Source organism: Paenibacillus sp. JT22N1 (assembly GCF_059692155.1).
In genome coordinates this window covers 1-230,686 of sequence record NZ_JCAUAW010000014.1, presented here as the reverse complement: position 1 = coordinate 230,686, position 230,686 = coordinate 1, and the positions used below count along the sequence as shown (strand labels likewise).

Genomic DNA, 230,686 nt, shown 5'->3' with positions numbered 1-230,686 from the left:
AAATATTGTTTGGTTGCACCGTGCTCCAAACTCCATTCCGTCAGTGCGTGCATGAGGACGTACCCAAGTCCTTGGCCTCGATGGCCTTCATGGATAACGACATTTACAAAACCTGCCCATTCGTCCTCTACAATAGCAGTACCTAATGCAATGATTTGGTCATTCAGTTTCAGCTTGAGGAACCCTTTCGGAGAAGGCATTCGTTCAAATAGTCCGCTATAGAAACCTCTGCGCTCTTCGGGAAACTGTTCAAGCATGAGGAAAGCGTCAAGCCACTCCGCATCTGCTGCTTCTGTCCATTCCATTTGAATGGACGACTTCTTTTGCATCATCTTACTGTTTGCGTTATCGGAAACTTGCCGACTGGTTGCAGTCATCATCAGACATGGCGTATCAATCGCATATCCTTTTGTTTGAAGAAATTCATCCAGACCTTCAGGGGAAGCATCGCTAATATGAAAAATTGCGGGTAAACCAAGTTCTTGATAAGATTGCTCTATTTTCGCAAGCCAATTAGGATCGTTTGGATATTCGCCAATGGCAAGCACACTGTTTGCGCGTTTAGTGACACCTCGCGAGGCCCGTAGGAGCCAATTGTCAATGGAAGTGGATGACTCGGCTGGCCACGTGTTTGATGCCACCGTATCGATGGCGACATAAAAGTCTGTTTTTTCGTTCATTTCTAGCGATCTCCTCCTCAAGTAAGTTTCCAATATTATAAATAATTTTATAGAGTTATGTATATAAATAATCGCGCTCCGCCAAAGTGGAAAATTATTATCCTTTGATGTAAGCTATGAAACAACAGGAGGTGGATTTTTCTTGGAATATATCATTCGTACCGCACAATTAGAAGATTACGAAGCCGTGAATGCCATTATTCGAGTAGGGCAGGAAGAACATGCGGATACGTTGCCGGAGCGTTTTGCTAGGTTAGATCACGTTGTTGCTATGGGTTGGTACCGAAGCTTTTCAGACCAACAGAACAAAGTGATTTTAGTCGCGGAGAAAGAGGGTTTGGTCGTTGGAGTAGCTATGCTGGAGATGAAGAAGTCTCCTACCTATGAAGCGCTAGTTCCTCGAACCTATGCGTATTTAAATGAACTGGCCGTCTCACCGGACTTTCTGCGTCAGGGCATTGGTACAAAGCTATATGAAGCTTCTGTTGACTGGGCTAAGGAGCGTTCAGCTGCTTCACTAGAATTAAACGTATGGGAATTTAATGAGCGTGCTATAGCCTTTTATAAATCCTTAGGGATGTTTACCTTAAATCGCACCATGACGACAGTGATATGATCAACAATGAAGGAGCATGATTATGCTATTTATCGATAACGAAGGAATCACAGATCCCCGGATTAATTTAGCCATTGAGGAATATGCCCTAAGGCAGCTCCCTAACGATGAGAGTTACTTACTTTTTTACATCAACGAACCGTCCATTATTATTGGTAAAAATCAAAATACACTCGAAGAAATCAATCCTGAATATGTCAAAGAGAATAACCTGCATGTGGTTCGGAGATTATCGGGTGGCGGAGCCGTGTATCATGATTTGGGTAACCTGAATTTCAGCTTCATTACCAGGGATGACGGGAACTCTTTTCACAATTTTCAAAAGTTTACTGAACCAGTTGTTGAAGCACTGCGTAAGCTTGGTGTTGAAGCAGCTTTAACGGGCCGTAATGATATCCAAGTCGGTGAGCGTAAAATTTCGGGCAATGCACAATTTGCAACCAAGGGCCGGATGTTCAGTCACGGAACACTACTCTTCGATTCAGAGATCGAAAATGTTGTATCTGCCCTAAAGGTTAATCTTGATAAGATTCAGTCCAAGGGCATTAAATCGATTCGCAGCCGGGTCGCTAACATCGTAGAGTTCCTGAACGAGCCTATTACGATGGAGGAATTCCGAATTAAACTGCTTGCTTCTATTTTCAATGCCGAGGAGTCGGAAGTTCCCATGTACAAGCTTTCTGAGGAGGACTGGGACCGTATTCACGAACTATCTGAGGAACGCTATCAAAACTGGGACTGGAACTACGGAAAATCACCCAAAAGTACTATGCAAAACTCCAAACGCTTCGAAGGCGTCGGTACAATAGATGTGCGTTTAGATATTGAAGAAGGCCTTATTCATGATTTAAAAATATATGGAGACTTCTTCGGAGCTAGCGATGTAGCAGAACTAGAGGAAACGCTGCGTGGTTCGCGGTATGAGGAGTCTGCTGTACGAGAACGGCTGTCGAGTGTGGAATTGCAGCGTTACTTTGGTGCGCTGGATTTGGAGTCTTTTGTGGCTTTAATGATGTTAAATTAAGGAAAGGATGGAGGAATACTGCCGATGACTAAGCTTTATTTAATCCGACATGGGGAAACGATGTGGAATGTGGAGCGCCGAATGCAAGGTCACTTGGATTCACCACTTTCATCTTTAGGGGAGCAGCAAGCCTCCTGGTTGTCAGATGCTTTGAAGGATGTTCACTTTGATGTTCTATGTGCGAGCAGCAGCGGTCGAACTTTGCAAACGGCGAATATCGTGAAAGGCTCGCGTGAATTGGCAATACATACCTCGGATGAGTGGAAAGAAATGAATCTGGGTGCTTGGGAGGGACGGATTTCGGCAGAAATTGCAGATTTGGATCCTGACAACTTCCATGCATTCTGGAATGCACCTGATCAGTATAGACCAACGAAAGGTGAGTCCTATGCTGATTTACAGGCTCGCGTCATACCTGCAATTGTGCAGCTGTTAGAGGAATATGCAGGGAAAACAATAGGCTTAATTTCACACACAGTCACATTGAAAATCATCATGGCTTTCTTCGAGCGAAGAGCTTTAGCAGACTTGTGGAACCCGCCATATTTTCACCCTACATGCTTAAGTCTTGTCGAAATGATTGATAACGAGCCTCATATCCGGCTTCACGGAGATACGACCCATTTTCAAGAGGAAGCATTCGGTTTCTAAAATACGATATCAATTGGAGGAATTATTCATGATCTTAGAAGTAGCCATCCTTCCTGTAATTGCAGGAAAAAATGCGGAGTTCGAAGCGGCGTTTCGCCAAGCATCATCCATTATTTCATCGATGAAAGGATACATTTCTCATGAGCTGCAAACGTGTATCGAGGATTGCAACAAATACTTGCTGCTCGTTCACTGGGAAACACTGGAGGATCACACCGTAGGCTTCCGCGGCTCTGAAGAGTATCAAGAATGGCGGAAGCTGCTGCACCATTTCTATGACCCATTCCCAGTGGTTGAGCATTATTCGCTGTCACAAAAGTATCATTAATGGCTGTTGCGGTCTAAAATGCATCAAACGAGCGTAGGATGGATTGATACGAACCATCAAACCATCCTGTAAACGAGGTGATCCTCATGAGTGGTCGAAGCTTGCCATCCAGACAGATCAACATCGTCTTACGGCAGCCAGAGCCTGGCATGCATAGGCGAGCCGTTGATGGAGTAGGCAGCCAGACTCACGCTTCGCCGCTAGCCGATGCCGAGCCGCAGCTCACAGGAAAGAAGACGCCTCTCGAGGGTCCGCTTTCGGATGTTTTCAAAGAGCTTAATCAACTGATTGGCCTTGATAATGTCAAAGAGCTGGTGCATGAAATCTATGCGCTTTTACAAATTTCGCAATTTCGCGCTGAAGCCGGTCTCCTCAGCAATGCGCACGTCTACCATATGATTTTCAAAGGAAGCCCCGGAACGGGTAAAACGACAGTGGCTAGATTGATGGGCCGCATGTTTCATGCCATGGGTGTTCTTAGCAAGGGTCATTTTATTGAGGTGGAACGTGCAGATCTGGTAGGAGAATACATTGGACATACTGCTCTTAAGACTCGTGAGTTGATGAAAAAGGCGATGGGCGGCATCCTTTTTATTGATGAAGCTTATAGTCTGGCACGTGGAGGAGATAAGGATTTTGGCAAAGAATCCATTGATGCGCTGGTCAAAGGTATGGAGGATAAGAAGAATGAGTTCATCCTTATTCTAGCAGGGTATAGCGACGAAATGGAGCAATTTCTGGCTACGAATCCGGGACTTCCTTCAAGATTTCCCATTCAAATTGATTTCGAGGACTATCCGATTGAACAATTAATTCAGATTACTGAGCTCATGGCTAAGGACAGAGAGTATGTTCTTCTTCCTCAAACAATCGTGAAGCTAAAGCAGCATTTAACGGATGAGAAAGCCGCCACATGGCGTGCATTTAGTAATGCGAGGTATGTTCGAAACATTCTGGAGAAAGCGATGCGGCATCAAGCGGTGAGGCTGCTCAGTCAATATGTAAACGCACCTTCCAAATTAGAATTAATGTCAATAAGACCGGAAGATATGAAATTTAAATGAAATTTATAAAGCCATTTAACTTATTTAAGTTAAATGGCTTTTTTTTCTTGGATAAAACGATTGACAGATTGCTTGAACCGAGTAAAATAGACAGAGTGATTAATTAACTGATAATGATTATCAATATTAACTTGGTTGAATTTGGGTTTTATTTTTCTATAGGGAGTCGTGATTCATGCGTAAATTCATTTTAGTGAGTTGGATAGCACTGCTAATGCTGCTATCTGTTCCTTTAACAGTAGGTGCTAAGGCGGAGGATGATCTGGCCAAGGCTGATGAAGGTATCGTTAGTGCCATTCAAGCTGCAGAAAGCGGAAAGTTGGAGGATGCCTCCCAATTGTTCGAAAAGTTTCAAATAAATTGGTTGTCCTATGAAAGTGGCATTAAAGAGCGCTCATTGGCAGCTTACCAGAAGATTGAACAAGCGATGGGTGAAGTCTCCTTCCAAACGCTCAAGCAGCCAATTGATTCGCAGAAATTGGTTGCGGGATTGAATAGTCTTCACAATTTGAACAAGAGTTTTATAGATGGCAACCTGGATGCTTTCGGTAAAGTGGTTCAGGGTAGTGGGGATATTACTGTGAGTTCATTGGTTGAGTTGCTGGAGAAAGCGGCGGATCAAATGAAGCAGAATGATATCGAAGGTGCTTCCGCAAGTATCCAAAAGCTTAGAAATTCCTGGTTGCAAATCGAGGGTATTGTGCTTACACAATCCTCAACTGTCTACACTTCGATGGAAAGAGACATGGTTACTGCTTACGCACAGCTGTCTGCTGTTCCTGTTCAAGCTAGTGAGGCTTCCGCAACAATTGCGCGAATGCACGCTGATTTGCAGCCGTTAGCGGCCAAAACAAGCTACACCATGCTGGATGCGACGACTATTTTGCTCCGCGAAGGTCTGGAAGCTTTGTTAGTCGTCATTGCCTTACTAGGTTTCCTGAATAAATCAGGGCATGGTGATAAGAAACAATGGATTTGGTATGGCGTTATCGGGGGCTTGCTTGTTAGTACGGCGCTTGGCATTGTCGTTCAACAGTTGTTTTCCGCAAGTGCATTTGGGAAAAACAACTTCCTGATTGCTGGATGTACAGGGATTTTTGCAGCTGTCATGCTGCTATATATGAGCTACTGGTTACACAGCAAATCAAGTGTCTCTAATTGGCAGAAGTACATACGGGATCAGAGTGTAAAAGCTTTGGCTACCGGAAGTCTAGTTTCTCTCAGTTTGCTTGCTTTTCTTGCAGTTTTCCGTGAAGGTACAGAAACAGCCCTTTTCATGATCGGTATGGCATCCTCTATCTCCTTAAGCTCACTGCTTGGAGGCATAGGGATTGGAGTGGCTGTCCTACTTATTGTGGCATTCTTAATCCTTAAAATTGGCCTACGTATTCCAATGCGTCCATTCTTTCTAGTTTCAAGCTTCTTCGTATTTTATCTTTGCTTTAAATTTGCGGGGATGGGTGTGCACGGGCTTCAATTGGCAGGTTATTTGCCAGCAACGACAGCTTCTTGGCTGCCAAGCTGGGACTTTATCGCACTGTATCCAACGTTAGAGAGTGCTATACCGCAATTTATTCTCCTGATATCCGCGTTGTTCGCAGTCATCTGGGACCGCCGTAAAACGATTCAAATGAAAAATATAGCATTATCTAAATCATAAATTAGTGAAAAGTGGAGGGAACTATCCCATGAAAAAACGTCAACAACTTATCATTTTAGCAGCTGCAACAACACTTGTACTCGCAGGCTGCGGTAAAACAGAAACAACGGAAGTAACCAAAGTACCCGTCAAAGAAGGCTCAGCAGCGCTTCTTACAAGTCTTGATCAGTTGAAAGGTCAACTGGACACAAATAAGGTTAAAGATCCGCAGAAGCAATCCACCCTACTTGAGAATCAGTGGGCTAGCTTCGAAGATGAAGTAAAACCGAAATTTCCAGAGTTGTATTTTAAAGTAGAGAAATTTCTGACTCCATTAGAAGCAGGATTGAAACAAGACAAGCTGGATTATGCGACATTAACTGTACTCAATAATAATTTGAAAGCAGCAATTACGGAGCTCAGCACCTCCCTCGCTGATAATAAAGGTGCAGTTAATAAAGATGTCATCACGGCATCCAAAGAGCTGCAAGAGGCTGCTATAGCTTATAATAAATATGTTCAAGACCAAGGGAAACAATTAGTCGCTGGACTCGAACAGCTGGATGCTGCTGTAAAGAGCGGCGATCTGAAAAAGGCACAAGAATCCTATGGACAATCACGGATGCCCTATGAGAGAATTGAGCCTATTATTGAGGCTTTTAGTGAGCTGGATGGTGCAATGGATGCTCGTGTGGATGATTTTAAGAATGAAAAGGATCCTGAGTTCACGGGATATCATCGTATAGAGTATTTGTTGTTTGTTAAAAAGAATGTGAAAGAAGCTGAAGCTTTTTCTTCACGCTTACTAGAAGACGGTAAGAAAATGCAGCAAGCAATTGCATCCACTACCATTGAGCCTTCTGATTTTATCGCTGGTGTAGGCGAGTTGATGGAAGAAGCACAATCTAAGAAAATCACTGGCGAAGAAGAGCGCTGGAGTGGAGCTACTATACCTGTTATCCGAGCTAATGTGGAAGGCGCGCAAGCCATCTATGATCTTATAAAAGTTGAGTTGAAAAAGAAAGACCCTGCACTTGATGAGAAAATCAGCAAAAGCTTAGCTTCAGTTATTGAGACAATGAACACACTTTCACCAGTTGGTGCTGCTTGGAATGATTTCAGCAAAATAGAACAAGCCAAACAAATCGATTTGAAAAATAAACTGGAGGCATTCGCTGAGCCGTTAGTGAAAATGCCAGGAACGTTAAGTAAATAAGGGAATGAAAGGAGAACAACGGTATGGGTGATAAAATGAATCGCCGTGCTTTCTTAGGCATGACGGCGGCAGGGGCGGCAGGCGTTATCGTGGGGGATTTGCTTGGGAAGGCGCAGAAAGTGATACCTACCTCTTCGAACAAACAACTAGGTACTGCAACCGCAAGCGCAGCGGATGAAACCATCTCATTTTATGGTGCTCATCAAACCGGTGTTGTGACTCCGGCCCAGAACTTTGCGAATGTGGCTGCATTTGATGTGACAACGCAAGATGTGAAGGAGTTAAAAGAGCTTCTACAGCTATGGACCGAGATGGCAGCGACTCTCATGGAAGGCAAGCCTCTTGCAGCTGAGCCTCAGGAGGGTAAATTCCCACCGGTGGATACAGGGGAGCAAATGGGCCTTGATACGGGTAAATTAACGCTTACCTTCGCTGTTGGTGCGTCTTTGTTCGAAAAAGATGGTGTCGATCGCTTCGGACTTCGTTCTCGTAAACCATCCGGTCTTACAGAAATGCCTATCTTCCATAAAGACTCGCTGCAGGAACAATTGACCCATGGAGACATCATTATTCAGGCTTGTGCAGATGATCCGATCGTTTGTTTCCATGCGATTCGTAACTTTTCTAAAGCTGCTCGTGGCGTCGCTCATTTGCGCTGGCAGCAGACCGGACAGTTGGGCGTGAAATCCCAAGGGACGAAACGGAACTTGTTCGGCTTCAAGGACGGTACGGCTAATCCAGACTTACAAGATGAACAATTTATGAAAAATAATGTTTGGGTCGAGGCGGGAGACGGTGCATCTTGGTTTGCCGGAGGCACCTACATGGTTGTTCGACGTATTCATATGCGCATTGAAACATGGGATCAACAACCATTTTCGGATCAAGAAGAGATTATTGGACGTCAGAAGGTTTCCGGAGCACCGATGGATGGACATGGAGAATTCGATAAGCCTAATTTCGCTGGCGATAGCAAAGGTGAAGTCACAGCACTCGATTCTCATATCCGCCTTTCAAATCCGCGTACGGGAGAGAATTCAGAGCGTGAACGCATTTTGCGCCGCGGGTATAATTTCATGGATAACCTCGATAACGTTGGACGAATCAATGCAGGACTGTTGTTCGTTTGTTTCAATCGGAATATCCAAACGCAGTTTGAATCCATCCAGAAAAGATTGACGAATCCGAAACTTCCTGACAAAATGCTATCCTATACGGACACAACGGGTGGAGGCTATTTCGCTGTGCTGCCAGGTGTTCCATCTAAAGGTTCGTATTTGGGACAAAGTTTATTTACTTAAAATAGGTGGAAAGCTACCGAGAGGCCTATGGTCTTTCGGTATTTTTGTGTCTTCAGATTGGAACACCGTTATAATCGAATTTTCCGCTCCTGCAAATTGACTTTCCCAAGCATTTCCTACACAATGATGAAGGAATACGCCCACATGGGGGCTATTTCGATCGTTTGAATGCAGCGTAAAGGAGACACACTTATGAAAACAACTTCACATATGGTTGAGAAAGAAATCGACGACCGCGCGGTGCTCGTTAGTCTAGTCACTCAGAAACAGAAGAAAAATGAATTATTAGCGGAATACTCGCTGCAAGAGCTGGTTAAGTTAGCTGAAACAGCAGGCGTGCTTGTTTTGGAGACGATGACACAGAACAAAGAAACAAAGGATTCCAAATGGTTTATTGGTAAAGGGAAAGTTGAAGAGCTAAAAGTTCGCTTGGAGGAACTTGGCGGGAATACAGCTATATTCGATCAAGAGCTGTCGGGTGCTCAAGTTCGTAACCTGGAAGCTGCCTTAGATGTGAAAATTATCGACCGCACGCAGTTGATTCTGGATATATTTGCTCAGCGTGCCAAAACACGTGAAGGTATTATACAGGTTGAGCTGGCGCAGCTTAGCTACCTGCTACCAAGACTATCGGGACAAGGTAAGAACTTGTCACGTCTCGGTGGCGGTATCGGGACGAGAGGTCCCGGGGAATCGAAGCTGGAGACAGATCGCCGGCACATTCGCGGCCGTATTGATGAGCTGAAGGCACAGTTGGAAGAAGTTGTTCGCCATCGGACTCTACATCGTGAACGCCGTAAGAAGACCGGTGTGTTTCAAGTTGCCCTTGTTGGTTACACGAATGCAGGAAAATCAACTTTATTGAAACAATTGACTCAAGCGGACGTCTATATTGAGAATCAGTTGTTTGCAACGCTGGATCCGACATCACGGACGATGGAATTGCCAAGCGGCAAAGAGATCGTTCTAACGGACACCGTCGGCTTCATCCAGAACCTGCCGCATGATCTTGTTGCATCGTTCCGTGCAACGCTGGAAGAGGCCAATGAGGCTGATTTGATCCTTCATGTCGTCGATAGTTCAACGGATATGAGAAATGAGCAAATGCGCGTTGTCGCTGAGGTCTTAGAAGAGCTAGGCGCACATCAGAAGGAACAGCTGACCATTTTCAATAAAATTGATCTCTGCTCGCAAGAAGATATGGAAATGCTTTCGACCGAAGGGGAATTTCTGAAAATTAGTGCGTACACCCCTGATGATCTGGAACGCCTGCGAATCGCCATTCAAGAGAAGCTGATGGGAGAGAGTAAAGAGTTCCGTATTCCGGCTGACAAGGGAGACATCATTTCCCTGATGTACCGAATTGGCGATGTCCTGGAGACGGATGTGGACGGAGAAGATATGCTGTTCAAGGTCCGTGTGAACAAGGATGATTACGTCAAATTGGCCTATCAATTGGTGGCTTATGATCAACATGCTCAGCAAGAGGCTCAAGATAGTGAGGGAGAGATTTACTAATTATGCAATTCGGGGATAAAGTTATGGCATTAATGGAGAGCGCAGAACGCCAAATAGAGAGCGCTTTTCGCCAAATTGAGAAAACGATTGATCTTAATCAATGGAAAGTGATTAGCGCTTTCCAAAAACATAAGGTAAGCGATTACCACTTTGCTTCTTCGACAGGCTATGGCTACAATGATCGTGGCAGAGAGGTGCTCGATCTTGTCTATGCGGATGCGATGGGTGCAGAAGCAGCACTCGTACGCCCGCACTTCGTCTCAGGTACACATACGATAGGTACAGCTTTGTTCGGTGTTCTGCGACCAGGCGAACATCTACTTTACATAACGGGTAAGCCTTATGATACGTTGCATAAGGTCATTGGGAAGCCTGGCGACGGTATGGGATCGCTGCAGGACTTTGGCATCGCATACAGCGAGGTTGCGCTGACTGAGGAAGGCGCACCAGACTGGTCGGCCATCATGGCTGCCATTCAGCCGAACACGAAGGTGATCGGCATACAGCGATCGCGCGGCTACTCGTGGCGGCCTTCGTTCACAGTGGAGCAAATCGGAGAAATGGTCCGATTCGTCAAGGAAGTGAACCCGGCTCTGATCGTCTTCGTCGATAATTGCTACGGCGAGTTCACCGAGCTGCAGGAGCCGACGCAGGTTGGCGTCGATCTCATGGCCGGCTCGCTTATCAAGAACCCCGGAGGCGGTATCGCCCCATCCGGAGGATACATTGCCGGGCGTCGCGACCTTGTGGAGCTCGCCGCTTACAGACTGACCGCCCCCGGTATTGGGGGCGAGGTTGGTGCTATGCTCGGCGCTACGCGAGCGATGTTTCAAGGGCTTTTCCTTGCCCCTCACTTGGTGGGGCAAGCCGTCAAGGGCTCTGTCTTCGCAGCCGCGGTGTTCGAAGAGCTGGGCTTCGAGAGCCATCCGCGCTGGCAAACGCCGCGCACGGATCTGATCCAAGCGATCCGCTTCACGTCGGCGGATCACTTGATCACGTTCGTGCAGGGCATCCAGAAGGCGGCTGCCGTGGACTCGCACGTTGTGCCGGAGCCGTGGGATATGCCCGGCTATGAGCATCCCGTCATTATGGCGGCCGGGACGTTCATTCAAGGCGGCAGTCTGGAGCTGTCCGCGGATGCGCCGATTCGTGAGCCCTATATCGCTTATTTGCAGGGCGGGCTTACCTACTCACACTGTAAGTTAGGGGTACTAACAGCAATCCAACATATGGAAGACAAGGGATTGTTGTGAAAAATAAGACTGTGAACAAACCTAACACTCCTTGACACGTTTTTGTTACAAAGGTACAATAGTAGAGAGGTACTTACTGACCAGGAGTGATTAGCATGAGTGATGAGATACGTAGAAATATGGCGTTATTCCCGATCGGGATCGTCATGAAGCTGACTGATTTAACCGCAAGACAAATTCGTTACTATGAGCAGCATGAACTTATTATTCCAGCCAGAACAGCTGGTAATCAACGTCTGTATTCGTTTAATGATGTAGAACGACTTCTTGAAATTAAAGATTTAATTGAAAAAGGTGTGAACATCGCTGGGATCAAGCAAGTTCTTATCCCTGTCGATAAAGATTCAGAAGATGCAACGATTTTGAATGAACACACAGAAGTTAAGCGTAAAGAATTAACCGACTCCCAACTGCACAAAATGCTTAAGCAGCAGTTGATTGGCGGAGGTAAACGCCCTGATCAGGTTTCCCTGATTCAAGGTCAGCTTTCCCGATTTTATAAATAGCATTTCTTAATCGCTCGTAAATTGAGAGGAGACTGCACACGTGAGCTACAACAACAATTTTTCCAAAGAAGACATCTTACGCATTGCCAAAGAAGAAAATGTTCGGTTCATTCGTTTGCAATTTACAGACTTGATGGGAAGCATCAAGAACGTAGAAATTCCTTACAGCCAACTCGAAAAAGCGCTCGATAACAAAATGATGTTCGATGGTTCTTCCATTGAGGGTTATGTGCGTATTGAAGAGTCTGATATGTATTTGTATCCTGATTTGGATACATGGGTTATTTTCCCATGGGTAACCGAGAGCAAAGTAGCACGTTTGATCTGCGATATTTATATGCCAGATGGCAAACCGTTCGCAGGAGATCCGCGTGCCATCTTGAAAAATGCGTTGAAACAAGCCGAAGAGATGGGCTTTACGGCTATGAACGTAGGTCCGGAACCAGAATTCTTCTTATTCAAAACGGATGAAAAAGGCAATCCAACGACGGAACTGAATGACCAAGGTGGTTATTTCGATTTGGCTCCGATGGATTTGGGCGAAAACTGTCGCCGCGATATCGTGTTGACGCTTGAAGAGATGGGCTTCGAAATTGAAGCATCCCACCACGAAGTAGCGCCAGGTCAACATGAAATCGACTTTAAATACGCAGATGCGATTAAAGCGGCTGACCAAATTCAAACCTTCAAGCTCGTTGTCAAAACCGTTGCTAGACAGCATGGTTTACATGCGACCTTTATGCCTAAACCTTTGTTCGGCATGAACGGTTCTGGTATGCACTGTCACCAATCATTGTTTAAAGGTGATGTGAATGCTTTTTATGAAGAGAACGATAAATTAGGTTTAAGTAATGTGGCTAGACAATATATGGCGGGTGTACTTCGTCATGCACGTTCTTTTGCTGCGATTACGAACCCTACTGTAAACTCTTACAAACGTCTAGTTCCTGGTTATGAAGCGCCTGTATATGTAGCATGGTCGGCAAGTAACCGTAGTCCAATGATCCGTATTCCAGCATCCCGCGGTTTAAGCACTCGCGTTGAAGTTCGTAACCCGGATCCGGCTGCTAATCCATACTTGGCTCTTGCTGTTATGCTTGCTGCCGGACTGGATGGCATCAAGAACAAAATGCAGCTTCCTCCTCCAACCGATCGTAACATCTATGTTATGACCGAAGAGGAAAGAGAGAGCGATGGCATTCCTACATTGCCATTGAACTTGAAACAAGCGTTGGACGAGCTGCTTCGCAATGATGTGATTTGCGATACACTTGGCGAGCATGCTCTAGCTCATTTCTATGAACTTAAAGAAATCGAGTGGGATATGTACCGCACACAAGTTCACCAATGGGAAAGAGATCAATATCTGTCTCTTTATTAATCGCTTAGCAAGTTGATATTGATGCAACAATTAGATACGAAAAGCCCGTCAGTCTTCAGGAATATTTCTGAACTGATGGGCTTTTTCACGCGAAGGAGAACATGAGAATGATGGACAACTTTCAAATTAATTTGGAAAAGTATGCTGAACTTGTAGTCAAAGTAGGGGTTAACCTCCACAAAGGCCAGGATCTGATGATAGAGTCGCCGATAGAATCCCTAGAATTGACTAGACTTATTGTAAAGAAAGCCTATGAGGCAGGGGCGAATTTTGTCCAAGTGCATTGGCAGGATGATGTGATTACTCGCAGTAGATTCGAACATGCCCATGATGAAGCTCTAGATTATTACCCAGAGTGGTATACGAATATGTTAGAACGCTTTGTAGAAAACGGTGGAGCTTTACTGAATATCAAAGTCCCGGATCCTGATTTGTACGCGGGTATTGATGCGAGCATGATTTCTAGGGCATCCAAAGCCATGGCTACAGCTAGAGCAAAGTATCAGCAATATGTGAGAACAAGTAAGTTCAGTTGGTGCTTAATCAAAGCGCCTACTGTGGCGTGGGCATCCAAAGTGTACGCCGATTTGCCTGAAGAACAGAGGATCGATGCGATGTGGGAGGCCATTTTCCGGATAAATCGGGTTTATGAAGATGATCCGGTAGCGGCTTGGCGAGTTCATATGGATCAATTGAAGCGCGTTCGCAGCGTTTTGAATGAGAAACAATACGAAGCACTACAATATCGAGCTGCAGGAACTGATCTGCGAGTTGAACTGCCGGAGGGCCACATTTGGCTTGGCGGTGATACGGAGAACGCAAGTGGAATACGATTCGTTGCGAATATGCCGACCGAGGAAGTTTTCACCATGCCTAAGCGAACAGGTGTTCATGGGACTGTGTCGAGCACCAAGCCATTAAATGTAAACGGGGCGCTTGTGGATCGGTTTTCGTTCAAGTTCGAGGGCGGGAAAGTTGTGGATTTTCAGGCAGAAGTCGGCTATGAGCATCTAGCTAGGTTGCTAGATATGGATGAGGGCGCACGGTATTTGGGAGAAGTTGCTCTCGTACCTTTCGATTCGCCTATCTCTAATCTTGACCGCATTTTCTACAATACGGGCATCGATGAGAATGCATCCTGCCATCTGGCCTTAGGCAGCTGCTACCCGATCAATTTGCAGGATGGCGTATCTTTTTCAAGTGAAGAGCTGAAAGCTCGAGGTGGGAACACCAGTTTGATTCATGTGGATTTCATGATCGGGACGGCGGATCTTGAGATCGATGGTGTCCTTGGTGATGGTACCGTTGAACCTATTTTCCGACGTGGAAATTGGGCACTTGCATTTTAGTTGATAATTTAGGAAAGCTTAATTCCTAAGGTAAGGGTACTCCTGGGTTTTTCAATGGGATAGAGAGAAGATAGCAAATAGCAGTTAGTGCATAGCTGATGAAAGACGCCAAATGGAAAAAGTAAGGAAGAAGTGAGAAGAGAGAAGAGAGAAGAAAGAAGAAAGAAGAAAGAAGAAAGAAGATTAATGATAAAAGATAGTAGTTGGAAAATAGAAGTCTCTAGAGACCGCTAATTTGCCCAAAAGTGTGGAAATTATAAGAATAGAAGCCTTTAAAGACTTCTATTCCTTAAAGTTGAAGCAAATGGGGGCCAAATATTACCGAATAGAAGCCTCTAGAAGCTTCTAATTCCGCAAAATGCGATCTTAATGACGGAATAGCAGTCTCTAAAGACTCTTATCTGAATCCACAGTTCAGCCTTTTTGGCTTTTGATGAGATTAAAGCCCATGTCATTAGCTTATAAGATCCATACTTGGATCGGCTTTCCAATTACAGTTGAGTTTCTCCATTAGAGGCTTGCAAATAAGGCAGTAAGACTGCTTACATCCAAAAGAACCGAGGGACTAATGTCCTCTCGGTTCTTTCTCATTGGTATTGTATGTAGAATAAGGGCTGTAGGGCTATTACATATCCCGGAACAAACCAATGACACGGCCTAGTATCGTAACATGTTTCAAGAGGATAGGCTGCAAAGCAGAGTTCTCCGGTTGAAGACGAATATGATCCTTTTCCTTGTAAAAGCGTTTCACCGTTGCTTCATCATCTTCTGTCATTGCAACAACAATGTCTCCGTTATTAGCGGTTTGCTGCTGCTTTACGATGACATAATCGCCATTATGAATACCGGCTTCGATCATACTGTCACCCATGACGCTAAGCATGAACACATTATTATCTCCTACCATGCTGACAGGAAGAGGGAAGTAGTCTTCGATATTCTCTGTTGCTGTAATAGGAACACCTGCAGTTACTTTACCAACGAGAGGTACGCGAGCTACTGAAACCGCGAAATGCGTTTCAGCACCGTCAAGGCCTAGAATTTCAATAGCACGGGGTTTTGTAGGATCTCGACGAATCATACCTTTCTTCTCAAGACGCTCCAAATGACCGTGTACAGTAGAACTAGAAGCTAGTCCAACAGCCTCGCCGATTTCTCTAACGGAAGGCGGGTACCCCTTATCTTTCACTTCATTCTTAATGAATTCCAATATAGCTTGTTGACGCTGCGAAATCTTACTCAATAGTTATCACTCCAATACTGGGAATCATTACCCAAAGTATAACATAGAACCCGAGTTCGTACAAACATAAGTTCGAGAAAACGGTTGACTCAAACATGTGTTCGTGTTATTCTAATACCAGAACAAATGTTTGGGAGATGATTACTCATGTATATGGCTTATTCAAACACTAACACTACACACGCACCTCATAGATCTGCTAGCACATCCAAAGGGATGACATTTAATTCTAGTTATACAAAAGCGATTGTTCGCTTCATTCTATTAGCAGTTATTCTTGGTACTGTGTTTTCATTTGGTGCTATGGTTCAAGCCTATGCAGGGGATGGGGCTGCAAACGCAATAACCCCAGTTTCCGTGAAACCTATTAACATTACTCCGAAAGCTGTCGTACAAGATCAAGTCGTTATTCAACGTGGAGACACACTCTGGGATATTGCTTCCACTCATAAAAAAAGTAATGAGAACGTTCGTTCGTACATACATAAATTAAAGACAATCAATCATTTAACCACCAGCTCCCTGAAAGAAGGACAGGTTTTATTGCTTCCATAATTTCACTATGCTATTTTTAATAGACTCTAAATATGATGAGGCTTGGACATGTTCCTATGCCTCTTTTTGTTGTCTCTTGACATTCCTTAATAGGGATGGCAAAGTAGTACTCATATTGAATTTTTGACTGGGAGGATCATTATGAGTGACAACATGGAACAGAATATCGAACGTATTAATGAGCTTGCTCGTAAAGCGAAAACAGTTGGCTTAACAGATGCTGAAATCGATGAACGCAACGAACTCAGAAAGAAGTATATTGAAGCATTCCGTGGCAATCTTAAAGTTCAACTTGATTCCATCAAGTTTACGGACGAAGAGTAATCGCTGCTCACATAGATACAACATTCAAAAGGGGAAATGAATGATGACGTTGAAAGCCGTACTTTTTGATTTAGATGATACGCTTCTGTGGGATGATCGCAGTGTGGAGGAAGCTTTCGAAGCAACATGTGCTGTAGCTGCAAAGCAAGTAGCCGTGAATGCCGAGGAGTTGGAAGCTTCTGTTCGCAAAGAAGCGCGTTCTTTATATGAATCTTTTGAAACTTTTGAATTTACGAAAATGATTGGGATTAATCCCTTCGAAGGCTTATGGGCAAATTTCACACAAGGTGAGAATGAGAACTTTCGTAAGCTTGAGAAACTAGCGCCAGGCTATCGTACGGAATCTTGGACAAGAGGGCTTGCGGCGTTGGGGATAGAGGATCGTGAGCTCGGGTATAAGCTTGGAGAACTATTTCCAGCAGAACGCCGATGCCGTCCTTACGTTTATGAGGAAACGTTCCGAGTATTGGACGCTTTGAAAGGCAGCTATCAATTGTTGTTGTTAACGAATGGTTCACCCGATTTGCAAAAGGAAAAATTAGCAGGTGTCCCAAATATCGCACCATACTTTGATCATATTGTGATCTCCGGTGAATTTGGTGTAGGTAAGCCAGCGACATCTATTTTCAACCATGCACTGGGACTACTTGGGATAGAAGCTGGGGAAGGAATCATGATCGGAGATAAATTGACAACCGATATCCTTGGTTCTGGCAGTGTAGGAATGCGCAATATTTGGATTAATCATCATGGGCTTCAAAGTGGAGATGAGATCGTTCCTGTGTATGAGGTTTCCCGTCTTCAAGATATTTTGCCAATTATTGCGAACGGATAAATAAAGAATAAACAAAAACCCAACGGCTGCTTAGGACGTTAAGTCCAGCGCTGTTGGGTTTTTGTTCTCATATAATATAATTAGGCTTTAGTAAATTCGGGATCATCAATGTTATAAGCAACCCAGCCATCTTTTTCGATGAAGAGACGAACGGCAACGATTTCACGGTTATCCATAAGTGTGAAGAAATGGTTCGTGTTCTCAGGAACTGAGATAACATCGCCTGGTTCAAGTTCAACGTCAAAATAGCCAACTTCACTTTCGGATTTGATAATGAAAATCCCTCGTCCAGAAACGATTGCACGAATTTCATCTTCCGTATGAGTGTGCACCTGCTCGAATTTCTTCAGGAGTTCTTCGATGTTAGGCGTTGAATCGGAAAGCGCAATGACATCCCAAATTTCATATCCGCGTCTAGCAGCCAAATCACGAATTTCTTCTTCATAAGTACTAATAATTTCAGCTTTCTCTTCATCACTTAGAATGAATTTCTCACGCAGTGTTTCCGGAAGCTTCTTAGCATCCCAGTGTTCATAAACAACATTTTGACTATCCAAGAAGGCTTTGACCTGCTCTTCGCCTTCAATACGTTCATTCGTATTGCGAATTCTAATTTGTGCCACGCTGCATCCCTCTTTCTAAGTAAATATACTTTGTATTATAGTGGAAATGCAGCTAGCTGTCGATGTTTGAACATAAGAATTTCCGATAAAACCTATAGGTAAATATGATAATTCAAATTCTTTTCATAGAAGCCGGATTCTGTTACACTAAAGCATAACATAATTTGTCGTTTTTTTTATTCTCTATAGCTTTAGGATAAGTTGAAAGGGAGTCATGCAATGATCAAAACACCAATACAAGAGCAGCTTAAAAAGAAGATCATGATCCTAGATGGTGCCATGGGTACAATGATTCAGCAAGAGAACTTAACCGCTGAAGATTTCGGGAGCGATGATTTGGACGGATGTAATGAAATTCTTTGTGTTACACGACCGGATGTTATACGCAAAATTCATGAAGCTTACTTCGCCGCGGGCGCTGATATGATAGAAACAAATACATTCGGGACCACGAGCGTGGTACTAGCGGAGTATGATTTGCAAGACCGTCATCGCGAATTAAATCTTGCGGCAGCCAAACTGGCAATCGAAGCGGCAAATAAATTTTCGACACCGGAGTGGCCTCGTTATGTTATCGGAGCCATGGGTCCTACGACCAAGACATTGTCGGTTACGGGTGGAGTAACATTCGCTCAACTCGAGGAGAGCTATTATGAGCAAGCGTTAGCTCTTGTTGAAGCGGGCGTGGATGCACTCCTTTTGGAAACTTCCCAAGACACTCTGAACGTAAAAGCAGGCAGTATCGGAATTCGCAGAGCGTATGAAACATTGGGTGTTGAACTTCCAATAATGATCTCGGGTACAATTGAACCGATGGGCACAACATTAGCCGGGCAAAATATTGAATCCTTCTACATTTCTCTTGAACATTTGAAGCCTATATCAATGGGGTTGAACTGTGCTACTGGTCCTGAATTTATGAGGGATCATATCCGAACATTGTCTGATATTGCTGGAACAGCGATTAGTTGTTATCCGAATGCCGGTTTGCCGGACGAGAACGGTCATTACCATGAGTCTCCTGAATCTTTGGCTAAAAAGATGGCCGGTTTTGCAGAGCAAGGGTGGCTGAATATTGCCGGTGGGTGCTGTGGGACAACGCCGGATCACATTCGTGCAATGGCGGAGACGCTTTCTCAGTATAAGCCAAGAACGCAATACGGTACGCATTTACCTGCTGTCTCAGGGATTGAAACGTTATTTATCGAGCCAGAAAATCGTCCTATCATGGTTGGCGAACGGACCAATATTTCAGGTTCGCGAAAATTCAAACGCCTGATTAAAGAAGGGAAGTTTGAAGAGGGCTCTGAGATTGCACGTAATCAAGTTAAAAACGGCGCTCACGTTATTGATATTAACCTGCAGGATACAGATATTGACGAGGCTTATGCCGTTGAAGAGTTCATGCAGCAGGTAGTGAAGAAAGTCAAAGTTCCGTTAATGATTGACTCGACATATGACCACATCATTGAACTTGGACTTAAGTACTCCCAAGGTAAGGCGATCATCAACTCCATTAACTTGGAGGATGGCGAAACGAAGTTCGAAGGGATTTTACCTTTAATCAAACGTTACGGGGCTGCCGTTGTTTGTATTCTCATTGATGAACGAGGACAAGCGGTTTCGCGTGAAGCGAAGATCGAAGTTGCGACGCGGTCGTACGAGCTTTTGACACAGAAGTATGGTATGAATCCTGAGGATATTATATTTGATCCTAATATGTTCCCAGTAGGCTCTGGTGATCCGCAGTATATCGGTTCCGCCGTAGAGACGATTGAGGGTATCAAGTTGATTAAAGCTAAATATCCTGCTGCTAAGACGATTCTTGGCTTAAGTAATATCTCTTTTGGTTTACCGGATGCTGGGCGTGAAGTGCTGAATTCCGTATATCTGTACCATTGTACGAAGGCAGGACTGGATTATGCCATTGTGAATACAGAAAAACTGGAGCGGTATGCTTCGATCCCGGATACAGAACGTCAATTAGCTGAAGAACTTATTTACAATACGAATGATGAGACACTGGCGCAATTCGTAGCCCATTTCCGTGAGAAAAAAGTGGAGAAGAAAGAGAAGATTTCGAATCTGTCTCTGGAAGAAAGACTCGGCTCTTATGTCGTGGAAGGGACCAAAGAAGGGCTGATCCCTGATTTGGAAATTGCATTACAGACTTATTCGCCTCTTGAAGTCATCAACGGGCCACTCATGAAGGGGATGGAGGAAGTAGGACGCCTCTTTAATGGCAATGAACTGATTGTGGCTGAGGTTTTACAAAGTGCGGAAGTGATGAAGGCTTCAGTTAACTATTTGGAACCATTCATGGAGAAATCCGAAACAGCGGTTAAGGGAAAAATTATTTTAGCAACCGTCAAAGGTGATGTTCACGATATCGGTAAAAATCTGGTCGAAATTATCCTATCGAACAATGGTTATAAAATCATTAATCTTGGGATAAAGGTACCGCCAGAACAAATTATTGAAGCTTATCGAAGAGAGAAGCCGGATGCTATTGGTTTATCAGGCTTGCTCGTAAAATCTGCGCAGCAAATGGTCATAACCGCGCAGGATTTACGCACGGCTGGTGTGGATGTGCCGATTCTGGTTGGTGGGGCTGCGCTAACACGTAAATTCACCAAAACGCGTATTCAGCCTGAATATGAGGGGGTTGTCCTGTACGCTAAGGATGCGATGGACGGTTTAGATATTGCGAACCGACTAAGCGATCCTGAGCAGCGGAAGCGACTCATTCAGGAACTGAGAGAGAGCCTGGAGTCCGATGTGATGGATACCGGTAAGAAGGAAGAGAAACTGCCGCAGCTCACACGTGTGAGTTCGTCTGCTGTATCCAAGGATCTTCCTGTGCAAGTACCGCAGGATACAGAACGCCATATCATGAGGGATTACCCGATTAGCCATCTAATGCCTTATGTTAACATGCAGATGCTGCTAGGACATCATCTTGGCTTGAAAGGTAAAGTAGAGCAGCTGCTTAGCGATAAAGATACGAAAGCCCTTCAACTGAAGGATACAGTGGATTCAATTCTATATGCTGCACAGCATAATGGGATTATCAAAGCCCACGGAATGTACCGTTTCTTCCCAGCACAATCAAGCGGTAACGATGTCATCGTGTATGACCCGCAGGATCAAAGTAAAGTGCTTGAAACCTTCACTTTCCCGCGTCAGGATAAAGAACCTTATCTTTGCTTATCCGACTACCTTAAGTCAGTAGAAAGCGGGCAAATGGATTACGTTGGTTTCTTACTGGTTACGGCAGGGCATGATATTAATGAATTGGCTAAAGAATGGCGGGATAAAGGGGATTATTTGAAATCCCATGCCCTTCAGGCTACGGCACTGGAAATGGCTGAAGGATTTGCTGAACGGATTCATCACATCATGCGAGATGTATGGGGGATAGCCGATCGTGTAGATATGACAATGCAGGAGAGATTTGGGGCCAAATATGTTGGACAACGGTTCTCCTTCGGTTACCCGGCTTGTCCGAATCTCGAGGATCAAGCGAAATTGTTCAACCTGCTGAAGCCAGAGGATATTGGCGTAGAGCTAACGGAGTCGTTCATGATGGAGCCGGAAGCATCGGTTTCAGCAATCGTATTTGCCCATAAGGAAGCTCGTTACTTCAACGTAGGATAGAAAGTTTATGTATAAAGCGAGGCAGCCCAACGCGAACTACATGGTTCGTCGGCGTCCTCGCTTTACATTTTGGCATCGTGATTTTAGATAGAATGGAGTTTAGATCGTGGACTTGTATTTTTTGGGTACGGGGGCGGGAATGCCTTCCAAACAACGAAATGTCACCTCAATCGCTTTAAACCTGTTGGATGAACGTGGAACCTACTGGCTGTTCGACTGTGGAGAAGGGACGCAGCAGCAGATTCTGAACTCTCCAGTGAAATTGGGACGAACGGAGATGCTTTTTATCACGCATCTGCATGGGGATCATTTGTACGGTCTACCTGGTTTGTTAACGAGTCGTTCCTATTTAGGAGGGGATACACCTCTTACGCTATATGGACCGCGTGGTCTCAAGAACTTTGTTGAGACGGCCCTCTCAGTAAGCGGGGCTCATTTAACGTATACGCTGCAGATCGTGGAAATCGAGGAAGAAGGTCTGATTTTCGAAGATGAAAGCTTCCAAGTCGAGACGGCACGACTAGAGCATCGTATCGAATGCTTCGGTTTCAGGATCGTAGAGAAGGATCAACCAGGCAAGCTTATGCAGGAAAAACTAACGGAACTCGGCATACCAGCAGGTCCGCTTTATGGTAAATTGAAGCAAGGCCAATCCGTCCAGTTGGAGGATGGTCGTACGCTTCATGGGACTGATTTTCTAGGCGCGCCGATACCCGGACGCATCGTTGTAATTCTTGGTGACACGCGTTATTGCAGGGGGGCTCAGCACTTAGCACGCGGCGCTGATGTGCTTGTGCACGAGGCTACATTCGCCATGGATAAGCAGGAGCTTGCGTATTCGTTTGATCATGCCACTTCAATTGATGCGGCAAGAACAGCTCAGGAAGCGGGAGCGAATGCGCTGATCATGACGCATATTAGCTCGCGATATCAGGGGGATGCCGTAAATGAGCTTTTGCTAGAGGCTCAAAAGATTCACAGCAATAGCTATATAGCTAAGGATTTCTGGAGTTTTGAAGTACCGCGCAAAGGGTAAAAAAGAAAAGTGGCTGTCCCAAAGTGATAATGTTTAACTCATTTCATCCACTTTAGCGGCTTGTCGTTCCGTTAAGAACAACGATGACCAAAAAGGACTTCCCCTATTGGCGGAAGTCCTTATGGATACGTGTAACCAACTTTAAGCTAGATACCCCTCAAGGTTTATAACCCTTTTGGGACAGCCCCTTCTCACTTTTCTTATCTGTTCGATTCGTCTTTTTTCTCCTCGATGAAGCCGCTAATGCTTTCTTTGCGGCGTTCATTCTTGGATTCGATGCTTTGTTTTTCTTCGGCAGTTATTTCATCAGCATGTTCGTCCAAGTAGTCCTCAGCTTCGTGCAGATTGGCTATCGTATGATCGATGGCGTTCTGCAAACGAGCTGGATTATCTTCGCGATTGTCTGGCTTTGCCATAGTATTTCTTCCCTCCCTTTGAGGCGATAGATTAACATCCTGTTATACGATTCCACAAGGTCAATAAGATTATTCACTGATTATGAAGTCAATTTCCCTGATTTCCCTCATACATTAAACAAAATCCCATGTCAACCGAGGTGATCATATGGAAATTACACTTGCCGAAGTGCTGCTTTCTATTTTTATGTCCTCGATTTTTTGTGTTATGTTTAGGGAAATACGAAATTATTACAGAGACTCAGGATAGTGCTGCTCGCAGCTGGAATGGAGAATTTTTATGCTCGGTTTTGCTATATTACTAGGCTTTAATTTCTTGGGTTATGTGATTCAGTTGAGCCTGCACCTGCCGCTACCAGGCAACGTGATCGGGCTCATTCTTTTTACCACGGCTTTGTTTACTAAGCTTGTAAAGCTAACTTGGGTGGAAGAAGCGGCTTCACTGTTAACGAGGCATATGATGCTCTTTTTTATTCCTTTTACGGTTGGCGTTCTAGCATTTATTCCGATCATTGGAGCTAATTGGCTTGCCATTTGCGGCGGGACTGTCGGAGCAACTGTGGCTGTTCTTGTGGTAACGGGTTGGGTATCGTCAAAGCTAGGACAGGAGAGTGCTAAACATGGCGAATAGCATGCTGCAGCATCCATTGTTTGGTCTTTCTCTAAGTGTGATTAGCTATGCGTTAGCCAATTTGTTGTACCAAAGATGGCGGTTTATGCATCCTCTTTTTAGTTGTACGGGGTTCATTATCATTGTACTAGTAGGTTTTCGTATTCCTTATGAGGACTTTAAACGAGGAGCTGATGTGCTAACGCTTTTATTAGGGCCTGCAACCGTTGCGTTAGGCGTACCTCTTTACAAATACAGAGAATTGATACGTAGAAATTTGGCGCGTGTCTTGATAAGTGTTTTAGCGGGTTCTATTACGGGCATTGCAGCAAGTGCCGCCATTGTGGGGTTATTAGGAGGAAGTCGGTCCATTATCCTAAGTATGCTTCCCAAATCGGTAAGTTCGGCCATCTCCATTGAAATAGCCGCGCGGCTAGGTGCGATTCCGGAATTAACAGCGGTATTGACCACTTTAACTGGACTGTTGGGCAGTATGTTTGGTACTAGGATCTTGAGTTGGTTTCGGATTAGAGATGATATTTCGATCGGCATAGCAATTGGTACAGCGGCTCATGGCATTGGAACAGCCAAAGTATTCAAGGATTCTGAACAGCAGGGAGGATTTGCTGGATTATCCATGGGGATTTGTGGGATTATGACTTCGGTATTATTTATACCCATTTACATATGGTTAAAATAGTGCTGTGCATGTTGAGGAACAGAGCTCGTAATAAGAGCTCTGTTCTTTTTTTGTATCTAAAAATATGGAAAGTGCAGAAAGAAGAATGTTCGTCAGTAAGGAGTCATCCTAAGGAGTCATCCTACTTTAATCAGGCTGCTTTACCACATATGTAAGACTATCAGCTTGGAGAATAACAGGAACGTCATGTCTTGTTATATCCAGACGCATCGGCGTATCCGAGAGATGAAGCTGTTCCCAGCCCTCGTAATTCGCTTGAAGGATCGCCAGGGCATTCTCTTTCGGCATGACAACTTCGATTAGCGTTTCACGCTTTCTGCCAGTTTGACGGTTGAATTCTTCAATATTCGTATTCATCATAATAAAGTTAATGCCACCTGGCTTAGTACCCTCGGCCATCCTTCGGAGCACTTGTTTGAAAGCAGTGTCGGATTTCACGTGCTCCAGACTAGAGGCAGCAATGATATAATCGTAACTATTTGGTGGGATCTCATACGTACTAATATCTGCTTGTTCGGTACTGATCAAATGCTCAACGCGAAACTCCCTGCTGTAGGTATGAAGTTTCTCTAAAGCTATGTCAAGCAAATCTACACCATGAACATGGCCCAAAGATGACTTGAGCCATTGCGCGAGAGGAATACTATTGCGCCCTACCCCGCATCCCAAGTCCAGAATGGAAAGCGGGTGCTTATGGTCAATCAGCTTAACAAGCTCCATGATCAACGGAATGGGCTTATCCAGCCATGATCCCTTGGTATAAAGACGATGCTGCTCGAAGCAATCTTCATGATATTGCTTTTCTTCTTCACGAATACGTTGTAAACGGGCTGTGTTCATCAAGATACCTCCACTTCTGAATTAGAAAGGTTTGTATACGTTTATATACCTCAATTTATCGATGTCTAAACAATAATGATGACGTTTTGGTTCGTCATTCACGAAATATTACAAATTCTTAATAACACGAAAACGAACACTTAATAATCCTCTGCTAACCTTGAGTTATGAGACTCCAGATGAAAGGCGTGAGGAAGATGAGTGGACCACTTCTGAATACGGCGCCCCAGCATGCCAAGCTGTCGATTAGGCTTGCAAGCAGCGCACAAGAGATTGAGCAGGCTATGCGACTTAGGTATCAAGTTTTCGTCGAGGAAGAGAAGAACATGAGGATGCTGAATGAGCAGGGGCTTGAGCAAGACGTCTACGATGCTTACTGTGATCATCTCATTGTGAAAGACATCGAAACCGAGCAAGTGATCGGTACTTATCGGTTGCTTCCTGGGGATCGAGCTTTGAGCGGGATCGGATTTTATTCCGAAACTGAATTTGATCTTACTGCCTATTCAGATTTGAAAAGTCAAACGCTGGAGCTTGGACGGAGCTGTATTGCTCCCGAATATCGTGGTGGAAAAGCGATTCAACTCCTTTGGGAAGGCATTGCTGGTTATATTAGCGAGCGGAATTATACGCATTTAATTGGTTGTGCGAGTGTGCATGTGGGCAATTTGGAGGAACTCAATTTGATCTACTCGATGCTGCGCCATAAGCAGGTGATAACAGACAGATTCGGTATTGAACCGCTTGCCACGCATCGTATCCCAGGCCTTGCTCAAATAGAAATCGATGGCAACGAAAAAGAGCTGTTCCGTAAACTGCCGCCTCTAATGAAAGGCTATCAATGGCTCGGAGCGGAGATTGGCGGAGACCCGGCATATGATGAGCTATTTGAGACCGTAGATTTCTTTATTATTTTACAAAAAGATCGGGTTACACGTCGTTATAAACGCCACTTTCTAACTACTTAAGTAGGTAAGGAGGACTTACCTTGTATGAATGGATTTCCAAGCTGACATTGGATGAACGTAGGTTACTTCGCATCGAGACAGTACTCCGCGTTTTTCCCATTTGGATGATGTCGGCTGCTTGTTCTATATTAGCGTTTGTTCTTCATCGGGTTTTCCAAAAAGGGTTTCTAAAGCGAGTGGAACACAATTTAATAGACTTACTTGGTGTAATGCCTAAGAGCTCATTAAAGGCTATTTCCGAGCATTATGTTCAAAATGTAGTGTTTACGCTTTATGAAATTCTTTTCCTTTCTGTTCGATTGAAAAAACTTCATGCGAATCACTTTGACGTGCAAGGTGAAGTGCATCTACAAGAAGCAAAGCAACAAGCGAAGGGGAAGGGATTCATTGTCTATGCACCGCATGTTGGAAATTTTTTCAACTATTATTGGTATTTGACTCAGAAATTCGATTGCTTAACGGTGGCATCAGCGGGAAGTCCTGAACTTAAACCTCTGTATATGAAGTTCGCGGCTATGGGTTGTAAGGGCTTAGATTACGACAGTGTCCCCCCGTTGGAACTGTATCGAACATTGAAAAAGCATGTGCAGAGCGGCGGGGTTATTTTCATCCTCGGTGACTTCTGGAGGCCGACATTTCCTTTATCCAGGCTGTTTGGCCGACTAACTCGCACACCTGAAGGTGCGGCCATGTTAGCGCTTGAGCATCATGTGCCAGTTGTACCGTTCTATGGGTATCGTGTCAAAGGGTTTAAGCATAGGTTAGTTTTTGGATCCCCTGTGTATTTACACGAGCAATTTGAATGTTCAGGACGTTCAGAACGTGCGGAGGCTAACTTGCTTTTGAATGCATTCATGGAGCGGGTGATCCGTGAGCAGCCTTCAGCATGGTTTTATTGGTTTAATGTTCATGAACGGTGGGAGAGAGTCCCATCAGCAGCAGCCATTACTACAAGTGACGATGTGATCGGAAGTATAGATTTGACCGCGGAAGCAGCAGGATGACTCACACAACGACCAAAAGGATTGGTGATCGACTTATGGACACAGGAAGCCACTTATTGTTCGGCGTCACGTTAGCGGGTTTAGCATGTTTGGAACCGGCTGTTGCGCAGGAACCTGCGCTGGCCCATGCCATTCTTGCAGGAACACTCATTGGTTCGCATGCCCCTGATTTTGACACCTTTGCACGTCTGAGAGGATATGCGAACTACGTTCGTGTACATCGCGGAATCACACATTCGTTGCCGGCTTTGTTCATTTGGCCCATCCTTCTAAGTCTGCCCCTTGCTGCCATGTTTGGTGTGTGGGAGCATCTGATTAGCTTATATTTATGGACTTTTGCAGCTGTCGTGTTCCACGTATTTCTAGATTTGTTCAATGTGTATGGCGTCCAGTGCTTCCGTCCATTTTCGCAGAAATGGTTCCATCTCGACACCCTCTGTCTCTATGAACCATTCTTATTTGGTCTTCATGGCCTTGGTGTCCTTCTATGGTTGTTCATCTGGAATGGAAATAGTGGCAGCCACATCGGAGAGATGTTTGCTTTGATATATGCCGGAACCTTCCTCTATATTGCCATAAGAGCCTCGCAGCGCAATCGATTCGTTAAGCTCGTAAAAAATGAATTGAACCTCGCAGATGGCATTTGTCATCTCATTCCGAGCCTAAGTTGGTTTCAATGGCAGTTTGTTCTTGAGGGTGACAAATGCTTCTATCTAGGAGAGATCCGACATGGTCGCCTATTCATTCAAGAGGAATACAGTAAAGCGGATTACAATCAGAATGACTCACATCCTATTGTTCAGGCTACCATGGCTACGGATGGCGTTCGCGCCTTCTTACACTTCGCGCAACGTGTTCACGTTTGTTGGAAAGAGAAGAACGACGGTTATGAAGTGCAGTGGCGCGATGTGCGCTTCTGGCATAAACGTAAGCTGCCTTTCGGCGTCAACGTGCTGCTGGACCGGGACATGAACGTGGTCAGTGATACGCTCGGTTGGGATAAGAAGGCTTGGGACCCGCCGTATGTTTGATAGATTTGAAATGAATAGATAAAGTTGAATATTCATAAAAAAAAGAAAGAACACCTCATGACACGATTTCACTCGTGATGAAGTGTTCTTTTTCATAAATTAAAGCGTCTGACCAAATTCTCCACCGTATAAAAGCTCGCTTAACTCTCTTCTGCCTGATGGGATTTCGCGTTCTTGGAACTTCTCATCGAGAGCGCTGACGGGGCCACGGTAACCAATGGCGATCACAGCATGAATATCGTACTCTTCAGGGATTTGAAGGGCTTCACGGGCTTGATTCCGATCGAATCCGCCCATAGCGTGAGTGATTAAACCTTGATTGTTGGCTTCTAGAGCGAGGTAGCCCCATGCTGTACCAGCATCGAACGCGTGACTTGGGTTATCTCCGCCTTTTGGCGTTTTGGTATGTGAAATGACAAGGGTGAGGACGGGAGCTTTTTCGCACCATTCTCGGTTGCCTGGCATAATGAAGTTATGGAATTTGGCTCTTTGCTCGGGTGTACGGGCAATAATGAAGCGCCATGGCTGCAAGTTGCTACTGGAAGGTGCCCACCTAGCGGCTTCAAAAAGACTAAGGAGAACATCTTCTGTCACTTCTTGATCGGTAAAGGAGCGTGGCGACCAACGTGTTAGGAATTGAGGGTTGATTTCGTGGTCAGGTTGACGATGGGATTCGACTTCAGCAGGTAAAGAAGTTGTCATAATTAAATCCTCCTTATTTTGTAATCTTCCTAATATTACCTGATTTCAAAGTGGATTACGAGTTTCTGGAAATTCCCTTGAACAGTATGGTTTTTCATGATTATGGCAAAACTAGTTGTTATGAAATGAAGGACCAAGATGAGGTGCGAGAAACCGTGAATTTTACTAGTCATGATGTTATTATAATTGAAAGAGCGCTAAGAACTGCGATGAAACATGATAGGGAAGAGCATCGTTCAAGAGATTATCATGAAGTTTTGCTCAAAATGCAAGAGAATGTGGAGCAGGCGCTCACCGTCAATACACAGCTGGCAACCATAGAACATGATGGAATTCGGTATGATTATGATGATTCATCCGATCTCATGTAGACATAAGAACGTATATTACCTGGCGACCGCTTCCGGGTACTGCCGCATCTGCTGGGAAACTGAAGAAAAAAAATGAATAGTAGGTTACATAAAGAGGCCCTAGTAAATAAATGGGGCTTTTTTATTTTGTGTGAGACGTTTATAATAGGGGAACAATCGTTCTATGCGGAGTGGTGAAAATATGATAAGAAAAAAATCCCTATCGGATTTAATACAAGGATTAAAAAGTAATGAAAATATAGTTAATTGGCATGAAGTTGAACCTCAAGAAGCAAAGACCCGTTCAATGCCTGAAAGCGTAGATCTAAGAATAAAGGCCGCATTAGCTCAAAGAGGAATAGAGCAGTTATACAATCACCAGCACACAGCTTATGAAACTGTACGTAAAGGTGAAAATATTGTTGCTGTTACTCCAACTGCTTCGGGTAAAACACTTTGTTATAACCTTCCTGTATTACAGGCAGTAGCCGAAGACGACGGAAGCCGCGCGCTTTACTTATTCCCAACGAAAGCCCTGGCGCAAGACCAAAAAAGCGAATTAAACGAAATCATTACTGAAATGGGCATTGATATAAAAAGCTTTACATATGACGGCGATACTGCCCCAGCAATTAGGCAGCTTGTAAGAACAGTAGGGCATATTGTAATTACTAACCCAGATATGTTGCATTCTGCAATCCTTCCTCATCATACGAAATGGGTAAGTTTATTTAGTAATCTTAAATACATTGTCATTGACGAACTACATACGTACAGGGGAGTTTTCGGCAGCCATGTAGCAAATGTTATACGTAGATTACAACGAATCTGTAAATTTTACGGCAGCAATCCACTTTTCATTTGCACGTCTGCAACTATAGCAAATCCGAAGGAACTAGCTGAACAGCTTACAGGAAAGCCTATGCGGCTAATTGACGATAACGGCGCACCAAGGGGAAGGAAGCATTTTGTTTTCTATAACCCGCCAATTGTAAATAAGTCGTTAAACATTCGGAAAAGCGCAACAGTAGAAGTAAACCAGTTAGCCAAAGAATTTTTATCAAATAAAGTACAGACCATTGTTTTTGCCCGCAGTCGGGTAAGAGTTGAGTTAATACTAAGTCACCTACAACAACTAGTGAAAAATGAACTAGGAGCCAAATCCATAAGGGGATACCGGGGCGGCTACTTACCGAATCAGCGCCGGGAAATTGAAAGAGGATTAAGAAACGGGGAGATTTTAGGCGTAGTTAGTACGAATGCTTTAGAACTTGGGGTAGACATAGGGCAGCTGCAAGTCTGTATCATGTCGGGGTATCCGGGGAGCGTCGCCAGTACATGGCAGCAAGCAGGCCGGGCTGGAAGACGGCATGGGGAAGCCCTGGTCGTTATGGTAGCCAGCAATACCCCTATAGACCAGTATCTCGTCTTAAATCCCGAATACTTTTTCGAACGTTCCCCGGAATCGGCAAGAATTAACCCGGAAAATTTATTAATCCTGGTAGATCATTTACGATGTGCAGCGTATGAACTTCCCGTGAAAATTGGGGAAGAATTCGGTCCATTGGAGATAACCGACATACTGGAATACCTAGTAGAAGAAAGGGTACTCACACATGCTGGGGATTCGTTTTACTGGGCCAGTCAGTCATTTCCTGCCCATGAAGTAAGTCTTCGGTCCGCAGCGCAGGAAAATGTAGTCATTATCGACCAGTCCGACGTAGCGAACGTAAAAATTATCGGCGAGATGGACAGATATAGCGCCATGACCCTTTTGCACGACGAAGCTATCTATCTACATGAGGGAGTACAGTTTCAAGTAGAAAAATTAGACTGGGAACATAAGAAGGCATACGTACGGGAAGTCGATGTAGAGTATTACACCGACGCGAACCTGGCAGTAAAGCTAAAAGTCTTATCTATAGACCGAACGGGAAAAAGGCGAACAACGTCAATTCATTACGGCGACGCTGCAGTAAATGTTATGGCAACCATGTTTAAAAAAATCCGTTTGACCAGTTTCGAAAATATTGGATACGGTCCGATTAAGCTTCCCGAAGAAGAACTGCATACCAGCGCGACCTGGGTAGAAATTAATGAGGTTGACCCGGCTTTAGAAACAAAAACACTTGAGCAGCTATTAATGGGAATATCCAATGTAATAAGGCATATCGTACCCATTCTTGTAATGTGCGACCGTAGCGACATTCACGTAGTTTCACAAATAAGGGCAGAACATTCGCAGCTGCCTACGATCTTTATTTACGACCATTACCCCGGCGGTATCGGATTAGCGGAAGACGTATATAAACGATTCGACGAAATAAAAGAAGCAGCCAGTAACTTAATTCGTAAATGCCCCTGTGAAGATGGCTGCCCTTCATGTATTGGAACTGAAATAGAAGGGATGGACGCAAAGAAAAAATCCCTTCTATTAATGGAGGGATTATAAATGCGTGGTTCTGTACCCTACTACATAAACCTGCTTGGCAAGAAGCTGGCCCTGGAGCTGCTTGCGCAGCTCGAAGGCGGTGCCCGATGAGCGGGCTCCGTGAGAGGCTCGGCCGCCTGCGGGGACCTTCGGCGGCTCAGGTTGCACCGCCGACCCTGCCTGTGGCAGACGGCGAGTGGGCGCAGCTCGGCGCCCATGTAGAAACGAGCCCGGCCGGCTCGTTCGTCATGCGGCGCCGTGTGTACGGCGCGGACAGCGTGCACGGCAAGTATCGGCTGCGTGAGCTGGCCGATGTTGCGCAGCAGCTGTCCTGCTTTCACGACCGTGACGCCGTCGTCCGGCTCGAAGAGCTGCTCTTCTTCGACACCGAAACGACCGGACTTGGTGTCGGTGCAGGCAACGTGCCGTTCATGGTCGGCATCGGCTTTTATACCGATGAGCTGTTCACGGTAGAACAGCTGTTGATTCGCAACCCAGCGGAAGAGCATGCTATGCTTGTTTATTTGCAAGAACTGCTCGACCGCTTCACGCATATCATCTCTTACAACGGCCGAACATTCGATTGGCCTATTTTAAAGAATCGCTATGTTCTTAATCGACTCCTATTGGACGATGGTAAGCTGCTTCAGCTTGATCTTCTTTACCCTTCGCGAAGCCTGTGGCGAAACACGCTGCCATCTTGTCGTCTTAGCAAAGTTGAAGAGAGCCGGCTTGGTTTTGAACGTGTAGATGATGTGCCGGGGTCCATGGCTCCCGCTTTATATTTTCAATATTTGGCGGAGAAAAATCCATCCGTACTTGAAGGTGTGTTCGTTCATAATGAGCACGATATCGTTACTTTAGCAGCACTTGCCATACATTTTGGCAAACTAGTGAGTGGAGAAAGTGAACTTGATCCCGAAATCGAACTAGAAGAATTGTTCCGAACAGGTGTATGGCTAGACAAAATGGACCGTTCTGCAATTTCAGAGAATTACTTTGATACATTGTTTGCTAGGTTAATGAATGATCTGGAATCATCTAATCCAGCTGATCAAGAATCAGCCATTCTTCTATTAGCTGCCTTTTACAAGAAGAATGGTGAGTATCTTCGAGCAGTTGAACTGTGGAAGCGCTGGATTGTTATCAAAAACGCGAGCATTGCGCTTCATTTAGAGCCTTATTTGGAGTTAGCGATGTATTACGAGCATCGAGAGAAGAACTTTGCTCAGGCGATATTTTACGCTGAGGAGGCTTGGGCGAAGCTCTGGCGCCGCCGTTCGCTTCATCGTGGAGATAAAAGGCAAAATGAGGTCGAGGAAGCACTGGAGAAACGTATCCGTCGATTGAAAGGTAAGTTGAGGAAGACCGAAAGTCATTCGATTGAGAGGACATCTCCTGCTGTGAAAGGTAATAACACATCGAAAGCGAAAACCAAAACAGGTAAAGTAAAGCCGATTTACGTTAGTGAAGGCCTAATTTAAAGGGGTTGGACACCAATCCTCATAATCCTTGTGAGTAGTTAGATAAGAGCTTCTAGAGACTGCTAAATTTCATTTTTCATCAAAAAATCAGGAAATAGAAGCTCCTAGAGGCTCCTAATTTAAGCATTTTCACCAGTTTTGATAACATTCCATAGTAATAGAAGTCCCTAAAGACTGCTATTACTCATTTTAATACCATTTTGATTGAAATTAGAGTCTCTATGGGCTCTTATTTTTGAATTTCAAGACGAAGGACCCTCTATGTTTTGAAGGTAGTTCCGTTTACTTTCTCAGTCATTTGGATATACAAGGAAGAAAACGGCAAGGAGAGTGTGCCATGCCCGAACTTCCAGAGATGGAAACGTATCGTCAGCAGTTGACGCGATTGGTACAAGGTGCGCCAATCACAGGAGCGGATGTTACGCGTCCGAAATCATTGAATGTGGAGCCGGATAGTTTCATTCGTAAGCTAACCGGAAACCGTATTGTACGGATAGATCGTAGAGCTAAACATTTACTGTTTCACTTGGTAACAGGTGAAGTTTTGTTATTGCATTTAATGCTAGGTGGTTGGATGTTCTATGGCACAGAGGATGAGAAACCGGACCGGACAACGCAAGTTGTGATCCATTTTGGCACGAAGCACTTATATTTCATTGGATTGCGATTAGGATATTTGCACATGCACACACTGCCTGATGTTGATCTGTTGTTAGGCAAGCTTGGGCCTGAGCCACTGGCTTCCAGTTTTACTTTTACACAATTCCAGCAGGTGTTGAAAAGTAAGAAAAGCAACTTGAAATTATCCTTTGTTGACCAATCGTTTCTCTCAGGGATTGGGAACTGCTATTCCGATGAGATATGCTTTTATGCGGGTATTCTCCCACTTCGTAAACTGTCCTCACTGACAGAAGAAGAGCAAAATCGCTTATTTCAAGCCATGCGCTCGGTTCTTCTAGAAGCTATTCAATTCGGTGGATATATAGACGAGCCTCTGTTTGTTGGGGACCGTTTGACGGGGCAATTTGATGCTATGTGTCGTGTATATGATCGAGAAGGGGAGCCTTGTTTGCGCTGTGGACATCCTCTAATAAAGACAGAAGTTTCGAGTCGTAAATGCTTCTACTGTGCTAATTGTCAAGCGTGAAAGGGCTGATTCATGATGTTTATTGGCGCTCATGTTAGTACGCGTGGCGGCTATTTAGGTGCGGCCAAAACCGCTCTGTCTATAGGGGCAAATGCATTTCAATACTTTCCCATGAACCCGCGCAGTCTTTCTACCAAATTAGTTAATCAAAGAGATACAAACGCATGCGCTCAATTTTGCCAAGAACACGGCATATTATCGATTGGACACGCTCCGTACCCCCTGAATCCAGCGGCTGATGAGGTTGAACGCGAGCATATGATAAAGCTTTTGAGGAATGGTTTGGAAATTACGGATGCCTGCGGTTCGGTAGGATTAGTGGTGCACTTTGGAAAATATATTGGAAAAGACCCGTTACAAGGCTATAAAAATATAATACAATGTTTGAATAGCGCTACTCAGGGATATGAGGGTTCTTCTTTGATTTTACTTGAGAATCAAGCTGGGGAAGGTGCTCAGCTGGGGCTAACCATGGAAGAAATGGTTCAAGTGCGCAAACTTAGTGAAGCTCCTGAGAAGATTGGATTTTGCTTGGATACGTGTCATGCATTTGCAAGTGGTTTATGGCAGGGGCATAATTGGTTAGAGCTAGAGACCAAGGGGAGACAGCTTGACTATTTTCCGCATCTGAAAGCAGTTCATTTGAATGACTCTGTCCATCCTTATGGTTCCCGCCGAGACCGCCATGCGAATATTGGGGCTGGTTATATTGGCCGACAGAATATACAGCAGATGCTAAGTTCTTCCTTTTTGATGCAAATTCCAATCGTTCTTGAAACAGGTTCAGGAAGTGACGGTACACATGCTCAGGAAATTGCACTGGTGAAATCTTTAATTACTAGTACTTGATTCATTCCATCATGAACAGGAAAGGAAATCCGATCATGATTCATGTATACTTAGATGACTTGCGCCCTTGTCCCCAAGGATTTACTTTAGCCAAAGATGTTAAAGAATGCATTTTACTGCTTCAGGAGTTTGATGTTGATATTTTATCGTTAGATCATGATTTGGGTTGGACTACGATGGAGACTGGCATGGACGTCGTCACTTGGTTGACACAACAGCGTACTTTTCCCAAAACGATTTATATTCATACTTCCAGTCCCTCGGCTTGTACGGCAATGTATCAAGTTCTTTACACGGCCAAACCCGAAGGGATGAGTCTATACCCTCACCGAATTCCTGACGATTTGCTCATGCAGATTGCACAAGGGACTTATAAGAGTGAGCCGTAGTCAGAAAGGAATCGACCGCAAATGATCCATTTATCCGGTATTCATTTTATTAGAGAAGAACGCCATATTTTACAGGATGTGAATGTACACATTCAGCCAGGTGAACACTGGGTATTGTTAGGCCGTAATGGTTCAGGAAAGACAACATTGCTTGAAATGATGAATGGATACGAGTTCCCGAGTCGGGGAACGGTAGACGTGCTGGGCAATCGATATGGTCAATGTGATGTGAGGGAAGTTCGCAAAAAAATCGGCTATATTTCACAATCTTTATTCGAAAAATTGAACCTGAGTGACCCTGTCCTCGAGGTTGTCGCTACTGGTGAATATGCCTATTTACGGTTTTATCAGGAAATACCGCAAGAGGTGAAAGATCGTGCTCTAGTCATGTTGGAGCGTGTTCGCATTCCTCATTTGGCTCATCAGCCTTTAGGAAGTCTTTCGCAAGGAGAACGTAAAAAAGTCATGCTTGCCAGATCGCTCATGATGAAGCCTTCCATTCTCATTATGGACGAACCAGCGGCTGGTCTAGATTTATACGAGAGAGAACGTTTTCTTACAGATGTCAACGACCTCAGCAAGCAAAACATTACGGTCGTATATGTGACTCATCATATTGAAGAAATAATCCCTTTATTTACGCATGTTGCTATCATTGAACAAGGTGAAATCATTGCTGCAGGGCGCAAAGAAGAGGTACTGACTCCGGAACATATTCATCGAGCTTTTGGGATCGATATCACGTTGGAATGGTTCCAAGAACGACCATGGATTAAGGTTATTGAATCAAGATAGTAGATTACATAAAGGATGCGGCTATGACACACTTAACGACATACATTGGTACCTCGAATCACGGGTTCGCTCAATATGCACAAGATGAAATTCGTAAATTATTTCCGTTAACTAAGTTTAATTTGTTGGTGCCGACAGAGGTGTTTTTATTTGAAGTGCCTGAGGGTACAGAAGATACGATCACAACGCTTAAAGAACAGGAGCCTATGTTTCTTAGACATGTTCAGCCTGTCAGTCAAGACTGGGATTTGAGCCGTACGGATGCGGATATCGAACATCTCAAGGCGTGGTTAAGAGAAGCCATTTCTTCAGGGCTTATTAGTTCAGGCGAGAAAATAGCCACCCAAGTGCGTAAAGAAGAGCGGGCGGATGTACCTTATGCACCTTTCACCGTTAAGGCAGCTTTAGATGAAATATTGGTTTCGGAGATTCAGTCCGAGCCCGTAGTTCGATATGCGGATCAAATCATTTCCGTGTATATTAGCGCCAAGAAGCTATTCGTGGGGCTATCCAAGCCTGCCGACAATTTGTCTGATTGGTCAGGCGGTGCGATCCGATTTATGAAGGAAGAGGATCAAATCTCGCGTGCCAAATTCAAGCTTTTGGAAGCGGAACAACGATTCGGTATTGATTTCAGTGTTGCTCGTACGGCACTAGATATTGGCGCGGCGCCTGGTGGATGGACATCGTTACTTTTGGAACGTGGCTTGCGTGTTACGGCTATTGACCCTGCATCCATGAGTCCTAGACTTCAAGGCAACCGACTTCTCACGATTCTTAAAAAAAATGCTGGCGAAGTAAAGCTGAGGGAAAATGAGTTTGATTTGCTTGTCTGCGATATGAGCTGGGATCCACGTCAAATGGGTCGTTTAGTCGCGGATTTACTCTATTCCTTACAAAGTGGGGGAACGGCAATCATCACGGTCAAACTCATGCACAAAAAACCGTTCCAAACGGTTCGTGATGTTTTGAAGATTTTGGAGCCAACTCTCTTCCTGCTTAAAGCCAAACAATTGTTTCACAATCGGGAAGAATTGACACTTTATTTGCAAAAGACGTAGAATGTGGAAAAAAATGTAGATTTTTAAAGAAGACCCTCTTATAATCAAGGTAAATCTTACCTGATAAGGGGGTCATTTATTTATTGATGGGTAAACAAAGCTTGATTGGAACGTGTATTGGAGGAAGATATCGAATTGAAGATTTGCTCGGTCAAGGTGGAATGAGTCATGTTTATTTAGCAGAAGATTTGAAGCTGAAAGGGAAGAAATGGGCAGTGAAAGAATGCTTGCCTTTAGAAGCCGATGATATGACTCTCTTCCTGGAAGAAGCGGAAATGCTCGCTAGGCTCCAGCACCCTCAACTGCCGCAGTTAGTTGATTATTTTACAACCGAGGATGGAAAAGGCTTCTTAGTAATGGATTATATTCAAGGGCCAACGTTGCAAGATTTATTCGAAGAAAAGGGCCGCGAGCTTCCCGTTGCGAAAATTGTTCATATGGCCTTTCAGCTGTGCGATTTACTTCACTATTTGCACACGTTTCAACCTCGTCCGATTATTTACCGCGATCTCAAGCCTTCCAATGTGATGTTGAATGAGCAGAACCAAGTCCGATTAATCGATTTTGGCGTTGCCCGACACTTCAAACACGGTAAACAATCCGACACCATGCAAATGGGTACGATTGGCTTTGCGGCTCCCGAGCAGTTCTTGGGCTTACAAACCGATGCACGCACTGATTTATTTACACTCGGCTCCATGCTGTATTACTTATTATCGGGCGGCCAGTATGCGTATATCACCCAAAAACCGTTGGAACAGATACGTCCAGATTTACCAGAAGCCTTAACCTCCACCGTACGATTACTCCTGCAAGAGCACCCGCAAAACCGTTGTCAATCTGCCATGGAAGTAAAAATGAGACTTCGTTCCATCTATTCCGAATCAGCAGCAGCCCCAGAAGCTCTAAATTTGCACACACCATATACCACTTCAACAAATGATAAATTAATTGTTATTGGCGGTTTATTTGCTGGTGTAGGTGCGACATTCATGGCGATTACACTGGCAAGAATTCTTCATTCCATGCACATTCCAAACGCGCTAGTTGAGCAGCCAACAATTGAACCTGATTTGTATATGCTCCTTTACGGCGATAGCAAGGCTCCTAAGGATTACCAATTCGCGTCTAATCTTATTAGTGACCAAACGTCTGCAACGATTTCATCATGGTTCAACGGTTTTACAACATGGGTCCCCCTTCATCCTGAGGGGTTTCAAAGCTCATGGCATCCTGCCGATTCCTTCAAACTTCTACATATGATAAAAAAACCAATCGTCATCTGGGACGTATCTACGCATTGGGAGGATCCTTCCGTTCAAGAGCTTTGCCATAGTGCGGATGATATCATTGTAATTGTAGACGCCTCTCCCGGAAAGTGTAATCGCCCAAGTTCACGAGCACATTTCAATCGATTTGATACGTATCAGCAGCGTGGTAAAAAGGTGCATTATGTGGCGAACGGCACTATGCCGGGACATTTCCGGAATGAGTGGGTAGATTCGCTTCCGGAAGCACCGTTATGCACCCTACCTGAAATTCCGCGTGTTGAAGTCATGCGTGCTGTTTGGAAAGGGGAATGTATTCAAGATCAGACCGATGTTTTGGAGAAGTTGAAAGATGCTCTGACCCCTTTACTTAGAGAAATTCTGCCGGCAGATACGATCAGAAAAAGCAGTTTGAAAGGGAGTAAATCATTATTCTCACGATTCAAAAAGCATAGTTAGCCCCTTTAATAAATTTGTAAATTGATTCTCAAGTTATAACCAAACGACCTTAATTGTGTTATGATGATTCATATTTCATTTAGATGCAGATAGAGGGGGCAATACATATGGAACAACGCTTTGCTAGAGAATCCAGATGCTTCAAGACGTCACGAATTTTTCCGACCGATGTAAATAATCACAACACGCTCTTTGGTGGTAAGCTGATGTCCTATATTGATGATATCGCATCGATTGCGGCACATAAACATTGCCGAAGGTCTGTTGTGACAGCCTCAACAGATTCTGTTGACTTTTTGTCGCCCATACATACGTCAGACTCGGTTTGCTTGGAGTCATTCGTGACATGGACAGGCAAAAGCTCAATGGAGGTTTTCGTCAAAGTCGTAACTGAAGATTTGAAAACAGGGGCAAGAAAAATTGCCGCAACCTCTTTCCTAACATTCGTAGCACTTGATGACAATAAAGTTCCGGTTGAAGTTCCAGATGTGGTTCCAGAAACGGAAGAAGAGAAGAAGCTTCATGAATCGGCGCCACACCGAGCAGAAATGAGACGTCTACGAAGAGTTGAAAGTAAGAAGCTGGCAAGCTTCTTCACGATGAAATATCCTTGGGAATAAAAGGATTGATTTTCTGTTAAAATGTGGTACAATTTGGATAAATTAAATCGGACAAGCGGAAGCACCGCTGATCGTGGAGATCATATCTCCTCAATCGGCGCGTGCTTTTTTTGTTTTCTCCGAATCGCGAAGGAGGCTGATGCATGAAAGTTGAGACGACCATTCGCATTGCCATTGTGCTCACCGTTATTAGCTTTGTTTTAATCGCCAGTGGCGTATATGCCATGGTTTCATGACTTAAATAGGGAATGGGAGGTAGGAATGAATAAAATTCAACTTTACGTCTTAGATGATGACATCGTTTACGCAGAGCGACTTGCTGCCTTCATACGATCTTCTGAGTTCGCTGAGAGAATTCAAGTGAGGCTTTTCTCGAAAATAGAATTGGTCATTGAGTTGCTTGAGAATCAGCATTTAGAAGGTGTTTTATTACTTTCCGAGGCATATTACCCCTCTTTGATGAATCGGAGTACATCCTTATGCAAAATGATTTTGAGTGAAACGATTGCAAATTCCAAAGAAGCGGAGACGAAGATTCCGTTCTTATATCGTTTTCAATCCCTGCACCAATTAATATCGCGCCTTCAGGCTTTTTATACGGAAAAGCATAGATTTAATGCGGGTCCTGGGACGAAAAGAACTAGAGTTCTATCTGTGTACAGCAGCAGCGGGAATAGTGGGAAAACGATGACCGCCATTCACATGGCAAAGCAGTTGTCTTTTCGTGGGGAACAGGTTTTTTATCTCAGCCTGGAGTTGGTCAGTTCAGCCTCTCAATGGCTTCAGGGGGATTTAGGACGATTTTCACAGCTTCTATACTACATGAAAAGCACGCCTGAGTTATTGGGACCTAAGCTGCAGCTGCTCAAATCCCACGATTCTAGGCTGCGAATTGATTATCTGACTCCCAAAGATCAAATCAGGGAGATGCAAGAAATGAGCGGTGAGCATGTCCGTCTGCTTATAGAATCATTGATCTCGTTGAACGAGTATGACTTTATCATTGTTGATTTAGAAGCTACAGTGCATCCGAGAATTGTAAAAAGTTTGGATGTCAGTGATCATATCATCTGGATTGTGCGGGACGATTTGAATGATATATATAAAACAGAGGCACTCCAGAAGCAAATGGGTTCCATGCAGAATGTACATTTCGTAATCAATAAATATACGGGCAAGCAAACGAATGATTTCTCAGTTTTGGGCAAGGAAATAACGTATAAGCTTCCATATATCCCCGAGTGGAAAGTTATAAGCACCCCAGAACAGATCTGGCACTCTGGCTTATTTTCAGAGCAGACGTATGACATGTTTACTGCTATACAAATAGGAAAAGGATATTCTTCTTCGGATAGGGAGGGGGCTGCTGCTTCATGAATCATGATTTGTTTCTCACATTGAAGCAGCAGATTAAGGAGAGGATTGATCTTTCCAGTACGGTCAGTGATGTCACATTAATTGAACTTATTGAGGAGTCCGTTTTCAGCGCAGCAGGAGAGCACGGTTGGACTTCAAGCGAGATGCAGGCTCTAGTAAAGCGAATTTTTGATTCATTTCGGGGCTTGGATATCCTTCAACCGCTGATCGATGATCCATCCGTGACAGAGATCATGGTCAATGGGCACGAGTGCATCTTTTTCGAAAGGAAGGGCGCCGTTGAGCGATATCCGTATCCATTGGAAAGTGCAGAGAAGCTAGAGGATCTCATTCAGATGATTGTTTCTAAAGTGAACCGGATTGTGAATCAGGCAACGCCAATCGTCGATGCACGTCTTCCTGATGGATCGAGGGTAAACATTGTACTTCCGCCAGCTTCCCTGAGTGGGCCGACCTTGACGATTCGTAAGTTCCCGGAAAATCCCCTGTTAATGGCGGATCTGATTGGTATGGGAAGTATTTCGGAGGAGGCAGCAGAAGTTTTACAAGTGATGGTTGAATCAGGCTTTAATGTCTTTATTGGCGGCGGAACAGGTTCAGGGAAGACGACATTTCTAAATGCACTAAGTGCTTGGATTCCCCCGCACGAACGCATCATTACGATCGAAGATTCTGCAGAGCTTCAGATACAAACTGTACCTAACTTGGTGCGAATGGAAACCAGAAATGCCAATACCGAAGGGAAAGGAGAGATCACGATTCGAGAGCTTATTCGTTCTTCGCTGCGAATGCGTCCGAACCGGATTATTGTTGGGGAGGTTCGTGGAGCGGAGGCACTAGATATGCTAGCTGCGATGAATACGGGGCATGACGGAAGTTTAAGCACGGGGCATGCGAACACATCCGTTGACATGCTCAGCCGGCTTGAGACGATGGTACTAAGTGGTGCCCCACTTCCTGTAGAGGTTATCCGTAAGCAAATTGCCTCTGCATTAGATGTTATGGTTCATGTAAGTAGAATTCGTGATCGTACCCGTAGAGTCACAGAAATTCATGAAGTACTTGGTGTGAAGGATGGTGAGGTCCAACTGCATCCCCTTTTCCTATTTGATGAAAAAGGCGAGACGGTGGATCGTAAGGTTATTGGTGAGCTCGCATATACCGGAAATCGACTGCACAACATGCACAAAATTCGAATGGCTGGCAAGAAGCTGCCAGAGTGGTTTGCGCAGGTTCAGGAAGAGCGTGATATAGTATGAAGATTTTGTTGCTTCTCCTCATTTGTGGAGCTTTCAGCTGGTTTTTTCTTTTGTATTTGGAACGCAGAAAAGGATCATCTAAGAAAGCTGAATCTCAGACCATCCAACAACCATCTACAATTAACCATTTGATTGACTATAGCCACTATCAGCTAACCTCCAAGGAAAAAGTAAGTGCTATCCTGATGCTTGCCTTACCAGCGTTCGTTGTAGGTTACATTTTCTACAAAAGCTTCGTTCTTGCTGCAGCATTGGCTGCTGTAGGCCTCGCATTTCCCCGTATACGCAAGCAGCAATTAATTCAATTACGTAAAAACAAACTGTATGTACAGTTTAAACAAGCACTAAGCTGCCTATCCTCCTCCATGACGGTTGGAAAGTCGATTGAAACAGCGTTTAGGGAGGCATTAGAGGATCTGAAAATGCTGTATCCAGACCCAGCTTGCCTGATCGTCGTTGAATTTAGTATTATCTGCCGAAAAGTAGAGAATGGGGAGCCCATTGAGGCTGCATTGAAAAATTTAGCGGATCGGAGTCATTTAGAAGATATAAAAAGCTTCACAGACGTTTTCTTAACTTGCAAGCGGACGGGGGGCAATCTGGTGGAGGTGATGAAACGAACTGCTACGGTGATTGGGGAAAAGCTTGAAATTTCACAGGATATATCCGTGATGATCGCACAGAAACGTTTTGAATCGAGGGTGCTGCTCTTTGCTCCGATCGTCATTGTTGCCGTGCTAGCGTTCTCTTCTCCGGAATACATGGTTCCTCTTTATACGGGCAGCGGTGTACTTATCATGTCAGCAAGCTTGGTGCTGCTTGGTGCTTGCTATGTACTCACTCAAAAAATCATGAATATCAAGGTGTAGCATGTGGATCACGATTGTATTTATTACTCAGATTGCCGTTTGTATTATTTTATTCCTATGGGGGCGAGTGCAATATGCTGAGATTATCAAAGCTCACCCTTATCCGTTCCAATTGAAGCTGCTGTTGCCTTACAGCTACTTGCTCATAGACAAGCTTAATTTAATGGAAAAATTACCCGATTTTACGGCAAAAGTACATCATAAATTAATCACACTGCATGGGAGAAGCTTCGCGGCACATGGAAGCAAATGGTTTCTGGCTGAGCTTATCTCAGCATCGACCTTATGCTTAGTGACCCTAACTCTGTTATCCGTTCTGGCCGGAGGAGATAGTTCTCTGTTCGGGTTTGGTTTGCTAGCTACTGCCATTATTCCCTTGAGCATGGTACGTGATTTAGATGCGAAAATCCGCAAGAAACAGCAGCTGATGATCCTTGAATTGCCTGAAATATTAAGTACAATCGTGCTGCTCGTAAACGCAGGAGAGACCGTAAATCGAGCGTGGATACGCTGTGTAGAGGCTCGACCGCACAAAGCACAAACACCACTGTATAAAGAACTGGCACAAGCCGTTCATGAGCTGGAGATGAATGTATCTTTTGCAAAAGTAATGGAGGATTTCAGCAAACGCTGTGCTCTTCATGAAGTGTCATTGTTTACTTCTACTCTTCTGCTGAACTATAAGCGAGGTGGTAGCGATTTTGTAGTCGCGCTTCACGCACTCTCGTTGGATCTTTGGCAAAGAAGGAAGTCGGTGTCACGAACATTAGGTGAAGAAGCTTCATCGAAGCTTGTATTTCCCATGGTTCTTATTTTCGTTGTCGTGATGGTCATTGTTGCGGCCCCAGCTTTACTTATGATGAAACAATAATGGAGGTATGTAGAGATGAAAATGGCGTTAGATTGGCTGAAACAGTTTTGGGAAGATGAAGAAGGATTAGGCACTTTGGAGATTTTATTGATCGTTGCTGTGCTTGTAGCTATAGCTATCATTTTCAGAAAATGGATTGTCTCGTGGTTTCAGAAGTTAATTGGGGATGCCAACTCTGATTTGAAAGACAACAGCGGGGTTGTTCCTTGTGCGCCTAGTCCAACAACTAGCTGTGCGCCATAGGCGTTTACAGAGTCTCCGTGTTAATGAGGAAGGCAGCTTTACTTTAGAAGCTTCTCTTGTATTTCCGCTGATTCTACTTTGTACGGTTACGCTTCTTTTTGTGGGTATGTATGCGTATCAGAACGTATTTCTTCAGCAGCTTGCGAGGACTGCGGCAGAGCGTATTGCCTTTACGTGGAATAACAGCCATAAAGATTTGGTGACAGGAGACTATAACCCCAGTGAAACAGATGGCCTTTATTGGAGACTTACACATGATAGTGTGACAGATTTATTCGGAATCCTGAGTGGAAGTGGTACAACAGAAGTCATTATTCCCTCGGGCAGTGCTAGTAGTCACGTGGAGAAAAAACTTGCCAAATCCTCAGCATTACTACCTCAGGGAGTGACGGGAACTGCAAAATACGCTAACTATCTTTTTGACCATCAGGTTGAGGTGAAATTGAAAAAGTCGTTTCTTATGCCGAAGCAGCTAAAGAGATGGTTGGATTCTGAGCAAACAACCGGCAGGGCAGTTTCACATGTTGTAGAGCCTGTTGAACTCATTCGGTTAACGGATATTACACGTACTTATTTCAAAGCGATCAAAGGCCGAATTTCCCCTCAAAAGGCTAGAGAAGCACTCGTAGAACCTATTCAGGATAACTTGTCCGGACCTAGTGTGTCGATCAAATCAGAGCGTCAAGCCGCGGCCTATTTGAAATCACTGGTTGGGGGTACAGAGGTCATTTTGACGACAACATCAGGAAAAAGCAGAACGATTGATGCGCTGGATGCTCGAGGTATTGGTCATCAAGCTTTTTACAATATGACGGAATTTCAGCTTCGCACCGAGCAAATGCCTAAGGATATAGAGCTCCTTGATCAAAGAACACAAGTGAAGGGCATCGTGTGGCACTTTTTCAAAAAAGATGCTAGCGGCAAAGGAATGCCGTCTAATTCATTTCGTAAGGAGCTGGAGCGCAAAGGGATTGTAGTTGTCATCCATAATTAGAAAGGGGGGAGTTTTTGAGGAAATTTGTTCGTTCAGAGAGAGGTGCAGTGTCTGTCTATCTGATTCTCATCATTGTGCCCATTTTCTTATTTCAAGCTGTACTCATTGATTTCGCAAGAATTAAGCTGGCTGAAAAAGAGACAGAATCAGCGGTCAAAGCTGCGGCGCGATCGGTTATGTCAGCTTACGATACAGAGCTGCAAGCGATGGGACTCTATGGTCTTGGCATTTCGCAGGAAGAAACGGAGGCGTTATTCCGAAAGGTTTTTGCAAGCAATTTGTCAGGTCAAGTGTCGCCAGGAGCATTTCTTTATGTGGATACAAGACCAGTAGAGAATGGCATGCGTGTTACCCCGGTGTACACATTGGCAAGTCATACGATTTTTGAGCGGCAGGTACTGGAGGATATGAAGATCAAGGCTCCCATCGAGTATACGCTTGAAATTACCGACAAGTTTCGGAAAAGCGGGACGAAAGCCCCTTTTCAGCTTGGGTCCCGGTTTTCCAAAGAAGCGGCGGAGCTTGAAAAACTCATTGATCAAAGAGAAAGCGCGCTAGATGAAGCTTGGCAGAACAGCGAAGAGCTGATTGAAGAAATATCGAAGTATCATGCTTATTATCAAAAACGCATCACCGAATTAGACGGATTAGCTGCCCAAATCGGCATTCATACAGCAGATGAAGTGAGAAGCGAAATCGTAGAAGTGAAAAATCAGCTGAAATCTATTCAAGATTCCATGAGAGATCTGGATATGTCAATAGCAGCGCTAAGCCAAGCTGGACCTGGCGCTGTGGCTGGCATACAATCCCTCGCAGCTTCTAAACAAATATTAGGGTCTCAGGCACAGGTCTTCGCCCAGAAGTTAAATGAGCTAGAAGCGTTGCTGCAACTGATCATTAAATACGCAGCACTCCTAGCTGCTACGAAGCTGGAGGTGCCGGCTAACGGAAGAGAAATCCAGCTATTACAGCAAACCATTGAACCAGCTCTACGATTAGCAAAGCAGCGAAATGACGAGATACGTACGAAATTAAATGGTATAGCTCAAAGTTCGGGAAGTGGGACACAAGGTGGGACCTCTGGTGCCTATGAAGTGTTTCAACATGTTTCTGTTATGGGTGATGATTATTTTTACAGATATCAGACAGCCATAGCCAGCATTAGTGCGTTATTTACTGCTTTCCAAGAAGTTGTTAACTCCGTATATCTATACACATCTGATAATACAAGTAGAGCAAACCTAGCGAATAATGCTTATTTTTCTGAATCTAGTGAATTCAATAAACAGCAAAGTGTTTTGGAAAAGACAAGAATGGACAAAAATGAGGCAACGGCAACGAATAAGCGTCAGCAAAAAAACAAGATTCAAGCCATTTTGGATCAAGCGAAACAATCAATCGGTTCTTGCAGCTTGCCGAATACTCAAAGTACTGACACTGAACTATACAAGCGCCTTCAGGGGGATGCCGGACAAGCAGCAGGGGATAAAGGATTGTACCAAAAGTATAGGGAAGCTAATGCTCAAGATACGATGGTTGGCAGCGAGATTGCTTATGATTTAGAGAAATCAGAACCTGTAAGCTTAAAAGCGATGGGGATGCTTGAGGCGTTTAATAACGCAGCGGAATCGATGAGAAATGAGCTTTATGTGAATGAATTTGCGCTTACGAAATTTAATTACCGCACATATGGATTGGAAAAAGACCCTGCAGGTCAGCCCAAATTATCCAATGAGCTGGTGGATCCAGGTTCGCATAAGTTGGCCAATCAAGAGGTGGAATATCTGTTATATGGATTTTCTTCTTGCGTTGCTAATATTTCGTCTGCCTATGCGGAAATGTTTGCATTCCGTATGGCGATCCGCACAGTAGAGGCACTCCTAGATCCGAAAAAAGAGCTGCTCGGTATAGGCTCACCTTTACTCGTGCTCTTGGCGGCTGCCGCGGAAGGCGCGCTGGAAGCTTTTCAAGACATGAACAAATTAACAAAAGGTGAAGCGGTAGATTTATCTGCGAAAATCACAACATCAGCTTTAAGTTTGACCTACAAAGACTATTTACGCATTTTTCTACTTTTACACAGTAAAAATACGAAACTTATGGCTAGAATGCAGGCACTTATCGAACTGGAAACGGGTAAGGATTTGGTTCAAGAAACGACGTATATTCAGGGAAACGGATCAAGCGAAGTAAGGTTGTGGTTTATCCCGCAAATTATGAAGCTGCTAGATGGAACTGGGCTGCTGGGGTGTAAAGTGCAAGGGAATCGGTGCCGATTCAGCAGTACTTCAGCTGTAGCTTATTGAAGAAAAGGGGGCTGTTTATGCTTCGAAAGTTTCACCATGAGCAGAAAGGCGGCATTGTGTTGGAGGCTTCTTTGGTGCTGCCCTTCTTTTTAGCCTTTGTGATTGGTCTGATCATATGTATTCAGATTGCCGTATTAGAAATGGAGCTGCAAGCCGGGGTATCGGAGGCAACAAAGTCGGTTGCCGGTCAATTATACCCAGTACGGCTTCTTGTCCAAGAAGCCAAATCGAAATTTGATCAGAGCCACTCAGGTGAAATGATGAGTTCAGTTGTAGATCGTGTACAAACGGCTCGAGATCAAGTGAAGAACACTGAGAATCTGGCCGATGAATATGCCGCTTACATTCCGAATTCACTCCTGGAGCTTGTTAAATGGGAAAAAGAAAAGCGTGAATTAGGAGAGGGGAAGGCTCAAGAAGAACTGGACGAGCTTTACGAAAGTCAAGTTAAACCGCGCATTCATGCTGCTTTCACACCGATTGTTTATGCATTTTGTAATCAAACAATCATGAAGAAAGAAAAATTTAAGGTCATTTCTGTGACCCTCCCGAGTATGGAAAGCGGTGGCAATGCTTTTTTTGGAATAGAAGCTCAAATGACCTATAAGCTTCCGCTGCCTTTTATAAGTCACACGATAATATTAAAGAAGAAGGCGTTTGAGCGGGCATGGATAGGCGCCTAAGAACCTTAAGAAACTTTTAGGAGGGACCTTTTTCCTTTGATTCATTTGATCTTATTTATACTTATAGCCATTGCATTTGTGATAGATGCACGCAAATCAATAATCCCAAATAAGGTTACTTTCTGTGGTACAATGTTTGGCTTCATATTCCACGCATGTACGGAGGGTTGGAGCGGTGTGTTTTTTGCTGTGATTGGTGCAATTACTGGTTTTACGGCTCTTCTTTTGCTTTATTTTTTTGGTGCTCTAGGTGCAGGTGATGTGAAGCTTTTTGCTGCAATTGGGGCGATAATGGGATTTACATTCGTCCTTCAATCTATGTTTTATGCCATTTTATGTGCTGGCGTTATCGGGCTTATCTTACTCTTTATTCGTAAACAGATGATAAAAACAGGTCATAAACTTGCCACATGGCTAGTTTCTTTTGTTGTATGTCAAGACATGGGCAGTCTGCTAGGCATGAAACATCAAAAAAACATGAAATTTCCGTTTATGTATGCAGTTGTACCGGGCGTTGCATTGACTTGGTATTATTCGTTTTTATGAGAGAGGTGAATCCATGACGCAAGAAGTATTTGGACTTCGTTATGAATTTGTATATCGACATGGTCATTATATGGTGTTGTATAAGGAAGATGGATTGGACTCAAAGAATCTCTCGACTTTGCAGGTCAGGATGCTTGAAGCCAATGATGTACCGAACCTTCTACCGCTAGAAATACAAGAGGTGGATTTCCGCATCAGTTTACTGTATAACTTGTCGGCTAAACGAATGCTGGCCCATGTTCTGAAGGTGGAGGGGTTGTCTAAACAGCATTTTGCAAAACTCATGTATGCAATTGTTTGTACACTAGGAGAAAGTAAAAATTACATGCTATTTGAATCAGGATACGTTTTGAAAGATAATTTCATCTTCATTGGCAGTGATTGGTCGGATGTATATCTGACTTATGTGCCGTTTGAACCTGTAAATGATGAAGAATCAGTCTTCAAGTCTCTTGAGTCTCTGATGAAACAACTCTCACAGAAATTAAACGATGATGAGAGGAGCATGGTGGTTTCGTGGATGGAGTCATTATCGCGGAATCAGAGCTTGCAAGGATATAAAGAGAATCTGCTAGCTCTGATGGACGAACAACCACTCGTGAAAGAAACTTATCCAACATCTAATCATGATAACGAGCAAGTTCCAGAAATTCGTCCTAGCATGCAAATGCCTCCTGTAAAAGAAAACGGTTTGCCTAAGCCACTTTGGAATCGGAATGAATTACATCAGCCAGCTATTCTAAATAACTCATTTGAGGAGCTTCAACCCAAAATTGAGGCGAATACGAAAGAAAGAAGTGAGGGACTTCCGGTTTCCTTTATCTCTTTATCGGGCCGATCACGAACGATAGTCCTTGCTGTTGTTGTTCTGCTAACCGCGTTTCTTTGGCAGAATTATTTTACATACCCATCTACAGGTACTTTGCAAATAACCTCAGGAATCTCGATTTTACTCATGACTGTTTGGTTTGTTATTCGATTTTTGGGATTACCGCGCTTTTTACGATACATAAAAGGAAGCAATGGTGTTAACCTGCCTATCTTCCCGGTTGTAGAAAAGCAGCAGGATCAAAAGCTAAAAGCACCATCACCTGAATCGACCAATATCCAAAATTATTATCAAAATTTACATATGCATACGACCTTGCTCACTCACAAAAAGCCAAACGCTACGGTTTTCCTTGGCCGGCTAATGAATCAACCGCTAGGAGCCAGGATTGAATGGCAAATCGAAGGCACGACTAAAACTGTTCCTCTGAATAACGATCATTTTACAATGGGCAGAGGCGATGCCAGTTTGAAGGTCGATTATGTTTTGGACGAAGCGGGAGCTTCCAGAATACATGCTGAAATAATTAAAAATGATGAGGGTTATGAGATTAAAGATACAGGTTCAACGAATGGGACCTATTTAAATGGCGAACCATTAGTTACTTATCAGTCCTATCCGTTGAAGGATGGGGACGAGATTCGAATTGTGCGGCAGGAGATTAAATTTCGAATGTGAGATTAAGACAATATCACGATCATTTGGCATTAACTGCGACGTCCCAAGGGGGACGTTTTTCTGCATAGTTTTGTATAAAAGCGAATGAATACGCTTCCCAGATGAATTTACCTATTCCTGTCTTGCATGAGCAGTGTTATAATAAGAAGTCGCGAGTATGTGCGATTATCTTCGAAATAGACAGGAGTTTGGAATTACGAGATGAGTCTTTTGACAATTGAAGATTTAAGCCATAGCTTTGGAGATCGTACGTTATTTAAAAATGTATCCTTCCGTCTGCTCGCTGGCGAGCGTGTCGGTATTGTTGGAGCTAATGGCGTGGGGAAATCCACGTTAATGAATATATTAACCGGAAAAGTTCTTAAAGATACAGGTAAGGTTGAATGGACGCCGCGCGTTCATTATGGATATTTGGACCAGCATTCCGTGTTAGAACCAGGCAAAACCATTCGCGATATTCTGCGCGATGCTTTTCTTCCTCTCTTTGAAGCGGAGAAGGAGATGATGGCGATTACCGAGAAAATGGGTGATGCCACACCGGAAGAGCTTGAGGTTCTTCTGGAGCAAATGGGCGAAATTCAAGAGCGTTTGGATATCGGCGGTTTCTATATGCTGGATGTGAAAATCGAAGAAATGGGTAACGGTCTTGGCCTTAATGCCATTGGTTTAGACCGTGATGTTACTTCCCTAAGCGGTGGACAACGGACGAAAGTTCTTTTGGCAAAACTACTTTTGGAGAAACCGACTGTTCTTCTCTTAGATGAGCCGACCAACTATTTGGACGTTGAGCATATTGAATGGTTGAAAATGTACCTTAAAGATTATCCGTTTGCCTTTATGTTGATTTCACATGACACTGAATTCATGAATGAAGTCGTAAACGTGGTATACCACTTGGAATTCACTAAGCTGACACGTTATACTGCGAATTATGAGAAATTCCTAGATATGGCTGAAATGAACAAAACTCAGCATATTGACGCTTATGAAAAGCAGCAAGAGTACATTAAAAAACAGGAAGATTTCATCGCGCGTAATAAAGCGAGGGCGTCAACGTCAACCCGTGCCAAGAGCCGGGAGAAACAACTTGATAAGATTGACCGAATTGAGCGTCCAGAGACGGCAATGAAACCGACTTTTGTGTTCAAGGAATCGCGTTCAAGCAGCAGAGTTGTTTTTGAAGCGGAAAACTTGGAAATCGGTTATGATCGTCCTCTTTTACCGAAGATGAATGTAACGATTGAGCGCGGCGAGAAAATTGCTATTGTCGGATGCAACGGTGTTGGTAAATCTACACTTCTCAAAACGATTCTTGGAAAGCTTGAGCCTTTCAACGGCAAAACATACCGCGGGGACTACTTGACTCCTGCCTATTTTGAACAAGAGGTAAAAGCACCGAGCATGACACCGATCGACGACGTATGGAACGAGTTCTCTTCGATGACTCAGAATGAAGTCAGAGGGGCACTTGCCCGAGTCGGGCTCAAAAATGAGCACATCACACGTGCTATGGGTAAGCTTAGCGGTGGTGAACAAGCGAAAGTAAGGCTTTGTAAACTGCTGATGAGAGAAAGTAACTGGTTGTTATTCGATGAGCCTACGAACCATTTGGACGTTGTTGCCAAAGAAGAGCTTCAAAGGGCTTTGAAAGAATATAAAGGTACCGTTCTGCTCGTTTGTCACGAACCTGAATTTTATGAAGGTTGGGTAACAAGAGTGTGGGATGTTGAAGAATGGTCTGCAAAAGTAACCAATTAGGGGGATTTCATTCATGTTAACTCACGTTGTGTTTTTTAAGCTCAAAGATCGCAGTCCGGAAGCGATTGAAGTAACAAAGGCTGTACTTACGAACATGGAAGGTAAAATTCCGGTCCTGCGGCATATCGAAGTTGGAACCGACATTTTGCATCTGGAACGTTCGTATGACATTGCTTTGATTACCAAATTTGATTCCTTAGAGGATCTCAAGGTATACGACACGCATCCCATTCATGAAGAAGTGAAGGCCCATATGAAGACAGTCCTTGATGGAACGTCCATTTGCGTTGATTTTGTAAGCTAATCTAGTTTGAAAAACATAGGGGAACAGTGTAGTATCACTAGAAGAGACTAGTTTGTGACTTATGTCATTAACTTGCTTATGAATCCTAGGCTGCACTGTTTTTTACCACATAGAAAGTATAAGTTTTCGGATCACGAAAACCGCTTTCTTATTGGCGATAAAACCTACCTCTAAACGCGGTCGCTCATCTTTGAATGGCCGAGGGTAGAGGTTTTCTCACGTCTTTAGAGGAAATCTAATAAATAGAAAAGGGAGGAATCCCGAGTGAAAACGAACTTAAATAAAGCTTATATGACAGAAATTTTAGAGCTCCTGCTGCGGACTCCAAGCCCAACAGGCTACACGCATCACATTATGCAAAAAGTTGAACAAGAAGTGAATAAGCTCGGATTTGAGCTTGCATATACGAATAAGGGCTGCGGCATCGTGACGATTCCTGGTACCCGCCAAGACCGCGTCATTGGCATTTCTGCGCATGTGGATACACTCGGCGCTATGGTGCGTTCGATCAAAGATAATGGCACTTTGAAAATCACTTCATTGGGCGGCTTTATGATGGGCGCTATTGAAAATGAATACGTTCAAATTCATACGCGCGATGAACGCGTTTATGATGGGACTATTCTGACGTCGAGGCCATCAGTGCATGTGTATGAAGACGCCAGAGAGTATAAACGTGATGAAGCCAATATGGAAGTGCGTATTGATGAGCTTGTGAAGACCAAGAAAGAGGTTCAAGATCTTGGCATTCGAGTGGGGGATTATATTTCATTCGATCCGCGCGTACAAGTGAAGGCAAATGGCTTCGTGAAGTCGCGTCATTTGGATGATAAGGCGAGTGTTGCTTCCTTATTTGGGCTTTTAAAGCTGATCAAAGATGAGGGCTTGAAACCTGAATTTACGATCAAGCTGTTCTTCTCCAATTATGAAGAGGTTGGTCATGGATCTTCCTTTATCCCTGACGATATTACAGATTTTATTGCTGTAGATATGGGTGCCCTTGGTGATGACTTGAGCGGAAGCGAGCGTGATGTATCGATTTGCGCGAAGGATTCCTCAGGTCCTTATGATTATCAGATGACTTCGAAAATGATTGAACTGGCTGAGAAGCTGGAAATCGGCTATGCCGTTGATATTTATCCGCGATACGGTTCAGATGCATCTGCCGCGCTTAGAGGTGGACGTGATATTCGTGCTGCGTTGGTGGGACCAGGTGTTCATGCGTCACATAGCATGGAAAGAACGCATATGGATGCTGTAGTGAATACAGCAGCTCTTCTTGCGGCCTATATCATGGAGCCAGCCCAAGCATGAATATACTTAGTGCAGTCAATATAACTAAAACATTCGGCGACAAGGTGCTGTTCGATGATATTTCGTTCACGGTGAACGAGAAGCAGCGCATCGGTCTCATTGGCGTGAACGGAACAGGCAAGTCCACGCTGCTGAAGCTGCTGGCGGGGCTGGAAACAGCGGATCGCGGCAAGCTCGTGCACGCGAACCATTTCCGTGTGGAATACTTGCCGCAGAACCCGGAGTTCGATCCGAACTCCACGGTTCTTGAGCAAGTATTCCACGGCGATACGCCGCTCATGAAGACGCTCCGCGACTATGAGCTTGCGCTTGCCGAATTGGAGCTCGATGCCTCCAATGAAAAGAAACAAACGCGGCTGTTCAGCACCCAGTCGCGCATGGATGAGCAAGGTGCCTGGGAAGCCAGCACCTTGGCCAAAACCGTGCTGATGAAGCTCGGCATCAGCGAGTTCGACAAGCCCGTCGGCCAGTTGTCCGGCGGTCAGCGTAAACGCGTTGCCATGGCGCGCGTTCTCATTGGGCCCGCCGATCTGCTCATCCTCGATGAGCCGACGAACCATATTGATAACGAGACGGCCATCTGGCTCGAGGAATTCCTCAGCAAATGGCGAGGCGCCTTGCTGCTCGTTACCCATGACCGGTACTTCCTAGAGCGGGTAACCACCCGCATTCTAGAGCTGGACCGGGGTAAGATCTACAGCTACGAGGGGAACTACGAGTGGTTCCTCGAGAAGAAGTCGGAGCGGATGGAGTCCGAAGCATCCAGCGAAGATAAGCGGCAGAATCTTTTGCGCCGCGAGCTGGCTTGGCTTCGTCGCGGCGCGAAGGCACGCACGACGAAACAGAAGGCGCGTATTGGGCGCGCCGAGGAATTGCGGGACCGCAAGGTCGACGGTCCCGGGGAGAAGCTTGACATGGCGCTGGCTGGCAGTCGCCTTGGCAAAAAGGTGATGGAGCTGGAAGACGTCACCAAAGCTTTCGAGAGCGGGAAGCCGCTTCTGAGCGGCTTCAGCTACATCGTGATGCCGAGGGATCGCCTCGGCATCATCGGTCCGAACGGCAGCGGCAAATCGACGCTGCTGAACATGCTCGCGGGGCGAATTCAGCCCGACAGCGGGACGATCGAGACCGGCACGACCGTGAAGCTTGCCTACTACACGCAAGAGAACGTCGAGATGGATGAGAAGATGCGCGTCATCGAGTACATCAAGGAGGCAGCGGAGCAGATCCGCACAGCTGATGGTGAGACTATTTCGGCGTCGCAAATGCTCGAACGCTTCCTCTTTTCGCCAACCCTGCAGTGGTCGCCAATCGGAAAGCTCTCCGGTGGTGAACGGCGCAGACTTTATTTGCTCCGTACACTTATGGGAGAACCAAACGTATTGCTTCTGGATGAGCCGACCAACGACTTGGATATCCAAACTTTGACCATACTGGAAGATTATCTGGATCAATTTCCTGGTGCCGTTATAACGGTTTCCCATGATCGATACTTTTTGGATCGTACGGTTTCGCATCTATTTGCTTTTGATGGCAAAGGGCAGATCGAGCCTTACATTGGTAACTACTCCGATTACTTGGAAGAGAAGCAGGAGCAGGCAGAAGCTGATCAGACTCGGAAAGAATTGATACGTAATGCAAGCTCTGCCAAGTCTACTAGTGGTCCCAACACAGCTTCAGCAGCCGTTATTAGCAGTCCTGCGGCAGCAGGGGGCACATCGAATGCGAACCGTCCTAAGAAGCTAACTTTCAAAGAACAGAAGGAATGGGACGAAATTGAGGGTACGATAGCTTCTCTGGAAGACAAAGCGGCTAGCTTGAAAAAGCAAATTGAAGCGGCAGGCAGCGACTTTGACCGTGTTCGCGAGCTTTATGAGCAAGAGCAGCAAACGGCAGTGGATTTGGAAGCGGCGATGGAAAGATGGACTTATTTATCCGAGTTGCTAGAGGAAATAGAACGAAACAAGTAGGAGAGACTTCTCTCTTCGATCAGGGATCCCAAAAAGGAGAGACTTTAATCTTCGATTAAAGATCCCTATATATGATATGATAGAACAAACTACTATAAAGGCAGGTATGTACTAAACATGATTAATGTTAATAACGTGACGCTTCGTTACGGCAAGAGAGCCCTATTCGAGGACGCCAATATCAAATTTACACCGGGTAACTGCTACGGACTAATCGGAGCAAATGGTGCCGGTAAATCAACTTTTCTGAAAATTCTTTCCGGTGAAATTGAGCCTAACACAGGCGAAGTCAACATTACACCTGGTGAAAGAATGGCTGTATTGAAACAAAACCATTACGAGTTTGACGAAATCGAAGTGTTGAAAACCGTCATGATGGGTCATGCTCGCTTGTTTAAAATTATGGAAGAGAAAGATGCTTTGTATGCCAAAGCTGATTTTACTGAAGAAGATGGCATGAAAGCCGCTGAACTCGAAGGTGAATTCCAGGATCTAGATGGCTGGCAAGCAGAATCGGATGCGGCTGAGCTTCTCATCGGTCTTGGTATCCCGACTTCCATACATGACACGAAAATGAAAGACCTTGATGGCAATGAGAAAGTACGTGTCCTCTTAGCGCAAGCCTTGTTCGGTAATCCGAATATTTTGCTGCTGGATGAGCCTACCAACCATTTGAACTTAGAGTCCATTCGTTGGCTGGAGAACTTCCTTTCCCGCTTTGAAGGCACTGTTATCGTTGTATCCCATGATCGTCACTTCCTGAACCAAGTATGTACGCATATTGCGGATATTGATTTTGGTAAAATTCAAATGTACGTCGGTAACTACGACTGGTGGTATGAGTCCAGCCAACTGGCACTTCGTTTGACGAGAGACGCGAACAAGAAAACCGAAGAAAAACGTAAAGAGTTGGAAGCCTTTATCGCACGATTTAGCGCGAATGCCTCCAAATCGAAACAAGCTACATCCCGTAAAAAACAACTCGAGAAGCTTACTCTTGAAGATATTAGACCATCCAGCCGTAAATATCCGTTCATTCACTTCAAAGGTGAGCGTGAAGCGGGTAAGCAGCTGCTGGCTGTTGAGAAATTGTCCAAAACGATTGATGGCGTAAAAGTGTTAGACAATATATCGTTTACGATCAATAAAGGGGATAAAGTTGCCTTCGTTGGTCCGGACGGGATCGCCAAAACGACGCTCTTCAAAATCCTGATGGGTGAAATGGAAGCTGATGAGGGTACGTACACATGGGGGATTACAACTTCCCAAGCTTACTTCCCTAAAGACAGCCAAGACTATTTCAACTCTGATTTAACTTTGGTGGATTGGCTACGTCAATACTCCAAAGACCAAGATGAATCTTTCTTACGCGGCTTCCTAGGCCGTATGCTGTTCTCAGGCGAAGAAGCGCTGAAGAAAGCAAACGTGCTATCGGGTGGAGAGAAAGTACGCTGCATGTTCTCCAAAATGATGCTAAGCGGATCCAATGTCCTCATTCTTGATGAGCCTACGAACCACTTGGATCTGGAGTCCATTACAGCACTTAACAATGGTCTTGTTGACTTCGACGGAACGATTCTATTCGTCTCCCATGACCATCAGTTCATCCAAACGATTGCTACACGCATTATGGAAATCACGCCTAAAGGACTCATCGATAAAATGTTCACTTATGATGAATACCTAGAAAGCGAAGACGTGCAAAAACAACGCGAAGCACAATACGCGTAATGATAAATGAAAAGCGCCCTGATGTATTACTCTCAGGGCGCTTTTGCCTACGCAAAGCGACGTTTTAGCTGCCGCCAGTACGACGGCGTTGATTGTTTACTTTTTTAGTCATTTGACTTTTGCCGCTTTGATTATTGTTTCCCGCTTGTTTCGGGTTTGCGCGTGCAGCGGCTTGATCCGCTTTCTTCTGGGCTAGTTTCTGCTTAATGGCATCAGCTAAACTAACCTTTTTTGGGCCTTGTTCTTCACCTAATTGATCTTGAGGCTTGTCTGACATAGGAACACCTTCTTTACGTGGTATGCTTTTAGTATAATCGAATCTAAGAAAAGATGAAAGAAGGTGTAGGGGATGTTTGATCCAACGATCTATGACAATATTAAGGTTGTGCTCGAGGGAGCTGTCTATGACTTGGATTTGGACGGTAAAATTATCATCACACGACGGCAGGATCAAGTTGATCTATCCTCGATGTCACGCACTTATGCGATTGAATTTGCCCGAAAGATCGATAAACCAAGCAAAGCCGAAATTAACCTGCATGTTCATTTAAGTGATTTAGCAGCTGAAATTTTAGAAAATCCAACAGCCAAGCCAGGCTGTACGTTGGCCATTAAGCTTTTTACCAAAGTTAAGGACCCAGATATCGAGTGCCCTTATATCGAAGAACAATTAGGTGCCATTTGGGAGCAGCGTCCCCAAGTCATTCAGCTACTTTCTTATGAATATGGTCTACATCCAATTTCCTATCATAATCAAATCACATTATCCTTTGGACGCAAAGTAGATGAGAGTCAAATTGATGATTTCCCTCATCTCATCGCTTATGCCGTAGATAGTTTAGCTTGGTTGGATGAAAGAGGGACTTAGGATGCAAGAATTATCCCAACAGGAGCTATTAGACCGAGTAGGCCGAACGCAAGAGGGTTCTTTTGCTGTATTTCTGTATACACCTCTGTGCGGTACATGCAAAGTTACGGAGAGAATGCTAGATATCATTATGACGATGCAGCCAACCTTACCGCTTGTGAAGAGCAATATTAACTTTCTCCCGCAAATAAGCCGCGAGTGGCAAATTACAAGTGTACCGTGTATAGTCATCATAGAATCGGGAAAAGAGAAAGAATTTATGTACCGCATGCAGTCGGTGGATGAGCTGTATCGCAAACTGCTACCACTTAATCGCAAGTGAAATTAGAGGAGACTGGAGTTGTTGACTAATGAGTAATTTTCAAATAGGAGATCGTGTAACGGCTGAGTATAAAACAGGTGCTTATTTCGGTGAGATTGTGGAGATGACCAATTCCATGAAAGCGGCAGTCCGAATCTTGGCTGTAAAGGAGCATCCGACACAGGGAGATTTACATAACCCGATGGATCCAAGTGTAGCTTTTTTTCATCAACGACGTGCATTGTCAAATCAAGAAATTGCCTTAATGCCTATATCCACCATTCGTCCTTATGCAGGTCAGATTCCGGAATACCAAGATTCTCTGAAGAGAGCGCTGATGGCGCAAATCAGTAAGCTGTCGGAGATGGAAGCGTGGGCCCGACGCTCTCTGCAGGAACTTGATCAGTTACAGAAAGAATATTTTCCAACAAAAGATTAAGAAACTTCCAGATACAATTTCGTACCGTCGTTATATTTGAAAATGGCGACATCACCAATGATCTCGATCATCGAGATCATTTTTAATTTTTTGCGAAATTCAAAATTCAGCTCAAGTTCCTTAAGTTTACTGGACAACAATTCCATATGTGATCGTTTATGTGTGAAATTAAGCACGGGGATGGATTTGCTTTTGAATCTAATGGTTAATGCTTGCATGTTAAGCCCTCCTTCGAGTTTTCCTTGGGAAAACTAACCTCGTAAGCCTTCGCTTACCACTGGTCTACTTATTTAGGATACATTTCAAATGTTAGATATGTTTGGGCTAAATTATTAAAAAAGTTTTAGCAACTTATTATATGTAAAGACTAGCCCAAAGTGGGCTAGTTCCATAAACATTAATTACAGTGTCTACAACGGACAAGACGAATGATTCTAATAATAGCGAAAGGAATACGAATAATCACGAATCGACCAATGACAGGATTGAAGACTCTCAATCGGAGGAAAGTGCGATGAGCACTAACCAAACAACCGGTGAATGTCCCTGCTAAAGATTCAACAACGACGACTCTACCCTCAAATCTGTGAGCAAGCTCACGAATGGATCTGCGTTTATGATGAGGAAAACATTTCGTTGAATGCAGCGTGCGCTCCATTTGACGTCACCTCCTTTTCATCACGATGAGATAGTATATGCTTGCCCTATGGGGAAGGATTGGACGAAATGACCTGCACAATTGTTGTTGCGGTGAGTGTTAACGGCATTTATAATGAGATAGATTGAAAACAATCAAGTTCTGGGGGTTACTGAAATGACAGAAGGAAAACCAATTCGTATAGGGATTATAGGTTCCGGAAATATCGGAAATGTACATATGGAAGTGCTGAAGAAAGTGCCAGAGGCCGAAATCACCGCCGTTACAGATGTATATTTACCACTTGCTGAAGCTAGAGCCAAAGAACATAACATAGAACGTGTTTATGAAAGTACGGACAAGCTGCTTTCTGACCCATCCATAGATGCGGTAATCATTGCAGTGTCCAATGAATGGCATGCGCCTATTGCGATACAAGCGTTAGAGGCTGGTAAGCACGTCATGCTCGAAAAGCCAATGGCACTAAATCTCGCTTCGGCTAGGCAAATTGTTGAAGCGGAGCGCAAAGCGGGTAAAATTCTGATGATTCCGCACCAACTGCGTTGGGATGCCTTATCACTAGCTGTGAAACAGCAGGTTGAGAAAGGTGCGCTTGGCCATATTTATCATGCAAAAGCAGGCTGGTTAAGACGCAAAGGGATTCCGGGCTGGGGAACTTGGTTTACGCAAATGGGGAAATCCGGCGGCGGACCTCTGATTGATCTTGGTGTGCATATGTTGGATTTATCTTTATACTTGATGGGAAATCCGAAACCTATATCGGTCTATGGAGCAACCTACGCTGAATTCGGTCCGCGTAAAAAAGGGATTGGATCATGGGGGGCACCCAACTGGGATGGTCAATATGATGTGGAGGATTTGGCAACGGCTCTGATTAAATTTGACAATGGCGCTTCCTTATCTCTGGATGTAAGTTGGGCAGCTCTCATTGAAACAGATAACCAACCTTATGTGCAGCTTCTTGGAAGCGAAGGTGGGGCCTCAATTCGCGGAACGAAAGGGAAGCTGTTCGCAGAAATGTTTGACCGTGAAGCTGATATTGACCTCACTGTGCCTGAATTCGATGAAGGACCTCGTGTCCGTATGGCGAGACATTTCTTATCGTGTATCGAAAGCGGCTTACAGCCGTTGACATCCGTCATGACGGGCTATACGAATAACTTGATCTTGGATGCGATCTACCGTTCGTCGCAAACGGGTAATGAAGTGAAATTGGACTGGGACATCGAGTAGACAGGGGCTGCAGGTAGTGAATTGGGAGTTATTTAGTATCATCGGAACGATTGCATTCGCGGTGAGTGGTGCCATAGTTGCGATGGAAGAAGAATATGATATATTAGGCGTCTATGTACTCGGACTTGTCACGGCTTTCGGCGGCGGAGTCATACGTAACTTACTGATAGGTAAACCGATTGTCCTGCTATGGGAGCAAGGTCTATATTTTCAAATTGCTTTGTTTGCAATGACACTTGTGTTCTTTATGCCTGTTCGATTCATACGATTATGGAAAACTTGGGAAGCTTTCTTTGATGCGATTGGTTTGGCTGCTTTTTCCATTCAAGGTGCGCTGTATGCAACGAATATGGGACATCCGCTTAGTGCCATTATTGTTGCTGCTGTACTGACTGGAATTGGCGGAGGGATGGTTCGGGATGTCTTGGCGGGACGTAAGCCGCTCGTGCTCAAGGATGAAATTTATGCCGTCTGGGGCATGCTGGCAGGCGCGCTGGTCGGACTTGGTTGGACGCAAGGCGCTTGGCAGTTAGCTGTCCTATTTTTGCTAATCGTGGTTCTGAGAATGTTATCGGTCTTCTATAAATGGAAACTGCCCAAACGCTCCTTACGGGGTGCCACTCTTGAGGCAACACGCAGATCCGATTCGTAGCCTCGAGCTATCTAAAGTTCGAAAGGGGATGTTTATAATGGAAACATCATTGTTACAGCAGCAAAAGATTTCGGCAGAGACGATTGCATCGCGGATTATATCGGTGAAGGAATTACTGCAAACGGAGCTTGATATGTATGAGGTGTCTAAGGATGTAGAGACAGGTGATCATTATCTTCATTATGCTTACATGCATCGAGATTTTACGAACACCGGCGAGCCGGAATCATTTCATTATTTGCTGCCCATTGACAGCGATGATGTGCTCGGTTTGATATTTGGGGAGCAGGGTTATGCTTATCCAGAGCATTGGCACAAATCATTTTTGCGAAATGGTCCAGAGGGATTTTACATTTGGTTTGACCCATCACATGAATTGCAGCAGTCCGAGGATGATGCTATTGCACAGGACCTCTTAAATAAGCTGAGAGAATTTCGTGAAAATGGGAATGTAGATCCGGAAGCGGTTCGTAAGCTGCTTGAAGAACTGGATGAAACACGCAATAAAAAGGAATAGCCATGATTGAATGCCTTCATAATGTTTGTACAGAGCCAGCTTGCCGATGATTCGGCGGCGGGCTTTTTTTTGTTTAGTAAAAATCAGGATAAATGTCCATATTAACTCTAATAGCTTTTGCTTAGGAGAGGGGGGGAGAAATCATGGATACAGAGTCCTACCGTTTTGCTAACTTGGGCACACGTGAAGATTTACTGGAAGATCTGCGCAGACTCGAATCCCGCATGAAGGATGAGCTGGGGTATGAGGTCGCCCTGATTGCTTACACGCAAGAAGATGATGAGAGTAAGTAAAGCAAAGTTTGAGCTATTAGAAGGGGGGCCTATATGAAAAAAACGATATTCAAAATCGTGGTGACCGCTATACTCGTCGGCCTGTCAGCAGGCTGTACAGCAGCGAGTCCAAAAAATCAAGCAGGCGCAAGCTCTTCTAACCCGGGAGCTGGCAGTTGGGATACAGGATTAAGAAACAATGAAAATCCTTCAATGGGTGCAAAGAGTGTCAATCAATCACCGCAGCCTACGATACTTCAACCTACGATCGATAATGTGAAAGCACATATCAACACGCATTTGCAGATGAATCGGGATTTGGCCGATCAAATTATTCAAGCGGCGCACTTAGGATCTACAGCTGTTGCCGTAACTGACAACAATATTTATGTGGCTGTTGATATGGGGGGCATGCAAGCGATGGGCGCCAATGATGGCGTTAAAATGTTAAGTAAAAATAACGATCCGGAAAACGAAGCAGGCTTATTCGGCTCGGGGGTAGGCGCACAGATGGATTGGCTCTCGGCCAAACCGCTTTCAGCGGAAAGTTCCAATGCCATTCGACATATGTTAACTCGTATTTATCCGGAAACGAATATTTTCATCTCTTCGAATCCATATTTCGTGAATCGGATGTTGTACTATGACACGCAGCAGCGAAATAATAAACGAATGGATACGTATTTGAATGAATTTAACACGATGGTCCAATATGCGTTCCCAACCTATTCCTCGGGGCAAAGAAACGTCTTACCTTAAGGATGTTTGAAAAAGGCGAAATGCGTAACTATTCCATAGTTGCTCTATAGTTGCTCTCCCTCAGCTGTCTGCTGGGGGTTTTGTCGTATATATTTGCATTCACATCAAATGAAAGATTTCAAAAAGGAGCACGACGATGATACCAGAAGCTGAACTTTTAGTGCCAGGTATGTCTGTAAGTAAGAATGAGTAATCGGTATAAGGTCCGTGCTTATTGTAGTTCGCGAGAGTGTGATTATGTTCATAAGGATGATGTAATTCAAGCGATTAACTTTGAAACCGCATATGGATTGGCGCTGTATTATAATGATATCCCTACCAAACCGAGTTGTCCGAAATGCGGCGAATCGATGGCTTTTTATTCACACTCGATTATTGATGAACCGTGGCTGCCCTGAAAAGCTTGACAATCTAAGCTTTCCTGATAAATAGTAAGAGGACAAAGGGATCAGGAAAGGACCACCAAAGTCATGATGACAGACACTTTACCACAAGAAATACGTGAGCATATAGAGCAGAATAAGCTGCAAAGACATACAGTGCATACCTCAGAAGAACGTAAACTCATTGGAACGGCAGCTTTCGAAGCCCCTAGTAAAGACATATTAACGGATGCCTTAATTGCTCTTTATTTGGGCAAAAATGTCTTGTTGAAGGGTCCAACAGGGGCGGGTAAGACGAAGCTGGCTGAACATGTTTCAGCTTTCTTTGAACAGCCCATGCATGCCGTAAACTGTTCAACCGATCTCGATGCTGAAGCCTTGCTAGGATTCAAAACGTTAACGCACGATGAGCAGGGGCGTACTCAGATTGCCTTCATTCCCGGTCCGATCATGAAAGCCATGACAAAGGGACATTTTCTATACATAGACGAAATTAATATGGCCAAGCCGGAAACTTTACCTTTGATAAACGGTGTACTAGACCATCGTAGATCGATTACGAACCCTTTTACAGGGGATGTCATTACAGCACATCCGGACTTCCGAGTTATTGCTGCAATTAACGAAGGTTATATTGGTACAGTACCTCTCAATGAAGCCTTGAAAAACCGATTTGTAACGATTGATGTTCCCTATTTGCAAGGAGAGACACTGTTTCAACTGCTAAAGAGCAAATCTGTTTTACGTGATGAAAAGCAGTTAAGAACATTTGTACAGTTATCTGCTGATTTACTATCCCTTATTGAAATGGGGCAGCTGCCCGATGAAGCAGGATCGATTCGTGCCTTACTGGATGCTTGCGATTTAACGGCTTATATTCCTCCTATGCGGGCAGTTGCGCGAGCTATTGCTGATAAATTGGAGGATGAAAGGGAGCGTGCAGCCGTGATGAATGCGGCCGAGACGTTATTCTGAGCCTATGTTTGTAGGAAAGCTAAGCTTATTAGAGGATAAAATCGATGCGATGCTCCAAATGCAGCTTGTTGATTTGGCAAGGATGTTCACCAAGCGCAAAGAACTTGAAGTGGAAGCGGCTTTCCATGCTGACTTCGAGGAAGCATCCGCTCGTATAATGGTGAGTCAGTTTTGGCGGGATTATCCTCTTGCTGATAAAACGGCAGGAATGAAGAGTGATGTTTACCTGCGCGGTATCGGTAGTGCTTGGTTCACAGGGGCTGACGCGGTTAAGTCGTATCTACACTTTTGCCAAAGTGCGAGTTTCCCGAAGCTGGCTAATTCACTCTTTGCTCTATGTGAGGATATGCGGTTAGAGCGTATTTGTCGAGCTCGCAGACCGGGGACTGCACGCGTATTCGCACATCGGCATCGCATATTGAGGGTCTATTTTCAACATAAGCTGCGGACACACCTAAGTAAAGGCGAGTTGGCAGACGCTGTTCTTTTATTGGTATATGGTTGGTTTACTGGTTTGGAATGGCATGCTGGCTTGGGTGATGCTGGTGCTGGACTTTCTGGCCGGTTAGCTCAGCTGTATCCGATTTTGGAGCAGATTGAGGAAGCCGCACATACAGCCGAGGTTGCCGCTTGCTGCGAGGCGATGTTGGACTCGCTGTCTTATTGGCTAGACAGAGATGCGACAGCCGCCTATTTCTGGATTCAGCCGGGCAGCGGAGTGGCAGAGCCGCTGCCTGCAGGTTATAAGGGAGAGCTGAAGCGTATGAAGCGGCTCGCCAATGATGATGTGCTCCCCGAACAAGAGGGGGAGCGTCAACTGCCAGGCCAGGAGCGCATGCCGACCTGGCACCGCGAGAGCAGCGACCGCAGCCCGGGGCTGCTGCGGTTCGAGCTGGAGCGCGGCTCGCGCACAGCCGCGCAGGGGTCTGCGCCCCGCGAGGGCGACGCGGCCGACCAGGCGCTCGCCATCGCCCAAGGGCGCTCGGTGCGCGCAAAGCGCACTGGCGCCGCCGCCGGCGAGCGGCGCGAGGGCGTAGCCGTGCCCGCTGTCGCGGGGCACGGGGAGGGCGCTGTCGCCGCGTATGCGACGGCGACGTGGCTGGCGCCTGAACGGCCGACTGCTGCGCAGGAGGCCGGGTACAGGCGCCTGAGCGAGCGCGCGGCGCCGCTCGCGAAGCCTTTGCAGCGTGCCATTCGGCGTACGCTGGAGCAAAAACGGATCGCCCCGCATGGCGATCGGTTGTTCGGGCGGCTCGACAAGCGGCTAACGCGAGCCGTAACGCAAGAGATGCCGCGCCTCTTCTATAAGAAGCGCGCGCCAGTACCCCAGCTCGACGCGGCGTTTGCGCTGCTCGTCGACTGCTCGGCGTCCATGTATGACAAAATGGACGAAACCAAGCTCGGTCTCGTGCTCTTCCACGAGACCCTCCGATCCTTACGAATCCCGCACGAAATCGTGGGATTCTGGGAGGACGCGGACCGCGTCACGGAGAAGGAAGCGCCGAACCTGTTCCAGGTTGCGGTCGACTTCGGCTCCTCCTTAGCGTCCGGAAGCGGCGCGGCTCTGCTGCAGCTTGAGCCGCAGCAGGACAACCGCGACGGCTTCGCGATTCGTCACATGACGGAGCGGCTGCTGCGGCGCACAGAACGGCAGCGCATCCTCTTGGTGTTCTCGGATGGCGAGCCTTCGGCAGCCAATTACAATGATGTCGGTATCCTCGACACCTATGAAGCCGTGCTTCACGCTCGTCGTCAAGGTATTGAGGTCATCAGCATTTTTCTGGCAAGTGGCGCTGTCCACGAAACGGAACGGATTGCAATGCGCAACATGTATGGGCGCAGCAGCATTGTCGTCCCCAATGTGGAGGAGCTCGCCGAACAGTTGGTGCCCATTTTGCGCAAACTTCTGCTTAAATCTATCTTTTAATGTCGAAATCCTTTACAATAGATCAGGGTATTTTTATCTTCAATGCGGATGAATTGCCCTGCTTATCGCCATTATCTTTTTCTTTACTTACATACATGTCAACCAATTATTAGCTTATTTCGACCTAACATAAGGGGGATATCATTTCATGTACGGAGCACCATTATCGAACAAAGCCAAGAAAATTATGCTGCTTGGATCCGGAGAACTTGGGAAAGAAGTTGTTATCGAAGCGCAGCGCCTAGGGATTGAAACCATCGCCGTTGACCGTTACGCGAATGCACCAGCTATGCAAGTGGCACATCGCAGCCATGTCATTAATATGCTCGATGGGGAGCAGCTTAGAGCTTTGATTGAGCAAGAACGTCCGGATCTTATCGTACCTGAAATTGAAGCCATCGCTACGCCTGTTCTTGTGGAGCTTGAGAAGGAGGGCTATCGTGTCATTCCTACGGCTACAGCTTCCCGTTTGACGATGGACCGAGAGGGGATTCGCCGCCTTGCTTCAGAAACACTGGAGCTGCGAACAGCGAAGTATGCTTTTGCAAATAGCCTAGAAGAATTACATGCTGCTGTTACGGAGATTGGTACACCATGTGTTATTAAGCCGATCATGAGCTCCTCGGGTAAAGGTCAAAGTGTATGCCGCACACCTGAGAATGTGGAACAATCGTGGAACATCGCCATGGAAGGTGGCCGCGCGAAAAACGCTCGTGTGATTGTGGAAGAATTCATTCATTTTGAATCTGAAATTACATTGTTGACTGTTCGTTCAGTTTCAGGTACTACGTATTGTGAGCCGATTGGTCACATTCAAAAAGATGGAGATTACATCGAATCGTGGCAGCCTCATGCGATGACGGAGCAGCAAATTTCAGACGCCCAGCACATGGCCAAAACCATTACGGACGCACTCGGAGGCTTCGGGCTTTATGGGGTTGAGCTGTTCCTGACCAAGGAAGGCGTATATTTCAGTGAAGTTTCACCACGACCGCATGATACAGGCATGGTCACGATGGCAACTCAGGATTTGAGCGAGTTCGCCCTGCATGCTAGAGCGATTCTGGGACTGCCAATCACAGGTATTCGTCTTTTGACGCCAGGTGCTAGCTATACCCTTAAAGCGGATCGTGAACAGGTAGAGTATACAATTAGCGGTTTAGAGCAAGCTTTATCCGTACCCAATACACAGGTTCGCGTCTTTGGTAAGCCGGAGACGAAAGTGGGACGCCGCATGGCAGTTGCGCTGAGTAGTGCAGATACGGTAGAGGAAGCGCGAAGCCTTGCGAAGCAAGCGGCTGGATTGCTTAAACTCAACTACGAATAAGATTAGGTTACCCAAGTCAAGTCATCATCAGGAGGCAAGCACAATGGAAGCTAAACCAGCAAGACTCTCCCGAACCGTTTTGACAGAAATCATTTTGCCGGCAGACACGAATTATCACAATACCGTGTTTGGCGGCCGCGTGATGCAATATATAGATAAGGTAGCAACGATTGCCTCAATGCGTCATTCACGCAGAGGTGTCGTGACAGCATCTAGCGATAGCTTAGACTTCTTCGCCCCTGTCAAACTAGGAGAGGCTATTCAGTTGGAGGCCTTTGTTACGTGGACACATCGAAGTTCGATGGAGGTTTATGTGAAAATCGAGTCGGAGAACCTTCTGACAGGCGAAAAGAAGCGTACTGCGACGGCCTACCTAACCTTCGTGGCGCTAGATGATAACGGACAACCATGTCCGGTGCCAGAAATCATCCCTGAAACGGATGAAGAAAAACGCCTGTTCGAAACAGCCGAAACTCGATTTGCCGCGCGAAAGCTGCGCAAAGAAGAGCGTAATTTGAACATGTAGTCTTTTTTGAAAATTGTTTCCCCTGAAGAGTCGGGCAGTTCCTTACTAGGAACTGTCCTTTTATTATATTTGGGAGGAAATAACTTTCGATTCCTTAGCCATCGCTCGATATTATGGTATAATATGCCATAAACAATGATTTGAAGGAGTGAGGACGATAGAACACTATTTGTTCAAACAGCTGGCTTTCGTGAGGGGCCAAACCTTAAAATTGATGGATGGAGTTACCGAAGAAACAGCTGACCGAATTCCCGATGGCTTTCGAAATACGATTCGTTGGCAGTTGGGGCACGTCTATGTCGTGCTTGAACGGTTCGCATTTCAATACATGGGACTTCCGCTTCGTTTGCCAGAAGGGTTCAAGGAACAGTTCGAGTATGGTACCATGCCTTTAAACAGGCCCAATTCCGCTGCCGTTCCTACTTTGCAAGAGTTGGAGAACTTGCTGAAAGATCAGCAAGAGCGGATACGTGATGTGCTCGGTCATCGCTTAGGGGAGAAAATTGATCCACCGTACACAACTTCAGCCGGAATGACCTTGGAAACGCCAGAACAGTTTCTTAGTTTTAATTTGTATCATGAAGGCATGCATATAAGTGTCATTAAACTTTATAAAATTTTATTACGAGATTCATAGTCAACGTAAAAGTAAAAAGCGCATGTTACTTAGGTAACGTGCGCTTTTTTGCGCACAAATTTGAGTTATCAGGATGATTGCCGTACCAACCATTTTAATGGCTGGAGAATCTATTGGACAGATACTCCATTGGGTGCTGTCTCTTTTTTATTTTGACTTTGTAAGAAATAGAGGGATATTTTGGAATTTTATTGAATTAAAGAAGGAGTGATAATCCAACATTTTTTGAATGAAAGAGTTCCTCTGTCTATTAAAAAACTTATGAAGGAGAGGATATGCATGGATAAAGTGATTAATTATTATAATAGATTTGACGAGTGGGGCCGTCTTGATAGAGAACCTATTGAATTTATAGTTAACTGGCACCATATAAGGAGTTTGCTACCGCAGAAAGGGCACATCCTAGATAACGGAGCTGGACCGGGTAAATACTCAGTTGAATTAGCGAAATGTGGTTATTATGTTACACTAACGGATCTTACCCCGAGATTAGTGGAAGTAGCTGGTGAGAAGGCAGTCGAATTGAAGTTAGAGGAATTTTTCAAAGGTTTTCATATTGCTGATGCAAGAAATTTAGACATTTTCAATGATGAGCAATTTGATGCATCTTTAATGTTGGGGCCTTTATATCATTTACAAACGCAAGCAGATCGGGATTCTGCCGTACAAGAATTGCATCGAGTTACTAAGCGGGATGGTATTGTATTTGTCGCATTTATGACAAGGATACGGCATCTAACGACTTCCTTATTATTCCCTGAACATTGGAAACCGAATGACAACATTGAGGATATAAACTCATTTTTAGAAACCGGTATATTTAATCATAAGGACGAAGGAAGATTCACAGGGGCGTATTATTTTAATATAGAAGACATTAATCCTTTCATGGAATCTCATGGATTTGAAAGCCTCAAATTGATTGGGTCATCTAGTATAGCTGGTTCATTTAAGTCAGAGCAATTTGAATATTGGCGTTCTCGTGGCGAAGAAGAATTTCAAGAAGTAATGAATATGATTTACAAAGAATCTGAGAATCCTCACATATTAGGAGTGTCTTCACATTTATTGTATATCGGTCGAAGAAAATAGATAATCTCGAGGAGTGATATAACTATGGGTTACATAATGGACTTAAGAAAGAACGTTGGAACAAGACCTTTGATTATGGCCGGTGCTTGTGTCGTTGTTATTCATAATAATTCCATTTTATTTGAGCGAAGAACTGATAATGGCATGTGGGGATTGCCAGGAGGATCCTTAGAGCCTGGGGAAACAATGGAACAGGTAGCAAGAAGAGAGTTATTTGAAGAAACCGGTTTACAAGCTAAGAAGCTTGAATTATTAGATGTATTTTCAGGTCAAGACCTGTATTACAAATATCCTCACGGTGATGAGGTCTATAATGTAGTAGCTGCTTATATGTGTAAAGAATTTGATGGAGTTATCAATCACGATGAGTCGGAAGTAGCAGAAATTAGATTTTTTGAATTAGATGAGATACCTAACAATATTAGTCCTCCAGATAAACCAATAATAAATACCTTTTTAAAAGATTGTAAGTCTAAAGCAAAGATTAGCAGCTTCAACGACTAGGAGCCAAAAATGAGAAAAATATTAGTAACACTTTTTGCATTATTCATAATCACTACAGGAATAAATCTTACAGATAATGAAGTGTATGCATGTAGTTGTGTAGGTGGCAGCATTACTGAAAAGTTAGAACGATCAGATGCCGTTTTTACTGGGCGTGTAATAGAAGTTGGCGGAACTAAGAACAGTGATATAGGAAAACTTAGGAAGTATACCTTTGAGGTAAATAATGCTTGGAAAGGACAAATAACTAAAAATATTTCAATTTATAGTTATGATGGTGATGGTGCGTCATGTGGATACAAATTCAAAAGTAATGAATCTTATTTGGTATATTCATACTTAGGAAATGACGGTGAATTAGAAACTAATTTTTGCACAGGAAATACGGAATATCAGAAAGCCAAGAGTGAACTAGGCTTATTAGGTCAAGAAATAGAGGTCAAAAATAATATTACAATTGAAAACGAAAAGGAAGGAAGCATTGGGACGTATATGTATTTAAGTGGGGTACTACTTGTGCTTGTTATAATTCTTTTAGTTTACAGACAAGTTAAATCAAGGCGTTAGCCCACCTAAAGTCATAATAAAGAAGGAGCTTTAAATGTCCGAATATTACTGGGATAACAAGATTGAATATTTAAGAAATACGCGAGGACTTTATTACAATGATGATTATTTAGAATTTTTAGTGAAGACTGTTTGGAAGATCGTAAAACCGGTGAACATCATCGATTATGGTTGTGGTTTTGGATATTTGGGGCTTAAACTGTTACCGCTTTTACCCGAGGGATCAACCTATACGGGAATTGACAAGGGTAATGAACTCATTAATACGGCGAGGGAAGTCTTTCAAAATCAGCCTTATCCATCAGAATTTTTCGTGAGTGACATTGAAGAAGTTACAATAAACAGAAAGTATGACATAGCTATATGCCATGCTTTTTTATTACATATGTCTGATTCGAAGAAAGTACTTCAGAAGATGATTGATTGTGTTTTAGATGATGGCATGGTCATTTGCTTTGAACCACATTGGATTGCTAACATGTCAAACTACTGCCTTGATGAACTGGAGCAGTCAAAAGTGATTAAATTGGGTATTTTGCAGAAATTGTACGAGGGAGATTTTAAACACAAGGGTAAGGACGGAAATATTGGAATCAAATTACCGATCTATCTCAGTCAATTAGGTTTGAAGAACGTTGAGTGTAGAGTAAGTGATAAGGTTAATTTCTTGGATCAGAATATGGACTTGCTAAGTAAGCAAAGTCTTTATAACTCTTTGAGGGAAGAGGGATTAGGGGAGTTACCTGGAGAGAAAGAGGAATTTCTTCATAGATTAGTGAATCGCGGATTAATGTTTAATGAGGCGATGAATCAATATGAAGCTGAATTACTATTTTCAAAGGAATTCGATGATAATTCTTACTTAACATATGCACCAAATATGAAAATTACATTTGGTACTGTGAAGAGATAGAGGAATACATTCTCTGGAATTGTTTAAAGAAGAGGTGGCTTCGAATATTCACGTCACCCTTATAAAATCCGAATAATAGAATAATTTAATTAATGGACACGAAATCTTCGTTTCCATTTTTTGTTTTATATAGTACATTTGTGATAATAAGCTACCTCAGAGAAGATGGGTGACCGAAATTGATTTCACAAGCTTTGATTATACAAGACAATAAAGTACTTATGGTAAAACAATATGTTCAAAGAGGCGATATTGTATGGAATTTCCCAGGAGGCGGTATAGAGGAAAATGAAACACCAGAGCAAGCATGTATAAGAGAAACGAAAGAAGAAACAGGATTTGATATTAAGATCGAAGAGCTTTTATATAGCAGTAATAACAAGTACACATTTAGAGCTCAGATCATAGGTGGGGAGATGAATCTTGATAATACGAAAGAATATAATAGTGATCTAATTGATATAGCATGGATAGAACTAAGTGATGATTTTACATTTGATAGCTACACAAAACCAATAATTGAACTACATAATAAGGTTATGGATAATAAGATCATTCTTTAACAATATCGAAGGAAAAGGAGGTAATCCAAATTGCAATTAGGAATGCCAACTTTAATAGAATTTAAAACAATTGAACAGAATGTTGACCTGTGTAAAGAATTAGGTCTTGATTTCATTGAACTAAATATGAATCTTCCGATATGTTTACCAGAGAATTTAAGTCATCAGGAAATAAGGCATATTAAGAACGAATATGGCATTGAATTTACTGTTCATTTACCAGAAGAAATTGATTTATCATCGTTTCATCCTCCAATAAGACTAGGACATTTACAGAGATGTAAAGAAACAATTGAATGGGCTAGTAGGGCAGGGATACAAACTCTGAATATGCATTTAAATAATGGTATTTACTTTACGCTACCCCACGAGAGAATGTGGATTATGAACAATACGAATCAGAATTTAATAAATTACTCTTTGAATCATATTCACAACTCTATCAGCTAGCTAATTCTTTAAATGTTGTTTTGTCGATAGAGAATACATGCAATTTTCATGTTCCGTTCATCAGAAGAGCTCTCGAGATGTTAGCGAAGTTCGAAAACTTTTACCTCACTTGGGATGTAGGGCACGATTCTAAAGTTAACTTTAAGGAAGAGGTTGTATTCCGCGAATTTACTGATCGCATTAAGCATATGCATCTCCATGATTACAATGATAAATCAGACCATCAGCCCTTATATAGCGGTAATGTTCCAATAAATGATCGGCTTCTTTTTGCCGAAAATCATGGCTTGTCCGTTGTGATTGAAGTAAAGACAAGTGCATCTTTAAGAGAATCAATTGAACAATTAAAGAAAAATTATCAGTTTAATTGAAGACAGAGATGACAATTAAGGAAACCAACCCTCAAATACATCGTATAACATCTAAAAATGGCTTAATTTATGTTGATATCCTTACGGAAAACAAATAGGAGGTAAGAAGGTAATGAACGCACATGAAATTGATTATCGTATTTTAGGAAGTGAAATGCAGTATGTAGAAATCGAGTTGGATCCGGGTGAAAGTGTGGTAGCTGAAGCCGGTAGTATGATGATGATGGATCAAAACATCCAGATGGAGACTGTCTTTGGAGACGGAAGCAGTGATAATAAAGGGTTCATGGGCAAATTGCTTGGAGCTGGTAAACGATTATTAACGGGTGAAAGCTTGTTCATGACGGTTTTTACGAATCACAACTCACATGGTAAAGAACAAGTTAATTTTGCTGCACCTTATCCTGGGAAAATCATTGCCATGGATTTGCAAGAACTCGGTGGAAAGTTAATTTGTCAAAAAGATTCCTTCCTATGCGCAGCGAAAGGTGTTTCGGTAGGTATTGCTTTTCAGCGTAAGCTAGGGGCTGGATTCTTCGGTGGTGAAGGCTTTATCATGCAGAAGATTGAAGGCGATGGGTTGGCTTTTGTTCATGCGGGTGGCTCCATCTGTGAACGTGTGCTCCGCCAAGGAGAAGTGATTCGCGTGGATACGGGTTGCCTTGTGGCTATGACACAAGAAGTAGATTACGACATTGAGATGGTCAAAGGTGTTAAAACTGCATTATTCGGCGGTGAAGGCTTATTCTTCGCTACGTTACGCGGACCTGGGCGCGTATGGATTCAATCCTTGCCGTTCAGCAGGCTGGCTGACCGTATGGCTTCAGCATCAAGAGTGGGAGGAAGGAAAGAAGAGGGAAGCATCTTAGGCGGTCTTGGTAATTTGCTTGATGGAGACGGAAAATAAGGATTGCACTCATAACGTATAACAAAAAAAGCCCGAAAGCGAATTGCACATTCGCACCGGGCTTTTCTTTTGTTACTACTTGGTTCCACCTTCTGCAAGGATGGTTTCCCAGATAGCGCCTTTGCCATAAAGCTCTTTGTTCACTTTATCCCAACCGCCGAGGTATTCAATGTTGAATAAGCCAGCAGGCGTAGTATAGTTTTTCTCGTATTTCTTAGCAACTTCAGGTAGAACGGAACGGAAGCCCTTTTCTGCGAATACGGTTTGTGCTTCAGGCGTATATAAGAAGTCTAGGAACGCTTGCGCTACTTCACGATTACCATGTTTGTCTACGTATTTATCAATAAGGGCAACTGGATTCTCAATGGATGTTGTGTATTGTGGAATGACTTCTACATACTTTTTACCGGATTGAATACGAGCTAGAAGCTCATTTTCATAAGTTACGATCGCATCGCCAACACCTTTATCGAAGGTAGTAAGGGAATCTGCTCCACTTTTATCCAATACTTTAATGTTTTTGTATACTTTGCTTACGAGATCTTTTGCTGCAGCAGGGTCTTTTTTGCCTGCAGCTTCGGAAGCTTTCAGGCCTGCGCCGTAGATGGCATTAATATCCCATTTGGCTCCGCCGGAAGTGCTCGGATTAGGAATCAAAACTTCAACACCTGGTTTCGTCAAATCAGCCCAGTCTTTAATTCCTTTAGGATTACCTTCACGAACACCAATTGCTGCAATTGAAGCTGTGATATTACCTTTGTAAGGATTGTTTTTCCAGTCGTGCGTAATTAAGCCTTTTTCAGCGATCTTTTGAATATCACCTTCCAAAGAAAGTGGAGCGATGTCAGCTTCAAAACCTTGGATAATGGCAGTAGCTTGCGCACCAGAAGCCACATAGGATTCTTGGAATTCAACAGTTTGACCTGTTTTCTTTTTCCATTGATCTTTAAATTTTGGAATAATGAGATCGAAAGATTCTTTGACGACTGAATAAGCTCCAAGTGTAATTGTCACTTTGCCGCCTTCAACCTTTGGAGAAGCGCTTGCCGCGGTTGTTGCAACAGCTGTTGATGCCGCAGGTGTACTTGCAGATTTCGTGCCAGTACCGCAAGCTGTAAGGGCGATACTTGCTGTGAATAGTGTTGCAGTGATTAAGCCAAGCGTTTTGAAATTTTTCATGGTTTACAACTCCCCTTTTAATGTATAGAAATTTTTATATAAAAACAGGCAGCGGATCTTGTTTAGCCTGATTTTCAATCAACTTATTGTCAGTTTTCGTAAATACGGATATGTGATGGATGAGGATATTTACCTCATCTCCAGGTTGGTAAATCTTTTCCTTCACAGACTGATAAGCAAAAAGCTTGACAGCGCCTGTATCAATTTCCAAATACCAGGAATCTCCTCGGAAATGAGCATGTGTTACTTTCCCTTTTTCCCCAGCTGTAGCGAGATGAGAAACATCATGATTGCGAACTTCAATTGATTCTGGTCGAATCATCACGTTAACGTCTGGAAGCCATTTACCATCGTTCTGCAATTCTTCTAAGTAAGGAAACCCGATTAGTGGGGTATATTGCGAAATGATGTTGGATTCTCCAATAAACGAGGCCACAAAAGAGGAAGCGGGCTTCGTGTAAATCTCCCAAGGACTTCCTTGCTGCTCAATTTTTCCTCCTTGAACAAGAATGATTTCGTCGGCAACCTCAATGGCTTCATCCTGATCATGGGTGACGAATAGGGTTGTTACTTTAAACTCATCAATGAGGTTTCTGAGCCAAACACGCAGCTCTTTACGAATTTTAGCATCAATGGCTGCAAAAGGTTCATCAAGCAAGAGCAGTTGAGGTTCGGGTGCTAATGCTCTTGCGAAGGCAACCCGTTGGCGTTGACCGCCAGAGAGCTGATGCGGGTACTTACGCTCACTACCCGCAAGCCCCATCAAACCTAGAAGGTAAGTAACGCGATCTTGAATGAAATCCTTTGGCTTTTTCAGAACCTTTAAGCCATAGGCCACATTTTCAAATACGGTCATATGCTTGAAGAGGGCATAGCTTTGAAACACGAAGCCAATTCCTCTTTCTTGAACCGGAAGATGAGTTGCTAGTTTCCCGTCGAAGTAAATATCGCCAGAGGTTGGGCTTTCTAATCCCGATAACATGCGAAGAATGGACGTTTTACCGCCTCCGCTTGGCCCGATCAAACCTACCAGATGACCTTTCGTAATGCTGAAATTAACGTCCTTGATGGCATGAAACTGCCCGAAATGTTTATTTAGGTTTTTGACTTCGATATGCATGCTGGGGCTCCTCCTTAATGGCTTCTCAATTTTTCACTTCTTCTTTTCAACCACTCAAGTGCTAATAAAATAGAAATCGATACGAGACCTAAGACGAAAGCAACACTGTTCGCTGCCACGAGGTGGAATTGTTCGGCATCTTGATAAACAAGTGTTGTAGCAGTTTGCGTTTGATTAATGATATTGCCAGACACGACTAGGATTGATCCAAACTCACCAAGTGCTCTTGCGATCGTTAGGATGAGACCATACAGCACTCCCCAACGAATACCTGGCCATGTAATTTGAATGAATGTACGCCAGGCGCCAGCCCCTAAAGTAGCAGAAGCTTCTTCCGACTGTGTACCAATCTCTTCAAGTAAAGGCACCACTTCACGTACCATTAAAGGGAATGTAATGAACATCGTTGCTAAGACCATGCCGGGTACAGCATAGACAATTTTCATATTATGATCTTCCATGAAGGTGCCAAATGCCGTGTTTGGACCAAAGATCAAAATAACCATTAAACCAACAATGATAGGAGATACAGCAAATGGCAGATCAATAAGTGCATTGATGACAGGTTTCAACCAGCGAGAGATCCAAGAACCTCTGACAATTTCTAAGGATACGTAAATGCCGACAATGGCATTAAGGATGGTTACAATCACTACGATAATTAAAGAAATTTTCATGGCATGAAGGGCTTCAGGTCGTACAAGAGCGTCGAAAAAAGCTTGCGGGCCTTCTTCAAAAGCACCAAAGGTAATTCCAAGAAAAGGTAACATAATAAGCAAAAAAATAACGAGAAACGAAATACTGATCAATACTTTTCTCATGCTAAGCGCCCCTTTCCGCGTGTCAATACATTGATGATCCAGAGAATAAGGACGGACAATGTAAGGAGCACGAGAGAGATAGCTGCTGCGCCTTCGGGATTAAAGTTCTGTGTTTCACCATATATATAGACCGATGCTACCATCGTTTTACCGGGCAAATTGCCTGATATAAGGGAGATGGCTCCAAATTCGGCAAGTGATCGAGAAAAGGCTAGCATGCTGCCGGCGATGATACCTGGGAAAATGGCTGGGAAAATGATTCGAAAGAAGGTGTAAAATCTACCCGCGCCAAGCGTAAAGCTGGCTTGTTCTTCTGCTGGATCGATTTGTTCAAGTAAAGGTTGAACAGTTCGAATAACAAAAGGGAAGGTAACAAATACAAGGCCGATCACGATAGCCGTTTGATTATAAAGCAGCTTAATTCCCAAATGGTCGAGCCAGACACCTAATGGACTTGAAGGTCCTAACAGGGTTAGGAACATTAAACCAGCTACGGAAGTCGGAAGCGAGAAGGGAAGATCTACCATGCTGTTTAAAATGCTTTTGCCGCGGAAGGAATAACGGACGAGGACATAAGCAATGATGGTACCTACAATCGCTTGAATGATGGTTGATACAACGCTGAGCTTAATGGTTAGCAAAATGGACTTCCAGGCTAATGGTCCTGTAACCTCTTTCCAAAATGGATCCCATCCTAATGAAAATCCTTTCAAATAGATGGAACCTATTGGGATGACAAGAAGTACAATCAAATAGCCAATAAGCACAGATCGAACCGTAGCCTTAAATACCTTATTACTCACATTACACCACCTAATGTCATTAATCATAGCTATTTACTCGGAATAATAAATTGACTATACCAACGATTGTTCTAATTTGTCAATACGCCTAATCTGATTTTTATGCAAGAAAGATGAAATATTTTTCTAATAAGTATATTCACAAGTGATATTGCATGATTTGTACGACTAAAATAAGGTTTTAGCACATGGCTTTATGATGTTAAAAGACAAGCATATGAATGAAGGAATATTTCAGAATGAATAATCGCCCTCTGAAAATAACAATTCTTCTGTGGAATAGTCTTTTAGTATGCAGAAAAAGTCAGTGACGCTGCTTAAAAACCAAGTAAACGGGTATTAATTGTTAAATTAAATAAAAGATTCGACCAGATGACTGGAGACTCCATTCTTGCTTAGCACTTTAAGGCATGAATCGGGAGTCTTTTCCGTTTTCTAACGCCACTTTATTTGCTGACTTCGAAGGGGCAAGTGTCTTAGCGGTTCTGTGAGGATTTTTAACGACGAATGGGTTTAAGGAACTTCTCTGAATGACATAATTTATATGTTAGGAGGGAACAACATGGAAGTTTTTGTAAAATATTTAGCGCGTATTGATAACCCGCAACATCGGGCCCGAACGGAAGGAATTTTGGGTTGGGTAACTAAGGAATTTCCAAATTTAATGCCAAAAATTGCGTGGAATCAGCCTATGTTTACTGATCACGGCACATTTATTATTGGCTTTAGCGTAGCCAAACATCATTTGGCTGTTGCCCCTGAAAGGGCAGGGATTAATCATTTTTCTGATGAAATTGTGCAGGCTGGCTATGATCACAGCAAGGAATTGGTACGTATCCAGTGGGATAGTCCGGTTGATTTCTCATTACTTGAGAAAATGATCGAGTTCAATATTTTGGATAAAGCAGACTGCTCAACTTTTTGGCGGAAATAGAAAAAATAGGATAGCCCTTAGAGGCTCATATTTGCGTTTTAAGGCCTTTTGGGTTCGTTTTTACATGCTCCAACACTCTTGTTGGGGATGCCTTTACATGGCGAATGTCAAAGTAAGGGGTGCGCCTTTTTTAAAGGGTGCGGTTTTAGAGTTCGGGTGAAGCAGCGGGACATGATCCATCTAGATTGAAGGTATCTGTCACAGGGCACGCGTACATTGCTGAAACATCTAACAAGCGCTCGATGAGTTCCATCCACACTATATTAATTATTTTTCATATTTCTTAAAGGAACGCGGTCAACAGTTTTGGGTGTCACGTTCGGATTTAGATGCAATGACCGCCCCAGATAATGTTCTTGCTGTTGGAAGCCCACAGCAGCTCGAATAGGGTCTTGGAGTTGAAAGTCGAAACCCGGACTAACGGGAAACGATAGTCGGGGGAGCTTACTTCGTGGCAGCTTCTCTTTTATTTAATGAATTAGTTGACAAAAAGCGCCCTTGAATTAAGGCGCTTTTTGTCAATATATTAAAATAAAGATGTTATTTATACAGGATATCTCCACGCAAGGATTCTACCTTATTTAATGCCTTACTAATATCATCTCCACTCACGCCAAAATGTAATAGAGCAGAACGAAGATGTTTAACAATAGCATCGAAGTGAGCAGGTTGTAAATCCATTCCTTCGTGTACCTTTGACATAGCCCCGCCAGAGTATTGATTTGGTCCACCTAACGCAAAGCTAATAAATTTCGTTTGATGTTTTCGCTGCTTCTCCATATCCGTATTTTTAAAAAAGTGGTTAACAGTATCATCTGCCAAAACTAAATCATAGAAGTAGTTTACCACTTTAGCGATTGTCTCTTCGCCACCAAACTTCTCGTATAATGTGCTCATGTGCATCTCCTCGAAATTATTCTTATTTGATTATAACCATAAATTAGTATATTAATTCAGATCTTAATTGAGAGGATAGTTATATCAGTTAACAAACTCGAGCAAATAAGAAAGGGTAGTTATCTTCATTGAAAATTTCTGCCACTTGCCCATCAATCAATGCATCAATCTGATAGAACTGGAAGTGAAAACAAAATGAGGCGCGTTCATTGACTCCGACAAATAGTGTATTTGGTGATATAAGAATTTAATAAAAGGCCTTGAATTTCAACGTGAGCTGAGATTCATGGCCTTTTTGTTGATGCTTCAGCGGCCGCTTTTTTTATTGGCATAATTTACATGTATTTCGTGCATAATATGAAAAATTAGCAAGGTGGTGGTCTAATATTGAATAATCTAAAAGCTGCTTTAAAAGAAGCCTCCAAATCGGGTGACTTTATACAATCTGTAATTACAATCCATAATACAATACTTCATTTTTCTTATTATAATTCTATTGTAAATCATGAACAGATCAGCAATGATCTTCTATTAGGTATCCAACGCGCCAATGCTAAAATAAATGATTTGAATGAATTGAATAACCTGATTCCCCTCGAAGGAATCAAGTTGTCGTCAAACCTGGAAGAGATTTCTCTAAATTTGATAAAAGGTTCCATTTATATTCAATTGGATACCGATCTATCTGAAGGTATATTAGTTAACATTGCAGATCTAAAAAGGGGCTATCGTGACAATAATTTAGCTGAGAATGAATACAGCGTAATCGGTCCGAAAGTGGCTTTTGTCGAAGCTATCGATACGAATCTCAATTTACTGAGAAAAGAAATTATTTCTGAAAAACTAATATTTGAGGAACACACATCCGGGTCTCTTTCCAAGACTAGAGTAGTGATAGCCTATATCGATGGAATAGCCAACCCTGAGCATGTAAATACATTAAGGCAGAGACTTATGGATTTTGATTTTGATGTGGTCTTTGATTCTGCTACTCTCGACCAGATCATTTCCGACAACTCAAATACGCCTTTCCCTTTATTTATGTCAACTGAACGCGTGGATCGGATAAAGGCTAGCCTACTTTTAGGGCAAGTGGCTATCTTAAGCAACGGTTCACCCTATGTCATTTCCGGTCCCACCACCGTGTTTGATTTTTTCTATTCACCAGAGGATTTTTATTTGCCGTGGGTTTTGGGTTCTTTTTTGCGTATTATTCGTTATTTGGGAGTTGCATACTCCATCTTGGCTACACCAATCTATGTCGCAGTAATAACCTTTCATTATAATGTCATACCAAGAGCCCTATTAGGTCCGATTATCGAATCCAGAACGAATGTGCCTTTTATACCTTTTTTGGAAGTACTTTTATTAGAGCTATCCGTTGAGCTAGTGCGTGAGGCAGGAGCTAGGCTGCCGACAAAAGTTGGTCAAACCTTGGGGATCGTCGGCGGCGTCGTTCTCGGTACGGCAGCGGTTCAAGCTGGCTTAACGAGTAATATATTAATTATTGTTGTTTCTGTTTCCGCATTGTCATCCTTTACCACACCAATCTTCAAAATGGCCAACACGTTACGCTTTCTCAGGTTTCCATTGATTGGCTTGGCGGCAGCTTTTGGGTTATTAGGCGTTATGATCGGCGTAGTGTTTCTTATGGGTCATCTGCTGCGCTTGAAATCTCTAGGTACCCCATATCTAGTTCCATTGTACCCTTTTCGTAGCAAAGATTTTAAAGAAAATATCATACGCAATTCCTTTAGTCTGACTTGGAGTCGAGGTCGTTTTTTACGTCCACTCATTCAGAGAAGATACAAGGTTAAAAAGCATAAAGATATTGGAGACGATTATAATAATGAATAATTCATTGCAAAGGAACATTCGTAAATGAAAATGCATGTTCGAGCTCTCTGTTTGTGCTTCTTATTATCGGGATGCGCAAAACAACAAATTATCGACAAGATTAAAATTCTTCAAAGCATTGGGTACGATATTCAAGGGGAAACATTTAAGTGCAGCGCTTCTTACTCTTCTTATGGAAAGAAAGCGCGTATACAGGTGTTAACCGCCGAATCACAAACTTTTGGCGGGGTACATATTGCCTTAACTACCCAATCTGAAGACCCAATTGTGATAGGACAAGTGCGAACAATCGTCATTAGCGAAAAGTTTGCAAGAAGAGGTCTACAAGAACTCGCTAGCAGCTTTGTACGAGATCCTTTGGTAAGCAGTAATGCTACTGTAGTTATAACTAAACAAGAGACAAATGAGATTTTGTCCGAGACTTTAAAATATCCGCCCTACTATTTATCAGATTTAGTCAAACAAAACATGGAGTATGGGAATATCCCTTCGACAAATACCCATCTATTGCTTGATCAATATTTTGGAGAAGGTCAAGATGTGTATCTTCCCATGTTGAATAAAGATGAAAAAGGCACATTCCATTTGGAGGGGATCGGTGTCTTTAAAGGAGATAAATTACATTTATTGTTAACCAACAAAGAAGCGTTTTTTCTAAAAATTCTCAAAGATAAGTCTAGAACCATATCCAGCTTCTATGAATTTACATCGGAACAGAAGGGGAAAATTTTTTTTCAAATATTGCACGAAGAACGAAAAGTGTCGCTGCAACAGAATGACAAAGCTGTCATTTTTCTTAAGTTAATTATAGATCTTAGAGAAATTCCGAATAAAAGCTCAGTCGACAAGAGCGATCTGCTTGAACTAAAGAAACAAATCGAAAATCATTTTTCAAAAGAGATTACAACGATGTTAGAAAAATTTCAGAATAACAATATCGATCCAATTGGCTTTGGAGAGCTATACAGAAGTAAGGAAAAAAAATGGAATCAGCAGGAATTTAGTCATACATCCTACCCGAAAATCAAATTTGAAGTGGATACAGAGATCATTATTCGACAGTCGGGAGTTGGCATTAGTGCAGCAAAGAGTTAAGGAGAATTACTTGATTTCCGGATGGTTCGCATTTTTCTTAGTAAATGCCCAGGCTGGAAATGGATTTATTCAAAATATATTGTTTAAAGATGCGGAGCAAGATACATGGATATCGGTTCTCTTCATGGGAATAAGCCTTCATATTATTATTTGGATGATTTACAAGATGCTGGGAAATCCATCTAAAGACGTGATTGACTTGCATCGAATGATTTTCGGCAGCTTCTTGGGAAATGCTGTTTCGCTACTCTTGATAGCGTATTTTTTCATGTTAGCTTTGTCCGTCTTTCGATCTTACATTGAAATTCTTCAAGTATGGGTATTTCCGTCTCTTAAAACATGGGAATTGGGTGTCATACTTATTATAATGATATATTATCTCATATCCGGAGGATTCAGAGTTTTAACCGGATTTGCTTTTTTCGCGGTTATAATGTCAATCATATTAGTTATCCTCAATATTTTTCCCACTCGATATGGAATTTTCACTTATTTGTTACCTGTATGGAATCATACCGTTCATGATTTGTTCAAATCCTTTAAAACTTCTTGCGGCATGTTTATGGGATTTGAAACTATGCTTATTTACTTCCCTTTTCTAAAATCACCTGAAAAAAATGCAAAATGGGCCCATTTCGGCTTACTTCTTACTACCCTACAATATACAACAATAGTAGTTACAACTCTCATGTATTTTAGTCATGGTCTGCTAATGCACACGCTATACCCTGTTTTAGTAGAGACAAAAATTATTGAATTTGATTTCCTGGAAAGAATTGAGTATATATTTGCTGTTAGCTTGATGATAGTTATCATCCCGTCGCTTTGTATCTCTATATGGTGCTGTACGAGAATTATGAAAAGAATAACGCAGCTCAAACCCCGTATCTCGTTGCCATTGATCCTAATAGCCTTCTTCATTGTTATTATTCAGTTTAACGATCGAATAAAGGTGGATGAATTAGGAAGGTTTGTTTCCGAAGTCGGATTTTATTTTCTTTTTGCTTACATTCCATCGATATTTATCATTTACTTGATCGTCACAAAAATATTTGCAAAAAAATCGAGTGCTTACCAATAAGTGCATCGATATGGAAAAGGTAACTCTTTATGTTCGATGTAACGATAAAAGTAATTGATAACGGTCCATTACGTATAATGGGTAAAGTAGAAATGGTAAATGCGGTAGGGAATCATTTTGAAAATGCTCCTCGTGCTTAACTCAATATTAAATCGCTTTTAAAAAGGCCTTGAATTTCAACGTGAGCTGAGATTCAAGGCCTTTTTGTGACATGGTCATACGCCTATGTATGACCGAGAAAGAGCAATTCAGTTTTAACGCTGTAGTGGCCCGTTGAATCAAGCACACCGGATGGGTTAGAATTAATAGAAGAAACGAAGAAATTTCTTGTGGAGCTAGGATTAGCGAAGAAAGATTTTGTTATAACGGACTGGTAAGTGAAATAGGATTGACCAAGGGGGGATGAGGGTGAAAGAAGTTCCAATTTCTTATGTAAAGGCCAATCAAACGGGTATTGTTGTCTTTGTCCTACTGGCATTTGCGTTTCAATGGACTTGGCTAGTTGGCTTGCTTTGGGTGATTCAGTTGTTTGGCTTTGTTGGTGGTGGGAAATGGAATCTGTTCGTGGTGGTGTCTAAACCGTTTCTACCTCGAAGCGGTACAGAAACACAGGCCGCAGAGTTGACAATGTTTAACAATGGTTTGGCTGTATTATTTCTTACTTTATCACTTGCTTCTTTTACCATCGGTTGGAGTATGGTGGGGTATATCTTCACTGGCTTTTTACTATTAGCTGCATGTGCAGCCTTGCTGGGCTATTGCATCGGATGTACGATTTATTATCAGTATAAGCAATTCATCGTCAGACGGCGAGTGAAGCGCGGTTAATGAAAGGTAAATATGGAAAGACTCTCACTAGAGTAAGGTGGGAGTCTTTTCTATCCACATAATAAAGTGAAAAACATTTAATTAGGGCAAATCATAATTGCCGGAAATATGTTAAAAATAGGATTGACACCTCTAGTAGGTGATGCTAATATTGGATTATACCTAATCCATACTAATCTTATCGGAATTATATGTGAACGCGAAGGGGAGTTAACATCATGGAGCATGCTATCACAATTCAAAGCGACGACGTCGAATTGGCCGCAACGTTACATTACCCGACAAATCAATCAGGAGCCGCGCAAGTTGATTGTCAACGTTGGCCGCTTATTATCATCTGTCATGGATTTATTGGCAGCCGGATAGGGGTGGATCGATTATTTGTGAAAGCAGCTCGTGAGTTTAGCTCGCAAGGATACCTAGTTCTCCGTTTCGATTACGGTGGTTGCGGTGAGAGTACTGGCGACTATGGCGCTGGCGGGCTGGATGTTCTGATTGAACAAACGCGAAGTGTTATTGATTATGCATCCACGATTGATTGTGTAGATCTTAGTCGTGTGATCTTGGTGGGTCATAGCTTAGGCGGTGCGGCTGCCGTTTTAACGGCAGCGAGAGATAATCGCGTGAAAACACTCGTGCTATGGTCAGCTGTCGCTCATCCACACAATGATATAGTAAGAATTGTAAGCAAATCTGAATACGAGAAACTTCCTATTGGTGGAGCGATCGATCATCATGGCTATGTATTGACAAGTAAATTTTTTGATTCTTTATCCCAGCATCAACCGTTTGAACAACTGCGTAAATTCAACGGTGATGTCCTTGTTATTCACGGTACTGCGGACGATACGATACCAGTCGATTATGCGCCATTATACCAGAAGATGTTCTGGATGCGATCAGAGGGGCAATGCGAACTCGAGCTTGTTTATCAAGCAGATCATACTTATTCAACAACAGGTTCTGCGAAAGAACTTTTTGAGAAAACAGGGAACTGGTTAGCCTTTATTCAAAAGCAGAAAAAAGATTGGAACGATTGGACAATTTAATGGAAGCGGAGGCAAGAGAATGGCGAAACCACTAGAGTTAGACGATATTTGGGTGGATAGAATTAAACAAATGTTAAACGGGTTGGAATACGGTTCCGTTCAAATCGTCGTTCACGACGGTAAAATCGCTCAAATCGATAAAACAGAGAGAAAACGATTCGACGCGTCATCTCAAAATCAATCCCAATTGCAAGCAGTAAAATCAGTCAAACAAACGAGTAAAGGCTAGCATTAGAGCGTTAAGTATAAAAGTGGTCTACAAGCCCTCTTTCTTCGGAAAGGGGGCTGTTTTCATGAAGCGGAAGCCGTATAATGATGAAGAACAGGCATAACATTTTGGAGTGATATGGAAAGTTAATGGAGGGATCTTATGCAGAAGCAGCATTTTATATGGAAAGACTCTCAGCAGATTAATAACTATGTATATGAATGGCTGCCTGATGAGACAAGTGAAATAAAAGCGATTGTGCAAATCGCACATGGCATGTCCGAGACGGCCGTTAGGTACGAGAGGCTAGCCGCATTATTAACGAGTCAAGGTTATGCTGTCTATGCAAACGATCATTTGGGGCATGGACGAACAGCAGGAACACCTGAAGCCGTAGGTAAATTTGGCAAAGATTGCTTTCATGGCATGGTTGAAAATATGGGGCAGATCACTAGTGAGATCCGTAAAAGGTATCCAAATCATATTCCTTTATTTCTGATGGGTCATAGTATGGGCTCGTTCTTAACGCAGCACTACATGGTATCGTACCTAACAAAGCATCCGGACCACGTTCAAGGAATTATTTTGTCAGGCTCCAATGGCAAACAGGGTGCAGCTTTACAAGCAGCAATCGCTATTGCTGCAGCAGAAGCAGCTATTCGCGGAGATCATCACCGGAGTAAGCTTGTAACGTCTCTTTCTTTTGGAGCTTTTAATAAAAGATTTGCACCGAACCGAACGCCATTCGATTGGTTAAGTAATGATGCAGGCGAAGTTGATAAGTATGTAGACGATCCTTATTGCGGCGTTACTTTTACATCTGGTTATTTCAGAGATTTCTTTAGAGGACTTAATGAGATTCATCAAGCCAAGCATGTCGATCAAATCCGTAAAGATTTGCCTTTATACGTATTCGCAGGTGAAGATGATCCGGTTGGTGGGGGTAAAGGGGTACGCAGGCTGCTTAGCATGTACGAGGAACTTGGGCTTAAGAACGTTAGCAGTAAGCTTTATCCCCGCGGCAGACACGAAATGTTGAATGAAGTGAATCGGAATGAAGTCATGGATGACATTGCAGCATGGCTGAATGAGCAGGTTGCATCTAGAGGTTAAAATAACGAAGTAAATAAAAGATAGAAGGCCGCTATTCCCCTCCTGCCTGATTGGTTGGAAGGGCTTTTCTTTGTTTATTCATAGCCTGCATTCTTCTAAATGTGCATGATTCTCCTAATTGAGTATTGACTTGTCTAACCGTAACGTTGTACTTTGGACGAATAAAGGGGATGTTAACATGAGGAAGAATTGGAGAAATCGCCTTGTATTTGCCTATCTGCCCGTTTTCATTCTTGTTATTATCGTATTGCTATGGATTTTTTTCGTCACCATGAGTGAGTTGTCCAAGCAGCAGGCGCTGAAGGCGAACGAGATCTACGCAGAAAACACTATGCAATATATCGATTCCAAACTGCGAACGGTCGAACAATATATCGTGCAGACATTTCTCGATGACCAATCTGTCATCGATTTTTACAGTATATCTCCTTTATCTCAGAACCGCTATCTTAACGATCGCGACGTATATAAGAAATTGATTCTGCTGCGAGACAGCTTCAGCGAGATTGATTCGGTGTATTTGTACCGTACCCGTGACCAAATCGTCCTAAGTGACACGTCGATGATGGGGCTCGATCAATTTTCCAACAGCCAATATTTGAATACGCTAATTACCGCTCCCTCTGCTAATCGCTGGAGTATAAGTCGCCAGTATATCGACAATGCCGGAGCGACAACGTCCGTAGTATCTCTGGTCATGCGGATGCCATTGCCGCTGGGAACGGATGGTGTTCTTGTTGCGAATATTAAATTACATACGATCGCTAAGCTCGTCAACAATGTGTCCAGTTCTAAATTCAGTTATCTTCACCTACTTGATGCCAATGGTGATTATATCATCGGTGACGACACGATCGACGGTAAAGCTAGCCTAGAACGGGAAGATTTTACCGTTATGAAATCGGAGTATACAGGTTGGACGATTCGCAGCGGATTTATTGACGGCGTCTTTTTTCGCTTTCTGTCGAACCTCAATGCATTTTGGCTAGTGATTGGCATCATCACGGTACTTGGAGGAGCACTCTGGATCGTATACGCGAGTCGGCAGAACTACAAGCCCATTCAGTCGCTTCTGGAGCGGCTCTCATCTGTCCCGCTGCAGAGACCGCATATACTAGGACAAGTAAAGCACGATGAATTCAAAATTATTGACAATCTGCTTGATCATCTGCTCGAACAATTCGGCAAGTATCGGCTAGAGAACGACGAGAATTTCAGCTACCGTCGGCGATATTTGTTCGAAGAATTGCTGTCTGGGACGCAGCTTCAGCTAGAAGAGGGATGGGAAAAGGAGTTATCGCGTTTCGGATTTCAAGAGACGTACGATCAATATATAGTGGCCATTCTCGAGATCGACAAGTATTCGAATTTTACCTCCACTTACAATAATAAGGATCAATATTTGATTAAATTCATCATTGATAACGTCGTTCAAGAACTGAATCAGAATGCGGGCATCCTAATCTGTCCAGAGTGGATCGAAAAACATCGGTTATGCGTCGTCTGTCAATTGCCGAATGAGACTGCTGTAGGTGATCCGTTCCGAGAGATCATGCGCAAAACGGTGGATTGGATCTACAAAAATGTATCGATTACGGTCACCTGTGGACTTGGAACGAAAGTGTCGGGTATTCATAAGGTATCTAGTTCTTATGAAGAAGCTATAGAAGCACTCAGCTATAAGACTACGTTTGGAGTCAGCAGCCTCATTGAATTCAAGGATATTAATAACAAATCGGGCGAAGAAATATTCCGATCTCTTCCTTATATTCGTGAACTGGTCCATTTCTACAGGATCGGCGAAGCGGAATGGGAACGCCATTATAGCGCCCTGTTTGCGGAAATTCGCATACAGCTTTTTTCACGGGAACAAGTTGTTAATCTAATGAATTATTTATTATTTCACTTCTATAAGGAAATGTCGGGGTTGTCCGCAGAATATCTGGAGTGTTGGCGAGAATATGCCATGAATCCAATCAACGAATGGATTGTGGCCTTCGACACGGTAGATGAATTGGAGAAAGAACTGCATGATATTCTGGAGGATGCCTCACGGAGGTTGGATACCCTTCGCGAACAGCGAAGCCAGCACGATCTGATCGACCAAGTGAAAGTGTATATCGAAAACGAGTATAACAATCCGGATTTCTCACTCGTCATGCTGAGTGAGAAATTTAAGTTAACTCCGAATTATTTAAGCCGCTTGTTTAAAGAAGAATTCGGTGAGAAATTCATTGATTATTTGGCTGGTCTACGAATCGAACAAGCCAAATATTTGCTGGTCACAACACCCGTTGCGATCCAGGAAATCGCAGTGAAGGTCGGGTATACACATACCTTTTCGTTTATCCGTGTATTCAAGAAACTCGTGGGCCGGACACCTGGTGATTACCGCAAGGAGTTCCAACAATCATAATCAGGAAGTATCGAAAACGATCGATTCAGGGAAAGATCAACAAAGTCCCTGAAGGGGTCGTTTTTTGTTTATTGAAGGCCGATAAGCCGTTTATCCTCATTATCCAAAGGAATTGTGGAAACGGAGTCTTGTGTAAAAACTGTGCATGGCATGCCACCAGCGTGGCTGCATACCTTTTAAACCCCTATCTGCTGCCGATTATTGAAGTTGTGCATCGCGTCTAAATGTGTGAATTGCTGTGCTAACGGACTTCCGTGTAGTGTTGAGTTGTGAGCGGAATAGAAACGATCACAACCATGCGGTACACGCTCGGCAGGGCGACATAGGAGGTAAAGTCACATGCAAGTATCTTCGCAACACACAGCTTTGGAAGTGGAAAAATCGGTTCGATCCAGAGATACGAAGAAGCGGGAAAGCAAGTATCTGAAGCAAAATATTCCGCTGTATATCATGCTGACTCCAGCCATTATTTGTTTTCTCCTATTCAAGTATGCGCCGATGGGCGGGATCGTCCTTGCATTCAAGGATTATAACTTTTGGGATGGAGTCTGGGGGAGTCCTTGGGTTGGATTAAAGCATTTTGATTATTTGTTTAACAATCCACAAGGTTGGAAGATCATTCGCAATACGTTCATGCTGAGCTTATTAAGCTTTATTGGGTTTCCATTTCCGATATTAGTTGCTCTGCTGCTGAATGAGGTTCGGAAAATGTGGTTCAAGAAAATCGTACAAACACTGTTGTATTTGCCCCATTTCCTTTCCTGGGTTATTGTCGGCGGCATCTTTATCACCTTGTTTTCACAAGATACCGGGATGGTGAACGACATACTGGAGAAGTTAGGCGGTGAGCGGTATGCCTTCCTTTATCAACCGTTCTCATGGGTTGCGGTGTTTTTGAGTTCAGGCATTTGGAAGGAAGCCGGTTTCTCGGCGATCATTTATTTAGCGGCGCTTACGACGATCGATCCGAGCTTGTATGAGTCGACCGCCATGGACGGTGCTGGTAAATGGCGTCAGATGTGGCACGTGTCGCTTCCGGGCATTCGACCCACGATTATTTTGCTGCTGATCCTTGGGGTAGGACGTGTAATGGAGGTCGGTTTCGACCACATCTATGTGATGCAGAATCGGGTAGTCGCCGATATTTCGGAAGTCATCAGCACGTACACGTTCAAGACGGGAATTCAGGGGGGCGAATTCGGCGTTCCTGCTGCAATGGGGTTATTCGAATCGTTAGTTGGCTTCACGCTTGTGTTAACTGCAAACCATATTGCCCGTAAATTCAACCAGAGCCTATGGTAATCGGGCTTGAAAGGAAATGAGAACGTGAGAGAGAATTACGCAGGAAAATGGTTTAGTGCTATGGTTCATATCATTCTGCTGATGGCTGCTGTCAGCTGTCTCATCCCGCTAATCAATATTATCGCTGTTTCATTCAGCGACTCAGCGGCCATCGATTCCGGGTTCGTCTGGTTGTGGCCGATTCATTTCAATGTGGAAGCTTATAAAACACTGTTTCTCGGTTCAAGAGTCATCCCCGCTTTTCTGAACAGCTTACAGATCACGTTAGGAGGAACGGCATTAAGCTTGCTCTGTACGACTCTTGCCGCTTATGCATTGTCCCGTAAATACTGCTACGGACGCAGATTTATTACGCTGGCCATGGTTTTTACGATGATGTTCAGCGGTGGGCTGATTCCATTTTTTCTTCTGATGAAAAGCCTCGGCCTGATCAACACCTACTGGTCCCTATGGCTCCCAGGGTTGGTTGGCGCCTATAATCTGCTGCTCATGCGTACCTATTTCGAAGGAATTCCGGCAGAGATCGAGGAGTCTGCACGCATCGACGGCTGTGGTGAATGGCGGCTTCTTGCGCAAATATTTCTTCCTCTATCCTTACCTGTTATCGCGACGATTTGCCTATTTTTAGGTGTTGGTTACTGGAACTCCTTCCTGAGCGTCCTCATATTCATCAATGATGCGGAGAAGATGAATTTGACCGTATTCGTTCAGCAAATGGTGCAGAGTCAGAGCATGCTGATGCAGACGATCGCCTTGCAGCCGGAAGATTTGGAGAATATGTCGCCTGAGGCTGTGAAAGCCGGAGGCATTGTGATCATGACACTGCCCATGCTGATCGTATATCCAATTCTGCAAAAGTATTTTGTAAAGGGTGTGATGCTTGGCGCAATCAAAGGTTAAATCGCAAAATAGTGATAGGATGAATGGATTCAAAAGCGGTCTATAAATAATAAAGGGGATGAAAGAAATGGTAGACATAATGAAGAAAAGTACGTTAATGGCAGTGGTGACTTTGTTGGCGGCAGGGACTTTAGTAACGGCTTGCAGCAAATCAAAAGAAGAGGGCAGTGGAACCTCAGTCTCACCGGCAAAAGAGGGAAAATCGTCATCAGCACCAGAGAAGCGGGGCAAGATCAAAATGTCCCTCTACGACCGTGGCAACACTCCGCCCGCGGAAGGAACGGTTACGAATAACCGCTGGACGAAATGGATTAACGAGAACGCGCCTGCGGATGTCGAATATGTCGCCATTCCGCGGTTTGAATCGAAGCAGAAGTTTAATACGCTGTTTGCCTCAGGAGAAGCTCCGGACGTAATCACCGAATTTGATACGAGCTACCGGGATCAGCTCTATAGTCAGAAGCAGCTGCTTCCGCTGGAGGATCTGATCAAACAACATGCGCCGAACTACAACAAATTGCTGGAAAAATATCCGATTCTGCGCCAGATCGGTACAAAACCTGACGGCAAATTATACGAAATCGGGCGGGTTATTCCTAGCTCTGTACAAATAGCCGTATTCATCCGCACCGACTGGCTTAAAAAACTTTCGTTGCCAATACCGCAAACGTCCGATGATCTATTGAAAGTGTCGAAAGCGTTCACCGAACAAGATCCGGACGGCAATGGGAAAAAGGATACATACGGCTTTTCACTCGCCTACTTAGGGGATAAAGCGATTGATGCTATGCATGGCAATACGATGTTTATTAAAGATGACAAGCTGATCGAAGATGATGCGAGAATGAAAGCGGCCGTTTCCTTCAAGAAACGACTGTTCGACGAAGGCGTTGTTGATCGTGATTATTTGACGGACAAGAACGGCGAGAAGGCAAAAAAAGACTTTTTGTCTGGTAAGCTCGGAATCTATGTGGCTGACAACGCTAACGTTGATTTATTAACGACGCTCCGCAGCACGAATCGAGATGCAACGATCGCCCCCATGCTGATGCCGAAGACAGAGTTCGGACAATACACGATCGGAATGTTAAATCCACTTCAGATGACGACGGTGGTCTATGCAGGCTCGAAGGATCCGGTCGCTGCAGTGAAAACGATCGACTTCATGATAGCTGAACCGACGTGGAAAATGCTGAAATTCGGCACGGAAAACGTACATTGGAAAAATGACGAGCTCGGATGTCCCAGAGCGATTAATCCGGATTTACGTAAAACTGAAGTAAACTATAATGCCGATTTGAACTTGATAGCGACAACGGTTGATTCCAAAGGGATATGCAACCTTCCTGTCCTTGACAAGAATATTCCTAATGCTGAGGAATGGGCTGGAATCAGACAACAAACACGTGCATTATACGAAAATCCCGCAATACCGTTATACACTCTTACGCATAGTGAGCATATGCCCACGCTTCCAGCCGATTTGTTAAAAATCAATAATGACTGGATCCAGCAAAGCAAGGACCTGATTGCCAAGACTGTAGTCAGCGGCGGCAGCGTTTCTGTTGATCAAGGGATGAATGATCTTAAGAATTTGAAGCAGAAGATCGGACAAAATCAGACCCTCGATTGGTATGCGAAGTGGTATGAGCAGAATAAAAAGAATGCGTTCCTGACCAAGGATATTTACCAGTACTTGCTAAAGAATAACTGAATGATAGGAATTACCCCAAATATGACATTGTGAAATAAGGTGAGATGGGAATGGAATTCATTACACTGTCCGACGATGCAGAGTCTCTGGCATGCAAGGCTATAGATAGCCTCGAAGAAAGAAGCTCCTATTTGCTCGATAGGCTCATTCAGAAGGATATGTCCAAGGACCTTTATGGAGGTATGGCCATTGCGAATCTGAGTAAAGGCATCTATGCGGAGGCATGTAATCAGAGATTACTTAGGACAGCTGAGTGGTTTGTGCATCCCCATCTTTACGGCCGCGATCCGCAAGGAGAATCGGATTTCGCCGCCATCAAGCTTATACGCGCCCTTTACCAGTTTGAGCCTATTGGCCTTCTACAGGAGGCGACCAGCAGCTCCATACGAAACTTCTATCTGAATCATGATTTTGAAAGTAAATACAAGTCAGAGAATCACATGCTGCTTTTTCATACCTCCCGGTATCTGGCTGCACAGAAATATCCGCAAGAGTGCTTCAAGGCGTATGGAAAGAAAGGAGGGGAGCTTCTGGAGGAGGAAGGAAAACTCCTCCGGGATTACCTTGTTTTTCGCGCTAAGCGGGGATGGGCAGAGTTTGATTCCTCCAGCTATATGCCAGAAGTCGTGGAGTGTCTGCTGTGTCTCTATGATTTTGCCTGCGATTCGGAACTAGTTAAGCTTGCAGAGATGATGCTGGATTTGCTGATGCTGGACATGGTATGTGATAGCTCGACGGTTTGTACGGAGGGGCCCATGGCCGCATCTATGCGCCAGTTGCATTGGATCACGCCCGAAGCGGTACCTTTCCTCTCTACTATCTGTATTTCGGGCATAGCTACAGGGAGGAAATTCAAGGCTCCTGCCTCATTGCTGCCATTTGCTCGCGCTATCGGCCCCGTCAGCAGATATATGAAATTGCACTAGGGCGAACGCAGCCTTATGTTCATCAGGAAAGCAAACATTTACACTGCATAACTTGTGAAACGCCTCACAAAAAGCTGCCGCAGGAGGAAGGAAGTATCAATAAGTATACGTATTTCACTCCTCGGTATATCATAGGTGCCGTGAATTTTCAGGATTCTTACCGTTTAGGCAGTGAAGCGTCCTGGTATGCCCATCATCAGCAGCACCAGTGGGATCTGAGTCTTGTGGAGGACACCACTTTGAAAATATTCAGTCATCATCCAGGGCATCATGGCACGGAAGGAAGCGAACATGGCTACTGGACGGGAGATTTGGGTTGCGGTTGCGGGCACTTTTTTTGCGAAAAAAATGTGGTTATGGCCATGTATCAGATTCCCCAGGATCAAGCGCTGCATTGGATTCACATTCATGTTCCGAGGGATGCCTTTGATGAGGTAAAGGAAGAGGGGAATTACCTTTTTCTAAGAAAGTCCGGGGTGTATATCTCTTTATTTATCCACAATGGGTATGGCTGGACAGAAGATGGAGAGTACGCCAGAAGGGAAATCAGAAGTCAGGGTAGGTGCAATGCAGTCATTTGCGAAGTGGGAGATGACATGAGCTTCCCGGATTTTGCAACGTTTCGCAGGACGATTTTACAGAACCGTATTGTTTTCGATCCTATAAATATGCAGTTATCGTACCATTCTTCTTCCGTGGGGGAACTATCGATGGACAAATCAAAGCGAGCCGTTCACGGAGAATCGGTGAGCTTTCCCTATCCTACTTATAAGGGACCCTATATGTTTTCAGCTTTTAACAGTGGCATTATCGAAGTAAGCTCGAACGGAAAAAAAGTAACCTACGATTTTAACCAAATTATAGTCAAGCAAGAGTAACCGGAGGTGTGAAGTTTGAAAGGTATTCTGGAAAATGTAGCACGGACAACCATGCAGATGGATTTTAATGTAGACAAGAAAGGCGATTGGGACTGGGGAGCAGGCGTCGCTTTATACGGATTGCGGAAAGTGTATGAGACAACCGGAAGCCAAGAGATCTATAACTTCATCAAAACGTTTATCGACTCTAACATGGCGAACAGCCAGAAGATTTCGTATAACATCAATACCACAGCACCGCTGCTCTCGGTTTTGCTGCTCTATCGAGAAACTGGAGAACCTCATTATCTTGATTTTGCCGAAAAATTTGCCAGTTGGCTCATGAAAGAAGCTCCGCGTTTATCCAACGGGGCTCTTGAGCATACCGTCATTAACGATAAGTTTGCCGGAGAAATGTGGGTCGATACGGTATTTATGGCCGGTGTGTTCCTAACGGAATTGGGACAGATGTTGAATAAATCAGCTTATATTGAAGAAGGGCTGCTGCAGGCAAGGCTTCATATCGAATTCCTTCAAAAGGAGGGAGATGGATTGCTCTACCATGGCTACAGTCTGGCGAGTAATCATCATCTCAGCGGCTGCCTCTAGGCCAGAGGAAACAGTTGGGTAACGATCAGCATACCGGAAATATTCGCAACTTTGACAGGTTATGAAAAGGAAAAGAGATGGTTCTTTGATAGAATCCATCTGCAGGTTGAGGCACTGGCGGCAGTTCAAAAGGACAATGGCATGTGGCCTACCATTCTAGATGATGCCTCCTCCTATGAGGAAACCTCTGCAACGGCGGGCTTTGTCTATGGCATATCTAAAAGTGTCCGTATGGGTTATTTGGATAAAAAATACTTACTCTGTGCGGAGAAAGGGTATAAGGCTGTACTTCAGTATATTTCGGAAGAGGGCACGGTGCTGGGTGTTTCGGCAGGTACGGGTATTCCAAAAAGTATACAGGAGTATAATGCTATTCCTCACCAGTCTATCATGCCATGGGGTCAAGGAATTACCTTATTGATGCTCTGCCTATAGGCGTACGAAACAACTTAACTCATGAAGGGGGTAAGTGATATGGAAACAAGGCGCAGGCTGATTGCGATCCTTATGCTGGTATGTATGTTGTCCACTTTAATCGTAAATCCATGGGAAACATCCACTGTTTATGCAGAAACGACAGCTGCTCCGGACAAAGCGGAATACCTGTTGGATGAAGATTTTTCTAATCTTGCCACTTCCTACGAACCGAGTGACGTCGTGCCGAGCGGATGGGATGTAAAAAGAGCTGGAGGATCGATTTCCTACAGTTTTAACAATTGGTTTAAAATCAGTGATACCAGTGATGTACTTCCTGTATCCATGAATAAAAAAATGCGTTCTCAGAATGCTGGAACCCTTACCCTGGAATACCGTTTTAAGATGCCATCAGTCGTAAATGGTGTAAAGTGGCAACTTCGAAGCGGAGGAACCGAAGGAATCAGCCTTGAGGTTAAGAATGGTAATTTAGTTCTGGAATCCAGTGATGCCAGTTACAATCTCCAGACGATCAACGCTAATACGGAATACGGAGTAAAAGTAATCGTTAATCTGGATGCGCGAAAAGTCCAGGTTTATGTAAACGGTAACGTAAAGGCATCGGAGAAGAGTTTTACTAACGATGTGGCATTTATAGATAACTTTCATGTGATCACGGGTGATGTAACAACGGGAGACCTATTTTTTGCTCCGGTAAAGATTCACAAAGGGTATGCCATTAATGAGAAATTTATATCCACGGTTCAAGGCCCCCTTCCTGAGGATTGGCAGTCACAGACTAGTGGTGGTGTGATTGCTGTGGAGAAGATGGATAATTCCAAGCCGCCGGATGTGTTTAGTCTGAAGATGAACGCGACGAATGCAACTGGCGAGATGAGTATGGAGAAATCTGTACCTTCTCAGGAAGGAAGCTTGATTTTTGAATACAAAGTATTTATTCCCGTTAAAATGGATGGTTTCTCAGCTGCGCTAAAAAATGAAAATTCGACAGTCTTCCAATGGCTTACAGCAGACGGGAAATTTGCTTATAAGAACTCGAGCGGTCAAAATGTGGCCTTCTACGACTACATTCCAAACCTCTGGTATCATGTAAAACTCAAATTAAATACAGTGACCGGTAAAGCAGATATTTACCTGAACGGCAAATTGAAAGTTGAGCAAATCGACATCCCGTTTAGTGGCGTCAATCGTGTTAACTTTTCAATTGGAGGCTCAAATAGGGGAAGCATGTCGCTCGATGATATCCTCTTGTATCACCAGGCGGCAGAGCCTCTGGATTATGTGCCCGCACCTGTCCCTGCAAACTCGGATGATGAGTTGGTAGGAGCTCAAGCTTGTTCCTTGTGGAGAGAAGGGCAGCACCTGGGATGGGACCGGATCAATCCATATCCAGAAAGAAAGCCTTATCTTGGTTATTATGACGAAGGTAATCCGGAGGTAGCTGACTGGGAAATCAAGTGGATGGCGGAGCATGGGATTGATTTCCAGATGTATTGTTGGTACAGACCGACAGGCACAGAAGGGAAGCCGATTAAGGAGCCTCGTCTGGGAGCAGCGCTTCATGATGGTTATTTCAATGCCAAGTACAGCGACAAAGCCGATTTTATGATCATGTGGGAGGCCTCATCCTCCAAAGTTAGCGGAAGCCAGGATTTCAGAAACAATGTTGTGCCGTATTGGATGGAATACTATTTCAAAGATCCTAGGTATGTGGTCGTCGACAATAAGCCTGTCATAGGGATTTTTAGTTATTCCGGCTTGAAACGGAATTTCGGAGGCAATGCTGCAGGTGTTAAGGCAGAAGTGGAATATTTAAGACAGGCAGCCAGAGATGCTGGCTTCGATGATGTTATTATTCTGATATCCAATTCAAGTTCTGACGCCTCCTTGATACAAGAAATGAAGAATGAAGCCGGACTCGATGCCATGTTTGCCTACTCATGGGGAGCTTTTGCAGGGAAAGAAGAATTGCAAAAGACAAAGCTAGAGCAGCAAAGAGATGCTGGTTCCATGGATGTGGTTCCCGTTGTCAGCATGGGGAGGGACGATCGTGCATGGGATGGACCAGCCGGATATTATGCGACGCCTGAGGAGTTCCAGTCAACGGGTCAATGGGTGAAGGACACTTTTGTGCCATCCTTGCCAGCAAACAGTGTGGGTCGGAAAATGGTTCTTCTGGACAACTGGAATGAATATGGAGAAGGCCATTTTATCATGCCTGCCGGATTAAACGGTTTCAAGTATTTGAATGCGATTCGTAATGTGTTCACGGAGGGTGGAGAACATTCGGATGCTATACCTACAGAGGCGCAAAAAGAAAGAATCCGAGGCTTATATCCCCAAGGGCGGATTGTTCCTCCAAAAACAGTGGAAGTCCCTCCAATAACAGATATTAGCCCTATTACGTACAGCAAGTTATGGGATTTCAACACAGATGGGGACAGTGAGGGCTGGACGGTAGCGAAGCAAGTCAATCCTGTAAGTATAACAGGAGGACACTATTCAGGTACATCAACAGGAAGTGATCCAGGCCTTCATTCACCGACTTCCTTGGGGATATCAGCAGAAGAAAACCCCTATATCCATATCCGCATGAAAAATAGTTCCAGTGATACAGCCGGACAGATTTATTTCATTACGGAAACGGATCGAACTTGGAATGAAGCCAAAGGAATCGGTTTATTTGTAAAGCCAAATGATAGCGGTTACACGGACTATTATGTTCCCATGTGGAGCAACAAGAAATGGACGGGAAATATCCAAGCAATCCGGTTCGATCCCCTTACAACTGTTGGTGATTTCAGCATTGACCGGATAGGATTCGTGAAGGTTCCCATTGCGGGAGTGAAATTGTATCTGAACGGGCAACCGATGAAAACCGTGACTCCGCTGGAAATGATCGACGGCAGTGCCATGCTGCCGCTGGCCGAAGTTCTGGCGAAGGATGGAATTACGACCGAACGAGATGAAACAGGAGACATCCTAGCCATCAAGAATGGCAGTGTTATTCGGGTCGTGCCAGGACAGCTTACAGCTTATAAAGGAAATACGGCCGTAGCCTTGCAGCATGTTCCTGTGACTACGAGCTATGATCTGTTGGTGTCACCTGATGCTTTGAAGGAACTATTTGGTTATAACGTTGCATGGGAAGCGTTAGATGAGACCTTGTATATCTCCGGTCCATTCAAAATAGTTGGAGACAATATTTTAACAGATCCAGGGATGGAAATGGATACTCTATCATACTCCGGTGAAAGAATCGCTGCAGAGCTAAGCACCACAGAGTACCATTCCGGTCATCAGTCGGTAAAAGTAACCAAGGAGTATGCTTATGGAAAAATTCTTTTCCCCGGCGTAGAGAATGGTAAAGAATACTATTACTCGGCTTGGGGTAAGCAGGCTGCCGGCTCCACAGCAGGGGAGAAGCTGCGGATTTGTCTGCAGTACAAAGTGAACGGCGAGACCAAACAAGTGGTGATGGTAACGGGGCCAGCGATGGATGCCTCTACTTGGAAAAAAGCAGAAGGATATTTTAAGCTGAATGAGACCGGAAATATTACCAATTTGACCATGTATATCTATACGGATTTTCCGGCAGCAGCAGATAGCTACTATCTGGACGACGTGGAGATTCGGCCAGTGACTTATGCCAATGATCCAATCCCTGCTAAAGTCTCGGGAATTAGTCTGAATAATACGGCTATGGAGATTAATCCTGGAACGACAGCGAGGTTGAGGGCTATCATTGAGCCTTTGAATGCGGTAGAAAGGGCAGTTACTTGGAGCTCTGACAATCCAGAGGTGGCAATCGTGGACGTGAATGGAGCTGTTTACGGGAAAAAGGAGGGAAGCGCCTATATCACAGCTACAACAGTGGATGGCGGCAAAATGGCTACTTCTGCGGTAACCGTCCGAGAAGGGGCTTACGAAACGGTCATCTTGACAGTGAAGCCTGATGGAACCGGGGATTTTGTTTCTCCTAAATTGGCTAATGATAGCATTCTGGATAGCAGCTCTGCCAAGCAGTATGTCATTCTGATCTATCCTGGCGTGTACACGGAGAAAAATTGGGTGGTAAAACCTTATACTACGCTACGAGGAACCGATAGGGATCAAGTTATCCTGAAGGGTGAGAACGCCGCTTCAGCCACGAACAGTGAAATTACCAATCAATCGACCCTTTGGTTGAAGGGGACAGCAAATCTGGAGAATCTCACCGTCACCGCCAAAAACATGAGATATCCGATTCACAGCGAAGACAATGGCAATAATAAGGATGCTATCCATATTGTGAAGAATTCCCACATTGAGCATTACGGCAATCTGGAAGCTGTAGAATATCGGCAGAGCTGGATGGCAGCGCATCCGGGGGTTACTCCACCGACAGACCTAGATCCTGCCAAGGTATGGGGAGGGATCAGCGGAGTAGGTTCCCATGCTTGGGGTTATGGTTCAGCCAGCGGCGTAACGGAGATTGTGTATGGCAGCGCTTTTGTTTCAAAAGCTGATGGCTGGTATGTGCATAATCGGGAGGATTTCGCCAAACCCCAGATCAATATCATCAACGACAGCAAAATTGTTTCTACGGAGACTTTGAAGCCTATTATTATACAATCGCTAGGCAGTGGGACCAAAGATGAGGTTATTTTCAACAACACGGAGATTATTGGGACTTACATGGTTCAGGACGATTCGCCCTGGATTACGCAAAAACCGGAGAACCAATATGCGAATCATGCGGATTATAAGGTCACCTTTAATAACAGTACACCTATTGGCTATTCGGATGAGCACAGGGGTAGAGCGCTAGCCTTGTTCAGTAAATCCACAGGCAGCAGTTCCTATGTAAGGGTCAGCGGTGATGCAGTACCAACTATTCTAGGACAGTATGAAACCCGAGACGGAGGCGGTGGCCTCAGCGGTTATCTATACGGTTATTGGGATATATCGGGCATTAAAGTGGGTCTGAATGCCAACATTGAGGTCAATAATACGCTCGGAAGAAGGCTGGGGGACTGCACCATCATTAATAAGACACTTCAAGTGATCTTTGAAGATGGAACAAGCAAAACAATCATTTTTAATGAAAATTATACAAATCAGCTTAATACCTATATATTGGCAAAAATGAACGGAATTTTAGGCGCTTCGGGCAGAGTGGCGGAGTATAACGTCACAGGTACTGAATACTACCCACAGGTGCTAGATAAGCAGTTAACATTACAAAATAATACCCAGGTTGGCATTCCCCGATTTGCCGCTGTACGATTTGATAGCGACAATACCACGCTGCGACTCATGAGCGCTGCTGATTCTCCTGGAAGCTTTGTAGGCATCACGCTAGAGCGGATTATACCAGGGAAGTCGGGAAGAGTTTTGACGGAAGGGATTATGAAAAAAAGTCAATTGAATGGTTTTACAGGAAGCCTAATGAAAGGAACTCGGATTTCCATAGGAACCCAAGCTGGGAGTTTGATTGAAAACTCCAGCGCACCAGCACTGCTGGTGGGAATCCAGACGGATTGGGCTTATTTTAAGGGGGATACGGAAGCTCCTATTAGCAGTGCCTCCGTAAGTACGGTTACTCCAAACGGCAGCAACGGATGGTATACATCGGAAGTAACGGTAAGCATAGCCGTGTATGACCATTTATCTGGTGTAGCAAAAACAGAATATCAAGTAAATAACGGTGCTTGGATAACCTATACCGGTTCCATTCCTGCCTTTGTTGAAGGGGTTTATAAGGTCGGTTATCGGAGTACGGATCAAGCAGGCAATGTAGAACAGGTCAAGACAATTGAGTTTAAGATTGACCCAACAGCTCCATTACTAACTGTTCAGTTAGATAAAACGTCAATATGGCCGCCGAATCATGACATGGTGACGGTTCATGCTGCGGTGTACGCGAGTGATGCTGCATCAGGTGTCGCTTCTGTGGTGTTAACCTCCATTTCAAGTAATGAACCGGATAGTGGCCAGGGTGACATTGAGGCTAATATAGGCACGCCTGCTACTTCATTTCAGTTACGGGCAGAAAGATTAAGTAATGGAACGGGGCGAATATACACGATTACGTATACGATAATCGACAATGCAGGTAATAAATCAACATCGATAAGCACAGTTCGCGTACCACATAACCAATATGCTATGGGAAAACAGGTATGACTTAAGCGTTTCTTTGGAGCTGCAGGCGAATGCCTTCACGATCGATTTGAATCCAGTATTCTACGATACGTTCGTTTTCGATGCGATACACAGCGCTGGCGATCTCGATGATGGTTTGGCCAGTTGGCGGAAAGCCATCGACTTCGCCAATGTGAGTGCCGGTCTGTTTCCAGCGTACGTAAACACGTTCATCCTGAGCAATTAGTTCTTGCACCTCCAAGTGGAAATCACCGTAGGCTGCGATCATTTCCCTAACGTGGTCAGCATAATTAGAGGGTGTTCGGTGAACGGTGGTTTCGTTTTCTGCGGTCATTTGATGAGCAAGCACCTGCTCGGCCATGTAGAGATTAGCTGTATCCGGCGCAAGACCAGAGCGAACTTTTTCGAAAAATTGGCGTACGATTTCTGATGTTAATGTAGTCATAGGGCACCTCTTCACAAAATTGATTCTATCCATATATTGTACATGAAAACGAAACCTCACTGATCAATTTCAGAGAGATTTTCGTTTTTTTTTTACTATGATACAAAAATAACTTGCTTAATTAGAAAAATGTGGTTATTACTTTACCTAACGGTAAGTAAAAAAAGGAGAAAAACAATGCAGACTTACGAACTAATTCTAAATGAAGCCTATCGTCTATTTGCCCGAAATGGGTTTGAGAAGACTAGCTTATCCATGATTGCGAAGGAAGTTGGCATAACGAAACCAGCACTGTATTACCACTTTTCCTCGAAAGAGGCTTTATTTCATGCGCTGCTTCAAGAGGTGTGCAAGGAAATTCGGTTTGATACCTTTTTCCCGATAAAGGAATTTACAACTGAAAACTTCAAAGAGCATTTCATTACATGCGGCCTGAAAATGATTCATGAGCAGCGTAACGATCCGCATTACTCATTGATAATGAAAGAATTCATGATTCAAAGTACAAGAGATGAGAAGATTCTCGAAGCTGTTAAAGCTGTCATTGATACGTATGTTCAAGGCTTTACTGCCTTATTCAAACACGGGGTGAATCTTGGTGTAATGAGCGGGGAAAATCTAGGTTTAAAAGCCGAGATGCTGACACTAATTATCGACCAAATTGACAACTATATGACGCTTGGACTTGCTTTTGATTACGAACGATTGTGGCAATACAGTGTGGAGCAAGTGTGGAATGGAGAGATAAATACGTGAGTGGAGAACGAATAACAGGGCTTGATTTTGCAAGAGCAATTTCCATACTGGGTATGATGTTTGTCAATTATAAAATCGCAATGGGGGCAGAGGGCAGTGGCCCTGCGTGGTTATCTTGGTTCACTAGTTTATTCGAGGGAAGGGCATCTGCTGTTTTCGTTGTGTTAGCAGGGATCGGCTTTACGATTATGACACGAAAGGCAAGAGTAGGAGATACGGGGTTACTGCGCAAGCAAAGAGTTATCGTCTGGAAAAGATCGTTATACCTACTTTTCTTAGGATTTCTATTGATCCTTTTTGGATGGAGCGCTGACATTTTGCATTATTATGCTTTGTTTTTGTTTATAGCCTCTTTTCTAATACGAGCTTCTGGTAAAATGCTGCTGGGTGCTGCTGTTATTATTTGGTTAAGTGCACAATTGTTCCTATTGCAATATGACTATACAGTAGGCTGGGATTCTTCTTTTCATACTTATTTGGATTTCTGGACAGTGAATGGGTTTTTACGGAATACATGGTTCAACAGTTTTCATCCAGCGATACCCTGGTTTTGTTTCTTTCTAGTCGGAATGTGGTTCGGTAGGCTAAACTTTACAGATACATCGATTCGGAAAAAGTGGCTTCTCATTTCGTTGATTGCATGGGTGGGGAGTGAATTGATTTCCTTAGCCGCTTTGAAAATAGGAGGCACTTATCTCGGGACGGAAATAGCCGAGTATCTATTTCAAACAAAGCCGATGCCGCCGAATCTGCTATACATGTTCTCTGCAACGAGTTCAGCAATTCTAGTTAACTTATTATGTATTTATCTTGTTGAAAGCAAATATGCTCGTGGCATCGTCAAGGTGCTCATCGAGACAGGGCAGATGACGTTGACACATTATGTCATGCATGTCGTTGTGGGGCTTGGTATTCTACAATTATTCGGTATTCTCGAAAATGGTTCTGTCATCTTCTCAACGCTGTATGCTGTGGCCTACTTCGTTTTCGCAATTGTAATTTCCCTAATCTGGAAACATAAATTTAAGCGAGGATCTTTGGAAATGGTGATGCGGAAATTCTAGGATAGAAAAAACAGCCTAGTTGCAGACCATTAATGATCTGTAATCAGGCTGTTATCGTTGCAGTTACTGGAGTAAACGACGGAATTCTTCGGTCAACAGCGGTACGACCTCGAAAAGATCACCGACGATGCCGTAGTCGGCGACTTTAAAGATTGGCGCCTCAGCATCCTTGTTAATCGCGATGATGACGCGCGAAGAGCTCATCCCGGCAAGATGCTGGATGGCGCCGCTAATGCCGCACGCGATGTAGATCTCCGGCGTCACGACCTTGCCGGTCTGGCCGATTTGCATCGCGTACTCGCAGTAGCCCGCGTCGCAGGCTCCGCGGGAAGCCCCGACAGCGCCGCCCAAGACGGCAGCCAGCTCTTCGAGCGGCTGAAAGCCATCGGCGCTGCGCACGCCCCGTCCGCCGGAGACAACGATCTTGGCTTCTGCCAAGTCGATGGTGCCGGACGTTTTCTTGACGACCTCCCGAATGATGCTGCGCAGGGAGGGAGCGGGGTAAGCCACATCGATGACCTCAGCTTGACGCGATGCGTCAGGCTCGGAGGCTGCGATGTTGTTCGGTCTTATCGTGACGACCCATGTGCCATTCGGGTCGGTAAACGCTTTCTTTTCGACGGCTTTGCCAGCGTAAAGCGGTCGCGTGAACTGCACGGTATCCCCGCTGCGCGAGATAGCCGTTACGTCTGAGAGCTGGCCAGCTGCGAGCTTCGCCGCGGCCAGCGGTGCGAGATCTCGGCCAGCTGCCGTGTGGCCGAAGTAGAGTGCGCCTGGCTGGGCGGTATCCGTGACAGCCAGCAGAGAACTCAAGTAGGCTTCCGAGCTGTAACTCTCCAGCTGGTTGTCTTCGACAACATAGATGGTGTCTGCGCCATAAGCCGCAAGCTCACCAGCAAGTGCTTTGCTTCCTGCGCCGCCAATCAATACTGCAGCGATGGCATCGCCATCAGAAGCGGAAAGCTGCGCTGCGCGTAATGCTTCAAAAGATACTTGCCGCAGCTTGCCGCCGCGTGCTTCTGCAACAACGAGATATGTTTTGCTCATAAATGTAGCCTCCCCTTAATTAGATCACTTTGGATTCGCTGCGTAATGCTTGCACGAGTTCGGTAACTTGCTGTGGAAGGTCGCCTTTTAGAATTCGGCCTGCCTTTCGCTCAGGTGGCAAGGTCAACTCCGTGCGTTCTGTTTTAGCGACTGCCAAATCGGCGCCCTCAATATCATCAAGTGATAAGTGCTGGAATGGTTTTTTCTTAGCTTTCATAATCCCAGGTAGTGAAGGATAGCGCGGCTCGTTCAAGCCTTGCTGTGCTGTGAACAGAGCAGGGAGAGGCACCTCGATCACTTCAATATCGCCTTCTGCATCGCGGTGGGCAACCGCTTTTCCTCCGGAAATTTCCAACTTCGTAATAGAGGCAACATGAGGTAAGCCTAGGAGGGAAGAGAGTCGGATAGCGACTTGCCCAGCCCCATTGTCGACGGAGAAATTACCACCCAATAGAAGATCGACGGACTGTCCACGCAAATAGTTGGCCAAAATTTCGGCCACTTCGAACTCATCTCCCTTAATGCGCTCATCGGAAATAAGAACGGCTTCATCAGCCCCCATCGCCAGTGCAGTTCGCAGAGCTTCAGCGGTACGTTCGGGACCAACGGAGAGCAGGGTGACCTTGCCGCCCAGCTCATCACGAATTTGAATCGCTTGCTCAACCGCATATTCATCGTAAGGATTGATGACGAATTTCACGCCATCCTCTTGAACGGCCCCGTTATGCAGGACGATTTTTTCCTCCGTATCAAACGTTTGCTTCAATAATACAAAAATGTCCATAGTCAAGCTCCTTCCTGAATATACATGTTATACAGACCTTAAGACTCGATGCCTTTCATGAAAAAATCAATGGTAGGTCCAACTTGAGCGGTTAAAGAATACTTCTGCCCAGAAATAAGCCAAGAAGTAACGACTTCGTCCATGCCGCCAAAAATGAGAAGCCTCACAAGCTTCACTTCAAAATCAGGACGGAAACTGCCGTCTTTCTTACCTTTTTCTAATATATTTTCAATGAGGATAATATATCTCTTTAGTGCAAGGCCAATCTCTTTGCGAAGCTCGAGATCACTCTGTCTAAGCTCGATTTGGGTGAGGTAAGCAAGATGAATATTCCCTTCCAGTACACTGAAATGAATCTCACATACTTTGTGTAGCGCTTCTCTTGCTGTCATTTGATCATTCAGCCCATTATTGAGCTTCTCTACAAGCTCGCCTAATTTCTCCTGAAACAGGCTGGTCAAAATATCCTCCTTCTTCTTGAAATAAAGATAGATGGTGCCATCGGCCACTCCAGCTTCCTTGGCGATTCGGGATACTTGGGATTTGTGAAAGCCATGCTCAGCAAACACTTTCAGAGCGCCTTCGAGTATTGCGTAATACTTGTCTGGTTTTTTGCCACTTGTCAAGGAGATCACCTCGGTGTTAGAATACAAATATCGGTGAATGAATACTCATTCATTTTCGTAATTTCATCATAAAATACGCAGTACGCCTTGTCAACGACTTATTCAGCTGATTAAAGCAAGTAGGAAGGTTTGCCGGCTTACACTTCACAATGAAGCAGTTTTCAACTCTGGAAATAGGGTCAAATGGAACTTGCTTTTTTACGATATCTGAATGTAAGCGGTTACTTTACTTGCATGAGTGGGTTTCCGAGTCCAGTAGTAGGTGGGGCGATGTTATTGCTTGCTCATTATTGTTGGATTCGAGCTGGATGTCGTGGCTAGCGTGGAATAAGAGTCCATAAAGACTCCTATATCTATAGAAGTCAAAGAAATTGGGGAAATAGCAGTCTCCAGAGACTCTTATTTATCAGGATTTCGAACTAGATGGTGTGATTCATGTGGAATAAGAGTCCCTAGAGACTCCTAAATCCATAGAAGGCAATGAAAATGAGGAAATAGCAGTCTCTAAAGGCTCTTATTTATCAGGATTTCGAGTTAGATGGTGTGATTCGCGTGGGATAAGAGTCCCTAGAGACACCTAAATCCATAGAAGGCGATGAAAATGAGGAAATAAAAGTCTCTAAAGGCTCTTATTTATCTAAATTTTGAGCAATATTGTGTGATTCATGTGGAATAAGAGTCCCTAGAGACTCTTAAACCCATGGAAGACAATGAAAATGAGGAAATAGCAGTCTCTAGAGGCTCTTATTACCTGGAAATCGCTCAAAAAATCTAATTTGCGGGGATTTTGGATGGATTAGTAGGGGAACTTGCTAAGCTCATACTTACGAAATCTTACGAAGTCTTACGAAAGCGCAGAACATGCTTACGAAGAAAGTTTTGCTAACGCAAAACGCTAGGGAGGGTCCTCAATGACCGGTTCACTCATTCAGTTTCTTTTATTTCTTGCGGTTACGGGGTTTGCGGTGTATTTGTTTGTCCGTGTTGTCTATCACCGATATTTGTACATTAGGCTTGGCAAGTCTGTGAATTTGAAAACGGAAGCGAAGGCGCGGCTGAAGGAGTTTGCGATTCAGGTATTTGGCCAGACCAAGCTATTGAAGGATAAGAAGAGCGGCATCATGCACATTGTGATCTTTTATGGATTCATTATTTTGCAGCTTGGGGCGCTGGATCTCATTTTGAAGGGATTAATTGGCCATGGGTTACCAATACCAGGTTACGATTATTTCACTTTCATGCAGGAATTGACGGTAGCGCTGATTCTTCTGGCCATGGGATATGCGACGTATCGCCGTTATGTTGAAAAGCTAAAACGGCTGAAACGCGGTTGGAAGCCTAGTATCGTTATATTCTTCATTTTTTTCTTGATGCTATCTGTCGTCGTAAGCGGTGGGTTTGAACGGGTAAAGGAAGGGATGGAGACATCCGCATTTGCACCAATTTCATCTCTGTTCGCAGCAGCCTTTAGCGGTATGTCGCATACAGCGGCTACGGTTGGTTTCTATATAAGCTGGTGGATGCATTTGCTCATCCTACTCTCATTTCTAATCTATGTACCGCAGTCGAAGCATTTTCACATTATTACAGCACCTATCAATATCTTGCTTCGCCGCACAGAGCCAACTGGTAAATTGGCTTCACTGGACTTGGAGGATGAAGAGGCAGAATCTTTCGGTGTAGGCAAAATCGAGGATTTCACGCAGAAGCAGATGCTTGATTTCTACTCTTGTGTGGAATGCGGTCGCTGCTCGAATGTTTGTCCCGCGAATACAACAGGCAAGATGCTGTCGCCGATGCATTTGATTACGAAGCTTCGTGATCATTTGACGGAAAAAGGCGCTGCCATCACCTCCAAATCACCATGGGTGCCAGCTTTTGCTTTCGCTAGTCCAAGTACCCATAACCCGCTTGAAGTTGAGCTCATTGGCGGCGTTATTACGGAAGAAGAGTTGTGGGCTTGTACAACCTGTCGTAATTGTGAGGATCAATGTCCTGTAGGGAATGAGCATGTGGATAAGATTATCGATCTGCGCCGACATCTTGTACTGACGCAAGGCAGCATGCCGCATGATGGCCAACGTGCTTTACAAAACATCGAGAGACAAGGAAATCCTTGGGGAATAAGCCGGAATGATCGCGTGAAATGGGTCAAAGAAGTGGATCCGGATGATGAGCTTGGTGTGCGTACGGTGAAGGAAAATCCGGAATTCGAGTACTTGTTTTTCTTGGGTTCCATGGGAGCCTACGATAATCGCAGCCGCAAGATCACGCATTCTTTTGTGAAATTGATGAAGGAAGCCGGCGTCTCCTTTGCCATTTTGGGCAATGAGGAGAAGAATTCAGGTGATACACCTCGCCGGATGGGTAATGAATTTCTATTCCAACAGCTGTGTGCGGACAATATTGCGACTTTTCAAAAGTATAAGGTTCAGAAAATCGTAACAACGTGCCCGCATACGTACCATACATTCAAAAATGAATACCCCGAATTTGGCCTTATGGCAGACGTTTTCCATCACACTGAGCTGTTGGATCTGTGGGTGAAAGAGGGGCGTCTTAAGCCGCAACATGAAGTGCGAGAGCGTATTACGTACCACGATTCTTGTTATCTAGGCCGCTACAACGAAGTGTATGAAGAGCCGCGCAATGTACTGCGAGCGATTCCAGGGGTTGAGTTGGTTGAGCAAGAGCGTTCTCGCGAGAACAGTATGTGCTGCGGTGCCGGAGGCGGCATGATGTGGATGGAAGAAACCGCAGGTACACGCGTAAACGTAGCACGCACTGAACAGCTTTTAAGTGTGAAACCCACCGTTATCAGTTCAGCCTGTCCTTATTGCCTAACGATGGTGGAGGATGGAACAAAGCTTAAGGAGGTCGAGGAACAGGTGAAAGCGCGAGATATCGCTGAAATTCTTGCCTTGTCTGTGTTTGGAACGCCTTAGGATAAACGACTTCTTCGCCATAAGGGCGAGCGTGTTTGTCAAGGTTGATGCGAAAACTGAAAAAATCATGTAGGAGGAAATTTCCATATGACAAAGATTCGTACAGCGGCCGTTATCGGCTCCGGTGTGATGGGCTCCGGTATCGCTGCCCATTTGGCAAATGTAGGCATTCCCGTGTTACTGCTCGATATGGTGCCTACCCAACTGCAGCCGCAAGAAGAAGCTGCTGGCCTTACGTTAGATCATCCCAAGGTGCGGAATCGATTTGCTCTTAATGCGATGGATAAGCTCAGTAAGACGAACCCAGCTCCCCTATATAGTGAAACTTTCGCTGAACGTATTACACCAGGCAATCTGGAGGATGATTTAGCTAAGCTTGGAAGCGTGGATTGGATTATTGAAGTTATTGTGGAAAATTTGCAAGCGAAGCAGCAGCTCATCAGCCGTATTGAAACCGTTTGGAAGCCGGGAACCATTGTTTCCTCGAATACATCGGGCATATCAATCAATGCTATGGTCCAAAGCGCCAGCTCTGAGTTTAAAAAGCATTTCCTTGGCACTCATTTTTTTAATCCGCCTCGCTATATGAAATTATTGGAAGTGATTCCAAATGAACAGACAGACCCTGCAATTGTTGCTTTTATGACCGATTTTTGTGAGAAGAAGCTTGGAAAAGGTGTTGTTCAAGCGAAAGATACACCGAATTTTATCGGCAATCGAATTGGCACTTATGGGCTTTTGGTTACTTTGCGTGAAATGCTTGCAAATGGATATACCGTCGAAGAAGTAGATGCGGTAACCGGTCCGGCAATGGGCCGTCCTAAGAGCGCGACGTTCCGTACGCTGGACTTGGTGGGTCTGGATACTTTCGTCCATGTGGCTAATAACGTTTTTGATCTTGTGACTGACCCTGCGGAGAAGGAAGTTTTCAATACACCGGCCATTTTGAGAACGATGGTAGAAAAAGGCTGGATCGGAGAGAAGCAGGGCCAAGGGTTTTATAAAAAAGTGAAGTCCGAAGCTGGTAAAGAAATTCAATCATTAGATTTAAATACCATGGAATATTCGGCAAGCCGCAAAATCGGTTCAGGCTCTTTGGAAGCTTCGAAGCAGGCCAAAGGTACGGTAGGGAAGTTAAAGGCCTTACTCAGCGCCAAAGATCGATATTCGGATCTGGCGTGGAACATTTTGAAACCAGTGCTCCTCTATTCCGCTGAGAAATTAGATGAGATTGCAGATTCAATCGTCGAGATTGATAATGCGCTCAAATGGGGCTTTAACTGGGATCTCGGTCCTTTCGAAACGTGGGATGCTATTGGGCTGAAACGTTCTGTGGAACGAATGGAAGCAGAAGGCAGTAAAGTGCCTGAATGGGTAAAAGCTTGGATTGCCGCGGGTCATGACAGCTTTTATGAGAATAGGGATGGCCAAAGTTTTTACTATTTGAAAAATGAGTTTCGCGGTGTTGAAACAAGGCCAGAACTCATTTCACTTGCTTCTTTAAAACAGCAAAATAAAGTCATCCGCTCTAATAGCGGCGCGAGCTTGATAGACATTGGAGACGGGGTTGCTTGCTTAGAGTTTCACTCGCCGAACAATGCCATTGGTGCAGATATTCTCACGATGATTCAGCAAAGCGTGGACGAAGTACGCAGCAATTATCGCGGGATGGTTGTCGCAAACGAAGGCAAAAATTTCTGTGTCGGTGCCAACGTGATGCTGTTGTTAATGGAAGCGCAAGATGGCGAGTGGGATGAAGTAGACGGCATCATTCGTTTATTCCAAAACTCCATGTTGAAGCTCAAAAGGCTGGAAAAGCCGGTTGTTGCTGCGCCGCATAAGATGACGCTTGGTGGCGGGGTTGAGGCTTGTATGCCGGCTGACCAAATTATTTTCTCGGCGGAAACGTATTATGGACTCGTTGAGGTGGGTGTTGGCTTAATTCCTGCCGGTGGCGGATGTAAGGAGTTAGCACTTCTAGCAAGTCAAAAGGTTCGTGACCCGGAAGTCGATCTTCAGCCGTGGATCAATGCGATTTTTGAAACGGTGGCCATGGCAAAGGTGTCGACGAGCGGTCATGATACGAAACGTCTTGGCTATATGCGTGCTGGGGATACGGTCGTTGTGAATCCGGATCATCGTATTTATGAAGCGAAGCAAGCCGTACTTCGTATGGATGCTGCGGGATACACCTCTCCTGTGCAAGAGAAAATCCGCGTCGTTGGCGAGAATGGCAAAGCAGTGATGCAGATTGCTGCCTATACGATGCGCCAAGGCGGATATATCAGTGAGCACGATCAATTGATCGCGAATAAACTTGCACATGTACTTTCAGGAGGTAATGTGCCAGCAGGAACTTTAGTCACAGAGCAGTATATGCTCGATCTAGAACGTGAAGCCTTCCTTAGTCTTTGTGGAGAGCTGAAAACACAGCAGCGCATGCAATACATGCTTTCCAATGGGAAAGCACTGCGGAATTAAGGGAGAAGAACTTGCCTTTCTAATTAGAAAGCCCCGAATGGTGTATGCCTATTACTCATAATGAGGTGAAATCGATGAAAGAAGCAGTCATTGTATCGATAACGCGCACGGCAGTCGGTCGCGCGAAGAAAGGCAGTTTCGCTCAAACCAGAGCGGAGGACCTGGGTAAAGCCGTATTGGAAGAGGCTATACGGCGCGCTCCTGGACTCGACAAAGGAGATGTCGAGGACATCATTATCGGGTGCGCGATGCCCGAAGGCGAGCAAGGGCTGAACTTCGCCCGCACGATGTCGCTGTATGCGGGCTTCCCGGTGACCGTGCCGGCGATCACGGTCAATCGCTTTTGCTCCTCCGGGCTGCAAGCCATCGCTTATGCGGCGGAGCGCATTATGCTTGGCCACGCGGAGGTGATTGTCGCCGGAGGCGTTGAGAGCATGAGCCACGTCCCGATGACGGGCTTCAAGCTCTCGCCGCATCCGGGGCTGGTTGAGAGCATGCCTGAGGTGTACATGGGCATGGGCCACACGGCCGAAGAAGTTGCGCAGCGCTTCGGCATTTCGCGCGAAGCGCAGGATGGCTTCGCAACGCGGAGCCACAGACTAGCTGCCGCAGCGATCGCAGCCGGCAAGTTCGTAGACGAGATCGTGCCAGTGAGCACGAGCGTGAAGGGCGTTGACGAACGCGGCAAAGCGTTCGAGCGGAAGTTTGTGTTTGCCATGGATGAGGGCGTTCGCCCCGATACATCCGTGGAAGGGCTTGCCAAGCTGAAGCCTGCGTTCAGCTTGGGCGGATCTGTGACGGCGGGCAACGCGTCACAGACGTCGGACGGCGCAGCGGCGGCCGTGCTGATGAGCCGTGAGCGCGCGGAAGCGCTCGGGTTGAAGCCGCTGGCGACATTCAAGGCCTTCGCGCTTTCCGGCGTGGAGCCGGAAATTATGGGCGTCGGGCCTGTCAAGGCGATTCCGAAGGCTTTACAGATGGCAGGAATCACGCAAGACCAAGTGAATCTGTTTGAAATCAACGAAGCTTTCGCTTCGCAATGTGTCCATATTATTCGCGAGCTAGGCTTGAATGAAGATTTGGTGAATGTGAACGGTGGCGCCATCGCTCTCGGGCATCCGCTCGGGTGCACGGGTGCGAAGCTGACAACGAGCTTAATTCATGAGCTGCAGCGTCGTGGCGGCGGCTATGGTGTAGTGTCCATGTGTATCGGCGGCGGAATGGGAGCTGCCGGAGTCTTTGAAGTGCATCCCGTTTAATTGAAGCAGATAAATGGAAAAAGAACGGATTCATGAGAGTCTATCTAGGCCCTCGTGAATCCTAATATGTACCCTTGTACAATTAATTTAGAGGAGAGATGAACCATGGCGGAGAAAGTCGTAGGCGGTAGTTTTGTTATTTCAGATACGGATTTTCATGATATTGTGACTCCTGAGGATTTTACCGAAGAGCATCGCATGATTGCGGAAACAACGCGTGATTTCGTATCAGGTGAAGTCATGCCGAATGATGAGCATTTGGAAAAGCTCGATTATGATTTAACGGTAAAACTGATGCGCAGCGCGGGTGATCTCGGATTACTTGGCTCTGATGTACCCGAGATTTATGGCGGACTAGGGTTGGATAAAGTAAGTTCCACTGTGATTAGTGAAAATCTCGCCCGTGCTTCATCCTTTGCTTTGTCCATTGGGGCGCATGTCGGGATTGGTACGCTGCCGATTGTATTTTTTGGTACCACGGAACAGAAGAAGAAGTATTTGCCCGACCTTGCGACAGGCGCGAAAATCGCGGCCTACTGTTTAACGGAACCAACATCCGGCTCGGATGCTTTGGGGGCGAAAACGACAGCTCGTTTGTCTGAAGATGGAAAGTATTACCTTTTAAACGGATCCAAATTGTATATCACGAATGCCGGATTTGCGGATATTTTCATCGTTTATGCCAAAATCAATGGCACTGATTTCACGGCATTTATCGTAGAGAAAGGTGATCCTGGCTTTACGATGGGACCTGAAGAGAAGAAGATGGGAATCAAAGGATCGTCGACGCGTCCGCTTTATTTTGAAGATGTCCGTGTGCCAGTCGAGAATTTATTGGGTGAAATCGGTAAAGGTCACCTAATTGCTTTTAACATTCTGAATATTGGCCGTTACAAATTGGCTACCGGATGTCTGGGTGCTTCCAAGGAGACGATTGAATTAGCTTCGAAATATGCGAATACTCGCCAACAGTTTAATACGCCTATCTCACGTTTCCCATTGATTGGTAAAAAACTGGCGGAAATGAATATTCAAACGTATATGTTGGAGAGCATGGTGTATAGAACGACTGGATTGTTCGATACCATTCTCAAAGATATTGATCATACGAGCCCTGACGCCGGTAAACATTCATCAAAAGGGATTTCTGAATACGCGTTGGAATGCTCCATTAATAAGGTGTTCGCGTCTGAAGTATTAGATTTTGTAGCGGATGAGGGCTTGCAAATTCATGGCGGTTACGGTTTTATTCAGGAGTACAAAGTGGAGCGTATTTATCGGGATTCACGGATTAACCGAATTTTCGAAGGTACGAATGAAATCAATCGCCTGCTCATTCCAGGTACATTAGTGAAGAAAGCGATGAAAGGCGAACTGCCTTTGCTGCAAAAAGCACAAGCGCTGCAAGCGGAACTGCTCTCTATCGTTCCAGGCCAAACGTTCGAAGGCACACTAGCCGAAGAGGTGCATCTGGTTTCAATGGCGAAGAAAGTATTCCTAATGGTCGGTGGGCTTGCTGTACAAAAGTATGGCATGGCACTTGAGAAAAATCAGGAAGTTTTAAGTAATTTAGCTGACATCATGATCCAAATTTTCGCAGCCGAAAGCGGTCTTCTTCGTACACAAAAGCAGATTGAGAAAGCAGGGGAAGAAAAAGCAAAGAATGCGATCCAAATCACGACGGTTTTTGTTCATGAAGCATTTGACAAAATTGAGGCATATGCGAAGGAAGCGCTCAGTACGATGGAAGAAGGAGATGTTCTTCGGACTCAATTGTCTATTTTGAAAAAGCTGTCCAGACGCAGCAGTGTGAATACGGTAGGTCTGAAGCGCGACATCGCCGCACGTGTTATTCAGGGTGAGAAATTCATCGTATAGTCATCGATGTCAAGAACCTGAAGGGGATGGTTTTGTATGAATGAGGCAAAGCCTTGGCTGCGCCATTATCCGTCTGAAGTGGCGCCGACTTACGAGTACCCGAAGCATAATCTTGCACGTTTGTTGGTAGATTCCGCGCATAAGTTTCCGGACCGACCTGCCTTGTATTTCTTGGGGAAAACGCTGCGTTATCGGGAGGTATTGGAAGCGTCCTATCGTTTTGCCAATGCTTTAAAAGAGCTGGGTGTCAGCTCGGGGGATCGGGTGTCGATTATGCTGCCGAATTGTCCTTCGGCCATCATAGCCTACTTCGGAACCCTGATGATGGGCGGGATCGTCGTTATGACGAATCCGCTTTATGTGGAGCGAGAGCTGGTTCACCAGCTCTCGGATTCCGGAGCAACCGTTATTGTAACGTTGGATTTGCTGTTTGATCGTGTGCAAAAGGCGAAAGCGAAAACACCGATTCAACACGTTATTGTGACTTCAATTAAGGACTATTTGCCCTTTCCCAAAAATGTCTTATATCCGATTAAAATGAAAAAAGATGGTGCAAACCTTGCTGTCACTTACGGGGATGGTGTGTATTCTTATAAAAACCTGCTCCGAGCAGCTTCTCGCGCCCCGATTTGTGTAGATGTGGAGGCTGATGAGGATATTGCCCTTCTTCAATACACGGGAGGGACGACGGGGATATCCAAAGGTGTCATGTTGACGCATACCAATTTAATTGCTAATACGTACCAAACAAGCCATTGGTGCTATCGTACTCGGTTAGGTGAAGAAAGATTCTTGGGGGCTATCCCTTGCTTCCATGTCTTTGGCTTGACAGTCTTGTTGAATCAATCTATGTATCGGGCGGGGATGCTAATCCTCATTCCGAAGTTTGATATCAACTTGATATTGGATACGATTCATTCGTTGAAGCCAACAATTTTCCCAGGTGCGCCAACCATGTACATTGCCTTGATTAATCATAAGCGCGTGAAGGAAGTGGATATTTCTTCTATTAATGTTTGTGTAAGCGGTTCAGCGCCTCTCCCGTTAGAGGTGCAAGAACGCTTCGAGGCATTGACAGGCGGTAGATTAATCGAAGGCTATGGGTTGACTGAAGCATCCCCTGTTACGCATGCGAATCCCATTTGGGGTTTTCGGAAAATAGGCTCAATTGGGATCCCTTTTCAGGATACAGATACGAAGGTTGTAGATTCGGATTCAGGTCAAGAACTGCCGACTGGGGAAATTGGCGAAATTATCATTAAAGGGCCTCAAGTGATGAAAGGGTATTGGCAGCGCGAGCACGAAACGGCCATGACTATCAGAGATGGTTGGCTATATACGGGCGACATGGGGCGTATGGACGAGGATGGGTTCTTCTCGATAGTTGATCGTAAAAAGGATTTAATCATAGCCGGAGGCTATAATATTTATCCGCGTGACATTGAGGAGGTTCTCTTCGAGCATCCAGCAATTCTGGAGGCTGCTGTTGCAGGCGTACCGGATGAATATCGGGGAGAAACGGTGAAAGCGTTTATAGTGCTGAGACCGGGAATGACGCTAACGGAAAAGGAACTAGAATTGTGGTGTCGTGAGCGTTTGGCTGCCTACAAAGTGCCTCGGAAAGTCGAATTTCGCCAGTCTCTGCCGAAGACGATGATTGGAAAGGTGCTGCGCAGGCAATTACTAGAGGAAGAGAAGACGGTTTGATAGCCTCTTCCTGTTTAACAATTAAGGGGAAGCCCTTTACAAGAAGAGTGGAGGGAATCCTATGGATGATTCTAACGAACGAATAAATAAGAGACTGCAGCAATTAGCAGCATCAGCTGAGCCTACGTTTTGGGGCTTTCTAGGCTGTGAATTTGTGAGTATGCAGGACAACATCATCACGATTGCTTTGGAAGCAAAAACGCATCACTTGAACCCGATAGGGATCGTGCATGGCGGTGTACTATCTTCCTTGCTGGACAATGCGATGGGGATTGTTGTGATGATGGCTAGACCGGAGGATAAGGTTGTAACGACGAATTTAAATGTTCATTTCGTAGCTCCGCTTTATGAAGGCCGCTTGGTGGTGACAGCTGAGCTTGTTCATCAATCCCGTAAAATGATAACTACGCAAGGTCGTGTTGTTGACCGTGAAGGTAATTTGGGTACGATGGGAACGGGAACGTTTCGAGTGATTTGAGGGTTGATTCATTAAATTGGGGGGGGGGCATGTGCTAAGCATGTCTCTCTTTGTTATGAGTGTTAGATTCCGCTTTTAATGTTATATAATATTACATAAAAAAGGGTGTAAGTCATAAAACGTTCATAAAATTCACTCCAATGTTATATAAGTTAACACAAATGCATTGACTGAAATGGCAAGGTCATCCTATAATCATTTAAAAGGCACTAAGGGGGAAGCACAATGCATCTTACCATTCGTGAGGCGTTATCCATATATCCTTTAACGGAAGCGAAGCTAGTAGCAGGCAAGCAAGGTGATTCCCGCATCGTCAAATCAGTCAATGTGATGGACGCTCCTGATATTGCGGATTGGACGAAATCCGGTGAGATGCTCTTCACCACTGCTTTCGCGATGAAGGATAGTCCGCAAGAAACGGTTAATTTACTTCGTAAATTAAATGATCGTGGAGCTGCTGGGTTAGGGATCAAGCTGGGGCGTTTTTGGTCGGAGCTGCCGCAGATTGTTGCAGATGAAGCAGATCGGCTGCATTTTCCGATTATCGAAATGCCCTTTCAATTTACGTTCTCTGATCAAATGAATGCACTGTTTAACGCAGAATACCGCCGCAATACGCAGCTGCTGCAATCTGTTCTTGAGAAACAGAAGAAGCTGATGCAATTCGGGTTGAAACAGGATAATATGCTTTCCATGTTCCAATTAATAAGTGATATTCTTGGTTATCCTATGGCGGTAGTGGGGGCTAGAGGACAAATTTTATATAACACAAGCACATGGAGTCCCGATCAACTATCCCAGAATTGGCCGTGGAAACGGAAATCGGGATGGGTATACGCAGGTAAAGAGCGTGCTTATCGTGTAGGGCTGCATCAGCAAGACGATGAGCCTCTTGGACATTTGTTGATTATACCGGATGCGGTACTGCTCGCAAACGTGGAGGAAGGCCTATTCCAGCAAGCTGCAGATATCCTGACCTTCCATATATGTTATACATTCCGATCACATGTTGAAGCATCCGCTCAGCGCGATTTACAAAACAATCTCTTGCGCTACTTAGAAAAAGGAACATCTCTAGAGGAGTTCCTTGAACAAGCGGAAGCTAGAGGTTTATCGATCTTTACCGGAGCTTATCAATGTGTGATTAGCAAAAATAAGCCGGAAAAACTGGTGGAGGAGCAGCCCCAAGGAAAGCTCAAAAACCTAAAGCAATATATAGAATCGCATCCGAAATCAAGCAGTTTGACCGGGCACCATTTTGTGTTCAAGGATATGATGTTCTCGGTCTATTCAACGAATCAAGTAGACGGTTTTCCAGAGGAAGAGCTGTCACAGCTTCTGACCAAATATGCAGGCGATTCAGGATGCATCGAAGAAGCCGGTGAAATGGCTTTCTATACAAGCTCTATGAAATTAAAGCCAACAGCATTAAGGGAAGCCTACATGGAATGTTTGGAGACGCAGCGTATGGCGTCCAAGCTTGGACTGCCGGATCGTGTGCTTCATTATGAAACCATCGAATTCGCGCATCTCTTCCAGAACGTGTCTTCCACTATGATGGAAGAATACTGTGCCAAAATTCTACGCCCTTTACTCGAAAAAGATGCCGAGTACTCGCAAGAAATGATTCGTACTTTAGAGGTGTTCATTCGTAATGATGGTCAAGTAAGCGAGGCGGCAAAGCAATTATTTATTCATAGGAATACCGTAACGTACCGCTTGGAGAAGATTAGTGATCTCTTACAGGTTGATTTCAAAAAAGTAAACGATCTGTTAAAATTGAAGGCCGTCTTCTTGTTCCGCCAATTTTTACACGTTAGATAGTAAATATAAAACCCTGAGACGCTTTAGGCGCTCAGGGTTTTCGCTTTTCCAAAGTAATTACGGTGATCTCCGGCCTGCACATCAGACGAAAGGGGAGTGTCGTTGTTCCAATGCCGCGATTGGTGTAAACAAGCATTTTCGAATTAGGCACTTCACTAAGCCCTATGACATAATTTCTACCGCGCGGAGGCGTGATGACAGCTCCGACTCCCGGTAACCGTATCTGACCGCCATGTGTATGGCCGGATAGTTGTAAATCGATGGCCTGTTCAGTTACCTTATCCGCGAAATCAGGGCAGTGAGATAGCAGCAAGGTAAATATTTGGGCATTGGCCCCGCGCAAGGTTTTCGCGATATCCGGTTTACCGGTCAGCATGTCCTCAACGCCTGCTATCTGTATGGTTTGTCCTTTATGGGTGATCGTCTGAAAAGCGTTAACGAGAGATTGAAAGCCTCCGTTATGCAGGATCGGGAGGGTGTAGTTGAACCCAATCCATTTATCATGGTTGCCAAGTACCGCCCATTTTCCCAAAGGTGCCTCTAGGCTGCCCAGTAGTTGACTGGTTAGATCTGGATCTTCACTAATGTTGGCGTCAAATAAATCGCCGGTAAAACAAAGCATATCCGCTTTTTCTTTCTGAATGAGTTTCACGACACGTTCTAAATCCTGAAGGTCAAAGTGATGGCCAATATGGATATCGCTGAAATGTAAGAGTTTAATACCATGGAAGGCATTGGGGAGCCGCTCGAAAGGCAGAGTTATTCTCGTAATCTCAACCCATTTGGGTTCCAAGAAACTAGCATAACTGCCAAGTAAACCTCCGGAAGCGATGAAAGAGCCTGCAAGCACAGTACCTTTCTTGAGAAAAGAGCGTCTTGAGATCGGGGGTGGTGATTGCATATGTTCCTCCTGTTCTTCCATAGGAATATTTACAATTTTATTATACCAGTAAGATAGAGGGGGTTGCGAGTTGTGTGATTTGCATATGATTGTAGCTTACTTTATAATCATTATTAACTAGATAGGAAGGGAGATGTTCATATGTCAGCATGGAAAGAATTAACTACAGTAGAAGAGTGGCAGGAAGTACTGAATCGCTCCTCCGAGAAACCCGCTGTCGTTCTTAAGCACAGCACAACATGTCCGGTAAGTGCAAGCGCACTTGATGAATATGAGGAATATCTGTCCGGTAAACCAAATGCGGATGTAGATTATTTCTTAGTGAAAGTTATCGAATCACGTCCGGTTTCGAATCAAATTGCGGAGGATCTAGGAATCAAACACGCTTCCCCGCAAATCCTTTATTTTAAAGATAAAGAATCCATCTGGAATACATCTCATTGGTCCGTTACAAACAAACATATCACTGCTGTTTTAGATTAATCCTATAACCTAACACAAAAAGAAGCCCTTGGTCACTGCCTATATTCATATAGGTGACATAAGGGTTTTATTATGCTTTACGTGTTGTATGTATTTTACTAATAATTGAACAAAGTTTAAAAAAGATTGGCAAGCCGTTCTTCCTCCTATATACTTATTTGGCAACTGTAAGATATAACATCTCAAGGAGTTTCACATCATGAATGCTATGAATAAAACCAAAATACCTATCTCCATATTTCTTTTGATCGGCATTATTGCCATTTCCTTCTCAGCGATTTTTGTTCGGTGGTCAGATGCGCCTGCAGCTGTCATCGCGATGTACCGTCTTCTCATGACGAATGCCTTGATGCTGCCTTTTCTGTGGAATTATAGGAAAGAGATTGCTAGAATTCGACTAAGAGATTGGCTGAGAACAGCCATTTCCGGTATATCGCTTGGTTTACATTTCTTATTTTGGATGGATTCCCTTCATTTTACGACAGTAGCAAGTTCCACGGCTATTCTAACGTTAGAGCCCATTTTTGTGCTGCTTGGTGCGTTTCTTCTTTATGGACATCGGACTAGTCGAGCGGCTCTTATTGCTATGTGCATAGCTATTGTGGGTGCCATTTGTATCGGATGGGGAGATTTTCAATTTTCCGGTAAAGCGCTTAAAGGGGATTTGTTATCTTTGGTCGGAACGATTGCTGTAGCCTTACATATGCTCTTAGGCAAAAGCTTGAGAGAACATATATCAGCTTTTGTTTATAGTTTTTTCGTGTTCTTGTTCGCAGGGCTGGTACTTGCTGTCACTAACGTGTTCACAGGTGTGTCGTTTACAGCTTACCCAACGAAAGAGTGGGGGATATTCTTGCTTTTGGCGATTGTTCCTACGGTATTTGGTCATTATGTATTTAATTGGCTGCTCAAATATATGAAGGCTTCTTCCGTGTCAATGACCGTCTTAGGGGAACCGCTCGGTGCAACTTTATTAGCGTACTTCTTGCTCGGCGAAACGATTACAACGATTCAATTGTTAGCCGGTTGTTTGCTGTTAGTTGGCGTGGGCATGTTTTTACGCAGTAATGAAAAGAAGTAATTTTTTTCGCTATTTATTGAACAAAGGTAAAATAAACGGTTGTCAAAAGCTTGCATACGGAGGTATATCGTGAGATTTCGTGATTTTCATCGTAATGTCAAACTAAGAATCGGGCTTTCCTTCTTATCCGGAACCGCCAATAATATGGTGCTTCCTTTCATGTCGATTTATTTTTCTGGAAAATTAGGAGATACAAGTGCTGGTCTAGTCGTAATATTAGGTATTCTTGCTGGTGTCATCGCGGGGATAATAGGCGGCTACTATGCAGATCGAATTGGGCGCAAAAAGCTGATGCTCACTGCAGAATTAGGCTGGATGCTCTGTTTCGTTGGAATGGCGCTGGCTAATTCGCCTTGGCTTGAATCCCCGGGGATGACCTTTGTTCTGATGATATTTGTTAGTATGTTCTGGGGAATTCATGGTCCTGCTAATGAAGCCATGCTGCTGGATGTAACAGCTCCGGATGTACGGAAATTCATGTACGCCATCATGTACTGGATGAACAATTTATCTTTCGCAATAGCAGGACTTGCGGGCGCTTTCTTATTCAAATCTTACTTGTTCGAGCTGTTCATTGGCTTGTCCGTCATTGGCTTGGTCACTCTGATCGTGACTTATTTCTTTATTGATGAAGTGTATCAACCACAAGCCGCTAGTGAGAGTGGAGGCAGTCGAAAAGGAAGTCCGTCGATGTGGGCCAATTATCGGATGGTGCTGCATGATAAGACCTTCATGATCTTCACACTGGCTTCACTGCTGCTTGTATCTGTTGAGTTTCATCTTGGTAATTACGTGGGTGTAAGGCTGGAAAAAGAGATGGTGAATATCCCGTTCTTCCCATGGAATGAACAATCTTGGCGTATTGACGGGTTGAAAATGTTAGGCTTCATCCGCACCGAAAATACGGTGCTTGTCGTTGTACTCTCCGTCCTCATGGGCGTTATGATGCGAAGGTTCTCGGATAGCAAAGTACTGTTCATAGGGTACGCTTGTTACATATTGGGGTACAGCTATCTGGCTTATAGCAATCAACCATGGCTGCTGCTCGTCTCGATGTTCATTGCAACGGTTGGAGAGCTCATGTATGTACCGATTAAACAAGCCTATCTGGGCAATATTGCACCTGATCATGCAAGAAGCTCTTATATGGCATTATTCGGAATGGTGTATAAAGGGGCCATGCTTTTAGGTGGTATCGGTGTCATGCTTGGCGGATTGATATCCTCGTGGATGATGGCATCACTTATCGCGCTTAGCGGCTTCGTTGGCATGATCATGTTCTATGCGATTCTAGCCCAATTAGAAGATCGTAAAGTGAAGGCGGAGATTAGCCACCAGGCTTCTTCTGCAAGCGTTTCGGCGTAAACAAAGAAATCAAATAAGCCGCAAATGAAACAGCCGCATCAACGGAGCAGAAGCTCTGTTTCATGCGGCTGGTCTTTCGTATGGAGAGGAGTTATTTCTTCGCTGCAGCAAATTCCGCTTTGATTTTACTTAACAGCTCTGGGCTGGTGAGTACTTCATATGCCGTATTAGCCAGCAGCTTTGCCGCGAAAATCATGGCATTAAGAGCGGGTTCCTGCAGTGCGAGATCTCGGAACTCCTTGGTATGCAGCATATGTCTCTCGTCTACAACTTTGACGAAAGGGTGAATCGTCGGGCATTGGGTAGACACGTTGCCTAGGTCGAGGGAACCGTGATCCTTGCCAACTTCGATCTCTTTCGGATCAATTCCCATCGCTAACATCTGATCAGTGAAGACGGCTGATAGTGTCTCATTGGTTCGAAGCTCGTCATACGAATACTCGTAAAAGGAAGTTTTCAACGTACAGCCGGTTTGCAGAGCAGCGCCCTCAGCGCAGTGAAGTACTTTCTGGACGAGCTCATTTGTATACGTGCGGGATGCTGAACGGACATAGAATTGAGCGACAGCATAGTCAGGGATAATATTCGGAGCTTTGCCGCCTTCGCTAATAATGCCGTGAATACGTGCATCAGACTTGGTTTGTTGGCGCAGCGCATTTATGGAATTGAACAGTTGAAGGACAGCATCAAGTGCGTTGACGCCTTCATAAGGTTGTGCTGCTGCATGAGCGGAACGACCAAAGAATTCGTACTGGATAGCGTCCATAGCTAGCGATTCGCCTGACTTCTCATACGTATAGTACGGGTGAGCCATCAGAGCAATATCCACATCTTTGAATAGTCCAGCCGCGGCCATTGGCACTTTGGCGCCCTTGGTTTCCTCTGCAGGTGTTCCATATACACGGATACTGCCGCCTGTTTCATCGATGACCGACTTAAGGCCTATGGCTGCGCCAATGCTCATCATGCAGATGAGATGGTGACCGCAAGCGTGACCCAGGTCGGGCAATGCGTCATATTCAGCTAAGAAGGCCACGACAGGGCCGGCTTTACCAGAATCATAGGTAGCAATAAAAGAGGTTGCAATATCTAATACACCGCGTTCAACGTGGAAGCCGTGATAGGCCAATTCCTCAGTTAAGCGATCGGAAGCTTGAAATTCTTCATGCCCAAGTTCCGGGTTTGCCCCAATAAAGCTGGATATGGCTATGAATCTGTCCGCATGGTTATCAATGGTTTGCGTAATGGTTGTTTTCATAAATGGAAGGCTCCTTTGTTGAATGGTTCTTAGCTCCATTGTAGTATAAAGGAAGGCGAACTACCACTTTACAGCTCACTGGGTTACAATTAATGAACCAAAAGAGTTAATAAACGCAATCTTACCAGACAAGTTTTTTTGCGAAATATTTAGGGGGACTCTCACATGATGAAATATGGAGCCGAACACGAAGAACACCGATTTACATTATCTTTCACGGAATCAGAGGTAAGAGGGCAATGGCGCGACATTTTCTTAGGTATTCATAAAGAGGTTGGCGAGGAGTTTCCGAAGGATTTAATCGATCCCTCTATACTGGTTATCTGTAATCTAGATGGAGAGATTGTTCAAATTGTCCTTCACGATGAGGGCTGTGATTGTGAATTCCAATTTACATTTTCGGAAAAAGCACAAATCGAAAATTATGTTAAGCAGCATGTAGGCGTATAAAAAAATGACGAAAGAACTGGTGAGAGTGTCCCTTCCCAAACTGGGCGCTGACGCATATAGTATTATACGTCAGGCTTTAGGGAGAGGATAGCAATGGAAAAGACGATCAATTATTTGGCATTTGGAGATTCACTAACGGTTGGTTTTGGAGCTCCGGAAGGTCACGGATTCGTATCTATCTATCGGCAAAAGTTGGAGCAATTGCTGAAGGTTCCTATTCACTTAAAGCCTGCAGGCAAGAATGGTGCTACAACTAGTGAATTGCTTCAAACAATTGAGTTAGATCCAGAGCTCCAAAGGGATATAAGAGAAGCGAATCTCATCACAATCACAGCTGGCGGCAATGACTTAATACAAGCGGCAATTCCTTTCTTTTATCAGGGAGATCCTGCTTACTTAAAATCTGCGCTTCAAACGTATGAATCCAACTATAAGAAATTGATCGGAGAAATTGAGGCGCTGCGGCAAGGGGTTGAAGAGCCTTTCTTAATCGTTTTAGTCGGGCTCTACAATCCTCTGCCACAGGTGCCGGATGCCGCATATTGGGTACAGCGCTTTAATTTATTTCTTCGCAAACTAGAGCAGCCGCATATTCTTGTGGTTCAAGTGTATGATGCTTTCGTAGGGCAAGATAGCCGTTATTTGTCAGAAGACGCCATTCACCCCAATGAAATTGGTTATGAAGAACTGGCGCGTCAAGTGGAGATTGCGGTTTCTCTCCAACACCTCCAGCAATTGATTCAATAATTAAGCCGGTATGACATACCAGAATATTGAGAAGAAATGACAGGTGCTACCAGCAAGCACGAAAACATGCCATATGGCATGGTGATATGGGATGCGCCGCCATACATAAAAGATGGAACCAAACGTATAGAACAGTCCGCCTACGACGAGCCACACGATACCGCCTAACGGGAGGTTCATGTACAGTGGCTTAAAGGCGAGAACGATCAACCAACCCATGAATATATAACAAAGGGTTGAAACCAAGATGAATCGTTTTACGTAGAAAACTTTCAAGACGATCCCGGCAAGCGCTAAGCCCCAAATTACAGACAAGAAGGTCCAACCCAAAGGTCCTCGCAATGTGACGAGTAAATAAGGTGTATAGCTGCCTGCAATTAACAAATAAATGGCAGAATGATCGAGAAGCTCAAACACATCCTTCAATCGCGGATGGCTCACACTGTGAAGCAGCGTGGAACAGGTATAAAGTATGACTAATGCTGCACCAAAAATGCTGAAGCTGACAATGTGCCAAACAGTGCCATGTAAGGAAGCCTGCACGATGAGCAGGACAAGCGCTGCGATGCTTAACAACACGCCTACGCCGTGGCTGATGGCGTTGGCTTTCTCTTCTCGAATGGAATAGTCCATAGATAACCCTTCTTTCACTCTTAAATATCCTACTACCTTATAGATTGGACGATGAAAAGATGTTTTTACCTTCATTTCAATTACTTAATAAAATTGCCTTAGTCACAGGAGCAGGAAGAGGTATTGGCAGAGCGTTAGCGATAGGCCTTGCTGAGGCAGGGGCTGACGTAGCTCTTTTCGCGCGTACAGTGAGTGATCTTGAGGAAGTAGCCCATGAAATTCGTGCCTTGGGACGAAAAGCGTATCCGTTTACGGTTGATGTAACAAATAGAGAACAGATCGAGGAAGCTGTCCAACTAATCATTGAACAGACGGGTCGACTGGATATTCTAGTGAACAATGCGGGCATGAATATTCGCAGTCAAGCGCTGGCTGTTACGGATGAGGAATGGGATACGATCATGCAGACGAATCTTAAATCTGCTTTCTTGTGCTCACAAATCGTAGGTCGTCATATGCAGCAAAAGGAATATGGAAGAATTATCAATATCGCTTCTGTTGCAGGACAGGTTGCCCTTCGAACAGGTGTTGTATACGCAGCTACCAAAGCTGCGATGATCCAAATGACGAAGGTGCTAGCACTTGAATGGGGTAAATATGGGATCAATGTGAATAGTATTGGACCGTGGTATTTCAAAACGCCTTTGACAGAGAAAATACTTGCTAATCCAGATTACCTGGCCGAAATTATTGCGCGTACACCTCTGGGACGCGTGGGTGAGCTTGAGGAGTTGGTAGGACCAGCTGTATTTTTCGCTTCGGATGCGGCGAATTATGTGACAGGTCAGACCCTGTTCGTTGATGGTGGTATGACCATTTACGGCTTCTAATTGGAGCTGTTTAATTTTGTAGGATTGAGCTTTCCGACTAGTTCAATTATACTTTACACAATCTTAATAGAGTTGTTTCGGGTTCAAGTTAGATAGACAGCATAGATAAGGTGGTATGACCTAAATGTCCCGGGTTCGTATATTTACAGATAGCACAAGTGACTTAAGCGAAGAGCTTTATCTACGCTTTCAAATAGAGATAGTGCCTCTTTATGTTATTTTTGAGGACAATTCCTACAAAGATGGCATTACGCTAAAACCTGATAGACTCTATGAATTAGTTGACCAAACCAGCAAGCTGCCCAAGACCGCTGCACCATCGCCTATTGATTTCGAGAGAGCGTTTGAACCCATTATTCAAAGAGGAGAAGACATTGTCTTTATTGGTCTTTCCTCTGAGCTCTCATCTACGATTCAGAATGCTACTATTGCCGCTACGAGTTTTCCAGATGGTAGGGTAACCGTCATTGATTCTAGAAATCTATCAACAGGAATAGGTTTACTAGTTTTAAAAGCTGCCCAAGCCGCAATGGATGGCCGGAGCAGCGCTGAAATAAAATCATTGATTGAACCTTTAATCACCCGAATTGAAGTTGAATTCATCATTGACACATTGGAATATTTGCATAAAGGCGGAAGATGTTCAAGTGTTCAGCATTTTATAGGGAGTCTGTTGAAAATTAGACCGATCGTTAAAGTCATAAACGGGGCTATGACATCGACGGATAAGGTACGAGGTAAACGGGAGAAAGCACTTCATCAGCTTCTAGATAATGCTTTAGCACAAAAGGATGACATGGACACGGATTATTTGTTTATCACTCACTCTTCGGCAGCAGAAGAAGCCGCTTACATCAAACAGCAAATTGAACAACAAACGAATGTGAAACATGTTTATATAACTGAAACGGGCTGCGTTGTTGCCAGCCATTGCGGACCGCATACAGTAGGTATTGTTTTCGCCAAAAAATAAGAAATGAGTGGACACCATGACGACAATCAAGATTATCACAGATAGCAGTTGCGACCTCCCCGAAATGATCGTAGACGAGATAGCGATTGCGATTGTTCCATTATCCGTACATTTTGGAGAGGAATGCATGCCACCTGACATGGAGCTAGCTGATTTTTATGCGAGAATGAAAAAGGAGAGCGTCCTGCCGAAGACGTCAAGTCCGGCTCCGCAGCTATTCCTCGCTGAGTATCAGAAGGTCCAAGTAGATCAAGATATTCTTGTGATCAGTCTTTCATCGGCTCTTAGCAGTACCTACCATCATGCAGTCATGGCTAAAGAGATGCTTCTCGAAGAAGGTTATACAGGTCGTATCGAGGTGATTGATTCGAAAACAACTTCACTTGGACTTGGCGTTCTCGTCTATAAGGCAGCCAAAATGGCGGAAGCGAATGTTCCATTTGAACAAATTGTAGAAGTGATAGGGCAATCTGTAAAGACATCAGGCACTTACTTCTTTTTAGACACGTTAGAAAATGTAATAAAAGGTGGCCGGCTCGACCGAGTACGGGGAGCCGTTGCGTCTGTTTTGAATATTAAGCTTCTAATGAAAGCCAGTGAAGAAGGTGCCGTAGAAGTGATTGAGAAAATCCGCGGCACCCAGCAAGCCTTGAAACGATTAATCACCAAAATAGGGGAAACTCACCACGATTTCGATAATGATGTGATTGCCATAGCACATAGTAATTGTGAAGAAAGAGCGCGTGAAGTCTTGAACCAACTACTTGAGAAATATCCGTTCCGCAAAGTGCTGTTTTCTAACATGGGCACGGTTATTGGTACCTACGCTGGTGAAGGCGGCGTGCTGATCGCTTACTAAAAATATGAGAAAAGACACCTATTTACTCGATCCTTATGATCGGTGAGCAGGTGTCTTTATTTGTTGTAGGAAACTATGAATTTACGTTACTGCTTGAAACTATTCAGGATAATGAGTTTCCACAATCTCTGTATCTTCCGTTGAGACCAGAGGGGAAAGCTCGCCTGGAGCCATTAGCCATAATTCATGAAGGGCGCGCGTACAGCCTACATACAGCAGTTTGGCATCCATAAAAGTGGCTTCGTAATGCCCGGCAGTAACATCCATGAGTAGAACGGCATCAAATTCAAGTCCCTTGGTCAAAAAGACTGGAAGGACCGAGATGCCACCGCGGTATACCCGCTGCTTGGAAGTTATGAGATTCGTTTCGATACCAGCATCTGTCAACGCATCATGCAGCTCTTGTGCTTGCTTCTCCGTACGGGCAACAACAGCGATTGTACTCGAGCTTCCTTGTTTCAAGGTTGTGATGGCACGCTGCAGCAGCGGCAATCGGCCTTTGATGTCCGTCTGTAGAACACGGACTTTGTTGCCGCTGCGGAACACAGGAACAGCAAGGAGGGGGTTCTCGACGCCTCGTTTCAAGACCTGATTGGCAAATAGGATGATTTCCATGGTGGAACGATAACTGCGTTCAAGTTCGAAATAACCAGTTTCGTCTACTTCAAACAAGCTGGAAAATTCCTTCCAATCCGTGATGCCTTGATAAGCGTGAATTCCCTGTGATAAATCACCGAGTATTGTAAACGAGCTATTTCGTGTGTAAGAATCAAGGACAGCCACCTGAAAAGGTGAAAAGTCCTGCGCCTCATCGATCACGACATGGTCGAATAACCGATCAGAAGGTATGCCGAAAAGGCGTGTATGAATATAAAGGAGTGGAGCGAGATCCTCGAGCTGCACTTCTTTTTTCTTGAAAAGCTTCAGCGAAGCGGTGACAATAGGTTCTGGTATTTGGTTGAGCAGGTCAATGGGCAAGCTGTCCGGACGACCTTTGTCTAAGAAGAGCATTTTGTAGAAGCTGAATGCCGAGTGATCGGGCCATCCCGTCAGATACGTGCGCAGGCGCTGAGAGGCTTTCTTTTTCAGCTCTTTCTTCCGACTTTGCTCCCAAATCTTGTCGAGCTGAATTTCCATCCAGCGTTTGATCCGAGCAATGACACGCTCGCGCCTTTTGACAAGCGGATAGTGCTTGTTCTCAACGAAAAACCATTCGCGAATGGTTGCAATTGGAAGCTTGACACCCTCCCACGGGATGAAAACCGAAGTAGGTACATAAGACTCCTCGAACATTGTGAGACAGTGATCTAGGTATTGTTTAAAAGCAATGGACCCTTTAAATCTTCCCGGCGCTTGATCATCTACTGGAGGTCTTTTGCTGCCAAGCGAGAACCATGTTTGAAGAACTATTGCTTGATCCGCTAGCTTCACTTCTTGGTCGAGCACATCAAGTGCCCAGTCTGTGAAAGTGCTTTGCTGGATATTTCCGACTCCAAGTTCAGGCAGTACACCAGAGATGTAGTCGAGGAACATGGAGTTGGGTGCAAAAATAATCATCCGTTCTGCACGAACCTGTTCGCGGTATTGATAGAGTAAGAAAGCAAGTCGATGCAGGGCGACAGTTGTTTTACCGCTTCCTGCGACCCCTTGGATAATCAGTGCTGTATTCTTCGCTGCGCGGATAATGCGGTCTTGCTCTGCTTGGATCGTAGATACAATGTCCCGCAGCTTATTGTCTTTATTTTCGCCAAGTCGGTAGAGTAAGAACTCATCGCCAACGGCTAGAGAGTCTTCATTGCGGTCATAGGTATCAACGACACGCTGGAGAATTTGTTTACGGACAACAAGGTTGCGCTTAAGATAAACGAGGCCATCGATAAGGCCGTCCGGTGAATCGTAAGAAGCAGCGTCCAGTCCGCCGGTGAATGAATAGAAAAGGCTAGCGACTGGTGCCCGCCAGTCAATGACAAGCAATTGGCCTGTTCGCTCGTCCTCGACGCCTGATTTACCAATATAAAGGGGAAGAGCGGAAGCCGATCCGGTCTCTTGGAAGTCAAGGCGGCCGAAATACGGTTCATCGACGGCTTTAGTCAAATTGTGTCGGCCATTCTCGCGTGCTGCCTCCAACGCTTGCTCCGTTAAATCCGGACCGTAATAAACAGGAGTTGACCTAAGCCGCTCAAGCTGTTTGTCAATTTCCGCATTCGTTTGCTCAAGTTGTTGTAATTCTTCTTGATAGGCACTTTGAGTCTTTGTGTCCAAGATCAGTTACCTCCTAAGATCAGATGTTGTCTATTTTATGAAATAAACAGGTAAACAATATATCACACCTGTCAGTATATGGGAAGCTAAACTGTAAAGCTTGAGATTTGGGCTCACCTAAGAAAGAATGTTATAATGGATAGGAACTTATTATAATTTGAAGGAGTGCGGAGCTATGTCCATCTATAATATTGAGGTTCAAACGATCTCAGGCGAAACGAAGTCACTTTCCGAATATAAAGGAAAAGTGCTGCTTATTGTAAATACAGCAAGTGCATGTGGGCTTACACCGCATTATAAAGGGCTCCAAAGCTTATATGAGCAGTACCAAGATAAAGGGTTGGTTGTTCTGGGATTCCCATGTAATCAGTTTGGCGGTCAAGAACCAGGCACGAATGAAGAAATCCAAAGCTTCTGCGAACTCAACTACAAAGTGACATTCCCGTTATTTGATAAAATCGATGTGAAGGGTGAAAATGCTCATCCGTTATATACTTACTTGTTAAACCATACACCTGAACCGTATCGTACAGGAGAAATCGAATGGAATTTCGTGAAATTCCTAGTTGATGCAAGCGGTATTGTTGTTAAACAGTACAGCGCTAGTACGGATCCAGCGACTATCGCTCCGGATATTGAAACAATTTTAGCATAGGATAAATAAAAAAGCTGTTGCATCTACGACAGCGGCTCGCTATAATCATAATAATCATGAAGTTGAAGGAGACGAATCATATGAAAAATACAGCTTGGTTCGTACAAATTCATTATTTTTATAGGCGTTAGCACACACCTGTACATATCAGGGTGGGCTAACGCATTTCGCGTTGGCCTCCCTGCGGGATAGCAATTCGCGCAGGACCATAGGTCCAGCGCGTTTTTTTATCTCGTTTAGAATGGGAAGGGTGGATGGTATGCGAAACGTGGAAGGTTCAAATGTAGGTTGGAGTTCAGAAGATTCGTATGGAAAGCAGCTAGAAGAGCAAGCTATGGTCATCCTTCTTGACCCTAAAGCTTCTGAAGCTGCATGTCGAATGACAAATGAGCTGAAACTAGCTGGTATAGGTATAAAGATGGTTGATGAGAAGTTGGATGTGGATAAGCAGCTAACTGCTGCGACAAAGCTTGGAATTCGCTTTATCATCTGTATAGGATTGACAGACACCTCAACTGACCAAGTGAAGTTAATGGATATGCTAGATCTACATGAGAAAGTGATGCCGATGGATCAAGCCATTTATTGCATCGAAAAGATTTATCCGCCAGCAGATTTTACATAATAGGAGAGTGGAGTGAAGAGATGAAGCACCGATATGGATTTATATATGCACATCCGGATGATGAGACGTTTCTTAGTGCGTGCATTATTCGCAAGCTTGCCGATCAAGGGAAAAATCCTGTTTTGCTGTTGGCAACACGAGGTGATGCGGGTAGACAAGGGTTAGAGCGGGCAACCGATAGATCAGAACTCGCAAAACTGAGAGAGAAAGAGATGGATGAAGCCGCCAAGGTGCTGGGCTTGTATCACGTAGAGCACTTGGGCCATCCGGATGGCCAGCTCGCAGAGATTGATTTCGATGCACTTGTTGCAGGTGTTATCGCTTTTATTCAGCGGTATGAGGTTGAGGTACTATTCACATTTCCGGAGGATGGGGGCAATGGTCACCTCGATCATATCACCATATCCAAGGCGACAACTGCGGCTGTATTGAGTGGGAAATGTCCGAGTGTACAGAAGTTATATTATGCAGCAGCGGCTTCATTACTAGCTCAAGGTCATAAGCCTTCGATAGAAGTAGATACAGAAGCTGGTTGGCTGATCAAGGCAGCAGCTTTGCGGGCTCATGCAACTCAGCATGTGGCTATTGCCAAATACTTTGGTGACCTAGATGTATTTCCGGAAAATCGTCGATGGGAAGCTTTTGTGCTTGGTTGGCAGGATGGAACAATGTGGCCAGAGCAGGACCTAACGAAGGAACTGGAAGAATAGGGATATTAAGTGGTATAATATGGGACAAGGCAGGTGCACGACTTCATGGCGATTATGGCAAATTGAAGCTGTACTAATCGCGGATGACGCTTCAACTTTTGTAACGAGAGAAATCGACGGTGTCGAACTAAGTTTTGGGGGCATTGAAGGCGACCGTCACTTCGGGTTATTCGCCAAGGCGGACTCACGGCAGCCCATGTACAAGAGAGGCCAAGAGATCATGAATCGTCGTCAACTCAGTATTGTATCCGTTGAGGAACTGCAAGGCATTGCGCAGCGGCTGGGTGTGGAAACAATTAAACCTGAGTGGTTGGGTGCAAATATTGTAGTGAGCGGCGCTCCTGAATTAACCAAGCTTCCTATGGGAATCCGAATGATCCTGCCAAGTGGCGGCGGACTTGTGTGCGAAGGTGAGAACGAGCCTTGTGCAGGTCCTGGTAAGCAGATTGCCAATTATTACGGAGACAGAAGCCTAACACAACAATTTATCAAACATGCTGGGCAAAGCAGAGGGATTGTCGCATACGTGGAACGCCCAGGCGAAATAAAACCAGGTGACTTGGTCGAGATTCAAATTTAAATATATTTATTTTTAAGGTACCCCCAGAAGTGCGCGCCTCTTCTCGAAATCTATATTAGAGAGCTTTATCATTGGGAATTGGATCAGGAAGGTGTGGAGAAATGTCACTTTGCAACTGTGAAACATGCGGACAAGTTTATATTTCGAAATTTGAAAAGCATTGTAAATCTTGCTCCCAGCTTCACTTGAATGAGTCGCACAAAGTGAAGGATTTCGTTAGGGCCCATCCGCGTGCCACACTTATTGAGGTTTACCACCAAACGGGTGTATCTTTAAAAACGATAAAAGAACTTATGAGAGCTTGAATACATAGAAAATGAAAAACCATGATGATCTTTGATAAGATCATCATGGTTTTTTATATGGGATTATATGGCTGTGCCTATAAAAAAGAAGCGATAGGAACTAGGTAAGGAACTGGCTGAAGGAACTAGCTAAAGGGACCGGCAAAAGGAACTAGGAGGCGCTATTTGTCCAAATATCCGCCCATATTCGTGTGAACGGAACGAGGAGGCGTTATTTTGCTGTTCTTGGTGGAAAATATGGCATTCGAAGGAGAATAAGTGATTGACGTTCCGTTTCGTAAGCAAAATAGCAATTTTGAGCAAAATAAGGCACTGACGTTCCGCTCATGAAGCTTCAAGGTGGGGGCATTATGAAAGTGATAGCCATGCATAGTATATGCATCAGTTGATATCCCGCATCCAGGTCCTTCCGCCGCGCATTTACTGGTTCGACACGAAGTAGTTGAAGCAAAAAAGTAAAAGCCTTCAATGCCCAAGTGGGATTGAAGGCTTTTACGCTATTTTGAAGCTCTCATTATCGCATAGCAAACACATTCAGTAGAAGCTCATCCTTCACAGGATCTTGAACATCCCAGGCTGTAGCGAATCTAACTTGGTGAGAAACGCCGACAATTTCGTACTTCTGAACGAGATGTTGGCGAGCGGAGCCGATAATGAGCGAATGCAGCCGCAGCTGCTTCTTCTGACCAAGGGCGCCAAGCTTCTGCAGCGTTGCTTTGGAGATTTGGCCGACACCATCGGTGACCATCACGAAGTCGGCATCGTGAAACTGCCGCTCGTGCTGTACGATGTCCATGCCTCTGCTCAGCGGTGCGTCGAAGTTCGTGCCGCCACCGAATGCGAGCTGAGCCAGACCATAGAAGCGATCCCAATCCGGCCGCTTAGAAGACAACACATGCTCGATGAGCTCGCCCTTCGCCCCGAACAGAAGCAGGACGAAGTCCCGCCGCTCGAGGAGGGAGAAGGAGGCGAAGGTCGCCGTAAACAGCTGCGCAAGCCGCAGTTTACTGCCCCGCATGGAGTGGGAGGTATCGAGCATGCAGATAACAGGACCTTTCTGCGGCTCTTCAACAGAGCCGGTGTAGTTGTAGGTCATGAGCTTATTTTCCATCCATTTGACGAGAAAATAAGGCTCGAAATCTTCGTCAGCGAGCAGGCTGGCTTCACTCGGAAGCAGATGTGCGATGTCGCCAGATTGGCGTAAATCATCGTAGGCTTCCGGGACATAAGGCGAGCGCAGCTTCTTACGCTGCACCCGAAGGTGATGGATGTTCCGTCCCACCTCCTGAAGGAAAGACACCAGATCCTTGCTGCGCTTCAGCTTCTCAATCCACTGCACGTAGTGCTCGAACGTCTGCCGCCGCAATTTACCCAGCTCGCTGCCCCAGCGCCGGTTGGCGAGTCGCTGACTCGCTTGCACCAGCTCGTGCACATTGAAGCTGTCCGCCTCTTCGAGGGACAGCGTCTCCTTTAAAGCCTGTCCGAGCCAGTCGCCCAGCTCGGCCTCGATCTCCTTCATGGCCGCGAGGTCGCGTGCGCTCATGCGGTCCAGCTGCCGCTCGCGGCGCTCGAGTTCCTCTTCCGCCTTGCGCAGCTTCGCCTTCAGCTTATCGCGCTTCATGAACTCGGTACGCATCTCGCTTTGCAGCTCCGTAATGCGCTGCTTCAGCGCCCGTATCTCCTCCGCGATGAGCGGCCGCGAATCGACGGCTTCCTGCTTGTCTTCTACGGCGCGTTTCCCTTGCTGCAGCGTGTAGCCAACGAGCCTCAGCTTCTCGATTTGCTTCTCGGTGAGACGCTCACTGACGCTCTTTTCCTCTTGTCCACTCATCTGCTGCTTCTTCTCGAAGCCGAAGCCGCTCATTTGTTGTTCCTTTTGTCTGCGTTTGACTTCTTTCTCATAGGACTCGGTAAGCCACATCAGCGCCTTAAGCGCTGTTTTGAATGAGGCATTCACTTGTCCGATTGTACGTGGGTGAATGGACACATAAAAGTACTGCTTGCGCAGCGTTAAGACCATCCAGCGGTGGAAGGGGGTTTCCTCTACGGTGCCGTCCACTTCAGGCTTCGTTAAATAGAAGCACATGAAAAAATCTGCAAAAAGTTCAAGCGAAAACCAAGGGGCCTGCCTCACGGCCTCGCGCATCCATTCTTGTGCGACGCGCGATGAGTGTACGTAGCCCTCGAACACATACCTGTCAACCCGAGTGCAGCGAATGATCATATAGGTAACCTCTTATAACGTATAGTCGTATATGATTCCCGGGATTTCCCGGTCAAAAAGTGTGCGATATAAGCCTTGGATGGATTGTAAAATACGCTCTCCCTGAATGCGCAGGTGCGTAAATTTAACGGCATACTGCTCAGGGTGCTGCAGAAAGATAGATTGGGAAGCAATCCATTCCGGCAGTTTTTTTTCTTTCTCCTGCCAGGAGACAAGTCTGCCGCGTAGGCTTCTGGCTGTTTCTTCCAACTCCGTTCGGCAATCTTCCAAAGTCGCTTTCAATCGCTCGGCAGCATCCTTGTTTAAAGCGCCGCCGATTTCTTTTTTGAATTGGAAGGCATGTAATTCATCTTCTTTCTCCAACCATTTCTTAACCATCAAGTTATATTGAAGCAGCGGGAGTTCTTGTTCCATTTCTCGTTTGAGCATGTCCTGAAATAAGGTGTCGAAGATGGCTTTGAGCTCTACCAAATCTTCAGGGAAGTCCCAAAGCATATGCGGGGTTAGTACGGTATCCCACACATTGACAGCGCTGCGCCCATGGATAGCTGCTGAAATCTTCCACGAATGGCCAATCTTGTGGTAGCGTCGATCCGAAAGTACATATTCTTTCTCTTCAAGAGCTGTCTTCAATTGAAATAGCATGTATACCAACGCATCTGGCAATTGAACCTCGGCCGCTTGTGATTTTAATTGTTTCACTAAATCCGTTGATAAAAGAGTAGGTAAAGGTGTGTTTGGTGCCTGAAACATGAGTTCAAAGCTGGATATTTGCTTGACATATTCGACTTCAAAACGGTACAGGAAACGGTCGTACAGTGCTGCTAATTGTTCGTTATCTTCGGGTAATTCATTCGATGCTGCCATTAAAAATAGAAGGGGAGACTGCTGCTTCTGCCGTCCATTGAAGAAGACACGTTCATTCAAGACAGAAAGAAGCGCATTAAGTATGGCGCTGTTTGCTTTGAAGATTTCATCGAGAAAAGCGAAGCGAGCGCTAGGTAAGTAACCGTCTGTGAGCCTTACATACTCATCATTTTTAAGCTTTTGTAAGGAGACAGGCCCGAATAATTCGTCTGGTGTTGTGAATCGGGTCAATAAATAATCATAATAAGGCTCGTTACCGAATAGTTCGGCAGCGGCGCGTGCTAATTGAGATTTAGCTGAACCGGGAGGTCCAACCAATAAGACATGTTCGCCGCTCATGATAGCGAGCAGTAAAACGCGAATGAGCTCTTCCCGTTCCATGAACCGTTTTTCGAGATGACCCATAGCTTCTCTTAATTTGTTCTGTATGACGATGGGTTCTTTCACATTGTTGTCCCCCTTGGCGTAATCAAAGCTCGTATGTTTATATTGTATCAAACTGCCCGGTAAACATCGAATATGCTACAATAAGACCTGTAGTGTCTACACTACTTTTAACTCTGCGCCTGCAGCTAACAGTCTTCTAAGAAAATACAAAGGAGCGTTACCTATGCCCCAAATGATCGTTAGAGGAATTAGTGTTCCTCAAATTCAATCCATTAGTACGGCTTTAATTGAAGAACTAGCTCAAGTATGCTCGTGCGGAACGGACAATTTTATGCTGGAATGTCTCCCCACAGTCTCTATATTTGAAGGAAAGCAAGTCAATACATACCCTTTTATTGAAGTAGGTTGGTTCGAGAGAGGGCAAGAAACACGCGACGAGTATGCTAGCGTGCTGACCAAACACGTTCTTTCGCTTGGCATTCCTGAGGTGGAGATCGCTTTTCGGGTATACCGGGAGGACAGCTACTATTGGAACGGGAAGTTAATTTGAGCGAATTCATAGCTAACAGATTTTACGAAGGAGTGGTCCATATGCGGATTGGTGTGATTTCGGATACTCATTTATCACCTCGGGTTCAAAAATTACCTGATGCGTTAATTGCAGGTTTACAAGGTGTAGATCTTATTATTCATGCCGGAGATTGGGTGAGTGAGCACGTTGTTGAATTGGTGGAGCGAATCGCACCCTGTGAATCTGTAGCCGGTAACAATGACGGATCTGACATCATTGAACGATTCGGCTTGAGGAAAATACTGACACTAGGAGACTACCGAATTGGTCTTATCCATGGAGACGGCTTTCGCAAAACGACAGAGGAAAGAGCCCGAGAAGCGTTCCAGGCCGAGCGGCCGGATATCGTCATCTTCGGACATTCCCATGTTCCATACCAGCAAACGATTAACGGAATTCTCATGTTTAACCCAGGCTCGCCTACGGATAAAAGAAGGCAGCTGCAATATTCCTACGGCATCATCGAGCTCGGTGATAGCATTCATGCGAAGCATTTCTATTATGACAGTAAAGCTTAACCTTCGACTTTGCCAAGTTCTGATTTACCCACCGGAGACAGCCTGGAAAACGATGAGCTGATCACCTTGCTGAAGCGTTATATTTAAGTCATCCAGCCATGCGATATTCGTGTCATTGTAATAGAGCAGGACATGCTTTCGGACTTGTCCGGTTTCGGTCCAGAGATGAACGCGCAGCAGAGGATAGCCCGATATAAGTTGATCAAGTGCTTCCTGTAACGTAAGCGCATCCAATTGAAATTTGACGTTTCCCCCTGTGCAATCACGAAGCAAGGAGGGGACGCTGACGGTAATAAGCATGCTAGTCCTCCAAAATCATTGGCTTCACAGTTAGGATTCGTGATAATTGTCCTGGCAGACGTTCCCAGCTTTCTCCACGATCCAGTGAACAGTAAATTTCTCCTGAGGTTGTTCCAAAATAAAGCCCATAAGGCTCAAGAGCATCTACAGCCATCGCATCTCGCAGTACGCTGACATGTCGTTCTTCTTCTGGGAGAACATCCCCAATAGGCTTCCAGGTATTTTCACCGCGTGCCATTCTGTAAACAATTAACTTGCCGTCACGCATAGAGCGTTGTTCGCTGCTTTCCAGCGGGATAAGAAATAAATCACCTGTTGGTGAAATGGAAATCGGGAAACCAAACGGGGCATCGCCGTCACGTAGTGTAAGGCCTTCCTCGATTGGATGCCAGCTGTCACCGCCGTCGATGGATTTGAACACCCCACTATGCTCCTGCATATAGAGAACATCGGAGTTTTCTGGGTCGAGCACCATCTTGTGCACACAGTATCCGACACGCTCATCTGGTTGACCTGTTGGTATTCGGTTCAGTCCGTTGTTACAGGGCTTCCAGCTAATCCCACCGTCAAGTGTACGGAAGACACCGACAGCGGATATTCCGATCCACATGCGCTGCGAATTCCTTGGATCGATGAGAATGGTATGCAAGCACATACCGCCGGCTCCGGGAAACCACTCCGGACGTGTGGGGTGCTTCGTTAAACCATCTAACTCTTGCCACGTCTGACCGCTATCGCGGCTAACGAATAATCCCGCTTCTTCGACACCCGCAAAAAGAGTTTCGGGCTGAGATGAAGGACCAGGGACCAACTGCCAAATCCGGTTTAGTGAAAAACCGCTCTCCTCAGAGTACCTTGGACTATCCGCAATTTGTTCCCACGTTTCACCGCCATTACTGGATACACGTATGGTCGCTCCATAAGCAGCATGAGAGGTTCCGGCATACAACGTACTTGCTGATCGTGTATCTCCAAGAACACTATAAGCTTCCCATCCTGGTAAAAAAGGTCCTTGCATGGACCAGTTCCGTCTTTCAGTCGATGAGGAATAAATGAAAATGCCTTTATTGGTGCCGACGAGCAGTTGAATGCGCTTTGACATACGTGCCCTCCTTTAATCTTACTCTTAGGATAAGTTCGACAGATGGCAAATAATTCCTTCTCCAAAATGGTGTCATTTCCTTAGTTTGCTTAGGTGTTCACCGTGTTAGCAAGAGTAAAAGAGACATACACTGTCATAGTTCTATTATTCGAATGGCGGTGATTCGATGCGTACTACGGTAGGTGTCCTTTTGGACTTGGAAACTTATTTGGGTATTGCGAGAGGAAGAACAGGAAATGAACGCTTAGCCCTGTATAACAAAGCAGGAAAGATGCATGGATTAAGGCCTTTTTATATGTGCTTACAGCGTGTAAAAGGTAAATCTGCTTTGGGCTATTCCTATGAAAATAATGCGTATAGGCTGGTTAGGCGTTCTATTCCTCGTGTGACACATAACCGAGCTATTAGCTTATCTCCATATTTAAGAAAAAAATTAAAAGAGCTTTCCCAATCGAGCATCATTTTCAACAGGCAAAATCGTTATGATAAACATCGCATACATCAACTCTTATATGCCAATCATTCGCTGCGTAGATATCTTCCTGATTCTATTAAATATTCGCGGGAAAAATTAAAAGACTCCATGAAGAAGTACTCCTCGCTGTTCATCAAGCCAACAAACAGCAGTGTAGGTGACGGGATTATTAAAATATCCAAGCAGGAGAGTGGGGGTTGGGATCTGTATTGGAAGAAAGGGAAACCAAAGTTTGTATCCAAGAAGCAAGTAATTTCTTTCATTGCGAAGAAAGTGGGTAAACAAAACTACATGATTCAGGAAGCAATCCGGTTAGCAACTTATAAGGAAAGGCCATATGATCTACGTGTATCGGTGCAGCGTGGAGGTAGTGGGCATTGGCAAGTTACAGGAATGATTGGGAAAGTCGCAGCTTCAGGCCGTCATGTGACTAATGTGGCAAAGGGAGGGAAAGTTAAACGGTGCGAGCAGCTGTTTGAGTCCAGTAGTTTTGATTCCATCCAAATGAAGCAAGAGTTACAGCAAGTATCTCTGGCAATTGCCCAATATATTGGCGTAAAATTGCCTCATATGGCTGACATCGGATTAGATGTGGGCGTTGATCAGGATGGTCACATCAAATTGATCGAAGTAAACGGCAGAGATCAACGCTACACCTTTAAAAAAGCAGGCCTAGATACGACTTTTTATCGCACTTATGAAACACCAATGAGATATGCAAAGTTTCTCTTGAAGCAGTCAACTTAACAAGATGAGTTTGCCCCAGTTTTCTGGGGCTTTTGAATAAGAAAATATCCTGTTCTACAAGCTAGGTAGTGACTGGTTCACAGGGAAATTCTCATTAATTTCTCATCTACATAGCTTATACTTAGAGGATTAACGAGACAAGGGAGATATCGATGAAACGGGTATTACTCATAGAAGACGAAAAAAACCTAGTTCGTTTTATTCAATTGGAACTGGAGCATGAATCGTTCGAAGTACAGACAGCTTACGATGGAAAAACAGGATTAGCATTAGCCCTTCAAGACCATTGGGACTTGATATTGTTAGATATTATGCTGCCAGAACTGAATGGAATTGAGGTCTGTCGTCGTATTCGTGCAGCGAAGAAGACCCCAATCCTCATGTTGACAGCCAGAGATAGTGTTGTCGATCGTGTAACAGGCTTAGATAGTGGTGCCGATGATTATATGCCCAAACCTTTTGCCATTGAGGAATTATTGGCTAGGATAAGGGCTATTTTCCGTCGTATCGAACTCGATGGAAAAGACCCGCATGCTATGCTTTCTTTTCACAATATTGATGTCGATATAGATGCCCGAATAGTTTATAAAGACAAGCAAATCGTTGAGCTTACTAAACGTGAGTTCGACTTATTAGTGATGTTCATGAAAAACTTTAATCTCGTGCTGACGCGCGATATGCTTTTGGATCATGTATGGGGGTATGATTCGTTAGTGGAGACGAATGTTGTCGATGTTTATGTAAGGTATTTGAGGAACAAGTTAGATCAAGCTGGCGAGAATAGCTGTATTCAAACGGTTCGGGGAATTGGATACGTGATGCGATGATGGAACGATTAACTCGTTTAATTCGACTACTCCCCATCAAATGGAAGCTCATGTTAGGAGCAACTACACTCATCTTCCTTTTATTTGCAACCTATAATTTCTCCCAATATTTAGTTCTCAAGCAGTGGATGATGAATCAAGAGAAAGACAAAATTCAAGTTAGTATGGCGCAGCTTCAAGACTATTTACATGAAAAATCCAATACAATGGATGCCTTGCTGATAACGGAAGCTCGACCCTACATAGAAAAACTGATTGGAAAAAACCAATTAGTACGCATTATCGGAAAGAATGGAGAGCCACTTCTGACGGTATCGAATCATTTTGATGAAAATTGGGTTACACCTAGAACAGTGACAGCGCCAGAATTATTAGATACCACCCACAAGGAAGAACACATTCTCATTTATAGGAGTCCATTCATAACGACAAAGTTTGTTGGAACCTTAGAGTTCGCAAGTAATCTAGAAACGTTCGATCATTTTAGTCAGACGTTATTCTGGGTTATGCTGATCGGTGGGGTGTTGGCTATTTTCATTAGTGCAATTAGTGGTCTGGCTATCGCGAAGCAATTGATGCGTCCTATTCGGGCATTGGCAGCTACGATTCGAAGTGTGAAGGAGAAAGGGCTGACAGAGCGCGTTAGCAACATAGAAAATGGAGATGAATTATCCAGTTTAGCGCAGCTATTTAATGAATTGATGAATCAGTTGGAAGTCTCCTTTCGCCAACAAAAGCAATTTGTTGAGGATGCCTCACATGAGCTGAGAACACCAATCACGATATTGGAAGGTCACTTGTCCCTCTTAAATCGCTGGGGTAAATCGGATCCTGAAGTCTTAGATGAATCCTTGCAAGCTTCACTACAAGAGACTAGGCGCTTGAAAGGGATTGTCGAAGAACTTCTGACCCTAACAAGGGTAGAAACTCACCTCGATTCTGAAATCAATGAGCCCATTCAAATAGAACCCGTTATCCAAGAGACGCTCAAAAGATTTGAGGTTCTCAATCCCGAATTTGTATTTCAAGTGAATACGGAGAAAATGAGGGATGCCCTGGTATCCATAAGCCCGCTGCACCTGGAGCAAATTCTTTTGATCATTCTGGATAACGCGGTTAAATATACTATGCAAGATAGAAGGATCGTTATTGAGGGACTACGATTGTTAAATGAAGTGCAAATTACCATAGAAGATCATGGAATAGGCATTCCGCAAGACGAATTGCCTTATGTGTTTGATCGGTTCTATCGTGTTGATAAAGCAAGAAATCGTGAGATAGCGGGTACAGGGCTGGGGTTGTCCATTGCCAAGCAATTCGTACACAAGTATCAGGGGGAAATAACCATCCGAAGCAAGGAAAACGAAGGGACCACAGTTATAATTAAATTACCTATTAATCAAATTATGAAATAGGACATTTCTCATTTTGTTCTCATCTTCATCTTGTAAAGTCAATGTAAATGCTTATTTTTTAGAGCATTCAGTATAAATAAAGGAATGATGAAGATGAGCTTTACTCAGTTGGATTATCATTGGTTTCAACTTATTAATCAATTAGGGATTACCCTACCCGCTCTAAACCCAATTATGCGTTTGTTAGCTTCTTATGCGGAGTACGTGTTTTACATCGGGATTGTCATTTATTGGTTTACTAGGCATGAGGTCAAGCGTAGAATGGTTGCTGAAGCACTTCTATCCGCATGTGTGGCAGTAACTTTCAGCGGTTTACTTGCGCATTTCTTCTATCGGGATCGCCCGTTTGTCACACATAATGTCATTCAACTGATCTCTCATCCGGCCAATGCCTCCTTCCCAAGTGACCATGCAATCGGTGCTTTCGTAATAGCTACTTCCATTTGGATAAACCGGAGAAAAGATGGAAAGTTATGGCTTGTATTAGCAGCAGGTATTGCTTTCTCAAGAATATGGACAGGTATTCATTATCCATCTGATGTCATTGCAGGTGCTGTAATTGGAATTGCTGCCGCGGTCCTCATAAATCAGTTATTTAAGCGTTCGTCGCTGGCACTGAAATGGTTGACGAAATTCATCTATTGGTATGAAGCTGTCGAGTCAAGAATTTGGCGCAGGAACGAAGCGCCGCAATCTTCGGTAAACAAATTATGAATACATTCTGGGTGAAAGACCGTAAATGGGTGATTCTTAGTCTTGGAATTACACTGTTGATCGTCATTTTTGGTTTATGGACAATGTTCCATACACCATCTGTACAGTGGCATGATCGCACGTTCAAAGGTTTATATAAAAATTATGGATCTCAAGCAAGAATTTTATTATTTGTCGTTCTAGCGTACTATGTGCTCAAAACAATTATACAGAGACGATGGGTGGAACAATGGCTTATACTGAAAAGGGGTACTATTACCCTTTTGAAAATAACTCGGGAATTCCATACGCCTATCGCCATTCTTGCAATCGGCGTCATTTTTTTGCATATCGTGGGTGCTTTTCTATATGGTATCAAGCTAGACTTTGCTAATATCAGTGGACTGCTCGCAGGACTTGCCTTATTGCCTGTACCGATTGCAGGGGTATTTCGATCCCGAGGACTTGATCGGAAATGGCATTTGCGATTAGGGCTAATCTTCGCTGTTTTATTTTTGATTCATGCATTCCTTTGATAAGAGGGGAATGAAGGGAGGACACCAATTGAAAAAAACATATATGGCAGTATCGCTTCTCATGTTAGTGGTGACAGCTTGTTCCAATCCGGATCAAGGTCATGTAGCGACATCAACCCAACCACAAACTCAAACAGCAACTCCCGCTGCATCGAAAGCGGCTTCCCCTGTAATTACGAATAAACCTGTTGCACAAGAAGTACCAATACCGACCTTAACACCTTCACCTAGTCCGTTGTCCACGGCTTCAGCTCCACCGAAAGTGCCTAATCCGGCAGTTTCCGAAGGGGGTAAACCCGATCATGTTGTTATTGTGGTAGAAGAGAATCATTCCTATGAGAAATTGATTGGCAATGCCTCAGCTCCTTATATCAATACGTTGGCTGGACAAGGTGCATTCTTCACACATTCCTATGCGGTAACACATCCAAGTCAGCCTAATTATTTCGTCCTATTTTCCGGCTCAGACCAAGGTGTTAAAGATAATTCTTGCGGCCATGCATTTAAAACAGCTAATTTGGCAAGCGAACTAGTTAAGGCAGGCTATTCTTTCGCAGGCTACTCGGAGGATTTACCTTCGATGGGTTCAACCGCTTGTACGAATCACCAATATGGCCGAAAACACAGTCCATGGGTGAGTTTCTCCAATGTTGCCAAAGAGAGTAATCAACCTTTTGAACAATTCCCAAAAGACTTTAGCAAACTGCCAACGGTTTCTTTCGTCATCCCTAATTTGGATAATGACATGCATGACGGGACCATTCTAGGCGCAGATGATTGGCTGAAAAAACATATAGGTCCTTATGTAACCTGGGCTCAAAGCCATAACAGCTTGCTCATTCTAACGTGGGACGAAGATGATAATTCCAAAGACAATCATATCCCTACAATCTTTGTAGGACCTATGATCAAACCGGCCAAATATGATCAGCATATTACGCATTTGAATGTATTACGTACGTTAGAAGAGATGTATAAACTGCCTTATTTGGGCGGTACAGCTGATGTTACTACTATTCAAGGTATTTGGAAGTAAAGATAAAACCAAATAACTCACCCCCATGTGAAGCTGTATGGAAATCCGTTTAGTTGTTAAACGGATTTTTCTTTTTGTGGACAGAGAGTTAAGAAAGATTTAAGAAATGCTTCACAAGCACTTCACTTTTGTTGACTAAGATGTAGTTGTAAGCCCATAAGGAGAGACTTTGAGCTCCACTCAAAGATCCCTATATTAGGAGGAAAAAAATGAAAAAGAAATGGTTAATGTTAGGTAGCGCTGTTGGAATCAGTAGTATTGTCATGGTGACGACTGGGTTTAGTGCATTGGCGAGTACATCTGGGTATGATGCCTATAAATCTGCTCTGAAAAACACCAAAACCGTTCAAAATGTAGCTGTACAAGCATCAGCAGCTTTACAAGATAACGGTAATGTGCTTGCAAGTGCAAATGGAAACTTCAAAGTGAGCCTGGATACGAAAACGGCAAGCGGAACCGCAGATGTGTTAGCAAATGGTGCACAGCAATCGTTAAGCTTCTATAAGCAAAATGATCAAACCGTACTTAAATCTAACGCTAGCGATGTGTATTTCGTGAAACAAGAAGGCGGAAAGAAACACAAAACCGAGAAAAAGCTGAATGAAACTGACATTCCTCAGCAAGTAGAGACCGTTATCGACGCTTTAGTTGGTAATCTGAAGGACTATGTGGCCGTTGATACAAAAGCGGATGGGTCTAAAGAGATCGCCATTCAACTTGACAACGCTCAGATTCCTACTGTAGTCAACGCTCTTGCACCGATTGCAATTAAAGAAGCAACCAAAGAAGAGAATGACGGTGAGACTAATGATGACGCCGTAAAAGCAAATGAGCTGCCGTTCAAAGAAGATTTCTTGAAAAACGCGGCTCCACAGCTGACGCAAGATATCAAAATCGATAAAGTATCCATTAAGGCAACCGTAAATGCTAATAATTATATCTCTCATCAAGAAGCAGATTTAACGGTCTCTGGTAAAGACGATAGTGGAGCGGTGCACCAAGTTACCCTTCACCTTCAAGCGGATCTGTCCGGTTATAACAGCACAACACCTGAAACCATTGATCTGGCTGGCAAAACCGTACAAACATTAAAACATGATCACCAAGGTAAACAAGACGATAACGAATAATTATCAGCATTTGTAAAACTATTAGGTAACAGCAGATAGGCTTCCCTGTCCGAGCCTATCTGCTTTATCTTATAAGAAAAGGGGAATCTTAGTGAACACCATATTAGAGACGGCTCATTTAAGCAAAGTATATGGCAATGACCGGGGAATTCGTGATATGAGTCTCCAGCTGCATGCAGGAGATGTATATGGATTACTTGGGCCAAATGGCGCTGGAAAAACAACGTTTCTAAAGTTGATAACAGGTTTAATTCGTCCAGATCAAGGGACTATCACATTGTTTAATGCCAATCTCGTTGAACAATTCGAACAAGGTATGCAGCATGTAGGCAGCATGATTGAATCGGCAGATTTTCATGACTTTCTTAGCGCATGGCAGTACTTAGAACTTGTCGCCCGGTTCTATCCGAATGTCACGCCAAAGGGAATAGAAGAAGTCTTGGATCTTGTGGGCTTGTTCAAAGTTCGTAAGGAGAAAATCAAAGGCTATTCAACAGGTATGAAACAAAAGCTAGCACTTGCCGCGGCTATCCTGCCGGAACCTATGCTTGTCATCCTGGATGAGCCTACGAACGGTCTGGATATCGAAGGTACGGTGATGTTTCGAAAGTTGATTAAGCAGCTGTCCGATGAGAAGGGAACGTCTTTCTTAATCTCAAGCCATATGATTCATGAGCTAGAACAGTTATGTAATCGGGTTGGGATTGTCGTAGAAGGACATTTGAAGAAAGAAGGGTACGTATCCGAACTGCTGCAAAGCAATCAATCCTTAGAGCAATTCTATATAGACGAACTTCAACTTTCCAAGGAGGACAAAGATTGTGCATAGATGGCGCGCCGGTTACTTAAATGAACTTTACTTGCTGTTGTATCGGAAGAAAGTAGTTATGTTCGCTATCTTTTCAGCGATTCTTCCTGTACTGCTTGCCATTTCTCTCAATGCCTTACAACCAATTCTTGGGCTTATTGCCGTAAGCCAGTCCTTTCCGATTGAGATGTTAACGATTTATACAAGTATATGGATTCCACTGTTTATCTTAACGATTACTGGCGATTTATTCCCAAATGAAGTGGCATCAAGAACGCTGAAGCTTGCTTTGCTTCGTCCGAATTCACGCTTTCAAGTCTTTGGAACAAAAGTCGCTGCTCTCGGTACAGGTATTGCGGGAATTCTGATTCTACTCGGTATCGTTACCTTTATCTGCAACCTATTTGCTGGGACATCAGCCAATTTCACGGATTCGTTCCATATGTTGAAAGCTTACATCGCTGCATTTGTCTCCATGTTTGCTTTGTCAGCCTTGTTTGTATTCGTTTCTCAGTTTTTCAAAAGTGCCAGCAGCTTCATGGTCTTTTCACTCGTGCTATACGCGGCTGCCAAAATTGCTCCATTCTTGATGAGCTCTATTGCTGCGTTTTCACCTGCCTCCTATACGGATTGGCATATGTTATGGCTCAGTCAAACCGTTTCCGCGGGTAAGCTATTGACTACGTCTCTGTTCCTGATTTCCAGTTGTATGTTGTTTTTGGCACTTGGTTACTATAAATTTGATAGAAAAGAAGTATAAAAACGGGGAATCTACTCATGTCCATTCGTCTGAAGTTATTGCTTTCCTATGCGGCGATGCTGCTAATTCCACTTGTTATGATGATTATTACAGCTGTTCTATTGGTCGTTGTTTTTAAAGGCGATTTCCAAAGTATCCGTGATCAGTATGGATCTGGTATCGGACTATTCGAGAATCAGAATGTGGAACATACGCTTAAAGATATGAAACGTTCCTCGGAGAAAAATCCGTCCATCCTAGCCGACTCAGCGTACTTAGCGGATATTGATCAAGAGCTTCAGTTAAGTAATTCAAAGCTGGTTGTACGTAAGGATAATACGTTAATCTATGTTTCTCCAACCTTGCAAGGATCAGATGTACTCCAGCAGCTGCCTGCATTCAAGCACCCTGGACATCCAGAACGGGAAGATGCCAAGCGGTATGGGAGAGAGTTACTGGGAGTAACCTCTTTCGATTTTTATTATGTCGGACAACAACCGGGAAGTGTTTTCATTATTACGACGGTGAATCCGATCGTCAATTTCACGCAGAAATTTTTCCCTATTCTTTTTATCACGTTACTTATTATTCTGATTCTCACGCATACCTTGTTAACCTATTTTGTCTCAAAAAGTATCATTACCCCTCTCCGAAAGTTAAAGAATGCTATGAAAAGGATTCAATCTGGTGATCTAGATTTCCAAGTACAGATCACAAGTAAGGATGAAATTGGGCAACTCAGCATAGCCTTTGAACAAATGCGAAAACAATTGCGAGAGTCTATTCATACGCAAATTCAATACGAAGAAAATCGTAAAGAGCTTATCTCTAACATTTCACACGATATTCGGACACCTCTTACAGCGATTAGAGGCTATGTAGATGGTCTAGGTGACGGAATAGCCGATACCCCTGACAAAAAACAAAAATACATCGAAATCATTTCATCCAAGGCTGAAGAGATGGATCATTTAATTGATGAATTATTTCTATATTCCAAATTGGATTTGAAGCGGATGCCCTTCAATTTTGAAGTTGTTGATTTCGCATCTTTTTTAGAAGATTGGTCCGATGAACTTGAATTTGAACTTGGCAAACAAGGCGTTCATTATAAGTCAGATATCGCGTTACACAAGCATATTGAGGTCTCGATTGATCGGGATAAAATGAAACGCGTTTTCACTAACATAATGGACAATAGCTTAAAATATATGAATAAACCAGAGAAACATATTGGTCTGCACGCTAGGATAGCTGGGGAACATGTCATCATTGAAATTACAGATAATGGAGTAGGTATGGATGCGGAGGCGCTTCCGCATATTTTTGATCGCTTTTACCGAGCAGATCCGTCCAGGAACAGTAATAATGGGGGGAGCGGTTTGGGATTAGCGATTTCGAAGCAAATGATCGAAGGTCATGGCGGATCCATTGGGGCGCGCAGTATGAAAGGTGAAGGGACTTGTATGACTATCAACTTGCCGCTTAGAAGGCACAAAGACGGTGAAAACGAATGAAACGACTATTAATTGTAGAAGATGAACAACTTATTGCTGAACTCGAACGTGATTATTTGGAAGTGAGTGGCTTTAAAGTTGATATCGCGATGGATGGCGAGCAAGGTTTGAAGCTAGGTCTCAGTGGAGAGTATGATCTAATCATTCTTGATGTCATGCTCCCTCTATTGAACGGATTCGAAGTATGCAAGCAAATTCGCGAGAAGCATCAAATTCCTATCCTGATGGTAACTGCAAAAAAAGAGGATATCGATGTAATTAGGGGCCTTGGTCTTGGGGCAGATGACTATATTACAAAGCCGTTTAAACCTGGAGAACTGGTTGCAAGAGTTAAAGCGCATTTGGCACGCTATGAGCGATTAATAGGCACCAAAGAAAACAGTGAAGAAATTCGCATACATGGTCTTTTGATCGATTATGGTTCCCGTCGCGTTTTCGTTCATGAGCAGGAAATTAGCCTTACGACGAAGGAATTTGATTTACTCTATTTTTTGGCTATGAATCCGAATCGTGTGTACAGCAAGGATCACCTTTTCGACCGTATATGGGGAATGGAAGCAATGGGAGATCCACAGACTGTTACGGTCCATATTCGTAAAATAAGAGAGAAGATTGAAATAGATGCATCCAACGCTCAATATATTGAAACGGTATGGGGTGCAGGTTATCGTTTTCGCTTATAGATGTATGCGATGAAAGGTGGTTATTCCTTGAGCATGAATGAGAATCCTCGTGTATTGATACTTACAGCTAGCTATGGTAACGGACATCTACAAGCTTCAAAAGCCTTGCAGCAGCAATTCTTGAGGCAAGGTGTAGATCAGGTGAAGATTGTCAATCTGATGCAAGAAGGCCATCCATTCATTAACTTAATTACTACCTCGCTAATAAACAAAAGCACAAAAAGTTCTCGCATAGGACTTGATTATTACGGCTGGAGCTATTACTTAACCCGTGAAACCAAACGGACCGCTTTATTCCAGAGATCCATGACCTATCTTGGTAAAAAGAAGTTGAGAGAACTTATTCATCAAGAGCGTCCGGATGTTGTTGTTAACACCTTCCCATTTGGCGCATCGCCGGAAGTGTGCAGTTCTATGGGTATTACGAATGTCACTGTACTTACGGATTACGCTTTACATGCCAGTTGGTTACACCCGAATGTAGATAAATACTATGTGGCTACGGAAGAATTAAAACAGCAAATCATTTTCAGAGGATTCAGCAAGGACCGTATTGAGGTTAGCGGAATTCCGTTGCGACAAGAGTTCGCAAATGAGAGGAATACCAACACCCAAAGTCAAAAAAAGAAGATCATTCTTATTATGGCATCAGACAGCGGTGTCACTAGCTATATAGAGGAAATGTTAAATGAGCTAGCTTTACTGGACAATTGTCAATTGGTCGTTGTTTGTGGCCGAAATGAGAGGTTGAAAGGTAAGCTTGAAGACGAATTTGCTGCTTTTCCGGGTATAACGATTCTTGGATTTGTTGACAATGTGCATGAATGGATGTCTCAGGCAACTTGTATTGTAACGAAAGCAGGGGGATTAACATTGACAGAGGCTATTGTTTTACGACTGCCTATCTTTATTTATAGGCCCTATGCCGGTCAAGAAAAGGAAAATGCCTTATATCTCTCTAGCCGCGGGATGGCTTCGATTTCTACTAATATGAAGGAATTTACCAGTAAAATCAGTTATTTAATCAATCATCCAAGCTTGCATGAAGAAATAAAAGAACGCATGAGAGCATTGCAACGAAGTCAAGCGGCTGTTCACATCGTGAATGATATGATGCTTAGAATGAATATTAAACCAGTTTCGCTATCCATATAAGATGAGAGTATTGATCCGGATGAAGGAGAGTCTAGATGATTAAAAGCGGAGATCATGAAGAAAGTAAAGTCATTTAATGAATGAAAAAAGCTCCTTCACAGATGGATATCTGTAAGGAGCTTTTTGCAGGTAAGGACAGCGGTATATGATGGAACTAAGTGAATATCCGGATTAGTTAATCACGCGGCGAGCAGTTTTGTAATTTCTGCTCCACCAACCGGAATTCATATCTGAAATCGTTACGCCAGGATTGCCGTACGTGTGAAGAACCTTACCATTACCCATATAAATACCGACATGATGAATGGGTGAATAGAAGAAGACAAGGTCTCCAGGTTGAAGCTGATTTCTAGGCACAAATGTACCTACCTGTGATTGCTGCTTGGATGAACGGGGCAAACTAATCCCATTCTTCCCATATACATATTGCGTAAAAGACGAGCAGTCAAATGAACTTGTAGTGCTTTTCTGTGCTCCGAAATTGTAGCTCACGCCAAGGTACTGCTTACCTGTAGAGATAATACTATTTGCTTTACCAGACATCGATGTCGAAGCTGCTGTTATATAAGCTGCGCTTGCAGCATGTGCGGATTGAGGTGCCGCTATTAGATTAGCTGATGCAAATAAGGATACACTAAGTGTAATTCCTAATAGCGATTTACTTAGGCGGTTCTTTTTCATGTTGTTCATGATTGGTTGTCCTCCTTCAGGATCGTGTTTTAGGCTTCCACCTGGGATAACCTTAACACATCAAGAATGACCTATAGATTACCAACGATAGGGGAATACTAGGTCAAATCAGGCTGAAACGAGGTTTATTAGAAAACCATGAGAATCCAATGAGGCCAAAAACCTTGACAAGAAAGAACAAAGGTATGTTCCACATCTCATTTTATTCTCATGGTCTTCTCACATTCCTATGGTACGATTATTACGAGGCAGGTGAACAAAATGAATCATCATACTATGATCAATTTAATCACCCAATATGGCTATCCGGGTATATTTTTGTTACTTTTCATTGGCATCGTAGGCATACCGCTTCCGATTGAGATTATTCTGCTTGGAGCAGGCTATATAGCGTTAAAAGCTAATCTTCATATAGGTGGTATCATCGGTTTTGCTTGGCTTGGTGCTTGTGCCGGGATGACACTTAATTACCTGCTAGGAAAAAGTGTTGGTTTAAAACGAATCAGCAAGGTAACAAAGTGGATTAAGCTTTCCGAGAACAGATTAGAAAAGTGGGCAGAACATTTTAAAAAGCATGGTGCCATTTTACTTTTAGTTGGCTATTATGTAGCTGGGCTAAGGCATGCCGCTCCTTTCATTGCAGGGGCTACGAGAATGCGGTTCACCAAATTCATGAGTATCTCGTACTTTGGCGCTTTGGCTTGGATTTTGGTTATTGTTCTTCTTGGTCAAAAGCTTGGAAAAGCGTGGCACCACATCTATACACAATTCCATCATCCAATATGGATTATTGTCGCGGCTGTTATTATAGGTCTTGGCTTGTTAACTAAGATGATGGTTCGCCAACGCCGTCTAACCTCATAAAGCAAATAAACCTCCAGTCCCATTCAAGTGGGATTGGAGGTTTTTACTAACATTAGGAAACAAAAGTTACTTACGTTTTTTGGGTAAGAATCGGCCGTTCGCTCGCGAATAACGCAGAACTTTGAAGAACATTTTTTTATCATTTAATTGGTTAAATATAAAGGGGTCAGGCGCTGTGTTTACTTCTAGTACCCATGGTTTCAAAGCTTTATCGATACCAATATCAACACCAATTTCTTTAAATCCCGGATAAATCTTCTGGTAATGCGTTGCGATTTGATATCCTAGATGTCGTAAGCATTTGATATAATCATCTTTTTTCTGATTCTTTAAGTAGGGAGCAAGTAATAATTCTAATGGCAGCGGTTTACCGCTATTATGAAAGTTCGTCACTATTTTGTGTGGATGAGCAACACGACCGATATAACCAGTAGCTTCCCAAGTTTTCTTAGGGCTTTTTTGTACCATAATGCGTGTGTCGAAAATTTTATTTTGATGGGTTAAGAGATGAATGCCTTGCTGGACCAAATAGGATCTGTTTAACTTGGCTTTGTTTAGAGCACCGAATAAACCTAAATAAGTTCGAAAGGATTTTGCTGCTTTTCCGGACTGAAATCGATAAGTCTCATTTTTCTCTACACGAATAATGCCCTGGCCGGAAGTGCCATTGTTGGGTTTGACATAAACCATCTTATATTTATTTAGCATAGCAAGCAGGTTCTGTTGACTGTAGATTCTTGTTTCCGGAACAAATTTGCGAAGTTCTTTGTTTAATAAGAGAACTTTCGTCTTGATCCATTTGCTGCCGACTGTACTAGCTCGATTCATTGACATAACAGCACCTCTACGTGGAATTTTTCGACGCATAAATCTTTTCTAATTTGCTTGCAGTGGCTCGCCAACTAAATTTTCTTGTTACATCTAGCCGGGCTTGCTTGGCCAGTCTTTTGGCCTTAGAAGGGTCTTTGGCTAGTTTAATAATTTCTTTAGCAAATGCCTCAGGGCTTCGATAATTCACAACTAAAAGTCCATTGTGCTCGTGCTGTATAATTTCGGGAATCCCGCCATTTCTGGAGGCGATCGCTGGAATGCCGGATGCCATCGCTTCCACATTCACTAGTCCAAATGCTTCATGACCTTGAGATGGGCAGACGAAACAATCCCCAGATCGATAGAAACGAGGCATTTGACTGCGTGAAACGTAACCCTTGAATTTCACTGGAATTCGAAGTGAGGAAGCTAATTGTTTCAAGTATTGCTTGTAGCTTGGCTTGCCAGTTCCGCCGGCAATGTAAAGCTTCGCTGAAGGGATGGATTTTCTAACGATCTGTGTGGCTTTCATCAGCACGGGAATTCCTTTCTTCGGAATTAACCTGCCTGCAAACAGAATGACAAAGCGACCGCCTGTTGAATGCTCTTTCTCTTTACGAGGACGGAATTGAGCGAGATCAACGCCCAAATGAACGTAACGTACCTTATGGCTGATTTTTGGGAAGGTTCGTTTCAGGTGATTTTGCAGCGAAAGGCTGTTGCAAATAATGCGATTAGCACCACTGAGATCGCTTGCGGCTTGTTTTTTGGATGTCATAGGTGGGGAAATAAACGTCGTTGAATGCAAAAAAACAGAGATAGGCGTATGTGGGAATGCTTTTCTTACGGCATGCACAAATCTAGGGCGATTATCGATTTGAATCCTATCATAATGATGTCCTTTGACAGTCTTAAGTACATTAGATAAATAGGCTCGTTTATTGGAACCGGATACTCGAAGAATTGTGATATGACCTAATCTGCTTTTCTTCGGGTAATTGGCGCGCAGTCGACTTATAATGGTCACTCTATGCTTAGGGGATATTTTTTTGGCAATTTGGTAAATACAATGTTCCACAGAGCCTCCGACGGGAGGAGGGACGGGGATTTGTTCAGGAGCAATAATCAGAATATGCATAATAAGAACCTTCACCTCTTGGCTTCATTTGATGTTTCCAGTTATCATATTCAAAGGAAGTGAAGGGACTTGGAGTAAAGTCTACTTGGAAAAATAAAATTTTTCGATCGTTACCATATTGCAGCCATTTATAAAGTGGGATACACTGAGGCGACAGATTCTGATCACTTAGAAAGTTCAATTAAGGAGCGATACTCTCTTGAAGACATTAATTATTGCGGAAAAACCCGATATGGGACGTAATATAGCCGCCGCAATAGAGCCCAAAGCCAAAAATATGAGGTCCCATCTAGAAGGTGAACAATATATCATCACCTGGGCAATTGGACACTTAATTGAGTTGGCTGAACCTGATCAATACGATGATAAATATAAAAAATGGAATATTAACCACCTGCCGATTATTCCAGATGAATTTAAGTTGATTCCAAACCCGCGGACGTACGATCAGCTTAAGGTGATTGCAGAGCTTGCGAAGAAATGCGACATGCTTGTTAATGCGTGCGATGCGGGGAGAGAAGGGCAGCACATCTTCTCGCTTATTCAGCGGCATCTTAAACTGAATCAGCCTGTTAAGCGTCTCTGGATTTCCGATTTAACCTCGGAGACGATTCGAAATGGCTTCGCAACATTAAAGGATGGTGCTGAATACGAGAATTTAACGCGCGCCGCGCGCTCACGCAGTGAAGCAGACTGGCTAATCGGAATGAATGGCTCACGTGCATTCACAACGAAGCATAACGTCCTGCTTTCCGTTGGCCGCGTCCAAACGCCCGTACTTGCGCTTATTTATGACCGTCAGAAGCAGATCGAAGCCTTCTCTTCGCTCAAATTTTATGAGCTAGAGGGGCATTTTACACAAGGCGAGACGACGTATAGAGGCATGTGGCAGGGAGAGCGTTTGACGGACGGACCTAAGGTCGAAGCGCTTGCAGCCAAAGTCAAAGGGAAACCAGCACGGATTATTTCCTATGAAGTGAAAGAGACGAAGGAATACCCGTTCAAATTGTATGACTTGACACTGCTTCAGCGTGAGGCGAATGGGAAATACGCCTTCTCGGCAAAGAAGACGCTGGATACGGCTCAGGCACTTTATGAGAAGCATAAGGTCATTTCCTATCCTAGAACCAATTCCAACTATGTGACTGAGCAAAATATTCCGGAAATGCACAAGTCCTTATCCGCTTTACAAGGAACGGCTTACCATGATCTTGTGCAAGGGGCAAATCGTAATCTGGTGCACAAAAATAACAAGTTTATTTGCAATCCGAGCAAAGTTGAAGATCACCATGCGATCCTTCCAACGAATCGCAAAGCATCGGGATTGAGTCCGGATGAACAGAAATTGTACGATTTGATTGTAAGGCGTTTCTTATCCCAGTTCTATCCACCGGCTGAGTATAAGGTTCATACAGTGATGACTGAAGTTGAACAAGAAATGTTTAAAACAACGGTCAAAGAACTGCTCCAATTAGGTTGGAAGGTCATCTACGCTGATCAGAAAAAGGAAAAGGCGAAGAGCACGAAGGGCAAGGAGAAGGATGAGGAAGAAGACGAAGAGGTTGAAGTAAACGAGCCTTTCTCAATCGATCCACAGGGGAATGTCCTTTGCCATGACGCGATCGTGAAGGAAAAAGATACGCAGCCGCCTAAGCACTTTAATGAAGGAACGCTGCTCAAAGCCATGGAAAGCGCCGGCAAGCAGATTGAGGATGAGGAACTCCGCGATGCGATGAAGGATTCGGGACTCGGCACTCCAGCAACTCGTGCAGCGACCATCGAGCGTCTCAAGAAGGTTGGTTACATCGACATGCAGGGCAAGAAAATCGTCTTGACCCAGAAGGGGAGAACGGTTGTTGAATTAATTCGCGGCGCAGGCATTGAGCTGCTGACTTCACCTGAGATGACTGGGCAATGGGAGCGCAGGCTGAATGAAATTTCCCGAGGAACAGCTTCGGACGAGCAGTTTATGCATAACGTCAAAAGATTCGCAACGCTTATCGTTGATAAGGTTCGCGTGCAGGCTAGAGCTTCCAAAACAGCTTTCGAAGGCGAGACGCCTCCTGCAGGTGCACCCAAACGCGGTTCTGCACGATCGAGTGCGGCATCAACAGGCGGCACCAAAACAGCAGCTGCAGCTAAGAAAGCGGCTCCTGCTAAACAAACAGATGGAGCTAGTACGTTCCTAGCTACTTGTCCAAGACCAGGGTGCGGAGGCTCCCTTTTCATGGGACGTAAAGGTTACGGCTGCTCGCATTATAAGGAAGGCTGCAAATTCGTCATCTGGAAAGAAAGCTTTGGCCGGAATCTAACGGACGCTCAAGTTCAAGCGCTCGTAAATAAAGGGAAAACGACGAAGCTGAAGCTCGTACTTGCTGATGGTACAGCAGCGGATGGACGAATCGTGCTGAGAAACATCGATACGGGTGAGCTCGGCACGGAAACGGAGTGATAGGAGGAAGAATGGTGAGCCATTTAACAAACGACTGGGCTTCTTTATTGGGTTCAGAGTTTCAAGAGCCCTATTTCCATGCTTTGCAAAATTTTCTCAATGATGAATACACAACACAAACTATTTTTCCTGAGCAAAATGAGATTTATAGTGCACTTCATTTAACATCTTATGCGAATACCAAAGTCGTTATTTTAGGACAAGATCCCTATCACGGTAGAGGCCAAGCCCATGGCCTCAGTTTTTCCGTTAAACCAGGTATACCGACACCGCCATCTTTGCAAAATATGTATAAAGAATTACAGTCTGACCTTGGCTGCTATATCCCTGATAACGGCTACTTGAAGGTTTGGGCAGAACAAGGCGTGCTGCTATTGAACACGGTTCTAACAGTAAGAGCAGACATGCCGAATTCGCATAAGGGAAAAGGGTGGGAACGTTTTACAGACAAAATCATAACGACGCTAAGTGATCGGGAGAAGCCGATCATTTTTGTACTGTGGGGAAGTCATGCACAGACCAAGCAACGTCTCATTGATACAACGAAGCATGTTACCATAAAATCAGTTCACCCAAGTCCGCTTTCTTCGTATCGCGGATTTTTTGGCAGTAAGCCTTTTTCGCAAGCGAATGCGTATCTTAGAGATCTTGGAAGTTCGGAAATTGATTGGCAAATACCAAATTTATTGGCAAGGAGCGGGAGTAATGAGCGACCATAAAGAATTCATTTATGTCTTACGATTAAAACCTGCTTTTCTAGACCGCAGCATTTGGACAGAAAGAGAAGAAAAAATTGTTGAAGAGCACTTTCAATACCTTTTACAGTTGAAAGAGGAGGGAGAGCTCATTTTAGCAGGAAGAACACAAACTTTTGACGAAAAAACATTTGGCATTGTTATCCTAAGGGTGGATAATGAGTTAGAAGCTACACTGATCATGGAACAAGACCCTGCTGTTGCTAATCAACTTATGACCAGTGAATTGTTTCCCTACAGTATTGCAGTTATGTAATTAGTCTGCCAGTTGTTCTGGCGAGAAATCAAAGGAGTGAATCCAATGAAATTTCAAGAATTTAAGTACGAAAGACCCGACTTTAGCGCTTTTGAAATTAAATTTAAGGAGCTTTTAGAGGCGTTTAAACGAGCAAATTCGTTTGGCGATCAAGACCAAGCGATGGAAGCCATCGTTAGCCTGCGAAGTGAATTGGAATCTATGGAATCTATTGCGCGGATTCGTCACAGTGTGGATACAAATGATGAATTTTACAAAGCTGAGCAAGAGTATCTCGATGAAATTGAGCCTTTATATCAAGGGTTGATTACAGAGTTTTATAAAGCACTCATTGAATCCTCCTATCGTTCAGAGTTAGAAGTCAAATGGGGGAAGCAGCTGTTTACGATTGCCTCCTTATCATTGAAAACCTTTTCGCCGGAAATTGTTGAAGATCTCGTACAAGAAAACAAACTGGCCAGTGAATATTCTAAGCTGCTTGCTTCTGCGAAGCTAATTTATGCAGGGGAAGAACGAAATTTATCCCAACTCGTGCCTTTTCAATTATCAACAGACCGAAAAGTCCGTAAAGAAGCGAATGATGTGAAATATAGCTTTTTTATAGAGAATGAAGCGAAATTGGATGAACTGTATGACCAATTAGTGAAGATTCGTGCGCTCATCGCTAAGAAGCTCGGATACAACAATTTTGTTGAACTCGCGTACGCTCGTTTGAACCGCTCAGATTATAATGCCAAAGACGTGGAAGTATTTAGGAATCAAGTTCTTGAACACATTGTACCGGTGGCATCCAAACTAAAGGAACGGCAGAAGGCTAGAATTGGCGTAGACTCGCTGCACTATTATGATGACAAGTTTGGTTTCGCCTCAGGGAATGCGACGCCAAAAGGCGATGCGGATTGGATTGTGGAACAAGCTCGTAAGATGTATGCAGAGCTATCCCCAGAAACGGATGATTTTTTTACCTTTATGATCGATAACGGTTTGATGGATCTAGTGGCTAAGAAGGGAAAACGCGTAGGTGGTTATTGCTCTTATATTAGTACATACAAAGCACCATACATTTTCTCTAACTTTAACGGAACTTCAGGTGACATTGATGTCTTAACGCACGAAGTAGGTCATGCTTTCCAGGGCTATAGCAGCCGAGAGTTTCAAGTACCTGAATACATATTCCCTACCTTGGAAGCCTGTGAAATCCACTCCATGAGCATGGAGTTTCTCGCTTGGCCTTGGATGTCGTTGTTCTTCGAGGAAGACACAGATAAGTATAAATTCAAGCATCTAAGTGAATCACTCTTATTCATTCCATACGGTGTTGCGGTAGATGAATTTCAACACAGGATCTATGAGCAGCCGGAAATGACACCCGCTGAGCGTAAGCTAGTTTGGCGCGAGGTTGAGCGCAAATATTTGCCGCATCGTGTATACGAGGATAACGACTATTTGGATAGAGGGGGCTTTTGGCAGCAGCAGGCCCACATTTACAAAAGCCCGTTTTACTACATTGATTACACACTTGCGCAAGTGTGTGCGTTTCAATTCTGGAAACGAGCTAATGAAAATCAAGAATTAGCTTGGGAGGATTACTTAAGACTTTGTCAGCAAGGCGGAAGTCTGAATTTCACAGAGCTTGTTCAAGTCGCGAAGCTAATTTCACCCTTCAAAGAAGGCTGTGTGGCATCGGTAATTGGTCATATCGATTCATGGCTTGATCAGGTTGATGATGCTAAGCTTTAAATCATAGGCTGGACATGAGTGATTTGCAGTCCGCTGTCACAGTCCTTACCAGTTTCATAGGAGCGATTGCCGAGAACTTCTTCTAAGGCTTGGTAATCAGCCGAAGAACCTCGTTGTAAGGCTTGTATGGCTGCTTGGAGGACGATTTGTCCATCTTCCATCGCAATATCCCATAAGTCCCAAATGCTGTATGTGTACGTTTCATCTAATGATGTAGGACAATTCCAAACCGTCTTGGCTTCGTTTAAATAATCAAGCGGAGCCGGATGCTTGGTATAGACCAAAGGCGATATTTGACCGAAGGTGAATAAACGTTTGATTCCTTTCGGATCGTGGAACAAGCGTTGAGCTCGAATCATGTCGATGTAAGCATCGTTCCAATCCTTCTCAGAAACCTGCGATGCATGGTCAGGATAGTGAATGGCAGCAGCGTGGGCAAGCGCTGGAACAATGCCGAGGGGCAGAGCTTCTCCAACATCTATTTCTTTCCATACAGGCGTATTCCATGTCTGTAGTCCAAGTTTGCGACGAACAATGAGTGTGTCCATAATAATCTCAAATCGTTGGTGATCCCATTTCTTGAAGCCTGATTTGTAAAAAACGTAGGGATGCATGTTGCGGTCGAGAATATGGTGTGTAAGGAATCCAAGTGCATAAACAACAGCGGGATTATACAAGCCCCTGCCTTGCATATGGGAAAGTAGATCCATTAAGAACGGACCGCATGCTTTCGTATGCATGAGACTTCCCAATTGATTGAGTTTCTTGTCTTTTTTCCAAGGTAAGAAGTTATGATAGAACAAGAAATCCGGTCCTTGGCAGCCAAGGGAGAAAACATGTCGCAGCTGCTTATCACTAAGCATATTGGCATGCCCCAATTGGTTCATTAATTCTTGACCGAAAATCAGATGTGTCCAGATGTTAGGCAATTGTGCCCCTCCTAATAAGTGATGTACAAACATACATGAAAGAACCATTTTATTTTATCATAAAGAGGAATTTTAAGGGCACATTTCATGAACTATTTGATCAACTAAGAGCTGTTACAGGAGGAATAATCTTTACATCGTCGAATTCAAACATTTGGTGATGGAAACCATCCATGTATTATTAAGATGGGGGATAAATGAATGGATATGCTTTCGAGAACGGAACCGTCATTTGCCGCGGTATTCGAATTCACAACGATGGGCATGGCGATTATTTCGCTCAATGGTCAATGGATGAAGATGAATAACAGCCTAAGCGCGATAACTGGATATTCGGAAGAAGAATTATTATATACGGATATAACTACGATCTTTTTGTCAGAAGAGACCGACAAACTGCTTCGACACTTAGAGCAATTGTTGTCTGGGGATTTGCGCTCTTTTCAGATCGAACAAAGAATGAAGTCAAAAGAGGGAACAATTATAAGGGTGGAATGCGGGATTTCGCTAATTAGAAACTCTGACAATGAACCTCTTTATTATATGGCCCAAATGAAAGATCTCTCGATAAAGTCCGAGATGGAACGTAAACTTGAGGAGAGTGAACAGCGGTATAATTCATTAATTGAGCATAATCCTGCGGGGATCTTAACAAGTGATTTGAACGGTTTGATCATTAGTGTGAATCCTGCTATGGAGCGGATTCTGGGTTACACGAAGACGGACATGGTTGGACTATCTATCCATCAATTCTGGGAACAAGAAAAACAAGAGAATCCAACAGAATACCCGACCGATAGTGTGCTCTTGCAGACGGATAATTACATGCTTCGGGTTACGCAAAAGAGTGGTGATAAGATTGAATTAGGCTTAAAAAATGTGCCAATTATCGTGAATGGGATAATAGAAGGCGTTTATATTATCGCTAGAGATATCACGCAGCATAATAAAGACCGGGAGTCATTGAGAGTTGCGCAGCAGGATCTGCATGACACTGTTCGCAGACAGCAAGGAATGACCATGAAGTTCAGAGAAATGCGAGGGAAATTCATTCATACCTTATGTGACGGTGAACTTCTGTATAGGCTCGGCTATAAGCCATCGCATATCATTGGTAACGGCTTATATGAGATATGGCCATTTTATATGGCTGCTAATCTCGATAAGTATTACCGCAGGGCATGGAGCGGGGAAGAAAATGTCATGTATGAAGCCACATTCCGGGGGATTACGTATTTGACATCTTTACGTCCCATTTTTGAAAATGGCCGCGTGGTTGAAGTGATCGGCTCTTGTGTGGACATTACGGAACGTAAACAGATGGAAATGAAGCTTAGAGAAACGAAGGAGCTGCTGGAATCTTTTATTAATAATACAACAGATGCCATCTGCGTTCTTGATCAACGGTTTAAGGTTATTTCTGTAAATTCCGCCTATGAGAAAGTATTTGGTTGGAATCAGGATGAGCTTCTAAACCAACCATTGCCCATATATCCAGATTTCTTGGAAGAGCATCCGAAAGAAATTCATGACATATTGAAAGCCGGAAATCAAATTTCAGGGTTAGAGACTGTTCGAGTTCGTAAAGATGGACAACTCATTCATGTAAGTGTGACCAAAACGCCAATTAAGAATGAGAAGGGCGAGATTATCGGGTTCGCTGGTATTACGCGAGATATTACAGAACGGAAACGAACAGAAGAATTGTTGCGTAAATCAGATAAACTCTCTGTCGCAGGCCAGTTAGCAGCAGGGCTTGCTCATGAAATCAGAAATCCGCTCACGTCACTCCGAGGTTTCTTGCAGCTGCTGCAGAACGATATGAAGGGAAAACAGCACTATTTTGACATCATGCTGTCCGAATTGGATCGGATTAATTTCATCGTTAGCGAATTCCTCGTTATTGCGAAACCGGAAGCTATTCACTACAAAAGAAGTGATTTGATCAATATATTACAAACCGTGATTGCGCTGCTTGATACGCAGGCTAATCTTTGCAATGTGCAGCTATTGCTCGAGTTTGAGTCTGATATTCCGGAGTTCGTTTGTTCCGAGATGCATCTTAAGCAATTGTTTATTAATTTGGTGAAAAATGCGATTGAAGCCATAACGAAGGATGGACAAATTAAGATTACCGTTTCCATGCAGGGCAGCGAGATGATCCGAGTGAGGACTCAGGATAATGGATGTGGCATACCAGAGGAGCGGGTCAAGCAATTAGGTGAACCTTTCTATACAACGAAGGAAAAGGGCACAGGACTCGGACTAATGATGTGTTTCAAGATCGTTGAAGCGCACAAAGGCACAATGTCGATTCAGAGCCAAATTGGAGAAGGAACCATAATTGATGTGTTTTTGCCGACGCAGACGATAAGTAAGGACATGAGTGATTTCGAATAGCATGAATGTAAAAACCGCCAGACCTGTCAATTAACAGGAACGGGCGGTTTTATTCATTTCTAAAAACGGATACTAAATTCATTCGACTCTCTGGAATACCATTTCGTCATCGAGGAGTCTTGTTCACAATGAATTTGTACTTCATCAGGTGTATATTTTACGATAAAACCCGAATTTACCTGATAATAAACGCCTAATGAATCTAACGACCAAACATAAACAGGTGTCTTTGTAAGAGCGGCAATGAAAATTTCTGTATCTGTTTCCAGTAGTTTGGTTCCGTAAATCATCTTCACACCTCTGTCTTAGTATTTTGAAAAAACAGCGCTTATTACTAGTGACAGCATGAACTTACAAACAATCACAAACTGTTCCTATTTTTTTGTAGCGTTTCGGTTTTATACCAAGTACAATCAAAGTTGTGCAATTTTGAATACGATTGACAGGGAGAATCAGCATGAAATTCGCAGTTCAATATATATCATTTTTTGTGATCCAAGGGGAAGGTGCCGACGCGGCATAGGCTAAAAATTATCGCCATTATCAGACTTTGGACGAAAACGATTATGAAGATAGTGCGTTACAACAATTCCTAGACGGTGAGTTCGTGCGAATTGCTAAACGCAAAGTTGAGCGTAACCCGGTAGCTGAGCAGGTGCCTACGAAAATAGGGCGTTTCATTACTGAGCCAGGCTTCGAATTAGAAAGCAATCCGAACTATAATCTATTCGCGCGTCTGCGCTATGCAGAGAACAAACAGGACTTTCTTAATGTTAGTGATGAACTTTTGAATGCTTATCTGAACACAAGCGCGGTCAGGGGCGGAGCTTTTCTTGTCGCAAGCGCGAAGCTTAATCAATATTTCGATGATCCCTTTCACATGCTCGTTACTTTGAGGATTTCCTAAAATATGTAGAATATGAGCAGTCCATGCCAGAAATATTGCATCATCAAGTTCTAGGGCTCGTTCAGCAGCAGTTAGAGAGAGACTATCAGCATAAACCTGAGGAACGTGAGCAGGAAGAAAAGGATTTGGAAATCTGGGCAGCCAGTGAAAAGCGCGAGCTTCAGGAGAAGTGGACACCGACTCAGGTCATGGATGCCGCCAATTATTTGGCCCAGCAGAAGCCGGATCTGGAAATGCGCATTAAGCTTGATCATATCAGTGTGAAGGCGCAGCTTGCCGATTATGGACGCAAGGTTCACATTGCCAGACAAGGTGAACGGTATGTCATCCTGATTGAAGGCGATTATTTACACTTTGAAAAAGGTGTATCACCAGTTGAATTGCTAAGACCAGATGATCTTCATGCTGTCATTGAGCGGATTACAAGAGAAGAAGAAAACGATAGATAAACGTAAAAAAATAGGGTTCCCACCACTATGAATTCCTTGTATAATAGGGAAGCTTTGCAAGAATTGACTAACGGTAAATTAGGAATGGGCAGAAGGAGAAAGGGGTCAATGGCTGTGATCGTGGTTGGGGGAATGATTGGTCTAGGTAAAACATCTGTATCGACTTTGCTTGGACAAGAATTAAATTCAAATGTTTATTATGAAAGTGTTGATGATAATCCGATACTTCCGCTTTTTTACACGGCAACTCCGGAAGAAATTGAGAAGAAGCGATATCCGTTTTTACTTCAATTACACTTCTTGAATACAAGATTTAAGGCAATTAAACAAGCGTTAGTACATAATCGAAATGTACTGGATAGAAGTATCTATGAGGATTGGTACTTTGCCAAAGTGAATCGGGAGTTAGGTCGTATTTCACAGCTGGAATTTGATGTTTATGAGGGGCTTGCGGACAATATGATGTCTGAGCTTGCCGAGCTTCCTAAGAAAGCGCCGGACCTCATGGTTTATCTAAAAGCTTCATTCGAAACGGTTATGTACCGCATCGGACTGCGGGGACGCAGCTTCGAGCAAGATCAATCTTTAGTTGATTATTATCGGCAGCTTTGGTCAGGTTATGATGACTGGGTGATGAATCATTATCATGCCTCTGAAGTGTTGATTGTAGATATGGATCGTGTTGATGTTGTGAATCGTTCAGAAGATGCGATCGAATTAGTTGAGCAGGTACGTGCCAAGCTTTCCGAATTAGTCATCGTTTAAAATGGAAATATCGATGGGCCCCCTCATACCGAGGGGGTCTTTCGAATTATGTAGGAGTTTAATTGGGTTTAGAAATTAAAGGTGATCTAGATCTTTCCTTTTTACTTTCATTTGGTTATAAAGTCCTGTGAAATTACATATACTATCGAAATATGACGGTATTTATCTCTATTTGTTGTATCTCGAGTAAAATTATTGTATGATACATTATGTATCATGCAAAGAAGTGAATTCTTCAATGGAAGAGTAGGTGATGAGTTTGTTATTTATCGTATGTTACAGAGGAAAGCCTATGTGCCCGCCACTTTCTAAATTGGCAGCAAATGAGAAAATGATGAAGTTAAGCCGATTTTTCTCTAATCTTGAGATCGTTGAGGTTAAACAACAATTAGTTGCAACATAACAGAATATAAACTTCATGCCCTCATAATAACGCACCTCCTTAACCTTTGGTTTTAGGAGGTTTTTGTCTTGACTGGATTATGTTACAGTAGATGGAAATGGTTTGTAGGTTATGGAGGGCAACATGACTAATATCTTACCTACTACTAGGAAAGCAATTATCATTGGAGCTGGAATTGGTGGATTAACGACAGCGCTATTCTTACAAAAGCAAGGTTGGGAAGTTGTCATCTACGAGAAAAAGAAAGAGCTATCCGAGTTCGGTGCCGGAATTGTATTAGCTGCGAATGCCATGCATGTATTAACGGAACTTGGCTGTGATGAACAAGTGAGGGTAGCAGGCGCTAAAGTTGGAATGGCTGAAATTCGCTCATGGGATGGTAAACCGATTACTTCAGTTCCCGTCTCGAAGCAAGCCGCTCAATACGGAACTTATAGCTACCTTATTCATCGCGCTAAGCTTCAAATGATTTTATTTCAACAACTAAATGAACGAACAACCGTTTATATGAATAAAAAACTGATAACTTTTGAACAGGATCCGCATCGGGTTATTGTCTATTTTGATGATGGAACAGAAGATACCGGGCATATCTTAATCGGTGCAGATGGCATTCATTCACGAGTGGCACATCTATTATTTGGCATAGAACAGCTGCGGTATTCAGGTTTTAGAGCTTTCCGGGGTATTACTACGTTCTTGGATAAGCGATATATTCCAGAGATCGGTGGAGGATTTGAGGCATGGGGAAGAGGACGACGGTTTGGTTTTTCCCAAATTGGCGAGGGACAAGTTTTTTGGTTCGCTGCAATCAACACAGTTTCAGGGACAGGTGTGGATCGTAAGAAGGACTACGTTCTTAAGCAATTTGAGGGCTGGCATAATCCGATTGAGCAGGCTATCCAGTCAACAGATGAGGGGTCAATATTAACGCATGACATTCATGATCGTAAACCACTTGAAAGATGGAGCCGAGGGAGAGTAACACTGCTTGGTGATGCGGCTCATCCTATGCTGCCTAATCTCGGGCAAGGAGGCGCTCAGGCGATGGAGGATGCTTTGATATTAGCTAGATTTCTAGAGGGAATTTCAATGCTTTCATTAAACAGCGTGACAGCGGCATTTCATTCTTATGAAAGTAATCGCAAACCCCGAACCAATCAAGTTGTGCGTCAATCCAGACGAATGGCTCGCATCGTGCAAATGAGTAATCCGGCTGCTATTATGCTGCGTAATCAGGTGCTTAGACTTCTTCCTGATGTTGTCCAAATGAAGCAATTGGATTGGCTTCTGGGTTATCGCGTGTAATAATAACGTATTGAACAATCAATTGATCATCAAATCATTGGAGGTGTTCCATGAACATACTAATTCTAGGTGGTACCAAATTTCTGGGAAGAGCTCTTACGGAATCCGCTATAGCAATGGGGCATGAAGTAACATTATTTCACCGGGGACTGCACGACGCGAGTGCCTTTCCACAGGTCCGGCATATCATTGGTGATCGGAACGTTGATTTAGCTTTGCTGCAAGGGCAAGAATGGGATGCGGTGATCGATACAAGTGGATATCAGCCAGAGGTTGTAGATGCGGCTGCCAAGTTGTTGAAGGATCAAGTGAAACACTACACCTTCATTTCAAGTGTTTCCGTATATGATGATCTACGGAAAGTGAATTTGAATGAGTCAGCACCAGTGGCTGTATTGGAATCTATAGAAACAATTGATCCAGGGCGGCGTTACGGTGCTCTTAAAGCACTTTGTGAACAAGCGGTGAAGCAATCATTGCCTGATCGAACATTAATCATACGCCCAGGTCTCATTGTTGGCCCGAATGACGCATCGGATCGATTCACTTATTGGCCAGCTCGTTTTCATCGCGGGGGAGACGTACTAGTTCCTTTACCGAAAGAACGGAAGCTCCAATTTATTGATGTAAGAGATTTGTCATCTTGGATTATTCGGCTAGTTGAACAAGGCACAACAGGAACCCTCCATGCAAGCGGCAACAATTATACAATGGAAGAAGTAGTTGAAGCATGTAAAAGTGTAAGTGTTAAAGAAACAGCTTGTTCATGGGTATCAGAGCCATTCTTAGTGGCACACGAAGTAGGGGAGTGGATGGAGCTTCCGCTTTGGATAAAGAGCGATAGTTTAGTCGGGATGTTGGCAATAGATAATGCCAAAGCCTTTGAATCGGGGCTAACTACAAGACCGTTGATCGAGACCGTCCAAGATACATTGGCTTGGGATTTAGGACGATCAGCAGATACAGAGCGCCTTGCAGGAATGGACCCCTCCCGCGAACAAGAACTGCTTGGACTATGGCGTGATTTAAGCAATTGATGGAGATTTGAGTCCAGAAAATAATTTTTCGAAATGTGTGAAATTCAATAGAATAGATGGATAACACCGAATATAATGGAATAGTATACTTTGAGAAAAAGGAAGAGGTGCTGTCCATGTATGATTCTGCGGATATTCAAAGTAATAAGGGAATGGCCATCATTGCATACATCTTGTTTTTTATCCCGCTCATCGCTGCAAAAGACTCCAAGTTTGCATGGTACCACGCTAACCAAGGCCTTACATTGCTTTTGGCCGCAGTCATCTTGAATGTTGTTTTGGGAATCATCCCGATTATTGGTTGGATTCTACTGCCTTTAGCGAATTTGGGCGTGTTTATTTTAGCTATTCTGGGCATTGTAGCTGCTGCTCAAGGTCAAGTAAAACCACTCCCGATTATCGGAGGCTATACACTGTTGAAGTAGTAAGACATACATATGAGAAGCAGGTTGCCGATTGCGGCAGCCTGCTTTTTTTTTAACGCTGCGACTGCCGCGAGAAGCCCGCCGTTAAGCGCCGAAAAGGCGCTTACAGCTCGACGTACCGCGAGAAGTCCGCCGTTAAGCGCCGAAAAGGCGCTTACAGCTCGACGCGTCGCGAGAAGCCTGCCGTTAAACGCCGAAAAGGCGCTTACAGCTTGACACGTCGCGAGAAGCCCGCCTGTTAAGCGCCGAAAAGGCGCTTACAGCTTGACGCGTCGCGAGAAGCCTGCCTGTTAAGCGCCGAAAAGGCGCTTACAGCTTGACACGTCGCGAGAAGCCCGCCTGTTAAGCGCCGAAAAGGCGCTTACAGCTTGACACGTCGCGAGAAGCCCGCCGTTAAGCACCGAAAAGGCGTTTACAGTCCGCACCTGAGGTGTAGCCTCAGTTTTTTTAAACCGATGATGATTTAAAATGAAGCTGCCAATTCAGCAATACGTTGATTTACGTTGTCTGTATACAACCCGCCGTGATAGCAAATAACAGCTTCGATGTCGTATTCGCTGAACTTCTTAAGTGATTGCATCGCTAACTCATAGTCAACAGAGTACTCCGGTATCGGACCGAGAAGTTGGCCATCTGAAACTACTAAGGCATCAGCCGCAATCAATGTTTTGCTCTGTTTGTGGTACAAACTGACATGTCCCGGTGTATGGCCTGGGGTATGTATGACGATAATTCCACCACAGCCCGCAAGTTCGAGTCCATCTTCAAGAATGCCATTGACTGGACCTTTAGGCGGATTCTCCAAAGCTGATCGAAAGGCTTTTCGCCATTCCGGTGAAATATCCGCAGGTAAGCTAGCGACCGCTTGTTCGATCGATTCTGGGGTGATTTTGATCAACATCTTCTCACCTTGAATATAAGGTTTCTCTATTTCACTGGCCAGGATATCAAGCTTATGCGGAGATATGCTTATGAAATCTGGTAAGCTTCCTATATGATCTATATCTTGATGGGTAATAATAATCGTCTTCAAATGACGGAGTGGAACATTATGTTCCTCCATGGCTTTCTGTATAAGCGGCAATATACCGGGATATCCGGTGTCCACCAGAACGGCACCTCCTTCATCGGAAATAAGGGTTGGGTGTATGACATCGATACGCCCCATGATAGGAACTGACAGTTCAAGCATATAAATACCGTTTGCAATCTGCATTTGAATCCCTCCAAAGAGAAATGATAGTGAAAGAACAGTGCTATCATACCTAGGAGGTTGATGGTTTGTCAAACAAATATTTAAATATAACACAAAACTTGAATAAAGTCAATATATTTCTATCTGTGAACTCGACGTATTTAGTTTTGTCCAAATTTTGATCAACGTGTGAATAAAATATGAACAAATTTTGGATTTGTGATATACTATGTTTATAAAGCACTTACATTGAAGGTTTGGAGTGATAATTATGGCAAATAGAGCCGTTTTGATCAGTAGTAATGAGCGCAGTGAGCGCGATGTGATGCCATTAGTCAAGATGATGACAATAGCGGCATGGGCGTTGCTTGGCATAGGATTACTATTAAGTTTGTTGAATATGGATCATTTTAGTGATCGTAATGCCTCTTTGATGGTTGGTATTGGCTTCATGGTAGGTAGTGTGCACATCTATGTGATTCGGACAGCAATTCACTTGGTGCATTCACGTGCAGCTTCAAAGACCGAATGAGTATAACGTATTAAGAGCAGTTAAAAAGCCTTTCAAGTGACAACTTGAAGGGCTTTTTCATTTTCATGCGTTTTCATACATTTCTATAATAGTCAACAAACGTTCTGTGACATTTGTTTTACAGTAAAACGTCGATCCTTTGACGTATTTGTTAAGTTGCGTTTGCGACAGTGTACTTTTATCAGCGAGATGATATCTTGATAATAGATCAGATTTGTTGATAGGGAGGTTAAGTAGGATGAAGAAGAGAACACTCGTACAAGCTATGCTGCCCTTCATGATGGTCGCCATCATTGTTTTATTGGCAGGCTGCAGTAATCAAGCTATGGTACTGGATCCCAAAGGACCTGTGGGTGCAGAACAGAAAGATTTGATTGTGATTTCCACTATTCTATGCACGGTAATCCTCGTTCCTGTACTTGCGCTAACCGCATGGATCGTTTGGCGGTATCGTGATAAAGAAGGCAATAAAGCATCTTATAAGCCGAATTGGGCGCACAGCACGACCTTAGAAATCGTTTGGTGGTCAGTTCCCATCATTATTATTGTAGCCTTGGCTGTCATAACTATTCGTTATACACACGAACTAGAGCCTTCAAAGCCGTTGAAATCCAATAAACCACCCGTCACCATTCAAGTGACATCCCTGGATTGGAAATGGTTGTTTACGTATCCGGAGCAGGGCATAGCAACAGTCAACTATTTGCAAATTCCAGAGGATACACCGATTAAATTCGAGCTAACCTCTGATGCTCCGATGAACTCGTTCTGGGTCCCGCAGTTGGGTGGACAGATCTATACGATGTCAGGTATGGCGATGACACTATATTTGCAAGCCGATGAGATCGGGCATTACTTCGGAACAGGAGCGAATTTCAGTGGTGCGCATTTCGCGGATATGACTTTCGATGTGAATGCAACATCTCAGAGCGATTTCGATGCTTTCGTAGCCAAAACGAAAAAGGTTCCGACAAAACTTACGATGGAAAGCTATGAAGCATTAGCAAAGCCTGGTAAATCGGATGTGCAATATTTCTCCTCCGTGCCAGATGGACTTTTCGAAAAGATTGTAACGAAATATACGAATGGTCAATCCATTCACAGTGGTCATGGCAGTACAGAATCCGTGAAAGAGACGAGTAAGCCTCAATCAACGGACAAAAATGCCCCTATGAACCATAATGATCATAGTCAAATGAAAATGACAAAATGATCGATCAAAGCTTTTGAGAAAGGGAGATCTGCTCATGTTGGATAAAATAAAGCAATTCGCATCAGAGTTTTTCGTAACGGGCGATCCACTCATCCTGGGTGCTCAGGTTAGTATCGGACTCTCGATGATCGCTATGATATTCGTACTGTCTTATTTCAGAAAGTGGGGCTGGCTCTGGCGTGAATGGTTAACAAGTGTTGACCATAAACGAATCGGGATCATGTATATCATTTGTTCGATCATGATGCTGTTCCGCGGCGGTGTGGATGCGCTTCTAATGCGTCTACAGCTAGCGATGCCAAACAGCGAATTTCTACAAGCGGAGCACTATAATCAAATTTTCACAACGCATGGTGTGATCATGATTTTATTCATGGCTATGCCTTTGATGTTCGGTTTATTTAATATCGTAGTCCCTCTGCAAATTGGAGCTCGAGACGTCGCTTATCCGTTCTTGAACTCACTTAGCTTCTGGATGTTCTTCTGGGGTGCTATGCTTTTCAACGTATCGTTCGTCATCGGTGGATCACCGGATGCAGGATGGCTGAGCTATCCGCCTCTTTCGGAAATGTCACACAGTCCTGGTGTTGGACAGAACTTCTATATCTGGGGGATTCAAATATCCGGTATCGGGAGTTTGGCAACAGGGATTAACTTTATCGTGACCATTTTGAAAATGCGTGCGCCTGGCATGAAGTTGATGAAGATGCCGATGTTTACATGGTCCGTATTTTCAAGTTGCATTATGATTATCTTTGCTTTCCCGATCTTAACAGTGACGTTAGCCTTATTATTCCTTGACCGTTTCCTTGGCGCACATTTCTTCACTTTGGATGGCGGCGGGAATCCGATGATGTACATCAATTTGATCTGGATGTGGGGTCACCCTGAGGTTTACATTGTTGTCGTTCCGGCTTTCGGAATTTTCTCGGAAATTGTTTCTACCTTCTCCAAAAAGAAATTGTTTGGTTACAAATCAATGGTTTTTGCCATGTTGATTATTAGTTTATTGTCCTTCTTCACTTGGGCGCATCACTTCTTTACGATGGGGTCAGGCGCGAATGTTAACGCCTTTTTCGCCATTAGTACGATGTTGATTGCGATACCGACCGGAGCTAAAGTATTTAACTGGTTATTCACGATGTTCCGCGGTAAGATTCGTTTTACGACACCTATGATGTGGACGATTGCCTTCATTCCATGTTTCGTTGTTGGGGGCATGACAGGGGTATTGTTATCTGTTGCGCCAGCTGATTTTCAATTCCATAATAGCTACTTCCTAATTGCGCATTTCCATCAAGTCTTAATTGGTGGTGTGGCTTTCGGTTACTTCGCTGGACTTTACTACTGGTGGCCGAAAATGTTCGGCTTTAAGCTGAACGAACACTTAGGTAAATGGGCATTCTGGCTATGGAACATTGGATTCTATGTTTGTTTCATGCCGCAATATTTCTTAGGATTAGATGGTATGACTCGTCGTACGTACACGTACGATTTCGATATGGGCTGGGGACCGTTAAATCTCGTGTCAACCGTTGGTGGTTTCCTTATGGGAGTCGGATTCATTTTCCAAGTATGGCAAATTGCCCACTCGATTAAATTCAGAGAACCGGATGTATCCGGGGATCCATGGGATGGCCGTACATTAGAGTGGTCGATTCCTTCGCCAGCTCCAATTTATAACTTTGCTGTATTGCCAGAAGTAAGCGAGGCAGATGCATGGTGGGAACAAAAGCAGAAGCAAAGCTTAACTACCAAGCAACCAGCCAAGATTGTATATGAACCGATTCACATGCCTAAGAACTCTTCCATTCCATTCCTAATGTCCGCTCTGTGGTTTTTCGCTGGATTTGGTTTTGTATTTAATTGGATGTGGCTGACGATTCCGGCCTTAATTGGTGTCGCGATCACGATGATTGCACGTTCGTTCAGCTATGATACGGATTATTATATTCCTGCTGATGAAGTGAAACGTACGGAAGCCGCATTGAAAGGGGCGAAAGTATAATGGCACATGCAGCTACGCAAGGTGGGCATCACGCCCACGATCATGAACATGATCACGAGTCGCTCAAAACGTTCGGATTCTGGATATTTCTAATCACGGACTGTATCTTATTTGGATCTTTATTTGCAACTTACATGGTTCTTCATCAAAATACAAACGGGGGTCCAACCCCGGAAGAATTGTTCAAGATGCCAGGTATCATTGCGGAAACCTTTATCTTGCTTACTAGCAGCTTCACAAGCGGTCTAGCCGTTCTTGGCATGCACAAAGGGAACATGAAACAGTTAATCGGCTGGCTCGCCGTAACCGTGCTACTGGGAGCTTCATTCGTTGGACTCGAGTTATATGAATTCATTAACATGGTTAATCATGAGGGCGCAACAATTAGCACGAGCGCATTTTTATCAGCTTTCTTTGCATTAGTAGGTACACACGGCTTACACGTTTCGGTTGGTTTGATCTGGATGGTCGGGTTGATGCTGCAATTGAAACGCCGCGGCATCACAGCAGTAACCAAACGCAAAGTGGCTGTCATTTCCTTGTACTGGCATTTCCTTGACGTTGTTTGGATCTTCGTATTTACAGTCGTCTACTTGATGGGGGTGATGTAAGATGAGTCAACCGCATACAGGTTCACATGAAAATCATGACGCTCATGGTTCATTGAAATCTTATATCATTGGCTTTGCTCTCTCGATCATTCTGACCATCATTCCACTCGTTGCCGTCATGAACCATATGTTGAGCAAAACAGGCACAATCGTCTTGATCCTCATCATGGCTGTACTGCAATTCGGTGTTCAATTGTTCTTCTTCATGCATGTGAAAGAGGGCGAGAACGCACGCTGGAATATCATGGCGCTGATTTTTGGCCTTGTCATCTTGCTGACTATCGTAGCCGGTTCGATATGGATTATGACTTATAATCAAGTGGCTCATTAAGAAAAGGAAAGACGTTTTCACCACGTTTGGCGTGGTGGGAACGTCTTTTTTACATGTTTTGTTGGACTGCTGCAATGCCTCGGATAGTAGTGAAACTTAGGAAATGGCAGCTGAGACGATGATTTTCATCGCTAAAGTACATGGAGTACCTGTAATTCCCTCCATAGCGATGAAAAACATTCTTATGCGATGAAAAACATGCTTATAGACGCCGACTCAACCTTAATCCCCTGAAGATGTCACCTGTTACGATGATTCTCATCATTAAATTACTCAGAGTACGTCTAGCATGTCGGCTTGTTTCGTTCCTTAGCTTCACGTTTCTCTTGTTGTACCGCTTTTTCTCCGAATTGATCTAAGCGAGAAGGGCTGCCTGAGGGTCCATTGTTTTTGGGCTTACTATTTCTTCCACTCATGATTTATCACCTCCGTCGATTCAGCTTTTGCTAAATGATTATCGTTCATTCAGTGTGGTAATAAATAGTTGTCTTTCTATCTCGTGCGTGATACATTATGTATCAGAGATACTATTTGTATCATTCATCTAGAATGGACAAGCTATTCTATTGAACGGAGAGGAGCCGAATGATTCGCAGAAGCCAACGATTTCGTAACCATCTCGACGATAATCTGATTCATCTGCATAAGAACTTGTTCATAAGCCCTTCTGATCCACAATATTATGAGAAAGTGATCCGATATATTGACGCTAATTCACCGGAAGCTCATTTTAAGATCGGGCAAAAATTTCACTTAAAAGGGAATTTGAAAAGGGCGATTTTTCATTACAAAGAGGTTCTTCGAACGTATCCATCGCCATTCTATTCGGCTGCTAATCGAGCCATTCGTGAATTGGATCAAGAACAAGCGGAACATGCAGCAAGTATGCAAAAGGCTTTCCCAGAGGCGGAAAAGCGGCTGTTACCTCCATTTATGAAAACAATGCTTATCGTTCTCTTTGTACTTAATTTAATGTTAGTTGTGTTGTTTGTTGGTGAAGCCCCTATTTATAAAACGATTTCGAATATGAAAATCTGGGGTATTGGAAGTGACGTTACGTATGAGACGGTGGATGTCCCGTTTATCATGTACATTGATCCAGAAACCAAAAATGAAGATATTGAAACAGCGTTGCATAAGCAGGCTTTGGAATTAGCCAAGGAGATGCCGAATTCCAGCATTCTTATTTATGGCATCGTTTCACAAGATAACGTGAACAAGGGGAAAACGCTACTTCTCACCAATGATGAATTGACGAAGAGCGCCATTGTTATCGCTCAGTATCATCCCGCGACGGATCGCACAGTAAGAATTCGCTTTCTGAATTCCGAATTTGAAAAGCACCAACCGCTTAGTGCGATTGGTGCTAATTTAGTTCGTACAGCTTTGGAATCGTACCGCAAAGATTATGGAAGGGCTCCTGTTCATCTGAATGCTCTCCTGCAAGATTATCCGAATAATTATTTGAGCTTCATTCCATTAGAAGCGATCACAAGTTCTAATGACATTTCCACGGAGTTTAACGGACGAGGGGGATGGGTCTATGATTCTAGTGTGGCTGAAGTCGAGCAGATGTTTTATGCGAACGCAGCAGGCGTTGGTCGAGTCCCCTATGAGCCCGTACATATTGAAATCAACAAGGCTGAACATCAATTGAAACTGGTTAGCGGCGGCTATTTACTGTGGGTTAAAGATATTGGTCTTGGCGCCAATGGGAGCACACCCCAAGGTGATTTTAGGGTGATGGATCGTGTTCAGCAGCCCAAAGGGAAACATGCACAGGTTTATGGGGAGGCCGGCTTGGGACTTGGAGCGATCGCGCTTCATGGAACATTCGATGAGAGCTCAATCGGCACGGATCAATCGTTGGGTTGTATTCGACTGACGAATCCGGATGTGCAGCAATTATTTCAATTTGTTCCTAAAGGCACAGAAGTTCAAATAAATCTAGCCAAAGGGGCTACGATCCATAATGAGCAAGTGAAGGACACGTTATTGCTAATTCCAATTAAGCTGCCATCCCTTGATGAATCGCCTGAACAGGTATTTCATTGGCTTGGTTAATCACACTTTGTTAATGGCATTACCTATTTTTTCTTGCGAACCGGATAAAAAAGCAGCCAAGGCTTTCCGAAGAATAGTCGGAAGCAGGCTGCTTTTTTAAATTAACTACATTAAGTTTTCTGGGTTGAGTTTTTCCAGTTCAGGGATGATGAAGCGTCCGTCTTTGCGAATGAGAACATCATCAAAGTAGATTTCGCCGCCACCATATTCGGGACGTTGGATAAGCACCATATCCCAGTGAACGGAGGAGCGGTTCGTATTATCCGCTGTCTCATAAGCTTGACCTGGAGTGAAGTGAATGCTGCCATCAATTTTCTCATCAAATAAAATATCTTTCATTGGATGTTGGATGTATGGGTTTACGCCAATTGCAAATTCGCCGATATATCGAGCACCGTCATCGGTATCCAGGATATCATTCAATTTCTTAGTGTCATTGCTGGTAGCTTCAATAATACGACCATTTTCGAATCGTAATACAATGTTCTCAAAAGAAGTGCCAGAATATATCGTAGGTGTGTTATAGCTGATTACACCATTAACGGAGTCCTTCACAGGTGCTGTGTATACTTCACCATCAGGGATGTTTCTCAGACCAGAGCAAGGAACGACGCCAATATTTTTGATTGAGAAGCTAATATCAGTCCCTTTGGCAACAAGGCGAACGCGGTCTGTACGGTTCATCAGGTCGACAAGCGATTCCATAGCGACAGCCATTTTGCTGTAATCCAGATTACATACATTAAAGTAGAAATCTTCGAAAGCCTCGGTGCTTTTGCCGGCCAGCTGAGCCATCGAAGGATTCGGATAACGCATTACGCACCATTTCGTATTGTTAATGCGTTCGTCGAAGAGAGGACGCTGGAAGTATTTCAGATAGAGCCTCATTTGATCATCGGGTACATCGGACGATTCGGTAATATTATCACCACTACGGACAGCTACATAAGCATCCATCTGCTTCATTCGCGCAAGCTCAAATTCGGACCATTGGCTAAATAGCTCTTGTGTACCGGTCATCTGTAAGCTTCTCATGATTGCTGGGTCACGCAGCTCGATGAAAGGTTTTCCGCCTACTGCATATACTTCTTCAATGAAGCATTTGGCGAGTTCGGGGTCTTTGACTCCAATCATTTCAATTAGAATGTTTTCTCCAGGTTGAAGGCTTACTGAATAACGGATTATATTTCGGGCAAAAGTTTGAAGTCTTGGATCTCTCATTCTATAGGTCTCCCTTAATTGAATATAGGTACTTACAAATTATATCGCAACAGGCGTTCTTAAGCCAATAATGACTAATGATTTCGTGGAACTTAGTGGGGTATGCTACAATATATCAAGGAATGACAGACAACAGAAATTACAACTAGAGGAGGACGCAATGGCAAGAGATCAGATTAAAGTACCATTCGGGTACGAACCTCCGGCGGAGACTCATAAAGGAACCGTCTTATTATTTGAAACATTTGAGGACTGGACGGAGACAGAAGTGCACGCTTTTACTAGATGGGCGGAGGAAAGAAAGTTCGTTCGAGCTATCTTTTATCCCCAGCATGAGGAAACCCTTCGGAGAATGGACATACCTTGTCAGCAGCCCTATTATGCCCGTGTGAAGCATTTGGAAAGCCTTCTGGAACAAGTGGATACCACCCTTCAATTGGACTTGGATAAGTGGGAAGGGAAGCGTAAAAAGTACACACCAATAGATACATCTTTGAAATTTTTGACGGATAAAACGCCCGGACCCCATTTTGTGTGTATGAGTGACCGGTATGCGAATCTATTCGTTACGTATCCTTCCTTCAAGGAATGGATAAAAAAAGTAAGACTCGTCATCATCAACCAATTCCATGTCCCTCTCCATGGTAAGCTGAATGAATACGTGGAGAGATGGGAAGTTGTGGATTTTGGAAATGGCTCTTAAACAACGAATCTCGAGTAACAAATTAATCATATTAATTATGGTCGTTATCGTGGCAGGGATGAGTCAAGGTATGCTCCTGCCGCTGCTAACGATCCTTTTGGATCGTTCGGGTGTCTCAACGGAAGCGAATGGTCTGAATGCTGCAGCCCTTTATATTGGTATTTTCTCCACGATGTTCTTCATAGAAAGGCCTGTGCGAAGATACGGATATAAGCCGGTCATCATGGTTGGGATGGGACTGGTCATCATGGCAACTTGTTTGTTCCCGGTATGGCAGCAGATTGGTTTCTGGTTTGTACTTCGTTTGCTTGTAGGGATTGGGGATAGCGCCCTGCATTATGCTACGCAGTTATGGATCGTAACGTCAAGCCCTAAAGAGCGTAGAGGACGTAATATCTCTTTATACGGCATGGCTTATGGTGTTGGTTTTAGCTTAGGACCTGTAGGAATTACCTTGCTCAAGGCTGGTAGTTGGGTTCCCTTTTTGACGACCAGCTGCTTTTTCTTAATCGTTCTGACGCTTGTACTGCAGTTGTCCAATGAGAAGCCAGAGCAACTGGACAAAGTGGAGGCAGTGCATAAGCGTGCTTCAAAGGTATTGGCAATCGCTTGGTTCCCGCTCATTACCTCCTTACTCTATGGCTATATGGAAGCCTCGATGAACAGCAACTTTCCGATTTATGGGCTTCGTGCTGGTCTAACTGAATCTAATATTGGTGTTCTGCTGCCCATCATGGGGGTAGGGGGTCTCATCATGCAGCTGCCGTTAGGGATTTGGAGTGATCGTGTTGGGCGGAAAAGTATCCTTATTGTGAGTGGCCTCATTGGCTCCATCGCATTTCTATGTATTCCGTTTGCAGGTTCGAATCTTTGGTTGATTGGACTCTGTTTCGGCGTTGCCGGGGGTATGGTAGGCTCGTTTTTTTCACTAGGTTTGGCCTATGCGGCAGACATACTACCCAGACATTTAGTACCTACTGCGAATGTACTTGCTTCTATCCAGTACAGCTTAGGGAGTATAGCCGGCCCATTAATGGGAGGACTAGCTATACGTTATGTAAGCACGGCAAGTATTTTTTACTTGATAAGCTTTATCTATGTCTTATTTGCCCTATCTGGGTTTACTTTTCGACGTCAATCTGTATGAAAAAAGGACACTAAACCTAACCAAGGTTTGGTGTCCTTCTTCATTTGTACGTCACTAGCCTATCTCATAGCTCGCAGCTTGATCCGTCATATATCGCTCTGTCAAAATAGTCAACATCGAAATGCCGATTTGATTTTCTCCGCCTTCAGGAATAATAATGTCAGCATATTTCTTAGACGGTTCAATAAATGCGTCATGCATCGGCTTAACGGTCGTCAAATATTGATCAAAGACAGATTGCAGCGTACGTCCGCGCTCATTAATATCTCGGGATAGTCGGCGCAGAATACGAACGTCGGGGTCTGTATCAACGAACACCTTTATGTTCAAAGCGCCGCGAAGCTCTTCGTCAGTTAAGACATGAATGCCTTCGAGCAGCACAATTGGCTTTACTTCGATGCGAATCGTTTCTTCTGAGCGAGCATGCTGCGAGAAATCATATACAGGGATATCAACAGCATTGCCGCTTTTCAATTCTTTTAAATGCTTAAGAAGCAAGGAGTTCTCGAAGGCACGGGGATGATCATAATTAATACGTTCCCGTTCTTCTAATGTAAGACCACTATGATGAAGATAATAATTATCTTGTGAAATTAATGTCACGTTCGTGGACCCTAGCTTGGTAATGATGGATCGAGCTACTGTAGTTTTTCCTGAACCGGTACCACCGGCAATTCCGATAACGAGCATGAAATGTAGTGCCTCCCCAAATAACTTGAAAACCTTCCTCCGTAGTTTAACATAATGTGCATATAAAAAGAAAAAGCGATCGAGTTTCGATCACCTTTTGCAGAGAATATTTGCCTTATCGAATTTGCTTCGGGGTATGGAACTTCTCTTGATTGGCCTCGAGATCTTGTGAAGCTTGCGTCAATTGTTCCATGGTTTGCTTTATCTGCTGCCCATACTCATCATTATTAAAAGCTTGAAGCTGCTCATGCGCTTCGTATACTTGCTGCTTAGCCTCTGTAAGAGCTGCATTTGCAGATTGTATAGAGCGAGGGTTGGCTTGTGAAATGGCTACTTGCAGTTGATGCTCAGCGTCTTGAGCTTGGAGTATAGCATGATCTGCTGTGTCAATGGCGTGCTGAAGCGGCTGCTGATGCTGATGGGTTTCTGTCATAGGGGAATGCCTCCTAAGGATAATTGTTAAGGGTAAAAAAGAACAGCGACTTTACTACATTGCTCCAAAGCTGGGGAAATCATTCTTCGTTTGGGAAATGAAATTATTTCCTGGGGAAGCGCAAAATGTGAGCGTACTTATGATATTTCGACATGAAAAGTCAGAAAATTTCGAATACAAAATCAATTGCATAAAAAGGCTATTGTTTCCAAAATAAAAGTGGACAAACCGCTTGAATATTCATAAGCTAGAGAAGATAGCTTTTTTTTGACATGATTAGACAATTAGGGTCTAAATAGGGGATGAAACGATGAGGAAATGGAAAGGTTTTTGTATAATTGCAGCTGTTACACTAAGTATTTCCGGATGTGGATCATCCAAAACCAATACAATACCAGCAAATTCGTTCACGCCTACCTTAGAGGCAAGTACCACTGTTAATGGAGATTCAGCAACCCTTCGAATTACAACGGACCTTAAGCTTTCCAAAGAGCATTATGATCAACAGCGCAAGCAAGGGGAAGGGCACGTGCATGTTTCCTTGGACAAAGCAGAAAAAGAAATCATGACGACCACTGAAAAAAATTATGAACATTTAAGCAAAGGTCCTCACGAATTAAAAGTTTCCTTACATAATAACGATCACACGCCTTACGATGTAAGCAAGACGATCACGTTTGAAGTGAAGTAGGAGCATCCCATGCCATTTCTTCCAAAGAGATTGAGCTTACAGAAAAGAATTGTTTTCGTCGTAACTGCTGTTACGGTCAGTATGCTCTCAACCATGTTGATCTTCGATACCATAAGTTTAAATCAATCCATTCGAGAAGCCTATGTGAGTCAAATTAGCGGCATGACAATTGCCATCAATGGACGCTATGAGGAATCTCGTTCCGTTGCCGATGTGCAGCAAATATTTGATTATATTCAATACAAAAATACGCGTGTACTCGAAATGAAGTTATACGATAATCAAGGCGTTGTTCTCGCGGCTTCCAATCGTTCTGAAGTTGGTAATCATATGCCTCTTTCTAGGGTAGTCGTTCCTAAGCAGGATCAAACCATTGTTGACCGTGTGCCCATGGCGGAAACGGATAAACCGGTTGTTCGTCTAACGGCGCCTCTTCAGGAGGATGGCCTTGTTGTAGGTGCGGTAGAAGTTATTTTTGATTCCTCTGAGGAAGCCGCGCTGCTGACAAAGCGAACGAAACTTATTCTGATTGTGGGCTTTAGCGTTGCTATTGTTATGTCAACATTGCTATGGCTTATTTTGCGAAGGATTGTTATTCGTCCATTAAGTCGGCTTCGTGAAGCCGCGCTTATTGTGAAGCAAGGAGGAGACCTTCCTAAGCTGCAGTTCAAAGCTTCTCCTGAAATCGCTGAGGTGTCTGAAGCTTTTAATGACATGGTCAAAAATTTGGATGAGCGCTACCATGAGCTTCAACAGGTGCTAAATACGCTGCAGGTGACACAGGACCACCTTGTCCAATCGGAAAAAATGGGGGCTTTGGGTAATTTGGTTGCCGGGGTTTCACACGAAATCAATACACCAATCGGGATCGGTGTAACCGCAATTAGTTATTTGGATCAAAAGACGAAGGAATTTAAGATCCTGTATGAGACGGGGAAGATGAAAAAGTCTGACCTTGAACAGTTCCTATCCGTTACCCAAGAGACGAATGCCATGGTGCAATCCAATTTGGAGCGCGCTTCTTCCTTGGTGCGCAGTTTTAAACAAATTTCCGTAGATCAGAGTGTTGAAGTCAAGCGTACCTTTCATTTGAAGGAGTATTTAGAGGGAATCATCTCAAGTTTGAAACCTACCCTCAAGAAAACAAGGCTCCGAGTAGATGTATATTGCGATAATGAGCTAATTCTTTACACATATCCAGGTGCTTTATCACAAATTATTACGAATTTAGTTATGAATTCTTTGAACCATGCCTATGCGATAGAGGAAGAAGGCAGTTTAACGATACGTGTTGAAGATCATCAAGACTATATTATCCTTGCTTATACAGATGACGGTAAAGGGATGACGCAAGAAGTTCTAGATCAAATTTTTGATCCTTTCTTCACGACGAGCCGCGGCAAAGGCGGAACAGGGTTAGGGATGAATATTGTCTATAATCTCGTTACACAATCACTGAATGGAACCATCGATGGTTCCAGTACCTTGGGTCAAGGAAGTTTATTTACCATTACGATTCCGAAAGAGGAGGAAGCCGTGCAATGACAGGACAAGATGGGTTAATGGACCAGGATGAGCTTCTTTTTGCTGAGGAAGAAGAGACCGATTCAGCTAAGGAAGTTACGATCGAACAAGACCCTTGGGTTGTACTCATTGTTGATGATGAGAAACAAATCCATCAAGTGACAAAAATGGTTCTACAAGATTTTGAATTTGATGGAAAGAAGCTGGAATTCCATAGTGCTTATTCGGCTTTAGAAGCCAAACAGTTATTAAAACAACAGCCGAATGCCTCATTAATTCTTCTAGATGTTGTCATGGAGCAAGATGATGCAGGGCTTCAAATTGTTAAGTACATACGCGAAGAATTGAATAATCAGGCGATACGTATTATTTTGCGTACTGGTCAACCAGGTCAAGCACCAGAGCGCACGGTCATTATGGATTACGACATTAATGATTATAAAGAAAAGACCGAACTCACAACACAAAAGCTGTTCACGACTGTGGTTACGGCACTTCGTTCTTATCGTGATATTAAAACGATTGAGAAAAGCAGATCAGGCTTGGAGGAGATTATTAAGTCATCTGCTTCGCTATTTGAGCTGCAATCTATGAAGAAATTTGCTTCCGGTGTTTTGACACAAATGACATCCATCGTTAACTTACATAAAAATGCGCTTCATTGCAGCTTTGCTGTTACCAAAGGTGTCGAAGATATTTATATCTTAGCAGCGAGCGGGGATTATGCATCCAATCAAGACGAACGAGCACGGGATGTTGTTCCTACGGATGTACTCGAAGAGATTGAACATGCCTTTCATTCCAAAAAAAGCAGCTTCGCATCAGATCGCTTTGTGATTTATTTTCAAAGTAAGATGGGGATGGAAAATGTCATCTATATGAATGGATTCAAAGCGCTCAGCGAGTGGGAACATTATTTAGTTGATATTTATTGTGCGAATGTTTCCGTGGCTTTCGAAAATATTTATTTAAACGAAGAGCTGGAGAGCACACAGCAAGAAATTATTTATACGATGGGTGAAATCACGGAAACGAGATCCAAGGAAACAGGACACCATGTAAAAAGAGTTGCTGAATACTCCCGTTTACTAGCCATCAAATATGGATTATCCGAGCAGGAAGCCGAAGTCATTCGCTTGGCTTCTCCGATGCATGATGTTGGAAAAGTTGGCATACCAGATGCGATTTTAAATAAGCCTGGATCGCTTACAAGTGAAGAATTCGACGTTATGAAAACCCATTCGAATCTTGGGTACGAAATGCTTAAACATTCGAACAAGCAAGTCTTAAATGCCGCAGCTATCATCGCGCAGCAGCATCATGAGCGTTACGATGGAACCGGGTATCCCCAAGGACTTCGCGGCGATGAGATCCATCTCTATGGTCGTATAACCGCATTAGCGGATGTATTTGACGCTCTATGCAGTGATCGTGTTTATAAGAAAGCTTGGGAACTTGATCGCGTGATGGATTTGCTTAAAACGGAACGCGGACGTCATTTCGACCCTGTAATCGTAGATCTCTTCATTAAACATTTGGATGAGTTCCTGGTAATCAAGGAGTTCTACAAGGAGCAACGTTAACGGCATTAATTACCTAAATAGCATAATATGCGAATAGCCTTCTCATACCAGCAAAACCAGACCCTAAATGAACGCGGAGCCCTTGTCCTTGGACAGGGGCTTTTTGTGTTGCGTTTAAAGATTGATAAACGACATCTAGTGAAAAGATGTGTTCGGATAAAAAAAATGCATCGATGAAAATGTCTTTCCCTATTGCAACATTTGCGAGTTTAGGTAATAATGTATCTAGAGAGTTGCCTTTGGTCAACAAATGTGAGCTTGTACAAATTAATTAGAATAATAAGTAAGATGAACGAATTGGGGAGGACATATTTATATGAACGTGATGACTGTAAGAGGGTTTTGGAAAAAGAGTGCTGCTGTTGCATTACTAGGCGTTATGATGACCGTGTCAGCGTGTGCGAATAATGAAAAAATACCTGCATCAACAACTACTTCAACGGAGAAGGAAATTAAAGTCACCACAACAGTAGGTATGATTACAGATATTGTTGAAAATGTTGGTTCCACTCATGTGAAAGTAACCGGTCTAATGAATGCTGGAGTGGACCCGCATTTATATAAAGCTTCGCAAGGCGATATTAAAAAGTTAGATGACGCTCAAATCATTTTCTACAATGGACTGCACTTAGAAGGCAAAATGGTTGAAATTTTGGAAAAGATGGGTAAGCAGAAACCGACTGTTGCCGTGTCAGATAAAATCGATCGCAAAGCATTGCGGTCCGGCGCCGAAATGGAAACGGAGTATGATCCGCACATTTGGTTTAATGTGAAACATTGGATGAAAGCTACTGAGCAAGTACGAGATTCCCTAAGTGAGTTGGATCCAACACATAAAGAAGATTATAAGAACAACGCAGCAGCATACCTTGTAAAACTTCAAGAATTAGACCGCTATGCGACTGAACAAATCGCCTTAATTCCAGAGGCATCCCGGGTTCTAGTAACTGCACATGATGCTTTCGGTTACTTCGGAGATGCGTATCACATTCAAGTTAAGGGACTTCAAGGGATCAGTACGGCATCGGAGTACGGTTCCAAGGATGTAAGTCAGCTCAGAGATTTCTTAGTCGAGAAAAAGGTGAAAGCGGTATTCGTTGAGTCCAGTGTTCCCAAAAAATCGATTGAAGCGGTCATTCAAGGAGCGAAGGAAAAGGGTCACCAAATTCAAATTGGCGGAGAATTGTTCTCTGACGCCATGGGTAAAATAGGAACGCCAGAAGGCACTTATGTAGGCATGGTTCGTCACAATGTAGATACCATAGTAAACGCTCTGAAATAGCAGTCGCTGCTAAGAATGTTTTGCATATAGAATGGTTTAGGGGGAGTGAATATGAAACAGACGAACGCGCCGCTATCGATACAAAATATGACGGTTGCTTATCATAAGAAACCCGTTCTGGAGCAAGTGTCATTAACCATTCCGGAAGGTAAATTAATTGGAATTGTCGGTCCCAATGGTGCAGGGAAGTCCACATTAATTAAAGCGGCACTGGGCTTGATTCCGAGTCTGTCCGGTGAAGTAAAGATATATGGAAAGCCCTATAAAGAACAACGCCATCTTGTTGGTTATGTGCCACAGCGAGAATCAGTTGATTGGGATTTCCCAACCAATGCCCTTGATGTTGTAACGATGGGGCGGTACGGTCATCTGGGTTGGTTCCGCAGACCGGGAAATAAAGAAAAACAAATCGCTATGTCTTGTTTAGAGAAAGTTGGGATGGCTGACTTCGCAGATAGACAAATTAGTCAACTTTCTGGTGGTCAACAGCAGCGTATTTTCTTAGCAAGAGCACTTGCACAAGATGCTAGCTTATATTTTATGGATGAACCTTTCGTGGGTGTAGATGCTGCTACGGAAAAAGCGATTATTACGCTGCTCGGAGAGCTCAAGAAACAAGGGAAGACGGTATTGGTGGTCCACCACGATTTATCCACTGTTAAAGAGTACTTCGATTGGGTTATCTTGCTTAATGTAGGTCTTGTGGACATTGGGCCGACGAATGAAGTATTTACGAAAGATAAATTACAGCAAACGTATGGCGGTAAACTAGCGATCTGGGATCGGGAAGATGCCGCGACGCAATTAGGATAAAAGAGGTGAACAACATGTTGGACTCTTTACTTCACTTATGGTTAGATCCGAATGCGCGATGGATATTACTCGGATGCTCATTACTAGGACTAAGCAGCGGTGTGTTAGGAAGCTTTGCTTACTTACGCAAACAATCGTTGATGGGGGATGCTTTGTCCCATGCGGCCCTTCCAGGTGTCTGCGTCGCCTTCATGATAACGGGATCCAAATCGATCTTTTTCTTCTTGATCGGTGCAGCCGCTGCGGGCTTACTTGCCACACTGAGTATCGGATGGATCACACGGTATTCCAAAATTAAGCAGGATTCGGCTTTAGGTATCGTATTATCCGTGTTTTTTGGTGTAGGTATTGTATTGTTGACACAAATTCAGCATAGCACAAGCGGCAATCAAAGCGGCTTAGATAAGTTTCTATTCGGTCAAGCGGCATCTATGGTTAACTCCGATGTCATTACAATGGCTATCATATCATTCTTATTAGTTGGTATTTGTACGTTGTTTTTTAAAGAATTTAAATTATTAAGCTTTGATCCTGGATATGCGCGAGGTTTAGGTTTTCCGGTGGCGATTCTAGATCACTTCATGATGTTTCTAATTGTCGTTGCTGTTGTAGTAGGGATTCAAGCGGTAGGCGTGGTTTTGATGGCTGCGCTATTGATTACGCCTGCTGTTGCGGCCAGATATTGGACGGAGAGGTTGGGCCTAATGGTCATCTTGTCTGGACTATTCGGGGCTTTCAGCGGATTCGTAGGGACATATCTGAGTACGATGGGAAGTAATTTGCCAACAGGTCCGCTTAGTGTGCTAGCAGCGACGGTCTTATTCGTATTTTCCCTCTTTTTCGCTCCGAAACGTGGACTTGTTATTAAATTAATTCGACAGTCTTCCATGAAACAAAAGATCCAAAAAGATACAGAAGTAGAGTCCTACGTTAAGGCAAAAGGGGTGAGCCAAGTTGAATGATCTGTGGATTATCTTAACTGCTGCTCTTGTCGCTGCTGCTTGCTCTTTGGTAGGCTGCTTCCTCGTATTGCGTAAAATGGCCATGATCGGCGATGCGATCAGTCATTCGGTGCTTCCAGGGATCGTCATTGCTTTCCTGATAAGCGGCTCTAGAGGCTCTATCTTTATGCTTATCGGTGCTGCGGTTATCGGTCTCATAACTGTATTTTTAATTCAGCTTTTTCAACAAAGCGGTGTACAGTCAGATGCTTCTATAGGTGTCGTATTCACAGCCATGTTCTCCATAGGCGTTGTTCTTGTCAGTTTGTATACTAGACAAATCGATCTGGATTTGGATTGTGTCCTTTATGGAGAAATCGCCTATGTGCCATGGAATACCATTGAAGTTGGCGGTGTGAGTATCGGACCTAAAGCCGTATGGGCAGTAGGCTTTGCTCTTCTTCTTAGCAGTGTTGTGATTGGGCTCTTCTATAAACAGTTTAAACTCTGCTCGTTCGATCCAGCACTTGCAGCGGCAGTGGGTATTCCTGTTTTGTTATTCCACTATCTATTGATGGGTTTGGTGTCGATCACAACAGTGGCTTCATTCGAAAGTGTAGGTGCGATTCTCGTTGTTGGGATGTTAATTGTTCCCGCAGCTACAGCTTATCTCTTAACTGAAAAACTTAGTGTTATGATCGTATTGAGTGTGACTGTAGGGGTTATCAGTTCAATAGCTGGCTACTTCGTAGCTTACTTACTCGATGCTTCCATTGCTGGTTGTATGATTAGTGTGGCAGGGGTCATGTTCGTTATTGCTTTCCTATTGTCGCCGACTAATGGGCTGATCATCCGTAAAATTCGCCAAAAACGCGGATTATCAGGGGTAATTCCTGAATCCGTCTAATAAAGTGGTATGAAATCTGCTTCTTTGTCTCTTTTACGGAGATGGAGGAGCATTTCTTTTAATTTACATTTCCTGTATGCTAGAAAGGGGCTAGAGACAGAGAGAAAGAGAAAGAAGGTGTGACCATGGAAGGAATTGGACTCGTACTGGAAGGCGGAGGTATGCGAGGCGTATACACCGCAGGAGTCTTGGAATACTTTATGGAACAGGATTTATATTTTCCTTATGTGGTTGGTGTATCGGCAGGGGCATGCAACGCCGTTTCGTATATTTCCAAACAACCAGGCCGTAATAAAAAAGTAACGATTGGTTATATTAGGGATCACCGATATTTAAGCTATCGCAATTTATTCCGTCATAAAAGCATTTTTGGGATGGATTTCATATTCAATGAGCTGCCAAATAAGTTGGTGCCGTTTGATTACGATGCCTTCTATAACTCACCGCAGCAGTTCGCCATCGGTACAACCGATGCGCATACGGGCGAACCCATTTATTACACGAAGCATCAACTCATGCAGCAAACCATGCCGATTGTTCAAGCTTCAAGCTCATTGCCATTTGTAGCCACACCCATTCATTATGAAGGTCGGACCTTGTTTGACGGTGGCTTAGTTGATCCGATTCCTGTGAAGAAGTCTCTCGCTGATGGGAACAAAAAGCATGTCATCGTACTGACCAAAGAAGAAGGGTATCGTAAGAGTCCCTTTAAACAGCGGTGGCTAGCTAAAAGCTTCTATCCGGCTTATAACGGGCTTGTAAATGTTCTTGTCAATCGAAGTGAAATCTATAATGGAACCTTAGAAACCATTGAACGAATGGAAGCAGATGGAAGTGCGATCGTTATACGACCTTCGTCCAAAGTGGTAGTAGGCCGTATGGAAAAGGATCCTAAGAAACTAGAAGCACTGCACGAGCTTGGGTATCAGGATGCGAAACGAATGGGATCACAGATGAAAGAATGGTTACTTAATTGACTGTAAGGAGCTGTGTACGTGGAAAAATCAAATCAAAAAATAACTACGTTTTTAATGTTTTCCGGCCAAGCTGAGGAAGCCATGAATTTGTATACTTCTTTATTTGACCAATCCGAGATATTGACCATAAAGCGCTATGGAGCGGGTGAAGCTGGCCCTGAGGGAAGTGTTCTGCACGCCACATTTTCACTTCATGGACAGGTATTTATGTGCATAGATAGCTATGTGAAGCATGATTTCACTTTTACACCTGCGATTTCGTTGTATGTCACGTGTGAGAGTGAAGAAGAAATTGATCGTGTGTATGAGAAGTTAGCGCAAGACGGCACCGTGCTCATGCCATTAGGAGCCTACCCATTTAGTGAAAAGTTTGGTTGGGTTGGTGATCGTTTTGGAGTCACTTGGCAATTGACTCTTGCGAAAAACTAGACATATTAATAAAGACCACTGTTCCTTTAAGTGCACCCCATAGAGTAGACATTGGAAAAACCTTTGGGTTAATCTGATGAAAATTCTGGGGGTGCATTCAAAAGGTGAATGGTGGTTTTTTCTTGTTTTAAGGGATGGTGAAGGACTGGATCGAGACTATCTAAGCACCAAAGCTCATTTCTGTTTGCAATAAGTACGAACATGAGGTAAGGTATAATCAAACCAATAAGAACCCACGGGAGCTTGAGAAGTCAGGCTGAGATTGTGACCGTCATTGTCACTCACCGTTAATCTGATCTGGGTAATGCCAGCGTAGAGAACTCACATAAATGCACGTTCATTCGATCTGTTTCGAATGGGTTTATCATTTTCTACACATGGCGCTCCCGGATAACGGGGGCTTTTTCTTGTGGTTAAATAGAGATGTGGAGAGGGGAAACAAAGAATGAAATGGAAGAAAATTGCACCACTTATGCTAGTTAGCTTAACAGTAGCCTTGGCTGGTTGCGGTAATAAGATGGCAGAACAGCCGGCAAAACAAACGGCCAAGCCGTTAACGAACGTGAAGGTCGTTCTGGACTGGACGCCAAATACGAACCATACGGGGTTATACGTCGCAAAGGATCAAGGCTTTTTTGAAAAAGAGGGACTGAATGTTGAAATTATTGCTCCAGGCGAAGGCGGAGCCGATGCCATGATCGCTTCAGGGGCTGCGGAATTCGGTGTCAGTTATCAAGAAAGCATTACACAAGGACGAATTCAAGGTGTACCGTTGGTTTCCATTGCTGCGGTAATACAACATAATACTTCTGGTTTTGCATCACCGGTAGCGAAGAACATCAAGTCACCTAAGGATTTCGAGGGAAAAACGTATGGCGGTTGGGGTGCTCCGTCAGAAAGTGCGATGATCGACTCACTTATGCAATCCGAGAAAGCGGATCCGAGCAAAGTGAAGATCGTGAACATCGGTGATGCTGATTATTTCACAGCCGTGAAACGGGATATTGATTTCGCTTGGATTTACTACGCTTGGACAGGTGTAGACGCCGAGCTTCGCGGCGAGCCGCTGAACATGATTTATTTAAACAAATATTCGGATAAACTGGATTACTATACACCGGTTCTTGCTACGAACGAGAAAATGATCAAAGAGAAGCCTGAGCTCGTTAAAGCCTTCATGGCTGCTGCGTCGAAAGGGTATCAATTTGCAATCAGCAAGCCTGAGGATGCCGCTAATATTTTGATCAAAGCCGTTCCTGATCTAGATAAAAAACTTGTGCTTGCCAGTCAGAAATGGCTCAGCCCACGTTATCAAGATGATGCTGCTCGTTGGGGCGAACAAAAAAAATCAGTATGGGAAAATTATGCGAACTGGATGCTAGATCATAAGCTGCTCGAGAAAAATATCGATGCAGATGCTGCATTCACGAACAAATTCTTACCGGAAAGCTCAAAATAACACGATTAGTTGGAGGAGGCACTTATAGTGGCTAACGCACTTGTCAGTATTCAAATCATTCCGAAAACGAAAAACAATGAAGATGTCATCCCCTATGTAGATCGTGCTATTGAAGTCATTGCCAAGTCTGGTGTGAATTATTTTGTATCACCGCTGGAAACGACGATGGAAGGGGAGCTCGACCAACTTCTGGCGATCATTCAAGACATGAATGCCGCGATGATTGAGATGGGCAGCCCTAACGTTATTTCGCAGGTGAAAATATACTTCAACCCGTCGGGTGCTTCTATGGACAAGCTGACGGAGAAATACAGATAATGAAACAGCAGCGCTGGTTCAAAGCGGGGTGGCCACCAATTGTTGTGGTCATCCTTCTGCTGCTTTTATGGCAGCTTGCTGTGACTTGGGGAGGTACAGCAAGCTGGCTGCTGCCTAGTCCGCTCAAAATATGGAAAGACGGCACTACGGATATGCCCAGAGTATGGATGCACACATTTGCCACACTGCGTTTGATGTTGATTGGGTTTAGTGTTGGTGTAACAGGCGGCGTGATTGTTGCTAGCTGCTTACATCGGGTGCCTGCATTAAAGGCTGGTTTTTACCCGCTCCTTATTTTATCTCAAAATGTCCCGACCATTGCGCTGGGGCCGCTGCTCATCATTTTATTTGGTTTTGGCATTTTACCTAAAATTCTATTAATCTCACTTGTTTGCTTTTTTCCTGTGACGATGTCTACCTTGGATGGCTTCATGCAAACGGACCGCAGTATGTACAACTATATGCAGATGATCGGCGCCAGCAAACGGCAAATCTTTTATAAACTAGAGCTGCCGCATGCTTTGCCATTTCTCTTCACAGGACTCAAAATATCGGCTACATATAGTGTGATGGGGGCTGTGATTGCCGAATGGCTTGGTGGAGGCGTTGGACTCGGCTATTATATGATTTTGCAAAAATCGGCGTTCCGCGCTGACCGCGAATTTGTCGCTATTCTGATGATTGTCACGCTCAGCTTACTCTTCTTCTGGCTCATCGCAGGGCTTGAGAAGCTCGTCATCCGATGGAACGCGAAACGGTCATCTTAAGAAAGGTGGGATGAGTTCATGAGTAAATTAGAACTTAGAGGCATTCATCAAACGTTCCTTGGTAAAAAACAGCGCGTATCCGTGCTTGCGGATATTTCTTTACATGTTAAAGAGGGGGAGTTCGTTTCACTTATCGGTCCTTCTGGCAGCGGAAAGAGCACCCTTTTTCATATTATTGGCGGGCTAGTAAAGCCTTCGTCAGGGGAAGTTTGGTTGGACGGCGTGAATGTGACAGGCTCTAAGGGCCTAATCTCTTACATGCCGCAGCAGCCTGCCTTGTTCCCTTGGCGTTCTATTGAGTCCAACGTAGCACTTGCTCAGGAAGTTGCAGGAGAAACGCGAACAGATGCGCTAGCCAAAGCAAGAGAGTGGCTGCCCAAGGTTGGACTAGGCGGCTATGAGCAAGAACTTCCGCATGTACTTTCAGGAGGGATGCAGCAGCGTGTCTCTTTTCTAAGAGCTTTGCTCAGTCCGCAGGAACTCATGTGTCTGGACGAGCCGTTCGGCTCCTTAGACGCACTTACCCGGCAAGACATGCAGGCGTGGCTGCTTAATATATGGGAACAAAATAAACGCTCCATTCTATTTGTTACGCATAGCATTGAAGAAGCACTGTTTCTATCAGATCGTATCTATGTACTGTCTAACAAACCTGCCAAAATCATAGAAGAGTTGGTTATTCCGTTTGCAAGGCCGCGTCAAGAGTCCGTCATGCTTGAATCGAAATTTCAAGAGCTCCGGCAGCATATACAAGGGCTTTTGCGTCAGGAGATTACGTATGATAAAAGCCATTGATGCTCATATTCATCTCGATATGTACACAGAAACTGCTGCACAGACTCTGTTAATGGAATTAGCAGAGTGCCACATTGAGGCACTGATAGCAGTGTCGAGACACCTGGACTCCTGTAAGGCAACTGAGCAGCTATTAATGCTAGCCCCAGAGCAAGTTTTTGCAGCATATGGCTATCACCCTGAACAAGATCTGCCTACGGAAGATCAGTTGAATGGTTTAATCATATGGATTCGTGAGCATTCGTCTAGGATGATCGCTGTTGGTGAAATTGGTTTGCCTTATTATATGAGGCAAGAAGCTGAATCGGCAGGGTTTGTCTTTGAATTAGCTCCTTATATTGCACTGCTTGAGAGCTTCTTAAAGCTGGCAGCAGATTTGGATAAACCAGTTGTTTTGCACGCTGTTTACGAGGATGCAGACGTTGTGTGTGACCTGCTTGAGAAGCATGGTGTTAAGAAGGCGCATTTTCACTGGTTCAAAGGGTCTCATTCAACGGTAGAGCGTATGATTCAAGCTGGCTACTTCATCTCTATAACACCTGATGTTCTCTATGAAGAAGAAATTCGTACACTTGTTCGTAGCTATCCGATTAACCTGTTGATGGTCGAAACGGATGGCCCATGGCCATTCGAAGGCCCCTTTGAGGGGCAACAGACGCATCCGCGCATGATCCATGCTGTCATTGAACAGATAGCTCTTCTAAAAGGACTGCCAGTGGAAGAAGCGGCACTTACGCTATTGAATAATACCAAACAATTCTATGGCATTCCTTCACCTTACTTATTCTAATTAAATCTAACTGGACATCTATTCGTATAGGTTTTATAATAACACAGAACGCATGTTCTATTTCTAGATAAGGTGAGTGTTTAAATGACTATTAGATGCGGTTGGGTTAATGAAGATCCGTTATATATCGATTACCATGATCATGAATGGGGGGTTCCTGTCCATGATGACCGGCATTTGTTCGAGATGCTTAATCTGGAAGGCGCACAAGCGGGACTGAGCTGGTATACGATTCTGAAGAAGCGAGAGAGCTATCGGGAAGCGTTCGATGGGTTTGATCCGCAGCTTATTGTCAACTATGACGATAAGAAGCTTAATGAACTTCTTGAGAATACAGGGATCGTACGCAATCGCTTGAAAATAGCGTCTGTTGTTCAGAATGCGAAAGCCTTTCTTAAGGTACAGCAAGAGTTTGGTACGTTTGATTCCTATATCTGGGGGTTCGTTGGTGGGAAGCCGATCAACAATCAATGGACGGATATGAGTCAAGTGCCTGCTACATCAGAAATCTCCGATGCCATGAGTAAAGACTTAAAGAAGCGTGGTTTCAAGTTTGTAGGTTCGACGATTTGTTATGCTTATATGCAAGCGGTTGGTATGGTGAACGATCACAATCAAACCTGTTTTCGATATAAATAAAGTGTAGAGAAAAGGCCATCTGATAGGACGATCGTCCAAATCAGATGGCCTTTTTGTGCTTCAATCAGGCGTATTGGAGTTGTTTCTCCATCAAGTTTGTTTTAATTAAATAGATTCTCTTGCGAATATAAAAGTCATAAACAGCTCCTGTTAGTTCGCGAGGTTTAATGCGATTATTTGTGTCGTTATCTATGATTGTCACCGAACCATCGTCATAAAACTTGAACGTATAATCGGCGTAGTGGGTGTGTGCTTCGTCAAGCATGGCGTCAATCTGTCCGGGAAGAAGATGGTCAGTGTCACACAATGCCTTGTGGTACCAATAATCTCTCTCGATAAAACGGAAATTGTGACTGGTGTTCATCATGTTAACTACCTCCTCATCTAATTGGAACATTTGTTCTTATTTACATTATAGCAAACAAGTGTTCGTAATGGAAGAGGAATCTATGAAAAATGGGAAATATTTTCATATGAAAAAAAACCTCCAATCAAATGGATTGGAGGTTCGTTCTGGAAACGATATGCTTCGTGATTGCCAGACCATGCATACGGCCTGTTTCAATGAAAATTTCGTTCGCATCATATTTAGAGGAAGCGACAACACCAGCAACATATAAACCAGGGATGTTCGTTTCCATTGTGTCAGGTTGAACAAGTGGAGCGTTGGTTTCTTCGTGAAATTGCACACCGATGGAGGTCAGTAGCCCACGATCCGGTCGAAATCCGGTTAGGGCAAGTACGAAGTCATTGTCTAAAGTGATGTGTTCGGTTGCTTTTCGAACTGTAATGGTATGTTCATCAATACGTTCCACTTGGGAATCGAACCACATGCGAATACGACCTTTATTCACCATACTTTCAAAAATCGGACGAACCCACGGTTTAATGTTGGCTGAGAAGTCCTTGCCGCGGTAAACCACCGTAACTTCAGCGCCAACTCTGAGCAAATCCATGGCAGCATCGACCGCGGAGTTGTTTCCGCCAATAACAGCTACTTTTGCCCCTGCATAAGGATGTGCTTCTTTATAATAATGCGTTGTCTTTGGCAGTTCTTCACCGGGAATACCAAGCAGATTAGGATGATCAAAGTAACCAGTAGCTATGATGACATTGCGCGTGTTATATGCCGCCTTTTTCCCGAATTGGTCCTCTGTATGGACTTTAAATCCCGTCTCTAATCGTTCGATAGAAACAACTTCCTCATAGGAATGAATTCGCAGCCGTTCTCTTCGCGCAACCTCTCTGTAGTAGACCAAAGCTTCTTGGCGATAAGGTTTTTCATGAGGTGTTGTGAACGGATAACCGCCAATTTCCAACAGCTCTGGCGTGCTGAAAAATTGTAAATAGGTTGGATATAAATAAATGGCATTAACGATGCAGCTTTTTTCTATAAGTAAAGGTGAAAGGCCTTCGCGTTGTAAGGCAATAGCGGCTGACAAACCGCAAGGACCCGCACCAATAACGATGACTTGTTCCAATGTGACAACCTCCCCAAAGACTAAATACTCATTCCATAGTATCGCAAGCTGAAGGAGATGCCAAGTTGCGTAAAGTAAAAAAGAGCAGACGGCTATACCTAACCTTAGGAAATAGCAGACTGCTCTAAATGGAAGAATGACTCCTTATTTCTGATTTAATTGTCGTTCTTCGTTACCTTCGCTAATGTCGTCCTCGGCAATGTTGACAGGTGTCGTGTCGGGTGCATTTTCTAATGTGTCGTTAACGAAAGCCATATCTTGATTTTTCGCATTCATATTCGTTGTGCCTTTGTATTTGCCTCTATGCTTCTCGTTTTCCATGTCGTTCATCCTTTCAAGGGCAGTTTAACGTTCAGCTTTAACGTGTACACTTGTGGTTGTTTTTATTCTCCATAAAAAGGAAAGTTGATGAAACCAAAGAAAGCTGGGCGTCGTCTAGTAGAGTAGATGAATTGTGTAAGGGATGGTGGAATATGATTCAAGAGCTTGTGCAAAGATTGGCAGCAGCCAAAGAAAATGGCCGCTTGCAAGCAGTTTGGTCGGCCCGGTTAGCGGATTTAGAAAGAGAATGGAGTAACTCAAAAGATCATATTGTCATTTGGGAAGAACAGCTCATCAAAGAAAAAAGAGATGTAGAAAAATTGAAGACTCACAGCTTTACCAGCTTTCTGTATGATTTAATGAACAAGAAAGCAGAGAAACTGGCTGTTGAGGAACAAGAACTGCTGGAATTGAAATTTAGATATAATGAAGCTGTTCGTCGAAGGGAGCATCTCGAGCAAGAGATACAAGAGCTGCGGAATAAGCTCCATTCCGTGCGATTTTGGGACATAGAAGTGGAAGGTCTGACTCTCCGAATTGAATCCTATATTCATGCTAATGACTCTGGGAAGAGCGGACAGCTGCGGGAGCTCTCTGAACGGATAGCGGAATTTCAATTACAAATCAAAGAGCTTAAAGAAGCGGTAAGTGCAGGAAAATCAGTCCTGAAATATTTGCAATTAGCAGCTGACTCACTTCGTTCTGCACGGAATTGGGGCACTTATGATATGCTCGGCGGGGGCATGCTGTCAACGCATATCAAACACGGAAAAATTGATGAAGCCATGGATCATGTACACGCTGCTCAGAGTAGATTAAGCCGTTTTGAGAAGGAACTAAAGGATGTCCATATAACGTTATCTATGGATAGCCATATTACCGGATTTCTTAAATTCTCAGATTACTTCTTTGACGGATTATTAACCGACTGGTTGGTTCAAGGTAAGATTCACGAAACTTCAAAACAAGTAGAAGATAAATCGATGGAAGTGAATCGACTGTGTAATGAGTTAAAGCAAGCTTTAAGCAAGGTAGAGACGGGCTTGGAAGAAGTAAAGAGGTTATATAGTTCGTTGATACAAAATCCGCTATAATGGATAGAAAGATGGAGAAAAAAGGAGAAGAGAGACTTATGAATCAGGCAAGTATCAAACATATGGTTGTCTTTAATTTACACGCAGGTAAAAATACGCTGGAAGCCGAACAATTTCTCAAAAGCAGTGCTCAGGAGCTGGCGGCAATACCTGGGGTGGAGCAATTCGAAGTGTTTCGTCAAGTTAGCACAAAGACAGATTATGATTACGGATTTTCAATGGTTTTTGCAGATAGAGCGGCTTATGAAGCTTACAATGTTCATCCGGTACATACCCATTATGTTTCGGAGCGTTGGGTAAAAGAAGTAAGTCGGTTTCAAGAAATCGATTTGATGATTTTTAAGTGAGGTGCTCGTATGAAACCATTGAAATTAGCGAAAGAAGAGAAGGAATTGTTGATTGAGGATTTGCAAAGCCATCTGGAGTTGGACCATAATATTGAATTAGGACGTTTGGCCACGGAACAATTAATCGATTATATGCTTCAACAATTGGCTGCACCTATTTATAACCAAGCCATAGAAGATGCTGGCAAAACATTGATGGAAAGAATGAGTTCATTGGAAGAAGACCTCTATGCCATGAAAATGACGAAAAAAATAATACGCAGGTAGCAGGTACATAGAGGGTTCTGAGGGGAGAACAAGAGTAATTTGAACAAGTCCGAAGAGCTGTTTGATATCTATGATGAAAAGATGAATAGGCTTGGGGTGGCTCGACGCTCAGAAGTGCATGCGAAAGGGCTTTGGCATCGCACATTTCAGTGCTGGATCGTTAGCCTAGAAGGGAAGGAACCTAAACTCCTACTTCAGTTAAGACATCCAGAAAAGGATCTGTTTCCGAACTTGTTGGACATTTCTTGCGCTGGGCATCTCACAGCGGGAGAAACCACGGAAGACGGTGTGAGGGAGCTAGAGGAAGAGCTTGGGTTGAAGGTCGATTTCAGTGATTTAACCCCTTGCGGGGTGTTTGCTGAAGAAGATCTAATTTCAGATCAACTGATTGATCGTGAGTTTTGTCATGTGTTTATATATCGCTGCGACCAACCGCTGAATCGTTATATCCTACAGCCAGATGAGGTAAGTGGTCTGTTCGCAGTAAGTGTCGTAGATCTTGAGCGTTTAGTTCATCAAGAAGCAAATGAAATAATGGCAAGTGGTTATAAAATGGGGATCGAAGGCGAGTTAGATCAAACAAATCTGCTTCTAACCATAGATCATTTGGTACCGCATCCAGTTGCTTATTTTGATCTTGTGTTTCGTACATTAAGGGAAAATGAATGGTCTGAATGAAAAAGAACCGTATCGGGTGACCCAATCGGTTCTCATTGCGTACATATCATTTTTTAGACGAAATACTTGTTCGCTATGTAAGCATATGCGATATAACAGACAATGGAGAGTCCGATACAGACAATACCAAGAGCTGTCTTCCGCTTAAACAAAAGCAAGAATCCGGCACTAAATGACGATCCCATAATTAGCATTGAAATAAAAGTTAGAACACCCATCGGATACTTATCTCCTTAACCTTTGTTTACGTAATCACGCACCATGTCTTCAGTTACATAAGAACGGAGCGGAGAAATACCTTCTTTGGCATGGGCGATGATTTGGGCTGTTACGGCGTTGATCGCATCAACGTTAAAAGTGAGCCCGCTTCTACACAGATCAACAGCAGCGTCAATAGCTTGCTCACGCTGTGCATCTAGCTCTGCAAACCTAACGAGATGTAGGTGCTGTGCATTCGAATGTTTGGATATCGCTTCATGTACATTCATCTTAAAGTTCTCCTTTAGTGACCAGTTTCTAATCTAGTATACACGATTGAATTGATGAGGAACAGTTTTTGCAAGGAGAAATACGAACAATAATCGACATTATAAACTTCACCGCATTAATAATTAATGTCGTTAATTGAATGAGTCCAGACTTGAAATGACGGAAACCCGCACGAAACGCATGGAACAAGCGATAACAAGACTGACAGAAGCCTCGGAGTGAAAACTAATGAACTCGTTACCGATTGAAACCGTGCTTCCTCAATTGAAAGAAGCCTTACGAACAAATCCATGCACAATATTGGTCGCTCAGCCTGGTGCGGGCAAAACAACACAAGTACCGCTTGCTATTCTGCAAGAGGCTTGGCTGCAAAACCAAAAGATACTCATGCTTGAGCCAAGAAGACTGGCAGCTCGTGCAGCTGCTCGCTATATGTCGAAGCTTCGTGGTGAAGAAGTCGGGCAGACCATTGGTTATCGGGTGAAAAATGACTCGAGGGTTGGACCGAACACAAGAATTGAAGTGATAACGGAAGGTGTTCTTACGCGCATGCTTCAATCAGATCCTGCCCTGGAAGGGGTGGGGGCTGTTATTTTTGATGAATTTCATGAGCGAAGCTTACATGCTGATTTGGGGTTAGCGCTGAGCAGGCAATCACAAACCTTGCTTCGTGAGGATCTGCGAATTCTTATTATGTCGGCTACGATTGAGGCCAACACGGTTTCAGCCATGCTCGATCATGCACCTATTATTCAAAGTGAAGGGCGAACTTATCCAGTTGTAACTCATTATCTGGATGCGAAAATGACGAGCAGAATAGAACAGGTGGTAGTAACAAGCATCCAACGCGCCCTGCAAATGAATGAAGGCAGCTTGCTCGTTTTTCTCCCGGGAGCAGCTGAAATTCATCGTGTAGCTAATAACCTTGCTGCGCTTAAATTAGGAAAAGAGATAGAGATCGCACCTCTTTATGGTAATCTCTCCCAAGAGGCGCAGGACCAAGCGCTGGCAGTATGTTCGCCAGGGCACCGGAAGGTTGTGCTGGCCACTTCGATTGCCGAGACAAGCTTGACCGTCGAAGGCGTCACGGTCGTTATCGACAGCGGGCTCATGCGCGTGCCCCGCTTCTCACCACGCACCGGCATGACCCGTCTTACGACGGTGCCTGTGTCTGTAGCCTCTGCGGATCAGCGCAGAGGCCGTGCCGGTCGGCTCGGTCCAGGCGTGTGTTACCGCCTGTGGACCGAGACCGAGCAGCGGCAGCTCCCGCTGAGCAGCACGCCAGAGATCCGCGAAGCGGATCTGGCGCCGCTTGCGCTGGAGCTGGCCGCCTGGGGCGTGCCAGACCCAGCTTCGCTGGTCTGGCTAGACCCGCCGCCTGCTGCTGCGTATCAGCAGGCGCGGGAACTGCTCGTGCAGCTGGGCGCGCTGCACGAGGACGGGGGCTTGAGCGCGCACGGCAAACGCCTAGCGTCGCTCCCGCTGCACCCGCGGCTTGCGCACATGGTGCTGCAAGCCATACCGCTTGAGCTCGGCGCGTTGGCGTGCGAGCTCGCTATAATGCTAAGCGAGCGCGATTTCATGCGCGCTGCTGAGGGCCGAGATGCGGATATTCGTACCCGCATCGAAGTGCTCTGGCGCGCTGCGCAGGGCGAGCAGCGCGCAGACGTTGACTTTGGCTTATGCCGCCGCATCGCGGCGGAAGCCAAAGTCCTCATGCAGCAGCTCGGCATACGGCCGAGCGGGAATAAAGCGAATGCGAGCGGATTGCTGCTCGCATTCGCTTATCCCGACCGCGTCGCGCAGCGGCGGTCGACAGGTCGGTTCTTGCTCAGCAGTGGGCGTGGCGCTGTGCTGCCCGAGCTGCAGCCGCTCTCAAACGAGCGTTATCTCGTCGCTGCCGAGCTGGACGATAACGGAGCGGAGAGCCGTATTTATTTGGCAGCCCCCATTCAGGAGGAAGAGCTGTTTGAAGTCTTTGAGGACCGCTTGCTGAAAGAGCAAGAAGTGGTATGGGAACAGGCAACGGGTTCCGTTAAAGCAAGACAACGCCTTCGGTTAGGTGCCATTATCCTCAAAGAAAACCCATTGCAGGATCCAAACCCAGACTTGGTGCTGCAAGCTTTGATATCCGGAATTCAGGCAGAATCTTTGGAGCTGCTGCCTTGGACACGGAGTGCGAGGCAGCTTCAACAGCGTGTTATGTTTTTGCATCGATTTGATGTAGAATGGCCAGATATGGGGGACGCCAGTTTGCTTGCTTCTTTAGAGGAATGGCTGGGGCTCCATCTTTACGGTTTGAAAAGCAAGGGGGCTTTAGGGCGTCTTAACTTGACAAGCATATTAGAAGAAATGCTAACATGGGAGCAGCGTCGATGGTTAGAAGAATGGGCGCCAACGCACATTCAGGTACCCAGCGGTTCCCGAATTCCCGTTGATTATAGCATCAGTGAGTCGCCTGCTTTATCGGTTCGTTTGCAAGAAATGTTTGGTTTAGCTGATACCCCACGGATCGCAAAAGGTAGGGTGCCCGTGACCTTACACTTATTATCGCCTGCTCAACGTCCTGTTCAGGTGACGAAGGATTTGGCGAGCTTCTGGCGGGATGCTTATTTCGAAGTCAAAAAAGATCTCAAAGGCAGATACCCCAAGCATTACTGGCCGGACGATCCGATGGCGGCGATGCCGACAAATCGAGCTAAACCGCGTTCCTAACCTAATTTGCACGAGAAGGGAACTGAGCAAGCCATGACAATCCACTCCGAACCGGAGGAATTCGTCATTTATGTATCTGCTGGTTTTGCCACAGCACCTTATTTCCTAGATGTTTTCGCCGCGGAACTAGCTTCTCGTTTTGAACAAGCAGGTTCACGTGTCCAAGTCGTTATTCATTATCCATATGGCGATTGGACGCGGCGAAAGCAAGTGCAGCTCCGAGAAATTACCAGTGATCTATGGAACAATGCACATCGGAAAAGGTCTCATTATGGTGGCAAAAGCTTATTGAAGTTGATCACCGACAACCTTGTCCCTAGACAGCAACTGCTGCTAATTGGGCATAGTGCAGGGGCTGTGGCTTCTATTCTGGCGGCCGATGCCCTTATGAAAGAGGGGGTTTCCATCCTTGGTGTGGTCCAAATTGGATCGCCGAAATGTGCGATTCCTCCATCGTTAAAGAGCCGTGTTCTTTATCTAGATGCTGCTAATCAGTTGGATAATTCCAATGATCCAGTACCTAGACTGGGCACATGGGGTGGCTGGATGAGAACGCGCTTGGGATTGCGCAGTTGGAATGGCATGAAACATGCTCCTTCTCATCGACAAACTTTACCGTTAATAGGTGGACATGCCGATTATTTCAGAGATCACAATCCCTATATATGGAATGAAGCAACGAACCTGCAAACGACGATGAACACGATTTGGACTTGGTTACAACGAATAGAAAAGGATGATGAACATGATTGAAATTCTAAAAGCGAGCATGGAACACAGCAAAGAAGAAGGCTACCTCGGGCAAGTTCAATTCAAGGTGGAAGGCCACGAGCATCCGTACGAAATAACCCTACAAAGCAAACGTGGTAAAGATGACTGGAGCTACGCCCTTCACTTTTTACAGGAATCAGGAAAAGAAGAGGATATTGAAGCTGTTGAAGACTTGCTGGAAGACGACGAGTGGTTTGATATGCTCGTGGATGCAGCTCAAAAAACCATTGTGAAGTAAGACATTTAGCTTACATAACGATCGTTTCGATAGTAGAAAACGCCGATGGATCCTGAGGTGAAGGCAACGCTCAAGATGAGCTATGATCAACAGGCTCGATTGTTCTCTGAACCTAAGTAACACAAATACCAGAAGATTTCCGGGAAAAATAAGCCTAATTAGTTCAGAGTTAGCTGAACTAATTAGGCTTATTTTCGTTACTAGTTCCTGGCGATGAATGGATTATTTCACTCAAGGATTAGGGTTTTATCTGAATTAACAAGAATTAACATTAAGTTCTCTGACCATACTGTAATTCATTGAGAGAACCGTGGTACGTTGAGATGAGGTGCTGACTTTTGCTGTTCATGATAATAGTATCAATCTTAGCCAATCTTATTGTCTGGTTTATGCCTAAGCGACTGACTCGCCAAGAAATGTACTGTACTTGGTTATTCATGGTGTTTGTTACTCGTACCACTGATCAGTTGTTAGACCTTGTATTTCATCTTTATGATCAACTTGGTCCTGGCATACAATGGCAAGGCGTTGTGATTCAAACTGTTTTTCCAGGGGCGGTTGGGATTATAATCTTAAACTTTATGCCAATAGGTAGATTCAAGTTTTTCGCTTATTTAATTGGATCTACGCTATTTTCCTTAATCTTTGAATGGATAACTATACGCGTCGATTATTTGACCTATAACAACTGGTCGATTTGGTATTCTGCTGGAGTGTATATAATTGGAATTATCTTGCTACGCCTTCATCTTTCTTTTTTAAGAAGAAATAACAAAAAGCCTAATGAATAATAGTCCAAGGACTTGACCCCACGTTAAAAATAAGAGTCATGCTGCATTTGCAACATGACTCACCCTCATTTAGAATAATCTCCTGGCCGTGACAAAACGCTTTTTCCATTTTTCATCGAAGTCTGCGATGTGAACGCCGAGCTCCTTCGAATAGGTTTGAAGGATTTTTCCATCTCCCGCATAGATGCCTACGTGGCCGATATCGAGCCCACGAGCGCTGAAGAACAGCAGATCACCTTTGCGTATTTTGTCAATTCCGATTTCTTTTCCTTCTTGGGCTTGGTCGTAAGAGACTCGTGGCAGATCGATGGACAGCACTTCTTTAAAAACATGTCGGACGAAAGAAGAGCAATCGAACGTATTGGTTTGGCCGGAAGCGGCACCGAACTCGTAAGGAGTTCCCAGGAATTTAGACCCGAAAGTGAGCAACTCATCCGCTTTTTTCTCGGCCAACGCGGGGCTCGTGTAATCGGTATACATCGGTAAGCTCGAGATGAAGCCAATTGTATTGTCTTTGGTCTGTACCTCCAACCAATTTGCGTCGATTTCTCGGATTACGTGGATTCTCTCGCTTTTCGGAAGCACACGGAGGACGCTGGTATCTGTATCTTTAGCTGGAGAGTCGCGCAGGTTGACGCCGTATTCGATAGTAGTTTCATAGTCACGAGCTGATGAAATGGTAATGGAGCGGGAATATTCATGCCATTTCACTAGGTTGCCTAGCGTTTCGCTAATAAATCGTACTGGAACCATAGTATACCCGTCGATAATTTTGCCTGGCACAGGTATCTCCAGCCGTTCTTGGTTTTTATAAGCAGCTGTTTCTCCGATTCGGTATGTAAGGACAATGCCATCTTTAATGGCAGTTACTGTTCTTGTATTCTCATCCCAAGAAATTTTTGCACCCTCAGCCTCAAAAATGGCACGCATCGGGACGAGGCTATAGCCGTTTTCGATAACGGGAGGAGTTTGAAAGGACATCGGATGCCCATCCAGAAATACAGAAGGCGACGGATTCTCAGCGGCTTGTGCTGATGTTGCCTGAAGTAACATCACGGACAGCAGCGTAAACGCTGTGCCTTTAAGGAAGCTTGTTTTAATCTTCATTTTTATACACCCTTACTAAGTTTTCTTTGATAATATATATAGACGCATCTACGTGGGTGTTAGTTGCTTTCCAATTTGTGGGAATCCTAATAGCGTGAAAAACATTGAAACACCAGAAAGTTTAATAATTTGATAAGCCTTTATGCTAAAATGTGGATAGCATTTTATTAAATCACATCCAAACCAAAGGAGCAGAATGATGAATAAACACACATCGGGATCTCAACAAATCACAGCATTTGCTGAGAAGAAAGTTACCTGGCTTGAACTTTTCTATGATCTGCTTTTTGTAGCGGCAGTTTCAAAGGCGAGTCATGTCTTGCTGCATGTCGAAAATGGATCAATTCCAATTGAATACTTAGCCAAATTTGTTCTCATTTTTATTCCGATTTGGTGGGCTTGGGTTGGGCAATCCCTCTTTGTAAACCGCTTTGGACGAGATATCTTATCTCACCGAATATTCCTGATTTTACAATTATTCTTTGTACTAATCATGACGGCCAGTCTATCGGTTAATTTTGACCAATACTATGTTCCTTTCTTAATAGGCTACGTTGGTTTAAGAGCGATGACAGCCATCCAATATCTTTCGGTACATAAAAAAGAAGAAGCACATAGAAAGATCACTGCCCGATATTTAGGCAGCCGTTTTTGGATTGGATTGGTGATATCTTCTTGCTCACTTTTTTTCGACTCATGGATTCGTTATGCAGTTTTGTATGCGGGAATTACTGTAGACATTTTACTTCCATTAATCGGTCGACACTACTTGGTGAAAAGCCCTATAAATACTCATCATTTATTAGAACGTTTCTCGTTATTTACACTCATTCTTCTTGGAGAATCCGTAATCAGTATACTTGCAGTCTTGCAGTCTAGCGACTGGACGTGGCAATCTATTGCATTTGCGTCAATCACTTTTTTATTGATTATTGCTATATGGTGGCAATATTTTGATAATGTTGAAAAGAAAGTGAATAAGACATTAGAAACTGCCGGGCAAACCATCATTTATGGCCATTTATTCATTTATTTATCCATGTGTATGATTGCAGCTTCGATCCAATTGTTATTTTTGAAACAATTAAATTATTCATTTATGCTAAGTTTCATTTTTGGATCTGTACTGCTCTACTTTTTCTCAACCACGTTAGTTTTCCATAAATATCGACACGCACATCAAAGACTCGGTATATATCATTTAGTGTTATTAGTAGGGTTACTTGGGATTTTTTTCACGGTGGATTTGTTTTTTATTTTGCCAAATTACATGATTATTGGAGAAGTGATGTTATTCTTTGGTGTATATGCTAAATTAACGACTTGAACTTTTAGACGAATTAGATGCATTTACGAATGTTAATTTTATCGTCGTTCAAAATTATTCGGTGGATAGCTCCATATCCAGAAATCTAGGGGATATAGTAACAACGGATCATGCTTTAATGATCCAAAATCAGGATCAGCCCTTTTTTCCGCAAGCAGCTGTAACGACTTCTCTAACTTGGGTGGATAATCCGGGTCCAGGCACCTATAAATACTCGTTTACAATTACAGGTTCAGCTAACGGTATAACAGACGCTTCTATAAATAGTAGGGGATTAACCGCCATGGTTATTACCGTTGTTCAGTGAAAGTACTAGACTGGCGATGTTGATTTGACGCGTTTTTTATGGGTTAAAGTCGTAAAAATAAGTTTTAGACTATTTAATCCTGATAAATAAAAACCAGTCAAAACACGAAAATAATGTTTTAGACTGGTTTTTTTATAGCTTTATCAATTCGGTTTGTATCACCTCCAACCTAGAAGCCTTTTTTATCCCTTTGTGCGGCCAATAAACGCGAACGAGAGTAAGCTGCCACCGAACAAAATAGCGGTTGTAACAACTAGCGACATATGCATTCCGGCAATAAAAGATTCACTGCCACTTAGAATCGAGCCGAGGACGGCAACCCCCAGCGTCGCGCCAAGCTGTCGGCTTGAATTCAGCGCTCCTGAAGCAGCGCCGGTCTGTTCCTTAGGGACAGAAGAGATAACGGCTGCCATCAACGATGGAATCGTAAAGGACACTCCGGAACCGATCAGGAGCAAACCAATCAGGGTAAGTGCATAACTCGTATTCACATCCACCCATATTTGCAGCAGTGTACCTAGAGCCCCAAGGCTAAACCCGATCGTCATCGGTATTCTTGCTCCGATTCGACCCACGATTCGACCGGTAAAAATCGGATTGAAGGCCATTGGAATCATCATCGGAAGGAGCGCGAGTCCTGCCATATGGGCCGATAATCCGCGAAACTGTTGAAAGAATAATGGCAGTATAAACAGAATCCCCGACATGCCGATGTTAATTGCCATCCCGGCAATCATTCCCGCCGAAACGGTGGAATTTCTGAATAGCTGCAGCGGAAGCAGCGGTGTCTTGCCTTTCGCTTCCGCCATCAAGAATACGATGGCGCATAGCAGTGCCAGACTAAATGCCCCTAAAATAACTGGGGAGTTCCATCCGTATGATTCGCCTTCCATGAGAGCGAAGGACAATGCGACAATGGCGGCAATGGCCGAGACCTGGCCTGCTAGGTCAAAGCTTTGCTGCGGATTACGGTTTGTTTCGTTGACGAACTGCGAAGTCATGATCAAACTAATGACAGCAAGCGGCACATTGAGAAGAAAAATGCTGCGCCAACCGAGTGAGTCGACCAAGAGTCCACCTATGACAGGCCCTGCGGCCATCGCTATTCCCGTAACCGCTGCCCATATGCCGAGAGCCCGAGCACGTTGGGCCGGTTCAGGGAAAGTATGGGCAAAGAGAGTGAGTGAGGCTGGCAACAGGGCTGCACCTCCCACACCGAGTATTGCGCGCAATCCGATAAGTACACCAAGAGACGGAACAGCTGCTGAAATGGCTGATGCGGCGAGAAATAGCGCCAGACCGCCGATATAGACTCGTTTGGCCCCCAACTTGTCGGCAATCGCACCCATCGACAGCAGCAAGCCCGCGAAAACGATCGTGTAGGCGTTGACCACCCATTGAAGGCCAGCTATCCCTCCGCCCAAATCAGAACGAATGGCAGGTAATGCGACACTTACCACTGTCATATCTAGGAGTACCATAAAGTATCCTAGAGAAAGTCCTAGAAGCAGTAGCGCTTTTACCAGCTTACTGGTACTGTTGGACTGTATTTGCATCACTTTTTCCAAAATTTATTCCCCTTTCATTACAAGATTGAATTATTCACCATTTCCTTCATTAGTGTAAAATAGATCGTATACTAGAACGAGATGATTGTTTATCATAGGAGTTATTCTCCTATGATGACAATTCGACAAGGGGGGCAGGTGTGAAATAATGGAACAATCAGCCAATGAACGATTACATGAGCTGGCTCAGTTTTTGCAGACGCGGCGTGCCCGTATTTCACCCGAGCAGGCCGGCTTGCCTAATAAAGGTCGGCGGCGGACGCCAGGACTTCGGCGCGGGGAAGTAGCGTTGCTCTCGGGCATCAGTGTGGACTGGTATACGTGGCTGGAGCAAGCGCGAAACATTCAGGTATCCACTCAAGTGCTGGAGAGTATTGTGCGGGCTCTCCAACTTGATTCGAATGAGCGCAAACATTTATTTCTGCTGGCCCTCCAGCAACTACCTGCCGATCTGGCACCAGTCGAAAGCGTTATTAGCTCGAGATTGCAGAGCTTCCTTGATCTTCAGGGGACGAGTCCGGCCATCGTTACTGATCAGCGTCTGAATGTTGTTGCATGGAACAAGGTTGCAAGCATGATTTACGGGAATTATGAGGTTATGTCGACGCGCGAGCGTAACTCCGTCTGGCGGACGTTCACTTCCCCGTATGTCCGGCAGCTGCTCCAGGAAACATGGGAAACTCATGCGCGACACCGGTTAGCTCAGTTTCGCGCCAACTACGGGAAGTTCGCGGGTGATCCTTGGTGGATGGAGCTCATCGATGAATTGAATCGGGCAAGCGAAGAATTCAGGACATGGTGGCCAGAGCACGATGTTCTGAACGGCCCTGAAGGAAAGAAAATCAATTATCATCCAACGGCCGGACTGATCGTATTCGATCAAATTTCATTTCTTGTATCTGATGCTCCCCACCTTACAGTCACGATCAATATACCGTCAAACGATGACGATACGATCTCTAAGCTGAGCATGTTTCTATTAGAGTGATTGTAAAAAGAGAATCAGCCCGATCAAAAGGTCGGGCTGATTCTTTCTTATGATACTTGACTGGCCCTAAGCTTCATGAATAATCCAGTCTAATACTTTATTTTCTGTGTCTAAGACTTTATTTTTCAGTCTAAAACTTTATTTTTCTCGAACAACCGTAACACAGTAAGTGATAAATAATGTTTATTCAAAAAAATGGAAATAAGGCTGGACACAAGTCGTGTTCAACCTTATTTTTAATATATGGACTCATATGAAAACCAAATTATGATAGGGGGGACCATTTTATGAAAATAACGGATGTTCCATTTTGTACAATTGACTGGAGTGAAATAAGAGCTACTCAACATCCTGGAATTGAAGGTAATGCTTTTTGGCGTACATTTGAAATGGGGAACATAAGGGTGCGAATGGTCGAATATACGCCTGGTTATATAGCTGACCATTGGTGTAATAGGGGGCACGTTCTGTTAGTACTAGAAGGTGAATTGTATACCGAGCTTTCAGATGGAAGAGAATTTAAACTCACGCCAGGAGTCAGTTATCAAGTGGCTGATGATGCAAACCCACATAGATCTTATACGAAAACTGGAGCAAAATTATTTATTGTAGATTAACAACTTATTTGCAGCCTCTATTACGCTAATCTGCTTTTAACTGTTTTTTTTGCCAAACAGCATCGAGCTCGGGCAGTAGGAGGACACTCTCCTGTTCTTTAGGATCAGTACGGGCAATTAGAGCCGTGCAGGACTCAGTTTCACTCGGATTATATGGGAGATGGGGCATCCCTGCTGGGATGTAAAGAAAGTCCCCCGCATCCAATTCCATATGCAGTTCAAGCTGCTCACCATACCACATTGCGGATTTTCCTTGAAGCATATAAATGGCTGTCTCATGATCTTGATGAAGGTGAGCCTTCGCTCTTTTTCCTGGTGGAATAGTCAATAAATGCATGCAGATCCCTTGAGCATCAACGCTTTCCTTTGATATGGCTTCGGCATAATCAAGCCCTTGTTTTCCATGATAAGTTCGAGACGAACGGATAAGTCGACAAGTACTCTTTTTATCCACTTCGTTATGCACCTCCTTATGATTCAAAATATTAGATTTATGGTGAAAAGTTGCAAGTGAAAGGAGAATGAATGAAATCCTATATTTATTTTATTCGGCATGGGATAGCCCCATTTTCAATTGAACATGAAAGATCAGGAGGCACTAGTCTTTCTGAACAAGGAAAATTAGACGCTAAGAGAGTGGCTGAGTTGTTAAGTAACGAAGACATTGATGTTATTGTTTCTAGTTCATATTTTCGAGCATTAGAAACGGTTAGTCCGTTGGCAGAGCAATTAAAGAAAGAAATTATTCCATACATAGAGCTTATCGAGAGACCTATCGCTAGCTTGAATTACGCAGTATCCGAAGAGGAATTATTAATTGGAATCGAACAATCTTTTGTCGATATTGATTTTTGCCTGCCCGAAGGAGAAACAACAAGACAGGCACAAGAACGGGCTATACCTCTAATTAAGAAATTATTGTCTGACTTTAAAGGCAAAAAAATTGCTATTGGCACACACGGGAATATAATGACGATCATTTTGAATTATTTTAATTCTAATTACGGATTCGAATTTTGGAAACAGACCACTAAACCTGATATTTATAGACTAGAATTTGAAGAACATGAATTAAACCTAGTTGAGAGGTTGTGGAATCAATGAAACCATCTGGTCATCAACAAGTAGTTGATTTTTTAAACAATCTTGAACATCCCCTGAAGAAGGAAATAGAAGAAGTTCGAAAAATCCTTTAATTTGCAAGGGAAAGGATTTTTTAGGCTTGTCTTTCATTGTGGAGCCAAGGTAAAAGATCATGCAGGGAATGGACCGCTTTTTGACGATACAACAGGCTTATTAGATTGGGGTACAGGTGATAAAGCTATTGTCAAATTAGCAGATATGAGCGATGTGGAGGATAAGAAAGAGAAGCTTGCAGAAGTTGTAGTGAGATGGTTCGAAGTGACAAGTTCTAAGTAAGATAATCAGTAAGATTCATTTATCGGTCGGCGAACAGATACCACACACGTACTTTGGAATAAAACGTTAATTGTCCCGGTTGGATCGGGGTAACGGTACTTTTGGAAAGCATGGTAGCTGCATAGAGGATGGGTTCGGCAGTTCCGGTAATTTCTTGGATTTGACTGGGGACTGTGACAAGAGTAACTCCCAGTGTATTTGCAATGGTCACAGCCTTTTGATGGGCGTTTCGAATGGCAAGCGATAATGCTTGATTCTCGTAATATTCTGGTTGTGATGTCGTAAACTTAATATCGGTGATGTTATTGGCGCCACTGAAAACGGCGGTGTCAACGATAATTCCTGTCAATTCTACTTTATCGTTGGTGATTTGTAAGAGATGGGTTACTTTATAGCCTCGAAAAATTTGCTTCCCTTCTTGATAATCGTACTGAATTTCAATTCCAAAATCGTACGTTTGTATCTTTTCCCGTGGAATGTTTAGTTTTAATAAGGACTGAATGATGTTGGTTACGATCTTTGCGTTTTCGGTTTGGACAGCGGGTAAGACAGGACCTTCGGTTATGGCTCCCAGCACCACTACCGCCCTGTCGGGAGCTGCAGCCGCTGTTCCCGTACCTAGGACTTCTATTGTAGGTGGGCATTCATAATGGGAAAAAGAGGCCGACTTATTAACTGGATAATTGCACATAGAAGGACTCCTTTCAAGTGAAGGGCATAATCTAATGTATGGATATATACGGACTAAAATTCTTGTTTAAATAAGCAATATCGTACGTGTGCAAAAGGGGGGGGAGTAACTGTGTACTGGACACAATTGAAGGAAAGTAAATTATTGCGTCTGGAACAAATAGGGGAATCTCTAAGGAAAACAGGTAAAGCTAGGGCACTCATTGGTTTCGGATCCATGGCAGAGCAAGAGCGAATTGATGCTTACTCAGATTTAGACTTTTTGGTCATACCGAAAAAGGAATACAAAACAGACCTTATTGAAAATTTGGATTGGCTAACGTCGATCAGCCCTGTTGGGTACTACTACCAATTTACTGCCGATGGGTACAAGCTTTTTTATAAGGACGGGATATTCTGCGATTTTGGAATTCTTGAAGCAGATGAGGTCAAACAAATTCCACATGGGACAGGCCGTATCATTTGGTGTGAGGAAGGTTTTGACCACGATATTACAGCGCCTACATATTCAAGCAGCTATGACTTAAAACCTCAGGATATTAGCTATGCAGTGGGTGAAATTTTATCCAGCCTCTATGTAGGCCTATGTCGTTATGCTCGTGGCGAAAAACTATCAGCTACCAGACTGATTCAAAACATCGCACTAGATAAGCTACTAGCTTGCTCGCAGATATTTACGAATGAAGAAGCCTGCTTTAAGGACCCTTTTCAAAATGAGCGACGTTACGAGCAGCGATTCCCTACATTTGCCGACTCTTTACCAAGTATGATCCAAGGGTATGAGCGTTGTCCCGAATCAGCCTTAGAAATTATTTCTTTTCTAGAGGAACACACTCCTATCAATCCATTCATGAAGAAGATTTACAGAAATAGCTGAGGACCTCATAGTCAAAAGATTATAATTAACTTTAAGTAACTTGTTGCAGAAGCAGCAGGTTACTTTTTTTTGAATCAACTTCTAGTGAGGAGGACCAACCACAAACCACACTATAAGAGTCTCAATTCAACTCGTGATCCATATCCTTTAGTAAGATCTTGTTCTTACGAAAGGATGGTTAAATTGTTGTATTCGCCTCATTTGATTACACGAAGAATTATGCCAGAAAATCAAGAATTCCCAATGCTGTCACTGTCAAGTCGAATCACGCCGGAACATCTGTTTTATATCCGAAACCATTTTCCATATCCGAATGTGGACATGCGCACTTGGGGACTTTCCGTCGAAGGATGTGTAAACCAACCGATTTATTTTCGGTATCATGATCTCTTGAATATGCCTCAAGTTACACTGCCAGTAACGCTCGAATGTGTCGGAGATAAGAGATCGTTTTTTCATCCGAAAACTCGCGGCGAGCAGTGGGGACTAGGGGCAATTAGTCATGCTGTTTGGACAGGGGTTCGTCTTCAAGATTTATTGTATGCAGCAGACGTTCAAAGGAATGCACGAGAAGTGACGTTCGAGGGCATGGATAAGGGAGTTCGAAAGGATATGCCAGGCGTGTTTTCCTATACAAGAAGCTTATCTCTCGAACGCTCTCTGCATCCCGATACCATTATAGCCCTTTACATGAATGGAAAACCGCTGCCCTTCCGTCACGGTTATCCAGCTAGATTAATTGTTCCAGGATGGTATGGAATGGCTTCAGTCAAATGGCTTCACCGTATCGTCGTGTTAGAGGAACACTTTCAAGGACCTTTCCAAGTCGTAGATTATGTGTATAATCGAAAAGAATTAACTCCATCTTCCCCCGAACCGGTTACAACCATTCGTCTCAATTCGACCATTGCTGGGCCAACAGACCAGGAGGTATTGGCAAAAGGGGAGAATTGGGTATGGGGAACGGCAATCTCTGGCGGTGATCCAGTCGTTCTGGTAGAGATAAGTACGGACAATGGAAACACTTGGCTGGCAGCATCTTGGTTGGAACAGCAAGAAGCGTATTCTTGGAGGCGTTGGTGTTGGAAATGGACGGTAATGGAGTCCGGAACCTATGACATTAAAGTCAGAGCGACGGATGGAGCAGGTAACATGCAAAGTGAAATGGCAGATTGGAATGTAAAAGGTTATGGCTATAATGCGATACAGCATATACGTGTATATGTTGACTGATCTGGATTGCGCAAATAAAAGCAGTGCGTTCCTCGGTAGAGGGCCTGTGCAGCCCTTACGGACAAAGTATTTGATATTCTTCAAACCCCAGATCTTCATGGAACATTGGTAGACAAAGATTCTAACTATCCGATTGCATCCGTATTGAATGCGTATGGTCTTTTGTTTGGGTTTGGGGTAAGCAAAGCTTCCCCTTTTTATTTGAGCGCTCCTGAATAAGCGCGTTCTCCGCGCTTATTCAGAATGAACGCGCGGGATGTCAGCTGAGAAGTCGATTTTCGGCTTCTCAGACACTGTCAACGAGCTTCGGCTCGCAGAGCTCTCGTTGTAAGCGCGGAAAACGCGCTTATTTGCTCGAGCGCTCCTGAATAAGCGCGCGGGATGTCAGCTGAGAAGTCGATTTTCGGCTTCTCAGACACTGTCAACGAGCTTCGGCTCGCAGAGCTCTCGCTGTAAGCGCGGAAAACGCGCTTATTGGCTCGGGCGCTCCTGAATAAGCGCGTTTTTCACGCTTATTTAGAACGAACGTGCGGGATGGCCTGCTGAGAAGACGATTTTCGGCTTCTCAGACACTGTCAACGAGCTTCGGCTCGCAGAGCTCTCGCTGTAAGCGCGGAAAACGCGCTTATTTGCTCGAGCGCTCCTGAATAAGCGCGGTTTTGGCGCTTATTCAGAACGAACGCACGGTATGGTCTGTTGAGAAGTCGATTTTCGGCTTCTCAGACTCCGTCAACGAGCTTCGGCTCGCAGAGCTCTCGCTGTAAGTGCGGAAAACGCGCTTATTGGCTCGTGCGCTCCTGAATAAGCGCGTTTTTCGCGCTTATTTAGAACGATCACGCGGGATGGTCTGCTGAGAAGTCGATTTTCGGGTTCTCAGACACTGTCAACGAGCTTCGGCTCGCAGAGCTCTCGCTGTAAGCGCGGAAAACGCGCTTATTTGCTCGAGCGCTCCTGAATTAGCGCGTTTTCCGCGCTTACTTATTGCACACCTCTAAACTTCCGTATATGTACATACAAGTTGAGCAAATGATATAATACGGTCAGAATCAATAACCTGAGGTGAATTATGAAAGAAAAGCAAATGCCGAAATACTTACAGTTGAAACAGGAAATCCTATCGTGGCTTCATACCGGGAAGCTGAAACCGAATGATCAAATGCCATCGGAAAATGAAATAGCCGAGCAATTTCAGATGAGCCGTCAAACCGTTCGTCAGACGTTCGGCGAGTTAGAGCAAGAAGGTTGGCTGTATCGGATGCAAGGAAAAGGGACATTTGTTTCCACGCCCCAAACGCAAAAAAGTCGAGATGTGCAAACCATTGGCATTCTGACAACCTATATATCTGATTATATTTTTCCTCATATCGTAAGAGGAGCGGAGTCTGCCTTACGTGCGAGGGGATACAGATTGCTCTTATCATCCACAGACAACGATAAGGAAAAAGAGAAGGAAAGCCTCGACATGATGATGAGTCAGCCCTTAAGCGGCCTTATTATTGAGCCGACCAAAAGCGCGGAAGGCAATCCGAATTTAAGCTATTACCTTTCCTTAGACTATCAACATATTCCTTATTTGATGATTAATGAGCGGTATCCGGAGATGAATTGTCCTTCTTTGGTCGTGGATGATGAAGAGGGCGGATTCAAGGCTGCTCAACATTTAATTGAGCTTGGACATCGCCGTATTGCTGGGTTCTTCAAGACGGATGACTTGCAAGGGGTTAATCGGCTGAAAGGGTTTATTCGTGCTCATCATCACTATCAAATCCCGTTGTTACCGGAATTCGTCATTCATTATTCGACGGAGGAGAAGAGACAAAAACCTTACGAAAGCGCAATATCGATGCTAGGTCAGGTGGATGAGCGGCCAACGGCTTTCGTTTGCTACAATGATGAGATAGCTATTCATCTACTTGAAGCTGTACGTACAACAGGTCTTCAAGTGCCGCAGGATATTTCGCTGGTCGGTTTTGATGACTCTTCGTTAGCAACCGCAACAGAGGTCAAGCTGACGACACTTTCACATCCCAAAACGGAAATGGGTGCAGATGCAGCTGAGATATTGATCGATATGATACAGAATAAACGAGCGAATGGAAGAAAAACGGGGAAAGTCTACAAACCAGAATTAATCGTCAGGGAGTCAACCATCCAAGTTTCACTTTCTTAAAAATTCATCTAGCCAACTTGTACGTACAAGTGATATACTGAGTGTAGAAATAGCTGAAATATGAAGGAGGCTATCCATGTCTAAGAGATATGCGATTGGTGTTGACTATGGAACGGAATCTGGCCGTGCCGTACTGGTCGACTTGAGTGATGGAACTGAGGTTGCCGATCATGTAACGCCATACCCGCACAACGTTATTGATGAGAAGTTGCCCGGATCTGGGATCAAGCTTGCGTATGATTGGGCTTTGCAGCATCCCCAAGACTATATCGATGTATTGACCCAGTCTGTTCCAGCGGTTGTGCAGGCATCCGGTGTGAATCCAGCCGATATTATCGGACTTGGTATTGATTTTACGGCATGTACGATGCTCCCGATTGATAAAGAGGGCCAGCCGCTTTGTTTCAATCCGCTACTAACGAATAATCCGCACAGCTGGGTGAAGTTATGGAAGCATCATGCGGCTCAAGACGAGGCGAATCTTATTAACGAAATCGCGGAAAGCAGAGGAGAATCATTCCTTCCTCGTTACGGCGGTAAAATATCTTCCGAATGGATGATTGCGAAGGTTTGGCAAATCTTAAACGAAGCTCCTGATATTTATGAGCAAACCGATCGATTCTTGGAAGCAACAGATTGGGTCGTCTCGCAAATGACGGGTCAATCGGACATTGTCCGTAACAGCTGTACCACAGGCTATAAGTCCATTTGGCATAAAAAAGATGGCTATCCGAGTAAAGCTTTCTTTAAGGCTCTCGATCCTCGTTTTGAAAATTTGACAGAAACCAAGCTTCGCGGTGATGTCGTTCCACTCGGCACCAAAGCTGGTGAGCTAACAGAAGCAATGGCTAAGTTGATGGGTCTGAAGGCAGGAACTGCCATTGCGGTTGGTAACGTGGATGCACACGCAGCTGTTCCAGGTGTTGGTGTGGTAACGCCAGGTAAACTGGTCATGGCGATGGGGACTTCCATTTGTCATATGCTGCTGGGGACAGAAGAGAGAGAAGTTGAAGGGATGTGCGGTGTCGTAGAAGACGGCATCATTCCTGGATATTTGGGTTATGAAGCTGGTCAATCGGCGGTTGGGGATATTTTTGCTTGGTATGTGGAGCAGGGTGTACCAGCGTATGTGCAAGCTGCGGCTGAGCAAGAAGGAATGAATGTGCATGAATGGCTGGAACGCCATGCATCCGCTTACAAGCCGGGAGAAACGGGCTTACTCGCGTTGGATTGGTGGAATGGAAATCGTTCCGTACTCGTGGACACAGAATTAAACGGTCTTATCTTAGGATATTCTCTCTTAACGAAACCAGAGGAAATTTACCGTACATTACTGGAAGCAACAGCGTTCGGAACACGTAAAATTGTCGACGCATTCCACAATAATGGCGTAGAAGTGCAAGAATTATACGCTTGTGGCGGGTTGCCGCAAAAAAATCGCCTACTCATGCAAATTTATGCCGATGTAACAAATCGGGAAATCAAAATCGCGGATTCCAAACAAACGCCAGCTCTAGGAGCTGCGATGTTCGGGGCTGTTGCAGCAGGTGCTGCCAATGGCGGTTATGACAATATCGTTGACGCAGCACACAAAATGGCCCGTGTTCGTAAAGAAACGTTCAAGCCAATCGCAGAAAATGTAGCTGTTTATGAGCAGTTATACCAGGAGTATAGCAAGCTGCATGATTATTTCGGACGCGGAGAGAATGACGTGATGAAGAGACTTCGTTCCATTCGTGAGGAAGCTCGTCATTAGTTCGGATTCTTACATTCCCAACCAACCAAGGAGGCTATTAGCCATGAACCCTTTTTCAGAAAAAGTATTTTGGTTCGTCACCGGAAGTCAGCATTTGTATGGACCTGAGACACTGCTGCAAGTGGATGAGCATTCCAAACAAATCACAGAAGGGATCGACCGTGACTCGTCAATTCCGAGTAAACTAATTTTCAAGCCTGTACTGACAACACCAGATGCCATCCGCAGACTTTGTCTGGATGCCAATGCGGATGACACTTGCGCGGGAATCATTACATGGATGCATACGTTTTCGCCAGCAAAAATGTGGATTGCCGGTCTCGCTGAATATCGCAAACCGCTGCTTCACTTACATACCCAATTCAATCGTGATATCCCGTGGGAAACGATCGATATGGACTTCATGAACCTGAATCAAGCGGCGCATGGCGACCGCGAGTATGGATTTATCGGTACACGGATGGGTATTTCCCGTAAAGTGGTTGTTGGCTACTGGGAAGATCCAGCAGTACTTAGCCGCATTGCTGGTTGGATGCGTACAGCGGTTGCTTTCGTAGAAGGACGTAGTCTGAAAGTGGCTCGTTTTGGAGATAACATGCGTCAAGTGGCGGTAACAGAAGGCGATAAAGTGGAAGCGCAAATTAAATTTGGTTGGTCCATCAATGGCTACGGGGTTGGCGATCTTGTACAGCGCGTAGGAGACATCTCTGAAGCTGAGGTTGATCATTTAATGGACGAGTACAATGAAGTTTATGATATTACAGCTGAAGGCCGCTCGGCAGGTCCAGTGCGTGAAGCGATTCGTGAGCAAGCTCGCATCGAGCTTGGACTGAAAGGTTTCTTGCAAGAAGGCGGCTTCGGCGCATTCACGACAACTTTCGAGGATTTGCATGGGCTAAAGCAGCTGCCAGGACTTGCAGTTCAGCGTTTGATGGGGCAAGGATACGGCTTTGGCGGTGAAGGCGATTGGAAAACAGCGGCGCTGACACGCGTGATGAAGATCATCGCTGACAACAAAGGAACTTCCTTCATGGAGGATTACACCTATCATATGGAGCCAGGTCAAGAGCTCGTGCTTGGCGCACATATGTTAGAAATTTGTCCGACAATTGCAGCTACGCGTCCCAAAATCGAGGTTCATCCGCTCGGTATCGGCGGTAAAGCGGATCCAGCACGCCTCGTTTTCGACGGTGCTTCAGGGGCAGCTCTGAATGCATCGCTGATCGATATGGGCAACCGATTCCGCTTGCTGATTAACGAAGTTGACGCTGTTCAACCAGTCAAAGCTATGCCTAAATTGCCTGTAGCGCGTGTGCTTTGGAAGCCGCAACCATCGCTGCGAGATTCTGCAGAAGCTTGGATTTACGCTGGTGGCGCGCATCACACGGTATTTTCATACAACGTAAGTACGGAGCAATTAGTGGACTGGGCAGAATTAGCTGGAGTCGAAGTTGTGATTATTAATAAGAACACCTCAGTGCTGCAGTTCCGTAATGAGCTTCGCTGGAGTGAGGTTGCTTGGAAACACTAAACAGAAGTAAACAGCTATAATAAAGATATCTTATATAAAAAGTGAAGACCGTTCATCCTTTTGAGGAGGACGGTTTTCTCATTCGTACCTTACCGAAAGTCACATTTATCATTGTTCACGTTATTTTCATCCATTGACTTCTTTGATTCACATGCTTTAGAGTAAATTCATATAAGCCTGTCCAAAATTAAAAGGCACAGCTATGTAGGAGGTTAACGCGAAATGACGACGAAAGCGTTTGAAGGAACATTCCAAGGAGAGAAAGCCATTTGGTTACAGGCTAGCCGTTACGAAGCAGCTGTTTTACCGGAAATTGGCGCTAATCTAATTGCTTTTAGAGATACTGAAAAAGAATATCGTTTTTTGCGTGAGCCTGCAATGGAAGAGATGGAAGATTTTAAAGCACGTCCAATTGTGCACGGGATCCCGGTATTATTTCCACCTAATCGGTATGAGGACGGGAAGTTTCCTTGGAAAGGCAAAGTCTATGAATTTCCGATCAATGAACCGAAAACGGGAAATCATCTACATGGTTTTGTACACAATATTCCATGGGCTGTTGAGAAATTCCGTGCAGATGAAACTGAGAGCTGTGTTACCTTAGCTTTACGCGTAAGAGAAGGACATTCGGTTTATGCGTTTTTACCGCATGAGTTCACGATACGTTTGACTTACACATTGAATGCACACGGTTTGCATCAGCATGTATCCGTACATAATGAAGGCAAAGAGGCTATGCCTTGCTTGTTAGCGTATCACACGACGATCAATGCACCTTTTGCGCCGAACAGTCAGGCAGCTGATTATGGGTTCAAAATGACGATCGGCAACCGCTGGGAAATGAGTGAAAGAATGCTGCCCACTGGTGAGTATCAGCCATTGTCAGCTGACGAAGAGAAGATGAAAGTAGGCGGTTTGTCGCCGTTCTTTGAATCTATGGATAATCATTACACAACCTCGCCGCAAAATGGCCGTAACTACATGGAGTTGACAGATTCACGCGAAGGTATCAAACTGGTCTATGATGTAGGGACTTCCTACAAACAATGGATGATCTGGAATAATGGCGCTTCTGAAGGGTTTTTCTGCCCAGAACCGCAAATGAATCTAGTAAATGCACCGAACGTAGATCTCCCTGCTGATCAAATTGGACTTGTTTCTTTAGAGCCAGGCGAAATTTGGGAAGAAACAGGACGCCTTTATACGGTTGAATTGAACAAATAAAAGGAGAGACTTTGATCTCCGACCAAAGATCCCTATATAAGTCCCTTTGACGCATGGAGAGAATCCAAGGTGATGATCTGCTAGCGGCGAATGGTTATTTTTATCCGGAAGGAAAGGGCGGGATACCGATGGAAAATAAAGAAGGCTCAGAAAAGGAACAGCTCCTAGATCAGATCAAAAAATTGACATTAGAAAACGAGAGATTGAAGCAAGAAATCGCGAAACTACGTGGAGTTAAGCGTCCATCTTCGGGCTCCATGGATAGCATGTCTACGAAATTGAAAGAAGCGCTGAGAGAGTAATCATAAAGCCATTCTGGGATCACTAAAATAAGAAGAAGTCTCTTGGTGAGGGTTTTAATCGCCAGGAGATTTTTTTTTCATGTCAAAATACCAAAGAAAGTAACCACTGTCCCCTATCTAGTCCGCCATAGATATGATAATTTCTATACCAAACACATAATGAAGGGATAATTTGCTATGACTGAGCAAGAAATCAACTTGAGTCTGGAACAGGCGGAAAAGCTGATTGCAAATGCACAGCGGACTATTAAGGAGAATTGGGACGCATGTGTGAATGCTCCTTTTGACTTTGCAAGAGAATATGTGGGAAGGGCGTTTCATCTGTTGGAGGAAGCGCGGGAACTTCAGCTCACAGACTCAGATGCGTGTATGAGAGTCGCGAAGCAGGCGTCAGCGGAGGCATTGGACGGTTATTTTCTAGCTCTGCCGAGCAGAGTGGCGGAAGCCCGAGGAGTTTGGTACCGCCCGACGGAGCAAAGCCGTGAGGAGGTATGCCGTACCTTAGACCGTGTGCAGGCTGCTGGCTTCAACGAGCTGTATCTGGAGACTTGGTTTTGGGGGTATACGATTTATCCGAGCCGTGTAGCCGCTGCTAGGCGGGTGGAGGAGCAGCACCCTGCTTTTCGGGGATGGGATCCTCTTGAGGCTTTCGTTAAGGAGGCCGGGGAGCGGGGCATCGCCGTGCACGCTTGGCTGGACGGGTTCATGGTCGGAGTCGACCCAACAGGAGGTCCAGTGCTTCGGACGCATCCAGAATGGTCCGCGCTTTCGAGACGCCAAACTGGGTCCGAAAAGCCCCTGCCTCAACAAGAGACCGGTTACTTTTGGCTCGATATCACGAATCCGGAGGTACGGCAATATGTGCTCGACATCATGAAAGAGATGATTATGACATATGGGGTTGCCGGAATCAATCTGGATTTTATGCGGTTTCCGCATTCCGCTGATTGGAAGGAAAGCTACTGCTTCAGTGAGTATGCACGTGAGGCATTTCGGCGTGAGCATGGCATTGATCCCCTTGGGATTGATGCAGAGCGGCAGCAGGAGCTTTGGAAAACGTGGACGGATTGGCTGGAGCAGATTGAGGATGATTTTGTGGCGGACTTATACAAGGAAATAAAAAGCATCAATCCGCAGATCATCGTGTCAGCTGCACCGGAGCCGGGGGCGGAATCTGAGAAAATCGGGAATTGGTCGCAGCATGTCGATATCGTTATTCCACAGGCGTATTATTCTATTTCCATTGCGGTACGGGAGTCGGTTCAACTGCACAAAAACGAGCTGCAGCCAGGAAATCTGGTTTACAGCGGCATTTACCCAATGTACATCCGGTTGGGAGCACACGAAACAGTTGATCAGGTACTTGCAGCGCGGGATCTGGATATGGGAACGGTGATATTTGCATTCGGTCAAGCGAGTGATGAAGCGATAAGGTCTCTGCGGATGGGCCCGTGGAGAAATAAGGCGATATCCACGGGGATGTTTCCGCTGCGTGCTATACAAGGATTACTAGAAAAGGCCGTAGTAGATGTGGAGCAGGTGTACATTCCGCGCGGGGTAGTCAGTGAAGAGGCAGCGATAGAGATTGTAAACCGAGTGGAATTCGCTCTTGGCTTATTACAAAAGGATGGGTTAGTCACATTGGAAACTGAGGTATTAGAGTTCAAGCAATGGCTAAAGGAAAAGATGGAAGCGGGGATTGTTCATCCGGCCGTCGAGCTCCAGCTGACTAAAACTTTAACGGATATTCAAGAGCTTCTGCTATACTCACGAATTAAACAAGTGAAGTAAGACCTAGGCAGGAAAATACCGTTTCATGAGCGAATGGGTTCTGAATACATCTTATCCATCAAGGAGATTCCGACTATGAATTTATTAATTGTGGAAGATGAAATCCGACTCCGAAACGCACTAGCAAACAACATTCCCTGGGACAAGCACGGAATTGAGGTCGTCGGGCAGGCTGGAAATGGAATGGAAGCGCTGCGGCTGATCGACCGCAAAAAGCCTGAGATTATCTTGCTGGACCTGCAGATGCCGGAAATGGACGGGCTGACCTTAGCAAGACAACTTCGCCAAGCCGACCCTTTGTTGAAAATCATTGTTCTCAGCGGACATGACGATTTCGCATACGCTCAAGAGGCACTGGGGCTTGGTGTTATGAAATATTTGTTAAAACCGGCTGGAGACGAGGAGATATTGGAGACGGTGCTTGAAGCGGCCGATCGGTTAAAGAGTGAGCTGGAGCAGCGACATAACGAGGATGAGCTAAAGCAAAAATGGAAGCTGCATCTTCCACAGCTAATCAATGAATTTTTCCAGGGGTGGCTGAACGGGAAGTACGAACCTTGGGAGCTTGAGCAGAAAAGCAAGGATCTTCAACTGGATATACAAAAAGATGCCGAATATGCAGTTGCCGTAGTCGATATGGACCCGCTACCTGAGGATGAAACCAGATTCAGCAAGAAAGATATTTCGCTGCTCCAATTTTCGCTGAGCAGTATCGTGAAGGAAACATTGCTGGCCACTCCTTGTTGGGTATCTACCGATTATGCGGGCTGCACGGTCGTCGTGTTCCAGCTTGATGGAAATGAAGAGCCTGGAGTAGCCCTCCAGAAAATCAACGCACTGACCGAAAAGCTGCTTTTAACTGTAAGAAGCTGCCTTAGGCTAAGTGCAAGCGCGGGGATTAGCGGGATAACAGGCGGCCAAGAGGATATGAACAAGCTGTACATACAGGCGGTTCGTGCGTTACAGAATCGGATTGTACTGGGCTATGATCTGGCGATCCCGTACCGGGAAGAGCAGGGGAGAGAGCCGGAACTATCGTTTCAACCAAACCTGGAGAAAGCGCTGGAAATCGCACTCGAAACAGGGGAAGGCGACAAAGCGATCGAAACCTTAACTGCCCTCTGGGACGGTGGCATGGCCAAAGCGGAAACGGTTGAAGACATGCATGAGCACATCCTTTATTTCACAAGCCTCTTTATTTGCATGATCCAGAAACAGGGCTGGCCAGTGCGGGAAGTGGCCGGTGAGGATTACGTTTATTTCCAAAATCACTTGGAGCTGGCCGCAAAGGAACAAATTCTGTTTTGGCTGCAGCGGATGATAAAGGCGTATTTAACCTATGCCAGCCAGAGGCGGAAATCGACGAGTCATGGCATGATCAAGACCATATTAAGTCTCGTCGAAAATGAAATCGATCAGGAAATGACGCTGCATGCTGTCGCCGACCGACTGTATGTTAACTCATCCTACCTTAGCCGTCTCTTCAAACAAGAAACAGGAAAAGCCTTTTCCACCTATGTAATGGAACGTAAAATGGAGCGAGCCAAGGCGATCCTGCAAGAGGGAGCACGGGTATACGACGCCGCAGCTGGTGTCGGGTATAGGGATGTGAGCTATTTTACAAGAGTATTCCGTAAATATTGGGGCGTGACGCCCGGGGAAGTTCGTCATTGAATTCCTTGCAAGCCTTTTGGCAGCCTTCTCAGTTGATCTGGGAAGGTTTTTTTACCACATAAGAAAGTATAAGTTTTCGGTTCCCGAAAACCGCTTTCTTATTGGCGATAAAACCTACCTCTAAACGCGGTCGCTCATCTTTGAATGGCCGAGGGTAGAGGTTTTCTCATATGTCAGACGCGAGAAGTTATGAAAGTACCAAAACAAGTAATATTCCTCTAATTCGCAAAAAAACGGTGGGTGATAAACTAAATCTAAGAAAGACAGGTAAGAAGGAGGAGACACCTTGCGAGAAACGACCACTACTAGGGAAACTGTCATATTTACAAAGAAAAATGGTAAAAAGAGCTATAGACGACAATTGTGGATCGATATCAAGAAAGATTGGGATTTGTATCTCGCACTCATTCCCGGCATCGCATTTCTGCTGCTGTTTAAGTACACGCCGATGTACGGGATTATCATTGCTTTCAAGGATTTCAATATTTTCGATGGTATGGCTGCAAGTCCATGGGTCGGGTGGAAGCATTTCGATAAATTGATTTCTTCCGCAAGTTTTTTGCAAGTGTTCCAGAACACCTTGATCATTTCTATATACAAAATCGTATTTCTCTTTCCTCTCCCGATTGTGGTCGCCATTTTGCTTAACGAATTGAAGAACATGGCGTTCAAAAAAAGCGTACAAACCGTGGTTTATCTGCCTCACTTCCTGTCTTGGGTTATCGTCAGTGGCTTGTTCATCGATCTGCTTTCCACGAACGGCGGTATTGTCAACAAAATAATCGTCGCCATGGGTGGCGAACCGATCCGCTTTTTCCTGGACAGCCACATTTTCCGCTCGGTTCTCATAAGCACGGCAGGTTGGAAGGAGACCGGCTGGAACACGATCATATACTTGGCGGCTTTGGCCGGGATCGATCCCGGCTTGTACGAAGCGGCCAAAATAGATGGCGCTAATAAATGGAAGCAAATCATACATATTACGCTGCCCGGTCTAGTTCCGATTATCCTGCTCATGTTCATCCTTCGTCTCGGCTATGTGCTCGAGGCGGGAACTGAACAAATTCTCGTTATGTACAACCCAAGCGTATACAACGTCGCAGATGTTATTGGCACCTATGTGTATCGCATAGGTCTCGGTGAACAGGATTACAGCTTCTCAACCGCCGTAGGAGTATTCGAATCCGTGGTTGCGTTTATTTTGATCTTAACGGGTAACGGATTGGCCCGTAAGTTTTTCGGACGAGGTATCTGGTAAACGGCGAATAAAGGAGGATCAGCTATGCATACAAAAGGCACCTTACAATCACTTGCCGTTAGAAGGTCTGGAGCCATCCGAACATCCCGTGGCGAGAAAATCTTCACAGTGGTCAATCATATTTTCTTTATCCTGATGGGACTTTCCACCATCTTTCCGTTCATTAATCTCATCGCCAAATCGCTTAGCAGCGAGGCGGCGGTCGTTTCAGGGATGGTTACCTTGTACCCGATCGATTTGCAAATAGGGACTTACAAGTATGTGGCGAGCAATTCCTTATTCCTGAATGCGTTTATGGTATCCATAACAGTGACGCTGGTTGGTTCGCTGCTCGCGTTATTCATGACGACGTTAGCCGCTTATCCGCTTTCCAAGCCGAGGCTGCGGGGACGTAAGTTTTTTATCATCATGTACTTGTTTACTATGCTGTTCAGCGGTGGATTGATCCCGACTTACCTGCTAATGCACAAGCTTAATCTTATCGATAAACTGCCGGTGCTCTTCCTGCCATTAATGATTAACGTGTACAACATGCTCATTGTCAAAAGCTACTTCGAAAGCCTGCCTGACAGTCTCGAAGAATCGGCGAAAATGGATGGGGCCAGCAATATGACGATCCTTGTGCGTATCATCTTGCCACTCTCGATGCCAGTGCTGGCAACCATCGCATTGTTCTACGCGGTTACGTTCTGGAACGACTACTTTACGTCGCTTATCTATATCAACTCGGTAGAAATGAAACCGCTGCAGCTTTATTTAAAGGAATTGTTCGTCTCTTCGACGGATGCCTTCATGCGGACCAATGTTGACGCATCGCTGAACGTTTCACCGCAGTCGATCCAAGCGGCTTCCATCATTCTGGCGACGCTGCCGATCATATTCGTGTATCCGTTCCTACAAAAATATTTCGTTAAGGGTGTTCTGGTCGGCTCTGTAAAAGGCTGAATCTCACAAACAAAACTTGAAGGGTGGTGGTGGGCAGGCTCAAAGATGGTTCCATGAAATTTGGTTTTACGCACTTCTCCATACTCAAAGAATGAAAAAGGGAGGCTCTTTCATGGTGAAAAAATTTTTAGCTCTGATGTCCATCACGACTTTGGCAGCGTCTATCACCGCTTGTGGCGGAAACGGCCAAACAGCAGGGACTACCACAGCACCGTCTGCATCAACAGCTCCAATCGCAACTGTAGATACCAATAAGCCGAAGCCAGAATTCAAGGCGCTGCTGCAATATGCGCGTTTTGATCCCAATGCTGAAGTCGTGGCGAAGTTCCTGAACGAAAAAACCGGCTACAAAGTTACCTACGACATGCTGCCGGTCGAGAACCCAGACGACAAGCTTAACCTGCTCATGGCCAACAAGGAAAAATATGGATTCATGCTGCTCAGTGGCCCACAGTATTCCAGACTCTCAACATCTGGCGCCCTGGAGCCGATCGATGAGTTGGTAAACAAATATGGCACGAACATGAAGAACGTTATTTCCCAAAACTCCTGGAACGGGGCCAAGCTGAACGGTAAAATTTACGGTATTCCACAGACCGGTTCGGGTACGATCGTCAACACAGCGCTTATCGTGCGTCAGGATTGGATGGATGAACTCGGACTTAAGGCCCCGACAACACGCGATGAGCTGTACAACGTTATGAAGACGATCAAAGAGAAGAAAAATGTTATGGCGTTGTCCGGTGGTAAAACACCGCTCGTTCCTGAAATCATGCCGACGTTCGGCCTCACGCTGGTTCAGTCGACCGCAACTACCGGTTGGCAGGATGTTAACGGCAAACTGGTCAATGTGGTAGAAAACCCGAACATGAAAAAATACTTAGAGTTCATGAAGAAGCTGTATACGGAGAAATTGATTGATCAGGAATGGTCTCTCAATCAGGCGAATAAAGTCATCGAGAACTTCACGAGCGGCAAAACGGCTATGATCTCGAACGGCTACTTCAACGCGCCTACCGTTCAAAATGCACTTCTGAAAAACACGCCAAACGCCAAAATCGCAAGCCTACCGTACCTGAAAGGCGATGATGGCAAAGTACAAGTTATGGGTTCAGCAGGTATCAGCTATTACGTGGGTATACCGAAATGGGCCGAAAACAAGGAAGAGATTATCAAATACCTGGATTTGAAGCTCGACAAAGACATTCACAAGGAAGCAACGATCGGTAAAGAGGGGGTTCACCATAAGGTGGAAAACGGCAACTACTTCCCAATTCTGCCGATTTTCAACGACCAGTATAACAACGCTTCTTCATTTCTCACAGGTGTGGATGAGAAAAACTACCCGATCTACTGGCAGGCGCGTGTTCGTAAAGATCCTATCCTGACCGATGCATTTAACAAAAATCAGGAAGCTGCCAAAGGCAACATCGTCGTAGACCCGCTCTCTTTTGCACCTCCGCTTGAAGCAATCGGTAAGTACAATTTAAAGCTGCAAAAGTTAATGGAAGATACCTTCTTGAAGTACATTACTGGTGCAGAGCAGCTCGAAAATTATGATAAATTCCTGACTCAGTGGAAAGCAGATGGCGGAGACGAAATGACGAAAGCTGTCAACGAATGGTACGCAGCGAACAAGAAGTAAGACTATTTTAAGGCGCAATATTCCCCTGCGGTTCACTCCGTGGGGGTTTTATTTCTCTGAGGGAGTGAGATAAGGATGAAAAAGATCGGGTTTATTGACTATTTCCTGGACGAGTGGCATGCGGAGAAATATCCTGGTTGGATTGAAAAGGCATCGAGTGGCAGCATGAAAGTCGCATACGCCTATGGCAAGTCGAATATTGAAGGAAAGCTCAGTAATGCGGACTGGAGCGAGAAGAAGGGAATCCAGCTTCTTGACTCGATCGAGGCTGTTGTGGACCAGAGTGACTACTTGGTTGTTCTGTCGCCGGATCATCCCGAGTACCATGAGGAATTGTCGTTGATTCCACTTCGTTCCGGCAAGCCTACTTATATCGATAAAACGTTTGCGCCTAACCGCGCAGCGGCCTTGAGGATGTTCGAACTCGCAGACAAACATGGGACCCCCATGTACTCGACTTCGGCTTTACGGTTCGCTTCAGAATATATAGGACTAGAAAAGCAGGGGATAGAGTCCATTTGCAGCCTAGGACCGGGACAATTTGAGAACTATTCGATCCACCAGGTGGAGCCGATCGTCTCGCTGATGGGGACGGATGTCAAACGAGTGATGTGGACAGGAACGGCAAACACACCAGCGCTGCTGATCGGGTATGCGGACGGCCGCCAAGCAACGATAAACCTATATGGGTGGGAATGTCCGTTCAGCATGGCGCTCAGTTATGAAGCGGGGTCATCGAAGTTTCTAAAAATCGAGTCGGATTTCTTTGGGTCGTTTATTGAGAATCTTATCGGTTTTTTCGAGACGGGTAAGCCGTCTGTTCCGCAGGCAGAAACGATTGCGATTGCAACGATTCTGGAATTTGGAATGAAGGCCGCAAAGACGCCTTATCAGTGGTTGGAGCTGCCGTAAACTGAGAAACAGGAAAATCAAACTGCTAGCCAAAACTACTCGCCTCCCAATGAAACGTGCCAACTGTCAACTCGGTGAGGGAAGAGGAACGACGATGCGCTAACGTGCTGCAAAATGGCTGATTGATGTTAGACTTTTCAGTAGACACACACTAGGGGACGGCCTTTATAATAATAGATATAAATTCAAGGTCGAGGTGTGGCATGGGAAACCAACGTGAAAGTTATGATGAGG

The 230,686-nt window shown here is 44.3% G+C and carries 224 protein-coding genes and 2 pseudogenes (1 of these 226 cut by a window edge); 182 read left to right on the top strand and 44 right to left on the bottom strand.

The genetic code is table 11. The features are described from left to right. Nucleotides 1-680: the 5' portion of a GNAT family N-acetyltransferase gene (locus tag AC58UU_RS26180; RefSeq protein ID WP_497320040.1), read on the bottom strand. The gene continues 118 nt to the left of window position 1, outside the view; 680 of the gene's 798 nt are visible here — the first part of the coding sequence; the start codon lies at nucleotides 678-680; the stop codon falls past the left edge of the window. Nucleotides 681-822: 142 nt separating this feature from the next. On the opposite strand from AC58UU_RS26180, the gene AC58UU_RS26175 reads away from it, so the two are divergent. The 13 genes from AC58UU_RS26175 (at nucleotide 823) to AC58UU_RS26115 (ending at nucleotide 14,526) form a co-directional block, all read left to right on the top strand. Next, nucleotides 823-1,296 carry a GNAT family N-acetyltransferase gene (locus AC58UU_RS26175; RefSeq protein ID WP_497320039.1) on the top strand — a complete coding sequence of 158 codons (474 nt, stop codon included), beginning with the start codon at nucleotides 823-825 and terminating at the stop codon, nucleotides 1,294-1,296. A gap of 22 nt (nucleotides 1,297-1,318) precedes the next feature. Beyond that, a complete protein-coding gene (gene lplA, locus AC58UU_RS26170) occupies nucleotides 1,319-2,320 on the top strand; it encodes a lipoate--protein ligase (RefSeq protein WP_497320037.1) in 1,002 nt (333 codons plus the stop codon). A gap of 24 nt (nucleotides 2,321-2,344) precedes the next feature. After that, nucleotides 2,345-2,971: a histidine phosphatase family protein gene (locus tag AC58UU_RS26165; RefSeq protein ID WP_497320036.1), complete on the top strand. Its 627-nt coding sequence runs from the start codon at nucleotides 2,345-2,347 to the stop codon at nucleotides 2,969-2,971. A gap of 28 nt (nucleotides 2,972-2,999) precedes the next feature. Further along, a complete protein-coding gene (locus AC58UU_RS26160) occupies nucleotides 3,000-3,299 on the top strand; it encodes an antibiotic biosynthesis monooxygenase family protein (RefSeq protein ID WP_497320034.1) in 300 nt (99 codons plus the stop codon). Nucleotides 3,300-3,385: 86 nt separating this feature from the next. Further along, nucleotides 3,386-4,363: an AAA family ATPase gene (locus tag AC58UU_RS26155; protein ID WP_171649282.1), complete on the top strand. Its 978-nt coding sequence runs from the start codon at nucleotides 3,386-3,388 to the stop codon at nucleotides 4,361-4,363. Nucleotides 4,364-4,538: 175 nt separating this feature from the next. Beyond that, nucleotides 4,539-6,023, top strand: a complete 1,485-nt coding sequence (locus AC58UU_RS26150) for an FTR1 family iron permease (RefSeq protein ID WP_497320032.1) — start codon at nucleotides 4,539-4,541, stop codon at nucleotides 6,021-6,023. Nucleotides 6,024-6,051: 28 nt separating this feature from the next. Continuing rightward, nucleotides 6,052-7,218 (top strand): EfeM/EfeO family lipoprotein, encoded by a 1,167-nt coding sequence (locus AC58UU_RS26145; RefSeq protein WP_497320031.1) that lies wholly within the window; start codon nucleotides 6,052-6,054, stop codon nucleotides 7,216-7,218. Nucleotides 7,219-7,241: 23 nt separating this feature from the next. Continuing rightward, a complete protein-coding gene (gene efeB / locus AC58UU_RS26140) occupies nucleotides 7,242-8,519 on the top strand; it encodes an iron uptake transporter deferrochelatase/peroxidase subunit (protein WP_497320029.1) in 1,278 nt (425 codons plus the stop codon). A 192-nt stretch (nucleotides 8,520-8,711) separates the two neighbouring features. Continuing rightward, complete coding sequence (gene hflX / locus AC58UU_RS26135) at nucleotides 8,712-10,037, top strand: GTPase HflX (RefSeq protein ID WP_497320027.1); 1,326 nt, start codon at nucleotides 8,712-8,714, stop codon at nucleotides 10,035-10,037. Nucleotides 10,038-10,039: 2 nt separating this feature from the next. Then, a complete protein-coding gene (locus tag AC58UU_RS26130; RefSeq protein WP_497320025.1) occupies nucleotides 10,040-11,290 on the top strand; it encodes a methionine gamma-lyase family protein in 1,251 nt (416 codons plus the stop codon). 95 nt (nucleotides 11,291-11,385) lie between these two features. Continuing rightward, nucleotides 11,386-11,796 (top strand): MerR family transcriptional regulator, encoded by a 411-nt coding sequence (locus tag AC58UU_RS26125; protein WP_047676992.1) that lies wholly within the window; start codon nucleotides 11,386-11,388, stop codon nucleotides 11,794-11,796. Between the two features lie 40 nt (nucleotides 11,797-11,836). Further along, entirely contained in the window at nucleotides 11,837-13,177 is a 1,341-nt protein-coding gene (gene glnA / locus AC58UU_RS26120) for a type I glutamate--ammonia ligase (RefSeq protein WP_497320023.1), read from the top strand. 110 nt (nucleotides 13,178-13,287) lie between these two features. Further along, nucleotides 13,288-14,526, top strand: coding sequence for an aminopeptidase (locus AC58UU_RS26115; RefSeq protein WP_497320082.1), 1,239 nt, complete (start codon nucleotides 13,288-13,290; stop codon nucleotides 14,524-14,526). Nucleotides 14,527-15,151: 625 nt separating this feature from the next. Here the strand turns inward: AC58UU_RS26115 and lexA are convergent. Then, a complete protein-coding gene (gene lexA / locus AC58UU_RS26110) occupies nucleotides 15,152-15,769 on the bottom strand; it encodes a transcriptional repressor LexA (protein WP_047676998.1) in 618 nt (205 codons plus the stop codon). A 147-nt stretch (nucleotides 15,770-15,916) separates the two neighbouring features. Here lexA and AC58UU_RS26105 point away from each other — a divergent pair, with 147 nt between their 5' ends. The 3 genes from AC58UU_RS26105 (at nucleotide 15,917) to AC58UU_RS26095 (ending at nucleotide 17,483) form a co-directional block, all read left to right on the top strand. Then, complete coding sequence (locus AC58UU_RS26105) at nucleotides 15,917-16,324, top strand: LysM peptidoglycan-binding domain-containing protein (RefSeq protein WP_497320021.1); 408 nt, start codon at nucleotides 15,917-15,919, stop codon at nucleotides 16,322-16,324. 141 nt (nucleotides 16,325-16,465) lie between these two features. Then, nucleotides 16,466-16,648: a DUF896 domain-containing protein gene (locus AC58UU_RS26100; RefSeq protein WP_047677001.1), complete on the top strand. Its 183-nt coding sequence runs from the start codon at nucleotides 16,466-16,468 to the stop codon at nucleotides 16,646-16,648. Between the two features lie 43 nt (nucleotides 16,649-16,691). Further along, nucleotides 16,692-17,483: an HAD family hydrolase gene (locus tag AC58UU_RS26095; RefSeq protein WP_497320081.1), complete on the top strand. Its 792-nt coding sequence runs from the start codon at nucleotides 16,692-16,694 to the stop codon at nucleotides 17,481-17,483. Between the two features lie 80 nt (nucleotides 17,484-17,563). Here AC58UU_RS26095 and AC58UU_RS26090 read toward each other — a convergent pair whose 3' ends face one another. Further along, a complete protein-coding gene (locus AC58UU_RS26090) occupies nucleotides 17,564-18,106 on the bottom strand; it encodes a 1,2-dihydroxy-3-keto-5-methylthiopentene dioxygenase (protein ID WP_497320019.1) in 543 nt (180 codons plus the stop codon). A 219-nt stretch (nucleotides 18,107-18,325) separates the two neighbouring features. Here AC58UU_RS26090 and metH point away from each other — a divergent pair, with 219 nt between their 5' ends. Together metH and rnz are read left to right on the top strand one after the other, a co-directional pair. Next, entirely contained in the window at nucleotides 18,326-21,763 is a 3,438-nt protein-coding gene (metH, locus tag AC58UU_RS26085; protein ID WP_497320017.1) for a methionine synthase, read from the top strand. 106 nt (nucleotides 21,764-21,869) lie between these two features. Continuing rightward, nucleotides 21,870-22,799 (top strand): ribonuclease Z, encoded by a 930-nt coding sequence (gene rnz, locus AC58UU_RS26080; RefSeq protein WP_497320015.1) that lies wholly within the window; start codon nucleotides 21,870-21,872, stop codon nucleotides 22,797-22,799. 200 nt (nucleotides 22,800-22,999) lie between these two features. On the opposite strand, the gene tlp is transcribed toward rnz, so the two are convergent. Then, on the bottom strand, nucleotides 23,000-23,215 hold the full coding sequence (tlp, locus tag AC58UU_RS26075) for a small acid-soluble spore protein Tlp (RefSeq protein WP_057302361.1): 216 nt from the start codon (nucleotides 23,213-23,215) through the stop codon (nucleotides 23,000-23,002). Between the two features lie 280 nt (nucleotides 23,216-23,495). On the opposite strand from tlp, the gene AC58UU_RS26070 reads away from it, so the two are divergent. Together AC58UU_RS26070 and AC58UU_RS26065 are read left to right on the top strand one after the other, a co-directional pair. Beyond that, nucleotides 23,496-23,846 carry a CidA/LrgA family protein gene (locus AC58UU_RS26070; protein ID WP_497320013.1) on the top strand — a complete coding sequence of 117 codons (351 nt, stop codon included), beginning with the start codon at nucleotides 23,496-23,498 and terminating at the stop codon, nucleotides 23,844-23,846. Next, nucleotides 23,836-24,525 carry an LrgB family protein gene (locus tag AC58UU_RS26065; protein WP_497320011.1) on the top strand — a complete coding sequence of 230 codons (690 nt, stop codon included), beginning with the start codon at nucleotides 23,836-23,838 and terminating at the stop codon, nucleotides 24,523-24,525. Before AC58UU_RS26070 ends, AC58UU_RS26065 begins: the two co-directional genes overlap by 11 nt. Nucleotides 24,526-24,651: 126 nt before the next feature. Here the strand turns inward: AC58UU_RS26065 and AC58UU_RS26060 are convergent, their stop codons facing one another. Continuing rightward, nucleotides 24,652-25,365, bottom strand: a complete 714-nt coding sequence (locus tag AC58UU_RS26060) for a class I SAM-dependent methyltransferase (RefSeq protein ID WP_497320009.1) — start codon at nucleotides 25,363-25,365, stop codon at nucleotides 24,652-24,654. Nucleotides 25,366-25,562: 197 nt separating this feature from the next. On the opposite strand from AC58UU_RS26060, the gene AC58UU_RS26055 reads away from it, so the two are divergent. Genes AC58UU_RS26055 through AC58UU_RS26045 form a run of 3 tightly spaced genes read left to right on the top strand, consistent with a single transcriptional unit; the run spans nucleotide 25,563 to nucleotide 28,368 of the window. Beyond that, a complete protein-coding gene (locus tag AC58UU_RS26055; RefSeq protein WP_497320007.1) occupies nucleotides 25,563-26,333 on the top strand; it encodes a GNAT family N-acetyltransferase in 771 nt (256 codons plus the stop codon). Nucleotides 26,334-26,353: 20 nt separating this feature from the next. Next, the gene (locus AC58UU_RS26050) at nucleotides 26,354-27,337 is read left to right on the top strand and encodes a lysophospholipid acyltransferase family protein (protein ID WP_497320005.1); all 984 of its coding nucleotides are present in this window, start codon (nucleotides 26,354-26,356) and stop codon (nucleotides 27,335-27,337) included. Nucleotides 27,338-27,372: 35 nt separating this feature from the next. Next, nucleotides 27,373-28,368: a metal-dependent hydrolase gene (locus AC58UU_RS26045; protein ID WP_497320080.1), complete on the top strand. Its 996-nt coding sequence runs from the start codon at nucleotides 27,373-27,375 to the stop codon at nucleotides 28,366-28,368. A gap of 99 nt (nucleotides 28,369-28,467) precedes the next feature. Here the strand turns inward: AC58UU_RS26045 and AC58UU_RS26040 are convergent, their stop codons facing one another. Then, nucleotides 28,468-29,070, bottom strand: coding sequence for a nitroreductase family protein (locus AC58UU_RS26040; protein WP_497320003.1), 603 nt, complete (start codon nucleotides 29,068-29,070; stop codon nucleotides 28,468-28,470). 86 nt (nucleotides 29,071-29,156) lie between these two features. Between AC58UU_RS26040 and AC58UU_RS26035 the strand changes: the two genes are divergently transcribed. From AC58UU_RS26035 to AC58UU_RS25915, 25 genes are all read left to right on the top strand, one after another. Then, a complete protein-coding gene (locus AC58UU_RS26035) occupies nucleotides 29,157-29,441 on the top strand; it encodes a hypothetical protein (protein ID WP_497320001.1) in 285 nt (94 codons plus the stop codon). A 184-nt stretch (nucleotides 29,442-29,625) separates the two neighbouring features. Beyond that, the gene (locus tag AC58UU_RS26030) at nucleotides 29,626-31,872 is read left to right on the top strand and encodes a DEAD/DEAH box helicase (RefSeq protein WP_497320078.1); all 2,247 of its coding nucleotides are present in this window, start codon (nucleotides 29,626-29,628) and stop codon (nucleotides 31,870-31,872) included. 86 nt (nucleotides 31,873-31,958) lie between these two features. After that, complete coding sequence (locus AC58UU_RS26025) at nucleotides 31,959-33,335, top strand: ribonuclease H-like domain-containing protein (protein WP_497319999.1); 1,377 nt, start codon at nucleotides 31,959-31,961, stop codon at nucleotides 33,333-33,335. Between the two features lie 337 nt (nucleotides 33,336-33,672). After that, nucleotides 33,673-34,482 (top strand): Fpg/Nei family DNA glycosylase, encoded by an 810-nt coding sequence (locus AC58UU_RS26020; RefSeq protein WP_497319997.1) that lies wholly within the window; start codon nucleotides 33,673-33,675, stop codon nucleotides 34,480-34,482. 15 nt (nucleotides 34,483-34,497) lie between these two features. Then, complete coding sequence (locus AC58UU_RS26015; RefSeq protein WP_497320077.1) at nucleotides 34,498-35,331, top strand: deoxyribonuclease IV; 834 nt, start codon at nucleotides 34,498-34,500, stop codon at nucleotides 35,329-35,331. Nucleotides 35,332-35,342: 11 nt separating this feature from the next. Next, on the top strand, nucleotides 35,343-35,720 hold the full coding sequence (locus tag AC58UU_RS26010; protein WP_497319995.1) for a cyclic-phosphate processing receiver domain-containing protein: 378 nt from the start codon (nucleotides 35,343-35,345) through the stop codon (nucleotides 35,718-35,720). 21 nt (nucleotides 35,721-35,741) lie between these two features. After that, a complete protein-coding gene (locus AC58UU_RS26005; protein WP_497319993.1) occupies nucleotides 35,742-36,515 on the top strand; it encodes an ABC transporter ATP-binding protein in 774 nt (257 codons plus the stop codon). 23 nt (nucleotides 36,516-36,538) lie between these two features. Then, nucleotides 36,539-37,576, top strand: a complete 1,038-nt coding sequence (locus AC58UU_RS26000) for an SAM-dependent methyltransferase (RefSeq protein ID WP_497319991.1) — start codon at nucleotides 36,539-36,541, stop codon at nucleotides 37,574-37,576. Between the two features lie 86 nt (nucleotides 37,577-37,662). Beyond that, on the top strand, nucleotides 37,663-39,303 hold the full coding sequence (locus AC58UU_RS25995) for a serine/threonine protein kinase (RefSeq protein WP_497320076.1): 1,641 nt from the start codon (nucleotides 37,663-37,665) through the stop codon (nucleotides 39,301-39,303). A 107-nt stretch (nucleotides 39,304-39,410) separates the two neighbouring features. Then, nucleotides 39,411-39,923, top strand: a complete 513-nt coding sequence (locus AC58UU_RS25990) for an acyl-CoA thioesterase (protein ID WP_057302375.1) — start codon at nucleotides 39,411-39,413, stop codon at nucleotides 39,921-39,923. Nucleotides 39,924-40,184: 261 nt separating this feature from the next. Continuing rightward, the gene (locus AC58UU_RS25985) at nucleotides 40,185-41,300 is read left to right on the top strand and encodes a nucleotide-binding protein (RefSeq protein WP_497319989.1); all 1,116 of its coding nucleotides are present in this window, start codon (nucleotides 40,185-40,187) and stop codon (nucleotides 41,298-41,300) included. Continuing rightward, nucleotides 41,297-42,559: a TadA family conjugal transfer-associated ATPase gene (locus tag AC58UU_RS25980; RefSeq protein ID WP_497319987.1), complete on the top strand. Its 1,263-nt coding sequence runs from the start codon at nucleotides 41,297-41,299 to the stop codon at nucleotides 42,557-42,559. Before AC58UU_RS25985 ends, AC58UU_RS25980 begins: the two co-directional genes overlap by 4 nt. Continuing rightward, nucleotides 42,556-43,428 carry a type II secretion system F family protein gene (locus AC58UU_RS25975; protein WP_497319985.1) on the top strand — a complete coding sequence of 291 codons (873 nt, stop codon included), beginning with the start codon at nucleotides 42,556-42,558 and terminating at the stop codon, nucleotides 43,426-43,428. Before AC58UU_RS25980 ends, AC58UU_RS25975 begins: the two co-directional genes overlap by 4 nt. Before the next feature lies 1 nt (nucleotide 43,429). Then, nucleotides 43,430-44,299, top strand: a complete 870-nt coding sequence (locus tag AC58UU_RS25970) for a type II secretion system F family protein (protein WP_497319984.1) — start codon at nucleotides 43,430-43,432, stop codon at nucleotides 44,297-44,299. 15 nt (nucleotides 44,300-44,314) lie between these two features. Further along, nucleotides 44,315-44,542, top strand: coding sequence for a Flp1 family type IVb pilin (locus tag AC58UU_RS25965; RefSeq protein ID WP_497319983.1), 228 nt, complete (start codon nucleotides 44,315-44,317; stop codon nucleotides 44,540-44,542). Further along, on the top strand, nucleotides 44,508-45,536 hold the full coding sequence (locus tag AC58UU_RS25960; RefSeq protein WP_497319982.1) for a TadE family protein: 1,029 nt from the start codon (nucleotides 44,508-44,510) through the stop codon (nucleotides 45,534-45,536). Before AC58UU_RS25965 ends, AC58UU_RS25960 begins: the two co-directional genes overlap by 35 nt. Before the next feature lie 14 nt (nucleotides 45,537-45,550). Beyond that, nucleotides 45,551-47,842, top strand: a complete 2,292-nt coding sequence (locus tag AC58UU_RS25955) for a TadE/TadG family type IV pilus assembly protein (RefSeq protein ID WP_497319981.1) — start codon at nucleotides 45,551-45,553, stop codon at nucleotides 47,840-47,842. Between the two features lie 17 nt (nucleotides 47,843-47,859). Then, nucleotides 47,860-48,525 carry a TadE/TadG family type IV pilus assembly protein gene (locus tag AC58UU_RS25950; protein ID WP_497319979.1) on the top strand — a complete coding sequence of 222 codons (666 nt, stop codon included), beginning with the start codon at nucleotides 47,860-47,862 and terminating at the stop codon, nucleotides 48,523-48,525. A gap of 36 nt (nucleotides 48,526-48,561) precedes the next feature. Next, complete coding sequence (locus AC58UU_RS25945; protein ID WP_497319977.1) at nucleotides 48,562-49,071, top strand: A24 family peptidase; 510 nt, start codon at nucleotides 48,562-48,564, stop codon at nucleotides 49,069-49,071. A 13-nt stretch (nucleotides 49,072-49,084) separates the two neighbouring features. Then, entirely contained in the window at nucleotides 49,085-50,578 is a 1,494-nt protein-coding gene (locus AC58UU_RS25940) for a DUF6382 domain-containing protein (protein WP_497319976.1), read from the top strand. 201 nt (nucleotides 50,579-50,779) lie between these two features. Next, entirely contained in the window at nucleotides 50,780-52,336 is a 1,557-nt protein-coding gene (locus AC58UU_RS25935) for an ABC-F family ATP-binding cassette domain-containing protein (protein WP_497319974.1), read from the top strand. A gap of 13 nt (nucleotides 52,337-52,349) precedes the next feature. After that, on the top strand, nucleotides 52,350-52,640 hold the full coding sequence (locus AC58UU_RS25930) for a Dabb family protein (protein ID WP_497319972.1): 291 nt from the start codon (nucleotides 52,350-52,352) through the stop codon (nucleotides 52,638-52,640). A gap of 264 nt (nucleotides 52,641-52,904) precedes the next feature. After that, nucleotides 52,905-53,954: a M42 family metallopeptidase gene (locus AC58UU_RS25925; protein WP_497319970.1), complete on the top strand. Its 1,050-nt coding sequence runs from the start codon at nucleotides 52,905-52,907 to the stop codon at nucleotides 53,952-53,954. Beyond that, nucleotides 53,951-55,924, top strand: coding sequence for an ABC-F family ATP-binding cassette domain-containing protein (locus AC58UU_RS25920; protein WP_497319969.1), 1,974 nt, complete (start codon nucleotides 53,951-53,953; stop codon nucleotides 55,922-55,924). The genes AC58UU_RS25925 and AC58UU_RS25920 overlap by 4 nt, the downstream gene beginning before the upstream one ends. Nucleotides 55,925-56,041: 117 nt before the next feature. Beyond that, the gene (locus AC58UU_RS25915; RefSeq protein WP_307442170.1) at nucleotides 56,042-57,655 is read left to right on the top strand and encodes an ABC-F family ATP-binding cassette domain-containing protein; all 1,614 of its coding nucleotides are present in this window, start codon (nucleotides 56,042-56,044) and stop codon (nucleotides 57,653-57,655) included. A 64-nt stretch (nucleotides 57,656-57,719) separates the two neighbouring features. Here AC58UU_RS25915 and AC58UU_RS25910 read toward each other — a convergent pair whose 3' ends face one another. Beyond that, entirely contained in the window at nucleotides 57,720-57,932 is a 213-nt protein-coding gene (locus AC58UU_RS25910) for a hypothetical protein (RefSeq protein WP_497319968.1), read from the bottom strand. Between the two features lie 72 nt (nucleotides 57,933-58,004). Between AC58UU_RS25910 and AC58UU_RS25905 the strand changes: the two genes are divergently transcribed. The 3 genes from AC58UU_RS25905 to kapB are packed head-to-tail and all read left to right on the top strand — an operon-like array spanning nucleotide 58,005 to nucleotide 59,263. Beyond that, nucleotides 58,005-58,523: a hypothetical protein gene (locus AC58UU_RS25905; protein ID WP_497319967.1), complete on the top strand. Its 519-nt coding sequence runs from the start codon at nucleotides 58,005-58,007 to the stop codon at nucleotides 58,521-58,523. Between the two features lies 1 nt (nucleotide 58,524). After that, complete coding sequence (locus AC58UU_RS25900) at nucleotides 58,525-58,845, top strand: thioredoxin family protein (protein WP_497319966.1); 321 nt, start codon at nucleotides 58,525-58,527, stop codon at nucleotides 58,843-58,845. A 28-nt stretch (nucleotides 58,846-58,873) separates the two neighbouring features. Continuing rightward, nucleotides 58,874-59,263 (top strand): kinase-associated lipoprotein KapB, encoded by a 390-nt coding sequence (gene kapB / locus AC58UU_RS25895; RefSeq protein WP_497319965.1) that lies wholly within the window; start codon nucleotides 58,874-58,876, stop codon nucleotides 59,261-59,263. Here kapB and AC58UU_RS25890 read toward each other — a convergent pair. Then, nucleotides 59,260-59,481: a hypothetical protein gene (locus AC58UU_RS25890; RefSeq protein WP_497319963.1), complete on the bottom strand. Its 222-nt coding sequence runs from the start codon at nucleotides 59,479-59,481 to the stop codon at nucleotides 59,260-59,262. The genes kapB and AC58UU_RS25890 overlap by 4 nt on opposite strands. A gap of 179 nt (nucleotides 59,482-59,660) precedes the next feature. Then, nucleotides 59,661-59,921: a hypothetical protein gene (locus AC58UU_RS25885; RefSeq protein WP_497319961.1), complete on the bottom strand. Its 261-nt coding sequence runs from the start codon at nucleotides 59,919-59,921 to the stop codon at nucleotides 59,661-59,663. A 156-nt stretch (nucleotides 59,922-60,077) separates the two neighbouring features. Between AC58UU_RS25885 and AC58UU_RS25880 the strand changes: the two genes are divergently transcribed. The 18 genes from AC58UU_RS25880 (at nucleotide 60,078) to AC58UU_RS25795 (ending at nucleotide 74,496) form a co-directional block, all read left to right on the top strand. Then, the gene (locus AC58UU_RS25880; RefSeq protein WP_497319960.1) at nucleotides 60,078-61,154 is read left to right on the top strand and encodes a Gfo/Idh/MocA family protein; all 1,077 of its coding nucleotides are present in this window, start codon (nucleotides 60,078-60,080) and stop codon (nucleotides 61,152-61,154) included. A gap of 16 nt (nucleotides 61,155-61,170) precedes the next feature. After that, nucleotides 61,171-61,806 (top strand): trimeric intracellular cation channel family protein, encoded by a 636-nt coding sequence (locus AC58UU_RS25875; RefSeq protein ID WP_497319958.1) that lies wholly within the window; start codon nucleotides 61,171-61,173, stop codon nucleotides 61,804-61,806. A 37-nt stretch (nucleotides 61,807-61,843) separates the two neighbouring features. Then, complete coding sequence (locus tag AC58UU_RS25870) at nucleotides 61,844-62,323, top strand: hypothetical protein (protein WP_497319956.1); 480 nt, start codon at nucleotides 61,844-61,846, stop codon at nucleotides 62,321-62,323. Between the two features lie 143 nt (nucleotides 62,324-62,466). Beyond that, nucleotides 62,467-62,616, top strand: coding sequence for a hypothetical protein (locus tag AC58UU_RS25865; RefSeq protein ID WP_497319955.1), 150 nt, complete (start codon nucleotides 62,467-62,469; stop codon nucleotides 62,614-62,616). 33 nt (nucleotides 62,617-62,649) lie between these two features. Beyond that, a complete protein-coding gene (locus AC58UU_RS25860; protein ID WP_497319953.1) occupies nucleotides 62,650-63,354 on the top strand; it encodes a hypothetical protein in 705 nt (234 codons plus the stop codon). Nucleotides 63,355-63,824: 470 nt separating this feature from the next. After that, complete coding sequence (locus AC58UU_RS25855; RefSeq protein ID WP_497319951.1) at nucleotides 63,825-64,712, top strand: ATP-binding protein; 888 nt, start codon at nucleotides 63,825-63,827, stop codon at nucleotides 64,710-64,712. 4 nt (nucleotides 64,713-64,716) lie between these two features. Further along, on the top strand, nucleotides 64,717-66,639 hold the full coding sequence (locus AC58UU_RS25850) for a nitric oxide reductase activation protein NorD (protein ID WP_497319949.1): 1,923 nt from the start codon (nucleotides 64,717-64,719) through the stop codon (nucleotides 66,637-66,639). Nucleotides 66,640-66,787: 148 nt separating this feature from the next. Continuing rightward, the gene (purT, locus tag AC58UU_RS25845; protein ID WP_497319947.1) at nucleotides 66,788-67,966 is read left to right on the top strand and encodes a formate-dependent phosphoribosylglycinamide formyltransferase; all 1,179 of its coding nucleotides are present in this window, start codon (nucleotides 66,788-66,790) and stop codon (nucleotides 67,964-67,966) included. Between the two features lie 43 nt (nucleotides 67,967-68,009). Continuing rightward, nucleotides 68,010-68,492 carry an acyl-CoA thioesterase gene (locus AC58UU_RS25840; RefSeq protein WP_029195928.1) on the top strand — a complete coding sequence of 161 codons (483 nt, stop codon included), beginning with the start codon at nucleotides 68,010-68,012 and terminating at the stop codon, nucleotides 68,490-68,492. Between the two features lie 148 nt (nucleotides 68,493-68,640). After that, nucleotides 68,641-69,129 carry a DinB family protein gene (locus AC58UU_RS25835; RefSeq protein WP_497319945.1) on the top strand — a complete coding sequence of 163 codons (489 nt, stop codon included), beginning with the start codon at nucleotides 68,641-68,643 and terminating at the stop codon, nucleotides 69,127-69,129. A 279-nt stretch (nucleotides 69,130-69,408) separates the two neighbouring features. Beyond that, the gene (locus AC58UU_RS25830; protein ID WP_497319944.1) at nucleotides 69,409-70,221 is read left to right on the top strand and encodes a class I SAM-dependent methyltransferase; all 813 of its coding nucleotides are present in this window, start codon (nucleotides 69,409-69,411) and stop codon (nucleotides 70,219-70,221) included. A 24-nt stretch (nucleotides 70,222-70,245) separates the two neighbouring features. Then, the gene (locus tag AC58UU_RS25825) at nucleotides 70,246-70,725 is read left to right on the top strand and encodes an NUDIX hydrolase (protein WP_497319942.1); all 480 of its coding nucleotides are present in this window, start codon (nucleotides 70,246-70,248) and stop codon (nucleotides 70,723-70,725) included. A 9-nt stretch (nucleotides 70,726-70,734) separates the two neighbouring features. Then, entirely contained in the window at nucleotides 70,735-71,292 is a 558-nt protein-coding gene (locus AC58UU_RS25820; RefSeq protein WP_497319940.1) for a hypothetical protein, read from the top strand. Nucleotides 71,293-71,326: 34 nt separating this feature from the next. Beyond that, complete coding sequence (locus AC58UU_RS25815) at nucleotides 71,327-72,205, top strand: class I SAM-dependent methyltransferase (protein WP_497319938.1); 879 nt, start codon at nucleotides 71,327-71,329, stop codon at nucleotides 72,203-72,205. 194 nt (nucleotides 72,206-72,399) lie between these two features. Then, nucleotides 72,400-72,768, top strand: a complete 369-nt coding sequence (locus AC58UU_RS25810; RefSeq protein ID WP_497319936.1) for an NUDIX hydrolase — start codon at nucleotides 72,400-72,402, stop codon at nucleotides 72,766-72,768. 30 nt (nucleotides 72,769-72,798) lie between these two features. Then, a complete protein-coding gene (locus AC58UU_RS25805; RefSeq protein ID WP_497319935.1) occupies nucleotides 72,799-73,218 on the top strand; it encodes a hypothetical protein in 420 nt (139 codons plus the stop codon). Further along, entirely contained in the window at nucleotides 73,146-73,589 is a 444-nt protein-coding gene (locus AC58UU_RS25800) for a sugar phosphate isomerase/epimerase family protein (RefSeq protein ID WP_497319934.1), read from the top strand. The genes AC58UU_RS25805 and AC58UU_RS25800 overlap by 73 nt, the downstream gene beginning before the upstream one ends. Nucleotides 73,590-73,701: 112 nt before the next feature. Then, complete coding sequence (locus tag AC58UU_RS25795) at nucleotides 73,702-74,496, top strand: TIGR00266 family protein (RefSeq protein WP_497319933.1); 795 nt, start codon at nucleotides 73,702-73,704, stop codon at nucleotides 74,494-74,496. Between the two features lie 75 nt (nucleotides 74,497-74,571). Here AC58UU_RS25795 and AC58UU_RS25790 read toward each other — a convergent pair whose 3' ends face one another. Genes AC58UU_RS25790 through cysT form a run of 4 tightly spaced genes read right to left on the bottom strand, consistent with a single transcriptional unit; the run spans nucleotide 74,572 to nucleotide 78,419 of the window. After that, entirely contained in the window at nucleotides 74,572-75,675 is a 1,104-nt protein-coding gene (locus AC58UU_RS25790; protein ID WP_497319932.1) for a sulfate ABC transporter substrate-binding protein, read from the bottom strand. Nucleotides 75,676-75,709: 34 nt separating this feature from the next. Then, nucleotides 75,710-76,795: an ABC transporter ATP-binding protein gene (locus tag AC58UU_RS25785; RefSeq protein ID WP_497319930.1), complete on the bottom strand. Its 1,086-nt coding sequence runs from the start codon at nucleotides 76,793-76,795 to the stop codon at nucleotides 75,710-75,712. 14 nt (nucleotides 76,796-76,809) lie between these two features. Continuing rightward, a complete protein-coding gene (locus tag AC58UU_RS25780; RefSeq protein WP_307442198.1) occupies nucleotides 76,810-77,616 on the bottom strand; it encodes a sulfate ABC transporter permease subunit in 807 nt (268 codons plus the stop codon). Beyond that, nucleotides 77,613-78,419 carry a sulfate ABC transporter permease subunit CysT gene (gene cysT, locus AC58UU_RS25775; protein WP_497319929.1) on the bottom strand — a complete coding sequence of 269 codons (807 nt, stop codon included), beginning with the start codon at nucleotides 78,417-78,419 and terminating at the stop codon, nucleotides 77,613-77,615. Before cysT ends, AC58UU_RS25780 begins: the two co-directional genes overlap by 4 nt. 562 nt (nucleotides 78,420-78,981) lie before the next feature. On the opposite strand from cysT, the gene AC58UU_RS25770 reads away from it, so the two are divergent. Continuing rightward, a complete protein-coding gene (locus AC58UU_RS25770; RefSeq protein WP_497319927.1) occupies nucleotides 78,982-79,353 on the top strand; it encodes an iron chaperone in 372 nt (123 codons plus the stop codon). Nucleotides 79,354-79,893: 540 nt separating this feature from the next. Here AC58UU_RS25770 and AC58UU_RS25765 read toward each other — a convergent pair. Continuing rightward, entirely contained in the window at nucleotides 79,894-80,250 is a 357-nt protein-coding gene (locus AC58UU_RS25765; RefSeq protein ID WP_497319926.1) for a group I truncated hemoglobin, read from the bottom strand. 384 nt (nucleotides 80,251-80,634) lie between these two features. On the opposite strand from AC58UU_RS25765, the gene AC58UU_RS25760 reads away from it, so the two are divergent. From AC58UU_RS25760 to AC58UU_RS25690, 15 genes and pseudogenes are all read left to right on the top strand, one after another. Beyond that, nucleotides 80,635-82,107, top strand: a complete 1,473-nt coding sequence (locus AC58UU_RS25760) for a spore germination protein (protein ID WP_497320075.1) — start codon at nucleotides 80,635-80,637, stop codon at nucleotides 82,105-82,107. 24 nt (nucleotides 82,108-82,131) lie between these two features. Next, the gene (locus tag AC58UU_RS25755; RefSeq protein WP_497319925.1) at nucleotides 82,132-83,202 is read left to right on the top strand and encodes a Ger(x)C family spore germination protein; all 1,071 of its coding nucleotides are present in this window, start codon (nucleotides 82,132-82,134) and stop codon (nucleotides 83,200-83,202) included. Beyond that, the gene (locus AC58UU_RS25750; protein ID WP_497319924.1) at nucleotides 83,186-84,283 is read left to right on the top strand and encodes a GerAB/ArcD/ProY family transporter; all 1,098 of its coding nucleotides are present in this window, start codon (nucleotides 83,186-83,188) and stop codon (nucleotides 84,281-84,283) included. Before AC58UU_RS25755 ends, AC58UU_RS25750 begins: the two co-directional genes overlap by 17 nt. Before the next feature lie 408 nt (nucleotides 84,284-84,691). After that, nucleotides 84,692-85,111, top strand: coding sequence for a DUF4395 domain-containing protein (locus AC58UU_RS25745; protein ID WP_497319923.1), 420 nt, complete (start codon nucleotides 84,692-84,694; stop codon nucleotides 85,109-85,111). Between the two features lie 218 nt (nucleotides 85,112-85,329). Further along, a complete protein-coding gene (locus tag AC58UU_RS25740; RefSeq protein ID WP_497319922.1) occupies nucleotides 85,330-86,160 on the top strand; it encodes an alpha/beta hydrolase family protein in 831 nt (276 codons plus the stop codon). Between the two features lie 19 nt (nucleotides 86,161-86,179). After that, complete coding sequence (locus AC58UU_RS25735; protein WP_497319921.1) at nucleotides 86,180-86,389, top strand: YezD family protein; 210 nt, start codon at nucleotides 86,180-86,182, stop codon at nucleotides 86,387-86,389. Nucleotides 86,390-86,530: 141 nt separating this feature from the next. Then, nucleotides 86,531-87,481: an alpha/beta fold hydrolase gene (locus AC58UU_RS25730; RefSeq protein WP_497319920.1), complete on the top strand. Its 951-nt coding sequence runs from the start codon at nucleotides 86,531-86,533 to the stop codon at nucleotides 87,479-87,481. Between the two features lie 178 nt (nucleotides 87,482-87,659). Next, nucleotides 87,660-89,897, top strand: a complete 2,238-nt coding sequence (locus AC58UU_RS25725) for a helix-turn-helix domain-containing protein (RefSeq protein WP_497319919.1) — start codon at nucleotides 87,660-87,662, stop codon at nucleotides 89,895-89,897. Between the two features lie 339 nt (nucleotides 89,898-90,236). Further along, nucleotides 90,237-91,199, top strand: a complete 963-nt coding sequence (locus AC58UU_RS25720; protein ID WP_497319917.1) for an ABC transporter permease — start codon at nucleotides 90,237-90,239, stop codon at nucleotides 91,197-91,199. Between the two features lie 24 nt (nucleotides 91,200-91,223). Further along, nucleotides 91,224-92,099, top strand: a complete 876-nt coding sequence (locus AC58UU_RS25715) for a carbohydrate ABC transporter permease (RefSeq protein ID WP_497319915.1) — start codon at nucleotides 91,224-91,226, stop codon at nucleotides 92,097-92,099. Nucleotides 92,100-92,166: 67 nt separating this feature from the next. After that, nucleotides 92,167-93,813, top strand: coding sequence for an extracellular solute-binding protein (locus AC58UU_RS25710; RefSeq protein ID WP_497319913.1), 1,647 nt, complete (start codon nucleotides 92,167-92,169; stop codon nucleotides 93,811-93,813). A gap of 50 nt (nucleotides 93,814-93,863) precedes the next feature. After that, nucleotides 93,864-94,739 carry a hypothetical protein gene (locus tag AC58UU_RS25705; protein WP_497319912.1) on the top strand — a complete coding sequence of 292 codons (876 nt, stop codon included), beginning with the start codon at nucleotides 93,864-93,866 and terminating at the stop codon, nucleotides 94,737-94,739. Between the two features lie 140 nt (nucleotides 94,740-94,879). After that, nucleotides 94,880-95,617 carry a hypothetical protein gene (locus AC58UU_RS25700; protein ID WP_497319910.1) on the top strand — a complete coding sequence of 246 codons (738 nt, stop codon included), beginning with the start codon at nucleotides 94,880-94,882 and terminating at the stop codon, nucleotides 95,615-95,617. Between the two features lie 51 nt (nucleotides 95,618-95,668). Beyond that, nucleotides 95,669-96,640 (top strand): annotated as a pseudogene (locus AC58UU_RS25695) (glycoside hydrolase family 88/105 protein). A 39-nt stretch (nucleotides 96,641-96,679) separates the two neighbouring features. After that, the gene (locus AC58UU_RS25690; protein WP_497319908.1) at nucleotides 96,680-102,808 is read left to right on the top strand and encodes an OmpL47-type beta-barrel domain-containing protein; all 6,129 of its coding nucleotides are present in this window, start codon (nucleotides 96,680-96,682) and stop codon (nucleotides 102,806-102,808) included. A 1-nt stretch (nucleotide 102,809) separates the two neighbouring features. Here AC58UU_RS25690 and AC58UU_RS25685 read toward each other — a convergent pair whose 3' ends face one another. After that, a complete protein-coding gene (locus AC58UU_RS25685; RefSeq protein ID WP_497319907.1) occupies nucleotides 102,810-103,232 on the bottom strand; it encodes an ester cyclase in 423 nt (140 codons plus the stop codon). Between the two features lie 177 nt (nucleotides 103,233-103,409). Between AC58UU_RS25685 and AC58UU_RS25680 the strand changes: the two genes are divergently transcribed. Continuing rightward, the gene (locus AC58UU_RS25680) at nucleotides 103,410-103,988 is read left to right on the top strand and encodes a TetR/AcrR family transcriptional regulator (RefSeq protein ID WP_497319905.1); all 579 of its coding nucleotides are present in this window, start codon (nucleotides 103,410-103,412) and stop codon (nucleotides 103,986-103,988) included. After that, nucleotides 103,985-105,052: a DUF418 domain-containing protein gene (locus AC58UU_RS25675; RefSeq protein ID WP_497319904.1), complete on the top strand. Its 1,068-nt coding sequence runs from the start codon at nucleotides 103,985-103,987 to the stop codon at nucleotides 105,050-105,052. The genes AC58UU_RS25680 and AC58UU_RS25675 overlap by 4 nt, the downstream gene beginning before the upstream one ends. Before the next feature lie 63 nt (nucleotides 105,053-105,115). Here the strand turns inward: AC58UU_RS25675 and AC58UU_RS25670 are convergent, their stop codons facing one another. Genes AC58UU_RS25670 through fadR form a run of 3 tightly spaced genes read right to left on the bottom strand, consistent with a single transcriptional unit; the run spans nucleotide 105,116 to nucleotide 107,509 of the window. Beyond that, nucleotides 105,116-106,099 (bottom strand): electron transfer flavoprotein subunit alpha/FixB family protein, encoded by a 984-nt coding sequence (locus AC58UU_RS25670; protein WP_497319902.1) that lies wholly within the window; start codon nucleotides 106,097-106,099, stop codon nucleotides 105,116-105,118. 19 nt (nucleotides 106,100-106,118) lie between these two features. Further along, a complete protein-coding gene (locus AC58UU_RS25665) occupies nucleotides 106,119-106,883 on the bottom strand; it encodes an electron transfer flavoprotein subunit beta/FixA family protein (RefSeq protein ID WP_497319901.1) in 765 nt (254 codons plus the stop codon). A gap of 38 nt (nucleotides 106,884-106,921) precedes the next feature. Next, nucleotides 106,922-107,509: a fatty acid metabolism transcriptional regulator FadR gene (gene fadR, locus AC58UU_RS25660; protein WP_057302424.1), complete on the bottom strand. Its 588-nt coding sequence runs from the start codon at nucleotides 107,507-107,509 to the stop codon at nucleotides 106,922-106,924. A 911-nt stretch (nucleotides 107,510-108,420) separates the two neighbouring features. Between fadR and AC58UU_RS25655 the strand changes: the two genes are divergently transcribed. The 7 genes from AC58UU_RS25655 to AC58UU_RS25625 all read left to right on the top strand — a co-directional run bounded on the left by AC58UU_RS25655 (nucleotide 108,421) and on the right by AC58UU_RS25625 (nucleotide 120,081). Then, nucleotides 108,421-110,454 carry a (Fe-S)-binding protein gene (locus AC58UU_RS25655; protein ID WP_497319900.1) on the top strand — a complete coding sequence of 678 codons (2,034 nt, stop codon included), beginning with the start codon at nucleotides 108,421-108,423 and terminating at the stop codon, nucleotides 110,452-110,454. 87 nt (nucleotides 110,455-110,541) lie between these two features. Beyond that, nucleotides 110,542-112,935 (top strand): 3-hydroxyacyl-CoA dehydrogenase/enoyl-CoA hydratase family protein, encoded by a 2,394-nt coding sequence (locus AC58UU_RS25650; RefSeq protein WP_497319898.1) that lies wholly within the window; start codon nucleotides 110,542-110,544, stop codon nucleotides 112,933-112,935. A 74-nt stretch (nucleotides 112,936-113,009) separates the two neighbouring features. Beyond that, entirely contained in the window at nucleotides 113,010-114,194 is a 1,185-nt protein-coding gene (locus tag AC58UU_RS25645) for an acetyl-CoA C-acyltransferase (RefSeq protein ID WP_497319896.1), read from the top strand. Between the two features lie 105 nt (nucleotides 114,195-114,299). Continuing rightward, a complete protein-coding gene (locus AC58UU_RS25640; protein WP_497319895.1) occupies nucleotides 114,300-116,072 on the top strand; it encodes an acyl-CoA dehydrogenase FadE in 1,773 nt (590 codons plus the stop codon). A 36-nt stretch (nucleotides 116,073-116,108) separates the two neighbouring features. Continuing rightward, nucleotides 116,109-117,779, top strand: coding sequence for a long-chain-fatty-acid--CoA ligase (locus AC58UU_RS25635; protein ID WP_497319893.1), 1,671 nt, complete (start codon nucleotides 116,109-116,111; stop codon nucleotides 117,777-117,779). Nucleotides 117,780-117,840: 61 nt separating this feature from the next. After that, nucleotides 117,841-118,257, top strand: a complete 417-nt coding sequence (locus AC58UU_RS25630) for a PaaI family thioesterase (RefSeq protein ID WP_497319892.1) — start codon at nucleotides 117,841-117,843, stop codon at nucleotides 118,255-118,257. A 225-nt stretch (nucleotides 118,258-118,482) separates the two neighbouring features. Further along, nucleotides 118,483-120,081, top strand: coding sequence for a PucR family transcriptional regulator (locus AC58UU_RS25625; RefSeq protein ID WP_497319891.1), 1,599 nt, complete (start codon nucleotides 118,483-118,485; stop codon nucleotides 120,079-120,081). Nucleotides 120,082-120,112: 31 nt separating this feature from the next. Here the strand turns inward: AC58UU_RS25625 and AC58UU_RS25620 are convergent, their stop codons facing one another. Continuing rightward, on the bottom strand, nucleotides 120,113-120,982 hold the full coding sequence (locus AC58UU_RS25620) for a metallophosphoesterase (protein WP_497319889.1): 870 nt from the start codon (nucleotides 120,980-120,982) through the stop codon (nucleotides 120,113-120,115). A gap of 141 nt (nucleotides 120,983-121,123) precedes the next feature. On the opposite strand from AC58UU_RS25620, the gene ytxJ reads away from it, so the two are divergent. The 3 genes from ytxJ to AC58UU_RS25605 all read left to right on the top strand — a co-directional run bounded on the left by ytxJ (nucleotide 121,124) and on the right by AC58UU_RS25605 (nucleotide 123,911). After that, nucleotides 121,124-121,465, top strand: coding sequence for a bacillithiol system redox-active protein YtxJ (gene ytxJ / locus AC58UU_RS25615; RefSeq protein WP_029194256.1), 342 nt, complete (start codon nucleotides 121,124-121,126; stop codon nucleotides 121,463-121,465). A 199-nt stretch (nucleotides 121,466-121,664) separates the two neighbouring features. After that, nucleotides 121,665-122,546, top strand: coding sequence for a DMT family transporter (locus AC58UU_RS25610; RefSeq protein WP_497319887.1), 882 nt, complete (start codon nucleotides 121,665-121,667; stop codon nucleotides 122,544-122,546). 69 nt (nucleotides 122,547-122,615) lie between these two features. Further along, entirely contained in the window at nucleotides 122,616-123,911 is a 1,296-nt protein-coding gene (locus tag AC58UU_RS25605; protein WP_497319885.1) for an MFS transporter, read from the top strand. Nucleotides 123,912-124,002: 91 nt separating this feature from the next. On the opposite strand, the gene AC58UU_RS25600 is transcribed toward AC58UU_RS25605, so the two are convergent. Beyond that, nucleotides 124,003-125,169, bottom strand: a complete 1,167-nt coding sequence (locus tag AC58UU_RS25600; protein ID WP_497319883.1) for a M20 family metallopeptidase — start codon at nucleotides 125,167-125,169, stop codon at nucleotides 124,003-124,005. A gap of 165 nt (nucleotides 125,170-125,334) precedes the next feature. Between AC58UU_RS25600 and AC58UU_RS25595 the strand changes: the two genes are divergently transcribed. Beyond that, on the top strand, nucleotides 125,335-125,619 hold the full coding sequence (locus AC58UU_RS25595) for a hypothetical protein (protein ID WP_497319881.1): 285 nt from the start codon (nucleotides 125,335-125,337) through the stop codon (nucleotides 125,617-125,619). 93 nt (nucleotides 125,620-125,712) lie between these two features. Beyond that, nucleotides 125,713-126,366: a GDSL-type esterase/lipase family protein gene (locus AC58UU_RS25590; protein WP_497319879.1), complete on the top strand. Its 654-nt coding sequence runs from the start codon at nucleotides 125,713-125,715 to the stop codon at nucleotides 126,364-126,366. On the opposite strand, the gene trhA is transcribed toward AC58UU_RS25590, so the two are convergent. Next, a complete protein-coding gene (gene trhA / locus AC58UU_RS25585) occupies nucleotides 126,367-126,999 on the bottom strand; it encodes a PAQR family membrane homeostasis protein TrhA (RefSeq protein ID WP_497319877.1) in 633 nt (210 codons plus the stop codon). A 59-nt stretch (nucleotides 127,000-127,058) separates the two neighbouring features. On the opposite strand from trhA, the gene AC58UU_RS25580 reads away from it, so the two are divergent. From AC58UU_RS25580 to AC58UU_RS25570, 3 genes are all read left to right on the top strand, one after another. Next, complete coding sequence (locus tag AC58UU_RS25580; RefSeq protein WP_497319875.1) at nucleotides 127,059-127,829, top strand: SDR family NAD(P)-dependent oxidoreductase; 771 nt, start codon at nucleotides 127,059-127,061, stop codon at nucleotides 127,827-127,829. Between the two features lie 124 nt (nucleotides 127,830-127,953). Beyond that, nucleotides 127,954-128,802: a DegV family protein gene (locus AC58UU_RS25575; protein ID WP_497319874.1), complete on the top strand. Its 849-nt coding sequence runs from the start codon at nucleotides 127,954-127,956 to the stop codon at nucleotides 128,800-128,802. Between the two features lie 16 nt (nucleotides 128,803-128,818). Then, nucleotides 128,819-129,661: a DegV family protein gene (locus tag AC58UU_RS25570; RefSeq protein WP_497319872.1), complete on the top strand. Its 843-nt coding sequence runs from the start codon at nucleotides 128,819-128,821 to the stop codon at nucleotides 129,659-129,661. A 99-nt stretch (nucleotides 129,662-129,760) separates the two neighbouring features. Here the strand turns inward: AC58UU_RS25570 and AC58UU_RS25565 are convergent, their stop codons facing one another. Beyond that, nucleotides 129,761-131,923, bottom strand: a complete 2,163-nt coding sequence (locus AC58UU_RS25565; RefSeq protein WP_497319871.1) for a HelD family protein — start codon at nucleotides 131,921-131,923, stop codon at nucleotides 129,761-129,763. Nucleotides 131,924-132,098: 175 nt separating this feature from the next. Here AC58UU_RS25565 and AC58UU_RS25560 point away from each other — a divergent pair, with 175 nt between their 5' ends. The 4 genes from AC58UU_RS25560 to AC58UU_RS25545 all read left to right on the top strand — a co-directional run bounded on the left by AC58UU_RS25560 (nucleotide 132,099) and on the right by AC58UU_RS25545 (nucleotide 134,493). Next, nucleotides 132,099-132,578, top strand: a complete 480-nt coding sequence (locus tag AC58UU_RS25560) for a glutathione peroxidase (protein WP_497319869.1) — start codon at nucleotides 132,099-132,101, stop codon at nucleotides 132,576-132,578. Between the two features lie 259 nt (nucleotides 132,579-132,837). After that, entirely contained in the window at nucleotides 132,838-133,203 is a 366-nt protein-coding gene (locus tag AC58UU_RS25555) for a His/Gly/Thr/Pro-type tRNA ligase C-terminal domain-containing protein (RefSeq protein WP_497319868.1), read from the top strand. Nucleotides 133,204-133,223: 20 nt separating this feature from the next. Beyond that, a complete protein-coding gene (locus AC58UU_RS25550) occupies nucleotides 133,224-133,913 on the top strand; it encodes a PIG-L deacetylase family protein (RefSeq protein WP_497319866.1) in 690 nt (229 codons plus the stop codon). Between the two features lie 19 nt (nucleotides 133,914-133,932). Then, entirely contained in the window at nucleotides 133,933-134,493 is a 561-nt protein-coding gene (locus AC58UU_RS25545) for an MOSC domain-containing protein (protein WP_497319864.1), read from the top strand. Nucleotides 134,494-135,312: 819 nt separating this feature from the next. Here the strand turns inward: AC58UU_RS25545 and AC58UU_RS25540 are convergent. Both AC58UU_RS25540 and AC58UU_RS25535 read right to left on the bottom strand, forming a co-directional pair. Beyond that, nucleotides 135,313-137,022, bottom strand: coding sequence for a vWA domain-containing protein (locus tag AC58UU_RS25540; RefSeq protein WP_497319862.1), 1,710 nt, complete (start codon nucleotides 137,020-137,022; stop codon nucleotides 135,313-135,315). 12 nt (nucleotides 137,023-137,034) lie between these two features. Further along, a complete protein-coding gene (locus tag AC58UU_RS25535; RefSeq protein WP_497319860.1) occupies nucleotides 137,035-138,336 on the bottom strand; it encodes an AAA family ATPase in 1,302 nt (433 codons plus the stop codon). A 163-nt stretch (nucleotides 138,337-138,499) separates the two neighbouring features. Between AC58UU_RS25535 and AC58UU_RS25530 the strand changes: the two genes are divergently transcribed. Both AC58UU_RS25530 and AC58UU_RS25525 read left to right on the top strand, forming a co-directional pair. Continuing rightward, complete coding sequence (locus AC58UU_RS25530) at nucleotides 138,500-138,826, top strand: DUF1904 family protein (RefSeq protein ID WP_171689141.1); 327 nt, start codon at nucleotides 138,500-138,502, stop codon at nucleotides 138,824-138,826. Between the two features lie 41 nt (nucleotides 138,827-138,867). Next, complete coding sequence (locus AC58UU_RS25525) at nucleotides 138,868-139,365, top strand: metallophosphoesterase family protein (protein ID WP_497319858.1); 498 nt, start codon at nucleotides 138,868-138,870, stop codon at nucleotides 139,363-139,365. 24 nt (nucleotides 139,366-139,389) lie between these two features. Here the strand turns inward: AC58UU_RS25525 and AC58UU_RS25520 are convergent, their stop codons facing one another. Both AC58UU_RS25520 and AC58UU_RS25515 read right to left on the bottom strand, forming a co-directional pair. Then, complete coding sequence (locus tag AC58UU_RS25520) at nucleotides 139,390-139,665, bottom strand: MoaD/ThiS family protein (protein ID WP_497319857.1); 276 nt, start codon at nucleotides 139,663-139,665, stop codon at nucleotides 139,390-139,392. 1 nt (nucleotide 139,666) lies between these two features. Further along, nucleotides 139,667-140,767, bottom strand: coding sequence for a WD40/YVTN/BNR-like repeat-containing protein (locus AC58UU_RS25515; protein ID WP_497319856.1), 1,101 nt, complete (start codon nucleotides 140,765-140,767; stop codon nucleotides 139,667-139,669). Between the two features lie 166 nt (nucleotides 140,768-140,933). Here AC58UU_RS25515 and AC58UU_RS25510 point away from each other — a divergent pair, with 166 nt between their 5' ends. The 12 genes from AC58UU_RS25510 (at nucleotide 140,934) to AC58UU_RS25455 (ending at nucleotide 152,528) form a co-directional block, all read left to right on the top strand. Continuing rightward, the gene (locus tag AC58UU_RS25510; RefSeq protein ID WP_497319855.1) at nucleotides 140,934-141,989 is read left to right on the top strand and encodes a YheC/YheD family endospore coat-associated protein; all 1,056 of its coding nucleotides are present in this window, start codon (nucleotides 140,934-140,936) and stop codon (nucleotides 141,987-141,989) included. 152 nt (nucleotides 141,990-142,141) lie between these two features. Then, nucleotides 142,142-142,816: a response regulator transcription factor gene (locus AC58UU_RS25505; protein ID WP_497319854.1), complete on the top strand. Its 675-nt coding sequence runs from the start codon at nucleotides 142,142-142,144 to the stop codon at nucleotides 142,814-142,816. After that, a complete protein-coding gene (locus AC58UU_RS25500) occupies nucleotides 142,813-144,231 on the top strand; it encodes a HAMP domain-containing sensor histidine kinase (RefSeq protein ID WP_497319853.1) in 1,419 nt (472 codons plus the stop codon). Before AC58UU_RS25505 ends, AC58UU_RS25500 begins: the two co-directional genes overlap by 4 nt. Before the next feature lie 93 nt (nucleotides 144,232-144,324). Beyond that, a complete protein-coding gene (locus AC58UU_RS25495; protein ID WP_497319851.1) occupies nucleotides 144,325-144,945 on the top strand; it encodes a phosphatase PAP2 family protein in 621 nt (206 codons plus the stop codon). Beyond that, complete coding sequence (locus AC58UU_RS25490; protein WP_497319850.1) at nucleotides 144,942-145,460, top strand: hypothetical protein; 519 nt, start codon at nucleotides 144,942-144,944, stop codon at nucleotides 145,458-145,460. The genes AC58UU_RS25495 and AC58UU_RS25490 overlap by 4 nt, the downstream gene beginning before the upstream one ends. Nucleotides 145,461-145,488: 28 nt before the next feature. Further along, a complete protein-coding gene (locus tag AC58UU_RS25485; RefSeq protein ID WP_497319849.1) occupies nucleotides 145,489-146,496 on the top strand; it encodes an alkaline phosphatase family protein in 1,008 nt (335 codons plus the stop codon). A 209-nt stretch (nucleotides 146,497-146,705) separates the two neighbouring features. Continuing rightward, on the top strand, nucleotides 146,706-147,626 hold the full coding sequence (locus AC58UU_RS25480) for a hypothetical protein (RefSeq protein WP_497319848.1): 921 nt from the start codon (nucleotides 146,706-146,708) through the stop codon (nucleotides 147,624-147,626). Between the two features lie 91 nt (nucleotides 147,627-147,717). Next, nucleotides 147,718-148,455, top strand: a complete 738-nt coding sequence (locus AC58UU_RS25475) for an ABC transporter ATP-binding protein (RefSeq protein WP_497319847.1) — start codon at nucleotides 147,718-147,720, stop codon at nucleotides 148,453-148,455. Next, complete coding sequence (locus tag AC58UU_RS25470; protein WP_497319846.1) at nucleotides 148,448-149,194, top strand: DUF2705 family protein; 747 nt, start codon at nucleotides 148,448-148,450, stop codon at nucleotides 149,192-149,194. The genes AC58UU_RS25475 and AC58UU_RS25470 overlap by 8 nt, the downstream gene beginning before the upstream one ends. A 17-nt stretch (nucleotides 149,195-149,211) precedes the next feature. Beyond that, the gene (locus AC58UU_RS25465; protein WP_497319845.1) at nucleotides 149,212-150,690 is read left to right on the top strand and encodes a sensor histidine kinase; all 1,479 of its coding nucleotides are present in this window, start codon (nucleotides 149,212-149,214) and stop codon (nucleotides 150,688-150,690) included. Continuing rightward, the gene (locus AC58UU_RS25460; RefSeq protein ID WP_497319844.1) at nucleotides 150,687-151,373 is read left to right on the top strand and encodes a response regulator transcription factor; all 687 of its coding nucleotides are present in this window, start codon (nucleotides 150,687-150,689) and stop codon (nucleotides 151,371-151,373) included. Before AC58UU_RS25465 ends, AC58UU_RS25460 begins: the two co-directional genes overlap by 4 nt. After that, nucleotides 151,374-152,528, top strand: coding sequence for an MGDG synthase family glycosyltransferase (locus AC58UU_RS25455; RefSeq protein ID WP_497319843.1), 1,155 nt, complete (start codon nucleotides 151,374-151,376; stop codon nucleotides 152,526-152,528). A 171-nt stretch (nucleotides 152,529-152,699) separates the two neighbouring features. On the opposite strand, the gene AC58UU_RS25450 is transcribed toward AC58UU_RS25455, so the two are convergent. Then, a complete protein-coding gene (locus AC58UU_RS25450) occupies nucleotides 152,700-153,218 on the bottom strand; it encodes a C40 family peptidase (RefSeq protein ID WP_497319842.1) in 519 nt (172 codons plus the stop codon). A gap of 276 nt (nucleotides 153,219-153,494) precedes the next feature. Between AC58UU_RS25450 and AC58UU_RS25445 the strand changes: the two genes are divergently transcribed. Continuing rightward, entirely contained in the window at nucleotides 153,495-154,082 is a 588-nt protein-coding gene (locus AC58UU_RS25445; protein WP_497319841.1) for a DedA family protein, read from the top strand. Between the two features lie 66 nt (nucleotides 154,083-154,148). Here the strand turns inward: AC58UU_RS25445 and AC58UU_RS25440 are convergent, their stop codons facing one another. After that, on the bottom strand, nucleotides 154,149-154,916 hold the full coding sequence (locus AC58UU_RS25440) for a YheC/YheD family protein (protein ID WP_497319840.1): 768 nt from the start codon (nucleotides 154,914-154,916) through the stop codon (nucleotides 154,149-154,151). 10 nt (nucleotides 154,917-154,926) lie between these two features. Further along, nucleotides 154,927-156,030, bottom strand: a complete 1,104-nt coding sequence (locus AC58UU_RS25435; protein ID WP_497319839.1) for a glycosyltransferase family 4 protein — start codon at nucleotides 156,028-156,030, stop codon at nucleotides 154,927-154,929. Between the two features lie 199 nt (nucleotides 156,031-156,229). On the opposite strand from AC58UU_RS25435, the gene AC58UU_RS25430 reads away from it, so the two are divergent. The 4 genes from AC58UU_RS25430 to AC58UU_RS25415 are packed head-to-tail and all read left to right on the top strand — an operon-like array spanning nucleotide 156,230 to nucleotide 161,233. Next, nucleotides 156,230-158,482 carry a type IA DNA topoisomerase gene (locus tag AC58UU_RS25430; protein ID WP_497319838.1) on the top strand — a complete coding sequence of 751 codons (2,253 nt, stop codon included), beginning with the start codon at nucleotides 156,230-156,232 and terminating at the stop codon, nucleotides 158,480-158,482. Nucleotides 158,483-158,493: 11 nt separating this feature from the next. Then, nucleotides 158,494-159,201 carry a uracil-DNA glycosylase gene (locus tag AC58UU_RS25425; protein WP_497319837.1) on the top strand — a complete coding sequence of 236 codons (708 nt, stop codon included), beginning with the start codon at nucleotides 158,494-158,496 and terminating at the stop codon, nucleotides 159,199-159,201. Then, on the top strand, nucleotides 159,188-159,493 hold the full coding sequence (locus tag AC58UU_RS25420; RefSeq protein ID WP_497319836.1) for a YciI family protein: 306 nt from the start codon (nucleotides 159,188-159,190) through the stop codon (nucleotides 159,491-159,493). The genes AC58UU_RS25425 and AC58UU_RS25420 overlap by 14 nt, the downstream gene beginning before the upstream one ends. Before the next feature lie 45 nt (nucleotides 159,494-159,538). Continuing rightward, complete coding sequence (locus AC58UU_RS25415) at nucleotides 159,539-161,233, top strand: M3 family oligoendopeptidase (RefSeq protein ID WP_497319835.1); 1,695 nt, start codon at nucleotides 159,539-159,541, stop codon at nucleotides 161,231-161,233. Here the strand turns inward: AC58UU_RS25415 and AC58UU_RS25410 are convergent. Further along, nucleotides 161,230-162,162, bottom strand: coding sequence for a zinc dependent phospholipase C family protein (locus AC58UU_RS25410; RefSeq protein ID WP_497319834.1), 933 nt, complete (start codon nucleotides 162,160-162,162; stop codon nucleotides 161,230-161,232). The genes AC58UU_RS25415 and AC58UU_RS25410 overlap by 4 nt on opposite strands. Before the next feature lie 201 nt (nucleotides 162,163-162,363). Here AC58UU_RS25410 and AC58UU_RS25405 point away from each other — a divergent pair, with 201 nt between their 5' ends. Continuing rightward, nucleotides 162,364-164,562, top strand: coding sequence for a PAS domain S-box protein (locus tag AC58UU_RS25405; RefSeq protein ID WP_497319833.1), 2,199 nt, complete (start codon nucleotides 162,364-162,366; stop codon nucleotides 164,560-164,562). Nucleotides 164,563-164,621: 59 nt separating this feature from the next. Here the strand turns inward: AC58UU_RS25405 and AC58UU_RS25400 are convergent, their stop codons facing one another. After that, on the bottom strand, nucleotides 164,622-164,852 hold the full coding sequence (locus tag AC58UU_RS25400) for a hypothetical protein (RefSeq protein ID WP_497319831.1): 231 nt from the start codon (nucleotides 164,850-164,852) through the stop codon (nucleotides 164,622-164,624). A 167-nt stretch (nucleotides 164,853-165,019) separates the two neighbouring features. Between AC58UU_RS25400 and AC58UU_RS25395 the strand changes: the two are divergent. The 6 genes and pseudogenes from AC58UU_RS25395 to AC58UU_RS25370 all read left to right on the top strand — a co-directional run bounded on the left by AC58UU_RS25395 (nucleotide 165,020) and on the right by AC58UU_RS25370 (nucleotide 170,072). Then, a pseudogene (locus AC58UU_RS25395) lies at nucleotides 165,020-165,918 on the top strand (DUF3900 domain-containing protein). 108 nt (nucleotides 165,919-166,026) lie between these two features. Then, nucleotides 166,027-166,683, top strand: a complete 657-nt coding sequence (locus AC58UU_RS25390; RefSeq protein ID WP_171645564.1) for a deoxynucleoside kinase — start codon at nucleotides 166,027-166,029, stop codon at nucleotides 166,681-166,683. Nucleotides 166,684-167,209: 526 nt separating this feature from the next. After that, nucleotides 167,210-168,394 carry an FAD-dependent oxidoreductase gene (locus AC58UU_RS25385; protein WP_497319829.1) on the top strand — a complete coding sequence of 395 codons (1,185 nt, stop codon included), beginning with the start codon at nucleotides 167,210-167,212 and terminating at the stop codon, nucleotides 168,392-168,394. 50 nt (nucleotides 168,395-168,444) lie between these two features. Next, the gene (locus tag AC58UU_RS25380; protein WP_497319827.1) at nucleotides 168,445-169,431 is read left to right on the top strand and encodes an NAD-dependent epimerase/dehydratase family protein; all 987 of its coding nucleotides are present in this window, start codon (nucleotides 168,445-168,447) and stop codon (nucleotides 169,429-169,431) included. Between the two features lie 56 nt (nucleotides 169,432-169,487). Then, a complete protein-coding gene (locus AC58UU_RS25375; protein WP_497319826.1) occupies nucleotides 169,488-169,856 on the top strand; it encodes a DUF4870 domain-containing protein in 369 nt (122 codons plus the stop codon). 12 nt (nucleotides 169,857-169,868) lie between these two features. Further along, complete coding sequence (locus AC58UU_RS25370) at nucleotides 169,869-170,072, top strand: hypothetical protein (protein WP_497319825.1); 204 nt, start codon at nucleotides 169,869-169,871, stop codon at nucleotides 170,070-170,072. Between the two features lie 247 nt (nucleotides 170,073-170,319). On the opposite strand, the gene AC58UU_RS25365 is transcribed toward AC58UU_RS25370, so the two are convergent. Next, entirely contained in the window at nucleotides 170,320-171,072 is a 753-nt protein-coding gene (locus AC58UU_RS25365) for an MBL fold metallo-hydrolase (RefSeq protein WP_497319823.1), read from the bottom strand. 250 nt (nucleotides 171,073-171,322) lie between these two features. Between AC58UU_RS25365 and AC58UU_RS25360 the strand changes: the two genes are divergently transcribed. From AC58UU_RS25360 to cyoD, 5 genes are all read left to right on the top strand, one after another. Next, nucleotides 171,323-171,583: a hypothetical protein gene (locus AC58UU_RS25360; RefSeq protein ID WP_171689116.1), complete on the top strand. Its 261-nt coding sequence runs from the start codon at nucleotides 171,323-171,325 to the stop codon at nucleotides 171,581-171,583. A 238-nt stretch (nucleotides 171,584-171,821) separates the two neighbouring features. Further along, the gene (gene cyoA, locus AC58UU_RS25355) at nucleotides 171,822-172,796 is read left to right on the top strand and encodes a ubiquinol oxidase subunit II (RefSeq protein WP_497319822.1); all 975 of its coding nucleotides are present in this window, start codon (nucleotides 171,822-171,824) and stop codon (nucleotides 172,794-172,796) included. A gap of 34 nt (nucleotides 172,797-172,830) precedes the next feature. Next, nucleotides 172,831-174,804 (top strand): cbb3-type cytochrome c oxidase subunit I, encoded by a 1,974-nt coding sequence (locus AC58UU_RS25350; RefSeq protein ID WP_497319820.1) that lies wholly within the window; start codon nucleotides 172,831-172,833, stop codon nucleotides 174,802-174,804. Next, nucleotides 174,804-175,415 carry a cytochrome o ubiquinol oxidase subunit III gene (gene cyoC, locus AC58UU_RS25345; RefSeq protein ID WP_497319819.1) on the top strand — a complete coding sequence of 204 codons (612 nt, stop codon included), beginning with the start codon at nucleotides 174,804-174,806 and terminating at the stop codon, nucleotides 175,413-175,415. The genes AC58UU_RS25350 and cyoC overlap by 1 nt, the downstream gene beginning before the upstream one ends. Nucleotide 175,416: 1 nt before the next feature. Further along, on the top strand, nucleotides 175,417-175,746 hold the full coding sequence (cyoD, locus tag AC58UU_RS25340) for a cytochrome o ubiquinol oxidase subunit IV (protein ID WP_047677705.1): 330 nt from the start codon (nucleotides 175,417-175,419) through the stop codon (nucleotides 175,744-175,746). 284 nt (nucleotides 175,747-176,030) lie between these two features. On the opposite strand, the gene AC58UU_RS25335 is transcribed toward cyoD, so the two are convergent. Continuing rightward, complete coding sequence (locus tag AC58UU_RS25335; RefSeq protein ID WP_261300859.1) at nucleotides 176,031-176,162, bottom strand: hypothetical protein; 132 nt, start codon at nucleotides 176,160-176,162, stop codon at nucleotides 176,031-176,033. A 169-nt stretch (nucleotides 176,163-176,331) separates the two neighbouring features. On the opposite strand from AC58UU_RS25335, the gene AC58UU_RS25330 reads away from it, so the two are divergent. After that, on the top strand, nucleotides 176,332-177,810 hold the full coding sequence (locus tag AC58UU_RS25330; RefSeq protein WP_497319816.1) for a L,D-transpeptidase family protein: 1,479 nt from the start codon (nucleotides 176,332-176,334) through the stop codon (nucleotides 177,808-177,810). A gap of 105 nt (nucleotides 177,811-177,915) precedes the next feature. Here AC58UU_RS25330 and AC58UU_RS25325 read toward each other — a convergent pair whose 3' ends face one another. Next, nucleotides 177,916-179,031 (bottom strand): aminopeptidase, encoded by a 1,116-nt coding sequence (locus AC58UU_RS25325; protein ID WP_497319814.1) that lies wholly within the window; start codon nucleotides 179,029-179,031, stop codon nucleotides 177,916-177,918. Between the two features lie 160 nt (nucleotides 179,032-179,191). On the opposite strand from AC58UU_RS25325, the gene AC58UU_RS25320 reads away from it, so the two are divergent. Together AC58UU_RS25320 and AC58UU_RS25315 are read left to right on the top strand one after the other, a co-directional pair. Then, complete coding sequence (locus tag AC58UU_RS25320; RefSeq protein ID WP_497319812.1) at nucleotides 179,192-179,734, top strand: hypothetical protein; 543 nt, start codon at nucleotides 179,192-179,194, stop codon at nucleotides 179,732-179,734. Continuing rightward, nucleotides 179,724-180,881, top strand: a complete 1,158-nt coding sequence (locus tag AC58UU_RS25315; protein WP_497319810.1) for an MFS transporter — start codon at nucleotides 179,724-179,726, stop codon at nucleotides 180,879-180,881. The genes AC58UU_RS25320 and AC58UU_RS25315 overlap by 11 nt, the downstream gene beginning before the upstream one ends. A 54-nt stretch (nucleotides 180,882-180,935) precedes the next feature. Here AC58UU_RS25315 and udk read toward each other — a convergent pair whose 3' ends face one another. Further along, entirely contained in the window at nucleotides 180,936-181,571 is a 636-nt protein-coding gene (gene udk, locus AC58UU_RS25310) for a uridine kinase (protein ID WP_497319809.1), read from the bottom strand. 115 nt (nucleotides 181,572-181,686) lie between these two features. Next, the gene (locus tag AC58UU_RS25305) at nucleotides 181,687-182,004 is read right to left on the bottom strand and encodes a hypothetical protein (protein ID WP_497319808.1); all 318 of its coding nucleotides are present in this window, start codon (nucleotides 182,002-182,004) and stop codon (nucleotides 181,687-181,689) included. A 310-nt stretch (nucleotides 182,005-182,314) separates the two neighbouring features. On the opposite strand from AC58UU_RS25305, the gene AC58UU_RS25300 reads away from it, so the two are divergent. The 15 genes from AC58UU_RS25300 (at nucleotide 182,315) to AC58UU_RS25230 (ending at nucleotide 195,919) form a co-directional block, all read left to right on the top strand. Then, nucleotides 182,315-182,695, top strand: coding sequence for a hypothetical protein (locus AC58UU_RS25300; protein WP_497319807.1), 381 nt, complete (start codon nucleotides 182,315-182,317; stop codon nucleotides 182,693-182,695). Between the two features lie 30 nt (nucleotides 182,696-182,725). Next, nucleotides 182,726-184,240 (top strand): sensor histidine kinase, encoded by a 1,515-nt coding sequence (locus AC58UU_RS25295; protein ID WP_497319805.1) that lies wholly within the window; start codon nucleotides 182,726-182,728, stop codon nucleotides 184,238-184,240. After that, on the top strand, nucleotides 184,237-185,802 hold the full coding sequence (locus AC58UU_RS25290) for a DUF3369 domain-containing protein (protein WP_497319803.1): 1,566 nt from the start codon (nucleotides 184,237-184,239) through the stop codon (nucleotides 185,800-185,802). Before AC58UU_RS25295 ends, AC58UU_RS25290 begins: the two co-directional genes overlap by 4 nt. A gap of 325 nt (nucleotides 185,803-186,127) precedes the next feature. Next, the gene (locus tag AC58UU_RS25285) at nucleotides 186,128-187,084 is read left to right on the top strand and encodes a metal ABC transporter solute-binding protein, Zn/Mn family (protein ID WP_497320074.1); all 957 of its coding nucleotides are present in this window, start codon (nucleotides 186,128-186,130) and stop codon (nucleotides 187,082-187,084) included. A gap of 51 nt (nucleotides 187,085-187,135) precedes the next feature. Beyond that, complete coding sequence (locus AC58UU_RS25280; protein ID WP_497319801.1) at nucleotides 187,136-187,897, top strand: metal ABC transporter ATP-binding protein; 762 nt, start codon at nucleotides 187,136-187,138, stop codon at nucleotides 187,895-187,897. 14 nt (nucleotides 187,898-187,911) lie between these two features. Next, a complete protein-coding gene (locus tag AC58UU_RS25275; RefSeq protein WP_497319800.1) occupies nucleotides 187,912-188,859 on the top strand; it encodes a metal ABC transporter permease in 948 nt (315 codons plus the stop codon). Continuing rightward, entirely contained in the window at nucleotides 188,852-189,745 is an 894-nt protein-coding gene (locus AC58UU_RS25270) for a metal ABC transporter permease (RefSeq protein WP_307559119.1), read from the top strand. The genes AC58UU_RS25275 and AC58UU_RS25270 overlap by 8 nt, the downstream gene beginning before the upstream one ends. 125 nt (nucleotides 189,746-189,870) lie before the next feature. After that, nucleotides 189,871-190,722, top strand: a complete 852-nt coding sequence (locus AC58UU_RS25265) for a patatin-like phospholipase family protein (protein ID WP_497319798.1) — start codon at nucleotides 189,871-189,873, stop codon at nucleotides 190,720-190,722. Nucleotides 190,723-190,740: 18 nt separating this feature from the next. After that, on the top strand, nucleotides 190,741-191,151 hold the full coding sequence (locus AC58UU_RS25260; RefSeq protein WP_497319797.1) for a VOC family protein: 411 nt from the start codon (nucleotides 190,741-190,743) through the stop codon (nucleotides 191,149-191,151). 445 nt (nucleotides 191,152-191,596) lie between these two features. Further along, nucleotides 191,597-192,610, top strand: a complete 1,014-nt coding sequence (locus tag AC58UU_RS25255) for an ABC transporter substrate-binding protein (protein WP_497319796.1) — start codon at nucleotides 191,597-191,599, stop codon at nucleotides 192,608-192,610. A gap of 27 nt (nucleotides 192,611-192,637) precedes the next feature. Beyond that, entirely contained in the window at nucleotides 192,638-192,928 is a 291-nt protein-coding gene (locus AC58UU_RS25250) for a thiamine-binding protein (protein ID WP_497319794.1), read from the top strand. After that, complete coding sequence (locus AC58UU_RS25245; protein ID WP_497319792.1) at nucleotides 192,928-193,695, top strand: ABC transporter permease; 768 nt, start codon at nucleotides 192,928-192,930, stop codon at nucleotides 193,693-193,695. Before AC58UU_RS25250 ends, AC58UU_RS25245 begins: the two co-directional genes overlap by 1 nt. Before the next feature lie 18 nt (nucleotides 193,696-193,713). After that, nucleotides 193,714-194,490: an ABC transporter ATP-binding protein gene (locus tag AC58UU_RS25240; RefSeq protein ID WP_497319790.1), complete on the top strand. Its 777-nt coding sequence runs from the start codon at nucleotides 193,714-193,716 to the stop codon at nucleotides 194,488-194,490. After that, nucleotides 194,474-195,280: a TatD family hydrolase gene (locus tag AC58UU_RS25235; RefSeq protein ID WP_497319788.1), complete on the top strand. Its 807-nt coding sequence runs from the start codon at nucleotides 194,474-194,476 to the stop codon at nucleotides 195,278-195,280. The genes AC58UU_RS25240 and AC58UU_RS25235 overlap by 17 nt, the downstream gene beginning before the upstream one ends. Before the next feature lie 84 nt (nucleotides 195,281-195,364). Further along, nucleotides 195,365-195,919: a DNA-3-methyladenine glycosylase I gene (locus AC58UU_RS25230; RefSeq protein WP_497319786.1), complete on the top strand. Its 555-nt coding sequence runs from the start codon at nucleotides 195,365-195,367 to the stop codon at nucleotides 195,917-195,919. A gap of 64 nt (nucleotides 195,920-195,983) precedes the next feature. Here AC58UU_RS25230 and AC58UU_RS25225 read toward each other — a convergent pair whose 3' ends face one another. From AC58UU_RS25225 to AC58UU_RS25215, 3 genes are all read right to left on the bottom strand, one after another. Further along, on the bottom strand, nucleotides 195,984-196,286 hold the full coding sequence (locus AC58UU_RS25225; protein WP_235550974.1) for a hypothetical protein: 303 nt from the start codon (nucleotides 196,284-196,286) through the stop codon (nucleotides 195,984-195,986). Nucleotides 196,287-196,410: 124 nt separating this feature from the next. After that, the gene (locus tag AC58UU_RS25220) at nucleotides 196,411-197,400 is read right to left on the bottom strand and encodes a YpdA family putative bacillithiol disulfide reductase (RefSeq protein WP_497319783.1); all 990 of its coding nucleotides are present in this window, start codon (nucleotides 197,398-197,400) and stop codon (nucleotides 196,411-196,413) included. A 144-nt stretch (nucleotides 197,401-197,544) separates the two neighbouring features. Continuing rightward, entirely contained in the window at nucleotides 197,545-197,721 is a 177-nt protein-coding gene (locus AC58UU_RS25215; RefSeq protein ID WP_156411053.1) for a hypothetical protein, read from the bottom strand. A gap of 152 nt (nucleotides 197,722-197,873) precedes the next feature. On the opposite strand from AC58UU_RS25215, the gene AC58UU_RS25210 reads away from it, so the two are divergent. The 4 genes from AC58UU_RS25210 to AC58UU_RS25195 are packed head-to-tail and all read left to right on the top strand — an operon-like array spanning nucleotide 197,874 to nucleotide 200,107. Next, nucleotides 197,874-198,815, top strand: coding sequence for a hypothetical protein (locus AC58UU_RS25210; protein ID WP_497319781.1), 942 nt, complete (start codon nucleotides 197,874-197,876; stop codon nucleotides 198,813-198,815). Between the two features lie 38 nt (nucleotides 198,816-198,853). Beyond that, nucleotides 198,854-199,162 carry a Dabb family protein gene (locus tag AC58UU_RS25205; RefSeq protein ID WP_497319779.1) on the top strand — a complete coding sequence of 103 codons (309 nt, stop codon included), beginning with the start codon at nucleotides 198,854-198,856 and terminating at the stop codon, nucleotides 199,160-199,162. A 9-nt stretch (nucleotides 199,163-199,171) separates the two neighbouring features. Then, entirely contained in the window at nucleotides 199,172-199,429 is a 258-nt protein-coding gene (locus AC58UU_RS25200; RefSeq protein ID WP_497319777.1) for a DUF2164 family protein, read from the top strand. A gap of 39 nt (nucleotides 199,430-199,468) precedes the next feature. Then, complete coding sequence (locus tag AC58UU_RS25195; RefSeq protein ID WP_497319775.1) at nucleotides 199,469-200,107, top strand: NUDIX hydrolase; 639 nt, start codon at nucleotides 199,469-199,471, stop codon at nucleotides 200,105-200,107. Between the two features lie 233 nt (nucleotides 200,108-200,340). Here AC58UU_RS25195 and AC58UU_RS25190 read toward each other — a convergent pair whose 3' ends face one another. Beyond that, nucleotides 200,341-200,595, bottom strand: a complete 255-nt coding sequence (locus AC58UU_RS25190; protein ID WP_497319773.1) for a YpbS family protein — start codon at nucleotides 200,593-200,595, stop codon at nucleotides 200,341-200,343. A 229-nt stretch (nucleotides 200,596-200,824) separates the two neighbouring features. Here AC58UU_RS25190 and hrpB point away from each other — a divergent pair, with 229 nt between their 5' ends. From hrpB to AC58UU_RS25170, 4 genes are all read left to right on the top strand, one after another. Further along, nucleotides 200,825-203,311, top strand: coding sequence for an ATP-dependent helicase HrpB (gene hrpB, locus AC58UU_RS25185; protein ID WP_497319772.1), 2,487 nt, complete (start codon nucleotides 200,825-200,827; stop codon nucleotides 203,309-203,311). Between the two features lie 33 nt (nucleotides 203,312-203,344). Further along, nucleotides 203,345-204,064, top strand: coding sequence for a lipase family protein (locus tag AC58UU_RS25180; RefSeq protein WP_497319770.1), 720 nt, complete (start codon nucleotides 203,345-203,347; stop codon nucleotides 204,062-204,064). Beyond that, nucleotides 204,057-204,320 carry a hypothetical protein gene (locus tag AC58UU_RS25175; RefSeq protein WP_307442341.1) on the top strand — a complete coding sequence of 88 codons (264 nt, stop codon included), beginning with the start codon at nucleotides 204,057-204,059 and terminating at the stop codon, nucleotides 204,318-204,320. Before AC58UU_RS25180 ends, AC58UU_RS25175 begins: the two co-directional genes overlap by 8 nt. A gap of 347 nt (nucleotides 204,321-204,667) precedes the next feature. After that, nucleotides 204,668-205,111, top strand: a complete 444-nt coding sequence (locus AC58UU_RS25170) for a hypothetical protein (protein WP_497319768.1) — start codon at nucleotides 204,668-204,670, stop codon at nucleotides 205,109-205,111. Nucleotides 205,112-205,180: 69 nt separating this feature from the next. Here AC58UU_RS25170 and AC58UU_RS25165 read toward each other — a convergent pair whose 3' ends face one another. Continuing rightward, entirely contained in the window at nucleotides 205,181-206,218 is a 1,038-nt protein-coding gene (locus AC58UU_RS25165) for a stalk domain-containing protein (RefSeq protein ID WP_497319767.1), read from the bottom strand. Nucleotides 206,219-206,417: 199 nt separating this feature from the next. On the opposite strand from AC58UU_RS25165, the gene AC58UU_RS25160 reads away from it, so the two are divergent. Together AC58UU_RS25160 and AC58UU_RS25155 are read left to right on the top strand one after the other, a co-directional pair. Then, the gene (locus AC58UU_RS25160) at nucleotides 206,418-207,545 is read left to right on the top strand and encodes a low temperature requirement protein A (protein WP_497319765.1); all 1,128 of its coding nucleotides are present in this window, start codon (nucleotides 206,418-206,420) and stop codon (nucleotides 207,543-207,545) included. A gap of 118 nt (nucleotides 207,546-207,663) precedes the next feature. Then, on the top strand, nucleotides 207,664-207,852 hold the full coding sequence (locus AC58UU_RS25155) for a hypothetical protein (RefSeq protein WP_497319763.1): 189 nt from the start codon (nucleotides 207,664-207,666) through the stop codon (nucleotides 207,850-207,852). Nucleotides 207,853-208,034: 182 nt separating this feature from the next. Here AC58UU_RS25155 and AC58UU_RS25150 read toward each other — a convergent pair whose 3' ends face one another. Further along, entirely contained in the window at nucleotides 208,035-209,411 is a 1,377-nt protein-coding gene (locus AC58UU_RS25150) for an MFS transporter (RefSeq protein WP_497320073.1), read from the bottom strand. Between the two features lie 157 nt (nucleotides 209,412-209,568). Between AC58UU_RS25150 and AC58UU_RS25145 the strand changes: the two genes are divergently transcribed. Both AC58UU_RS25145 and AC58UU_RS25140 read left to right on the top strand, forming a co-directional pair. Continuing rightward, nucleotides 209,569-210,408, top strand: coding sequence for a helix-turn-helix transcriptional regulator (locus AC58UU_RS25145; RefSeq protein ID WP_497319761.1), 840 nt, complete (start codon nucleotides 209,569-209,571; stop codon nucleotides 210,406-210,408). 287 nt (nucleotides 210,409-210,695) lie between these two features. Then, entirely contained in the window at nucleotides 210,696-211,025 is a 330-nt protein-coding gene (locus AC58UU_RS25140) for a DHCW motif cupin fold protein (RefSeq protein ID WP_497319760.1), read from the top strand. Between the two features lie 25 nt (nucleotides 211,026-211,050). On the opposite strand, the gene AC58UU_RS25135 is transcribed toward AC58UU_RS25140, so the two are convergent. After that, on the bottom strand, nucleotides 211,051-211,479 hold the full coding sequence (locus AC58UU_RS25135; protein ID WP_497319759.1) for a cupin domain-containing protein: 429 nt from the start codon (nucleotides 211,477-211,479) through the stop codon (nucleotides 211,051-211,053). A gap of 71 nt (nucleotides 211,480-211,550) precedes the next feature. On the opposite strand from AC58UU_RS25135, the gene AC58UU_RS25130 reads away from it, so the two are divergent. Next, nucleotides 211,551-212,129: a histidine phosphatase family protein gene (locus AC58UU_RS25130; RefSeq protein WP_497319757.1), complete on the top strand. Its 579-nt coding sequence runs from the start codon at nucleotides 211,551-211,553 to the stop codon at nucleotides 212,127-212,129. Nucleotides 212,130-212,222: 93 nt separating this feature from the next. Next, nucleotides 212,223-212,444, top strand: a complete 222-nt coding sequence (locus tag AC58UU_RS25125) for a hypothetical protein (protein ID WP_497319756.1) — start codon at nucleotides 212,223-212,225, stop codon at nucleotides 212,442-212,444. Nucleotides 212,445-212,463: 19 nt separating this feature from the next. Here AC58UU_RS25125 and AC58UU_RS25120 read toward each other — a convergent pair whose 3' ends face one another. Further along, nucleotides 212,464-213,135: an SIMPL domain-containing protein gene (locus AC58UU_RS25120; protein ID WP_497319755.1), complete on the bottom strand. Its 672-nt coding sequence runs from the start codon at nucleotides 213,133-213,135 to the stop codon at nucleotides 212,464-212,466. A gap of 126 nt (nucleotides 213,136-213,261) precedes the next feature. Between AC58UU_RS25120 and AC58UU_RS25115 the strand changes: the two genes are divergently transcribed. From AC58UU_RS25115 to AC58UU_RS25055, 13 genes are all read left to right on the top strand, one after another. Next, nucleotides 213,262-214,011: a hypothetical protein gene (locus AC58UU_RS25115; RefSeq protein ID WP_497319753.1), complete on the top strand. Its 750-nt coding sequence runs from the start codon at nucleotides 213,262-213,264 to the stop codon at nucleotides 214,009-214,011. Nucleotides 214,012-214,212: 201 nt separating this feature from the next. Beyond that, a complete protein-coding gene (locus AC58UU_RS25110) occupies nucleotides 214,213-215,244 on the top strand; it encodes a sulfite oxidase (RefSeq protein WP_497319752.1) in 1,032 nt (343 codons plus the stop codon). Nucleotides 215,245-216,310: 1,066 nt separating this feature from the next. Continuing rightward, nucleotides 216,311-217,414, top strand: coding sequence for a GntR family transcriptional regulator (locus AC58UU_RS25105; RefSeq protein ID WP_497319750.1), 1,104 nt, complete (start codon nucleotides 216,311-216,313; stop codon nucleotides 217,412-217,414). Between the two features lie 76 nt (nucleotides 217,415-217,490). Next, the gene (locus AC58UU_RS25100; protein ID WP_497319749.1) at nucleotides 217,491-219,170 is read left to right on the top strand and encodes a ribulokinase; all 1,680 of its coding nucleotides are present in this window, start codon (nucleotides 217,491-217,493) and stop codon (nucleotides 219,168-219,170) included. Nucleotides 219,171-219,213: 43 nt separating this feature from the next. After that, nucleotides 219,214-220,701 carry an L-arabinose isomerase gene (araA, locus tag AC58UU_RS25095; protein WP_497319747.1) on the top strand — a complete coding sequence of 496 codons (1,488 nt, stop codon included), beginning with the start codon at nucleotides 219,214-219,216 and terminating at the stop codon, nucleotides 220,699-220,701. A 222-nt stretch (nucleotides 220,702-220,923) separates the two neighbouring features. Continuing rightward, complete coding sequence (locus AC58UU_RS25090; RefSeq protein WP_497319746.1) at nucleotides 220,924-221,925, top strand: aldose 1-epimerase; 1,002 nt, start codon at nucleotides 220,924-220,926, stop codon at nucleotides 221,923-221,925. A gap of 53 nt (nucleotides 221,926-221,978) precedes the next feature. Next, entirely contained in the window at nucleotides 221,979-222,227 is a 249-nt protein-coding gene (locus tag AC58UU_RS25085; RefSeq protein ID WP_497319745.1) for a hypothetical protein, read from the top strand. 177 nt (nucleotides 222,228-222,404) lie between these two features. Next, the gene (locus tag AC58UU_RS25080; RefSeq protein WP_497319743.1) at nucleotides 222,405-224,018 is read left to right on the top strand and encodes a glycoside hydrolase family 10-like protein; all 1,614 of its coding nucleotides are present in this window, start codon (nucleotides 222,405-222,407) and stop codon (nucleotides 224,016-224,018) included. Between the two features lie 75 nt (nucleotides 224,019-224,093). Further along, the gene (locus tag AC58UU_RS25075; RefSeq protein ID WP_497319741.1) at nucleotides 224,094-225,692 is read left to right on the top strand and encodes a response regulator; all 1,599 of its coding nucleotides are present in this window, start codon (nucleotides 224,094-224,096) and stop codon (nucleotides 225,690-225,692) included. 319 nt (nucleotides 225,693-226,011) lie between these two features. Further along, a complete protein-coding gene (locus AC58UU_RS25070) occupies nucleotides 226,012-226,950 on the top strand; it encodes an ABC transporter permease (RefSeq protein WP_497320071.1) in 939 nt (312 codons plus the stop codon). Between the two features lie 24 nt (nucleotides 226,951-226,974). Then, a complete protein-coding gene (locus AC58UU_RS25065; RefSeq protein WP_497319740.1) occupies nucleotides 226,975-227,895 on the top strand; it encodes a carbohydrate ABC transporter permease in 921 nt (306 codons plus the stop codon). Nucleotides 227,896-228,007: 112 nt separating this feature from the next. Beyond that, entirely contained in the window at nucleotides 228,008-229,540 is a 1,533-nt protein-coding gene (locus AC58UU_RS25060) for a type 2 periplasmic-binding domain-containing protein (protein WP_497319739.1), read from the top strand. Nucleotides 229,541-229,615: 75 nt separating this feature from the next. Beyond that, the gene (locus AC58UU_RS25055) at nucleotides 229,616-230,452 is read left to right on the top strand and encodes a Gfo/Idh/MocA family oxidoreductase (RefSeq protein ID WP_497319738.1); all 837 of its coding nucleotides are present in this window, start codon (nucleotides 229,616-229,618) and stop codon (nucleotides 230,450-230,452) included. Nucleotides 230,453-230,686: the final 234 nt, after the last annotated feature.

Excerpts from the sequence above, each read along its gene's own strand:
- AC58UU_RS25935 (WP_497319974.1), top strand. The coding sequence starts at position 50,780 with ATGAGTCTTTTGACAATTGAAGATTTAAGCCATAGCTTTGGAGATCGT.
- AC58UU_RS25720 (WP_497319917.1), top strand. The coding sequence starts at position 90,237 with ATGCAAGTATCTTCGCAACACACAGCTTTGGAAGTGGAAAAATCGGTT.
- AC58UU_RS25180 (WP_497319770.1), top strand. The coding sequence starts at position 203,345 with ATGACAATCCACTCCGAACCGGAGGAATTCGTCATTTATGTATCTGCT.
- AC58UU_RS26000 (WP_497319991.1), top strand. The coding sequence starts at position 36,539 with ATGACACACTTAACGACATACATTGGTACCTCGAATCACGGGTTCGCT.
- AC58UU_RS25580 (WP_497319875.1), top strand. The coding sequence starts at position 127,059 with ATGTTTTTACCTTCATTTCAATTACTTAATAAAATTGCCTTAGTCACA.
- AC58UU_RS25385 (WP_497319829.1), top strand. The coding sequence starts at position 167,210 with ATGACTAATATCTTACCTACTACTAGGAAAGCAATTATCATTGGAGCT.
- AC58UU_RS25755 (WP_497319925.1), top strand. The coding sequence starts at position 82,132 with ATGAAAATGCATGTTCGAGCTCTCTGTTTGTGCTTCTTATTATCGGGA.
- AC58UU_RS26020 (WP_497319997.1), top strand. The coding sequence starts at position 33,673 with ATGCCCGAACTTCCAGAGATGGAAACGTATCGTCAGCAGTTGACGCGA.
- AC58UU_RS25460 (WP_497319844.1), top strand. The coding sequence starts at position 150,687 with ATGAAACGACTATTAATTGTAGAAGATGAACAACTTATTGCTGAACTC.
- AC58UU_RS25690 (WP_497319908.1), top strand. The coding sequence starts at position 96,680 with ATGGAAACAAGGCGCAGGCTGATTGCGATCCTTATGCTGGTATGTATG.
- AC58UU_RS25790 (WP_497319932.1), bottom strand. The coding sequence starts at position 75,675 with ATGAAAAATTTCAAAACGCTTGGCTTAATCACTGCAACACTATTCACA.
- AC58UU_RS25075 (WP_497319741.1), top strand. The coding sequence starts at position 224,094 with ATGAATTTATTAATTGTGGAAGATGAAATCCGACTCCGAAACGCACTA.
- AC58UU_RS25130 (WP_497319757.1), top strand. The coding sequence starts at position 211,551 with ATGAAATCCTATATTTATTTTATTCGGCATGGGATAGCCCCATTTTCA.
- AC58UU_RS26025 (WP_497319999.1), top strand. The coding sequence starts at position 31,959 with ATGAGCGGGCTCCGTGAGAGGCTCGGCCGCCTGCGGGGACCTTCGGCG.
- hflX (WP_497320027.1), top strand. The coding sequence starts at position 8,712 with ATGAAAACAACTTCACATATGGTTGAGAAAGAAATCGACGACCGCGCG.
- AC58UU_RS25440 (WP_497319840.1), bottom strand. The coding sequence starts at position 154,916 with ATGTCAATGAATCGAGCTAGTACAGTCGGCAGCAAATGGATCAAGACG.
- AC58UU_RS25815 (WP_497319938.1), top strand. The coding sequence starts at position 71,327 with ATGTCCGAATATTACTGGGATAACAAGATTGAATATTTAAGAAATACG.
- AC58UU_RS25160 (WP_497319765.1), top strand. The coding sequence starts at position 206,418 with ATGAATAAACACACATCGGGATCTCAACAAATCACAGCATTTGCTGAG.
- AC58UU_RS25650 (WP_497319898.1), top strand. The coding sequence starts at position 110,542 with ATGACAAAGATTCGTACAGCGGCCGTTATCGGCTCCGGTGTGATGGGC.
- AC58UU_RS25330 (WP_497319816.1), top strand. The coding sequence starts at position 176,332 with ATGATTCGCAGAAGCCAACGATTTCGTAACCATCTCGACGATAATCTG.
- udk (WP_497319809.1), bottom strand. The coding sequence starts at position 181,571 with ATGCTCGTTATCGGAATTGCCGGTGGTACCGGTTCAGGAAAAACTACA.
- AC58UU_RS25670 (WP_497319902.1), bottom strand. The coding sequence starts at position 106,099 with ATGAGCAAAACATATCTCGTTGTTGCAGAAGCACGCGGCGGCAAGCTG.
- AC58UU_RS25910 (WP_497319968.1), bottom strand. The coding sequence starts at position 57,932 with ATGTCAGACAAGCCTCAAGATCAATTAGGTGAAGAACAAGGCCCAAAA.
- AC58UU_RS26125 (WP_047676992.1), top strand. The coding sequence starts at position 11,386 with ATGAGTGATGAGATACGTAGAAATATGGCGTTATTCCCGATCGGGATC.
- AC58UU_RS25495 (WP_497319851.1), top strand. The coding sequence starts at position 144,325 with ATGAGCTTTACTCAGTTGGATTATCATTGGTTTCAACTTATTAATCAA.
- AC58UU_RS25530 (WP_171689141.1), top strand. The coding sequence starts at position 138,500 with ATGCCCCAAATGATCGTTAGAGGAATTAGTGTTCCTCAAATTCAATCC.
- AC58UU_RS25105 (WP_497319750.1), top strand. The coding sequence starts at position 216,311 with ATGAAAGAAAAGCAAATGCCGAAATACTTACAGTTGAAACAGGAAATC.
- AC58UU_RS25920 (WP_497319969.1), top strand. The coding sequence starts at position 53,951 with ATGAATATACTTAGTGCAGTCAATATAACTAAAACATTCGGCGACAAG.
- AC58UU_RS25905 (WP_497319967.1), top strand. The coding sequence starts at position 58,005 with ATGTTTGATCCAACGATCTATGACAATATTAAGGTTGTGCTCGAGGGA.
- AC58UU_RS25735 (WP_497319921.1), top strand. The coding sequence starts at position 86,180 with ATGGCGAAACCACTAGAGTTAGACGATATTTGGGTGGATAGAATTAAA.
- AC58UU_RS25665 (WP_497319901.1), bottom strand. The coding sequence starts at position 106,883 with ATGGACATTTTTGTATTATTGAAGCAAACGTTTGATACGGAGGAAAAA.
- AC58UU_RS25090 (WP_497319746.1), top strand. The coding sequence starts at position 220,924 with ATGACGACGAAAGCGTTTGAAGGAACATTCCAAGGAGAGAAAGCCATT.
- AC58UU_RS26035 (WP_497320001.1), top strand. The coding sequence starts at position 29,157 with ATGGTTTTTCATGATTATGGCAAAACTAGTTGTTATGAAATGAAGGAC.
- AC58UU_RS25980 (WP_497319987.1), top strand. The coding sequence starts at position 41,297 with ATGAATCATGATTTGTTTCTCACATTGAAGCAGCAGATTAAGGAGAGG.
- AC58UU_RS25370 (WP_497319825.1), top strand. The coding sequence starts at position 169,869 with ATGAGAAGCAGGTTGCCGATTGCGGCAGCCTGCTTTTTTTTTAACGCT.
- AC58UU_RS26065 (WP_497320011.1), top strand. The coding sequence starts at position 23,836 with ATGGCGAATAGCATGCTGCAGCATCCATTGTTTGGTCTTTCTCTAAGT.
- AC58UU_RS25855 (WP_497319951.1), top strand. The coding sequence starts at position 63,825 with ATGATGACAGACACTTTACCACAAGAAATACGTGAGCATATAGAGCAG.
- AC58UU_RS25635 (WP_497319893.1), top strand. The coding sequence starts at position 116,109 with ATGAATGAGGCAAAGCCTTGGCTGCGCCATTATCCGTCTGAAGTGGCG.
- AC58UU_RS25505 (WP_497319854.1), top strand. The coding sequence starts at position 142,142 with ATGAAACGGGTATTACTCATAGAAGACGAAAAAAACCTAGTTCGTTTT.
- AC58UU_RS25965 (WP_497319983.1), top strand. The coding sequence starts at position 44,315 with ATGAAAATGGCGTTAGATTGGCTGAAACAGTTTTGGGAAGATGAAGAA.
- AC58UU_RS25880 (WP_497319960.1), top strand. The coding sequence starts at position 60,078 with ATGACAGAAGGAAAACCAATTCGTATAGGGATTATAGGTTCCGGAAAT.
- AC58UU_RS25200 (WP_497319777.1), top strand. The coding sequence starts at position 199,172 with ATGAAACCATTGAAATTAGCGAAAGAAGAGAAGGAATTGTTGATTGAG.
- AC58UU_RS25280 (WP_497319801.1), top strand. The coding sequence starts at position 187,136 with ATGAAACAGACGAACGCGCCGCTATCGATACAAAATATGACGGTTGCT.
- AC58UU_RS25765 (WP_497319926.1), bottom strand. The coding sequence starts at position 80,250 with ATGAGCACATTATACGAGAAGTTTGGTGGCGAAGAGACAATCGCTAAA.
- AC58UU_RS25080 (WP_497319743.1), top strand. The coding sequence starts at position 222,405 with ATGACTGAGCAAGAAATCAACTTGAGTCTGGAACAGGCGGAAAAGCTG.
- araA (WP_497319747.1), top strand. The coding sequence starts at position 219,214 with ATGAACCCTTTTTCAGAAAAAGTATTTTGGTTCGTCACCGGAAGTCAG.
- AC58UU_RS25140 (WP_497319760.1), top strand. The coding sequence starts at position 210,696 with ATGAAAATAACGGATGTTCCATTTTGTACAATTGACTGGAGTGAAATA.
- AC58UU_RS25830 (WP_497319944.1), top strand. The coding sequence starts at position 69,409 with ATGGATAAAGTGATTAATTATTATAATAGATTTGACGAGTGGGGCCGT.
- AC58UU_RS25870 (WP_497319956.1), top strand. The coding sequence starts at position 61,844 with ATGGAAACATCATTGTTACAGCAGCAAAAGATTTCGGCAGAGACGATT.
- AC58UU_RS26115 (WP_497320082.1), top strand. The coding sequence starts at position 13,288 with ATGGACAACTTTCAAATTAATTTGGAAAAGTATGCTGAACTTGTAGTC.
- AC58UU_RS25510 (WP_497319855.1), top strand. The coding sequence starts at position 140,934 with ATGCGTACTACGGTAGGTGTCCTTTTGGACTTGGAAACTTATTTGGGT.
- AC58UU_RS25450 (WP_497319842.1), bottom strand. The coding sequence starts at position 153,218 with ATGAACAACATGAAAAAGAACCGCCTAAGTAAATCGCTATTAGGAATT.
- AC58UU_RS26130 (WP_497320025.1), top strand. The coding sequence starts at position 10,040 with ATGCAATTCGGGGATAAAGTTATGGCATTAATGGAGAGCGCAGAACGC.
- AC58UU_RS25285 (WP_497320074.1), top strand. The coding sequence starts at position 186,128 with ATGACTGTAAGAGGGTTTTGGAAAAAGAGTGCTGCTGTTGCATTACTA.
- AC58UU_RS25155 (WP_497319763.1), top strand. The coding sequence starts at position 207,664 with ATGATCCAAAATCAGGATCAGCCCTTTTTTCCGCAAGCAGCTGTAACG.
- AC58UU_RS25275 (WP_497319800.1), top strand. The coding sequence starts at position 187,912 with ATGTTGGACTCTTTACTTCACTTATGGTTAGATCCGAATGCGCGATGG.
- AC58UU_RS25850 (WP_497319949.1), top strand. The coding sequence starts at position 64,717 with ATGTTTGTAGGAAAGCTAAGCTTATTAGAGGATAAAATCGATGCGATG.
- AC58UU_RS25060 (WP_497319739.1), top strand. The coding sequence starts at position 228,008 with ATGGTGAAAAAATTTTTAGCTCTGATGTCCATCACGACTTTGGCAGCG.
- AC58UU_RS25405 (WP_497319833.1), top strand. The coding sequence starts at position 162,364 with ATGGATATGCTTTCGAGAACGGAACCGTCATTTGCCGCGGTATTCGAA.
- AC58UU_RS25230 (WP_497319786.1), top strand. The coding sequence starts at position 195,365 with ATGACTATTAGATGCGGTTGGGTTAATGAAGATCCGTTATATATCGAT.
- AC58UU_RS25245 (WP_497319792.1), top strand. The coding sequence starts at position 192,928 with ATGAAACAGCAGCGCTGGTTCAAAGCGGGGTGGCCACCAATTGTTGTG.
- AC58UU_RS25710 (WP_497319913.1), top strand. The coding sequence starts at position 92,167 with ATGGTAGACATAATGAAGAAAAGTACGTTAATGGCAGTGGTGACTTTG.
- AC58UU_RS25490 (WP_497319850.1), top strand. The coding sequence starts at position 144,942 with ATGAATACATTCTGGGTGAAAGACCGTAAATGGGTGATTCTTAGTCTT.
- AC58UU_RS25520 (WP_497319857.1), bottom strand. The coding sequence starts at position 139,665 with ATGCTTATTACCGTCAGCGTCCCCTCCTTGCTTCGTGATTGCACAGGG.
- AC58UU_RS25610 (WP_497319887.1), top strand. The coding sequence starts at position 121,665 with ATGAATGCTATGAATAAAACCAAAATACCTATCTCCATATTTCTTTTG.
- AC58UU_RS25210 (WP_497319781.1), top strand. The coding sequence starts at position 197,874 with ATGATTCAAGAGCTTGTGCAAAGATTGGCAGCAGCCAAAGAAAATGGC.
- AC58UU_RS26040 (WP_497320003.1), bottom strand. The coding sequence starts at position 29,070 with ATGACAACTTCTTTACCTGCTGAAGTCGAATCCCATCGTCAACCTGAC.
- AC58UU_RS25290 (WP_497319803.1), top strand. The coding sequence starts at position 184,237 with ATGACAGGACAAGATGGGTTAATGGACCAGGATGAGCTTCTTTTTGCT.
- AC58UU_RS26145 (WP_497320031.1), top strand. The coding sequence starts at position 6,052 with ATGAAAAAACGTCAACAACTTATCATTTTAGCAGCTGCAACAACACTT.
- AC58UU_RS26165 (WP_497320036.1), top strand. The coding sequence starts at position 2,345 with ATGACTAAGCTTTATTTAATCCGACATGGGGAAACGATGTGGAATGTG.
- AC58UU_RS25480 (WP_497319848.1), top strand. The coding sequence starts at position 146,706 with ATGAAAAAGAAATGGTTAATGTTAGGTAGCGCTGTTGGAATCAGTAGT.
- AC58UU_RS25465 (WP_497319845.1), top strand. The coding sequence starts at position 149,212 with ATGTCCATTCGTCTGAAGTTATTGCTTTCCTATGCGGCGATGCTGCTA.
- hrpB (WP_497319772.1), top strand. The coding sequence starts at position 200,825 with ATGAACTCGTTACCGATTGAAACCGTGCTTCCTCAATTGAAAGAAGCC.
- efeB (WP_497320029.1), top strand. The coding sequence starts at position 7,242 with ATGGGTGATAAAATGAATCGCCGTGCTTTCTTAGGCATGACGGCGGCA.
- AC58UU_RS25315 (WP_497319810.1), top strand. The coding sequence starts at position 179,724 with ATGGCTCTTAAACAACGAATCTCGAGTAACAAATTAATCATATTAATT.
- AC58UU_RS25600 (WP_497319883.1), bottom strand. The coding sequence starts at position 125,169 with ATGAAAACAACCATTACGCAAACCATTGATAACCATGCGGACAGATTC.
- AC58UU_RS25785 (WP_497319930.1), bottom strand. The coding sequence starts at position 76,795 with ATGCATATCGAAGTCAAAAACCTAAATAAACATTTCGGGCAGTTTCAT.
- AC58UU_RS25515 (WP_497319856.1), bottom strand. The coding sequence starts at position 140,767 with ATGTCAAAGCGCATTCAACTGCTCGTCGGCACCAATAAAGGCATTTTC.
- AC58UU_RS25420 (WP_497319836.1), top strand. The coding sequence starts at position 159,188 with ATGAGCGACCATAAAGAATTCATTTATGTCTTACGATTAAAACCTGCT.
- AC58UU_RS25085 (WP_497319745.1), top strand. The coding sequence starts at position 221,979 with ATGGAGAGAATCCAAGGTGATGATCTGCTAGCGGCGAATGGTTATTTT.
- AC58UU_RS26070 (WP_497320013.1), top strand. The coding sequence starts at position 23,496 with ATGCTCGGTTTTGCTATATTACTAGGCTTTAATTTCTTGGGTTATGTG.
- AC58UU_RS25560 (WP_497319869.1), top strand. The coding sequence starts at position 132,099 with ATGTCCATCTATAATATTGAGGTTCAAACGATCTCAGGCGAAACGAAG.
- AC58UU_RS25995 (WP_497320076.1), top strand. The coding sequence starts at position 37,663 with ATGGGTAAACAAAGCTTGATTGGAACGTGTATTGGAGGAAGATATCGA.
- AC58UU_RS25255 (WP_497319796.1), top strand. The coding sequence starts at position 191,597 with ATGAAATGGAAGAAAATTGCACCACTTATGCTAGTTAGCTTAACAGTA.
- AC58UU_RS26005 (WP_497319993.1), top strand. The coding sequence starts at position 35,742 with ATGATCCATTTATCCGGTATTCATTTTATTAGAGAAGAACGCCATATT.
- AC58UU_RS25545 (WP_497319864.1), top strand. The coding sequence starts at position 133,933 with ATGGGACAAGGCAGGTGCACGACTTCATGGCGATTATGGCAAATTGAA.
- AC58UU_RS25065 (WP_497319740.1), top strand. The coding sequence starts at position 226,975 with ATGCATACAAAAGGCACCTTACAATCACTTGCCGTTAGAAGGTCTGGA.
- AC58UU_RS25590 (WP_497319879.1), top strand. The coding sequence starts at position 125,713 with ATGGAAAAGACGATCAATTATTTGGCATTTGGAGATTCACTAACGGTT.
- AC58UU_RS25900 (WP_497319966.1), top strand. The coding sequence starts at position 58,525 with ATGCAAGAATTATCCCAACAGGAGCTATTAGACCGAGTAGGCCGAACG.
- metH (WP_497320017.1), top strand. The coding sequence starts at position 18,326 with ATGATCAAAACACCAATACAAGAGCAGCTTAAAAAGAAGATCATGATC.
- AC58UU_RS25550 (WP_497319866.1), top strand. The coding sequence starts at position 133,224 with ATGAAGCACCGATATGGATTTATATATGCACATCCGGATGATGAGACG.
- AC58UU_RS26160 (WP_497320034.1), top strand. The coding sequence starts at position 3,000 with ATGATCTTAGAAGTAGCCATCCTTCCTGTAATTGCAGGAAAAAATGCG.
- AC58UU_RS26155 (WP_171649282.1), top strand. The coding sequence starts at position 3,386 with ATGAGTGGTCGAAGCTTGCCATCCAGACAGATCAACATCGTCTTACGG.
- cyoC (WP_497319819.1), top strand. The coding sequence starts at position 174,804 with ATGGCACATGCAGCTACGCAAGGTGGGCATCACGCCCACGATCATGAA.
- AC58UU_RS25860 (WP_497319953.1), top strand. The coding sequence starts at position 62,650 with ATGAAAAAAACGATATTCAAAATCGTGGTGACCGCTATACTCGTCGGC.
- AC58UU_RS26100 (WP_047677001.1), top strand. The coding sequence starts at position 16,466 with ATGAGTGACAACATGGAACAGAATATCGAACGTATTAATGAGCTTGCT.
- AC58UU_RS25055 (WP_497319738.1), top strand. The coding sequence starts at position 229,616 with ATGAAAAAGATCGGGTTTATTGACTATTTCCTGGACGAGTGGCATGCG.
- AC58UU_RS25865 (WP_497319955.1), top strand. The coding sequence starts at position 62,467 with ATGGATACAGAGTCCTACCGTTTTGCTAACTTGGGCACACGTGAAGAT.
- AC58UU_RS25950 (WP_497319979.1), top strand. The coding sequence starts at position 47,860 with ATGCTTCGAAAGTTTCACCATGAGCAGAAAGGCGGCATTGTGTTGGAG.
- AC58UU_RS25575 (WP_497319874.1), top strand. The coding sequence starts at position 127,954 with ATGTCCCGGGTTCGTATATTTACAGATAGCACAAGTGACTTAAGCGAA.
- AC58UU_RS25120 (WP_497319755.1), bottom strand. The coding sequence starts at position 213,135 with ATGTGCAATTATCCAGTTAATAAGTCGGCCTCTTTTTCCCATTATGAA.
- AC58UU_RS25680 (WP_497319905.1), top strand. The coding sequence starts at position 103,410 with ATGCAGACTTACGAACTAATTCTAAATGAAGCCTATCGTCTATTTGCC.
- AC58UU_RS25725 (WP_497319919.1), top strand. The coding sequence starts at position 87,660 with ATGAGGAAGAATTGGAGAAATCGCCTTGTATTTGCCTATCTGCCCGTT.
- AC58UU_RS26045 (WP_497320080.1), top strand. The coding sequence starts at position 27,373 with ATGGACACAGGAAGCCACTTATTGTTCGGCGTCACGTTAGCGGGTTTA.
- AC58UU_RS25655 (WP_497319900.1), top strand. The coding sequence starts at position 108,421 with ATGACCGGTTCACTCATTCAGTTTCTTTTATTTCTTGCGGTTACGGGG.
- AC58UU_RS25415 (WP_497319835.1), top strand. The coding sequence starts at position 159,539 with ATGAAATTTCAAGAATTTAAGTACGAAAGACCCGACTTTAGCGCTTTT.
- AC58UU_RS25165 (WP_497319767.1), bottom strand. The coding sequence starts at position 206,218 with ATGAAGATTAAAACAAGCTTCCTTAAAGGCACAGCGTTTACGCTGCTG.
- AC58UU_RS25335 (WP_261300859.1), bottom strand. The coding sequence starts at position 176,162 with ATGAGTGGAAGAAATAGTAAGCCCAAAAACAATGGACCCTCAGGCAGC.
- lplA (WP_497320037.1), top strand. The coding sequence starts at position 1,319 with ATGCTATTTATCGATAACGAAGGAATCACAGATCCCCGGATTAATTTA.
- AC58UU_RS25100 (WP_497319749.1), top strand. The coding sequence starts at position 217,491 with ATGTCTAAGAGATATGCGATTGGTGTTGACTATGGAACGGAATCTGGC.
- AC58UU_RS26010 (WP_497319995.1), top strand. The coding sequence starts at position 35,343 with ATGAACAGGAAAGGAAATCCGATCATGATTCATGTATACTTAGATGAC.
- AC58UU_RS25170 (WP_497319768.1), top strand. The coding sequence starts at position 204,668 with ATGATAATAGTATCAATCTTAGCCAATCTTATTGTCTGGTTTATGCCT.
- AC58UU_RS25365 (WP_497319823.1), bottom strand. The coding sequence starts at position 171,072 with ATGCAGATTGCAAACGGTATTTATATGCTTGAACTGTCAGTTCCTATC.
- AC58UU_RS25375 (WP_497319826.1), top strand. The coding sequence starts at position 169,488 with ATGGATAACACCGAATATAATGGAATAGTATACTTTGAGAAAAAGGAA.
- AC58UU_RS25840 (WP_029195928.1), top strand. The coding sequence starts at position 68,010 with ATGGAAGCTAAACCAGCAAGACTCTCCCGAACCGTTTTGACAGAAATC.
- AC58UU_RS25555 (WP_497319868.1), top strand. The coding sequence starts at position 132,838 with ATGCGAAACGTGGAAGGTTCAAATGTAGGTTGGAGTTCAGAAGATTCG.
- AC58UU_RS25930 (WP_497319972.1), top strand. The coding sequence starts at position 52,350 with ATGTTAACTCACGTTGTGTTTTTTAAGCTCAAAGATCGCAGTCCGGAA.
- AC58UU_RS25685 (WP_497319907.1), bottom strand. The coding sequence starts at position 103,232 with ATGACTACATTAACATCAGAAATCGTACGCCAATTTTTCGAAAAAGTT.
- AC58UU_RS26060 (WP_497320009.1), bottom strand. The coding sequence starts at position 25,365 with ATGAACACAGCCCGTTTACAACGTATTCGTGAAGAAGAAAAGCAATAT.
- AC58UU_RS25990 (WP_057302375.1), top strand. The coding sequence starts at position 39,411 with ATGGAACAACGCTTTGCTAGAGAATCCAGATGCTTCAAGACGTCACGA.
- AC58UU_RS25625 (WP_497319891.1), top strand. The coding sequence starts at position 118,483 with ATGCATCTTACCATTCGTGAGGCGTTATCCATATATCCTTTAACGGAA.
- AC58UU_RS25970 (WP_497319984.1), top strand. The coding sequence starts at position 43,430 with ATGTGGATCACGATTGTATTTATTACTCAGATTGCCGTTTGTATTATT.
- AC58UU_RS25320 (WP_497319812.1), top strand. The coding sequence starts at position 179,192 with ATGGCAAGAGATCAGATTAAAGTACCATTCGGGTACGAACCTCCGGCG.
- AC58UU_RS25595 (WP_497319881.1), top strand. The coding sequence starts at position 125,335 with ATGATGAAATATGGAGCCGAACACGAAGAACACCGATTTACATTATCT.
- AC58UU_RS25740 (WP_497319922.1), top strand. The coding sequence starts at position 85,330 with ATGGAGCATGCTATCACAATTCAAAGCGACGACGTCGAATTGGCCGCA.
- AC58UU_RS25235 (WP_497319788.1), top strand. The coding sequence starts at position 194,474 with ATGATAAAAGCCATTGATGCTCATATTCATCTCGATATGTACACAGAA.
- AC58UU_RS25985 (WP_497319989.1), top strand. The coding sequence starts at position 40,185 with ATGAATAAAATTCAACTTTACGTCTTAGATGATGACATCGTTTACGCA.
- AC58UU_RS25240 (WP_497319790.1), top strand. The coding sequence starts at position 193,714 with ATGAGTAAATTAGAACTTAGAGGCATTCATCAAACGTTCCTTGGTAAA.
- AC58UU_RS25435 (WP_497319839.1), bottom strand. The coding sequence starts at position 156,030 with ATGCATATTCTGATTATTGCTCCTGAACAAATCCCCGTCCCTCCTCCC.
- AC58UU_RS26095 (WP_497320081.1), top strand. The coding sequence starts at position 16,692 with ATGACGTTGAAAGCCGTACTTTTTGATTTAGATGATACGCTTCTGTGG.
- AC58UU_RS25425 (WP_497319837.1), top strand. The coding sequence starts at position 158,494 with ATGGTGAGCCATTTAACAAACGACTGGGCTTCTTTATTGGGTTCAGAG.
- AC58UU_RS25215 (WP_156411053.1), bottom strand. The coding sequence starts at position 197,721 with ATGGAAAACGAGAAGCATAGAGGCAAATACAAAGGCACAACGAATATG.
- AC58UU_RS25825 (WP_497319942.1), top strand. The coding sequence starts at position 70,246 with ATGGGTTACATAATGGACTTAAGAAAGAACGTTGGAACAAGACCTTTG.
- AC58UU_RS25145 (WP_497319761.1), top strand. The coding sequence starts at position 209,569 with ATGGAACAATCAGCCAATGAACGATTACATGAGCTGGCTCAGTTTTTG.
- AC58UU_RS26105 (WP_497320021.1), top strand. The coding sequence starts at position 15,917 with ATGTATATGGCTTATTCAAACACTAACACTACACACGCACCTCATAGA.
- ytxJ (WP_029194256.1), top strand. The coding sequence starts at position 121,124 with ATGTCAGCATGGAAAGAATTAACTACAGTAGAAGAGTGGCAGGAAGTA.
- AC58UU_RS25645 (WP_497319896.1), top strand. The coding sequence starts at position 113,010 with ATGAAAGAAGCAGTCATTGTATCGATAACGCGCACGGCAGTCGGTCGC.
- AC58UU_RS25940 (WP_497319976.1), top strand. The coding sequence starts at position 49,085 with ATGACGCAAGAAGTATTTGGACTTCGTTATGAATTTGTATATCGACAT.
- cyoD (WP_047677705.1), top strand. The coding sequence starts at position 175,417 with ATGAGTCAACCGCATACAGGTTCACATGAAAATCATGACGCTCATGGT.
- AC58UU_RS25540 (WP_497319862.1), bottom strand. The coding sequence starts at position 137,022 with ATGATCATTCGCTGCACTCGGGTTGACAGGTATGTGTTCGAGGGCTAC.
- kapB (WP_497319965.1), top strand. The coding sequence starts at position 58,874 with ATGAGTAATTTTCAAATAGGAGATCGTGTAACGGCTGAGTATAAAACA.
- AC58UU_RS25175 (WP_307442341.1), top strand. The coding sequence starts at position 204,057 with ATGATTGAAATTCTAAAAGCGAGCATGGAACACAGCAAAGAAGAAGGC.
- tlp (WP_057302361.1), bottom strand. The coding sequence starts at position 23,215 with ATGGCAAAGCCAGACAATCGCGAAGATAATCCAGCTCGTTTGCAGAAC.
- trhA (WP_497319877.1), bottom strand. The coding sequence starts at position 126,999 with ATGGACTATTCCATTCGAGAAGAGAAAGCCAACGCCATCAGCCACGGC.
- AC58UU_RS25915 (WP_307442170.1), top strand. The coding sequence starts at position 56,042 with ATGATTAATGTTAATAACGTGACGCTTCGTTACGGCAAGAGAGCCCTA.
- AC58UU_RS25630 (WP_497319892.1), top strand. The coding sequence starts at position 117,841 with ATGGATGATTCTAACGAACGAATAAATAAGAGACTGCAGCAATTAGCA.
- AC58UU_RS25890 (WP_497319963.1), bottom strand. The coding sequence starts at position 59,481 with ATGCAAGCATTAACCATTAGATTCAAAAGCAAATCCATCCCCGTGCTT.
- AC58UU_RS25205 (WP_497319779.1), top strand. The coding sequence starts at position 198,854 with ATGAATCAGGCAAGTATCAAACATATGGTTGTCTTTAATTTACACGCA.
- AC58UU_RS25525 (WP_497319858.1), top strand. The coding sequence starts at position 138,868 with ATGCGGATTGGTGTGATTTCGGATACTCATTTATCACCTCGGGTTCAA.
- AC58UU_RS25770 (WP_497319927.1), top strand. The coding sequence starts at position 78,982 with ATGGAAGTTTTTGTAAAATATTTAGCGCGTATTGATAACCCGCAACAT.
- AC58UU_RS26015 (WP_497320077.1), top strand. The coding sequence starts at position 34,498 with ATGTTTATTGGCGCTCATGTTAGTACGCGTGGCGGCTATTTAGGTGCG.
- AC58UU_RS25620 (WP_497319889.1), bottom strand. The coding sequence starts at position 120,982 with ATGCAATCACCACCCCCGATCTCAAGACGCTCTTTTCTCAAGAAAGGT.
- AC58UU_RS25350 (WP_497319820.1), top strand. The coding sequence starts at position 172,831 with ATGTTGGATAAAATAAAGCAATTCGCATCAGAGTTTTTCGTAACGGGC.
- AC58UU_RS25445 (WP_497319841.1), top strand. The coding sequence starts at position 153,495 with ATGATCAATTTAATCACCCAATATGGCTATCCGGGTATATTTTTGTTA.
- AC58UU_RS25190 (WP_497319773.1), bottom strand. The coding sequence starts at position 200,595 with ATGAATGTACATGAAGCGATATCCAAACATTCGAATGCACAGCACCTA.
- AC58UU_RS25265 (WP_497319798.1), top strand. The coding sequence starts at position 189,871 with ATGGAAGGAATTGGACTCGTACTGGAAGGCGGAGGTATGCGAGGCGTA.
- cyoA (WP_497319822.1), top strand. The coding sequence starts at position 171,822 with ATGAAGAAGAGAACACTCGTACAAGCTATGCTGCCCTTCATGATGGTC.
- AC58UU_RS25305 (WP_497319808.1), bottom strand. The coding sequence starts at position 182,004 with ATGACAGAAACCCATCAGCATCAGCAGCCGCTTCAGCACGCCATTGAC.
- AC58UU_RS25820 (WP_497319940.1), top strand. The coding sequence starts at position 70,735 with ATGAGAAAAATATTAGTAACACTTTTTGCATTATTCATAATCACTACA.
- AC58UU_RS26150 (WP_497320032.1), top strand. The coding sequence starts at position 4,539 with ATGCGTAAATTCATTTTAGTGAGTTGGATAGCACTGCTAATGCTGCTA.
- AC58UU_RS25380 (WP_497319827.1), top strand. The coding sequence starts at position 168,445 with ATGAACATACTAATTCTAGGTGGTACCAAATTTCTGGGAAGAGCTCTT.
- AC58UU_RS25730 (WP_497319920.1), top strand. The coding sequence starts at position 86,531 with ATGCAGAAGCAGCATTTTATATGGAAAGACTCTCAGCAGATTAATAAC.
- purT (WP_497319947.1), top strand. The coding sequence starts at position 66,788 with ATGTACGGAGCACCATTATCGAACAAAGCCAAGAAAATTATGCTGCTT.
- AC58UU_RS25390 (WP_171645564.1), top strand. The coding sequence starts at position 166,027 with ATGGCTGTGATCGTGGTTGGGGGAATGATTGGTCTAGGTAAAACATCT.
- AC58UU_RS25975 (WP_497319985.1), top strand. The coding sequence starts at position 42,556 with ATGAAGATTTTGTTGCTTCTCCTCATTTGTGGAGCTTTCAGCTGGTTT.
- AC58UU_RS25360 (WP_171689116.1), top strand. The coding sequence starts at position 171,323 with ATGGCAAATAGAGCCGTTTTGATCAGTAGTAATGAGCGCAGTGAGCGC.
- AC58UU_RS25795 (WP_497319933.1), top strand. The coding sequence starts at position 73,702 with ATGAACGCACATGAAATTGATTATCGTATTTTAGGAAGTGAAATGCAG.
- AC58UU_RS25225 (WP_235550974.1), bottom strand. The coding sequence starts at position 196,286 with ATGATGAACACCAGTCACAATTTCCGTTTTATCGAGAGAGATTATTGG.
- AC58UU_RS25300 (WP_497319807.1), top strand. The coding sequence starts at position 182,315 with ATGAGGAAATGGAAAGGTTTTTGTATAATTGCAGCTGTTACACTAAGT.
- AC58UU_RS25885 (WP_497319961.1), bottom strand. The coding sequence starts at position 59,921 with ATGGAGCGCACGCTGCATTCAACGAAATGTTTTCCTCATCATAAACGC.
- AC58UU_RS25455 (WP_497319843.1), top strand. The coding sequence starts at position 151,374 with ATGTATGCGATGAAAGGTGGTTATTCCTTGAGCATGAATGAGAATCCT.
- AC58UU_RS25570 (WP_497319872.1), top strand. The coding sequence starts at position 128,819 with ATGACGACAATCAAGATTATCACAGATAGCAGTTGCGACCTCCCCGAA.
- AC58UU_RS25500 (WP_497319853.1), top strand. The coding sequence starts at position 142,813 with ATGATGGAACGATTAACTCGTTTAATTCGACTACTCCCCATCAAATGG.
- AC58UU_RS25325 (WP_497319814.1), bottom strand. The coding sequence starts at position 179,031 with ATGAGAGATCCAAGACTTCAAACTTTTGCCCGAAATATAATCCGTTAT.
- AC58UU_RS25400 (WP_497319831.1), bottom strand. The coding sequence starts at position 164,852 with ATGATTTACGGAACCAAACTACTGGAAACAGATACAGAAATTTTCATT.
- AC58UU_RS25705 (WP_497319912.1), top strand. The coding sequence starts at position 93,864 with ATGGAATTCATTACACTGTCCGACGATGCAGAGTCTCTGGCATGCAAG.
- AC58UU_RS26055 (WP_497320007.1), top strand. The coding sequence starts at position 25,563 with ATGAGTGGACCACTTCTGAATACGGCGCCCCAGCATGCCAAGCTGTCG.
- AC58UU_RS25780 (WP_307442198.1), bottom strand. The coding sequence starts at position 77,616 with ATGAGAAAAGTATTGATCAGTATTTCGTTTCTCGTTATTTTTTTGCTT.
- AC58UU_RS25640 (WP_497319895.1), top strand. The coding sequence starts at position 114,300 with ATGGCGGAGAAAGTCGTAGGCGGTAGTTTTGTTATTTCAGATACGGAT.